The sequence below is a fragment of the Roseateles sp. P1_C6 genome, assembly GCF_056406315.1.
Genome location: NZ_JBFUAK010000008.1, coordinates 167,428 through 380,197, shown reverse-complemented (window position 1 = coordinate 380,197; position 212,770 = coordinate 167,428). Strand labels below are relative to the sequence as shown.

Sequence of the window (212,770 nt, the reverse complement as noted above, 5' to 3'; positions counted from 1 at the left end):
CATCGGCGCGGGCCACGGCGCCGCCGGGCTGGCCGGGCCGGCCGCCGCGCGCCAGCCAGTGGGCGCGGTCGGCGCCGGCCTGCAGCCGGTTCAGCCGCGCACCGCCTTCGCTCTCCACGCCGACCAGCGCGTGCACCGCGTGCACGGTTGCCTCGTTCGGGCTGCGCGGCAGGCGCTCCCAGTGCAGCGCGCGGTGCTCGGGCTGCCAGCGGGCCTGCAGGAACAGCTTGCCGAAGGCCGGGTGGGCCAGGTCGGCGCGGGCGGGGGCCAGCACGGGCTCGAAGCTGGACACCAGCGCCAGGCGGCGTTCGTGGTGGGACTGGTTGTGCAGCGTGATGCGGCGCAGCTCGACGTCGTCCTCCACCGCGACCCAGACTTCGGTGAAGGCATGCAACTGCTCGCCCTCGGCCGTGAACTGCGCGCTGGCCGGGTGCAGCCGCACGCCGTAGCGCCATTGCGGGCCGGGCGTGGGGCGCAGCGTCAGGGACCGCCACGGCGTCACCTCGGGGCCGCCGCGCCAGGGGCTGGTCTCGGGGCCGCCGGGCCAGGGCGTGTCCAGGTCACGCAGGTGCAGGTGGTGGCCCAGCAGGTCCTGCGCGAGGTCGTCATGCCAGCGGTTGACCAGCACCTGCGCGCCGGGCTCGCCCCACATCAGCGCGCCGCCGCCGTGCTCGCGCAGCATGGCGGTCAGGCGGCCGTGGCCCAGCCAGGCGGTGGACGCCAGCGCACGGCCGCGCACGTCCGGCACGGCCAGCGAGATGTGGGCGCGGCGCGGCACGGCGCGGGTGGGTGTGACGGGCGGCTCCTTCAGCGGCGCCACCTCGTGCGGCGCGCGCTCGTGCAGCAGCCAGCGCACGGCCGACAGGCGCGGCTCGGCATCGGCCCAGCGCTGCGGCGCGCCACCGCACAACACCTCCGTCAGCGCGACCAAGGACATGCCGTGGTGGTGGCTCATCGTCGTGCCGATGCGCTGCATGCGCGGGCCGCGCTGCGTCGTGTCGGTGGCCTCGGGCAGGCGGCTGACGGTGTAGTCCAGCGCCTCCATGAAGCCGGTGTCGTGGCGGGCGCCCAGCGCCTGCAGCGCGCGCAGGTTGGCCACGGCGGCGCGCGGCATCACCATGGTCGCCATCAGCGTCGCATAGGGCGCGATGACGACCTCCTCGGGCGGCGTGTCGCGCAGCGCCAGCGCGGCGTTGCCCTGCGGGCCGTACTGGTAGGCCAGGCTGCGGTCGCGCGTGGCGTAGGCGCTTTCGGAGACGCCCCAGGGCAGGCCCTTGGCGCGCCCGGCGCGGATCTGCTCCGCCACGGTGGCGCGCGCGGCCTCGGCCAGCGCGCTGCCGGTGGGCTCGTCCAGCACCAGCGACGGCATCAGCATCTCGAACATCGACCCCGACCAGCTCTTCAGCCCGGTCACGTGGCCGCGCGAGAAGAACGGCCGGCCCAGGGCGCCCCAGTGCGACGCGGGCACGTCGCCCTTGGCGATGGCGACGAGGCTGGCCAGCCGCGCCTCGGACGCGAGCAGGTCGTAGTGGTTCAGGTCCAGCCTTTCCTCGCCCGGCTCGACACCGGGTGCGGCGACCGCGCCGATGTGCAGCAGGTGGCGCTGCGGGTCGTAGAGCCAGCCGAACTCGTGCGCCAGCGCGATGGCGCGGGCGCGCGTGGCCACGTCGTTCAGTGCTTGCGCAACCTCCGGTGGCGGCGGGAAGCCGTCACCGCCACGCGCAAAGCCCTCGCAGGCCGCGGCGACGACCAGCAGGTGCGCGCACAGGTTGCCGCTGTCCACGGTGGAGACGTAGTGCGGCTCCAGCACGGCCAGCCGCTGCGTGTCCATCCAGTTGTAGAAGTGGCCGCGGTGCCTGGGCAGTTTGTCCAGCGTGTCAAGCGTGCGGCCCACGCGCTCGGACAGGCCCACGTCATGCAGCCAGCCGAACTCGCGCGCGCAGCAGGCCGACAGCAGGTACAGGCCGATGTTGGTGGGCGAGGTGCGGTGGGCGACGGCGATGTCGGGGTCGAACTGCACGTTGTCGGGCGGCAGGTCGTTGTCGTCCTTGGTCACCCAGCGCTCGAACCAGCGCCAGGTGTCGCGTGCGACGCCCAGCAGGTAGTGGCGCTCGTCGTCGTCGATGGCCTCGCGGCGCGGCTTGGCGCGCGGCCGGCTGGCCAGCGCGATCCACAACGGCGACAAGGTCCAAGCGACCAGCATCGGCAGCGCGATGGTCCAGGCCACGTGCAGGCCCAGGAAGTCGGCGTTGACGAGCAGCGTGGCCAGCACGCCGGAGGTGATGGTCAGTTTGCGGTGCTGGCGCCACATGGCCATCCAGTCGGTGCGGGCGGCCGCCTCGGCGGCATCGGCGGTGGTCCATTCCAGCAGGCTGCGGCGGCTCACGCGCTGGCGCCACAGCGCGCGCACGATGGCGTCCACCTGCAGCCACGTGGCCGCCGGCAGCATGGCCAGGTGCCACAGCGTGCCGCCCGCGGCACGGCCCAGCTCGATGGCGGCCTGGCGATAAAAGCGCGGCAGCGAGATGCGCTCGCGGGCCGGCGCGCAAGCGGCCAGCGCGCCCATCAGCGGCCCGGCGCCAAAGGCCGCGGCCACGGCGGCCAGTGCCCAGCCGGCCGACAGCCCCAGGCCCAGCCAGGACGTCACCAGCAGCAGCAGCGCGGCCGGCGCCACCAGCGAGCGGCGCAGGTTGTCCAGCATCTTCCAGACATGGATGGCGCGCAGCCCCCAGCGCTGCGGGTGGCCCAGGAAGGGCAGCAGCTGCCAGTCGCCGCGCGTCCAGCGGTGGATGCGCGAGGCGGCCACGTCGGCATGCATGGGGGCGGCTTCCACCAGCATCACGTCGCTGACGCCGGCGCAGCGCATCAGCGAGCCTTCCAGCAGGTCGTGGCTGAGCACCTGGCCTTCGGGCAGGCGGTGGGCCAGCACCTTGGCGGCGGCCTGCACGTCGATCAGCCCCTTGCCGGCGGCGCTGCCTTCGTCGAACAAGTCCTGGTAGACCTCGGACGCGGCCGTGCTGTACGGGTCCACGCCGGGCTGGCCCGCGAACAGGCTGTGGAACCAGGTGCCATGCACCGTGGAGCTGCCGGCCTCGGTGGCCAGCGGCGTGGCGATGCGCGGCTGCAGCATGCCGTGGCCGTGCTGCACGGTGACGGCACCGCCGGGCGAGGTGACCACGCGGGGCCGGTTCAGCGGGTGGGCGGCGATGGCCACCAGTTCGCGCAGCGCGCCGGGCGGCAGCGCGGTGTCGCTGTCCAGCGTGACGATGTGGCGTATGCCCGGCGCGGGCGTGGACAGCGCGCCCAGGTCGACGAAGCGGTCGGGCAGCGTGTCCGCGGCATCCCCCGCCAGCAGCGTGACCAGGGCCTCGGTCTTGCCGCGCTTGCGTTCCCAGCCGATCCACTTCTGCTCGGTCTCGCTCCAGCGCCGCTCGCGGTGCAGCAGCAGGAAGCGCGGCAGACCGCCGCTGCTGGGGCCGTGGCGTGCGTTCAGCTTCTCGATGCCGGCGCGCGCCTGTGCGATCAGGCCATCGTCCTGCGGCAAGTGCTCGGCCTTGGCGTCGCCGTAGTCGCTGAGCAGCGCGAACTGCGCCTCGGCCTCCAGGTTGGCGAGGTGGTGGCGTTCCAGCTGCGCCAGCAGCGTGGTGATGCCCTTGGGCCGCGTCAGCATGCAGGGGATGACCACCAACGTGCGTGACTCGGGCGGGATGCCCTGCGGCCAGGACAGCCGCGGCAGCCGCAGCGGCGGCATGCACTCGCTGATCAGGCGGTTGGCCAGCGCGACGATGGCCTCGCTGGCCGGCAGCAAGGCCAGCAGCACGGTGACCGTCACCATGCGCCAGTTGGCGTCGGGCGGCAGGCCCAGCGCCAGCAGCAGCACCATGGCGGCACCACCGACCAGGGTCAGGCTGGAGAGATAGATCAGCGTGCGGTGGCGCAGCACCGCGGCCAGGGCGCGCTGGGCCAGTGCCTCCTTCGCACGCAGTTCCGTCAGCAGCTGCGCACGGCCGCGGCCGGTCAGCCAATGCAGCGGCGCGCGTTCGGCGGCGTCGGGCGCCCACGCCGGGTCGCTGCACAGCAAACGCACGACCTGGGCGACGTCGGCTTCGGGCAGGCTGTGGCGGGCGGCCAGCGCTTCGATGGCATGCACCGCGCGGTCCTGCGTGCTCTCGTGTTCCTGGCGGTAGACGTCGATGCGGCCCAGCGCCTTCAGCGCCGGGTGGACGGTCTCGAACAGGCCGGCCCAGTCGGCCGCGCCCAGCTTGCGCAGGCTGCCGATGGCATTGCGGATGCTTTGGTGGTCGGCGGCGCTCTCGGTCTGCTCGCCGGCCTGGGCCGTGGCGGGGTCCAGCAGCAGCTCTGACAGCCAGGCCTGCGCGGCGGCCCAAGGCGAGTCGGGCACGTCGCGCTCGGCCGGCTGGCCCAGCGAGCGGTCGACAAGGCGGTCATGCAGGCGCAGCGCCAGCGCATGCAGCGCCGGGTCGCGCGGCCAGCGGGCCTGCCAATCGGCCAGCTGCTGGCGCACGGCCTCGGCCGTCATGTGCGGCAGGGCTTCGAACAGCTGCTGTGCCGCGCGCCGCCCGAGGTGGCGCCAGGCCGCGCGCTCGGCCAGGCGGCGCAGGTTCTCCACCAGCACCACGCGCAGCGTCGACGGCAGCGCCCACAGCTCGCGCAGCGTCAGCGGCTGGGCCTCGTGATGGCCGTTCAGGAAATGGCGCAGCAGCGCCATGTCCAGCGAGCTGTCCGCGTGCGCAACCCAGGCCCAGCCCACGCCGTAGACGCGCGGCAGGCCTTGCAGCGGCTCGTCGGCCAGGCGTGGCAGGCGTTGGAAGTAGCTGCGCGGCAGGTCGTGCAACACCTCGTCGAGCTGCTGCTGCACCAGGCGGGCGTTGTCCAGCAGCCAGGCGTGCGCGGGGTCGATGTCGGCCTGCAGGCCTTCCTCGGAGAGCACCTCCAGCGCGGCACTCCACACCTGCAGGTTGCTCTTCAGCCGGGGCGAGAAAGGCCGGGGCTTGCGCTGCTCGTCGTCCAGGCGCTGCGCGGTGGCCAGGCTGCGACCATGCTCGGCAAAGCGCTCGGCGCCGAACTGCACCGCCCGCACGGGAGCAGCAGCGGCCTCGGGGCCGGCAGCCACGCGAAGGAAGGCTGCTGCCGCACTGCTGGGCGTCAGGTCCTGATGGGGCGGGGCGGGAGCGGCGGTCGACGAGTCAGGCATGCACTCACTGTCCCCGCGTGCGCGCGAGCGGGACAGCGGCTTGCGTGCCGTGTGAATGTCGGCTGCGTCCTACAAACCAATGCGTTATGGGGGGTCAACCCCGCACTGCTTCAGTGCGCAGTGGCGAGACGGCGGGCCAGCTCAAGGTAGTCGGCGCCCACCTTGGCCGGCGTCGCGTCGGTCAGATGCGCCCTCAGCACGCGCTTGAGCGTCTCCGGCTGCGGCGTCAGCGGGCCGGCAAAGCGCACCTGGTCGCCGTCCGCAATCAGCAGCGTCGGGAAGGTCTCGATGTCCAGGTCGCCGATGAGGTCGGCCTCGTCCTCGATGTCGATCCAGCGCACGCGCAGGCCTGCCTGCGGCAGCTCGGCGCAGGCGGCTTCAAAGATTTCCTGATAGGACTCGCAGGTGCGGCACCAGGCCGCGCAGAGGCAGGCGACTTGAACGGTCATGGGGCGGCATGGTGCCATGGCGGGCAAGCCCTTGGCTGCCGTCAGCCCAGCACCGCGAGCGCCTGGCGTCGCCAGCGCCGGCTCTCGGCCACGGCCCATTGGGTGAGGGCATGGAGTTCGGGCGCATCGTCGCGGTCGGCCCGGCGGCAAAGATAGAAGCCGCGCCCTGACGATACCCAGCCGCTGAATGGCACCACGAGCTGCCCGCTGGCCAGCTCCCTTTCGATGAGGCACAGCTGCACGACGGCGATGCCCATGTCGGCGACGGCGGCCTCGATCAGCGCCGCGGCCAGATCGAAGCCGGAGGCCAGCGGGGGCGAAGGTGCCGGGATGCCCTGGGCCTTGAGCCACAAGGCCCAGTCGTCCGGATGCGCGCTGTGGTGCAGCAGCGGCTGCTGCAGCACGTCTTGCGGCCGCGCGAGCCGCGCGGCGCGCGTGGGGCGGCACACGGGCACCAGCTCGCGCCCCAGCAGGTAGTGCGCGACGACGCCTTCGGGCCAGCGGCTGTGCGCCGCCGGCTTGGGGTTGATCCAGCAGTCGACGTCGTCGCGCTCGAAGCGGTCGTCGTGGCGCCAGCGGCGGAACTCGACCTTGATCTGCGGATGCTGCGCGTACAGCGCCGGCAGGCGCGGCACCAGCCAGCGTGCATAAAGCGACGGCACGGGCGCCATGCGCAACGGCTGGCCGGCAGGGGCGCTGCCCAGCGGCACGGCGCGCTCCAGCGTGTCCAGCGCGGGCTTGATGCGGGCGAGGTAGCTGGCGCCAATCGGCGTGGGCGTGACGCGAGCGCCACCGCGCGCCAGCAGGGCCTGGCCCAGCTCGGCCTCCAGCCGCTGCACCGCGCGGCTGACCGCGCCCTGCGTGACCGAGAGCGCCTGGGCCGCTGCGGAGAAGCTGCCCAGTTCGGCCACGGCCGCGAAGGCGTGGAGTTCGGCCAGCGACGGCGAGCGAAAGCGCATCGAGCTATTACATCACTGCATAGGGTGGGGAATTCTTGTCGATGGGCGGCCGAAGCCGGCGGTGGCACAGTCCGCGCGGTTCATCCATCGCACATCGGCACCATGCACCTTCAACTTCGTTCCCTGATCGCAGGCGCCGCGCTGCTCGCGGCTTCGTTGGCCCAGGCCGCCCCCACGTCCCAGCAACTGCAGGACCTGGCGAAGCAGGAGCAGCCCGCGCTGCTGGAGACCCTGCGGTCGCTGGTGGAGGTCGAGTCCGGCAGCAAGGACCTGGAGGGCCTCGCCGCGGTGGCCGGGCTGATCGCCGGCAAGCTGAAGGCGCTGGGCGGCGAAGTCTCGATGATCGAGCCGACCGAGCTGTACCGCATGGAGGACACGCCGGAGCGCGTGGGTGCCATGGTGAAGGCGCAGTTCAAGGGCCGGGGCAGCAAGAAGCTGCTGCTCATCGCCCACATGGACACGGTGTACCTGAAGGGCATGCTGAAGGACCAGCCGTTTCGCGTCGACGGCGGCCGGGCCTACGGGCTGGGCATTGCCGACGACAAGCAGGGCATCGCCACCATCCTGCATGCGATCGCGCTGCTGCGAAAGGCGGGCGTTGACGACTACGGCACGTTGACGGTGCTGATCAACGGCGACGAAGAGGTCAGCTCGCCGGGTTCACGCGCCACGATCACACGCACCGCGGCGGACCAGGACATGACGCTGTCCTTCGAGGGCGCCGGCGCGCAAGGCGGCGTGCGCCTGGCGACCAGCGGCATTGGCTCGGCCTACCTGACGGTGCAAGGCCGCTCGTCGCACGCCGGCTCGCGGCCGGAGGGCGGCATCAACGCGCTGACCGAGCTCGCCCACCAGTTGTTGCAGATGCAGGACTTGTCGGAGCCTGCCACGGGCCTGAAGCTGAACTGGACGCTGGCCCAGGCGGGCACGAATCGCAACGTGATCCCGGCCCAGGCCACGGCCCAGGCCGACGCGCGCGCGCTGCGCGTGTCCGACTTCGAGCGCCTGGAGCAGGAACTGCAGCGCCGCATCCAGAAGCAGCGCGTGCCCGATGCCAAGGTGCAGCTCAAGTTCGAGGTGCGCCGCCCGCCGTTGGAGGCCACGGCGGCCTCACGCGCGCTGGCCAAGCGCGCCCAGGCCATCTACGCGGAACTGGGCCTGCCCATGCAGGTGGCCGAAGTCGCCACCGGCGGCGGCACGGACGCTGCGTTCGCGGCGCTGCAGGCGCGCGGGCCGGTGATCGAAGGCCTGGGCCTCACGGGCTTCGGTGCCCACTCCAACGATGCGGAGTACGTGGATATCAGCTCCATCCCTCCGCGGCTCTATCTGGTGGCGCGTCTGATCATGGACATGTCCAGCGCTAACCCTTAAGCCCAACCGGGAACGTGCGCACTTCGGTGAAGTTGCGCACGGATGCTGCCGGTCGGCGCGCTGGCATGAATCTGGCCGTCCCGCGGTGCCCACCCATGGGCAGCGACCGAGTCAGGCCCATCCCGCTGCTCTTGAACCGGCGTAAGCGGCAAGCCAAAGGCGGTCGGATGTCCGCTATGTGCGTGGCGCATTGATCAAGGTAAGGCGGCGGGACCTTGCCACCGCACAGAATGCCGGCACGAAAAAAGCGCCGGCTCCCGGGACGTGGCGCCCAGGGACAGCACCGACATGAAACCGCTCACCCTCGCCAGCCTGCTGCTGGCCCTGCCGGCGTTGGCCACCGCCAACGTCTACCGCTGCACTGATGCCCAGGGCAAGGTGACCTACCAAGCTCAACCCTGTGTGGACAACGGCGCCAGCCGCAAGCTGGAGGTCGAGCAGCGCAGCGCGCCTCCACCGCCCCCACCGGCGCCGGCACGTCGCCCCTTGCCGCAGGGCTTCGAGCCCTCGGCCGCGCCATCGGCACAAGCCGCACCGACCGGATCGGCCGCCCCCGTGCCGGTGCTTTCGGTGCAGGCAGCGCCGACGCGCCCTGCGAATGCCAAGCCGCCGCTACGCGTCGTGGAGCCCGCCGGTCAGCTGGCCGGCATGGCGCAATGGGGCTCACAGGCCGATACCCTCGCCGTCTCGGCCTACGAGTTCATCGGCAACGCCACGCAGGTGCTGGTCGATCATCCTGCGCGGCCCGTGCTGCTGGTGCTCACCAGCTACCACGCCACCACCTGGAAGGTGCAGGCGGGACCGGGCACGCGGCTGCTGGCCATCGTCGTGGCCTCCAACGAGGGCCGCACCGGTGTGCAAGGCCCGCCGCAGGTGCCGGTCATCACGGATGAGCTGCCCCATGCCTACGAAGCCGACAACATCAACTTCCGCACGCTGATCCGCCGCCTCAACAGCCGCTACGGCGTGACGCAGCTGACCGCCTTGCGCGGCAGCTACCGCTCGCCCGAGACGATCACGCTGCGCGGGCCGTATGTTGCCGACCCGATGCTCTCGCTGGACGGTATCCGCCCCGAGGTAGCCAGGGCGCGCATGAACTTTGAGCTGCTCAGCATCGACGGCCGCCGCCTGGCCTGGACAAACACCGGCCCGCGGGAGGGCCAGCGCTTCTCTGGCATCGTGCGCGGCGGCGGCATCTGGGCCCGGACCAAGGGCGCACCGGCGGCGGTGCGCGACGACGGTGGCGAGGCCTATCTGTTGGACGGCAACGGCAGCGACCTGCTCTGGTTTCCCAATGGCTTCGCGGGGCCGAAACAGAAAGTCGAGCTGCCCAAGTCGCTGCCGCCGCTGTCCTGGGGCGCGGCCCTCGCATGGGACCAGGCCAAGGGCGTGCTGGGCCTGGTGTCCTTCGGCGGCGAGGGCTACTTCTACCGCTATGACACGCGCCGCCGCGAATGGCTCGGCGCCACATCGCTGAAGGACCGCGATCTGACCGGGCTGGCCCACGATCCCGCCACGGGCCGCTATGTGGGCATCACCAACGCCGCCGAACTGCTGGTCTTCAATGAGCGCGGCGACATCGACGAAGTGCTGCCGCTGATCAAGCAGCTGGCCGACGTGGGCAGCGTCTACGACCGCAACAACGCGCGCCTGGACAGCCTCTCGGTCGCCGTTCAAGGCCAACTGGCGGCCATCATCAACGTGCGCGACAACAGCGTCACCCACATCTGGACGTATGACCTGCGCGCCCGCAAGGCCCAACTGACCTACAAGGCTGTGGACTGAGCACGCGGCCAATTGACCGCGGACGGTGAGCCAGACGAAGTTCTATAGAAAGAAACCTGCAATGCAGCCTGGACGAAGCACCCCTCTCAGAATTGACGATTCCTCGCGCAAGTTGCCCTGGCACTGGCTGCTTGGAATTGCCGCATTGATCTCCGCGGGGGCAGGCGCTTGGACCTTGTGGGGGCCTGCCCAGAGACCCGTCGCCAATGCCCTGCCGCGACTGGCCGAGGAACGTCTCTTCCCGCTGAAGGAGGTGGTGGATGCCGCCAATGTTGCGTCCCTGCAGCACCGCCAGGTGAAGCTGGTCGGGAAACACACCGGTCACACCGTTGTACTCAAGGGTCGCGACATGGCAGGACGCAGCGGCTACTACGTGCTTGAGCCCTTCATCGAAAAGGGAGAAAACGGTCTGGCAGTGTTGGTGCAGCGCGGCTGGGTGTCGCCCAACACGCCCAACCTCGAAAGAAGGCTGGTTACACCGAAGCATGACTTGGTGATTGAGGGTCGGCTTGCGATCCCCTCGCTGGGAGCGGACGCCAAGGCAGCCAACGAAACAGGACTGATACGAGAGAACTTGAGCCTTCAGAGGTATGCACAAGAAATCGGGATGCCGCTGGTACCCATGGTGATCCTGCAGGAGCCAGGAGATGGGTGGACCGAACAACAGATTCGTGAGGACCTGTTCCAACGTCGCTGGAGCGAGTTGTACCCGCAGGACAAAAACCTCTCCCGCAACGCGTGGGCACTTTTAGTCATTGGCCTGGTACTCGCTGCACTCGGACTCTGGCTGAGACCCCGTGGCGGTCGCAGCCAGAAGAACGGCTGAGGAGCGGGCTGACACCCGTGCGGTCGTTGAACCAACATGCGGGGCGACCGCTTCCTGGCGACTGTTCAGGCTGGTTCAATTGCCGATTTTGGACGCGCCCCACAAGCGCTTAGCTCGCGAGAGCTGGCATTGACCCGCGCCGCACTCAATACCGGTTCTTGCGGTAGCGGCCATTGGGTGGCGAATTCGGGTGACGCTACTCAGCCTGCTGCAATCATCGAGTTGTGTCGTGGTGCTCGTCAGCTAAGCCGCCACCGGCTGACCGACGATCTGCCGCAGCACGCGGTCCTCCAGTTCGGCGAAGCCGGGCGCAGCGCGGGAGCGTGGGCGGGGCAGGGCGACGCCGGCGTCCAGCGCAATGCCGCCGCGGTCGATCAGCAGCACGCGGTCAGCCAGCGCTACCGCCTCGGCGACATCGTGCGTGACCAGCAGTGCCGTGAAGCCGTGGCGGCGCCACAGCTGCTCGATGAGTCTGTGCATCTCCAGGCGCGTCAGCGCGTCCAGCGCGCCCAGCGGCTCGTCCAGCAGCAGCAGGCGCGGCTGGTGGACGAGGGCGCGCGCGAGCGCCACGCGCTGGCGCTGGCCGCCGGACAGCGTGGCGGGCCAGTCGCCGCCGCGGCCGGCGAGGCCGACCTGCGCGAGGGCTTCCATCGCGCGGTCCCTGGCGTCGGCACCGCTCAGACCGAGGGCCACGTTGTCGACGACGCGCTTCCACGGCAGCAGCCGCGCGTCCTGGAACATCAGCCGGCGCTCATCGGCCGCGCCGGCCTCGATGGCGCCGGCGGTGGGTGCGTCCAGCCCCGCGATCAGGCGCAGCAGCGTGCTCTTGCCGCAGCCGCTGCGGCCCACCAGCGCGATGAATTCGCCCGGGGCGACCGTCAGGTCCAGGTCGTGCAGCACATGGCGTGCGCCGAAGGACTTGGCGACGCCGCGCAGTTTCAGTGCCAGCCCGCGCGATGCGTCGCGCGCCGGCGGTTCATCGGCCACGCGTTCACGCGGCAGCACGGGCGCGTCGATTTCGGTCAGCCACATGCTCAATTCCCCTCGACGGCATAGCCGCGATGCCAGGGCAGCCAGGCCCGCTCCAGGCCGCGCGCGACGACGTCGGCCAGCTTGCCCAGGATGGCGTAGAGCAGGATGCCCACCAGCACGGTGTCGGTCTGCAGGAACTCGCGGGCGTTCATCGTCAGGTAGCCGATGCCGGCCTGGGCCGACAGCGTCTCGGCGACGATGAGCAGCACCCACATCAGCCCCAGCGAGAAGCGCAGGCCCACGAGGATGGACGGCAGCGCGCCGGGCAGGATGACCTGCGTGTACAGCTGCCAGCCCGTCAGGCCGTAGCTGCGCGCCATCTCGATCAGGTCGCGGTCGACGTTGCGGATGCCGTGGAAGGTGTTCAGGTAGACCGGGAAGAACACGCCCACCGCCACCAGCACCAGCTTGGCCGCCTCGTCGATGCCGAACCACAGGATGACCAGCGGGATCAGCGCCAGTGCGGGGATGTTGCGCAGCATCTGCAGCGTCGTGTCCAGCAGCGCTTCGGCACGCTGCCAGGTGCCGGTCAGCAGGCCCAGCAGCAGGCCCAGCCCACCGCCGATGGCCAGCGCGGAGAAGGCGCGCGCCGCACTGACGCCGACGTGATGCGCCAGCTCGCCCGAGCGCAGCAGCTGCCAGAACGCGGCCAGCACGGCGGCCGGCTCGGGCAGGATGCGCGCCGACAGCACGCCGGCGCGCGATGCGATCTCCCAGCCCAGCAGGATGGCCGCGGGCAGCAGCCAGGGGGTGAGGCGGCGGGCGATCGTCATGTCAGCTCGCCGACACGGCCTTGGGCGCGTAGCTGTTGGCGACGACCTCGCCGAATGGGCCGGTCAGCACCGGCGCGCTGAGCTTCTCGCGCACGGCCAGCGGCAGCAGCGGGAACACCAGCTCGGCGAAGCGGTGCGCTTCGTCCAGGTGCGGGTAGCCACTGAGGATGAAGTATTCGAGGCCGATGTCGGCATAGGCCTTGATGCGGTCGGCCACCTGCTGCGGGTTGCCCACCAGCGCCGTGCCGGCGCCACCGCGCACCAGGCCCACGCCGGCCCACAGGTTGGGCGAGATCTCCAGCCCCTGGCGCACGTCGGCCTTGTTGAACTGGCCGCCATGCAGCTCGGCCATGCGGCGCTGGCCCACCGAGTCCATGCTCTTGAAGCGCGCCTGCGCGGCGGCCACGGTGGCCTCGTCCAGCTCGGACAGCAGCTCGCCCGCGGCGCGCCAGGCCTCGTCCTCGGTCTCGCGCACGATGACGTGCAGCCGGATGCCGTACTGCAGCTGGCGGCCGTGCGCGGCGGCGCGCTCGCGCACGTCGGCCAGCTTCTTCTCGACCTCGGCCGGCGGTTCGCCCCAGGTCAGGTAGGTGTCGACCTGGGCGGCGGCCAGCTCGTGCGCCGGGCCCGAAGAGCCACCGAAGAACACCGGCGGGTAGGGGTGGCTGACCGGCGGGTAGAGCACCTTGCCGGCCTTCACGCTGAGGTGCTGGCCGTCGAAGTCGAAGCCCTCGCCGTCGTGTGAGCGGGCCAGCAGCTCGCGCCAGATGCGGATGAACTCGGCCGACTGCTCGTAGCGCTCGGCATGGCCCAGGAACTGGCCGTCGCCGGCCAACTCGTCGGGGTCGCCGCCGGTGACGAGGTTGACCAGCAGCCGGCCGCCGGAGAGGCGGTCGAGCGTCGCGGCCATGCGGGCGCTCTGCGACGGCGCGACGAGGCCGGGCCGCAGCGCGACGAGGCCGGGCCGCAGCGCGACCAGGAACTTGAGCCGCTTGGTCACGTCGATGAGGCTGGCCGCGACGATCCACGAGTCCTCGCAGGACCGCCCGGTAGGCAGCAGCACGCCCTCGTAGCCCAGGCTGTCGGCGGCAATGGCGATCTGCTTGAAGTAGGCGTGGTCGGCCACGCGCGCGCCGCGCGAGCTGCCCAGATAGCGGCTGTCGCCGTGGGTGGGGATGAACCAGAAGATCTTCATGCGCGCTCCTTGGCGGTCAGCACCGCGTCGGCGACGCGGATGGGGCGGGGGATGAGGCCCAGCTCGGCAAAGGCGTCGGCCACTTGCTGCTGCTCCTTGACGAGTTCGGCGCTCAGCGGCGCCACCGGCGCGGCGCCGCGGCGCTCCACCATGCGCTGCACGGTGGCCACCGGCAGGCCGGCGAAGTCGGCATAGCGCTGCACGGCGTCGCGCTTCTCGGCGCGCACGCGCGTGTCGGTGTCGGTCAGCGCCTGGAACAGCGTCTTCAGCAGCGCCGGGTGCTGGCTCAGCGTGCGCGATGCGAGGTAGAAGGTGTTGTTGCTGGTCAGCCCGCGGCTGGTGGCCAGCGCGCGCAGCTCGCCGCTGATCTCGGCCGCCGCGTAGTAGGGGTCCCACACGGCCCAGGCGTCCACCGAACCGCGCTCGAACGCGGCGCGCGCATCGGCCGGCGGCAGGTAGACGGCCTGGATGTCGGTCCACGCCAGGCCCGCGCGCTTCAGCGCCTGCACGGTCAGGAAGTGCGCGCTGCTGCCCTTCTGCAAGGCCACGCGGCGGCCCCTCAGGTCGGCCAGCGTCTTCAAAGCCGAGTCGGGCTTGACGAGCACGGCCGAGCTGTCCGGCTTGGGCGGCTCGGCGCCGACGTAGACGACGTCCTTGCCAGCCGCCTGCGCGAACACGGGCGGCGCGTCGCCGGTGGCGCCCAGGTCCACGCTGCCCAGCGCCAGCGCCTCCAGCAGCTGCGGGCCGGCGGGGAACTCGGTCCACTGCACCTTGGTGCCGGGCAGGCGCTGCTCCAGCAGCCCGTAGCTCTTCAGCAGCGCGAGGTTGAACGAGCCCTTCTGAAAGCCGATGCGCAGTTGCTGCGGCGCGCCCGGTGGCTGCGCGCGCACCCACAGCGCGGCCGTCGTGGCCAACACGGCGACGGCCGCGCGGCGGGTGGTGTGCCCGCTCACCGCTTGACCTCGGCGACGGCGGTGCCTGGCAGCGCATCGGCGACGCGGATGGGCTTGGGAATCAGCCCCAGCACGTGGAAGGCGTCGGCGATCTTCTGCTGCTCGGTGGCGACCTGGGGCGTCAGCGGCTTCACGCCGAACTGGTAGCGCGTCAGGCTCTTCTCGACGACCTCGGGCTCCAGCCCCTGCAGCGGCGCGATGACGGCGGCCGCGGCCTTGATGTTGGCCTTCAGGTAGGCGGCCTGGGCCTGCGTGTCGTCGAAAAGCGCCTGGATGACCTGCGGCTGCTTCTCGGCATAGCCGCGCTCGGCCAGGTAGTAGGCGTAGTTGTTGACCAGGCCGCGGCCATCGGCCAGCAGGCGCGCGCCGCTCTGCTTCTCGACGGCGGCCAGGAAGGGGTCCCAGATCACCCAGGCGTCCACCGCGCCGCGCTCGAAGGCCGCACGCGCATCGGCCGGCGGCAGGTAGACGGGCTGCACGTCCGAGTACTTCAGGCCCTGTTTCTCCAGCGCCTTCACGAGCAGGTAGTGCACGTTGCTGCCCTTGTTCAGCGCGATCTTCTTGCCCTTCAGGTCGGCCAGCGACTTGATGGTCGAGTCCTTGGGCACGACGATGGCCTCGGCCTCGGGGGCGGCGGGGTCGAAGCCGATGTAGACGAAGCGCGCACCGGCGGCCTGCGCAAAGATGGGCGGCGCTTCGCCGACGAAGCCCACGTCGACAGCGCCGACGTTCAGGCCTTCCAGCAGCTGCGGGCCGGCGGGGAACTCCACCCACTTCACCGCGACGCCGAGCGGCGCCAGGCGTTTCTCCAGCGAGCCGCTGGATTTCTGCAGCGTCAGCAGGCTGGCGGATTTCTGGAAGCCAATCCTCAAAGTTCCGGGCAGCGTCGTGGTCTGCGCCGTGGCATGGATGCTGGCGGCGGCGAGCAGCAGCGGCGCGGTCCAGCGAAGCAGTGAGCGGAAGAGCATGTGATGTCCTGTGCAAAAAGATCCCGGCGCCGCTCAAGGCGCACCCGATCCGCACCCGCGGCGCCGGGATGAAGTCGCCGATCCCGAGGAGGGTGGCGAGGAGACAAGGGGTCAGAAGGTGTTCGGTTCAGCGCCGACAGTCGACGTCGGCGGCGGTGCGCATTCGTGGCGCCAGCGGCAGGGCCGGGGCGAGCGCGCGGTCCAGTCGCGCCAGCAGTTCGGGGTCGGGCACATAACCGCCCGCCTCATGGCGCTGCAGCTGCGCGTCGGTGGCGAACACGCCGTCCAGCACATGGCGCGCGCCCAGCGCCGACAGCACCGGCTTGAGCGCGTAGTCCAGCGCCAGCAAATGGGCCGCGCTGCCTCCGGTGGCCAGCGGCAACACGGTCTTGCCGCGCAGCGCGTCGGCGGGCAGCAGGTCCAGGAACAGCTTGAGCAGGCCGGAGTAGGCGGCCTTGTAGATGGGCGTGCCGATGATGACCAGCCCGGCGCCCGCCACCGCGTCGACCGCCTGCGCGATGCCGGGCTCCTGCGCGTCGCCCGCGAGCAGGGCCGTGGGAGGCAGCTCGCGCACGGCGATGTGCTCACTGCGCGTGGCCACGCCTTCGAGGCGGGTCAGCGCGAACTGCGTCAGCCACGCGGAACGCGATCGTTCGCTGGGACTGCCGGAGATGCTGGTGATGTGCATGGTGGCCTGCTGCTGTTCAGGCCACAACGATAGGGACCGGGGCTTCCTCGCGGAACGAAGGAAAGCGGGGATGCTTATGCGGGCAGTGGTGAAGCACGCTTTTGGCGTCAGGAGCCTGCGCTGGACTCCGGCGGTGGCTCGCCCGGTTTGAGATCCTTGATCTCCTTCTGCACGCCGCGCGGCCCGGTCGGTGCTGCCGGTGGTGCGGCGTCGTTGGTGCGGGGGTGCTGCTCCAGCGTGCTGGCGGTGTCGCCGGCCGGGTTGGGCGAGGCCTCGCCCGCGGCCTCGGCGGGCGACGGCTTGGGTTCTTGTTCAGGTCGCGCGGTTTGGCCCACGTGGCGCAGGGGGTTGCTCATGACGGCTCCATCGGTGTTGGACCCCATGCACTGGGCAACCGGCATGCCTGCCTGACCTGAGCCTGGTCCCTCCGGCGGGAATCGAACCCACATTTGCCGCTTAGGAGGCGGCCGTTCTATCCATTGAACTACGGAGAGCACCGCTCGCCGGGGAGTGCCCGGCGAGGGCGCGGATTCTCGCATGGGCTGCCAGCCACGCCCGGGCATGGCATCTCGCTATCGCCGCCATTGGCAGGTTTGCATTGATCGCTACCGCACCCACTTCTAGACTGCCCGGCACCTGAGGACAACCCATGGAGGCAAGCATGTCCACCGAACCCAAGTGCCCGTTTTCCGGCGGCGCGCAGAAGCAGCACAAGCACACCTCGGCCGGCGCCAAGGGCAACCGCGACTGGTGGCCCAACCAGCTGAACGTGGCCATCCTGCACCAGCACTCGCCGCGCGCCAATCCGATGGGCACGGCCTTCAACTACACCGAGGCCTTCAAGACGCTGGACCTGGACGCCGTCATCAAGGACTTGCATGCGCTGATGACCGACTCGCAGGACTGGTGGCCGGCCGACTACGGCCACTACGGCCCCTTCTTCATCCGCATGGCCTGGCATGCTGCCGGCACCTACCGCGTGGCAGACGGCCGCGGCGGCGCGGGCACGGGTGCGCAGCGCTTCGCGCCGCTGAACAGCTGGCCCGACAACGGCAACCTGGACAAGGCGCGCCGGCTGCTGTGGCCCATCAAGCAGAAGTACGGCAGCAAGATCTCCTGGGCCGACCTCATCGTGCTGACCGGCAACGTCGCGCTGGAGTCCATGGGCTTCAAGACCTTCGGCTTTGCCGGCGGTCGTGCCGACATCTGGGAGCCCGAGGTCGACATCTACTGGGGCCCCGAGAGCACCTGGCTGGGCGACGAGCGCTACAGCGGCGAGCGTGATCTCTCCAACCCGCTGGCCGCCGTGCAGATGGGCCTGATCTACGTGAACCCGGAAGGCCCCAACGGCAACCCCGACCCGGTGGCCTCGGGCCGCGACATCCGCGAGACCTTCGCCCGCATGGCGATGGACGACGAGGAGACCGTGGCGCTGGTGGCGGGCGGCCACACCTTCGGCAAGGCGCATGGCGCCGGCGACCCCAAGCATGTCGGCCCTGAGCCGGAGGGCGCGGACATCATCGAGCAAGGCCTGGGCTGGTCCAACAGCTTCGAGACGGGCATCGCGGGTCATGTCATCACCAGCGGCCTGGAGGGCGCCTGGAAGCCCAACCCGACGACCTGGGACAACGGCTACTTCGAGACGCTGTTCGGCTACGAGTGGGAGCTGAGCAAGAGCCCCGCCGGCGCCCACCAATGGCGACCCAAGGGCGGCGCCGGCAGCGACACCGTCGTCGATGCGCACGACCCGGCCAAGCGCCACGCGCCCATGATGTCCACCGCCGACATGGCACTGCGCCTGGACCCCGCCTACGAGAAGATCTCGCGCCGCTTCATGGCCAACCCGGCCGAGTTCGCCGACGCCTTCGCGCGCGCCTGGTTCAAGCTGACGCACCGCGACATGGGCCCGATCGCGCGCTACCTCGGCCCGCTGGTGCCCAAGGAAGAGCTGATCTGGCAGGACCGCGTGCCGGCCGTCGACCACCCGCTGGTGGATGCGCAGGACGTTGCCGCGCTGAAGACCAGGCTGCTGGCGTCCGGGCTGACGGTGTCGCAACTGGTCACGACCGCCTGGGCCTCGGCTTCCACCTTCCGCGGCAGCGACAAGCGGGGCGGCGCCAACGGCGCGCGCATCCGCCTGGCGCCGCAGAAGGACTGGGCCGTCAACCAGCCGGCCGAGCTGGCCCAGGTGCTGGCCAAGCTGGAAGCGGTGCAGCGCGACTTCAATGCCGTGCAGGCCGGCGGCAAGAAGATCTCGCTGGCCGACCTCATCGTGCTGGGCGGCAGCGCCGGCATCGAGGCCGCGGCCCAGCAGGCCGGCCAGGCCATCACGGTGCCCTTCACGCCGGGCCGCACGGACGCGTCGCAGGACCAGACGGACGTGGCCTCCTTCGCGCCGCTGGAGCCGGCGGCCGACGGCTTCCGCAACTACGTGCGCCCGGGCGTCGACGGCGCCGTCGTGGCGGAGCTGCTGCTGGACAAGGCGCACCTGCTCAACCTCAGCGCGCCGGAGATGGCGGCGCTGGTCGGCGGCCTGCGCGTGCTGGACACCAACGTGGGCAAGTCTCGCCACGGCGTGCTGACGACGCGGCCGGGCGCTCTGACGCAGGACTTCTTCGTCAACCTGCTGGACATGCGCACCAAGTGGCAGCGCTCGGAATCGGCGCCCGATGTCATCGAAGGCCGCGACCGCGGCACGGGTGCGCTGAAGTGGACGGCCAGCGTCGTTGACCTGGTGTTCGGCTCCAACTCGCAACTGCGCGCCATCGCCGAGGCGCTGGGTGCCAGCGACGCGAACGCGGCCTTCCTGCGCGACTTCGTCGCCGCCTGGGTCAAGGTGATGAACGCGGACCGCTTCGACCTGGCCTGAGCCCGGACGTTCCCCGAGCGGCCCCAGGGTCCGTGCGCCGACGTGGCGCACAGGCCCTGGGGCCGCCGCCATTGGGTGCTTGACAAACAGAGGCTCTCGCACAAATACTAAACCAAATGGTTAATCAATCGGATGCCTCCCTCGACCTCGTGTTCGCCGCGCTGTCCGACGCGACGCGGCGGCGCGTGCTGGAGCAGCTGGACGGCGGCGGCGCCGGCATCAGCGAGCTGGCCCAGGCCCACCAGATGTCGCTGCCCGGCTTCATGAAGCACCTGGCGGTGCTGGAGGCCGCCGGCCTCATCGCCCGCGCCAAGGAAGGGCGGGTCGTGCGCTGCGAGCTGGACGCCGCACCCATGCAGGCCGCCGCGGCCTGGATCTCGCGCTACGAGCGCTTCTGGCACGAGCAGCTCGATGCGCTCGGCCGCTATCTGCACCACCAAGAGGAAGTCACACCATGGAAAGCACCCGCGAACAACAGGCGACCGGCCAGGTCCGCCTCGAGCGGCACTACCCCGTCGCCGTCGAAAAAGTCTGGCGCGCGTGGACCGAGCCGCAAGCGCTGAGCCGCTGGTTCAACGCCGGCAAGCCCGACGCCGTCTCCGAGGCCGAGATCGACCTGCGCGTGGGCGGGCGCTACCGCATCGTCACCCGCCTGCCAGACGGCCAGACGAACGACGTCTCCGGCGAATACCTGGAGGTGCAGCCGCAGCGCCGCCTGGTCTTCAGCTGGGCCTGGATCAGCACGCCGGAGCGCGTGTCGCGCGTCAGCATCGACCTCGCGGCGCAGGATGGCGGCACGACGCTGCTGTTCGTGCACGACCGCTTCTTCGACGCCCAAGCCCGTGACAACCACGAGCGCGGCTGGCTGATGGCCTTCGAGCACATCGACAACCTGCTTAGCACGCCCCAGGAGGCCAGATGACACACCAAGGAAGCTGCCACTGCGGCCGCATCAAGTTCGAGGTCGACGGCCACATCGACTCGGCGCTGTCGTGCAACTGCTCCATCTGCCAGCGCAAGGGCTCGCTGCTGTGGTTCGTGCCGCGCGCCGCGCTGCGGCTGCAGACACCGGCGGAAGACACCGCCCGCTATACCTTCAACAAGCACGTCATCCAGCACATCTTCTGCCCGACCTGCGGCATGCACCCCTACGGCGAAGGCAAGGCGCCCAACGGCGATGCGATGGCAGCGGTGAACATCCGCTGCATCGAAGGCATCGACCTGAACGCCGTGCCGGTGACGCATTTCGACGGGCGGTCGAAGTAAAGGCGAGCTCACTCACTGTGATCGCGGACCGGCGCCGGGCCGCCCCAAGCCGGCCCGCAGGCGATGTGCTTGCGGCTCAATGCCGCATGCATCGCCGTCCCCTCGGGGGACCGACTGGGCTTGCCCGCGTTTAGCGCGGCAAGACTGGGCGAGGGGCATCTAGTTCCACTTCCACTGCCAGATCAGGTCCAGCGCGTTGTCGTCGCCGCCCTGGGCGCGCAGCGTGAAGCGCTGGGCGATGCGGTAGATCAGTTGCCAGCTGCCCGTCGTCGCGTTCAGGCTGCGCTCGTAGCCCACGTACCAGCGCCGCGAGATCTGCTTGCCCAGGCGCACGATGGTGGAGCGCGTGTCGTCGTCGCTCTGCGACAACGACAGCTCGTCCAGCCCCAGGTTGCGCAGCGCACGGCCGGTGGCGCCTTCGCCCTCGCCGCTGAGCAGGGCCACGGCGGCGCGCTGCAGCAGCGCGGTGTCGGTGCGCCCCAGGCTGTCGGGCTCGCGGCCCAGCAGCAGCCAGGACAGCTTGTCGGTGTCGCTCATCTCCGGTTCGGAGTACAGGCTCACGCGCGGCGCCAGCGCGGTGCCGCCGACGCGCACGCCGACGCGGATGTCCAGGTTGGGCCGCACGGCCAGCAGGTCCAGCGACGGGTTGTCCAGCGAGCCGGTGAAGGTGATGTCGCCGCGCTCGATGTCCAGCTTCTGGCCGTAGGCCGCGTACTGGCCGCCATCCGCGTCCAGCTTGCCGGTCACGCGCAGCGCGCTGCCGTCCTTCTGCGTGACCTGCAGCTGGCCGCGCAGCGTCGTCGCCAGGCCGCGGCCGCGCACCTTGAAGTCCTTGCCAAAGTCCACGGCGAGATTGACCGCGGTGTTGCGCACGGCCTTGGGCGCGGGCGGCGCGACCGGGCCGGTGTTGCGCGAGCTGCGCACGACGGTCACATCGTCGGCCAGCGTCGGCGCGTCGGCGCGCGTGAAGTCGATCAGGCCCTCATCGGCGCGCAACTTGCCGGCCAGCTGCAAGCCCTTGTCGTCCAGGTCCAGCTGGGCTTCGCCGCTGGCGACGATGCGGCGGTCCACGCGCGACAGCACGCGCAGCTTGTCGGCCTTGATCTCGACATGGGCGCGCGGCTTGCCGCCCAACTCGGCGTTGCCGGTGGCGCGCAACCAGCCATCGCCGCCGCGCGCTTCCAGCCGCGTCAGCTCGGCATGCTGGCCGTTCAGTGCCAGCAGGAAGCGGCCTTCGGTGAAGTCCACGCCGTACAGCAGGTGGCGCAACGCCAGGCCGTCGCCCTCGACGCTGCCGAGCAGGTCCGGCGCGCCCAGCCGCCCGGCCAGCTGGACGGTGGCCGCCGCGCGCCCGCCCAGCCGCCAGCCGGCCGGCACCCAGCTGCCCCAGGTGGCCAGCTGCGCGACGTTGGCCTGCAGCACGCCTTGCACCGGCGTCTGCGCATCGGGCAGCAGCTTTGCCGGGCGCAACGTCACCGCGCCGCCAAAGCTGCCCAGCTCGTTGCCGGCCAGGCCTTGCGCGAACTGCCAGACGCCGTCGTGCACGTTCAGCGCCAGGCGCAGGTCGGTCAGGCCCAGCGCGCGCGGGCCGAACTCGTCAGTCACGCGCAGGTCGCCGCTCTGGCGCTCGATCATCAGCTCGGCGGTCAGCTTGTCGTTCAGCAGCAGCGACGCATGGCCGGTCACGTGCAGGTCGCCGCCCCAGCCGAAGTCGGGCTGCCAGCGCGCCAGCAGCGGTGCGGCGGCCAGGTCTTCCAGCTGCAGTTCGGCGCGCGCCTCGGGCCGCTCGCCGCCCTGCCAGCTCAGCGCCGTCCAGCGCACGAAGGCGCCACCCACCTCGGCGCGGCCGGGCTCGGCGACGACGCGCAGGCCGGGGGCGGCCGTTGACACCTGCAGCGCCACGTTGCTGGCGGCCAGCACCGGCGGCGTGTTGGGCCGCAGCGGCGCCACGTCCAGCCGGGCGATGCGGCCGGCCCAGGCCTGGCCGTCCCAGCGGCCTTGCGCCTGCACGGTGGCGCCGAGGTTGAGGTCCTGCGGGTCGCGGGGTACGCGGCCGGCCAGCTGCGCCTTCAGCTCGTGCGCACTGCGCCGGCCTTGCAGGTCGATCTTGAGCAACTTGACGCTGGCTTGCGGATGGCGCACGCCCCCGGCCTCCAGCGCGAGCGCCAGCGGGCCGTCGCCGTCCATGCCCGGCAGCGGCAGCGCCCAACGCGCGCGGGCGCTGTCCAGCGACACGCCACTGGCGCTGGCCGCCGTCAGCGCGAGCCGGCCGCTGCCACCCACGCGCCATTCGGCCGGCGGCGCGGATCTACGTGCCGTCTTCGCGGTCGTTGCTGCAGACGCGCGAAGCAGTTGTAGATCGCCGTCACCTTCGGCCTGGCCCGTGACCGGGCCCTGGCCGAACAGCGCCAGCAGCGGGTTCAGCTCGGCCAGCTTGGGCGCCTGCAGCTTGAGCTTGGCGGCGACGGCGGTGGGCTGGGCCTCGCCGCTGGCCTGCGCGCGGTTGCTGCCCAGCCGTGCGTCGGCGTCGAAGGCGGCGGCGTCCTGCGCGCGCGGGCGCTTGAGCTTGAGCTGCCCCTCCAGCGGCAGGCCGGCGAACTGGCTGGGCAGCACGGTGGCATCGGCGCTGCCGGCCAGCGTGTCGACGCTGCTGCCGCGCAGGTCCAGCTGCGCATCGGCGTTCAGCCGCGTGCTGCCGGGCAGGCGGGCCCAGGCCGAGCCCGGCTCGCCGCGCCACAGCAAATGGGGGTCGAACTGGCGCACCTGGGCCTTGAGCTTGGCGGCCACGTCGGGCGCGCGTTGCGGGCGGTTGAGGGTGTCGACGCTGCCGCTGGCCTGCAGCTCGGCGTCGCCGCTGGCCAGCAGCGCCTCCTCGATCTGCCAGCTGCTGCCCTGCTCGTGCAGGCGGCCTTGCACGTGCGCGCGCAGGCGCAGCGGGCGGCTCTGCAGCGTGCCGCGCAAGTCCAGCCTGGCGGACAGCGGCGCCGCCTTGCTCGCGCCGCCGGACAGCGTCAGCGGGCCGTCCAGCCGCGCGGGTGTGGCGCGGGCGTCCAGCGCCTCGGGGCGCAGGCCTTGCACGCGGGCGTCCAGCTGCCAGCGGCCGTCGGCTGCGCGCTGGCCCTTGCCCTGCACGCGTGCGCCGCCGCTCAGTTCGGCATCGAGTGCTGTCAGGCGCAGGCTGGTGAGCTGGTCGGGCCGGCCGGCCACGGCCAGCGACAGCCGCGTGACGGGCAGGGCGCCCTGGTCCCAGCGGCCGGCCGCGCTGTTGCGCAGGTCGGCCTGCAGCGTGGCCTCGGCATCGCGAGCCGGGGCGCTGAGTTGGGCCGTGCCGGTCAGCGCGGTGCGCGGCAGGCCGGGCACCAGGGTGGCCAGTGCGGACAGGTCGAACTTGTCGGCCTGCAGCTGCAGCGCGTTGACGGGCCAGGGCGCGAACGGGTGGATCTCGCCTTCGGCCTTCAGCGCCTGCTTGGCGGCTTCCAGCTCGGCCTTGGCGGCAAGCTTGGTCAGCGGCCCGCGCGCGGCGGCCACGGCCAGCCAGGGCAGGTCGGTGGCCTCGTTCTGCTGCACGCTCAGCGTGGCCTCGGTGTGCAGCGGCGCGGCGCTGTCGACCTTGGCGTCGCCGGCCAGCAGCAGGTGCTGCCAGCGTGCGGCCGTCAGCTTGACGTGGTGGGTGCCGCTGCGTGGCAGGTGGATCTCGGCGGCGATGCCTTGCAGCGGCGGCTGGTCGGGCGACCAGCTGAGCTTGGCGATGCCCAGCTTGGCGATGTGCACCCCCAGCGGCAGGGACAGGTCGGGCGGCACGACCAGCGCCGTCGTGCTGGGCTGGGTGCGGATATGGACCTCGTCGACCGACAGCTCGGACGCCAGCAGCACGCCCTGGCTGGGGCTGACGCCCAGGCCCTTCCAGCGCAGGCCGCGCAGCTCGGCCTCGCCGCCGGCCCAGGTCAGCAGCAGGCGGCGGGCGCTGAAGTCGCCCATCAGCGAACCCTCGGGCGCCTCGATCTGCACGCCGGGCAGATGGGCCAGCAGCCAGGCGCCCCCGGACGGCCGCTGCAGCAGCCAGGCGACGAAAGCCGCCACGACCACGACCAGCACCGCCAGCCCGATCATCAGGTTGCGCAGCACGCGCAGGGAGCGCCTCACAGTGTGATCCCCACGCTGAAGTGCAGCCGCCACTTGCCTGTGTCATGCGCACGGGCGAAGTCCACGCGCAGCGGGCCGACGGGGCTGCGCCAGCGCACGCCGGCGCCGTAGCCCACCTTGGCGCTGAAGTCCTGCCAGCGCGACGCGGCATTGCCGGCGTCGACGAAGACGGCGCCCCACAGGCTGGGGAAACTGGCGACGATGGGCCGCGCGATTTCCAGGCTGCCGGTGGCCATCACGCGGCCGCCGACGGTCAGCCCGTCCTTCTCGGGGCCCAGGCTGCGATAGGCGTAGCCGCGCACGGACTCGTCACCGCCCGCCAGGAACAGCAGCTTCTCCGGCACGCCGACCTGCTCGCGCGCGATGACCTGGGCGACCTCCGCGCGCGCCGAGCCGAACCAGCCACCGAACGGCTTGTACACGCCCAGCTTGAACTGCATGCGTCCGAACGGCCCGCTGTCCTCGCTGCCGCCGCCGCGCGCATAGCCCAGGCCCACCAGGGCCAGCGCCTGGTGGCCGTCGGTGGGCAATAACGTGCTGTCCAGCCGGCGGCGTATCCACTGCTGGTTGATGGACACGGCCAGGTTGGTGTGCACGTCGCTGCCCGCTGTCTCGCGGGCGCGCAGCAGCTCGACATAGCTGAGCCGCTCGTCGCGCGTGGACTCGTACAGCCGGCCCAGGCGCAGGCCCAGGTTCTGCGCGATGGTGTCGCCACTGCGGTCCTGTTCGAACTGCAGGGACGCGAGGTTGCGCTTCAGGTCGGGCTGCGGGTGGGAGCTGAGTTCCAGCTCCAGGCCGCGCAGGTCGCGGCTGAGCTGCACCTTGGAGCGTGCGCGCACCGGCAGGTCGAAAGGGCGGCGGTGCAGGTGCTCGACGCTGATGCTCTGGCCGTTGTTGGCGTGGTAGCCGACGGCGACGGTGGCCTGTTGCAGCGCCGACTCGGTCAGCGACACGAGGATGGGGCTGGTGCCGTCGGCCGCCACCGTCTCGGGCTGCAGCTGCACGCGCACGGCGTCGAAGAGCTGGGTCTTGGCCAGGCGCTCCTGGAAGTCGGCGAGCTGCTGCTCGGTGTAGGCGTCGCCATGCCGGAAGCCGGTCAGCCGCTCGACGGCTTCGCGGCTCTGGCGCTTCAGCCCCTCGATGCGCAGCGTGCCCAGGCGGGCCCGCGCGCCGCTGGCCATCAACAGGTGCAGCTCCGCGGTCTGCGTGTCGGGGTCGACGCGCGCGGCCGTTTCGCCCCAGCGCGCCAGCGGGTAGCCGCCGGCGCGTGCCCGCACCAGCAGGTCGTTCTTGCCCGACGCCCATTGCGCCTGCGTGAAGCCGTCACCTTCGCGCAGCGGCCAGGCGCTGCGCAGGCTCTCGCGCAGCGCCTTGGCGTCGTCGTCGGCCAAGCCTTCCTGGAAGTCGATGACCACGCTGGCCACGGTCGTGCGCGGCCCGGGCACGACGCGCAGGCGCAGCCTGGACGCGTCCTGCTCGTCGCGCTGCACGGTGGCCGTGGCGTTGAAGTAGCCCTCGGTCTCCAGCAGCGTTTCGGCTTGCGCAGGCGCGGCCGCGGCCAGGCGCGCGAGCTCGGTGCGGCTCAGCGCTGCCTCGCTGGCGCGGTAGCGGGCGATGTCCAGGTGTTGCTGCAGCAGGTTGCGCAGCCGGCTGTCGCGCGCGTCGTCATCGACCTCGATGTCCAGGCTGTAGACGGCCGGGGCATCGGCGGGAATGTCCGGCGCGGGCTGGGCAGGCGGCTGCGGGGCCTTCGTCGCACAGCCGCTCAGTACCGCCACGAGCAGCAACGCGAGGAGACGCCTCATTTACTGAGCAGCCGCATCGCGCCTTCGAGGCCGGAGAGCGTCAGCGGGAACATGCGCTGCTGCACCAACTGCTGGATCAGCGCGATGCTCTGCCGGTACTGCCAGACGCCTTGCGGCTCGGGGTTGATCCACGCGTACTTGGGGAAGGCGTGGGTCAGGCGCTGTATCCATTCGGCGCCGGGCTCGTCGTTGTTGTATTCGACGCTGCCGCCGGCCTGCAGGATCTCGTAGGGGCTCATCGTCGCGTCGCCGACGAAGATGAGCTTGTAGTCGCGGTTGTACTTGCGGATCAGGTCGAAGGTGTTGAGCTTCTCGGCGAAGCGGCGGCGGTTGTTCTTCCAGACGAAGTCGTAGACGCAGTTGTGGAAGTAATAGAACTCCAGGTGCTTGAACTCCGTCTTGGCGGCGCTGAACAGCTCCTCGACGCGGTGCACGTGCTCGTCCATCGTGCCGCCCACGTCCATCAGCAGCAGCACCTTGACCTTGTTGTGGCGCTCGGGCTGCATGCGGATGTCCAGCATGCCGGCGTTGGCGGCCGTGCCATGGATAGTGCCGTCCAGGTCCAGCTCCAGCTCCGAGCCCTCGCGGGCAAAACGGCGCAGCCGGCGCAGCGCGACCTTGATGTTGCGCGTGCCCAGCTCCAGCGTGTCGTCGTAGTCGCGGTAGGCGCGCTGCTCCCACACCTTGACAGCGCTTTTTCCCCCGCCCTGGCCGCCGATGCGGATGCCCTGCGGGTTGTAGCCGCCGTTGCCGAAGGGGCTGGTGCCGCCGGTGCCTATCCAGCGGTTGCCGCCCTCGTGGCGTTCCTTCTGCTCCTCGAAGCGCTTCTTCAGCGTCTCCATCAGCTCGTCCCAGCCCATCTTCTCGACGGCGGCCTTCTGCTCGGGCGTCAGGTTCAGCTCGAGGTTCTTCTTCAGCCACTCCAGCGGCACCTCGGCCGTGAAGTCGGTCAGCATCTCCACGCCCTTGAAGTAGGCGGCGAAGGCTCGGTCGAACTTGTCGTACTGGGTCTCGTCCTTGACGAGGCTGGTGCGGGCCAGGTGATAGAAGTCGTCGATGCTGGCCACGCCGCCGTTGTCGGCGCCGCCGATGACGCCGGCCTGCAGCGCCTCCAGCAAGGTCAGGTACTCGGGTACCGTCACCTTGAGCTTGGCGGCACGCAGCGTGTAGAAGAACTGGATCAGCATGGGCGCGTGACTCGGGGGACTGCAGAGCGAAAACGATTATGCAGTGCGATATTCCCGCGACTTTGCGGTTGGCGTCGCTAGTATGGGCTGCATGTCGCTGCTGCAGGACCCGCCTTGAAAGCCGTCGCGCCGCCCGGTGCCGACGCCATGCTGCAGCGACTTGTCCAGACGCTGGAGATGCAGGACGGCCGCTGGCGAGCGCGACAGGGCGACTGGCTGCTGGACAGCAGCTTCCAGCCGGTGTTCAGCTTCCCGCACCGCCGGGCCGTGGGCTACGAGGCCTTGCTCAGGGTGTCGGACGAGGCCGGTCAGCCGGTGTCCCCGGTGGCCTTCTTCGAGCAGCTGCGCAGCTTCGAGCAGCAGTGGGCAGCCGACCGCCTGTGTCGGCTTCTGCATGTCCACAACTTCGTGCACCAGGCCGGCGATGAAGGCTGGCTGTTCCTGAACATCCATCCGGCCGTGTTCGTGCACGGTGCGCAGCAGACGCAGGCGCTGGAATCGTCGGTGCGCACCATGCAGGCGCTGGGCCTGCCCATGCACCGCCTGGTGCTGGAGGTGACCGAGGACATCATGGCGCAGGAGACCGATTTCGAGCGCGCGGTGGCCAATGTGCGTGCCACCGGCTGCCTGCTGGCGCTGGACGATTTCGGCGCGGGTCATTCCAATTTCGACCGGGTCTGGAACATCCATCCGGAGATCGTCAAGCTGGACCGCAGCCTGCTGCGCCGCGCCTGTGGGTCGCCGCGCATCGCCCGCGTGTTGGCGCAGATGGTGTCGCTGCTGCACGAATGCGGTTCGCTGGTGCTGCTGGAGGGCGTGGAGACGCGCGACGAGGCCCTGCTGGCGCTGGATGTGGATGTGGACATGGTGCAGGGCTTTGCCTTCGGCCGGCCGGTGCCGGGCATGCTGGGGCCCAGCGGCGCGTCGGAGGAGATCGAGGCGCTGTGGACGCAACTGGACGAGCGCCATGCCGACGGCCGCAAGGCGCACGCGTCCCGCATCGGCCCGTATCGGGACGCGATCCGGCAGGCCCAGGCGGCGCTGGAAGGGCAGGCCTGGCCGGAGGCCTGCGCCGGGCTGCTGGCGCTGCCAGGCGTGCAGGTCTGCTTCCTGCTGGACGAGCAGGGCCGCCATCTGGCCGAGCCGCTGTTGCCGCCCGACGTGAAGCCGCAGTCGCCGGACCCGCGTTTCCAGCCGCTGGGCCTGGCCGGTGAAGCGCGCTGGGCACGCCGGCCTTACTTTCGCCGCGCGTTGGACGAGCCGGGCGTCGTGCAGATGACGCGGCCCTATCTGAGCCTGCACGGCGCGCGCATGTGCGTGACGCTGTCCGTCGCGCTGCGCGTGGCCGGCCGACTGCAGGTGTTGTGCACGGACGTGGACTGGAGCAGCTTCGAGGGCTAGCCAGCCGGTCGTGACGCGACCAGGTCTTGCACGCGCTGCGCGTCGGCAGGCGTCGCCGGGTTGTAGACCACCATGCCCAGGTCGGGCCGGCCATCGACGGCGAAGGCGGAGTATTCGAGCGCCAGCGGGCCGGCCTGCGGGTGGCGCAGCAGCTTGATGCCTTCGCCGTGGCTGCGCACCTCGTGGCTGCGCCACAGCGCCGCGAACTCGGGGCTGCGCGCGCACAACTCCCCCACCAGCGCGTCGACGGTCTTGGCGTCGCCGGCGCGCGCCGCATCGGCGCGAAACGCCGCGACGACGAAGCTCGCCACCGCGTGCCAGTCAGCCTGTCTGGCCTTCACGCCCGGTTCGCAGAAGATGCGCCGCAGGATGTTGCGCTCGTCGGGCGCCAGCGTGTCGTAGCCGAACACGGCGGCCGCGGCGCGGTTCCATGCGACCAGGTCCCAGGTCGCGGTCTTGATGTAGGCCGGGCTCACGGGCAGCGCGTCCAGCACGCGTTGCAGGCGCGGCGAGATGTCGCTGCCGTCCCGCTGGCGCACGGCGGGCGGCCGGCCCAGGCCCAGCAGGAACAGGTGCTCGCACTCGTCGTCGGTCAGCGCCAGCGCGCGGGCGATGCGCTCCAGCACCTCGGCGGACGGTGCGCCGCCGCGGCCCTGCTCCAGCCACGTGTACCAGGTGGCGCTGATGTGGGCGCGCTGCGCCACCTCCTCGCGGCGCAAGCCAGGCGTGCGCCGGCGCGTGGCCTGGAAGCCGAAGGCGGCGGGGTCCAGCCTGGCGCGGCGGTCGCGCAGATAGCCGCCCAGCGCGCTGCTTTCCATGCTCGGCACGGCCTGCTGGCGTTGCTCGGCTTGCCCGCCCTGCGCGCTCAGCCCATTAGTTTTCATACCCGTATGAGCTCACTGCTTTACGACGATGCATTGTCTGCCGACAGTCGCGCCCTCACTTTGTTGGAGCACCCTCATGCAGGTTTTTGTCACCGGGGCCACCGGGTTCGTCGGCTCGGCCGTCGTCAAGGAATTGCTCGCCGCGGGGCACCAGGTGCGCGGTCTTGCGCGGTCGGACGCGTCCGCCGCAGCACTGGCGGCCGCAGGCGCGGACGTGTTGCGCGGCGCGCTGGAGGATGTGGACGTGCTGCGCGCTGGCGCTGCCGCAGCGGACGGCGTCATCCACACCGGGTTCAACCACGATTTCTCCAAATTCGCAGAGAACTGCGAGCTGGACCGCCGCGCCATCGAGGCGATGGGCAGCGCGCTGGCCGGCAGCGACCTGCCGCTGATCGTCACGGCGGGCCTGGCTCACCTGGCCACCGGCCGCGCCGCGACGGAGCAGGACATGGCCAGGCACGACCCCGCTCGCTTCCCACGCGTGTCCGAGGCCGCGGCCATGGCCTTCGTTGAGCGCGGCGTGCGGGCGATGGCGGTGCGGCTGCCGCCGTCCACGCACGGCGTGGGCGACCATGGCTTCGTGCCCATGCTGATCGCCATCGCGCGAAAGGCCGGTGTGTCGGTCTACGGCGGCGATGGCGGCAACCGCTGGGCGGCCACGCACCGGCTTGACGCCGCGCGGGTGTACCGCCTGGCGCTTGAATCGGGCAGCGCAGGCGCGCGCTATCACGCGGTGGCGGAGCAGGGCGTGCCGTTCCGCGAGATTGCGGAAGTCATCGGGCGGCGCCTGGGCGTGCCGGTCGAATCGCGCTCAGCCGAGGCCGCTGCGGCGCACTTCGGCTGGTTCGCGATGTTTGCCTGCCTCGACATGTCCGCCGCCAGCGACATCACGCGCGCCACGCTGGGCTGGGCGCCCGATCAGCCCGGCCTCATCGCGGACATCGACCAGCCGGCCTACTTCGCGGCCTGATGGGTGGCAGCCGGTGCGTGCTGCTTCAGCCACGCGAAGAACTCGCCGTACCAGAGCCGGCTGTTGCGGGGTTTCAGCACCCAGTGGTTCTCGTCCGGGAACCACACCAGGCGTGCCGGCACGCCCAGCGACTTCAGCGTGTTGTAGTAGGCCAGGCCCTGGGCGTCGGGCACGCGGTAGTCCATGGCGCCGTGGATGACGAGGGTGGGCGTCCTGAAGTGCTGGGCGAAGGCATGCGGGCTCTGCGCGGCGACGCGGGCCGGGTCGTCCCAGTAGGCCACGCCCAGCTCCTTGCGATGCCAGGTGTAGGCGTCGTCGGCGTACATGGCCTGCCAGTCATAGCAGCCGGCGTGGCAGACATAGGCCTGGTAGCGACCGGGCTTCACGTGGCCGTTCATCCACGCGACCATGTAGCCGCCGTAGCTGCCGCCGGTGGCGACGATGCGTTTGCGATCCACCCAGGGCGTCTTCAGCAGCCAGTCGGTGCCGGCCTCGATGTCCTGCAGCTCGTACTCGCCCCAGTGGCCGGTGATGCAGTCCAGGAACTCGTGGCCGAAGCTGGACGAGCCGTGGTAGTTCACGCAGGCCACGACGTAGCCTTGCGCGGCAAAGGTCTGGTGGTTCCAGCGCCAGTGCCAGCTGTCGCCGAAGGCCGTGTGCGGGCCGCCGTGGATGACGTGCATGACCGGGTGCTTCTTCTTCGCATCGAAGGCGGGCGGGTAGATCAGCCACATCTGCACGTCGTCGCCGCGGGCGCCCTTGACGCTCACCTCCTCGTGGCGGCCGAAGGCATGGCCGGCCAGGCGCGCGTCGTTCAGCGCCTCGATGCGGCGCAGGCCGTCGTCGCCGAGCACCGACAGCCGCGGCGGGAACTGCACGCTGTCGTGGTTGACGACAACGAAGTCGGCGCCCAGCGAGAAGCTGCCGACATGGCCGCCCTGGAAGATGGGCTCTGCCAGCCGGTCGCCCAACGCGAACTGCCACAGGTGGCGGCGGCCGCGCTCCTCGGCGGCGAACAGCACGCTCTGGTCGTCGGCGGCCCAGCGCAGCGGCGCGGCCACCTCGTGGTCCCAGTCGGCGCTGAACACGGCCCAGCGGCCCTGCTGGTCCAGCACGGCCAGCTGGTCGGGCTGGTTGTGGCCCTGCGCCTGGTGGCTGGCCAGGAAGGCGAGGTGGGCGCCCGAGTGGCTGTAGCGCGGCGCGGCGAAGTGCCAGCCGCCGTCCTGCAGCAGCGTCTGCACGCGGCGCGTTCGGACATCGATCTCGGCCAGCGCGTAGCGGTTGTCCAGCGTCTTCTCGGCGCCGGGGTCGAAGGCGAAGGCGATGCGCCGGCCGTCGGGGGCGACGTCGAAGCTGTTCGCATCCGGCTCGGCGCGGCTGAGCTCCAGCGCGGTGCCCTCGAACAGGTCGCGCGCCTTGCCGGTGTCCACGTCCATCACATGCAGGTGCGGCACGCGGCCCATGGGGATGTGGTGGTCCCAGAAGCGGTACAGCGCCTCGTCGGTGACGTAGGCCGTCTCCTTGCGGGCCTTGAAATCACGCAGCGCATCGGCCTGCGTGGCGGCCTTGCGGTCGGGCCAGACCCAGCTGACGAAGGCGATGCGCCGGCCGTCGGGGAACCACTTGAAGGCCTCGACGCCGGTGGGCACGGCACCCACGCGTCGCGCCTCGCCGCCGTCGGGCGCGATGACGTACAGCTGCGGCTCCTCGTCCTTCGTGCCGCCTTGTTCGCGCTTGGCCGTGAACGCGATCAGGTCGCCGCGCGGGCTCCACTGCGGGTTGCCGTCCTTCTCGCCGGCCTCGGTCAGGCGGCGCGGCTCGCCGCCCAGCGTCGAGAACAGCCACAGGCTGCTCTGCGCCTTGTTCGTGGCCATGTCATGGCGTGTGACGCCGGCCACGGCCTGGGCGCCATCGGGGCTGAGGCTGGGTTCGCCGATGCGATCCAAGGCCCAGAGTGCATCAACATCGAAGGCCTTGGCTTTTGCTTTCATGGTCTCTGTCGGGTCAGTTGCCAGTTCAGGTGCGCCTTGACCTCGGGCCATTCGCCCACGGTCAGGCTGTACATGACGGTGTCGCGCACCGTGCCGTCGCGGCGCAGCGCGTGGTGGCGCAGCACGCCGTCGCGCCTGGCGCCCAGGCGCTCGATGGCGCGCTGCGACGCGTGGTTGAAGTTGTCGGTGCGCCAGCCGACGAGCTTGGCGTCCAGCGTCTCGAAGGCATGCGTCAGCAGCAGCAGCTTGGCCGTCGTGTTGACGGCGCTGCGCTGCACGCGCTGGGCATACCAGGTGTAGCCGATCTCGACGCGCTCCACCGCCGGCACGATGTCGTGATAGCTGGTCGAGCCCAGCACCTCGCCGCTGGCGGCGTCCAGCACGGCGAAGGGCAGGCGATGACCGGCGGCCTGGCCGGCCAGCGCGGTTTCGATGTAGCCGCGCGTTTCATCCGGGGTCGGCACGCTGGTGAAGCGCAGGTTCCACAGCTCGCCGTCGGCCGCTGCCGCCTGCAGCCCCGTGAGGTGATCCAGCGTGAGGGGCACCAGGCGGATAGCGCCGCCCGTCAGCGTGACCGGTGCGACCGGCTTCATGCCTTGTCCTTCACGATCAGCCGCCGTGCGATGAAGCGGCCGGCGCCGCAGCCGGCAACGATCAACACCAGGCCCACGATCTGGCGTGCGTTCCATTCCGGGCTGGCAACGAAGTCGATGCCGAACTGCCGGCCCAGCCACCAGCCGGCCAGCGCCCCACCGACGAACCCGACCGCATCGGCCAGGCCTTCGCGCATCGCGCGGTCGAAATCCTGCGCCATCAGCGGTTGTTTCTCTGCATGAACACGAGCTTTTCAAACAGCGTCAGGTCCTGCTCATTCTTGAGCAGGGCCCCGACCAGCGGCGGGATGCTGACCTTCTCGTCCTTGGACTGCAGCGCGTCCACCGGCACGTCCTCGGCGACCAGCAGCTTGAGCCAGTCGATCAGCTCCGACGTGCTGGGCTTCTTCTTCAGGCCCGGCAGGTTGCGCACGTCGTAGAAGTTCTTCAGCGCCGCGGCCAGCAGGTCTTTCTTCAGCGTCGGGAAGTGCACATCGACGATCTTCTGCATCGTCGCGGCATCGGGGAACTTGATGTAGTGGAAGAAGCAGCGGCGCAGGAAGGCGTCCGGCAGCTCCTTCTCGTTGTTCGACGTGATGAACACCAGCGGCCGGTGCTTGGCCTTGATGAGCTGCCGCGTCTCATAGACGTAGAACTCCATGCGGTCGATCTCGCGCAGCAGGTCGTTCGGGAACTCGATGTCGGCCTTGTCGATCTCGTCGATGAGCAGCACGACCGGCTCGTCGGCCTCGAAGGCCTGCCACAGCACGCCCTTGACGATGTAGTTCTCGATGTTCCTGACGCGGTCGCTGCCCTCGATGCCGGCGAGCTGGCTGTCGCGCAGCCGGCTGACGGCGTCGTACTCGTACAAGCCTTGCTGGGCCTTGGTCGTGCTCTTGATGTGCCACTGCAGCAGCGGCATGCCCAGCGCACCCGCCACCTCCTCGGCCAGCATGGTCTTGCCGGTGCCGGGTTCGCCCTTGATGAGCAGGGGCCGCTGCAAGGTGGCGGCCGCATTGACTGCGAGCATCAGGTCGGCCGTGGCGACGTACTGGTCGGAACCTTGGAATTTCATGGGGAAAACCGGGGCTGGAGGGGGTCCGATCCAGTATAGGGGCCGCCCTATAATCGCCGCCGCTCAGAACCCGATACCCACCGAGACATGAAAAAACTGCTGCAGATCTCGCTTGCCCTGGCCACTGCCTTCGCTGCCTTTGGCGCCCAGGCCCAGGATGTGAAAGCGGGCGAGAAGAAGGTCGCGATGTGCATCGGCTGCCACGGCATCGTCGGCTACCAGGCCAGCTTTCCCGAGATCCACAAGGTGCCGATGATCGCGGGCCAGAACGCGAAGTACATCGTGGCCGCGCTGCAGGCCTATGCCAAGGGCGACCGCAAGCACCCGACGATGCGTGGCATCGCCGGCTCGCTGACCGAGCAGGACATGGCCGACATCGGCGCCTTCTACGAGCAGCAGGCCAAGGCCCCGGCCGCGCCGGAAGCTATTCCCGCCGCGCCCGCCAATGTGGCCGAGTTGCTGACCAAGGGCGCCTGCGTGTCCTGCCATGGCGCCAACTTCAGCAAGCCCATCGACCCGACCTATCCCAAGCTGTCCGGCCAGCACGCCGACTACCTGACGGTCGCGCTGAAGGCCTACAAGACCGAGAAGAACGCCAATGTCGGCCGGAACAACGGCGTCATGGCCGGCCAGGTCAAGCAGTTCAGCAATGCCGAGCTGAAGGCCATCGCGTCGTACATCAGCACGCTGCCCACCGAGCTGGCGACGGTCCCGCAAGGCAAGTTCCGCTGATCGGCCGCCCAGCTCACCGACAAGCCGCCCTTCGAGGCGGCTTTTTCATGCCCCCGTTTGAAAGCGTGCAGGGCTGCACAGTCGTCATTGCCAATGCCCGCTGATACTCGCGGTAACAGAGACGACGGTGTCATGTTGAAGAAGATCTCGACGACCGAGGTGAGGCTGGGCATGTATCTCCAAGCGATGGAGGGGGCATGGCTGTCCCATCCGTTCTGGAAGACCAAGTTCGTGCTGACCGACCCGGCCGACCTGGCGGCACTGAAGGCCAGCGGCGTGCCAGCGGTCTGGATAGACGTCAGCAAGGGCGGCGACGTGGCCGCCGCTGCTCCGCCCGCGCCCCATCCCGTCGTGACCAGCCCGGTGCCCGCGCCCGTCGCCGCACCGGCGCAGCAGCCGCGCGCCAGCATGGAGGACGAACTGGACCGCGCCGCCCAGGTGCTGGGCCGGGCCAAGGTCGCCGTCATTGCGCTGTTCGGCGAAGCGCGTCTGGGCAAGGCCATCGACAGCGAGGTCTGCCTGCCCATCGTCGATGAGGTCACGTCGTCGCTGGCGCGCAACCCGTCCGCCTTCGTGAGCCTGGCCCGGCTGAAGGACAGGGACGACTACACCTACATGCACTCGGTCGCCGTCTGCGGCCTGATGGTGGCGCTGGCCCGCCACATGGGCCTGGCCGACGCCGAGGTGCGCGAGGCGGGGCTGGCCGGCCTGCTGCACGACGTCGGCAAGATGCAGATGCCGCTGGACGTGCTGAACAAGCCCGGCGCGCTGACCGACGCCGAGTTCAGCGTCATGCGCAGCCACCCGGAACGTGGCTTCGAGCTGCTGAAGGATGGCGCCAAGGTGCCCGCCTCGGCGCTGGACGTCTGCCTGCACCACCACGAGAAGATGGACGGCACCGGCTACCCGCACAAGCTGGCAGGCGAGCAGATCAGCTTGTTCGCGCGCATGGGTGCCGTCTGCGACGTCTACGACGCCATCACCTCGGCACGGCCGTACAAGAACGCCTGGGACCCGGCCGGTTCGCTGCAGCGCATGTCGCAGTGGAAGGGGCAGTTCGACCCCGGCATCTTCCAGGCCTTCGTGAAGAGCATCGGCATCTACCCGACCGGCACGCTGGTGCGCCTGCAGTCGGGGCGCCTGGCCGTGGTCGTCGAGCAGAACCCGGCGTCGCTGGTCGCGCCGCGCGTCAAGGTCTTCTATTCGACCAAGTCCGGCATGCCCATCCCGCTGCAGGTCATCGACCTGGCAGCGTCCGGCACGACGGACCGTATTGCCGGCCGCGAACCCCCGGAAAACTGGAACTTCACCCATCTCGACGAGCTCTGGAACCCGGCCGGCAAACGGTAACGAAGGGGCTTTGTTCGCCCTCCTAAACTGCCGCTCCATGCAGTTGGGAGATCAGCAATGAAACGATGGATAGCAGTGGCGCTGCTGGCGCTGGCCGGCAGCGTGCCGGCCCAGACCCTGCGTTGGGCCAGCCAGGGCGACCCGCAGACCATGGACCCGCACTCGCAGAACGAGAGCCTGACCAACATGGTCAACGGGCAGGTCTACGAACGGCTGACCAACCGAAACGCCAAGCTGGCCCTGGTGCCTGGCCTGGCCACTGAATGGACGCAGACCGGCCCGCTGACCTGGCGCTTCAAGCTGCGCCCTGGCGTCAAGTTCCATGACGGCACGCCGTTCACGGCGGATGACGTCGTCTTCTCCATCCAGCGCGCCAAGGAGCCGACGTCGCTGATCGCCGTCTACGCCAACGCCGTCGGGGTGGCCAAGCGCGTCGACGACCTGACCGTGGACTTCCAGCTCCCGGTCTTCAACCCCATCTTCCTGCAGCACATCGACCAGCTCTGGATCATGAGCCGCAAGTGGTGCGAGGCCCACCGCGTGACGAAGCCGCTGGACTTCAAGAACAAGGAAGAGAGCTTCACCGCGCAAAACGCCAACGGCACCGGCCCCTACATGCTGGCCAGCCGCCAGCCCGGCATCAAGACCGTGCTCAAGCGCAACCCGGCCTGGTGGAACAAGTCGGACGGCAATGTGCAGGAGGTGGTCTACACGCCCATCGCGACGGATGCGACGCGCCTGGCGGCGCTGGTGTCGGGCGAGATCGACTTCGTGCTGGACCCCGCGCCGCGCGACATCGCCCGCTTGCGCAACACGGCCGGCGTCAAGGTCATCGAGGGGCCGGAGAACCGCCTGGTCTTCATCGGCATGGATCAGTCGCGCGACAAGCTGCTGTACGGCAACGTGCCCGGGCACAAGAACCCGTTCAAGGACCAGCGCGTGCGCAAGGCGCTTTACCAGGCCATCGACGTCGAGGCGCTGAAGACCAAGCTGATGAGCGGCCTGTCCGTGCCCACCGGCGCGCTGACGCCGTCCGGCAATGCGTCCTTCGACGACCCCGCGCTGCAGACCCGTCTGCCGCACGACCTGGCCGCCGCGAAGAAGCTGATGGCGGACGCCGGCCATGCCGACGGCTTCGAGGTGACGCTGGACTGCCCCAACAACCGCTACATCAACGACGAGGAGATCTGCACCGCGCTGGCCTCGATGTGGGCGCAGCTGAAGATCAAGGTGCGTGTCAACGCGATGCCGCGCGTCATCTACTTCCCCAAGCTGGAGAAGTACGACACCAGCCTGTACATGTACGGCTGGGGCGGCTCGGTGACCGACGCCGAGGCCATCCTGACGCCGCTGTACCGCAACCGCGGCGACAAGGGCGTGGGCACCTACAACTTCGGCGGCTTCCGCAACGACCGCGCCGACGCGCTGGCAGCGCAGTCCAGCGTCGAGCCGGACGCGAAAAAGCGCGAGCAGCAGATCCGTGGTGCGCTGACCGAGCTGCGCGAGCAGGTTAACGTGATCCCGCTGCACCGCCAGGTCGTGCCCTGGGCGGCGCGGGCCAATGTCACGGTCGTGCACCGCCCCGACAACTGGCTGGAACTCGCCTGGGTGCAGATCAGCCGCTGAATTAGGCCGTTTTACGGCCCACTGACCCCGACGCCGCGGCGGCACACTGGCAAGAGCCCCGCTCCATGCCCGCGCCATGCCGTACCGTTTTGCCGCCTTAGTCCTGACCTTGTTGCTCGCTGCCTGCGGAGGCGGCGGTGGCGGCGGCGGGGACTCCGGCACGCCCGTGCCCGACACGCCGCCCACGCTGCGCGGCGTCGCCGCCACGGGCGCGCCCCTGGTCAACGCCCAGATCAGCGTCGTCGATGGCCAGGGCAAGGCCGTCGGCACCGCGACGACCCATGCCGCCGACGGCAGCTACAGCCTAACGCTGAGCGTCAAGAGCCCGAGCGCGCCGCTGTTCATCCAGGCCCGTGGCATGGACGCCGCCGGCGCCATGCAGGTGCTGCACTCCACGGTGCCGGCCATCAGCGCCGCCATGGTGGGCCACGTGACGCCGCTGACCAACGCCGTCGTCGCGCTGGCCCTGGGCACCGAACCCGCGCCGGTTTTCACGGCCGCGGCGACCAGCGCCAGCCAGCTCACGCAGATGGCCACGGCGACGCCGGCTGCGGCCGACTTCCTGAAGACGCTGGTCAAGACGCAGATCTCGGACCTGAAGATCACCACGCTGGACCTGCTGGCCGATGCGACGTTCGCGGCCAACAAGGGCGCGCACGACCTGCTGATCGAGAGCGTGCGCGTGGACCTGGCCCGCTCGCGCCTGAACGTGCCCCAGCTGCAGGTCGGCAACAAGTTCCTCGCCGGAACGACGGCCGAAGTCGTCGTCGAGCTGCCCACGGCCCAGACCGAGCTGTTGAAGACCACCGGCGCCACGCCGGCCAATGCCATCACCTCGACGTTGAAGGCCGCCACCAGCGCGACGACGCTGCTGGGCAACCTGCCCGGCCTGGACGACCTGGGCGCAGCGCTGAACCAGCTCATCGCCCAAGGCAAGGACGTCAGCACCATCCTGACGCACGCCCTGGTCACCGGCTATGACAAGCACAACGGCCACGTGAAGACCGACCTGGCGGCCACCCTGTCCACCTACACGGCGGCCAACCGCCAGTTCGGCCGCTTCCAGCTGCTGGGCTGTGGCGACGACCTGCCGGCCGCGGGCAACTGCAGCAAGGTGCTGGTGGGCGCCGTCATCAGCGACTCCACCGGCACCGTCGTCGAGCTGTTCAGCGACGCCGTCAGCTACAACAAGAGTGCCACGACGACCAACAAGTGGAACCTGGTCGGCAACGGCAAGAAGCTGGCCGTCGCCGTGTACCCGCTGGCCTTCACGGCCAAGACCGCCGACGGCAGCGCCGACACGGCCTTGTCGCCCAACCCCGGCATCGGCCTGCAGGTCGAGATCCAGGCACAGACGCCCGACCCCATCCCCGTCAACCCGCCGCTGCAGCTGCTCAGCTCGGCCACCGTGCAGCTGCCCGGCGGCTTCAGCATCCCGTTCGGCTACTGCAGCCGGCCGCAGCTGTGCGTGTCGTCCACGACGGGCGCCACCAGCCTGATCGCCACCGGCGGCGTGGGCGACCTCGCCATCCAGCGCGCCGCCGTGGGCTGGGTCGGCACGGCGGACAGCATCCGCGGCGCCAAATACCTCGTCAACTACACGCTGGCCGGCGCCGTGGAGACGCGCAATGCCTACCTGCGGGCCGACGTGCTGGGCGACCCGGCCGCGGCACGCTTCCCGGCCATCGATGGACTGACCAACAACCTGCCGCTGCGCGCGGTGGACCTGCAGACCGGCACGCTGGCGCTGAACTGGGCGACCTGGGCGACCGCCAACCCCGACCTGCGCCTCATCGAGATCAAGCGCGTCTTCACGCCTACGGCCGGTGGTGCGCCCACCGTGCTCGACGTGACCGTGCCGCTGCCGCCCAAGACGACGCTGTCGGCGCTGGGCACCGCCTACATGCCACCGGCCGAGGTGAAGTCCGAGCTGTGGCTGCAGGCCATGGATGCGCAGGGCCGGCGCTTCCACACCCGCTACGTCGGCGCGCCCTGACGATCCCCTAGCCGGTGTGCTGCGCCACCCAGCGCAGCACGCCTTCCGGTCCCTGGAACTCGTCGACCGAGCGTGCCGGGATGGCCGGATGGCGCTCGCGCCACATTGCCGCCAGCGTGGCGCCGGGCCCCAACTCCAGTACGCAGGTCACGCCGCGCTCGGCGACGCTGTCCATGCAGTCGTCCCAGCGCACGGTGCTGGCGATCTGCCGCGCCAGCGCGTCGGCAAGCTGGGTGACAGCGCGGCTCGCTGTGCCGCTGAAATTGCAGACCACCGGCAGCTGTGCAGGCCGCAGCGTGACCTGGGCCAGTCGGGCGGCGAAGGCCGTGGCCGCGGCGGCCATGGCCGGCGTGTGCGACGCGACGCCGATGGGCAGTCGCGTGCAGCGCAGGCCGGCGTCGCTCCAGGCAGTGGCAGCGGCGTCCAGCGTGGCGGCGGGCCCACCGACGATGGCGCGCTGCGCACCGATGCGGATGGCCACCGACAAGCCCGCAGCCGACTCGGCCAGCGCCAGCGCATGCGGCCCCTGCACGGCCAGCAACCCCGTGTGCAGGCCGGCCACGCTTTCGTCCATGGCTTGCGCGCGGGCGGCGGCGAGGTCCAGCGCCGTGGTGGTGTCGAACACGCCGGCCACCGCAAACGCGGCCAGCTCGCCGACGCTGTAGCCCGCGACGACGGCGGGCCGTGGCAGCCGCGGCGCCAGCACGCGCCAGGCGGCGATGCCCATGCCCGTCAGCAGCTGCTGTGCGACCGGGTTGGCATGCAGCCAGGCCGGGTCGTCGAGTCGCGCACGCCAGTCGGCTCCAAGATGCGCGGCCAACGCGGCCAGCGTCGCCTCAGCCTCGGGCTGGGCCTCCAGCCAGGGCAGCATCTGCGGGTGCTGCGCGCCCTGGCCGGGGAACAGCAGCGCCAGGGCCATTCAGGCGATGCGCTGCAGCCAGCAGGCGGCGGCCAGCGTGTCGGCCGCGCCGCCGGGCGACAGGCGCCGGCGCACGAACTCGGCGCCCAGCGTGCGAGCCGCTTCAAGGCCTTGCGGTGAACCCGCGCCGCCGGCGGCCAGGAAGTCGCGCGCGGCGGCCTGGGCGAAGTGCAGGCCCTCCAGGCCGCCGCGGTGGGCCAGGTTGCTGTCGTCCAACTGGGCCATGACGGCAAACAGCGTGTCCAGCTGGGCGGCCGTCGCCGCGAGGCCGCGGGCACGTGCGGCGCGCAGCGCCGGCTCGGCCGTTTCGAACAGCACCGGGAAGCCCAGCGCCGCCTCGGCCGACGCGCTGCGCAGGCCCAGCCGGCGGGCGGCCATGCCGCCGGGCAGCGTCGACGGCCGCTGCGCGCGGGCGGTCAGCGCTTGACCCCAGCGGGCCGCCAGCGTCTGCCGCACCGCCGATGGTGTTGGCCGCTGGCCGTCGGCCGCCAGTGCGCCCGCCGAGGCGCACAGCAGGCCCAGCATGAAGATCGCACCGCGGTGCGTGTTGATGCCGCCGGTGGCCGCCAGCATGCGCGCCTCGGCGGCGATGCCGCAGCGCTCCAGCGCCTCGAAGGGCGCGCCCGCGGCGCCCAGCTCGGCGATGCGCACGAAGTAGCCGCGCAGCGCGAACAGGCTGCGCATGAAGGTGTGCGCGTCCATGTCGGCATGGCTGCCGCGGTCGGTCAGCGTGACCAGGCCGGGCTTGGGCGACAGCGCCAGTTCGTCGTGCAGCGCCAGCGTGGCGGCGCGGCCGATCTCCTGCGCGGTGAGCGCGGCGGAGGCGGGCGCGCGCTGCGCTCTCATGCGACCGCCTCGGCCGCCTCGAACCAGGCCGGCGACGTCGTGATGGCGGCGCCGTGCAGCCGCTTCACCAGCAGCGCCGGCGTGCGACCCTCGCGCCAGGCCAGCCACTCGCGCCAGGCCACGGCGGCGTCGCCGCCGAACACCAGTTCGCCGTCCAGCCGCCGCGTCGGTGCCGTGAAGTCGCCCAGCGCGGCGGCCACCGCATCGGCCTGCTCGGCGTCGGCCACGCCCACCCAGACATCGAGGTCGGAGCCTTCATGCAGATGGGCCATGCCGGTGAGGTGCTGCCAGCCATGGCTGCCGTAGACGCGCGCCGTGGTGCCGCTGGCCAGCAGCGTGGCGGCGAGCCGGCGTGCCGGTGCGCGGGCAGCGCTGGGCAATTGCGCGATGAGCTGTTCCAGGCGCGGGAACTCGTCGAAATACAGCACATCGGCCAGTGGCACGCGCAGCGCCAGGCGGCGATAACGCCAGCGGCGTGGCGCGCACAGGCCCAGCGCCACGGTCTCGCCGTGCTCATCGGGCTGGCGCGTGACGACGACCGGCAGGTTGTGGCCCGCCCAATGCCTGAGGCAGTCGCGCGCCTCGGCATCCCAGTCGCGGTCGCGCAGGTGCTGCCAACCGGCGGGCGACAGCCAGGCGATCTGGTGGCGGTGCAGCGGCGTCATGGGGCTCAGGCCGCGTCGAGAACCTGCTGCACGACGCTGGCGGCCAGCCGCCGGCCGCCGCGCGCGGCGCCGTCCTCGGCGCGCCGGTCGTCGGTGGGGGCATCGGCCAGCGCCTCGCGCAGCGCCTGCGCCAGGTCGCCCTGCCAGAGCCGGCGCACGCCGCCCATGGCCACGTAGTTGCCCACTCCCGGCGCGAACACCGGGTTGGACTCGGACAGCTGCGCCAGCATGGCCTCGGGCAGCTTGGTGACGCGGGCCATGGCCGGCAGGCGCATGACGCGGATCTCGGCTTCGGGCAGCGCGTCGCAGGCGTCGGCGATCAGGCCCGACGTGATGAAGCCGCCGGACAGCGCCTGGTCGTAGACCAGGCCCAGCACGCGGTGGCCGCGGCGGCGCGCGAGGTCGATGCAAAGCCCCAAGTGAGCCATCGCGCGGTTGATGCCCAGCAGCTCGTCGCGGCGGCGCAGCTGCTGGCCTTGCGTGTCGATCAGCGACAGGATGGCGCGGCCGGGGTGTTGCGCCATCGTGTCCAGCACCGCGCGGGCCTGCGTCAGCGCAAGCTGCACGCCGATGGGCGCGTGGTCGGTCGTGCCGATGACGGTGAGCGGCGCGCCGTCGAACGTGACCTCGCCGCGCAGGACGTCGCCGTCACGCGTGATGCCGTGGTCGGCGCCGAACAGCCGGGTTGCAAGCGTCTGCCAGTCCATCAGTGGGCTCCCAGGGCCAGCACGCCGGCCACATCCAGGTCGGGCACACGGGCCGCGTTGGGCACGCCCAGCGACGCCCACAGCGCGACGGCCTCGGCGCCGTCGAAGGCCAGGCGCGTGGTCAGCCAGGCGTGCTCCGCTTCCAGCAGCGCCAGCGTGACGGGCTGGCCCGCGTCAAGTGCCGCGATGGCCGCGGCGCGGAAGGCGGCCACGTCGTCCTCGACCAGCACGTCGCAGTCGCCGCTGAGCCAGCGGTGCTTGCCGCCGGTCGTGCGCCACACGAGAGCGCGGTCGCGCGAGTCGAACTCCTCGACGCCGTGCGAGGCCTCGATGACCTCGGGGCCGGACATGGCCAGCCGGCCCAGGTCGCTCATGACGATGTGGTCCGCGCAGCGCGCGACGATGCCCATGCCGCCGAAGCAGCCGTTGGCCCCGCCGATCAGCACGATGACCGGGATGCCGGCGGCGCGCACGTCCAGCAGCGCGCGCATGACCTCGGACACGGCGATGAGCCCGGCGTTGGCCTCGTGCAGCCGCACACCGCCGGATTCGGCCAGCAGCAACACGGCGCGCGGCTTGTCGCGCAGCGCGCGCTTGAGCAGGCCGACGAGCTTGGCGCCGTGCACCTCGCCCACGCCGCCGCCCATGAACTGGCCCTCCTGGGCCGCGACGAAGACGTCGTTGCCGGCCAGCGTCGCACGGCCGATGGCCACGCCGTCATCGAAAGCGCAGGGCACGCCCAGCTGCGCCAGGTGGGGGCTGGTCAGCCGCATCGCCGGCGGCAGCCACTCGTGGAAGCTGCCGGGGTCGACCACCAGGGCCAGGCGCTCGCGCGCCGAGCATTCGGCGTAAGAGGTGATCATGGTTGCAGCTCCTGCGCGGCCTGGTCCAGCCGCAGGCTGACGACGGCCGGCGTGGCGCCCATGTCGTTGACCGACAGGCGCACGCCAGCGAGCTGGTGGCGCTGGTGGAAGTCGCGCACGACGGCTTCCCAGATGGCGCCGAAGCCGCGTGCCGAGGTTTCGATGTGGACGGTGCAGCCGTCGCCGGCGGCCGGCTCCAGCAGCACTTCCAGGTTGCCGGAGCCGACCACGCCGACCAGCACCGGCGTGAAGGCGCCGGCGGGCCGCGTGCCGGTGAAGGCGTAGTCCAGGGTTTCGAGGCCGGGGGTGGTCATCAAATCCTCACCAGTTGCGGAAGCGCTTGGGCGGGCTGTACAGCCCACCGGACGCGCGCACGAGGTCGCGCATGCTGCGCGCGGCCAGCAGGTTGCGCGTCGCGTCGCGCGGGTCGATGCCGAGGTCGACGGGACGTCGGATGACGCCGCGGTCGCGCAGGTTCTCCACGATGCGGGCATCGCGTGCCAGGCCCACCGCCGTGTAGCCCGCCACGCCGCGGATGGCCTGCTCGCGTTCCTCGTCGCTGCGGCACAGCAGCAGGTTGGCGATGCCTTCCTCGGTCAGGATGTGGCTGACGTCGTCGCCGTAGATCATGATGGGCGGCAAGGCCATGCCGGCCTGCTCCTGCAGCGTCCACGCGTCCAGCCGCTCGACGAAGGCGGGCTGCATGTGCTCGCGGAAGGTCTCGACCATCTGCACGACCAGCTTTTGGCCGCGCGGCGTGCCGGCGGCACCGGGCCGGCCGTCACGCGCCTCGCGCCCGGCCTTCAGCCAGGCCGGGCTGGCGTGGCGGCGGCCGCGCGCGTCGGCGCCCATGTTGGGCGCGCCGCCAAAGCCGGTGATGCGGCCCAGTGTCGCCGTGGAGCTGTTGCCCTGCAGGTCGATCTGCAGCGTGGAGCCGATGAAGAGATCGCAGGCGTAATGGCCCGCGGCCTGGCAGAAGGCGCGGTTGCTGCGCAGGCTGCCGTCGGCACCGGTGAAGAACACGTCGGAGCGCGCACGGATGTAGTCCTCCATGCCCAGCTCGGAACCGAAGGAGTGGATGGACTCCACCCAGCCGGCTTCGATGGCCGGGATGAGGGCAGGGTGGGGGTTCAGCGCCCAGTGCTTGCAGATCTTGCCCTTGAGGCCCAGCGACTCGGCGTAGGTGGGCAGCAGCAGCTCGATGGCCGCGGTGTCGAAGCCGATGCCGTGGTTCAGACGCTGCACGCCGTACTCGGCATAGATGCCCTTGATGGCCATCATGGCCATCAGTACCTGGATTTCGCTGATCTGCGCCGGGTCGCGGGTGAACAGCGGCTCGACGAGGTTGGGGCGGGGTGCCGGCACGACGAAGTCCACCCAATCGGCGGGGATGTCGATGCGGGGCAGCGACGTTCCATCCGGCACGATCTCGTTGACCTGGGCGATGACGATGCCGCCCGAGAAGGCCGTGGCCTCGACGATGGCTGGCGTGTCCTCGGTGTTGGGGCCGGTGTAGAGATTGCCGGCCGCGTCTGCCGCGTGCGCGGCGACCAGCGCCACCTTGGGCGTCAGGTCGACGAAGTAGCGCGCGAACAGCTCCAGGTAGGTGTGGATGGCACCGATCTCGATGCCGCCGCTGCTCACCAGCTTGGCCAGCCGTGCACCCTGAGGGCCGGAGAAGCTGAAGTCCAGCCGCTTGGCGATGCCACTCTCGAACACGTCCAGATGCTCGGGCAGCGCCAGCACGGACTGCACCATGTGCAGGCCGCGCACGCGCTGCGGGTCCACCTGCGTCAGCGACTGGGCCAGGAAGTCGGCCTGCTTCTGGTTGTTGCCTTCCAGGCAGACGCGGTCGCCCGGCTGCAGCACGGCCTCCAGCAGCGGCACGATGGCTGCCGTCGCCACGCGTCGGCCCTGCAGCTGCGTGCCGAGGGCCGTGGCCGCACGGGCCAGGCGCTCACGGCGCTGCAGGTCGCGCAGGTTCCAGGCAGGAGCGTTCATCGTCAGCTCCTCAGTGCGCCTTGGCGGCGACGCCCATGACCAGGTCCGGCAGCCCCGTCGCGATGCCCGGGAAGATGCAGATCAGCAGCACCGCCAGCAGCATCAGCACGACGAAGGGCAGCACGCCCCAGATGATGTCCTTGAGGTCGATGTCCGGGGCGATGTTCTTGATGACGAAGATGTTCAGCCCCACCGGCGGGTGGATGAGGCCGGTCTCCATGACGATGGTCATCAGGATGCCGAACCAGATCAGGTCGAACCCGGCGGCCTTCAGCGGCGGCAGGATGATGGGCGCCGTCATCAGGATGATGCTGACCGGCGGCAGGAAGAAGCCCAGCAGGATGACCATCAGCAGCACCGCCGCCAGCAGCACCCACTTGGACAGCTGCATGCCGACGATCCACTCCGCCGTCGACTGGCTGATGTGCAGGTAGCTCATCACGTACGAGAACAGCAGCGACATGCCGATGATGAACATCAGCATGGTCGACTCCTTCAGCGTCGACTGCAGGATGGGCGCAACGTCCCTGGGACGCCAGACGCCGTAGATGACCGCGATCAGCGCCAGCGCCAGCAGCGCGCCCAGGCCGGCCGTCTCGGATGGCGTCGCGAAGCCGCCGTACAGCGCCACCATCACGCCGATCAGCAGCAGCACGAAGGGCACGACGCGCGGCAGCATCTCGAACTTCTCGCGGTTCGTGAAGGTCTCGTTGGCCAGCAGCGCGGAGGCGGCACCGGTGCGCTTGTACTCGGCCTCGGCCAGCGCGTATTCCTTGCGGTAGCGCAGCGCCGCGTAGCCGGCGAACAGCGCCACCAGCAGCACGCCCGGCATGATGCCGGCCAGGAACAGCCGGCCCAGCGACTGCTCGGCCGCCACCGCGTACAGGATCATCGTGATGGATGGCGGCAGCAGGATGCCCAGCGTGCCACCGGCGGCGATGATGCCGGCCGCGAAACCGGGCGAGTAGCCGCGCTTGCGCATCTCCGGGATGCCGGCGCTGCCGATGGCCGAGCAGGTGGCCGGGCTGGAGCCAGCCATGGCCGCGAACAGCGCGCAGGCGAACACGTTGGCAATGCCCAGGCCGCCGGGGATGCGGCCCATCCACACGTGCATGGCCGCGTACAAGTCCTGTCCGGCGCGGGACTTGCCGATGGCCGCGCCCTTCAGAATGAAGAGCGGAATGGACAGCAGCGTGATGCTGGCCATCTCCTCGTAGACGTTCTGCGTGACCGTGTCCAGCGCCGACGCCGGCATGAAGAGGGCCATGAACAGCACCGCGACGCTGCCCAGCGCGAACGCGATGGGCGCGCCAGAGAACATGAACAGCAGCGTGACGACGCCGAACAGCGAGCCCAGTAAAAGCATGCTCATGCTGCTGCTCCTTGCGTGGGTTTGAAGAAGCCGTTGACGCGGGCCGTGAGCTGCACCAGCAGCTGCAGGCTCAGCAGCGTCATGCCCAGGGCCATCAGGCCGTAGGGAATCCACAGTGGCGGCGCCCAGGACGACGACGTGGTCTGCCCCTCGGCCCAGGCCTCGTGGAACAGCGTCCACGACTTCCATGCGAAGAAGGCGCAGAAGGCGGTGCACATCAGGTCCACCAGCGCCAGGCGCAGGCGGTTCAGCGATCGCGGCATCAGGCCGGCGATCGCCTCGATGCCCACATGCCCGCGCAGCGCCTGCACGAAGGCGCCGCACAGGAAGGTCGCGCCGACCAGGCAGAACACCGCCGCCTCGTCCTGCCAGTCGGTGGACGCCTTCATCACATAGCGCGACACGACGCTGTAGGTCAGCACGCAGGACGCGACCAGCAGCGCAAACATGCCCAGCACCACCATCGCGTGGTTGACGACGTTCAGGCCGCGCGCGATCGGCCGCAGCAGGGCGGGCGTGTCGGGGTCGATGCCGGCAACCGCCGCCGGCTGCAGTTCAAAACCGTGGCTCATGGCGGCCTCAGAGCAGCTTCTGCGCGGCCTTGAGGATGGCGGCGCAGGACTCGTTCTTCTCGCCGAAGTCCTTCCACGCCGTGTCGCGGGCGATGGCCTGCCACTTCTTCAGCGTCGGCTCGTCCATGTCGTAGACCTTGGCGCCGGCCTTGGCGTAGATCGCGGCGGCGGCCTGGTCGTCAGCCTTGGCGGCGTCGCGGGCAAACACCTCCATCTCGGCGCCGACGGCCATCACGACGTCCTGCTGCGCCTTGGGCAGCTTGTTGAAGACCTCCTTGGAGATCATCAGCGGCTCGAACATGAACCAGTAGGTGCGCTGGCGGCCGGAGGTCAGGTGCTTGGCGATCTCCTCCAGCTTGAAGGAGATGAAGCTGGTGGACGAGGTCATGGCCGCGTCCATCGCGCCGGTCTGCATGGCGGCGTAGATCTCGTTGGACGGCAGCGTGATGACCGAGGCGCCGGCCTGCTTCAACATCATGTCCATCTCGCGGCTGCCGCCGCGCACCTTCAGGCCCTTGGCGTCGTCGGGCGTCACCAGCGGCCGCGCGCGGCTGGCCACGCCGCCGGCCTGCCAGACCCAGCTGACGATGAGCACGCCCTTGTCGTCCAGCACCTTGGACAGCAGCTTGCCGACCTCGGCCGTCTTCCAGGCCGCGCCCTGCTCGTAGCTGGGCACCAGTGCCGGCATCAGGCCGGCATTGGTCTCGGCCACCTCGCCGCCGGCATAGGACAGCGGCACCAGGCTCATGTCCAGCGCGCCCTTGCGCATGGCCGAGAACTGCGCGTTGGTCTTCATCAGCGACGAGCCCGGGTAGACCGAGGCCTTCAGTGCGCCGCTGGTGCGCTTCTCGACCTCGGCGGCGAACTTGCGGCACAGCCGGTCGCGGAAGTCACCTTCGGTCAGCGAGCCGCTGGGGAACTGGTGCGAGATCTTCAGCGTGCCTGCCTGCGCGTGGGCGGCGGGCAGCCAGGCGGCAGCGGCGGTGCCGGCGGCGGCGTTGATCCATTGGCGGCGTGTCAGGTGCATGGCTTGTCTCCAGGGTGTCCGCCTTCAAGGGCGGTATGCGGTCGCAGTGTGGAAGCGACCCCTGGGACGATCAATCAACCTCGCCGGCCGACCATTACGCCGGCTGCAACGGTCGTGGGTTAACCCTTGCGCGCGGCGGTAGGCTCGGCCTGGAGCTCGGCGCTATGGCTGCGGCAGGCGGCCAGCAGCGACAGCAGGTTGGGGTCGCGCTCCCGCGTGCGCAGGAAGACGACGCTGATCTTCTGGCGCATCTGGTAGCGCGCCGCCAGCGGCACCAGCACGACGTTGCGGGGCAGCACGCCGCGGATGCGCCCCGGCAGCAGTGTGCAGCCGATACCACCGCCCACCAGGTTCATCAGCGAGAAGATGTCGCTGGTGGTCATGACGACGTTGGGCTCGAAGCCGGCCGTGCGGAAGGCGTCAATGAACCGGTCGTGCGTCACATAGCCTTCGTTCAGCGACACGAAGCGCTCGTCGGCGCAGGCGCCCAGGTCGACCTCGCGCTGGCGCGCATAGGCCGACTCGGCCGGCGCGGCAAAGAAGATCTCGTCCTCGAACAGCAGCTGCGACTCGACGTCCGCCGCGCCGTCGGGGAAGCCCATCACCGTCGCGTCCACGGCGCCATCGCGCAGCTTGCGCAGCAGGTCGCTGTTGGAGCCCAGCACCAGCTCGGTCTGGATGTCGGGCTTGCGCAGGCGCAGGCCCATGATGAGGGCGGGCACGGTGCCGCTGGTCAGCGAATACAGCGAGCCGATGCGGATGCGGTCGGCCGCGTAGCCGGCGATCTCGCGCGTCGCGCGGATGCCGCGGTCCATGACCTGCAACATCTCGCGGGCCACGTCGGCCAGCGCATGGGCGGCGTCATTGGGCTGCAGGTTGCGGCCTTCGAGCCGGAACAGGCTGCAGCGCGTGCCCGTCTCCAGCGAATGCAGCGCGCGGTGCACGCTGACGGCGCTGATGCCCAGTCGCTCCGCCGCTCGCGCGAGGTTGCCGCTTTCCATGAAGGCCAGCAGGATCTCGAGCTTGCGAAAGGTGATCTCGTCGTCGATGCGGTGGAGCATGGGCTGCTCGCGGCGCCACTGGCGGAGGCTGTGAGATTCGAACTCACGGGCCGTTACCGGCCGACGGTTTTCAAGACCGTTGGGTTAAACCGCTCCCCCAAGCCTCCGAAGGGTGCGCATTCTACGAGCCCGGGCGCTGGGCCTGGTCGCAGTCGACCTGGATGATCTCGGGCGCGCCCGTGTCGATGCGCGCGGCCGTCAGCTTGCCGCCCCAGACGCAGCCCGTGTCCAGGCCCAGCAGGTTGGGCCGGGCCAGCAGCCCCAGCGTGGACCAATGTCCGAACGCCACCGGCACGTCCGCCGTGCGCCGGCCGGGCACATCGAACCAAGGCATGAAGCCCTCCGGCGCGGCGCCGGCGCCGTCCTTGGTCTTGAAGTCCATCACGCCTGCGGCGCTGCAAAAGCGCAGCCGCGTCAGCACGTTGACGGTGAAGCGCAGCCGGGCGGTGCCGGCCAGGTCGGGGTCCCAGCGGGCCGGTTCGTTGCCGTACATGGCGCGCAGGAAGTCGGGCAGGGCGGGGCCGCGCAGCACGGCCTCGACATCGGCGGCGGCGGCCAGCGTGTCGTCGCGGCTCCACTGCGGCACGATGCCGGCATGCACCATCAACCAGCCGGCCTCGAAGACGGCCAGGCGCTGGTGGCGCAGCCAGTCCATCAGCGCCTCGCGGTCGGGCGCACCCAGGATGTCGTCCAGCGTGTCGCCTCCATGCGGGCGGCGCACGCCGTGGTGGGCCGCGAGCAGGTGCAGGTCGTGGTTGCCCAGCAGGCAGGTGGCCGAGCCGCTCAGCGCCATCAGTTTCCGCAGCGTCGCCAGCGAGGCCGGGCCGCGGTTGACCAGGTCGCCCAGCAGCCAGAGGCGGTCGCGCGACGCAGAGAAGTCCAGCCGCTGCAGCAGCCGCTGCAGCGCGTCGCAGCAGCCCTGGACATCGCCGATCAGATAGTTCATGCCCTCATTCTCCCGGCCCCACGAGCGAGGGATCGCACGGTGGGCCGCGTCACGCCCATCTGCTAGTCTCCCGGGCTTCGTTTTTGACCCTGCGTCGCCTCGGGTTTTCCCAGGGTTCGGCGCCTTCGATGGATACCGCTCTCGTTCTCTTTCTGATCCTTCTCAACGGCCTGTTCGCGATGTCGGAGATGGCCTTGACCGCGAGCCGCAAGGCCAGGCTGCAGGTGATGGTGGAAAGYGGCGAGGGGGGCGCGCAGGCCGCGATGGACCTGCACGAAAACCCGACCAAGTTCCTGTCCACCGTGCAGATCGGCATCACCGGCATCGGCGTGCTGAACGGCATCGTCGGCGACGCGGCCTTCTCCGGCCCGCTGTCGCGCTGGCTGACGGAGACCTTCGGGCTGCATCCGCACGCCACCGACATCGCCTCGACGGCCCTGGTGGTCATCATCATCACGCTGCTGACCATCGTCTTCGGCGAGCTGGTGCCCAAGCGCGTTGGACAGATCTACCCGGAGACGGTGGCCCGGCTCGTTGCGCCGCCGATGAACCTCATTTCCACGGCGACGCGCCCGCTGGTGAAGCTGCTGAGCTTTGCGACCGAGGCGACGCTGGGCCTGATGGGCCTGCGCAACCGGGCGCAGCGGGGGGTGACCGAAGAGGAGATCGCCGCCAGCCTGGAGGAGGGCCGCGACGCTGGCGTCATCGAGGAGCACGAGCACCAGATGGTGCGCAACGTGTTCCGCCTGGACGAGCGCCAGATCGGCTCCATGATGATCCCGCGCGCCGAGATCGCCTGGCTGGACGCGGAGGCGGGCGCCGCCGACGTGCTGGCCGTGCTGCGCGAGCATGGCTTCAGCCGCTACCCGGTGTGCCGCGGCGGCCTGGCCGAGGTGCTGGGCGTGGCGTCGGCGCCGGCGCTGCTGGCGCGGCTGCTGGACGGCAAGGCGCTGGACCTGACCGAGGGCCTGGAGGCGCCGCTGTTCGTGCCCGAGACGCTGTCGGGCATGGAGCTGCTGGAACATTTCCGCGTGTCGGACGCGCCGCTGGTCTTCGTCGTCGATGAGTACGGCGAGGTGCAGGGTGTCATTGCCGTGCGCGATGTGCTGGAAGCCATTGCCGGGGAGTTCAATGCCCCGAGCGACGGCGATGCCTGGGCGGTGCAGCGCGAGGACGGGAGCTGGCTGATCGATGGCCTCATCCCCGTGCCCGAGCTGAAGGACCGCCTGGAGCTGAAGGAACTGCCCGAAGAGGACCGTGGGCGCTACAACACCCTGGCAGGCATGGTCATGCTGCTGCTGGGGCGCTTGCCGCGCACGACCGATGTCGTGGAGTGGGACGCGTGGAGATTCGAGGTCGTGGACCTCGATGGCAAGCGTGTGGACAAAGTGCTGGTCAGTCGTCTGGCCGAACCTGGAGAGAGAGAAACATGAGCAACCCCCCGATGTACGGCGAACTGCTGCCGCTGGACCGCGAAGTCCACAAGAACCTGAAGCTGGACACGGCGAAGGCCGTCGTGTCGCGCTTGGCCGACCAGAACTCGGTCTTCCTCGCGGCCGTCGAGTTCGGTGACGCCTGCAAGGAATACCCCGTCGTCTTCGTGCGCGCCGGTGAAGCGGCTGCGGACGGCAAGCAGCCCGTCGCGCCGCTGGCCGTGCTGGGCCTGAAGCCGGGCTCCAACCTGTTCATCGACGGTGACAAGTGGACCGGCAACTACGTGCCGGCCTATGTGCGTCGCTACCCCTTCGCGATGGCCCGGCTGGACGGCAACGCCAACAACCTGGCCGTCTGCTACGACAGCAAGTGGGCCGGCTTCCAGGAAGCCAACGGCGAGGCGCTGTTCAACAACGGCGAGCCGACCGAGTTCCTGCTGAACGCCAAGGCCTTCCTGGAGAACTTCGAGCAGGAAGCCGAACGCACCCGCCTGATCTGCAACCTGCTGGTCGACATGGACCTGCTGCAGGACATGCGCTTCGAGGCGACGCTGCCCAATGGCGAGAAGCTGGACGTCGAGGGCTTCCTGGCGCTGGACGAGAAGAAGTACAGCGAGCTGCCGGATGCCAAGGTGCTGGAGCTGCACCGCAACGGCCTGATCGCGATGATCGAGATGCACCGCCTGTCCATGACGAACATGAACCGTCTGGCGGCACGCTACGCGGCCTGATCGCTGCTGCTCCGAAAGGCCACGCTGTGCGTGGCCTTTTTGTTGCTGGCTTTTGCGCCGGGCGCCGCCAGACTCCCCCTGAATCGGTGGTTTGTCGCCCCTTTGAGTGACGGATAAACGCAAATACCAGGGGAATCCACATGTATCTGTCTGTGTGTCGTCGGGAAAAGTCACATTCCAATCCCTAGACTCCAGCGCTCGACGCGTTGGGCGTCAAGGATGTACCCGATGTTCTCCGCATTCAAAGAAAGCCGTCGTACGCCACTCAACCCATTCGGCGGGCCGCCACTGGAGCTGAACAGCGACTTTGGTGCGCTCGAGGGCGATGCACTGGGCCTGGTCGAGCGGCGCTATGGCGACCGCGGCTTGGCCGTGTCGCGTGAGCGCTTCAGCAGCCGCAACGAGGATGGCGACATCGTCTGCACGGCTCGCGATGCCAACAACAGCATCGTGGGCACGCTGTCGGTGCGCTTTGACAGCGGCGGTGGCCTGCACGCCGACCTGCTGTTCGCCGCCGAGCTGGCCGAATGGCGCAGCGCCGGTGAAAAACTGTGCGAATTCGGCGGCCTGGCGGTTGACCGTCATGCCTATGACGCCAAGCGCCTTTTGGCACAGGTCTTTCATCTGGGCTATCTGCATGCCCACCGTCGCGCGCGCTGTGACCGCCTCATCATCGAGGTCAACCCGCGCCATGTCGCGTTCTATCGCCGCTGGCTGGGGCTGCTGCCCTACACGACGGCGCGACACAACCCACGCGTGAACGCGCCGGCGGTGTTGATGAGCTGTGATTTCGCGACCATGCGCGAGCAGATCGCCCTCTGGGGCGGTCGCCCCGAACTGGTCGCCCAGGCGCGCAGCCTCTACCCGCTGGCCTGGGACGCGACCACCGAGGCCGCGATGCTGGCCAAGCTGGGCTGAGTCATTTCGGGAGCTGGGTCGGCTGCGCCCGGCCGCTGAACCTGCCCTCTAGTGGCCCAGGCGGCGCGACAGCAAGGCCGCCGCCTCGCGCAGGGCTGTGGCCAGCGGGCCGTCCAGCGTGGTGTCGAAACTGGCGCTCGGGCCGATGGCCGTGAGCGCGAGCACCAGCCGCCCCGAAGCCTCGAAGACCGGCGCCGCTGCGGCGCTGACGCCGGGCACCACGCCGTCGCGCGACGTGGCCAGCCCCGCCTGCTGCACCGCGGCCATCACGGCCGCATCGGGCAACAACTCACCCAGGGCCGCGGCGTCATCCGCCCGGTAGGTGGCAAACAGCCGCCCGGACGCCGTGCCGGCCAGGCTCATCACCGTGCCGTGGCGCATGCTGATGTGCACCGGCGTGGGCCCCTCGGCCACGCGCACGATGGTGGGCCCGCGCGTGCCCCACACGGCCATCGCCACCGTGTGGCCCAGCCGCAGCGCCAGCTCCTCGATGACCGGCGTGGCCAGCCGCACTGGGTCGTACTGCTGCAGGCTGATGAGACCCAGCTGCAAGGCCAGCGGCCCGAGGCCGTAGGGGCCGCTGCCATCGGCCTGCTCCACCAGCCCCAGCTTGATGAAGCTCACCAGATAGGGGTGGGCCTTGGCCGGCGCCATGCCGGCCTCGCGGGCGAGGTCCTTCAACGCCATCGGACGGCCCTGGTGGGCCAGCGCCAGCAGCAATTGGCCGCCGACCTCGATGCTTTGTATGCCCCGCGGGGCCTTGGCCTCAGTCATGCAGAAAATTCTATATTGGTGAATTGATTTGGAATAGGCTAAATTTCAGGTCTCGCGCCGGAGACTCTCATGACCGCCAAAGCCTTTGCCTCTCAAGCCGACCTGGAAGAAAAACAGGTCACCTTCGAACGCCTGTCCGAACACGCCTGGGCCTACACGGCCGAGGGCGACCCCAACACCGGCATCGTCATCGGCCGCGATGCGGCGATGGTCATTGACACCCAGGCCACGCCGGTCATGGCGGCCGACGTCATCCGTCGCATCCGCGAAGTCAGCAGCGTGCCCATCAAGTACGTGCTGCTCAGCCACTACCACGCGGTGCGCGTGCTGGGGGCCTCGGCCTTCAAGGCAGAAGGGCTGGAGCAGGTCATTGCCAGCGATGCGACGCTGGCCCTCATCAAGGAGCGCGGCGAGCAGGACAAGGCCAGCGAGATCGGCCGCTTCCCGCGGCTGTTCCGCAACGTCGAGTCCGTCCCTGCGGGGCTGACCTGGCCCACGTTGACCTTCTCGGGGCGGCTGACGCTGGACCTGGGCGGCGTCAAGGTGGAGATGTTCTCGCCCGGCCGCGGCCACACGGCCGGTGACACGGTGGCCTGGCTGCCCGAGGAGCGCGTGCTGTTCAGCGGCGACCTCGTCGAGTTCGATGCGACGCCGTATTGCGGCGACGCCCACTTCGCCGACTGGCCCGCCACGCTGGACGCCGTTGCCGCGCTGAATGCCGCCGCCCTCGTGCCGGGCCGTGGCCCCGCGTTGAAGGGCGCCGAGCAGGTCGCTGCCGGCCTCTCCGGCACGCGAGCCTTCGTCAGCGAGCTGTACACGGCCGTCCAGGCAGGCGCGCAATCCGGCGAGGCGCTGAAGGCCGTCTACCAGCGCACGATGGCCGCGTTGCGGCCCAAGTACGGCCACTGGGTCATCTTCGATCACTGCATGCCCTTCGACGTGACCCGCGCCTATGACGAGGCCGGCGGTACGACGCACCCGCGCATCTGGACCGCGGAGCGCGATGTCGACATGTGGAAGGCCCTCGAAGGCGCCTGACATGGAGCCCCTCGTCCAAGGCGTACCTTGGCCGGTCCCCCGAGGGAACGGCGATGCTTGCGGCATCGAGCCGCCCGCACATCGCCAGAGCGGGCCGGCTTGGCAGCGGCCCGGCGCTCGGCCCGCGGCTATGCACGACGTGATCGAAGAGTTGGTGTGATGGACCTGCCGCGCTACCCGTATCACCAAAGCCTGGAGCAGCGCTCCGGCCAGCCGCAGCGCCGCCCTGTCGTCATCGTCGGCGCCGGCCCGGTGGGGCTGACGCTGGCGCTGGACCTGGCGAAGCGCGATGTGCCCGTCGTCGTCATCGACGACAGCGACCGCATTGGCGAGGGCTCGCGCGCCGTCTGCTGGGCCAAGAAGACGCTGGAGGTGTTCGACCGCTTCGGCGTCGGCGAGGCCGTCGCACGCGAGGGCGTGCGCTGGCAGCGCGGCCGCGTCTTCCACGGCGAGCGCGAGGCCTATGCCTTCGACCTGCTGCCGGAGGCGCATCACAAGATGCCGGCCATGGTCAACCTGCAGCAGGACCAGGTCGAGGCGCGGCTGGTGCGCGCCGTGCAGCTGGAGCCGCGCATCGAGTTGCGCGGCAAGCATGAGCTGATCGGCCTGGAGCAAGACGAGGCCGGCGTGACGCTGAACGTGCGCACGTCGGACGGCCTGTTCGACATGCGCGCCGACTGGGTCATCGGCTGCGACGGCGCGCGCAGCCCGACGCGGCAGTTGCTGGGCCTGAGCTTTCAGGGGCAGGTGTTCGAGGACCGCTTCCTGATCGCCGACGTGCGACTGGCACCGGGCGTGCGACCGCGCGGGCTGGACCCCGCCCGGCCGGAGCGCTGGTTCTGGTTCGATCCGCCGTTCCATCGCGGCCAGTCCGTGCTGCTGCATGCGCAGGCGGACGGGCTGTGGCGCATCGACTTCCAGCTCGGCCGTGACGCCGATGTCGCGGCCGAACGCGATGTCGACCGCATCAAGGCCCGCGTCGCCGCGATGCTGGACACCGAGGGTTTCGAACTCGCCTGGTCGTCCATCTACCAATTCAGCTGCCGGCGGGCCGAGCGCTTCCGGTCGGGGCGCGTGCTGCTGGCCGGCGACGCGGCGCACCAGGTCTCGCCCTTCGGCGCGCGTGGCGCCAACAGCGGCGTGCAGGACGCCGACAACCTGGGCTGGAAACTCGCCGCCGTGCTGAAAGGCGAGGGTGGCGACGTGCTGCTCGACAGCTACGAGTTCGAGCGCATCGAGGCCGCCGACGACAACATCGGCCATTCGACGCGTGCGACCGACTTCATCAGCCCCAAGAGCGCCCTGAGCCTGCGCCTGCGCAAGGCCGCACTGGACCTGGCCGCGCGCACCGACTTGGCCAAGCCGCTGGTCAACAGCGGCCGCCTGTCCCTGCCGACCGAGCATGTCGATTCGCCTTTGAGCACGCTGGACGGCGAAGCCTGGGCGGGCGGTCCCGCGCCCGGCTGCCCGGCCCCGGACGCGCCGTTGGAGGGGAGCGGCTGGCTCAGCGAGCAGTGGGGCGCCGGCTTCGTGCTGCTGGCCTTCGGCTGGCCGGTGGTGGTGCCCGGCCTGCGTGTCATCACCCTGCCGGGCGAAGGCTTGGCCGCCACGCGCTATGGCGCCCGCCCGGGCAGCGTGCTGCTGATTCGCCCCGACGCCGTCGTCGCCGCGCGCTGGCATCGTTTCGACCCCGACGCGGTGGCTGCGGCCCTGGCCCGCGCCCATGGGAGGCCCTCATGAGTTCCTTGAAGCTGACGCCCAACTTCGGTCGCGAGGCCGATGCCTTCTATGCCGAGTTGATCGCCGCGCAGGCCAGCCTGGGCGACGAGCAGGCCGCCGACTGGCTGGCGCGGCTGACCCTGATCCTGTGCAACCACATCGGCGACCGCGAGGTGCTTCGAGAAGCTTTCGCGCTGGCCCATCACGAACGCCATGACTGAACTGACCTACCTTGCCGGGTTCGGCAACCAGCATCAGAGCGAAGCCGTGCCCGGCGCGCTGCCCATAGGCCGCAACAGCCCGCAAAAGGCGCCCCACGGGCTCTACGCCGAGCTGCTGTCGGGCAGCGCCTTCACCGCGCCGCGGGCCGACAACCAGCGCACCTGGCTGTACCGCCGTCGGCCGTCGGTCGTCGTGGGCGGCTACGAGCCGCTGGCGCACGCGCTGTGGAAGAGCGGCGCGGCTGAAGGCGAGTGCGCCTCGCCCGACCCGTTGCGTTGGGGGCCAACGCCGCTGCAAGGCGATGGCGACTTCATCGACGGGCTGCGCAGCTATGCGGTGAACGGCGAGGCCGGCATGCAGGGCATGGGTGCGCTGGCCTATGTCGCGACGCGCGCCATGGGCCGCCGCGCGCTGGTGAATGCCGACGCCGAGATGCTGCTGGTGCCGCAGCAGGGCCGCCTGCTCGTGACGACCGAACTGGGCCGACTGGAAGTCACTCCCGGCTCGATCGCGCTGCTGCCGCGCGGCATGGCCTTCAAGGTCGACCCGCTGGACGTGCCCGCGCGCGGCTATGTCTGTGAGAACCACGGCGCGGCCTTCCGCCTGCCGGAGCTGGGTCCCATCGGCTCCAACGGCCTGGCCAACCCGCGCGACTTCGAGGCGCCCGTGGCCTGGCACGAGCGGGAGGATGGCGCCTACGAGATCGTCAAGCGCTACGGCGGCAAGCTGTGGCGCGCGACGCAGGCGCACAGCCCCTTCAACGTCGTCGCCTGGCACGGCAACCTGACGCCCTACCGCTGGGACACGTCCCGCTTCATGACGATCAACACCGTCAGCTTCGACCACCCCGACCCCAGCATCTTCACGGTGCTCACGAGTCCCAGCGACACGCCCGGCTGGGCCAACGTCGACTTCGTCATCTTCCCGCCGCGCTGGATGGTGGCCGAGGACACCTTCCGCCCCCCCTGGTACCACCGCAACGTGATGAGCGAGTTCATGGGCCTGGTGCTGGGCCAGTACGACGCCAAGCCCGAGGGCTTTAAACCCGGCGGTGCCAGCCTGCACAACAGCTATGTGCCGCACGGCCCCGACACCGAGGCCTTCGACAAGGCCAGCGGTGCCGACTTGAAGCCGCACAAGCTGGACGCCACACTCGCCTTCATGTTCGAGACGCGTTGGCCCCTGAAGCCCACCGCCTGGGCGCTGAACGATGCACCGCTGGAGACCACCTATGCCCACTGCTGGCAGGGCCTGAAAGACGAATTCAAAGCATGAGCACCATCGACCACACCCACGACGCCGCGGCCCGCTCCTGGGTCGCCTCGGCCAATGACCCGGCCACCGACTTCCCGCTGCAGAACCTGCCGTTCTGCAGCTTCCGCCGTGCCGGCACGCTGGAGCCCTGGCGCATCGGCGTGGGCATTGGCGACCAGATCCTGGACTTGACCGGCTGGGGCATCACCGACCTGAACGCGCTGATGGCCCGCCCCAGCAGCGAGCGCCTGGCGTTGCGCCACCGCCTGTTCGACACCTTGAAGGACGGCGCGCCCGAGATCGAGCTGCTGCCGCAGGCGGCCGCCGAATACACGCTGCCCTGCCGCATCGGCGACTACACCGACTTCTACACCGGCATCCATCACGCGCGCGCCATTGGCAAGCTGTTCCGACCCGACAACCCGCTGCTGCCCAACTACCAGTGGGTGCCCATCGGCTACCACGGGCGCAGTTCCTCCATCGTCGTCAGCGGCACGCCGCTGCGCCGGCCCAAGGGCCAGGTCAAGCCGCCCGATGCCGACATGCCCGTCTTCAAGCCCAGTGCCCGCGTCGACTGCGAGCTGGAACTGGGCCTGTTCGTCGGCCCTGGCAACGCGCTGGGCGAGCCCTTCGGCATCGATGAGGCCGACGAACACGCCTTCGGCCTGACGCTGCTGAACGACTGGTCGGCCCGCGACATCCAGCCCTGGGAGTACCAGCCGCTGGGGCCTTTCCTGGCGAAGAACTTCGGCACCACCATCTCGCCGTGGATCGTCACGATGGAGGCGCTGGCGCCTTTCCGCATCCCGTTCACGCGGCCCGAAGGCGACCCGCAGCCGCTGCCATATCTGGACTCCCCGGCGCACCGCGCGAGCGCCAGCTTCGACATCGAGCTGGAGGTCTGGTTCAAGACGCCGGCCATGAACGAGCCCGCACGCCTGTCGCGCTCCAACCTGCGCCATGCGTACTGGTCGCTCGCGCAGATGCTGACGCACCACGCCAGCAACGGCTGCAACCTGCAGCCGGGCGACCTGCTGGGCACGGGCACCATCAGCGGCCCGGCACAGGAAGAGGCGGGCTCGCTGCTGGAGCTGACGGGCGGCGGCAAGCAGCCGATCACGTTGCCCAACGGCGAGCAACGGACCTTCGTGCTCGATGGCGATCAGCTCGGCCTGCGCGCCTTTGCGGAGAAACCCGGATTCCGGCGCATCGGTTTCGGGGCTTGTGACGGCAAGATCGTTTCCTAAGGAGGCAATCTACTCGTCGGAGGTCGTCGGACGAACGTAGAGCGTTTCGAACGTCGAAGGGATTTCGGCGAGTTCTGCCTCCAAGTCGGGGACGGTCGATATGCACTCGAGCCACTCCAGAAACTTGTCCTCACTGAAGTACGCGCGCAAGACCTTCAGGGTCGCAGTCCGAGACCTTTCGTTGATGAAGGTGGCCGAAGGTGGTGACCCGCTTTCGTCGGAGCTGGCCAAGTCGGGCCTGAGACAATGAGAGCATTCCCAGCCGATGTACGGACGGGCCTCTATCGGGAATTCTGAAGGCCACTGCACGACGCCGTTCAGAATCGCGTTCGCTCCGACAAACCAGACGATGACCTGCGCGCGCCAGTGGGCCGACGGTATGTCGAGCACCGAGCGCAGCCATGGCTCAATGGCTGATTCAGGCAAGTACTTCAGGCAGAAGAACATCGACGCGGTGAAGTCTCCGCTTGCGTCCCACCAGATCCAGACTTGGTTTGGGTTGTTGTTCGAGCGGCGCAGCATCTTGCCAATCGCCACCTCGGCGCCGCTCCAGCAGTCGCTGTCCATGATGGAACGCCCCAAGGTCAGCAACGCGTCCTCGTGGAATCCCTTGTAGGGCTCGCGATAGACGCCATTAGGGTACATCGCCATGAAGCCGGTGATCAGCGACTCCAGCAAGTACGAGACGTGCGCCTCATGGCTCCGCGGCAACAACGCGCCAAGAAGATAGTGGTACCAAGCAGTCCATTCCCTCATCGGACCGAACGAACTGGTGCCAGTCGCAATCTCTTCAAGCGGCTTCTGCAGGTCCCGCGTGGAAATCGTTTCGAGGCCTCCACGCAACTCGGGAAACATCTTGCGCACGTCACCCATGAACCATGCCTCGCCCATGAGCTCGGAAGGCTTGCGGAAGTGCTTGCGCAGTCGCTCCAACGCCGACTGGTCAATGCCCGTTCCGGGTATCCAAAAAAACTGTTTCATGTCGATCTATTCGGCCAGGACGACGCATCAGCGGCATCTGCGTTGCCAAGCGCGTGGCGCGGATTCTCTGGGGAACTCGCTGCACAGGGAATTCCCGAACGGGTTCCTGAGTCTGTCTTGCGCCAACGTAACGTCGGCGCAATGAAGTCCAACAAAGCGCAACGCCGTGCGCCGCGCGTGAGCGCCGCCGCTAGATTGCGGGCACTGGCCAGGGTCTGACGACAAGAGACAACGCAGCCCTGGCCTTCTGAGTTGAGCCCCACCCGATGGCACGCAGCCACGGGCGCGGCGCCTTGTTGTCCAACAGAACTCGTTGCCCAGGAGCACCTACGTGGCCAAGCCTCATTTCAAGCCCCTTCTCTTGCCCCAACTCATCGGCCTCGCGCTGGGAGGCGCGGCACTGGCGCCGGCCTTCGCGCAGGACGCAAACCAGCAGCTGGAAACCGTCGAGATCCGCGGCGTGCGGGCGACGCTGAAGAAGAACCTCGCCGAGAAGCGCGAGTCGCAGAACATCGTCGACAGCATCAGCGCCGAGGACGTGGGCAAGTTCCCCGACAAGAACGTGGCCGACTCGCTGCAGCGCGTGCCGGGCATCTCGGTGGACCGCATCTGGGGCGAGGGCAAGGCCATCTTCGTGCGCGGCACGGACAAGAACCTCAACATGACGCAGCTCAACGGCCAGGCCGTGGCGTCGTCGGAGTGGTGGCTGAACGAGCCGCAGACGCGCAGCTTCAACTACGACGTGCTGCCGTCCGAGATCGTCGGCAGCCTGGACGTCTTCAAGAGCCCGTCGGCCGACCTCGATGAAGGCTCGATTGGCGGCCTGGTCATCGTCAAGACGCGCAAGCCGCTGGCCTTCAAGGACCAGCTGACGCTGCAGGTCTCGGCCGAGGCGATGTACAGCAAGCTGCCGGGCAAGACCGACCCGCAGCTGTCGGGCCTGCTGAACTGGAAGAGCGACGACAAGACCTTCGGCGTGCTGCTGGCCATCAGCAGCCAGAAGCGGCACATGCGCCGCGACGGCCTGGAGCAGTTCTCCGACGGCAAGTACGACGTGAAGGACCAGAACGGCGCCGTCACCAACGCCTATGCCTCCTGGGGCGGTGGCTCGGCCATCTTCCGCCAGGAGCGCGAGCGCACCACCACCAACCTGGCGCTGCAGTTCCAGCCCAACCCGGCCACCGACATCGTCCTGAACCTGATGGATTCGGACATGAAGATGGACAACAACAACCAGAACTACCTCTGGCAGGCCGGCGGCCTGGCGGTGGGCGGCGTCATCAGCGTCACCGACCCGAAGTTCATCACCGTCAGCGACGGCAGCAAAGCGCTGGTGGGCGGCACGGTCGGCCCCAAGACCGGTGTGTCCTTCGAGCCCATCTACCGCGAGAGCTACATCAAGTCCCGCGTGGCGGACCTGGACGGCAGCTACCAGGCGGGCAACTGGAAGTTGCACGGGCAAGTCGGCACGACCAACAGCTCGGGCGGCAGTTCGCATGACCGCCACTTCTGGATGGAAGGCGACACGCGCACGACGATCAGCCTGGGCCCGGACCACTACGGCGTGAAGTACCTCGACATCAGCCCGCTGGACCCCAAGGCGCTGACGCTGAAGGCCGGCGACGACCGCATCCGCCGCATGGAGGCCAAGGAGAACTACGCCCAGGGCGACGTGACGCTGGACTTCGACAACAGCCCCATCACCGCCGTGAAGTTCGGCGTGAAGCTGCGCGACAACACGCTGAAGAACTTCCGCATCCAGGGCACCGCCGGCCCCACGTCGACCGGTTGGCAGTCGTTCACGCTGGCCGACTTGTCCACCGGCCCGTCGCCGCTGCTGAGCCAGGCCGCCGCCACGTCGGATGCGCTGACGCAGTACGCCTGGTTCGATGACGGTCTCGTGGCGAGCAAGGCCATCCCGATGTACGACAAGGCCATGACGTACAAGGATGTGCTCAACGAGAACTACAAGATCCACGAGCGCATCTCGGCGCTGTACGCCAAGGCCGACTTCTCGGTGGCCAAGTTCCGCGGCGACTTCGGCCTGCGTTTCGTGCGCACGCAGCAGACCTCGGACGGCTACCTGGGCAACTCCAGCGGCGGCTTCTCGCCCACCAGTGTCGGCAACAACTACACCGACGCGCTGCCCAGCCTCAACGTGGCGTACGACCTCAGCAAGGAGCTGATCCTGCGCGGCTCGGTGTCGCGCGCGATGGCCCGCCAGACCTTCGACCTGCTCAGCCCCGGTCTGCGCCGCGACGGCACTGTGCTGAGCAAGGGCTACGCCGGCAACCCGCTGCTCAAGCCGGTCCATGCCAACCAGGCCGAGATCGGCGCCGAGTGGTACTACGCCGACGCGTCGCTGATCTCCGGCACCTTCTTCATCAAGAAGCTCGACACCTTCACCTACAAGGCGTCCAAGTCCGAGCAGGTGGGCAGCGAGACGCTGACGGTCGAGCGCCCCTACAACGCCGACAACGGCGCCGACATCAAGGGCTTCGAGCTGCAGTGGCAGCAGCCGTTCGGCAACAGCGGCTTCGGCACCGTCGTGAACTACACCTTCACCGACGCCAAGGCCGGCGCCGTGGCCGGCCAGCCGCGCCTGAAGGTGCTGGGCAACTCGCGTGACCAGTTCAACTTCAGCGGCTACTACGAGCAAGGCCCCATCAGCCTGCGCGTCTCGTACAACTACCGCTCCAAGAGCTATGGCAACGTGGAGATGGGCGGCCAGGTCGTCAACAGCGCCTACGGCCAGTGGGACGCGTCGGCCAGCTGGGACGTGACGAACAAGGTCACGGTCTATGCCAGCGCGGTGAACCTCAACAACGAGGTCATCAAGTCCAACACGGTCGACGGCATCCCGGTCGGCGTGTACGAGAACGGCGCCCGCTACAGCCTGGGCGTGCGAGCCAAGTTCTAAGGTTCGACCTCTGTTGTGGTTCTTGGCGGCGGTGTAAACACACCGCTGCCAGCCCTTGCCTGACGCCTTCTCAAATGCACACCAAAACCCTCACACCCACGGCAGGCCAGGGCGTGCTGCTGCCCATGCTCTTCATCGGGCTGATGTTCTTCATCCTCGGCTTCGTCACCTGGCTGAACGGTTCGCTGATCCCCTTCCTGAAGATCGTCTGCGAGCTGAACAACTTCCAGGCGCTGTGGGTCGCGTTCGCGTTCTACATCGCCTACACGGTGATGGCGCTGCCCAGCGCGGCCATCCTCGCGCGCATCGGCTACAAGCGCGGCATGACGGTGGCGCTGGGGGTCATGACACTCGGCGCGCTGGCCTTCATCCCGGCAGCGAAGTCGGGGCAATACGCCATCTTCCTGGCCGCCCTGTTCACGCTGGCCAGCGGCATGACGCTGATGCAGACGGCCATCAACCCGTACATCGTCTGCATCGGCCCGCGCGAGAGCGCGGCCATGCGCATCAGCATCATGGGCTTGTTCAACAAGGGCGCGGGCATCGTCGTGCCGCTGGTGTTCTCGGCGCTGATCCTGTCGGGCATGGAGCGCTTCTCGGAGTCGGCCCTGGCCGCGCTGGACGCCGCCGGCCGCGAGGCCCTGCGCAACGAGCTGTCGCAGCGGTTGGTGTTCCCGTACGCGGTCATGGCCGCGGGCCTGTTCCTGTTCATGCTGCTCATCCACTTCTCGTCGCTGCGCGAGCCCGAGCTGGAGGCTGCCGATGCACCGACAGGAGAGGTCAAGCGCTGGGGCGTGTTCCAGCACCCGCAGGTCGTGCTGGGCGCCATCGCGCTGTTCGGCTACGTGGGCGTGGAGGTCATCGCCGGCGACACCATCGGCCTGTACGGCCGCCAACTGGGCGTGGAGCACTACGCCGTGCTCACGTCGTACACCATGGGCTTCATGGTGCTGGGCTACGTGCTGGGTGTGGCACTCATCCCGCGCTTCATGTCGCAACGCGCCGCGCTGGTGTTCTCGTCAGTCACCGGCCTGCTGTTCGCCAGCGGCATCGCGCTCACGTCACCCACCAGCACCGCGCTGTCGCAGACGCTGCTCGGCTGGCTGGGCGTGCCGCCGGTCCCCGACACCGTGCTGTGCCTGGCGCTGCTGGGCCTATCCAACGCGCTGGTCTGGCCGTCCATCTGGCCGCTGGCGCTCGAAGGGTTGGGCAAATACACGGCGGCCGGCTCGGCGCTGCTGATCATGGGCATCGCGGGTGGGGCTTTGATCCCGATGCTGTACGGCCATCTGGCCGACGTCAGCGGCCCGCAGCATGCGTACTGGGTCATGCTGCCGTGGTATGCGTTGGTCCTCTTTTACGCGCTGGTGGGCAGCAAACTCAGGCGCCGGTGAGCGTCGGCGGGGCGCCGCGCTGTTGAACGCCGCAGTCTTGTCGCCACGAGCCACTGCGGCCCCACCCGCCGCTGCGTGTCGGCAGCGTTTGGCGTGCGCTACATGGGGCACGTACAGGGCCTTGCGTCGTTATCCAAATAGCAGGCGACCGTCGCGTCGTTGTGGTTGACCGCTCTGCCGCGATTGCTTCCGGTCAGCTTGTTAGCCGTCAACGTCCGCCGCCAGAAGCTGTCACCCGGGTGCGGCTGGTATGCGGAGGCCAGCATGGCCGATCTGCGCAAGTCGGTTGCCAGGTCTGCGTGAGGGAAATTCCACCGTTGCGCCGGCTTCGAGCGGCTGGCAGAGTCGCGCCGATGAATGCCGCTTTCCACATCAATTTAATGACACCCAGCTCCGGTCAGCCGGAAGAATTTCCTATGCCGGACAAGGCCTTGCCGGAAATCGCTGGGGCTTGGTTAAGCAGCAGTCGGTGGAGTTATGCAGCACGACGTGCTGGATAAACTAGTAGTTAGGCACAATCGGACTGAGCATGATTAATTTTAGCGAAGAAATTGTAGAGCTTTTGAATAATTACTTCTCAGAAAATGAAGAATTCGTAGAATCGGTTCTTCTGGCTTCCTACGGTTTAAATATTCAGTTTGTTAATTTCAATATCCAATGTGAGGAAAGAGTGTTTGCCTCCATCAATGGAAATGCTTATGAGTGGAATGATGCTCCTAACTCTAGCCCATGGGGTTCTCTTGGTCGTCAGCGGGCCATAAAAGCTCATTTAAAGGCTCGCAACCTATTGAATATTATCTTTGAAAGTGGCGACTCAATAGATATCGAAACTGTTGAGGGACAATATGAATCAGTAATTTTTACCTTCTCGCCACAAGGCGAGTCAGTTGTCATGGAAATATTCTAAAATACAAAAGCCTAACAAGGCGTTGCAACACGCGCCTTCGGCGCTGGACAGTTTGTAAGTCGCGCCTTTGTGGTTTTGCTTCGCAAAAATATTCCACAAATTCACAACTTACAAACTGCCGTTGAACTTAACGTTAAGCAGCAGGATGCGCGAGCTCGCAGATCGTTTTCTAGCCGCAAGGCGTCAGGGCCGGTTCGGTTCGCGGCCCGTGTTTGAGTTGTACAAGCATCCCTCGCAGGCTGACCTGGCAAAGGTCGAAGAGCGAATCGGTCGCCGACTTCCCTCGGATCTGAAGTCCTGGCTCCTGATCGCGGGCTACGGCGATATCGACCGGGTGCTCAGCTTTCGGGATGATTGGTTGCAGCCAATTCAGGAGGGGGAACACAAGAGCGGATTTCTATTCGCACAGGATGAGCTTGGTAGCTTTTACGGCCTCTCCTCGGCCGACGAGCAGGTTGTGTTCTTTCCTCGAGCTGAGCGTTCTTGCGCCGTCATCGCACCATCATTTGAAGCAATGCTGATTGAATTGGAGCGGCGCGACTACAGAATCCTGCAGTGGATGGATTCCGTCGACCTCGTGCCCTATGCGTAGCCTTCTGCTTAACCTGCCATTCGAGCGGACCGCCTGCGGCGTCCGCTCACTTTCACGTTAGAAATCATGAAGTGGTATCGCGCGAACTTCCGGGAGGACACATGGCTTGCACGCTTGTCGTACACCGTGTTCGGAGTCGTGTTTGCAGGGCCCCCGCTGAGCAGCTACATGGACGGAGGACCCTGGGCATACCTTGTGGTGGCGACGGGTTACGCGTTATTCGCATTCGCGCTGTGGCTCTCTGTTTATGTCAACGCTCCGTCGCGCCACGAACGCTTCACTGAAAACGTGCGCCTCAAGGCTAAGCTAGCGCCGATTCTTGGTCTGGGCATTGCGCTGCTAGGCGTGGCCCTCCGTTGGGCATGACTTCTAACATTTCATTCGACACGGACGCTCTGGCGGCTTTGCGCGCTGCACGCGATCGCTTGCAGCGCGCCGGTCAATTCAGACGTTGAACTTCAGCTTTCCGGCCACTACTCAGGCAAGGCCGATTTCCGCCCTGGGTCGCTGGCTGCCAGCGGGCAGACCTGACGCGAACGGCGGCAACCAGCCTTGCACCGTCATTGGCCCCCGGACGCACTTCCGTTCCTGGCCGGGCCCGTGAGTTGACGTCGCCGCCCGGAAGCCGCCTGTCGTAGCTCGCAACGGTTCCCATCGAGGTCGCATCCGTTGGTGCTCGTCGAGGCATGTGGGCAGGGAGAGAATCACGCCCCTGTCGGCTAGACAGCTTGTCCCTATCGACGGCGGATGCCGTCAGACCACTCATGACCGACGCTCAATACACGACCTTGCCGCAGTGGCCCAACGCCTATCCGGCCAGCGGCGCCAGCGCCACCCTGAAAGGCCTCAACGAGGATTTCATCGTGACCGAACTGCCGCTGCAGCTCCCCTCCGGTGAGGGCGAACACATCTGGCTGGACGTCGAGAAGAACGGTGCCAACACCGCCTTCGTCGCCCAGCAGCTGGCCGAGGCCGCCGGCGTGCAGGAATGGGATGTGGGCTATGCCGGCCTCAAGGACCGCTACGCCATCACCCGTCAGTGGTTCAGCATCTACAGGCCGAAGGGCGAGACGCTCGACCTGACCCTGCTTCAGCACCCGGAATTCAAGGTGCTGAGCCAGAGCCGCCACGTGAAGAAGCTGCGCCGCGGTGACCTGCAGGGCAACCGGTTCCGCATCGTGCTGCGTGACGTGACCGGGGACCGCGACGCCATTGAGGTCAATCTCAAGGCGGTGGCGTCACAGGGCGCGCCCAACTACTTCGGTGCTCAGCGTTTCGGCTTTGAGGGCGGCAACGTCGAGCAGGGCCGGGCCATGCTGGCGCGCGAAATCCGCGTGCGCAACCCGAAGAAGAAGGGCATCTACCTGTCGGCGGTGCGCTCCTTCGTCTTCAATGAAGTGCTGGCGCTGCGAATTCGGCAAGGGCTCTGGGGCAAGACCCTGTCCGGTGACGTGATGGACGACGCGGGCCGGCCGACCGGACCGCTCTGGGGACGGGGCCGCGTGATGACCACCGATGACGCGCAGGCCCTGGAGAACGGCGTGGCTGAACGTCACGCCACCTTGTGCGACGGCATGGAACACGCCGGCCTGGATCAGGAGCGCCGCGCCCTGGTGGCGAGCCCCGTGGACATGACATGGGAATGGCCGCAAGCCCATCAACTGGTGCTCACGTTCTCTTTGCCCGCCGGGAATTACGCCACGTCCCTTCTGAACGAAATCCTCCGCACCACGGAGCCTGACCGGCACGCAGAGAACGACTCTGAGGCGGTCGAGTGACAGTGCCTTCACGTCGGGCTGACGGGTGCAGACCGTGTTCCTGGCACACCGTTTCCCGTCGGTGCGTGTTCACACTGGATGCGGCAGGCGGCCGCTTGCGGGCGTTGCCGGCATTCGGCCGATCGGCACCGACCGACTGCACCCAGCCTCTAGCTGTTGGTCAGCCCGGCTGAACAGGCGATGCCACGCCCCGAGCGCCTCATGCGCTCGTCAGGTGGCGGCGATGTGAGCTGAACGCTTCTGCCAGCTGCCGCAGGCGCTCTTTGGCCTGAGCCGCAGTGACAGCCATCGGCGCCGGCCGCAGTTCAGCCGGAAAGCGGCCCATGCCGGCGAACAGCGCGTACCAGGACGGCCGCAGATACATCAGCGCCGAGCCGTGGCGTTCCAGTTCGGCTTCGAAATCGCCGCCGCGATCCCACGCGTCGAGCAGGCTGGCGAGGCGGTCGGAGATGTGGCGGTTCGCTCGGTTGGTGCGCCAGTAGTCGGTGTCGCGGCGCGTGTTGAGCTGGTAGTGGGCGACGACGTAGTCGCGCACGCCTTCGAACATCGCGTTCACGCCCTCGTTGAAGGCGGCTTGCCTGGCACGGCCGAAGCCGTCCGCTTCGCACGCGGCGATGAACTGCTCCACGCTGAGCTGGATCAGCATCAGCGCCGTCGCCTCCAGCGGCTCGATGAAGCCTTGCGCGAGGCCGATGGCGATGCAGTTCTGCCGCCAGTGCTGTTTCACGCAGCCCACGCGCATGCGCAGCCGCCGCGCGGTGGCGCCGTCGGCCGCCGGGCCCAGGTGGTCGCGCAGCTCGCGCTCGGCGTCGTCGTCGCTGATGAAGTCCGAGCTGTAGACGTAGCCGTTGCCGAAGCGTGTCGTCAGCGGGATCTGCCAGGCCCAGCCGTGCCGTAGCGCCGTCGAGACGGTCTCCGAAGGGATGTCTTCGCCCTTGGCCAGCGGTGTCGGGATGGCGATCGCGCGGTCGTTGAACAGGTTGTCGCGGTAGGGGTGGAACGGTTCGCCCAGTGTCTCGGTGATGAGCAGCCCCTTGAAGCCGCTGCAGTCGACGAACAGGTCTGCGGCGATGCGCGCACCGCTGTTGAGGTGCACGGCCGCGATGTCGCCGTTCTCGTGCCGCTCCACGCGCGCCACCGTGTCGACGACGTGGCGTACGCCCAGGCCCGCGGCGTGCGTGCGCAAGAAGGCGCCCAGTCGGCCGGCGTCGAAGTGATAGGCGTAGTCCGTGCCAAACGGCGATTCGCTTTTGTAGTGCGGCGCACGGCGCTGCCGCGCGAGCTCTGCGGCGAGGAAGAAGTCTTGCGGGTTGGCGTCCGCCGCCTGGCCGCGCCGGCGCAGGCAGGCGTTGGTGAAGAACTGGTTGCCCAGCTCGCGATCGGCCTCGTTGAAGAAGGGGTGGACGTAGCTCTCGTAGCCCGCCACCGTGCTCCAGCCGGGAAAGCGGATGCCGCACTTGAACGTCGCGTCGCATGCCGGCATCCAGTCGTGCTCGGCAATGCCCAGCGTGCGGAAGAAGTGGCGCAGGAAGGGCGTCGAGCCCTCGCCGACACCGATGGTGCCGATGTCGGCCGACTCGATCAATGTGACCTCGATGCCCAGCCTGGCCCAGCAGTGGCGCAGCAGGTTGGCCGTCATCCAGCCGGCGGTGCCGCCGCCGACGATGGCGATGTGTTTGGGTGGCGTCATGCGTCAGCCTGCAGGGAGAGCGAGGCGCACTTCAAAGCCGCCCTCGGGGTGGTTCTGGAAGCGAACGGTGCCGCCGTGGTCCGCCACGATCTCGCGCACGATGGACAGCCCCAGCCCGAGACCTTCCTTGCGCATCGCGGCACCATGGTCCAGCCGCGTGTAGGGCTGGCCCAGCCTGGCCAGCGCAGCCTCGGGCACGCCGGGGCCGTGGTCGCGTACCGTCACCAGCACCATGCCCGTCTCGTCGGGCACGATGCTGACCTCGACCGGCCGCTGCTGGCTTTCGCCATAGAACATCGCGTTGTCCAGCAGGTTGCCGATGGCGCGCTTGAGTGCCAGCGGTTTGCCGAACACCGTCAGTGGCTGGCTCTCCAGCTCCACCTTGTGCCCGCCCATGCGCGCGTCCCGCACCATCTTCTGCAGCACAAGGTCGATGCGCAGTGGCGCGCGGTTCTCGTGGATGTCGGTGTCCTTCACGATCTGCAGCGCCGTCTTGACCATCATGTCCAGCTCGTCGAGGTCCTCGTGGAACTCGTCCTGCACGGCGGTGTCGTCCAGCAGCTCGCTGCGCAGCCGCAGCCGCGTGATGGGCGTGCGCAGGTCGTGCGAGATGGACGCGAACAGCCGCTCGCGGTCGCCGATGTAGCGGCGGATGCGCTCCTGCATGTCGTTGAAGGCCTCGATGGCGTGCCTCACCTCCTGCGTGCCGCTGACGCGCAACGGTTTGGGCGCCACGCGCCGCCCCACGCGCGCAGCCGCGCGGCTCAAACCCGCCAGCGGCCGCGTGATGGCGCGCACGGCGATCAGCGTCAGCAGCACGGCCAGGCCCAGGGCCAGCAGTTGCGGCGTCAGGCGCTGCCAGGTGAAGAACTCCAACTGCTCCAGGAAGTAGGGGTCGGGCAGCGTGCTGCTGAGGTACAGCCACTGGCCCGGCTCGGTCTCGGCCTGGATGACGAGGAAGGGCGCTGGCCGCTCGGCGGCGATCAGCGACGGCTCCACCCAGCTCTCCGGCAGGTCACTCAGCAGCGCGCCGCTGGGCGAGACCTGCAGGCCGATGGGCGACGCCAGCGCCACATGCAGCTTGGTACCGTGCGGCAGCTGCGCCGTGAGCTCCTGGGCGACCTGCTGCTCCAGCATGCGCGCCATGGCCTGGCCGGGCAGCGGCGTCACCGGCACCGCGGCGCCGTTGAAGAAGACGAGAAAGCGCGTACCACCCATCGTGCGCAGCTGTTCGATCAACAGCGGCCGGTAGGCGGCCGGCAGCTCGCGCAACGCGCGCACCGCCCCAATGGCGCCGCTGGCCACGTGGTGGGCGGCCAGCTCGGTCTGGCGCCGCACGCGCTGTTCGATCTGGCTGTACCAGACAAGGTTGACGGTCAGTTGTACGAGCGCCAGCCCGCCCAGCATGGCCAGCACGAAGCGGCCCTGCAGGCTGTCGAACAGAAAGCTGCTGGCGCGTTGCCACCAGCCGCGTGCGGGCAGAGGCGGGCCGTCGAGCGCGCCGTCTGCCTCGGCCGCTTCAGAGGGCATGCCGCGGCGTCACGGTCGTGGAGAAGACATAGCCCGAACCGCGCACCGTCTTGATCAGCGCCGGCTGCTTGCCATCGTCCTGCAGCCGCTGGCGCAGGCGGCTGACCTGCACGTCCAGCGAGCGGTCCAGCGGCCCCAGGTCGCGCCCGCGCGTGACCTCGGCCAGCCGGCTGCGATCCAGCACTTCGCCCGGGTGCTCCACCAGCAGCTTCAGCAGCTGGAAGTCCATGCCCGACAGCGCCGAGGCCGTGCCGTCGGGATCGATGAGGCTGCGCTCCAGCAAATCCAGCGTGAAGCCGTTGAACGCGTAGTAGCGCGGCTCCTTGGCCTTCTCCTGCCCGGTGCGGCGCGTGATGGCCTTGATGCGCGCCAGCAGCTCGCGCGGGTTGAAGGGCTTGCCGAGGTAGTCGTCGGCGCCCAGCTCCAGGCCGACGATGCGGTCGGTCTCGTCGGCGCTGGCGGTCAGCATGATGACCGGCACCTCCGAGCGGCGGCGCACGGACTGGCACAGCGTGAAGCCTTCGGTGTCGGGCAGCATCACGTCCAGGATGCACAGGCTGATCTCGTCGCGGTGGCGCTCGAACTCGGCCATGAAGCTGGCGCCGTCGTGGGCCAGCAGCACCTCGTACTGGTTCTTCTCGAGGTAGGTCTTCAGCAGGCTGCGGATTTTCTGGTCGTCGTCGACGATCAGGATCTTGCGCGGGGTCATGGGGCGGAGGCTTTCTTGGGAGCCAGTGCGCGCAGCAGGCCTTGCAGCTTGCGCTGCGCGGCGGCCGGCGTCTGGCTCGGGTCCAGCGCAAAGCGGTGGACGGTTTCGATGATGGCGTTCTTGCCGACCTCGCCAAACGCCATGCGGTGCACGAGGCTGGGCACCCGCGGCGTGGTCGGGTTGGCGAAGAGGTGGAACGACTGTTGTGCGCACGGGTCCAGCTCATCCACCGGCACGTCGCGGCGCACGGGGATGGAGCCCTTGATGCGGTTGTAGCCCAGCTGCAGCGTGGCGCTGCCCAGCAGCTCGGCCATCTTTTCCTGGTCGGCCTGGGCTGAACCGTTGCCGGCCAGCATGGCCAGCGTGTCGATGCTGTACAGGTGCGCCTGGGCCGTGCCGGGCACCGCGCGGCAGGCGAAGTCACGCTCGCCTTCCAGCCCCAGGGTGCCCAACTCGCCGCGCGCCCAGTCGCCCATGATGAGCATGGCAGCGCGCTCGTTGGCGAAGTCGGCGACGACGTCCGTCCATGGCCGCTCGCCGGGCGCGCCGCCCAATGCCGGGTTCGCCGGCAGCGCCAGGTTGCGCCAGTTGCGCAGGCGCTTGAGCGCGCGCTCCAGAGCGGGGTCGTCGAAGGCGGTCAGGTCGCGTTGCTCTAGCATGCGGCGGTACAGCGCGGGGCCGGCTTCGCTGAGCAGCATGGCCTCGAACACGGTGGCCACCTGCCAGGGCTCGTCGCTGAAGGCCACCGGCGTGACGCCGGCCGCACGCAGCTTCACCGCCGCGCGCTCCAGCCCATCCCAGTCGCTGGGCGGCTCGATGCCGTGGCGCTTCAGCAGCGCCTTGTTCAGGTAGAGGTTGTTGATGCGCTGGATGCCCAGCGGTGCCGCCACGACATGGCCGCGCACGGTCACCTGCGCCATGACCTGCGGGAACATGACCTTGGCCCAGTTGCGCCTGGCGGCCACGCCGTCCAGCTCCAGCAGCAGGCCCATGTCGGCCCATTCGGTCATGGACTGGCCGTTGAGCTGTGCCACCTTGGGCGCCATGCGGCGCAGGATGCGCTCGTTCAGCACCTTGATGGCCGGGCCACCGCCGCCGCCGGCGACCGCGCCGTCCACCCACTTCAAGCCGTTCTCGGCCATGCGGGCGGCGACATGGTTGGCAGCCGCGCGCTCGCTCGCCGACGTCCACCAGTGCAGCACATTGAGTTCACCCGCGCCCTCGGCCGCAGGTGCAGCCACGGTCGGGCCGGCCGCCATGGCCGCGCAACTCCAGGGCAACACCGCCAACGCCAGCATGCGGCGCATCTTGCGGGCGACCCGGCAGCGCCAACCTTGCGTTTCGTACGACTTCTGTAATGTTGTGTGACTCAAGGACACCGCCCACTGCCGGGAGGCGGTGATTGTCTTGAGAAGGGCCGCAAATGGCGATTGGGGCTTACCGTGACGTTCAGTTGTAAGCGAGGGCTTGCGCGGCGGGAATTCGCAATGCGCGGCGCGCGGGCAGGGCGCATGCCACGAGCGAAATCAGCGCCATCAGGCCCAGCCATCCGAAGGCCGCGCCAGCGCTCGGCACCAGCCGCCACGGCACGCTGAACATGATGCGGCCGAAGGCCGCTTCGAGCAGCGCGCTGATCGGCAGCGACAGCGGCAGCGAGGCCAGCCAGGACAGCATCACCAGCGTCAGCCCCTCGACCTGGATCACGGCGAGGATGGCGCCGTCGCGCGCGCCGATGGCGCGCAGCACGCCGATCTCGCGCTGACGTTCCAGCACGGCCAGGCCCATCGTCGATGCCAGGCCCATCGCGCCGACGGCGATCATCACCAGGCCCATCGCGCCGAGGAAGTCCACCACCATCAGCAGATGGTCCTCGACGACGCGGCGGTTCTCGGCCTGGGACTGGCTGGCGGCGACGGTGATGCCGGCCTCAGCCAGCACCTCGCGCAGCTGCTGCACGGCGTCCAGCAAGGCGATGGGCGAGCTGGGTGTCGCCAGCCTCAGCACCAGGCTGGTCGCAAGATCGTTGCCGGCCAGTGCATCCAGCGTGGCGCGCGATGTGTAGGCCAGGGCCTGCGGGCCGCTGTCGACAAGGCCCACGACGGTCCAGTCCTGGCCGGCCAGGCGGTGCGTGCTGCCCACCGTCAGCGCGGGCTGCTGCTTCTGCAGCAGGCGGCTGACGACCAGTTCGCGCGCATCGCCCTCGGCCAGCCAGCGGCCGTCGAGCAGGCGCGGCGTCAGCAGCCGGCTGCCGGCGGGCAGGCCCAGCAGCGTGACGGGCTCGGCGAGCCCGGTAGCCCGCATGCTGCGCCAGGCCTCGGCCGCGGCGACACCGGGCACGTTGGCCGCCAGCGCCTCCAGCCTGGGCGCAGGCGTGGGCGCGCCGACGCGCAGCTGCACCTGGTAGCGCTGGGCGTTGAAGAGATCGTCCACCGAACCCTGCACCGCGCTGCGCAGATTGGCCGCACCCAGGTAGACGGCGCCGCCGCTGGCCAGGGCGAGCACGGTCAACAGCATGCGCTGGCGGCGCCGGAAGGCGTTGCCCACCGACAGCAGCAGCGGCCTGGCCCAGCCGCCGAGGTGAGGCACCAGCCGGGCGGCGAGTGCGCCGCGTTGCAGGCTCAGCGCCTGGCCATCGCGCGTGATGCCGATGTCGCGCAGCGCCTCGCCCACGGGCCGGCGCAGGGCCGCGCGCACCGGCAGCGCGGCGGCGGCCAGTGGCAGTGCCACGCCGACGGCCAGCTGCAGCGCAACGGCCCAGGCCGGCGTGGCGATGCCGGCCAGCGGGAAGTTCAGCAGCTCCGCCTTCAACCCGCCATAGACGCGGCCCAGCCACAGCGCAGCGGGCACGGCGATCGCGGACGCCAACAGGCCCAGCGCGCCGGCCTGGGCCAGCACCATCGCGCCGATCTGGCCCGGTGAGCCGCCCAGCACCTTCATGACGGCGATCTCGCGTGTCTGCCCGGCCAGCATCGCGGCCACCAGGTTGACGACCAGGAAGCCGCAGGCCAGCAGCGCCAGCAGGCCGAACGCGCCTTGCGTCATCAGCAGCGAGTCCATCTGTGCGGCGTGGATGTGCTGGCCCGGTTCGGGCACGTCGACGCCGTTCACGCGGTAGCCGGCGCTGCTCAGCGTGGCCTTCAATGCCTCGGCGATGCGGCGCACGTCGGCGCGGGTCGCGTGCTCGTCGCGCACGCGGACCTGCAGCTCGTTGAAGCCCGCCGGCGCGCCCAGGCCGGTCAGCGTCGCCTCGCTGCCGTAGAGGTAGACGAGGTTCTCCATCCAGCCCGGTGCCTGGCTGACGTCGCGCACCAGGCCTTGGATGGCCAGGGATTGGGTCTCGCCGCCGGCCAGGCGCAGCGACACCGGCTCGCCGACGCCGGCACCGGAGAAATCCAGCGACGAGCGCTCCATCCACAGCCCGCCATCGGTGGGCGACGCGGCGGGCTGCAGCCGGCCGATGTCGATGCGCTGGAAGTCGTCGAACGCGACGACGACGGCGTTGCGCGCACGGCCGTTGGCCTGCACGGCGGCCATCACGCTGCGCCGCAGGCGCGCGGCGGCGATGTCGGGCAGGGCTTGCGCCAGTGCCAGCGCTCTCGCGTCGGCGCGGTCCAGCAGCAGCGTGGCCGAGACCGGCTGGCTGGCGCGGTAGCCCAGGTCGGTGGCGCGCTCGACGAGCGCCCAGGCGTTCAGGATGGTGCCGGCGGCCGTCAGCCCCAGGGCCACCGCCAGCACGACGAGCCCGCTGCGCGCGCGGTGCTGCCAGAGGTCGCGCCAGGTCTTGCGCGAGCGGGCGTCAAGCATGGCGGCGGTCCTCGACGAGGCGGCCGTCGTGCAGGCGCAGGCTGCGCTGCACCTGGCCCAGCGCCGCGGCCTCGTGCGTGACCATGACGATGGTGACGCCTTGCTCGCGCGCCAATTCGGCCAGCAGCGCCAGCAGCGCCTCGGCATTGGCCGAGTCGAGGTTGCCGGTGGGCTCGTCGGCCAGGATCAGCGCCGGCGCGTTTGCCAGCGCGCGGGCGAGCGCGACCCGCTGCTGCTGTCCGCCCGACAGCGCCGCCGGGAACTTGTCGGCCTGGTCGGCCACGCCCAGGCGCTGCAGCAGCGCGCGGGCGCGCTCGCCCCGTTCGGCGGCGGGCCACTGGTCGCAGAAGTCCATCGGCAGCATGACGTTCTCCAGCGATGTCAGCGTGGGCAGCAGCTGGAAGAACTGGAACACGACGCCCACCGCACGGCCGCGCCAGCGCGACAAGGCGCGCTCGGGCAGCGTGCGCAGGTCTTGCCCGGCGACGTTCAGCTCGCCGCTGCCCGCGCGGTCGATGCCGGCCAGCAGGTTCAGCAGCGTCGACTTGCCGCTGCCCGAGGGGCCCACGACGGCGACGAACTCGCCGGCGTGGATGTCGAGGTCGAGTGCGCTCAGTGCATGGAAGTCGCCACCCGCGGCGGGGTAGCTCTTGCCGACGCCACGCAGGCGGATGAGTGTTGGGTTCTGTTGCATGCCGGCCAATGTAGGCAGCGCCAGGGCGCGCGGCACACCGCTCGACGGCGCCGTCGTGCCACTCGGCGAATAGGCCCTCGTCAGGGGCGGCGTGTGTCGCGATGCTGGCGGCATCCCTTCTTTTGGAGACGCCATGAAAGCCCTTGTCCTGTCCCTCGTGCTGGCTGTGGCCGGCATTGCCCATGCCCAGCACGGCGCTGCATCAGCTTCAGCCACCGCGCCGGCCGAGGCCGCCCAGTTCGACTTCCTGGTCGGCCAGTGGGAGCTGGAGGTGTCGCCCAAGGTCGGTGGCCTGGCGGCGATGATCCACGGCGCACCCAGACTGGTCGGCAGCTGGAAGGCCTGGAAGTCCTTCGACGGCCACGGCCTGGACGACGAGCTGCGCATCTTCGATGCCTCGGGCAACCCGACGGCGCTCAACCACAGCCAGCGCATCTTCGACGCCAAGACCAAGCGGTGGCTGGTCAGCGGCCTGGATGTCTATCGCGCGCGCTTCGGCAGCAGCAGCGGCCAGTGGCAGAGCGGCGAGATGCTGCTGGAGGGCAGCGGCCAGAACGCCGAGGGCAAGCCGATGCTGACGCGCACGCGCTTCCTGGAGATCTCGGCCGACCGCTTCAAGATGCGCCAGGACCGCTCGCTCGACAATGGCGCGAGCTGGGACGAGGGCGCGCTGACCGTCGTGGCCAAGCGCGTGTCGCGCAAGGCAGTCCGGTAGAGCAAAGGATGGTGATGGGGCGAGCGTGGATCTGGGCGCAATGGCTGATCGGCTGGCTGCCGGTGGCGGCGCTGTTTGCGGTGCTGATGATGACGGTGCATGGCGCTGGGTTCGCGTCGGCGCTGCATTACTCGCTGCGGCTGATGGCGACGGCGGCGCTGCTGGGTCTGCTCGTGCACCGCTTCACGGCGCGCCTGCCCTGGCCGCATCCGCTGAAATTTGGCTTCATCGCCAAGCATGCGCTGGGCGCGGCGCTGTATGCCGTCGCCTGGGTGGCGGCCAACAGCGCCGTCGAGAGCGTGGTGGAGAGGCGTGTCGTCGTCGTGGTCGGGCCTGGCATTGCCGCCTACCTCGTCACCGGCGTGTGGTTCTACGTGATGATCGCCGGCGTGGCCTATGCGCAGCGCGCCGCCGCGCGCAACGCGCAGCTGGAGGCCTTGCAGGCGCGCAGCCAGCTCGCCGCGCTGCGGGCGCAACTGCATCCGCACTTCCTGTTCAATGCCTTGCACACGGTGGTGCAGCTGATCCCGCTGGACCCCGAGCGCGCCACCCGCGCGGCCGAGCAGCTGGCGGCGCTGTTGCGCGCCAGCTTCGACAACCCGCGCGAGCTGGTCACGCTGCGCGAGGAGTGGGCCGTCGTGCAGCTCTACCTCGACATCGAGGCCATCCGGTTTGGCGAGCGGCTCATCGTCGCCACCGATTTCGCGCCCGCCGCGCTGGGCGAAGCGCTGCCCAGCTTTGCGCTGCAGACGCTGGTGGAGAACGCCGTGCGCCACGGCGCTGCGCCGCGGGTGGCGCCGACGACGCTGCGCGTGCGGGCGAGCGTGGAGGGCGCCGGGCTGCGCATCGTCGTCGAAGACGATGGCATGGGCGCCGAGCCCGCCGCGCTGCAAGCGGCGGGCACGGGCCTGCGCCGGCTGCGCGAGCGGCTGAGCGGGATCTACGGCGGCGGCGCGACGCTGGCGCTCGACACCGCGCCGGGCCGCGGCCTGCGCGCCGAGCTGCGCCTGCCCTTGCAGCGCGACGCCGACGAATGACCGCCGCCGTCACCGCGCTGATCGCCGACGACGAGCCGGTCGCCCGCGCCGGCCTGCGCCATCTGCTGCGCGGCCTGCCCTGGCTGCTGTGCGTCGGCGAGGCGGCCGACGGCCCGGCGGCGCTGGCCGAGATCCAGCGCCTGCGTCCTGAATTGGTGTTCCTGGACATCCAGATGCCCGGCCTGCTCGGCACCGAGGTGCTGCAGCGCCTGCTGGCCGCGGGCGGCGCGCCGCCGCCGCTGGTGGTCTTCACGACGGCGCATGCCGAACATGCCATCACCGCCTTCGAGCTGGGCGCGCTGGACTACCTGCTCAAGCCCTTCGGCGCGGAGCGCCTGAACGCGACGCTGGAGCGCGTGCGCGCGGCCCTGGGCGAGCCCTGCCCGCCGGCGCTGGAGCGGCTGGCCGAGCTGCTGGGGCGCGGCCCGGTCACGCGGCTGTTCGTGCGCAGCGGCGCGGCCATCGTGCCGGTGGCTGTGGCCGACGTCAGCCACTTCGAGGCCGTGGGTGACTACGTCGCCGTGCACGCCGGCGGTGCCGAGCACCTGTTGCACCTGGCGCTGGCGCGACTGGAGGAGCGGCTGGACGCGCAGCGCTTCGTGCGCATCCACCGCGGCTGCATCGTCAACCTGGACGCGGTGCAGCGCTTTCGTCGCCTGCCCAATGGCCAGCTCAGCGCCGAGCTGAAGGACGGCCGTGCGCTGCCTGTCAGCCGCAGCCGGTCCCAGGTCTTGCGCGCGCTGGCCGACTGAGCACCAAGGCGGGAGAAACCCGGCTCTCGCGGACCGCCGTGGTGCGTGGTCGCCATGCTGCGGTACACCAACGGTGCGAGCCGCACCAGAACAGGGTTTGGGCGCGGGCCGACCTGGGGCGTGAAGAAGTTCACGAGCTGGCACGGGCCTTGCGGACGGTGCCATCGGCTACCGAACTTCATCCCCAAAACCCCTCTGGAGGACTCTCGATGCTTCGCCGTTCCGCCCTGGCCCTGGCCGCTTCCGCCGCCGCCGCTCTCCTCACTCCCGCCGCCCATGCCGCCGACACCATCAGGGTCGGCGTGCTGCATTCGCTGTCGGGCACCATGGCCATTTCCGAGACGGTGTTGAAGGACACCGTGCTGATGGCCATCGACGAGATCAACGCCAAGGGCGGTCTGCTGGGCAAAAAGCTGGAGCCCGTCGTGGTGGACCCGGCCTCCAACTGGCCGCTGTTCGCCGAGAAGGCCAAGCAGCTCATCTCGCAGGACAAGGTCGCCGTCGTGTTCGGCTGCTGGACCTCGGTGAGCCGCAAGTCGGTGCTGCCGGTGTTCGAGCAGACCAACTCGCTGCTGTTCTACCCGGTGCAATACGAGGGTGAAGAGCTGAGCAAGAACGTGTTCTACACGGGTGCCGCGCCCAACCAGCAGGCCATTCCCGCGGTGGAATACCTGATGAGCAAGGACGGCGGCGGCGCCAAGCGCTTCGTGCTGCTGGGCACCGACTACGTCTACCCGCGCACGACCAACAAGATCCTGCGCGCCTTCCTGAAGAGCAAGGGCATCCCCGAGACCGACATCATGGAGGACTACACCCCCTTCGGTCATGCGGACTACCAGAGCATCATTGCCAAGATCAAGAAGTTCGCCGCCGAGGGCAAGAAGACGGCCGTGATCTCGACGATCAACGGCGACTCCAACGTGCCCTTCTACAAGGAACTGGGCAACCAGGGCCTGAAGGCGACGGACGTGCCGGTGGTGGCCTTCTCCGTCGGTGAGGAAGAGCTGCGCGGCGTGGACACCAAGCCGCTGCAAGGCCACCTGGCCGCGTGGAACTACTTCATGTCCATCAAGGCGCCCGCGAACGACGCCTTCATCAAGAAGTGGAGCGACTACGCCAAGGCCAAGGGCATTGCCGGCCACAAGGACAAGCCGCTGACCAACGACCCGATGGAAGCCACCTACATCGGTATCAACATGTGGGCGCAGGCGGTGACCAAGGCCAAGAGCACGGACACCGACAAGGTCATCGCCGCGATGGCCGGCCAGACCTTCACGGCACCGTCGGGCATCACGTCCAAGATGGACGAGAAGAACCACCATCTGCACAAGTCGGTCTTCATCGGCGAGGTCAAGGGTGACGGCCAGTTCAACGTGGTGTGGAAGACGCCCGGCCCGGTCAAGGCCCAGCCGTGGAGCCCGTACATCCCCGAGAACAAGGGCAAGAAGGACGAGCCCGCTAAATAAGACCCCCCGAGGCGCCTGCGGCGCTTCCCCCAAGGGGGCGCCGCCAGTGGCCTGGCAAAGCCAGTTCCACGGCGGCTGCTTGAGGGACGTGCGCGCTTGGCGCGGCACTTCTGTGTTCGCTTGGATCTTCATGATCAAACGACTTGTTTTGGGTTGGCTGCTGGCGGTGCTGAGCTGCTCGGCCTGGGCGCTGTCGCCCGAGCTGGCAACACGCATCGCGGCGGGTGAGGGCGATGAGCGCGTCGCCGCGCTGCAGCAGGCGCTGGCTGCCGGCGATGTGTCGCTCGGGCCGTTCCTGCGTGCCTTGCAGGACGGCCGCGTGCGGCTCAAGGGTGGCCAGGCCATCGTCCTCGCCGAGGGCGCCAGCGCGCCGGCCGATACCGAGGAGCCGATGCTGAACAACCGCATGCGCCGCGAGATCGACTCGGCGCTGGCGGGGCTGGACCTGTTGTCCGCCGACCGCGCGACGCGCGCCAAGGCGCTGGCGACGCTGCGGGACGATGCGGATGCGTCCAAGCTGCCGCTGCTGGAGAAGGCGCTGGCGGCGGAGACCGATGCCGAGCTGAAGACCAACCTGGGTGCGCTGGTGGCCGGCGCCAAGTTGTCGTCCACCGACGCAGCGCAGCGCCGTGCCGCGGCGCTCGAATTGGCCGGCAGCGCCGATCCGGCGACGCGGGCCTTGCTGCTGGAGCGGCTGAGCAGCGAGACCGACGGCGCCACCAAGGCGGCGATGAAGAACGCCATCGACGCCATTGGCGACCGCCTGGCCTGGGGTGAGCGCGCGCAACTGCTGTTCTCGGGCCTGAGCCTGGGCTCGGTGCTGCTGCTGGTCGCGCTGGGCCTGGCCATCACCTACGGCCTGATGGGCGTCATCAACATGGCGCATGGCGAGCTGCTGATGGTGGGCGCGTACGCGACCTACTGCATCCAGCAAGGCTTTCGCGCCTGGCTGCCGGCTGCCTTCGACTACTACCTGTGGCTGGCGCTGCCGGCCAGCTTCCTGGCCGCGGCGCTGGTCGGCGCCGCGATGGAGCGCACCGTCATCCGCTGGCTCTACGGCCGGCCGCTGGAGACGCTGCTGGCCACCTGGGGCATTTCCCTGGTGCTGATGCAGGCCGTGCGCACGCTGTTCGGCGCGCAGAACGTGGCGGTGGAGAACCCGACGTGGCTGTCCGGCGGCTGGGCGCTGCTGCCCAACCTGACGCTGCCCTACAACCGCCTGGCCATCCTGGGCTTTGCCGCGCTGGTGCTGGTGGGCATGGCGCTGCTGCTGGCCAAGACGCGGCTGGGCCTGATGGTGCGCGGCGTCACGCAGAACCGCCGCATGGCCGCCTGCGTGGGCGTCAACACGGCCAAGGTCGACACGCTGGCCTTCGCGCTGGGTTCGGGCATCGCCGGCCTGGCCGGCTGCGCGCTGAGCCAGATCGGCAACGTCGGCCCCGACCTGGGCCAGAGCTACATCGTCGACGCCTTCATGGTGGTCGTGCTGGGCGGCGTCGGGCAGCTGGCCGGCACCGTCTACGCCGGGCTGGGGCTGGGCGTGCTGTCCAAGCTGCTGGAGGGCTGGCAGGGCGCGGTGCTCGCCAAGATCGCGCTGTTGATGCTGCTCGTGCTGGTCATCCAGAAGAAGCCGCAAGGCCTGTTCGCACTGAAGGGCAGGTCGGTCGAATGAAGAAGACATTGCTCATCGCAGTGGCGGTGCTGACGCTGCTCGTGCCCTTCTTGCACCTGGCCTTCCCGCCCGGCCATGCGGTGCACCTCAGCGAGTTCTACGTGGGCCTGCTCGGCAAGTTCCTGTGCTTTGCCATCTGTGCGCTGGCGCTCGATCTGATCTGGGGCTTCGGCGGCATCCTGTCGCTGGGCCACGGGCTTTTCTTTGCCCTCGGCGGCTATGGCATGGGCATGTACCTGATGCGCCAGATCGGCCGCGAAGGTCAGTACCAGTCGGACCTGCCGGACTTCATGGTCTTCCTGAACTGGAAGGAGCTGCCCTGGCACTGGATGCTCAGCGACTCGCTCGTGGGCCAGCTCTTCCTGGCGCTGGCGGTGCCGGGCCTGCTGGCTGCGGTGTTCGGCTACTTCGCGTTCCGTTCGCGCATCCAGGGCGTGTACTTCTCCATCATCACGCAGGCGCTGACGGTGGCGGCCATGCTGCTGTTCTTCCGCAACGAGACGGGCTTTGGCGGCAACAACGGCTTCACCGACTTCAAGCGCCTGGCCGGCCTGCCGCTGAACACGCCCGGCATGAAAGTGGGCCTGTGCGTGGCGAGCGGCGTCGCGCTGATCGCCTGTTACCTGGTCGCCCGCGCGCTGACGCAAAGCCGCTGGGGCCGCATCCTGCAGGCCATCCGCGACGCCGAAGGCCGCGTGCGCTTCCTCGGCTACGACCCGGTCGCGTTCAAGCTCAGCGCCTACGTCATCTCCGCGTTGATGTGCGCGCTGGCCGGCATCCTCTACGTGCCCCAGGTCGGCATCATCAACCCCGGCGAGATGAGCCCGGCGGCCAGCATCGAGATGGCCATTTGGGCCGCGGTGGGTGGCCGAGGCACCTTGATCGGGCCGGTGCTGGGCGCCTTCTTCGTCAACGGCACCAAGTCGGTCTTCACGGCCGTGTGGCCCGAGGGCTGGCTCTATGTGCTGGGCGCGCTGTTCATCGCGGTGACGCTGTTCCTGCCGCAAGGCCTGATGGGCCTGGCCCGGAGGTTCAAGAAATGACGCCGGAACTCCTTGAAGCCGGCGCCGAGGCGCGCTCGCGATCGTTGACGCGTGTCGTCACCGACGACGGCCCGGTGTTCAACCAGGGCGTGGCGCTGTATGTCGAAGACCTCAAAGTCGCGTTCGACGGCTTCCAGGCGCTGGGTGGCCTGTCGTTCACCGTCGGTGTGGGCGAGCTGCGCTGCGTCATCGGCCCCAACGGCGCCGGCAAGACGACGACGATGGACTGCCTCACCGGCAAGACCCGGCCCGACAGCGGGCGCATCTTCTTCGGCAGCAACCTCGACCTGCGCCAGATGAGCGAGCAGCAGATCGCGCGCGCGGGCATCGGCCGCAAGTTCCAGAAGCCGACGGTGTTCGAGGCGCTGTCGGTCACCGAGAACCTGGAGCTGGCGTTGGCGGGGGACCGCCGTGCGCGCTTTGCGATGCGCGCCAAGCTCAGCGGCGAGCAGCGCGACCAACTGGATGAGTTGCTCAAGACTGTGCATCTCACCGAGGAGCGCGAGCGCGTCGCCGGCCTGCTGAGCCACGGCCAGAAGCAGTGGCTGGAGATCGGCATGCTACTGGCGCAAGACCCCAAGCTGCTGCTGCTGGACGAGCCCGTCGCCGGCATGACCGACGAGGAGACCGAGCGCACGGCCGAGCTGTTCCTGAGCCTGGAAGGCAAGCACTCGCTCGTGGTCGTCGAGCACGACATGAATTTCGTTGGCACGCTGGCCGGCGCGCATCGCACAGTCACCGTGCTGCACGAAGGCAAGACCTTGGCCGAAGGCACGATGGCCGCCGTGCAGTCCGACGAGAAAGTGATCGAGGTGTACCTTGGCCGATGACATCTTGAAGGTCCAGGACCTGCACAAGCACTACGGCGGCTCTCACATCCTGCGTGGTCTGAGCTTCGACCTGAAGCCCGGCGAGATCACCGTCGTGCTGGGCCGCAACGGCGTTGGCAAGACGACGCTGCTGAAGAGCCTGATGGGCGTCGTGCCCGTCACGTCCGGCAGCATCACATTGGCTGGCGAGCCCATCAACAAGCTGAAGACGCATCAGCGCGTGCGTGCCGGCCTGGGCTACGTGCCTCAGGGCCGCGAGATCTTCGGCCGGCTGTCGGTCATCGAGAACCTGCAGATGGGCCTCAGCAGCCAGCCCGCCGGCACACCACTGCCGGTGGAGTTGTTCGAGCTGTTCCCCGTGCTCGCCAAGATGCGCTCACGCCGCGGCGGCGACCTGTCGGGCGGCCAGCAGCAGCAGCTCGCCATCGCCCGCGCGCTGGCGCCGGGCCCGAAGGTGCTGCTGCTGGACGAGCCGACCGAGGGCATCCAGCCCAACGTCATCCAGGACATCGGCCGTGTCATCAAGCACCTGGCCCACGACAAGGGCTTGTCGGTGGTGCTGGTGGAGCAGTTCTATGACTTCGCCGAGGAGCTGGCCGACCAGTATTTGCTGATGCAGCGCGGCGAGATCGTCATGCGCGGGCGCGGCAAGGACATGGCGGCGGATGGGGTGCGGGAGAGGCTGGCCATCTGAGGCCGGTCGCCCGGGGGGGCGGCCCCTAGTTCGCCGGGTATCGGTCGCCTCACCAGGCGCCCAGAATCGGGCCTCTCCAGAGACCCGCCCACACCGATGCACCCGCCTCGGTGCGGCGGCGGGACTCAGTCAGAGCGCCCATGCGCCGTCAAGCCCAGTCCAGTTCCTCGCCCGGCCGGCGGCCCTTCGCGCCCAAGGAGCGCCGCTGCGCACGCGATGGGTCCTTGCGCGCCGGCGTCCTGTGGCTGCGTGGCCTGATCGGGCGACCCTTCAGCCTGCGTTGGGCGAAGGGCGTGCCGCACCTGGTCTGGGTTGAACGGCGGCGCCAGCGAGGGGCGGCTGACCCCGCCAGCAGTGCCCAGGTGAGCGCAGAACTCGAGATCGCGCTGATGGCCCACCCCGACGCGGCGTCGACCATGCCGCATCTGGTCCGCGTGCACGACCAGCTCGTCCTCAAGGGCTGGCCGGGCCTGGCCGTGCTGCCGCCGGAGCTGATCCGCAAGGCACTGGCCCAGGGGCGTGCCGTGGCTGCGCTCGACGCACCGGCTCTGGCCGCGCTGCTGGATCATTTGCGCCAGCTGAATGCCCACTTGCCTGAAGCGGCACTCGAGTCGCGCGATCAGGGCGACACCGTGCCGATGCGCGATGCCGCGGACCACGTCGAAGTCTCCGAGCTGGGGGAGGCTGATTTCGAGCAGCTGGCGCGTGAATGGAACCTCAGCCACGACACCCCGCCGGCTTCCGAAAGCCAGGGGCCGCCGCCGTTGCACTGAGGCGGGCGGTTCAGTGCCCCGGGGCGTCGAACCACAGCAGGGCGAACCAATGCTGCGGGTCGGTCCACACCCGCCCCGGCTTCAGGCCGGCGCGCGCAGCCTGGGCCTGGAAGCCCTCGACGGTGTACTTGTGCGAGTTCTCGGTGTGCAGGGTCTCGCCGGCCTCGAACGCATAGATCTCGCCGCCGACCTGCAGCTGCAGCGCGCGGCGGGCGCGCAGATGCATCTCGATGCGCGAATGCTGCGGGTTGAAGTGCGCGGCATGCTCGAAGCCGTCGTGCGGAAACTCAGCGCCCAGCTCGCGGCGGGCGCGGGCCAGCAGATTCAGGTTGAACGCCGCCGTCACACCGGCGGCGTCGTTGTAGGCGGCATGAAGCACCGCGGCCTCCTTGACCAGATCGATGCCGATGAGCAGGCCGCCGCCCGCCAGCTCGGCCGCGGCCATGCGCAGGAAGGCGCCGGCTTCGTCGGGGCTGAAGTTGCCGATGCTGGAACCGGGAAAGAAGCCGACGCGACGCGCGCCGTCGGGGCAGGGGGGCAGCTCGTGGGGCTGCGTGAAGTCTGCCACCAGCGGCTGGATCGCGAGGCCGGCGTAGTCGGCCGCAAGACCGTCGCAGGCAGCGAGCAGGTGAGGGCCGGAGATGTCGACCGGCACGAATTGCACGCCGTCGCGCGGCATCGCGTCCAACAACAGCCTGACCTTGCGCAGCGCACCGGCGCCGTACTCGACGAGCTGAACCTGCGGGCCGAACTGCGCGGCCATGTCGGCGGCGTGCGTCTGCAGCAGCGACAGCTCGGTGCGCGTCGGGTAGTACTCGGGCAGGTCACAGATGCGTTCGAACAGCCGCGAGCCGGCTTCGTCGTAAAAGTACTTGGGCGAGATCGCCTTGGGCGTGCTGCGCAGCGCCGCATGCAGGTCGGCCGCGAACTGTTCGTTCTCCGCCGCCGCCCGAGGCTGGCGCCAATCGATTCCGGGTTTCATCTTGCGAGCCTCACTCCACTGAACTGCCAGCGCGCCGCTGGCGGAAAGAAATTGCGATAACTGGGCCGTGCATGGCCGAGGGGCGTCGCGAGACTGCCGCCGCGCAGCACCTGCTGGCCGACCATGAACTTGCCGTTGTATTCACCCACCGCGCCCGCTGCTGGCTTGAAGCCGGGGTAGGGGGCGTAGCTGGAACGCGTCCACTGCCAGGCTTGGTCGGCGGCCGGTGCGAAGCCTTGCAGTGCGCTCGCGGCCTCCCACTCGAACTCCGTCGGCAGCCGCGCGCCGGCCCATTCGGCAAACGCGCAGGCCTCGTAGAAACTCAGCTGCGTGACGGGTGCATGCGGGTCCAGCGGCTGTGCGCCGTGCAGCCCGAACACGCGGCCGTCGTCGAGCCAGTAGGCCGGACGCTGCCAGCCTTGGGCTTGCACGGCCGCCCAGCCGTCGGACAGCCACAGCAGCGGTTCGCGGTAGCCACCGGCGTCGATGAAATCGGCGTACTCGCCGCAGGTCACCAGGCGGTTGCTGATCTCGAAGGGGGCCAGCAGCGCCTGGTGCCGCGGGCCTTCGTTGTCGAAGGCGAAGCTCGCGCCGCCGTGGCCGATGTCGACGATGCCGCCAGGGTGCTTCAGCCAGGCCTGGGCCGGTGCCTGGGCGGCGAGCGGCGCGCCCGCGTCATAGGCGGGCAGCAGCGGGTTGCAGGAGAAGGCATGCAGGATGTCGGTCAGCAGCAGCTCCTGGTGCTGCTGCTCGTGGTGGCAGCCCAGCTCGATGAGCGTGTGGGCCTCCTCGGGCGCGAAGGGCAGCAGGTCGGCCAGCGCGGCATCGACGTGGGCGCGGTAGGCCTTGACCTCGCTCAGCGACGGCCGGCTCAGCAGCCCGCGTTGCGGTCGCGCGTGGCGCGGCCCCAGGCTTTCGTAATAGGAGTTGAAGAGCCGTGGCCAACGCTCGTCGAAGACACAGTAGCCCGGCAGATGGGGCAACAGCACCATGGTCTCGAAGAACCAGGTCGTGTGCGCGAGATGCCATTTGGCCGGGCTCGCGTCGGGCATGGATTGCAATTGCGCGTCTTCATCCGACAACGGCAGGGCCAGAGCCAGCGTGTGGGCGCGCGTGGTGCGGACGAGGTCCGGCAGCGGGGCGGTCAACATGGAACGGAACCGTAGCGCAAACTGCTGCCAACGGTATGTCAGTGCAGGGACTCTCGCTGTAGGACGGCGCCGGGCTCAGGGTCTTTGCTTCCCCTGGGTTGACAAGCCCGCAGCTTCGCGCTGCTCAGGGCCGGCGCGCGGCCCAGGCGGCGACCGGCCAGGCGACCAGCAGGCCCAGCGCGATGCCGACGCTGTCGGCCAGCAGGTCCCACCAGTCGCCCTCGCGTGGCGGCAGGAAGCTCTGCGCGATCTCGATCGCGCCGCCGTAGGCGAGCAGTGCCGCGACCAGCAGCAGCCACTGGCGCGGGCGTTGCCACCAGGCCCAGACGCTGGCGAAGGCCAGCGACGCAAAGGCGAGGGCGTGGTTGGCCTTGTCCCAGCCGGTGTTGATGGTCTTGGGCGGCGCTGGCGACAAAGCCAGCCACGTGATGGCGACAAGCAGCAGTACGAGCAGCACGCGCCACAGCGGGCGGCGCTCGGGGGCGGCGCAGAGGTTCAGAAGGAGGCTGGGCATGGCGGGCGGCATTGTGGCCCGCCCGCGTGTCACTTCATCTGGCGCATCCACCCCTTGGCCTGGCGCAGGTGCGCGGCCAACTGCGCCTGTGCCGGGCCGACGGCGGGGTCGGTGATGGGCAGCTTCTCCAGCAGCGCGGCGTCGATCTGCGCGCGCGAGACGGCGTTCAGCATCCAGTTCATCGACGGCGGGCGCTCGCCCTGGACGGCCGGCAGGCGCAGCTCGGCCACCTGGCCGCAGCCACCGATGCGCTTGATGAGTTCCATCGCCGAGTCCCGGCCGCGTGCGCTGTTGCTGTTCAGGATGCCGCGCGGCGGCGCGACGATCTCGTGCAGGCCCATGTGCGTGGCGCGGTAGCGGCGGCCGTCCAGCGGCATCGCGTCGGCGGCCTGCGGCGCGTCACGGCACAGCCAGTCGTCAACCTGGGCCGGCGTGTTGACCAGCAGCAGCAGGCGCAGCCGCGAGCGGTCCAGGATGCCCTGGCGCGCGCAGTCGTCCTCGGGCTTGCAATTGCGCAGCCGGCCCGAGGCTTCGAGGTCGCGCAGAAGGTCCGACAGCATCAGCGTGCCGCTGGCCTCCACGTAGCCGCCGTCACCCAGGCGGTCCCACACTTCGCCCACGTCGTCGGCTTCGGTGTCCCGGTGTGCTTCCTTGAAGTGAACCGCCGCGGCCGGGCTGATGAAAGGAAAGCGGGCGCTGTTGTGCACCGCCTGGGCGAGCGTGATGCGGTCGACGTCCAGGCCCAGCGATGGGTCCAGCAAGTCCACGCCGTCGCCGCCGGACAGCAGGAAGTCGGCCTGGTAGACGCGCTGGCCGCGCTCCAGGGCGGCCGTGTTCAACGCCAGCAGCGGCAGCCATTCGGCGTCGGTGGCGCGGGCATGCAAGGCCGTCAACGCCTCGCCCCAGGGTGCCGGGTGGGCGGCGGTGCGCGACGGGCATTGGCGGGCCAGGCTCTTGGGCCAGTCACGCGCCCAGACCTGCTCCAGGCCCAGCGAGCGGTCGGCCCCGGGGAAGACCACCGGCAGGAAGCGCTGCATCAGGTCGGGGTAGAGCATGTCGCCGACCGGCGTGGCGAGATGGTCTTGGCCGGTGAAGTCGCGCACCAGCTTCCAGGGCGTGCATGCCGTGATGTCGATGGCCTGGCGGCGCGCATCGACGGCGGCGACGAAGGCGGCCGCGCCCAGTGCTCCGCCGGAGGTGCCGCTGATCGTGAAGATGGAGTCGGAGAAGTTGACGCCTTGCTGCTCGCCCAGGTCTTGCAGGCGGGCCAGCGCCGCGCTGCTCCAGTAGGCCGCGCGGGACGCGCCGCCGGCCGAGGCGACCAGCACCAGCGGGCGCTTGCCGTCGGCGCCCACGGTGCGCAACCAGGTCTGCACCCAGGCATCCGCCGGCTGGCGGTTGCCGACCGCGGCGCGCGCGCTGCGCTCCGGGTGGGCGACGCGGTGGTTGTCGTTCAGCGGCGCGAAGGCGACGAACAGCAGCAGTGGCAGCGGCGTCAGCGGATAGCCGATCATGGCCTTGGGCACATAAGTCAGCAGGATGCCGCCGAAGACGATCCAGCTGCCCATCGCCAGCAGCACCAGCGCCGGCGAGCCCAGCGCCCGCGCGGTCGCCTCGGGCCAGGCCACCAGAGCGGCGTATACGGCCCATTGCAGCAGCATCACGAGCACGACGAGCACGCGAGACGGAGTGCTCATGCGGTCTTCGCGCGCCATTGCGGCGATGACATCGCGCCGGTAGTCCAGTGCCAGCCAGCGCGCCAGCGTGGAGCCGGTGCCGAGCTTGAGCAGCCACGCGCGCCGCCGCCAGACGAACAGGTAGAGGAGGGCCGTCACCGCCAGCAGGCTGACGCCGATGAGCCGCTCGCGCGTCTGCAGCAGGAAGAACGCGGCGATGGGCAGGCCGCCGCCGAGGATGAGGCCGCGCGGCAGCCAGCGGCGCAGGCGCTCCGCAAAACGCGCGTTCACGCATTCGCCCAGCGAGTCAGGCTTGAAGCGGCGGTCCAGCAGCAGCCGGCTGGTGTACCAGGCCAGCAGCAGCCACAGGCCGAACGAGAACACCAGCGTGGCGGTCTGCGCGCTGCCGGACTCCAGCGACAGCAAGGTCTCCTGGGCCTGGTCCAGCCCCAGCAGCACGACGACGCCGGCGGCGACGATGCCCACCGGAAAGGCGCACAGCCACAGCACGCGCAGCAGGTACAAGGCCCAGGGCACGTCGCCCTCGGGCGGCGGTGYCGGCGCCGTGGGCGGCGGCTCGGGCGGGCGCGGCGGGCCGGACTCGTCGGGCTGCGGCGGGGGCGGTGGCGGCGGCGTGAACTGTGGCGGCGGCGCGGGTTCGTGGGACGGGTAGACGACCGGAATCAGCATGGCCTGCACTCTAGCCCCGGCCTGCGGCGTGTCCAAGGCGGATATCCGCGGGGAGGCAACTCCTGGGAAACCCTCCTCCGGCGGCGCGACGAGGGTGCCGCAAGCCCGCGTTGCGCCGATACATTTGGTGCGACGCCGACGTCAGGGGAGAGAACATGGACAGCGGTCAGATGATGCAATTGGTGGGCAGCTTCCTGCTGGGCTCGCTGTTGGCGGCAGGAGGCGTGTTCGCCTGGCTGTCGCAGCGCCTCAAGCGCGAGCAGCAGCGCACGCAGCATGTCGAGCAGGCCCGCCTGCTGGTGGCGCAGCAGGTCACGCAGGCGCGCAAGCAGATCGAGCAGCTGCAGCGCGAATGCCATGAGCTGAAGCTGGCGGTACGGCCCGCGCCGCGCGCGGCGCCAGCGCCGGAGGCGCCGGTCGATGCCGCCGAGGCGGCGCGCCGCTATGCCGAGGAACGCATGCAGCCGCCCGCCCCCGCGGAGAAGCCGCAGGCGTTCAAGGACACGGTCGTGCTGCGCCGCGGCGCGGACTGAGGCCCGGCAAGCGCGGCCTTGTCACTGCCGGGACAAGACTGCGCGGCGAGCGCTGCCTAGAATCGAACGGTCGTTCTATTTCTGGGCCGGCTGCAGGAGACGCGGCTATGGCCCGTCAACCGAGGTCGTGCCCATGACAGCCCATTACGAAGTTCGCGGCCCCATTGCCGTGATCACGCTCGACAACCCGCCGGTCAACGGTCTGGGTTTTGCCACCCGCTCGGCGGTCGCCGCCGGTGTGGAACGCGCCGAAGCCGATCCGGCCATCACGGCCCTGGTCATCACCGGTGCCGGCAAAGCCTTCTCGGGTGGTGCCGACATCAAGGAATTCGGCTCGCCCAAGGCGCTGGCCGAACCCAACCTGCTCAGCCTGATCTCGGTTGTCGAGAACTGCAGCAAGCCGGTCGTCGCGGCCATCCACAGCGTCTGCATGGGCGGTGGCCTGGAGCTGTCGCTGGGCTGCCACTACCGTGTCGCGCAGACCGGCACCAAGGTCGCGCTGCCGGAAGTGAAGCTGGGCCTGCTGCCCGGCGCTGGTGGCACGCAGCGCCTGCCGCGCGCGCTGGGCGTGGAGCCCGCACTGAACATGATCGTCAGCGGCGAGCCGGTGGAAGCGCAGATGCTGGCCATGGTTCCCGGCCAGAAGCTGTTCGACAAGATCGTCGATGCCGACGTGGTGGCCGCGGCCGTCAAGTTCGCTGAAGAAGTCTCCGAGAAGCGCCCGCTGCCCAAGGTGCGTGACCTGAAGGCGCGCCACCCGAACGCCGAGGCCTACTTCCAGTTCGCTCGCAACATGGTGGGCGGCATGAGCAAGAACTTCCCGGCGCCGCTGCGCTGCCTGGAAGCCGTGGCCGGTGCGGTCAAACTGAAGTTCGACGACGGCATGCGCGCCGAGCGCGAGGGCTTCGCGGCGCTGATGCTGACCCCCGAGTCCAAGGCGCTGCGCCACCTGTTCTTCGCCGAGCGCGTGGCCAGCAAGATCGCCGACGTGCCCGAAGACACGCCGCTGCGCGACATCAAGAAGGTCGGCGTCATCGGCGCCGGCACGATGGGTGGCGGCATCTCGATGAACTTCCTGAACGCGGGCATCCCGGTCACCATCCTCGAGACCAAGCAGGAAGCCCTGGACCGCGGCATCGCCACGATCAAGAAGAACTACGAGTCCCAGGTCAAGAAGGGCAAGCTGAAGGAAGACAAGTACGCGCAACGCATGGCGCTGCTGTCGACCACGCTGAACTACGCCGACCTGGGAGACGCCGACCTCATCATCGAGGCGGTGTTCGAGGAGATCGGCGTCAAGGAGGCCGTCTTCAAGCAGCTGGACGAAGTCGCCAAGCCCGGCGCCATCCTGGCGTCCAACACGTCGACGCTGGACGTCGACAAGATCGCGTCGTTCACCAAGCGCCCGCAGGACGTCGTGGGCATGCACTTCTTCAGCCCGGCCAACGTGATGAAGCTGCTGGAGGTCGTGCGCGGCAAGGCCACGGCCAAGGATGTGCTGGCCACGGTCATGGCCATTGGCAAGAAGATCAAGAAGACAGCCGTCGTGTCCGGCGTCTGCGACGGCTTCATCGGCAACCGCATGATCGAGCAGTACAGCCGCCAGGCCGGCTTCCTGCTCGATGAAGGCTGCACGCCGCAGCAGGTGGACAAGGCCGTCGAGAAGTTCGGCTTTGCGATGGGCCCGTTCCGCATGGGCGACTTGGCCGGCAACGACATCGGCTGGGCCATCCGCAAGCGTCGTGCCGTCGAGCGCGCGACGATGAAGTACTCGGCCAGCGCCGACCGCCTGTGCGAGCTGGGCCGCTTCGGCCAGAAAACCGGTGCCGGATGGTATGACTACCTGCCCGGCAAGCGCGACGCGATCCCGTCGCCGGTGGTCGAGGAGATGCTGGCCAAGCACCGCGAGGCCATCGGCGCCAAGAAGCGCGACATCAGCGATGAGGAGATCGTGCACCGCCTGGTGTTCGCCCTGGTCAACGAGGCGGCGCACCTGCTGGAAGAAGGCATCGCCCAGCGCGCGTCGGACGTGGACATGGTCTACCTGACCGGCTACGGCTTCCCCATCTTCCGCGGTGGCCCCATGTGCTACGCCGACACGCTGGGCCTCTTCAACGTCGTGCAGGCGATGAAGCGCTTTGCCAAGAACCCGATGGACGACGGCGCGTTCTGGACGCCGGCGCCGCTGCTGGCTCGCTTGGTTGCTGAAGGCAAGTCCTTCACCTGACCCCGCCAGCGCCTACCGAACAAGGATCAAGACATGAGCAACGCACTGATCGTCTCCACCGCCCGCACCCCGCTGACCAAGAGCTGGAAGGGCGCGTTCAACATGACCCATGGCGCGACGCTGGGCGGCCATGCCGTCAAGGCAGCCGTCGAGCGCGCCGGCATCGATGGCGGCGCCATCGAGGACGTGCTGATGGGCTGCGCGAACCCCGAGGGCGCCACCGGCGCCAACATCGCCCGCCAGATCGCGCTGAAGGCCGGCCTGCCGGTGACAGTGAGCGGCGTCACCATCAACCGCTTCTGCTCCAGCGGCCTGCAAACCATCGCGATGGCCGCACAACGCATCATCGCGGGCGAAGGCGACGTCTACGTTGCCGGCGGTGTGGAAAGCATCTCCTGCGTGCAGCAGGAAATGAACAAACACATGCTGGCCGATCCGTCGCTGCTCAAGCTCAAGCCCGAGATCTACTGGAGCATGCTGCAGACCGCCGAGAACGTGGCCAAGCGCTACAACATCTCGCGCGAGCGCATGGACCAGTACGGCGCCGGCAGCCAGCAGAAGGCCTGTGCGGCGCAGGCCGCCGGCCTGTTCAACGACGAGATCATCTCGGTGACAACCACCATGGGCGTGGCCGACAAGGTCATGGGCCTGATGAGCAAGGAAGTGACTGTCAGCGCGGATGAAGGCCTGCGCGAAGGCACCACCTACGACAGCATCAAGGACCTGCGCACGGCGTTGCCCGGCGGCGTCATCAGCGCCGGCAACGCCAGCCAGTTCAGCGACGGCGCCGGCGCCTGCGCGCTGGTCAGCGAGCAGTACGCGTCCACGCACAACCTGAAGCCCATCGGCCGCTTCCTCGGCTTTGCGGTGGCCGGTTGCGAGCCCGACGAGATGGGCATCGGCCCCGTGTTCGCGGTCCCGAAGGTGCTGAAGAAGCTGGGCCTGACGGTCGCCGACATCGACCTGTGGGAGCTGAACGAGGCCTTCGCCGTGCAGGTGCTGTATTGCGCCGACACGCTGGGCATCCCGATGGACCGCCTGAACGTGAACGGCGGCGCCATTGCGGTCGGTCACCCCTACGGCGTGTCGGGCCAGCGCCTGACGGGTCATGCCCTCATCGAAGGCAAGCGCCGCGGTGCCAAGCGCGTCTGCGTGACGATGTGCATCGGCGGCGGCATGGGCGCGGCGGGCGTGTTCGAAGTGCTCTGATGAGCGTGTCGCCCGAGGTCTTTTTGGCGATGGGCCGCGAGGTCCTCGCCAAGCAGCCGTTCAGCGTGCTGCTCGGCGCGGAGCTGGCGGCGCTGTCGCCCGGCAAGGTCGACCTGCAGTTGCCGCTCAAGCCCGAGCATCTGCAGCAGAACGGCTTTGCCCACGGCGGCATCGTCAGCTACCTGGCCGACAACGCGCTGACCTTTGCCGGCGGCACCGCGATGCAGGTGCCGGTCGTGACGTCCGAGTTCAAGATCAACTACGTGCGCCCGGCCGTGGGCGAGCGGCTGATCGCGCGCGCCAGCGCCGACGCCGTCAGCAAGACCCAGGCGGTGTGCCGCTGCGAGGTGTTCGCGGTCAAGGACGGCGTCGAGAAGCTGTGCGCGCTGGCGCAGGGCACCATCGTGCGCCTGTCGCAAGACAACTGATCATGCAGGTCGACCTCGACACGCTGCGCGGCTTCTTCCGTTCGGCGCCCTTCATGGTCGACCTGGGCGTAGAGCCCACCGCCGTCGAGGCCGGCCGCGTGACGACCGAACTGGTCATTGCGCCGCGTCACCGCCAGCACACCGGCGTCGTGCATGCCGGCGTCATCGCGGCGCTGGCGGACCACTCGATGGGGGCGGCGGCGCAGACCATGGCCCCAGAGGGCCACTGGGTGCTGACTGCCGAATTCAAGACCAGCCTGCTGCGCGGCGCCAGCGGCGAGCGGCTCGCATGCGAGGCCTGGGTGGTGAAGCCCGGCCGACAAGTCTCTTTCACCGAGGCCGAGGTGTATGCGGTGGCGACGGGCGGCGAGCGCAGGCTCGTGGCCAAGGCCAGCGGCACCATGGCCGTGACCAAGGCGGAACAGCCGTGATGCGCGACACCCTGGAATTCCTGTTGTTCGACTGGCTGCATGCCGGCGACCTGACGGCGCGCGAGCGCTTTGCCGACCATTCGCGCGAGACCTTCAGCGCCGTGCTGGACACCTGCGAGCGCATCGCCCGCGAGAAGTTCGCACCCAGCTACCGGCTGATGGACACCGAGGAGCCGCGCTTCGATGGCGAGCGCGTGCACCTGCCCGCGGCAACGCTGGAGGCGGTCAACGCCCTCGTCGACAGCGGCATGATGGCCGCGACCCATGACTACGAGCTGGGCGGCATGCAGCTGCCCTGCCTGGTCGAGACGGCCGCCAATGCCTTCGTCAGCGCGGCCAATGTGCATGCCGGGTCGTACGCCGTGCTGACGACCTGCAATGCCAACCTGCTGATGGAACATGGCAGCGAGCGCCAGCGCGAGGTGTTCGCGAAGACGCTGCTCGCCGGCCAATGGTTCGGCACCATGTGCCTGTCCGAGCCGCAGGCCGGTTCGTCGCTGTCCGACGTGGTCACACGCGCGGAGCTCGAGAACCCCGACGACCCGCTGGGCGCCCGCTACCGGTTGCGCGGCAACAAGATGTGGATCTCCGGCGGCGAGCATGAGCTGCGCGAGAACATCGTCCATTTGGTGCTGGCCAAGATCCCCGGCCCGGACGGCAAGCTCATTCCGGGCACCAAGGGCATCTCGCTGTTCATCGTGCCCAAGCAGATGGTGGGCACCGACGGCCAGTTGACCGGCGAACGCAACGACATCGCGCTGGCCGGACTCAACCACAAGCTGGGCCACCGCGGCACGACCAACTGCCTGTTGAACTTTGGCGAGGGCCGCTGGACGCCAGGTGATCGCCCGGGCGCCGTGGGCTACCTCGTCGGCAAGCCTGGTGAGGGCCTGCGCTGCATGTTCTTCATGATGAACGAGATGCGCATTGGCGTGGGCCTGGGTGCCGTCATGCTGGGCTATGCCGGCTACGAGGCCAGCCTCGAATACGCCAAGCAGCGCCCGCAGGGCCGGCCGATGACGACGGCCGGCAAGGACTCGGCCAGCCCGCAGCGGCCCATCATCGAACACGCCGACGTGCGCCGCATGCTGCTGGCGCAGAAGAGCTATGTCGAGGGCGGCCTGGCGCTGGAGCTGTACTGCGCCCGCCTCGTCGACGAGCTGAACACCGGCGACGCCAAGGCCGAGGCGCAAGCCTTGCTGGACGTGCTTATCCCCATCGCCAAGAGCTGGCCCAGCGAGTGGTGCCTGGAGTCAAACTCGCTGGCCATCCAGGTGCTGGGCGGGTATGGCTACACACGGGACTTCCCCGTCGAGCAGCTGTGGCGCGACCAGCGCCTGAACATGATCCACGAGGGCACGCACGGCATCCAGGCGCTGGACCTGCTGGGCCGCAAGGTCGTGCAGCAGGGCGGGGCGTCGCTTGCCGCGCTGGCCAAGCGCGTGCAGGCCACGATCGAGCGCGCCATCCAGACCGACTGGGCACCGCAGGCCAACCAGCTCGCCGCCGCGCTGGCCCAGGTCGGCGGCGCGACCAAGAAGGCCTGGAGCACCGGCGAGCCCGAGGAGGCGCTGGCCAATGCCACGCCCTACATGCAGGCCTTCGGCCACACCGTGCTGGCCTGGCTGTGGCTGGACGTCGTGCTGAGCGTGCAGGGCGACAGCGACTTCGCCCACGGCAAGCGCGCGGCGGCCCGCTACTTCTTCGCCTACGAGCTGCCCAAGATTGGCGCCTGGCTGGACGTCGTCGCCCGCCGCGAGCCGCTGTGCCGCGAGATGAAACCCGAATATTTCTGAACCGGAGACATGACATGAGCACCAAAGTCCAAGACCTCTTCGACCTGAGCGGCCAGGTGGCCCTGGTCACCGGCGGCTCGCGCGGCCTGGGCCTGCAGATCGCTGAGGCGCTGGGTGACGCGGGCGCCAAGATCATGCTGACCTCGCGCAAGGCCGCCGACCTAGAAGAAGCGGCGGCCCACCTGCAGGCGCGCGGCATCGACACGCGCTGGGTTGCGGCCGACGCGTCCAAGCCCGAGGACGCGCAGCGCGTCGTCGACGAGACGATGGAGCGCCTGGGCCAGATCGACATCCTCGTCAACAACGCCGGCGCCAGCTGGGGCGCGCCGGCCGAAGAGCATCCCATCGAGGCCTGGGACAAGGTCATGGACCTGAACATCCGCAGCCTGTTCGTGTTCGCGCAGGCGGTGGCCAAGGCCAGCATGATCCCGCGCAGGTCGGGCCGCATCATCAACGTCGCGTCCATCGCCGGCCTGTCCGGCAACTCGGCCGTCATGAAGACCATCGCCTACAACACCAGCAAGGGCGCCGCCGTGAACTTCACGCGCGCGCTGGCCGGCGAGTGGGGCGCCTACGGCATCACCGTCAACGCACTGGCGCCGGGCTTCTTCCCGAGCAAGATGACCAAGGGCCTGCTCGCGGCCGTCGGCGAGGAGAAGATGGCTTCGCACGCCCCGCTGAACCGCATCGGCGACGACGACGACCTGAAGGGCGCGGCGCTGCTGTTCGCGTCCCGTGCCGGCAAGCACATCACCGGCCAGATCCTGGCGGTGGACGGTGGCGTGTCCGCCATCCACGGCGGCTAGAGCCTAGAAACGGCAGTTGACCGCTACCCAGCGCATGCAAGTTCTTGCTTCATCCCGGGATTGGATCCACGGCCGCGTTCATCATGAAGGTGGTAACGCTGCACGCCCGTCTGGCCTGCGCTGGCGCACGTTGACGGCGTTGCTCCTTCTCGCGGGCACGAGCCCGCAGCGTCGTCGCGCCTTGTCAGCGCGCCCCAGCGCAGCCCCTTCGGCCGCGCCCAACTACCGTTTCTAGGCTGCCATGGAGTTCCCGGTCCACATCCCCTTCGTCCAGCAACTGGGCTTTGAGCTGCAATCGGTGGGTGACGGCGAGGCCGAGCTGCGGCTGACGATCAGCGAGCAGCACCTGAACTCCTGGCGCGTGGCGCATGGCGGCGTCGTGATGACGCTGCTGGACGTGGCCATGGCCCATGCCGCCCGCAGCGTGAACCGGCACCTCCCCGACCTCGGGCCTGGTGTCGTCACCGTGGAGATGAAGACCAGCTTCATGCGCCCGGGGGAGGGGGCGCTGCGGGCGGTGGGCAAGCTGCTGCACCGCTCGACGACCATGGCCTTCTGCGAGGGCTCGGTGTTCGGCGCTGATGACAAGCTGTGCGCACACGCGACCGGCACGTTCAAGTACCTGCGCGCCTTGCCCGCCGGTCGCCAGCTCAAGCCGCTCGGTGGCGAAGGTGACTGAATCCCCGCATCGCTCTCGGGATTGAGCGGTTTTACTGAAACGCCGTTCCAATAACGGGCACAATCGCGGCTGCGCCAGCACCTCGACCCAGGTGCGCGGTTGGCCAGGTCGCTCAAGCGGGACCATGCAGTCCCGCCCTTTCGGGGATGACGCCTGGCATGACGGCCCGCGCTCAAGGCCCCTCTGGCCTGAGCCGCAGCGGCCCATGCACCGAGGTGGCCTGTGCCGCCTCAGCCCTCATTCCGCTACCGAAAGCCACCGCCATGAAGATCGCCCTCATCATCGAGAACAGCCAGGCCGCCAAGTCCGAGATCGTCCACAACGCGCTCAAGACCGTCGCCGAGCCGCTGGGCCACAGCGTCCACCACTACGGCATGTACACGCCCGAGGACAAGGCCTCGCTGACCTACGTCATGAACGGCCTGCTCGCCGGCATCCTGCTGAACTCCAAGGCCGCCGACTTCGTCGTCACCGGCTGCGGCACCGGCATGGGCTCCATGCTGGCCTGCAACAGCATGCCCGGCGTGTTCTGCGGCCTGGTCATCGACCCGACCGACGCCTTCCTGTTCGGCCAGATCAACGACGGCAACTGCATGTCCATGCCCTACGCCAAGGGCTTCGGCTGGGCGGCCGAGCTGAACCTGCAGGACTGCTACCGCAAGCTGCTGGAGAACGAGCGCGGCGCCGGCTACCCCAAGGAGCGCGCCGCCATCATGGCCAAGAACCGCGGCATCCTGAAGGACCTGAAGGCCGCGTCGTGCAAGGACATGCTGACCACGCTGAAGGCGGTCGACCAGGACCTGCTGAAGGCTGCCGTGTCGGGCGAGAAGTTCCAGGAACTGTTCTTCACGAACTGCCAGGACGACGCCATCGCCGCCCACATCAAGGGCGTGCTGAAGAGCTGACGTCGACTGCGACGGTCTCGCAGGCTGCGAGACTGTCGCGATGTCCTCGTCGCTCCCTCCCCACCTCACGCTGCGCACGCTGACGCGCGGCGACGGCCTGCTGGGCCTGCGGCCCCGCGGCGCCCTCGGCCCGCGCGGCGAGCAGGTGACGGTGGCGATGCTGGCGTCGGCGGACGCGCAGGCCCAGCCGACGCTGCTGAAACTGGGCCTGGTTCCGCTGGACCCCAGCCTGCTGCAATGGCGCGGCGACCCGCTGTCGCTGGGCAGGTCGCTGTGGACGCTGGTGCAGGAAGAATTCTTCGGTGACTTCCATGCCGAGCAAGTGCCGGAGCTGCTGGCCCAGGGCTGGAGCGTCGACACGCATGCGGGCTTTGCCCACCACAGCCAGGCCGTCAGCGGCTGGCAACTGGGGCTGACGGAAGACACCACCGTTGCCGATGCCCCGCGCCCCAGCCGGCGCGTGCAAGGCCTGGGGCTGGCGCGGCGCCAAGGCGCCTGGCTGGTCAGCCTGGGCATGGAGGTGGACGGCCAGCGCATCGACCTGGCGCCGCTGATGGCCAACCTGCTGCGCCGCGACAAGCGCTGGGTGGACGCCGTCGCCATCGCCGCCATCGAGGACGACGCCATCATCAAGCTGCGCGCGCCTGGGGGCCGGCGCTTCCATGCGCAGGCGGCACCGCTGAAGGCCATCATGCTGGCGCTGCTGGACCTGCTGAAGCCGGCCGAGCTGGACAAGGGCCAGCCGCTCCGGCTGAACGACTGGGACGCGGCGCGCATCCGCTGTGTCGAAGACGAGGCGCAGGGCCGCTGGCAGATCCATGGCGACGCGGGCCTGAAGGCGCTCGGCCAGCGACTGCTGGCGGCCGGCGCGCCCACCGCGCTGACGCAGCCGCCCGGACTGGGCCTGCCGCTGCGGCCCTACCAACTGCACGGCCTGGCCTGGCTGCAATACCTGCGCGAGCAGAACCTCGCCGGCATCCTGGCCGACGACATGGGCCTGGGCAAGACAGCCCAGGCGCTGGCCCACATCTGGACCGAGAAGCTGGCCGGGCGGTTGGACCGGCCGGCGCTCGTTGTCGTGCCGACCTCCTTGCTCTTCAACTGGCAGCAGGAGGCCGCACGCATTGCGCCCGGGCTGAAGGTGGCGCTGTGGCACGGCGCCGACCGCACGGCCGCCAGCCTGGCCGACGCGGACATGGTGCTCAGCACCTATTCACTGGTCTGGCGCGACCTGCGCGTGCTGTCCGCCCAGCCCTTTCACCTGTTGATCCTGGACGAGGCGCAGTCGGTCAAGAACGCCCGGGCGCGCGCTGCGCGGGCGCTGCGCCGGCTGGACGCACGCCACCTGCTGGCGCTGACCGGCACGCCGCTGGAGAACCACCTGGGCGAGCTGTGGGCCCTGTTCGACCTGCTGATGCCGGGCTTTCTCGGTGACTCGCGCAACTTCGCGCGGCACTGGCGCAAGCCCATCGAAGTCAACGGCGAAGGTGCCCGCGCACGTCTGCTGGCGGCCCGCGTGCGGCCCTTCATCCTGCGCCGCATGAAAACCGAGGTGGCCACCGAGCTGCCGCCGCTGACGGAGCTGGTCAAACGCGTCACGCTGGTCGGGCAGCAGAAGCAGCTCTACGAGAGCGTGCGCGTGGCGGCCGACCACATGGTCCGCCGCATCCTGGCCCGCGACGGTTTCAACGCGACCAATCTCATCAGCGTGCTGGACGCGATGCTGAAGCTGCGCCAGGTCTGCTGCGACCCGCGGCTGGTCAAGGGCGTGGAGATGGCGCCGAACATCGAGCGCGCCAAGCTCGAATGGCTGCGTGAGCACCTGCCGGACTTCGCTGCCCAGGGCCGGCGTATGCTGGTGTTCTCGCAGTTCACCGAAATGCTGGACTTGATCGCCGCGTCGCTGGACGAGCTGGGCCTGGCGCACCTGCGGCTGACCGGCCAGACGCCGGCCGCCCAGCGCGGCGACATCGTGCGGCGCTTCCAAGCCCGCGAGGTGCCCATCCTGCTGGCCAGCCTGAAGGCCGGCGGCGTCGGCCTGAACCTGACGGCCGCCGACACGGTCATCCATGTCGACCCCTGGTGGAACCCGGCGGTGCAAAGCCAGGCCAGCGCGCGCGCCCACCGCATCGGCCAGGACCAGCCGGTGTTCGTCTACCAGCTGGTCGCCCAGGGCAGCATCGAGGAGCGCATGCTGGAGCTGCAGGCGCGCAAGAAGGCGCTGGCCGACGGGCTGCTGGGCCGCGACGATGGCGGCGCCCTGAGCAAGTTCAGCGCGACGGAGCTGAACCTGCTGCTGGCGCCGCTGGACGGCGACGAGGCGCCGGCGGGTGAGCCCTGAAAAAGCAAAAGCCTGGCATCTCGCGATGCCAGGCCTGGCGTGACGTGTCCCCGGGGTCAGTGCTTCAGACCAGCGGCACGGCGGGCAGGGCGGCGGCCATCTTCATGTCTGCCGCCGTCGCTGCGCGGCGCTGCTCGATGACGACGCGCGGCAGCTTGGCCACCACGGTCGTGTCCATGCGCTTGCCGACGACGACGACCCGCTCCAGCTTCACGACCTCGGCGGCCGGCGCTGCCGTGCGGTTGGCCAGGCCCACGCCGATCGCAGCGGCGGCGGCAACGGAAACGATGGCAACGACGAAGGTCTGGGCGGCGGTGTTCATGGCGGGCTCCGGTGGGTGTGCTGTGTCAGTGATTGCAGTGTCTTCAGCCGCCCCGGCTGCCGCGAGCGCCGGGCGATGGATCGCCAGCGGGAGCGGATGAACTGCAATTGCACGGCACCGACCGGCGTCTCGATCGCTGCTGCGCTGACGGGGCGCCTTCTCCGTTGTGGGCGACAACGGAGATAGGTCACTGCAACGCCGGCGCAGCACCGGGCGGCGAGCGGATTGGAGGCCGCGTCGATCCGCGCGCGCGCCGTGAAACGACGCTTCGCTTTCCGTCCTGCGGCCGGTAACTGGCCGGACGAAGCAGGCCCAGCAAATGGCCGCTGTCCCCTAGGTGTCGCTGGGAGAAATCCGAGCGCACAAAGGAAAACGGCCTAGCTGCCGAAGCTGCTAAGCCGTTGATTCTCTTCTTGTTATTTGGTCGGGACGGCGGGATTCGAACTCGCGACCCCTTGCACCCCATGCAAGTGCGCTACCAGGCTGCGCTACGCCCCGACTGAGCCAATCAGTATAACCGAGGAATTTGGCCTTCCGCCCGGATGACGGGTCTATTTCAGTTGAGAAGGGTGGCTCTGATCGCCAGCAATTCGGCGCGCACCTGCTCCAGCGACGTGAGCGGGTCGACCGAAAGCACCGGCAGCGTCAACGACGCCTCGGCAGCCTTCAGCGGTTGGGCGTGGACGTGCGACGGCGCGTGGCGCGCCGCGGGCAGATGAGGCAGCTCGGCAGGCGCATCAAGGTCGTCCTCGTCGTCCAGCCCGTCCATGACGTCGAGCGCCTGGGCGGCCTCGGCTTCGTCACGGAAGTTCTGTGCCGCAGCCGGCGGCAGGCCTTCGCTGAGCTGGTTGCGCGCGCCGCTGATCGTGAAACCCTGGTCGTAGAGCAGGTCACGGATGCGGCGGATCAGCAGCACCTCGTGGTGCTGGTAGTAGCGCCGGTTGCCGCGCCGCTTCATGGGCTTGAGTTGGGTGAACTCCTGCTCCCAGTAGCGCAGCACATAGGGCTTCACGCCGCAAAGATCGCTGACCTCACCGATGGTGAAGTAGCGTTTGGCGGGGATGGCCGGAAGCGCCTTTTCCATTGCAAATCAACAAGTTCGCGAGGGGAGGGGAGACTCTACTCGAAGTCTTCCCCGGCAGGCGCATCCCCTTGCACGACCCCCTTGAGTTTGTGGCTGGCGTGAAAAGTCACGACGTTGCGGGCCTTGATGGGGATGGACTCGCCCGTGCGCGGGTTGCGCCCGGGGCGCGGCGCCTTGCGGCGGATGTTGAAGTTGCCGAAGCCCGAGAGCTTCACGTCCTGACCCTTGACGAGGCTGTCGTGCAGGATGTCGAAGAAGGCCTCGACCATGTCCTTGGACTCGCGCTTGTTCAGCCCCAGCTTGTCGAACAGCAGTTCGGCCAGCTCGGCCTTGGTCAGCGTGGGCGTTTCCAGGCTGCCGATGACGACAGCCGCTGCCTCTTTCTTGACGTCGTTCGCGTCCATGGTTTTTCCTCCTCCTGAGGGTCAGCCGCGCAGGCGGGCACCGAGTTGGCTGCTGGCCGCTGCAACGATGGCCGCCACGGCCGCGTCGATGCGCTCGTCGGTCAGCGTGGCCTCGTCGTCGAGCAGTTCCAGTCGCACGGCCAGGCTGCGTTCATCGGCCTGCAGGTCGGTGCTGCTGCCTGCGGCCGGTTTGAAGACGTCGAACAGCTTGGCCGAACGCAGCAGCGCGCCGCCTGCGGCGATGATCGCGGCCATCAGCGCATCGTGGCTGGTGCTGTCTTTCACGACCAGGGCGAGGTCGCGCTGCACGACCTGCTGGCGCGGCAGGGGCTGGCCTTGCGGCAGCGTGCGGGTCAGGGCGGCATCGAGGTCCAGCTCGAACACGACCGGCGCGCTGCCGGTGATCTCGTAGCCCTGGCGCCAGCGCGGGTGCAGTTCACCGATGACGCCAATGACGGCGCCGCTCAGCGTCACGCGGGCGCTGCGGCCCGGGTGCAGCGCCGGGTGCTCGGCGGCTTCGAAGGTCAGTGTCTGCGGCGCGAACAGCGCTTCGAGGTCGCCCTTCACATCGAAGAAGTCGACGGTGCGGTCGCGCTGGCTCCATTGCTGCTGATCGGCTGGGCCCCAGGCCAGGCCGCCCAGGCGCAGTGGCTGGGCGATGCCGGCCACGCTCAGCGGGCCGTTTGCCACGCCTGCGTCGCGCTTGAACACGCGACCCAGCTCGAACACGCGCACGCGCGTGGCGCGGCGGGCCTGGTTGTGGCGCAGCACCTGCACGAGGCTGCCGATGAGGCTGGTTCGCATCACCGACAGCGGCGCGGCGATGGGGTTCAACAGCTTGATCGGGTCGGTGACGCCGGCCAGCTCGCGCTCCCAGCGCTCCTCGACGAAGCTGAAATTGATCGTCTCGAAGTAGTCGCGTGCGGCCACGGCGCGGCGCAGCGCATGCGTGGACTGGCGCGCTTCCGAGCCCGTGCGGCCGACGATGGGTGCCAGTGGCGCGGTGGACGGCAGCGTGGGGTAGCCCAGCACGCGGATGACTTCCTCGATGAGGTCTTCCTCGATCAGGATGTCGAAGCGCCAGCTCGGCGGCATGACGGTGATGACGCCGTCCGCGGCCGTGAACGGCAGCCCCAGACGCGTGAACACGCCTTCGCACTGCGCTTGCGTCAACGGCATGCCGATGACCTTGGCCGCACGCGCGACGCGCAAGGCCACGGGCTGGCGCACGGGCACGTTGGGCGACTGGTCGTCCATCGGGCCGACTTTCGTCTCCGCCGTGCCGCAGATGTCGATGATGAGCTGCGTGATGCGCTCGATGTGCTCGACGGTCTGCGACGCATCGACGCCGCGCTCGAAGCGGTGGCCGGCGTCGGTGGAGAAGTTGTAGCGACGGCCGCGGCCCATGACGGCCTCGGGCCACCAGAACGCCGCCTCGACATAGACGTTGCGCGTGTCGTCAGACACAGCGGTGTGGTCGCCGCCCATGATGCCGGCAAGCGACTCGACCTCGCGCGCATCGGCGATGACACCGACCTTCTCGTCGACGGTGATGGTGTTGCCGTTCAGCAGCTTCAGCTGTTCGCCGCTCTTGCCCCAGCGCACCACCAGCTCGCCGCTGATCTTGTCCAGGTCGAAGATATGCGATGGGCGGCCGTACTCGAACATCACATAGTTGGAGATGTCGACGAGTGCGGTGACCGAGCGCTGGCCGCAGCGCTCCAGGCGCTGGACCATCCACGCAGGCGTTTGTGCCTTCGTGTCGATGCCCTTGACGATGCGGCCTGAGAAACGGCCGCACAGGTCGGGGGCTTCCACGCGCACGGGGAGCCTGTCGTCGGTCGTCGGTTTGACGGCCGGAAACTCCGCCTTCAGCAGCGGCGAGCCGGTCAGCGCAGCCACTTCACGGGCGATGCCGAACACGCTCAAGCCGTGGCCCAGGTTGGGCGTCAGCTTCAGCGTGAAAAGCGTGTCGTCGAGGCTGAGGTGCTTGCGGATGTCTTCGCCGATGACGGCGTCGGCGGGCAGCTCCAGCAGGCCGCCGTGGTCTTCGCTGAGCTTGAGCTCGCGGGCCGAGCACAGCATGCCGAAGCTGTCGACGCCGCGCAGCTTGCCGACGCCGATCTTGAAGGGCTTGGCGGCGTCATCCGTGGGCAGTTCGGCACCGACGGTGGCCAGCGGCACCTTGATGCCCACGCGGGCATTGGGCGCGCCGCAGACGATCTGCAGCGGTTCTGCGCCACCGGCGTTGACCTTGCAGACGCGTAGCTTGTCGGCGTTGGGATGCTGCTCGGCTTCGAGGATCTCGGCGACGACGATGCCGTGGAAGGGCGGCGCCACGGGGCGCAGCTCTTCGACCTCCATGCCGGACATGGTCAGCAGTTCGGCCAGTTTTTCAGTGGACAGCGGCGGATTGCAGAACTCGCGCAGCCAGGACTCGGGGAATTGCATAACGTGCTGATTACTTGAACTGCGAGAGAAAGCGGAGGTCGCCGTCGAAGAAGGCGCGCAGGTCGTTGACGCCGTAGCGCAGCATCGCCAGGCGGTCGATGCCTGAGCCGAAGGCGAAGCCGATGTAGCGCTCCGGGTCCAGGCCCATGTTGCGGATCACCTGCGGGTGCACCTGGCCGGAGCCCGACACCTCCAGCCAACGGCCTTTCAGCGGGCCGCTCTCGAACATGATGTCGATCTCGGCGCTGGGCTCGGTGAAGGGGAAGTAGCTGGGGCGAAAGCGCAGCTGGAGCTGATCAGTCTCGAAGAAGGCGGTGATGAAGTTCAGGTAGACCGCCTTCAGGTCCTTGAAGCTGATGTTCTCGCCCACCCACAGGCCTTCGACCTGGTGGAACATCGGCGAGTGGGTGGCGTCGCTGTCGACCCGGTAGGTGCGGCCCGGTGCGATGACGCGGATCTCAGGCATCGTCTCCTGATCGGCGTAGCGCTTGGCGTGGGCCTGCGCGTAGCGGATCTGCATGGGGCTGGTGTGCGGGCGCAGGTTCAGCCACGACCCGTTCTCGTCCTTCATGTCGACGTAGAACGTGTCCTGCATGGAGCGGGCCGGGTGGTTCTCGGGGTTGTTCAGTGCCGAGAAGCTGTACCAGTCGGTCTCGATCTCGGGGCCATCGGCCACGTCGAAGCCCATGGAGCCGAAGATCGCCTCGATGCGCTCCATCGCGCGGGTGATCGGGTGAAGGCCGCCGGTGCCGCGGTTGCGGCCGGGCAGGGTGACGTCCAGCGCTTCGGCCTTGAGCTGTTTCTCAAGCTCGGCGGCAGCCAGTGCATCACGGCGAGCGGTCAGCGCGGCTTCGATGCCGACCTTGAGCTGGTTGATCTCGGCGCCGCGGGTCTTCTTTTCCTCGATGCTGAGGGCGCCCAGGCCCTTCATCAGTTCGGTCACGCGGCCGGACTTGCCGAGGAACCGGGCCTTGGCGTTCTCCAGTTCGGCGGGCGTGGGAGCGGCGGCGAAGTCGGCTTTGGCGGACTCCAGCAAAGCGTCGAGATCAGACATTCGGAATTTGGAATGAAAAAGGGCCGACCCTGGTGGGCCGGCCCCGAAAGTTTGCGTGCTCCGACGTGAGCCGGAGCGGGTCGCAATCAGGCGAGCGCGGCCTTCACCTTGGCGAAGATGCTGGCAAAACCAGCCGGGTCGTTCACGGCCAGATCGGCGAGGACCTTGCGGTCGATCTCGATCTGGGCCTTCTTCAGACCCGCCACGAACTTGCTGTAGGACAGACCCAGACCACGCGAAGCTGCGTTGATACGGGCGATCCAGAGCTGACGGAAGACGCGCTTCTTGGTACGGCGGTCACGGTAGGCGTATTGGCCCGCCTTCATCACCGCCTGCTTGGCGATGCGGAAGACGTTCTTACGACGACCCCGGAAGCCCTTGGCCAGAGCCAAGACCTTCTTGTGACGGGCACGAGCGGTTACACCACGTTTGACGCGAGGCATGTGTTTCTCCTTGAGTCTTTAGTGGATTACAGACCAGCAAAGGGCAGCATCTGAGCGATGTGACCCATGTTGGTTTCGTGCACGGTGACGGCGCCGCGGAGCTGACGCTTGTTCTTCGTGGTCTTCTTGGTCAGGATGTGGCGCTTGAACGCCTGACCGCGCTTGACGGTGCCACCCGGACGAACGCGAAAACGCTTTTTCGCGCTGCTCTTGGTCTTCATTTTGGGCATGTTGATGCTCCTTCTAAGTGTGTCCCTGGGGCGATACCGGTGAGCCCGGCATGCTTGTTGGCCTCAGGAGACTTGTGAATCGGCCGGCGACCAAACCGACCGATCAAACCTGTTTTGGTCTTAACGCTTTTTGGGCGCCAGGACCATGATCATTTGCCGACCTTCGAGCTTCGGCATGTTCTCCACGATCGCCACGTCGGCCAGTTCGTCGCGAATCCGCTCCAGCAGGCGCATACCGATGTCCTGGTGGGTGATTTCACGGCCCCGGTAGCGCAGCGTGACCTTGCCCTTGTCGCCGTCTTCGGCGATGAAGCGGCGCAGATTGCGCATCTTGATCTGGTAGTCGCCTTCGTCCGTGCCCGGGCGGAACTTGACTTCCTTGATCTCGATGATCTTCTGCTTGGCCTTGGCTTCGGCGGCGCGCTTTTGCTCCTGGTATTTGAACTTGCCGTAGTCCATCAGCCGGCAGACCGGCGGATTGGCGGTGGCAGAGATCTCGACCAGATCCACATCCATGTCGCCCGCCATACGCAGGGCTTCCTGGATGCTGACGACGCCGATGGGTTCGTTCTCGGGGCCGTTCAGACGGACTTCGGGAGCCATGATTTCGCGGTTCAACCGGTGCTTGCGCTCCGGAATCGCACGACGGTCGGCAAACGTAGCGATGGTGTAGACCTTTCAACAGGCCCCAAGGCGAGGGGCCCAAACAAAACAAATCGCGCCCGAAAGGCTTGTCAGACCTTGTTGGTGATGTCTGCGGAGATCCGGTTGAGGAAGTCCTGCAGGGGCATCACGCCGAGGTCCTGGTTGCCACGGGCGCGTACCGCAACGCTGCCATTCGCCTTTTCCTTGTCGCCTACGACGAGGATGTACGGCAGCTTTTGCATGGAATGCTGGCGGATTTTATAGGTGATCTTCTCATTGCGCAAATCCGCCGAGGCCCTAAGCCCTTGTTTTTGCAGCGATTTCACAATTTCAGACACGTAATCGGCCTGCGCGTCGGTGATATTGGCCACCACGACCTGCGTCGGCGCCAGCCAGACGGGCAGCGCACCGGCATGCTGCTCGATCAGAATGCCGATGAAACGCTCCAGGCTGCCGACGATGGCGCGGTGCAACATGACGGGGTTCTTGTGCTGACCGTCCTCGTCGACGAACTCGGCGCCCAATCGGCCCGGCATCGAGAAATCGACCTGCATCGTGCCGCACTGCCACTGGCGGCCAAGGGCATCCTTCAGCGTGTACTCGATCTTGGGGCCGTAGAAGGCGCCGTCGCCCGGTGCGACCTCGAATTCAACGCCGGAGGCGCGCAGGCTCTCCATCAGCGCGTGCTCGGCTTTGTCCCAGACTTCGTCCGAGCCGATGCGGGCCTCAGGGCGTGTCGCGACCTTGTAGATGATGTCCGTGAAGCCGAAGTCCTTGTAGACGCGCTGCAGCAGGGCGGTGTAGGCCACGCATTCCGGCAGGATCTGGTCTTCCGTGCAGAAGATGTGGCCGTCGTCCTGCGTGAAGCCGCGCACGCGCATGATGCCGTGCAGGCCTCCAGTGGGCTCGTTGCGGTGGCATTGGCCGAACTCGCCGAAGCGCAGCGGCAGGTCGCGGTAGCTCTTGACGCCGTGCTTGAAGATCAGGATGTGCCCTGGACAGTTCATCGGCTTGAGCGCGTAGTCACGCTTCTCCGATTCCGTCGTGAACATGTTGTCCTTGTACTTGTCCCAGTGGCCCGAGGCCTCCCACAGCGACTTGTCGAGCAGTTGGGGGCCCTTGACCTCCTGGTAGCCGTTGTCGCGGTAGACGCGGCGCATGTACTGTTCCACCTCCTGCCAGACCGTCCAGCCCTTGGGGTGCCAGAAGACCACGCCGGGGGCGTGCTCGTCGATGTGGAAGAGGTCCAGCTCTTTGCCTAGCCTGCGGTGGTCGCGCTTCTCGGCTTCCTCCAGCATCGTCAGGTACTTCTGCAGGTCGTCCTTGGTCGCCCAGGCCGTGCCGTAGATGCGCTGCAGCTGTTCGTTGCGGTGGTCGCCGCGCCAGTAGGCGCCGGCCACCTTCATCAGCTTGAAGTGCTTGAGCTTGCCCGTGCTGGGCACGTGCGGGCCGCGGCACAGGTCTTCGAACGCACCTTCGGCGTACAGCGAGACATCCTGGTCGGCCGGGATGCTCTCGATGATCTCGGCCTTGTAGGCCTCGCCCATGGCCTTGAAGTGGGCCACGGCCTCGTCGCGCGGCAGCACGCGGCGCTGGACCTTCTCGTCCTTCTTGGCCAGCTCGGTCATCTTGGACTCGATGGCGGCCAGATCCTCGGGCGTGAAGGGGCGCTTGTAGGCGAAGTCGTAATAGAAGCCGTTTTCGATGACCGGACCGATGGTGACCTGGGCGTCGGGGTACAGCGACTTGACGGCATAGGCCAGCAGGTGGGCCGTGGAGTGGCGGATCAGCTCCAGGCCGTCGGCGTCCTTGTCGGTGACGATGGCGAGCTGGGCGTCCTTGTCGATGACGTGGCTGAGGTCGACGAGCTGGCCGTCAACGCGACCGCCGAGCGCGGCCTTGGCCAGGCCGGCGCCGATGCTGGCGGCAACGTCGCCAACCGACAGTGCGGCGGGGAACTCACGACGCGAACCGTCGGGGAGTTGGATGGAAATCATGGGGTGCTCCGGAAAGCGAAAACAAAAAAGCGCGGCCACTTGCCGCGCTTGATTGGTGAAAGTCCAAAGGACTGGCGTGACGAGCCGCGGCCGACTAGGTACCGGTGAAGGTGGTCGTAGTTCGCGGTGTCATAACCAGGGTGCCTTTCTCGCTCTTTTTGAGGGGAGGGAGCCGCGATTCTAAAGCGGCAGTGCCGAAATGGAGTCGCGCTGGGCCAACGCGGCGAATTCGTCGGCCAGTCGCTGGCTCTCTGTCACGGCCACGCGCCAGCGGCGGCGGCGTTCGTCGGCGTCCAGCTTGATGAAGTCGTTGCGGTCCGGCAGCTTGGCGCCTGGCAGTTGGGCGATGAACTCGGGCGACGGGCACAGCAGCACGACGTTGTCGAGGAAGGCCGTGGCGCGGTGGCGATGCTTGAGCGCCTTGTCCAGCCAGCCGGGCACGACCTGGCGCTGGAAATGCGGGTACAGCACCAGCGGCGCGTGCGCGTCCTGCAGCGCGCGGTAGTCCAGGTGCAGGTGGTAGTCGGTGATGCCGCCGTCCCAGTAGGCCCCACGCGGTGCGCCGGGCAGGTCGTGCTGGGCCTGCAGCCAGAACGGGATGGAGCAGCTGGCCAGCAGCGCGCCGCGCAGGTTGGCGCGCGACAGGTGCACCTCCCGGGTCGTGAAGTCGACCAGCTTCAACGGCAGGCGGTCGCGCGGGTCGGAGAAGATGACGCGCTCGAGGAACTGGCCCAGCAGCGGGCGCGACACGGCATTGGCCGCGAACGCGCCCAGGTAGCCCAGCGGCGTGCGCAGCTTGCCTTCGCGCGCCAGCAAACCGGCGCGACCACGCGATGTGACCACGTGCAGCCGCAGCCGCGGGTGGGCCAGCACTTCCGATTCGCGACCCTGGAAGATCTCGCCCAGGATCTCGCCGAAGCGCTTGCTGACGCCCTCCGGCCGCGGGCGCTTCTCGCCGGGCAGCACGTCGTACTCCTGCGTCACATAGGCCTCGGCCATGGTGTCGAAGGCCGCGGCCACGTCGCGGTGAGCCAGCGCGGCGGTCGCCATGCGCCAGGCGCCGATGCTGGCGCCGACCAGGTGGACGGTCTGGGTGCTTTGCGGCAGCCAGTCGCCGAAGACGTAGCGGTCCAGGCCRTTGAGGATCAGGCCCTTGGGGCCGCCGGCAGCGGCGGGGATCAGGCCGACGTCGGCGGCGCGCAGGCCGCGCTCGGCCAACCGGGCCTTGGCGGCCGGGCCGGCAAACACTTGAAGGGCTTGTGAAGTCATGGCCTCACAAGATAGCCGAGCCCGGCCATGCCGCATGACACGGCCGGGACGGCGCAGTCGCTCAGAACTTGTGTTCCCAGTTCACCGACCACCATGCGACGGGCTTGCGCTCGTTCATCGTGAAGTCCGCCAGATCAGTGAAGGTCACCCGGTTGCCCTGCCTGGGCTGGAACAGGCCGTTGACGCTGACGCGCACGCTGTCCTGCTTGTTGACCTGCATCATCGCGAACGCATCCACCGAGCGGGCGGGGAAGGTTTCCTGGCTCTGCAGCGCGCTTTGCTGCACCTCGTATTCAGGCGCGATCTGCGCGCTGAAGCCCATGCTGATCGGCAGGCTCTTCATGCGGTAGTCGGCGCCAAAGTTGAACTGCCAGGGCTGTTGGCCTTCCAGTCGGTTGTTGGACCCGGGGATGTCGCTGACCGACGAACGATAGACATTCAACGACGCGCGCAGCGACAGCGCCGTGGTCGGCTCGAACAGGCTGGGGAACAGCTCGCCCGCACGGCCCTTGACCTCCAGCTCCAGGCCTTGCGTGGTGGCCTTGCTGAGGTTGATCTGCGTGACGACCCAGCGCTGCGTCGGCGCCCAGGGCACGGTCATCAGGCGCGGCTGGTCGGTGCGGATCAGGTTGGTGATGCGGCGATGGAACACGCCCACCGAGACCAGGCCGCCGGCCGGCAGATAGCTCTCGTAGGCGATGTCCAGGCCGGTGGCCAGCTCCGGCTTCAGCGCGGGGTTGCCGGTGCGGTCGGGTGTCGTGCGGGTGTTGCCGACGATCAGTGGCTCGGTCGTGTTGATGGACGGCCGGTTGATCAGCTGCTGCACATCGGGCGCCTTGTAGCTGCGCGTGAGGCTGGCGCGCACCAAGTCGCGGCCCTTGGGGTCGGGCTTGAAGTTCAGGTGCAGCAGCGGCGTCGTGACCTTGCTGGTGCTCTTGAAATCGCTGCTGCCGACGAAGTCGCGGTCGCCTTCGCTCTCGAACTTCAGCTCCTCGTGGCGCACGCCGAAGTAGGCGGACCACTGCTTGTTGATCTCCCACTCGTCCTGCGCGTAGAAGGCCGTGCGCGTGATGCGGGCGTTGAAGGGCTGGCCCTCGATGCCGGGCAGCAGGTCGTTGCCGTTTTCCACCGTGCGGCGCTGCTCGTCGCGCGTGCGGCGTTCCAGCTCGCCGCCGACGGTGACGGTGTGTGCCTCGCCGGCGTACTGGCTGTACTTGCCCGACAGCGTGGCGTTGCGGTTGCGGTTCTCGCCCGATGTGGTGCGCTGGATTGGCACGATGCCGCCGCGGCCTTCGTAGTCGAAGTTGAAGTCGGCGCCACCGGAGCCGGCACCGGCGCGCAGCTCGATGCGGCGGTCCTCGCCGAAGCGGTTGTTGTATTGCAGGTTGACGCGCTGCGCCGAGAATGTGCCGCGGTTGCGCGTCGTCTCGTTCAGCGCGCGTGGCGTGTAGCTGGCGTCGTTGTCGGCCGCCTTGGTGATGGTGTTCTCACCCTCGTTGCGGAAGCGGTTGCTGACGAAGAAACCCTGCAGGCTCAGCGTCTCGTCGTCGCCCAGCTTCCAGTTCAGGCGCGGCGACACGTTGATGCCGCGGCCATGGGCGCGGTCGTAGCCCTCGCTGCTGACGTGCTGGCGCACGGCGGGCGCCACCGGGTTGGCGTTGGTCAGGCGCTCGCCGTCCAGCTCGTTCTTGAAGTTCCACTGGTAGACCGAGATTGGCAGCACGAAGCCCAGACCGCCCACCACGCGGTCGCCATAGGTGAAGCCGGCGTTGATGACCGGCTTCTCTGACGCATAGGACATGCCCAGCCGGAGGTCCTTCTGCACGACGCGTGGGGCGTCCTTCAGGATGATGTTCAGTGTGCCGGCGATGGCCTGGGCGCTCTGGTCGGCCGTCGGCGCCTTGGTCACCTCCAGGCGCTCGACCTGGGCAGGGTTCAGGTTGTCCAGGCTGAATCCGGGGGGCGCCGGTTCGCCGTTGACGAGGATCTGCGTGTAGGCGCCGCCGAGGCCGCGCATGCGCAGCTGGCCGCCGGAGACGTTGATGCCCGGCAGGCGCTTCAGCACGTCGGAGAGCTGGGTGTCGCCGTATTTGTCCAGCTCTTCGCGGCCGTACAGCTGCTTGGCGACGGGCTCGCGGCGGCGCAGGTCGGTGTCGGTCTGCTGGCGCGTCACCGAGACGCGCTCGAGCTGGTTGCCTTGCGGCGAGGGCGAGCTTTGTGCGCGGTCAACCTCCTGCTGGGCCAGAACCAGGACGGGGCTGAGCAGAAGCAGCGAGGCGAGGGCGGGGGTTTTCAAAAGGGACTCCGAGGGTACGAGGCGGCGCGGACCATAGCCGTGCCGAGGGCGCTGCGCAGCGGTGCTGCGACAAGCTGCAATTTCAGGGGCGTCAATCGACGGCCCGTGGTGTGGGCCGCGATGATGGCAGCAGCTTGTGACGATGACGAAGGTCAGTGCGCCGCTGCAACGCGTCAGCGTTTGAGCTTGGCGAAGGCCGCGGCCATCGCGCCGCCGGCGGCGGGTTGAGCGTCGCGCGAGGCGCCGCCGGCGCGTTCGTTGCGGGCGGGCGGCCGGTAGCTGTTGTCCTGCTTAGGTCCGCGCGGCGCCTGCGCGTCCAGCTTCATCGTCAGCGAGATGCGCTGGCGAGCCAGGTCCACTTCCAGCACCTTGACCTTGACGATGTCGCCGGTCTTGACCACTTCACGGGCGTCGCTGACGAACTTGTTGGACAGCTGGCTGACGTGGATCAGGCCGTCCTGGTGCACGCCCAGGTCGACGAAGGCGCCGAACTGCGCGACGTTGCTGACCGTGCCTTCCAGCAGCATGCCGGGCTGCAAGTCCTTGACGTCCTCGACGCCGTCGTTGAAGCGCGCCACCTTGAAGTCCGGGCGCGGGTCGCGGCCGGGCTTTTCCAGCTCGGCCAGCACGTCCTTGACGGTGATGAGGCCGAACTTCTCGTCCGCCAGCAGCTCCGGCTTGAGCGTGCGCAGCACCTCGCTGCGGCCCACGATCTCGTCGGCGGAGCGCTTCAGCAGCGTGAGCGCCTTCTCGACGAGCGGGTAGGTCTCGGGGTGCACGCCGCTGAAGTCCAGCGGGTTGTCGCCACCGCGGATGCGCAGGAAGCCGGCGGACTGCTCGAAGGTCTTGGGGCCCAGGCCGGTCACGTCCAGCAACTGCTGGCGGTTGCGGAAGGCGCCGTTGGCGTCGCGCCAGCGCACGATGCTGCTGGCCACCGAGCCCGACAGGCCGGACACGCGGGCCAGCAAGGCCTGCGACGCAGTGTTCAGATCCACGCCCACCTTGTTCACGCAGTCCTCGACGACGGCGTCCAGCGCGCGCGCCATCTCGCTCTGGTTCACGTCGTGCTGGTACTGGCCCACGCCGATGCTCTTGGGGTCGATCTTGACCAGCTCGGCCAGCGGGTCCTGCAGGCGGCGGGCGATGGAGACGGCGCCGCGCAGGCTGACGTCCAGATCGGGCAGCTCCTTGGAGGCGAACTCCGACGCCGAGTAGACCGACGCGCCGGCCTCGCTGACGACCACGCGCTCGATCTGCACCGACGCGTCCAGCGCCTGCAGCTTCTTGATCAGCTCAGCCGCCAGCTTGTCGGTCTCGCGGCTGGCGGTGCCGTTGCCGATGGCGATCAGGTTCACGCCGTGCGTGGCGCACAGCTTGGCCAGCGTGTGCAGCGAGCCGTCCCAGTCGCGGCGGGGCTCGTGCGGGTAGACGGTGGACGTGTCCAGCACGCGACCGGTGTCGGACACCACGGCCACCTTCACGCCGGTACGGATGCCGGGGTCCAGCCCCATGACGACGCGCTTGCCGGCGGGTGCGGCCAGCAGCAGGTCGCGCAGGTTCTCGGCGAAGACCTTGATGGCGGTGGCTTCCGCCGCCTCGCGCAGCCGGGCGAACAGGTCGCGCTCCAGGCTCAGCGACAGCTTGACCTTCCAGGTCCAGGCAATGGTCTTGCGGATCAGCGCGTCGCCCGGGCGGTTGCCATGGCGCCAGCCCAGGTGGGAGGCGATGCGGCCTTCAGCCAGCGTCGGCTGGCCGGCGACGACTTCCTCGTCCAGCACCAGCTTGGCGTCCAGCAGTTCCAGCGTGCGCCCGCGGAAGACGGCCAGCGCGCGGTGCGACGGCACGGTGCGGATGGGCTCGGCGTAGTCGAAGTAGTCGCGGAACTTGGCGTTGTCGGGCAGCTCGCCGTTCTTGCCGTCCATCAGCTTGCTCTGGAACAGGCCTTCGGTCCACAGCCACTCGCGCAGCTTGCCCACCAGCAGGGCGTCCTCGGCCCAGCGCTCGCTGAGCAGGTCGCGCACGCCGTCCAGCACGGCGTGGGCGTCGGCAAAGCCAGCTTCGGCGTTGATGAACTTCGCGGCTTCAGCCAGCGGCTCCAGCGTTGGGTCGGCGAACAGCTGGTCGGCCAGCGGCTCCAGGCCGGCCTCGCGGGCGATCAGGCCCTTGGTGCGGCGCTTGACCTTGTAGGGCAGGTAGAGGTCTTCCAGTTCCTGCTTGGTCGGGGCCGTGCGGATGGCGGCTTCCAGTTCCGGCGTCAGCTTGCCCTGCTCGGCAATGCTCTTCAGCACGGCCTCGCGGCGGTCAGCCAACTCGCGCAGGTAGGCCAGGCGGGCGTCCAGCTCGCGCAGCTGGATGTCGTCGAGGCCGTCGGTGGCCTCCTTGCGGTAGCGGGCGATGAAGGGCACGGTGGCCCCGCCGTCCAGCAGCTCGACGGCGGCCTGCACCTGGGCGGGCCGCACCTTCAGCTCGGCGGCAATCTGGGAAACGATCAGCTTGGTGGTGTCCAAAACGGGCTCGGGAAATCGGGCGAAAAGCCTTCGATTTTCCCACACGGGTTTTGGCGAAAGGTTCGACGAGCCGCTGCGCGTCTCTCAGGCCGTGCTGCCTGTTGACGCTTGCCGCGTCAAGTCTCCTTTTCCTGTCGCTCCCATCTGTAGGGGCGTGCGCGATTTCTGCGGGTTACCGAGGGTTTGCCAGGGCTGGCCCCTCAATAAAGTCCGCCGCGCAAGTCCGATACCCAGAGATCAAACAACACAGGAGACAACGATGCGGAAGATCCTTTCTCGCCGGTTTCTGATGGTTCTCGGTGCCGCCCTCGCGGCCGGGGCCGCGTTGGCGACCAACTACTCGCTGTGGGTCAACGGCCGCACCGGCGGCGGCGTGGCCGGCAACTACGCCGACTTCACCTACTGGGGCCCTGCCGGCACGGCCGCCGGCGTCAACAAGAAGGCCGTCAACTGGGACGGCTACAACCACATCTCGGACCAGAACTACCTGGTGCGCAACGCGCTGGACTGCTACTGCACCGGCGCCAACTGGTGCTACGTGGCCGCCCACAGCGCGGGCGACCTGATGATCGGCTACACGCTGTCCCTGTACGGCGGCAGCGCGCGCTACAAGAAGAACGCGTCGCCCGGCCCGGACGGCGCCTGCGGCAACACCGACGGCTCCACGCAGACGGGCTGGAACATCAAGTGGGTGGACGTGGCGGCCGGCGCCGGTGGCGGCAGCGAGCTGGCCAACGCGGGCGACTGGGCCCTGAGCGAGCCGCTGGTGGCCGACCTGAAGACGGGCACGGCGCGCGCGCTGTACGACCACAACAACACGCGCGCCAAGATGTTCTACATGTGGGCGGGCGCCAAGGGCACGCTGTACTCCTTCGTGCTGCCGGGCCAGGACGACGAGGCCATCGCCTATCACTCCGCCGGTGGCATCTCCGGCAGCGGCGGCGGCAGCTACTGCAACCCCAGCGACTGGCTGTGCAACGACTTGACGCTGGGCACCGCGCCGGCCGAGGGCGGCAAGGCCAAGTGGAGCAACCACTCGGTCGTGTTCCGTGACACCGGCGAGGCCTACAACCACTACACCAGCGGCAACTGGCAGGGCACCGTGGGCCTGGTGCGGGCCGACATGGTCAATTACGCCAAATGAAGCCCGCGGCTTGGCTGGCCGGCGCGACGCTGGCCGGCCTGCTGGCCTGGTGGGCCTGGCCCGGGCGCGCGGCGGCGCCGGTGGCCGTGAGCGACGCGGCCGGACGCAGCCACCTTGCGCTGCCGGTCGCCGCCCCGGCAGTGCCATCCCGGCAGACGGGGGCGCCGTTCACGGACGCGGCACTGCGCGAGCGCCTGGCCCAGCGCGAGCAACTGTTGCAGCGCCTGGAGCGCGCCCGCGTCACGCTGGCCACCTACCGCGAGCAGACGCGCTACCCGCACGAGTCGCGCCCCATCGCCGAGCACCCGGACCAGCTGCACCCCTTCGCGCCCATCCAGGAAAGCCTGCCGCTGCGCTTTCCCGGCAGCAAGGCCGCGGTGCCGGGCGTGCGCATCGTCACCACGCAGGATCGCGTCTTCATGAGCGGCGACGAGGTCGTCAAGGTCAGCGTCAGCGCGCAGGATGACGCGGGCAAGCCGCTGCCGCTGCTGATCACGCGCGCCGTCGCCTTCGACCTGCCGGACCCGCGTCAGGTGGCCGGCCGGCCGCAGCTGGCGCTGAACTTCACGGGCAACGAGGGCGTCTACAGCGCGCTGTTCCAGCCGTCGCAGACGGCCTTCTCCGACTTCGCCGGCACGGTGCGCCTGCAGGTCACGTTGAGCCAGGACGGCCGCCAGGGCGTCGTCAACTTCGACGTCGTCTACCAGCCGCTGGTGCCGGCCGAATGGGGCGCCATCAGCGACCGCGTCGCGGACGGTTCACTGGACTTCGTCGTCGGCCTGAACGTCAAGCAGGCCGGCCGCTACGTCGTCAACGCACGGGTGGACGACGCCAGGGGCGAGCCGTTTGCGCTGGTCAGCTTCAACGAGGAGCTGGGCAATGGCGCGCAGACGGCGCGGCTGCGCGTGTTCGGCAAGCTGCTGCGCGATGCGGCGCCGGCCATGCCGCTGCGGCTGCGGGACCTGCAGGGCTTCCTGCTGCTGCAGGACCGCTTCCCCGACCGCGCGATGCTGCCGCGGCGGGAGGGTGTTGTGCACCGAAGCGGCAGCTACGCGCTGAAAGGCTTTGCGGACACGGAGTGGACCAGCGAGGAGCGCGACCGCTACCTGGCCGAGCTGGGCAAAGACGTCGCGCAGCTGCAGGCCCAGCTGGGGCCGAACTGAGGGCTCAGCGCGCGCGCCGGCGTCGCGCCAGCAGCGCCGCGCCACCGATCAGCATCAGCAGCGCGCTCGCGGGCTCGGGCACGGGAGACGTCGGCGCGAAGGCCTGTGCTGCCCCGCCATCGATGCTGAAGCTGCTGACCTGCAGCGTGTGCGAGAAATCTGCGAAGCCGCCGTTCTGGGCCAGCGTGAACAGCGAGACGCCCACGTAGTAGACATAGCGACCGCAGATGGGCGCGACGCTGACGTCGCAGTCGATGCGCGTGCCCTCGGCCGTCACGTGCAGCGTCTCGTCCACCGTCACATGGGGGCTGCTGGTGGTGGCCTGGGCGCCCAGTGTCGCGAGGTGGGCCTGCGTCGACGTGGGCCAGGCCTGCAGCTGTGCCAGCATCGCGTCGCCCTCGGCGTCGATGTCGATGCCGGCATTGGCGAACAGCGCGCGCTGCTGCTCCGTCGTGCCATTGCTTTGCGAACCCCACGCGAACATCGCGAGCGATGCGCTCGAGCGATCGCTGCCGAGGCTGCGGCTGCCGTTCACGTCCAGCTGGCCGTCGAGCTTCAGTTCGAAGCGAACCGACACCGGGTTGTCGAGCACGGCCACATACAGCAGCGACGCCTGGGCGAGCGCGCCCGTGAACGTGCTGTCGGGGTTCAGCGGATCGCTGGCGCCGACGGCGGTGCCCAGGCTGTTGGGCCCCACGCGCGCGAAAGCCGTCGCGGACTTGCTGCCCTGGGTCTGGCCGTCCTTCACGTCCATCGCCAGTTCGGTCGGCCGGGGCGCAATGTGGAAGGCGTCCTTGCCGCTCTCGATGCCGTCGATCAGCGTGCTGGCAGACACCTGGTTGCTGCCGACGAACCATTGGCCCGGCGTGAGGCCGGACAGCGGCGGGAGCGGCAGCGTGGCCTGCGCGACGGCGGCGCCGGCGTTGAGCAGCAGGCCGAGGGAGAGGGCAAGCGGGGTGCGATGGAGCATGAGGCGATGGGCAGGCAAAAGAGCCGCGAGTCTAGGAAGGTGTCGGGCCCGCCCTCATGCGTTGCAGGCTTCAAGCTAGGGGCGCCGGACCCCGCAGTTGCGGGGCCGGGCCGCTCACGCCGCCTGGACGCCGAGCCGGGCGGCCGTCGCCCGGCGCGTCGAGGTGTCGGGCGGTCAGGCGATCTGACGGCGGCGGCGCGCGACGATGCCAGCCACGCCCATCAGCCCGGCGAACAGCAGCGCTGCGCTGGTCGGCTCGGGCACGGGCGAGATGGCGTTGAAGGGCAGGGCGGGGCCGCCATCCATCGAGACGCCGGTGACTTTCAGGCTGTTCGAGAAGTCGGCGACGCCGCCGTTCTGCGCGCCGTTGAATAGCAGCACGTTGAAGAAGTAGAAATAGCGACCGCAGGCCGGCGAGATCGGGGTCTGGCAGTTCTGCTGCGTGCCTTGCGCCGTCACGTGCAGCGTGGTGTCGACGTCGATCGAGCTGTTGACCGAACTGGTCTGGGCGCCGAAGGCGTCGAGGTGGGTCTGCGTGCTGGACTGCAGATGGCTCAGTTGCTGGATCAGCGGCTCGCTGCCGGCATCCAGGTCCAGCCCGGCTGCCAGGAAGGCGGCGTTCGCGGCGGCGCCCGTGTAGTTGGCGTGCGAGCCATAGGCCAGCCCGGCGACCGCGGCGCCCGAGGTATCGGGCGCCATGGCATCGCCCACTCTGCGCAGCTGCCCGTCGAGCTTGAAGTCGAACTTGAAGCTGGTGTCCTGGTCCAGCAGGGCGAAGTAGGTCACCGTCGAATAGCTGATCGCCGCCGTCCCCGCGCCCAGCGGGTTGAGCGGGTCGTGTGCGGACGCCGACGCGCCGATGCTGGTGGGCGACACCCTTGCCATCGCCGAGGCGAGCTTGCTGCCGGAAGTCTGCGAATCCTCGGCGCGCAGGCTCAGGTCTGCACCGGTCGGCACGACCTTGGAGAGCACCTGCTCGCTGAGCTGGCCGTCAACGATGGTGCCTGCCGCGGCTCGGTTCGCGAAGACGTACCACTGGTTGAGTTCCAGCCCGAAGAGGTTGGAGATGTCGGGCGTGCCCAGTGACAGGGGCGGGGGCGTGACATCGGCCGCGGCGGGTGCGTGAACGAAGGCGGCGATCAGGCTCAGGGCCAAGGTGCTGAAGCGAACGGCGTGCATGCGAGCGCGGGGTGAAGTGGCGACGGCGCAGTCTATGAACGCCCGCCGGGCCAGCGCGGTGAAATCGGCACTGCGGCCTAGGGGATGGACAGCGCCCGCTCGCCGCGTGCGCAGCGGTGCTCAGCCCCTGCTGGACAGCCAGTGCGCCAGCCCCTGCGCCGCCGCGCGGCCGCTGGCGATGCTGGCGGTCAGCAGGTAACCGCCGGTGGGAGCCTCCCAGTCCAGCATCTCGCCGGCGCAGAACACGCCGGGCAGTGCGGTCAGCATCAGGCCGTCGTCCAGCGCATCGAAGCGCACGCCGCCGGCTGTGCTGATGGCCTCGGCCATGGGGCGCGGCGCATGCAGCGTCAGCGGCAGGTGCTTGAGCGCGGCGGCCAGCGTCGGCGCATCCAGCATCTGCTCGCGCGTCAGCAGTTCGTGCAGCAGGCCCAGCTTCAGCGGGTTCAGGTGCAGGCGGCTTTTCAGGTGCGAGGACAGCGACCGGCTGCCGCGCGGGTGGCTGACCTCGGCCAGCACGCGCTCGGGCGCCAGCTGCGGCAGCAGATCCAGATGCAGCGTGGCGGCACCAGCGCTGGCGATCTGCTCGCGCAGCTGGCCGCTGGCCGCGTAGACCAGCGAGCCTTCGATGCCGGTGGCCGTGACGACGAATTCGCCCGCGCGGTTGGGAAAGCCGTCGGTCTGCAGCGCGACCGGCTTGATCGGCTGGCCGGCAAACTCGCTCGCGAAGCGGTGGCTCCAGCCCGGGCCGTCCGGGTGGGCGGCGGTGGCACCGACGTCGAAGCCGCAATTGGCCGGCTGCAGCCGCGCGATGCCCACGCCGCGCTCGGCCAGCCACGGCGCCCAGGCGCCGTCCGAACCCAGCTGCGGCCAAGACGCGCCGCCCAGCGCGAGCAGCGTCGCACGCGGGCTCACGAGGCGTTCGCCGTCGGGGGTGTCGAAGCGCAGTGCACCCGGGTCAGATTCAGCGGCCCAGCCGGTCCAGCGGTGGCGCATCGCGAACTTCACGCCGGCGCCGCGCAGGCGCTGCAGCCAGGCACGCAGCAGCGGCGCGGCTTTGAGGTCTTTGGGGAAGACGCGTCCCGAGGTGCCGACGAAGGTCTCCACGCCCAGGCCCGCGGCCCAGTCGCGCAGCGCGTCGCCGTCGAACGCGCGCAGAAGCGGCTCGAGCTGCGCGGCGCGGTCGCCGAAGCGGCCCACGAAGGGCTCGAAGGGCTCGGAATGGGTCAGGTTGAGGCCGCCCTTGCCGGCCAGAAGGAACTTGCGGCCCACGCTGGGCTTGGCGTCGAAGACGGTGACGGCATGGCCGGCGGCGGCCAGCACTTCGGCCGCCATCAGGCCGGCCGGGCCACCGCCGATGATGGCGATATCGGCCGTGAGATCTTTGTTGGGATGCATGCCAGATTCTAGGAACTGGCGCCCTCGCAGGGTCCGGCGAAGGCAGGCCCGGCCGACTGCCGGGCGCGGGCATCGATGCAGGGCCCCCGCCTCTCAGGCCGCTGCCGACGGTTTCGCCCCCGCCAGCGCCAGGGCGTTGTTGCCCCAGCACTTCTCGTACTTCCAGCCGGTCAGTTCCTCCGCCACGGCGCGGGCCTCTGCGGGGGCGTCGGCAATGCGGCCACCGGCCTTGATGCGGGCGATTTCTTGCAGCAGCACGGCGTGGTTCTTGCGGTCGAGCTTCATCTGGGTGGTGTAGTAGATGCCGCCCAGGCCCAGGCCGATCACGCCCAGCGTGAAGATGCCGATGATGGCGTTGACCGCGATGTCCGGCTGCGTGGCCTGGCCGGACAGGAAGCCGAACTGGCCCAGCGTCCAGCCCATGGCGAAGACGATGGCCGAGCGGGTGATCTTGCCGGCGAAGGTCATGGCGCCGGCATAGATGCCTTCACGCCGCCGGCCCGTCAGGACTTCGTCGACGTCGGCCAGGAAGGTGTAGACCGTCCAGGGGATGTAGTAGACCCCGCCGGTGCCCAGGCCGAACACGGCCGTGACCGCGAAGAGGGCGATGGCCGTGGTCTGCTTTGACCAGCCAAGGTAGAACAGCGCGGTATAGGCCAGCACGCTGCCGCAAACGACGAGCAGGGCGATGCGGTAGGGCCGCGCAAAACCGAACTTGATGCACAGGCCGATGAACAGCATGGTCGATATCAGCTGCATCACCGAGCTGAAACTGTTCAGGTAGCCGACGACGGATTTGTCCTGCCCCATGCAGAAGACAATGAAATAGGTGAATATCGACGCAAACAGCCATTCCGCCCCAAACCCCAGCAGATACATGCCCAGGTGCTTGCGGAAAATCTTCAAGTGAAAGGTGGACATCATGTCCAGGGCGAGTTTCTTGAGGGCTTTGCCCAGGCTGCCGGCGCGCTCCTGCACGACCTCGGTGACGGGCCGCTCCCAGGAGGAGAAGTACAGGGCCGTCATGGCGGCGCACATGATGAGGGCGTAGATGATGCCGGTGAGCAGGAAGGGCGTGGCCGACTCCTTGCTGTACACCAGGAACAGCTGGGCCGGGATGAAGGCCGCCAGGAAGTTGGCGCCCTTGCCGAACATGGCCTTGGAGCCCGTGAGTTTGGATCGGACGGAGAAATCCGTGGTCATCTCCGTCGCCAGGGTTTCATAGGGCACCATGATCATGGTGTAAACCAGCTCGAAGAGGGCGTACATGCTCAGGTAATACCAGAACCCGAAACCCTCGATCCACATCAGCGGATACAGCAGCACCGCCGGGATGCCGACCAGAATGAAGAATCGTCGGCGCCCGAACCTGCGACCCAGTCGCGTGTTGTAGAAGTTGTCGCTGATATACCCCATCACGGGGTTGCTGATGGCATCCAGGATGCTGGCCACGGAGAAGATCGTGGCCGCCTCGACCACCGTCAGCCCGCAGAAGGTCGTGTAGAAATAGAGCAGCCAGGCGGCCGCGATGGCCAGGGCGCCGCTGCCCAGCAGGTTGGCGCTGCCGTAGGCCAGCGTGTGCCGCATCGAGATCGTTCTGCCCATGACTTGCTGTCTCCGGTATTTCGGAAGACAGTTTCATTTTTTGTGGTCTGTCGTTCCGTGATGCGAGTATCCCATTTCCGGATGTTTTGGGGCCTGCCGTCAACCCTGGGTCATGAGGTTCGTGCCGGTCGCCTGCGGGCGCTCCTCGATGGGGCGTCAGCAAGTCGCGCGGGCGTGGCGCCGCCGGCGACGGCGTGCGCGGTCAGCCTGATGGGCGGTGTGGCGAGGGCGTCGACGCTGGCCATCGGCCATGGTCGCCACGCCCAAGGCGGGCCGGCCGCGGCCGGACGAGCTTCGGGCCGGTGCTTGAAGGTGGGCAGCGGGGCAGACGCGATGGTCAGGCCCCGCTGAGCGGGCTCATTCCGCGCGCAGCTTGGCCTTCAGTGCCGCACCGATCTCCGGCTTGTCGGCAAAAGGATCGGTCGGATTGCGCAGCAGCATCACGTCTTCCAGCCGCGTCTGCACGCCGGCCAGCGCCTGAGGGTGGCTGAAGATGTAGAACTTGTTGTGGTCGATGGCGTCGAAGACCATCGCCGCGACGTCGGCGGCCGTCAGCTTGCCCGAGGACACGGCCTTGTCGGTCTGAGCCTGCGAGATCAGCTGGCTCTTGGTCGGCTTGGCCGCGGCGAACTCGCCGGGGCGGTTGCGGTGGCTCTGGCTGATGCCGGTGGGCACGAAGAAGGGGCACAGCACCGAGGCGTGGACCTGGTCGGTCACCAGCGACAAGTCCTGGTACAGCGTCTCCGACAGCGCCACGACGGCGTGCTTGGACACGTTGTAGACGCCCATGTTCGGCGGCGCCAGCATGCCGGCCATGGAGGCGGTGTTGACGATGTGGCCGGAATAGTTCGAGTCGGCCTTGGCGGCGGCCAGCATCATGGGCGTGAACAGGCGCACGCCGTGCACGACACCCATCACGTTGACGCCCATGACCCATTCCCAGTCGGCCAGGGAGTTTTCCCAGATCAGGCCGCCCGAGCCGACGCCGGCGTTGTTGAAGACGAAGTGCGGCGCGCCAAAGCGTTGCTGCACGGCATCCGCCAGTGCCTGCATCTGGTCGGCCTTGGCGACGTCGACGACGCGAGACAGTACTGCCACATCGCTGAACTCGGCGACGGCCTTTTCCAGCGCGTCGGCCTGGACGTCCACGAGGACCAGGTTCATGCCGCGCTTGGCGGCGAGGCGGGCGGTCTCCAGGCCGAAGCCGGAGCCGGCGCCGGTGATGACGGCGGTTTGCGTTTTGCTCATCGGGGGGTCTCCTTGCGCATCTCTTGGTGAAGGATGCCGTCTTCCATGTATTGCTCGCCGACCGGCGAGAAGCCGAAGCTGCCGTAGAAACGCTCGAGGTGCGCCTGCGCATGCAGTGTGATCGCGTGGCCGGGCCACAGGCGCTCGCAGTGCAAAAGGGCTTGGGCCATCAGCCCGCGACCGACGCCGCCGCTGCGCGCGGCCGGCGACGTGACGACGCGGCCGATGACGGCGTCGGTGGGCGACTTCATGCCGGGCGGCAGCAGGCGGGCGTAGGCCTTCAGCGCGCCGTCATCGCCGGTGCCGAGCAGATGCCAGGTCTGCGGATCGAGGCCGTCGATGTCGAGGAACACGCAGTTCTGCTCGACGACGAAGACCTCGGAGCGCAGCGCCAGCACGGCATAGAGCTGTTGGACGCTCAGCTCTTCGAACGCCAGGCAAGCCCAGCGCATCAGATCAACTTGACGAGCTGCTTGCCGAAGTTCCTGCCCTTGAGCAGGCCGATGAAGGCCTCGGGTGCGCTGGCGATGCCGTCGGCAATCGACTCGCGGAACTTCAGCTTGCCGGTGGCCACCATGCCGCCCAGTTCCTTCAGCGCCTCGGGCCACACCTCCATGTGCTCGGAGACGATGAAGCCCTCGACCTTCATGCGGTTGACGAGGATGAGCTGCGGCGCGGCCATCGGGATGGGCTGGCCGTCGTAGCCGGAGATCATGCCGCACATGGCGATGCGGCTGAAGGCGTTGGCGCGCAGCAGCACGGCGTCCAGGATGATGCCGCCGACGTTCTCGAAGTAGCCGTCGATGCCTTGCGGGCAGGCGGCTTTCAGCGCGCCGGACAGCGATTTCACGTCGGGGTGCTGCTTGTAGTCGATGCAGGCGTCGAAGCCCAGTTCATCGACGACGTAGGCGCACTTGTCGGCGCCGCCGGCCAGGCCCACCGCGCGGGCGCCGCGCGCCTTGGCGAGCTGGCCCACGACGCTGCCGACGGCACCGCTGGCGGCGCTGACGACGACGGTTTCGCCGGCCTTCACGTTGATGATCTTCATCAGGCCATACCAGGCCGTCACGCCGGGCATGCCGACCGAGCCGAGGTAGGCGGACAGGGGGATGTGGGTGGTGTCGACCTTGTTCAGCACGCCGCGCTGCGTGGCGTCCACGGTCTGGTACTCCTGCCAGCCGCCCATGCCGACGACCTTGTCGCCGACGGCGAAGCTGGCATTCCTGGACTCGACCACTTCACCGACGGTACCGCCGATCATGACCTCGTCCAGCGGCTGCGAGGCCGCGTAGCTCTTACTCTCGTTCATGCGTCCGCGCATGTAGGGGTCAAGGCTGAGGAAGTGGTTGCGCACGCGCACCTGGCCGTCGGCCAGCGGCGCGAGCGGCGCTTCGACGAGGCGGAAGTTGGCGGGCGTGACCTCACCCTTGGGGCGCGAGGCGAGGACGATCTGGCGGTTGACTTGGCTCATGGGGCTGCTGGTTCACACAACAGCCGCCATTGAAGCATCCGTCGCCAGGGCCCTGAGTCCCTGGGGCGACAACGGCCTAGGGAGCGCGCCTCAGGCCTTGATCGGGTACTGCGTGCAGCCGAGTTTCTCGGAGATGTCGCGGCTGGCGGTCTGCAGCAGCTTGACGACATCCGGCGCCTTCTCGACGTCGAAGCGGAACGTCGGAAAGGACACGCTCATGCCGGCGATGGGCTGGCCCAGGCGGTCGAAGATGGGCACGCCGATGCAGCGGATGTGGTCGTCGAACTCCTCGCGGTCCTCGCCGAAACCCTGCGCCTTGACGGTGGCCAGCTCGGCCAGGAAGGCGGCGCGGTCGGTGATGGTCTTGTCGCGGAAGCGCTTGAACTCGGCGCCGTCCAGGATGCGATCGCGGCGGGCCGGGTGTTCCCAGGCCATCAGCACCTTGCCGATGGCCGTGCAGTGCAACGGCGCGCGGCGGCCGATGCGCGAGTACATGCCCAGCATGTGGCGCGAGTCGACCTTGTGGATGTAGATGATCTCGCTGTCGATGAGGCTGCCCAGGTGGACGGTCTCGCCGGTGGCGTCGGCCAGCATCTGCATGTGGTGCTTGGCCAGGTCCACCAGTTCGGGCGAGGGCAGGGCCTTGGCGCCGATCTCGAACATGCGCATCGACAGGCCGTAGCGCTCGCTGTCGGCCTCCTGGCGCACATAGCCCAGGCCCTTCATCGTCTGCAGGAAGCGGTAGACCGTCGCCTTGGGCATGGCCAGGCGCACGGACAGGTCAGTGATACCGATGTCACTGCGCTCGCCCAGGGCGTTCAGGATGGCGAACACCTTGAGTACCGCGGCAACCGATTCCGGTTGCTTTGAATCACCAATGTCTTCGTCCATCGTTTTGATTCTTTCGGGCACTTGTTCCAAAGAACGGATTCTGACTCAGGCCCGGCGAGGCCCGGCGCCAGTGCGGATTTGCTCATCAAGACGATTGGGATCGGCTGGGCGCAGTGCCGCGGTGTCGTAGAAGCTTTCCGGCACCCAGCCGACGTCGGCCGACAGGGTTTCGTCCGGGTGGGCGGCGCGCCAGGCGGCCAGGATGTCGACCGGGCGGCCGTTCAGGCGGCTGCCGCGGTCCAGGAAGGCGCTGCCCTTGAGGCGGCGGATCAGCTTGTCGGCGGTGATGCCGGGGGGCAGCTCCCAGGCGTTGGATTCGCTGAGAAGACGCGACTGGATGCCCACGCCCAGCGAATAGCCGAAGTCCTCGGCGTGGTCGGCGCTGAACAGGTTGCCGATGACATGCACGCGACCGAAGCGCACGCGCGGCGTGCGTTCCTTGCAGGCGTGGAAATGGTTGTGGTGCAGCGTCACGCGCAGCTTGCCGGTGTCCGAAGCAGCCAGCCCGTCGCTGTTGCCGATCAGCATGGTCTTGTCATGAGCCTGGAAGCGGCACCAGGACACGGTGACCAGGTCGCTGCCGTTGGTGATGTCCAGCAACCCGTCGTGGTGCTGCACGCGCTGGCCCAGGCGAATGGGTTCGAGCTTGTCGGGGTGGTTGCCGTCGTCGAACAGGCAGTGGTCCACCCACACGCGCTCGGCGCCGCGCAGCGACAGCGCGTCGTACTCCGAGTTCCATTCGCCGTGCACGTTGTCGCGCGGCTCCCACGCGGGAAAGTGGTCGTAGGCGTCGGAGAAGCGCAGGTCGCGGATGACGATGTTGCTGACCTTGTCCAGCAGCACCATGCCGTGCTGGAAGCCCGCGCCGGGCGCGGCGCCCAGCAGCGTCGTGTTGGACGGCAGGCGCAGGATGGAGACCGCGGCCTGGCGCTTCTCGGAGCGCTTGCGCGCGTCTTCCAGCGGGCCCTTGGGGTCGTCGCGGCCCCAGGTGGCGGGGTCGAATGCGCGGTCGAAGGCGTCGAAGTTGAACGCTGGGTCGCGGAAGGCTTCGACGCCGCCGGGGCACAGGTCGATGAAGGTGTGGATGCGGATGATCTTGGGCTTGTCGCCCAGACGCAGCGCGGCGTCCAGGCCCGCGCGGTCGTGCACGTCGAAGACATGCTCGGGCAGGGCCTTGGCGCCGCCCGTCGTCGCGCCGACGCTGGCCCAGCCAAGCGGGTTCTCGACGAGGACGGGCGGCGGCGTGCTGGCGCAGCCGCCGACGGTCGACAGGGCGGCGAGGGCGAGGAGGTGGCGGCGGTTGACGGTCATGGGCGGTTGTTGAATTCGCTGAGGCGATTCGAGGCGGCGTCAAAGGGGCGGCGCGATGTGCTGGCGGACCAGGGGCCGACGTGGGCGCCGATCTCGCTGTCGCGCACGACGGCCACGCCGTTGGGGCTGGTGCCGGCCTGCCACGTGCCGGCCTTCACGCCGGCATCCCAGGCGCGGCCGATGGCCGTGGCGCCGGGCGCGACGCCAGGCTCGCCGACCAGGCGGCTGTGCGTGACGAGGAAGCCCTGGGCCACGTCCGGTGCGGTGCTGGGCGCGAGGATGATGCCGCCGTGGCCGGGTGTGCGGCGGTTGGCGCGCGTCAGGATGGTGGAGTGCTCGATGACCAGCACGGCGTTGCCGAAGATGAAGTCCACGTCGCCGGCGATGAGGCTGTGGCGGATCAGCTGGCGTGCCGGCGCGTCTGCCGCGCGGCGCTTGGCGTAGAGAGTGTCCTGGTGGCCCAGCAGCCGCACGTTGTCGAGGTGGATGCGATCGCCGGCCAGCGTCAGCGCCACGGCCTGCGCGCCGCCGCTTTCGCCGACGCCGGGCGGGTAGGCCTCGCCGCGGCGCACGCCGTCCATCGCGTCATTGGCGATGGTCAGCGAGATCAGCTGCACGTCGTTGCTCTGCACCAGCATGCTGGTGCTGCCGCTGGTGCCGATGGTGGTCTTGCCCAGCTCCGGCCAGCAGGGGTGGGCCGGTTCGTTCTCGCCCTTGGGCTTGCCGGAGAAGCGGTTGTCGACCAGCACGACGGCGGCGGCGTCCAGCGCCGAGCCGATCAGCGCGATGGGCGCCTTGTCCTTGATGCAGACCGGGCCGCGGTAGGTGCCGGGCTGGATGTGGATGACCCAGCGCTTCGTGCCGTCGGCGGGGACCTTGTCGATGGCGGCTTGCACGGACTCGCCGGGCTTGACGGAGAAGTCAGGCGGCGTCGCGGCCAGGTCGGCCAGCGGCGCGGGTTGCCAGTCGCCGAGGTAGGCCGCCGCGGTGTGCGCGGCGGCCTGCTCGGCCGGCAGCTGAGGGCGTGCTTGCCCCTGAGCTGCCGTCGCGACGATGAACCCCAGCAGGGTCAGCGCCAGCTTCACAGGTCGGCCAGGTAGAGGGCCGGTTCGACGCCGTTCGCGCGCTCCTTGTCGCAGCTGAACAGCACCTGCTTGTTGTCCGGCGTGAAGCTGGGGTGCGGGTGCGTGACCTGCCGGTCGTCCTTGTAGACGTCCCAGCCGCTGTCGTGGCGGGCGATGGTGCGGGTCGTGCCAGCCTTCAGGTCGAACAGGTGCAGGTAGGGGTCGCCGGCCAGCATCTCGTTGTCGCCGCTGCTGGCCTTGCCGCAGCCGTCGCCGACGATGAGCGTGCCGTCGTGGTTGCTCATCAGGTGCGAGCAGGGCGGCATCTCGGTCAGCAGCTTGTTCTGCAGCGTGACCGGGTCCAGGCTGTAGATCCAGCGCTCGGGCGACTTCTCGTTGTAGCTGACGTAGATCATGGCGCTGCCGTCCGGCACCCAGAACTCGTGCGTGCAGCTTTCGCCGTTCTGGTGCTCCTTGCCGCAGCGGCGGTTGGTGCCGTCCTCGTTGATGAACCACATGCGCGCATCGATGAGGTCGTGCGGGCCTTCATGACAGTAGGCGACGGTGTTGTCGTCGAACGGGCGGTACTGCGGGTGGCCCAGCCAGCCGCGCTGCTCCAGGATGACGGTGCGCTTGCCCGTGGCGAGATCGACACTGAACAGGCGGCACAGCGGCCGCTTGTGGAACATGTCGGTGAACTTCTGCCAGGTGTTCAGCGGGAACCAGTCCTCGGCGGCGATCTCGATGCCGACGATCTTCGTGCAGGCGCTGTTGCTGACCCAGGTGCCATAGCCCACCCACGCGTCGGGCACGATGTAGAGGACTTCCTCCCTCAGCGTGGCGAGCTCCAGGCGGATGAACTGGCGCTTGTCGCGCACGAAGTAGAGGTGGCGGTCATCGGGGCTCAGGAAACCGCCGAAGGTGTTCTCGCCCGCGCCGTCGGTGAGCTGGATGGCCGTCCGAGTGTCCAGGTCGAGCAGGTGGTAGTTCCAGTTCGGGCTGGGGTGGGGGCCGAACTCGCCGCCGAAGATCAGCTTGCGGCCGTCGTTCGTGAAGCACTTCTGATAGAAGTAGTTGCGATGGCAGGTCACGTCCGGCGGCGTCAGCCGCGTGACGCGCGCGCCGGTGTCGGGGTCCTCGCGGGTGAGGAATTCAAACTTGCGTTCGGTGGACTTCATGGCGTGATCCTTTTTGGGCCGAGCGCTGGGCCGCTCCCGAGCCGGCCCATCTGGCGATGTGCTTGCCGGTCGAGCCGGCAAGCATCGCCGTCCCCTCGGGGGACCGACCAGACTCGCGCGCGTTCAGCGCTGCGAGGCTGGGCGAGGGGCGTTTACCTGGCCAACCAGCCGCCGTCGACAGCGATGGTGTAGCCGTTGACATAGTCTGAAGCGGTCGACGCCAGGAACACGACCGGGCCGGCCAGGTCCTCGGGCTTGCCCCAGCGGCCGGCGGGGATGCGCTCCAGGATGGCGCTGTTGCGCTGCTCGTCGGCGCGCAGCGCAGCGGTGTTGTTGGTGGCCATGTAGCCCGGGGCGATGGCGTTGACGTTGATGCCGTGCGAGGCCCATTCGTTGGCCATCAGCCGCGTGATGCCCATGACGCCGCTCTTGCTGGCCGTGTACGAGGGCACGCGCACGCCGCCCTGGAAGCTCAGCATGGACGCGATGTTGATGATCTTGCCGCCGGTGCCCTGGGCCATGTAGACCTTGGCCACGGCCTGCGACAGGAAGAACACCGACTTCAGGTTCAGGTCCATGACGTCGTCCCAGTCCGCTTCCGAGAACTTGATGGCGTCCTCGCGGCGGATGATGCCGGCGTTGTTGACCAGGATGTGGACCGCGCCCGTGAAGGCCTTGGCCTGGGCGACCAGGTCCGGGATGCTGCCGACCTCGGCCAGGTTGGCGCGCAGGTCCAGGAAGCGGCGCCCGAGCGCCTCGACACCGGCCTTGGTCTCGTCCGGGTCGGACACGTTGACGCCGACGATGTCGGCACCGGCCTGCGCCAGTGCCAGCGCCATGCCCTGGCCCAGGCCGGTGTTGCAGCCGGTCACGATGGCCGTCTTGCCGGCCAGGTTGAAGTTCTGGAGAACCATGTCTTTGTCCAAGGTGCGAAGTGCACCGGTTGCGTCGAATGAGCCGGCTGGGCGCGGGAAGTGCGGAAGCCGGGAGGTAGACCGCTTGAGTTGAAACGCGGTTCCAAAAATTCGGGTGACCGAAGCTTAGGCGGGCGTCAATTGCGGCGGAATCATGGTTTCTATTTAGTGAACCACTGTTCCGATTTTGCAATCTTCGACCTATCATCGTCCACAAGCCAGCCAAAAAACGCAAGAACATGAGCACCTGTATCCACAACGACGCCATGCCCTGGACTGAGCCCGGTGATGCCTTCTTGGCGCCGGGCCTGGCCTCGCACGGCGTTGTTGCGGGCCATGAAGGTGCCACGCCGCTGGGCCCGTTTTTCACCCGCCGAGCCGACTAGTCGACCTGGCCCGGCCGGCGCTCGCACTGCAGCGACACCGGCCTTCAAAAATCAACGGGTGCCCTGCGTGCGCCCGGGTAGCCAAACCCCAGAACCCGAGAGCCGCCAGCGCCAAGACGCCCAGGTGGCCTTGCACCAGGAGACCTTCATGCCCGTAATCCGTCCGTCCCACCGCCTGGCCCTGCGTCCGGTGGCCCTGGCCGTCGCCCTCGTCGCCGCCCCCGCCTGGGCGCAGGACGCCCCCGCCGCCTCGGCACAGCTGGAGACCGTCACGGTCACCGGCATCCGCGCGTCGCTGGAGAGCGCGCTGAACGCCAAGCGCCAGGACAAGGGCATCGTCGATGTCATCAAGGCCGAGGACATGGGCAAGTTCCCGGACACCAACCTCGCCGAATCGCTGCAGCGCATCCCGGGCGTGGTCATCGACCGTGACGCCGGCGAAGGCCGCAACATCACCGTGCGCGGCCTGGGCGGCGACTTCGCCCGCACCCGCATCAACGGCATCGAGGCGCTGGCCACCACCGGCGGCACCGACAGCTCGGGCGGCGCCAACCGCACCCGTGCCTTCGACTTCAACGTCTTCGCGGCCGACCTCTTCAACTCGCTGACCGTGCGCAAGAGCAGCTCGGCCGACGTGGACGAAGGCTCGCTGGGCGCCACCATCGACCTGCAGACGGCCCGTCCCTTCGACATGAAGGGCTTCGCGGCGGCCGTGTCCGTCAAGGGCACGTACAACGAGTTGCGCGGCAAGGCCACGCCCAAGGCATCGTTCCTGATCTCCAACACCTTTGCCGACAAGAAGATCGGCATGCTGCTGTCGGGCGCCTACTCCAAGCGCAAGGTCTACGAAGAAGGTTTCAGCACGGTGCGCTGGGACAACGGCCCGTCCAGCGGCAACGCCTTCAGCGGCTGGTGCCCGCCGCAGGGCATCACGACCAACCTGCCCACCGGCTCGACGGCGACGACCTGCGGCCCGGCCGCCCAGGGCGTGCCCCGCCTCGTGAGCACGGACCCGGCCGTCCAGGCCGGCTACGTGGCGGCCTACAACACGGCGTCGTCGGCCACCAACTTCCACCCGCGCCTGCCGCGCTACGGCCGCCTCACGCATGACCAGGAACGCCTGGGCCTGACCAGCTCCATCCAGGTCCGCGCGTCGGACACGACGCTGCTGACCTTCGACATGCTGTACAGCAAGCTCGACGCGACGCGCCAGGAAGACTTCCTTGAAGCCATCTCCTTCAGCCGCGCGCTGTCGGCCGGCGGCAAGCAGCAGACCAGCGTCGTCGAGGCGCAGTACGCGCCCAGCGGCCAGCTGCTGTACGGCAAGTTCAACGGCGTGGACATCCGCTCCGAGTCGCGCTTCGACAAGCTCAGCACCGAGTTCACGCAGCCCACGCTGACCGTGGAGCAGGACATCGGCGAGTCGATCAAGGTGACCGTGCGCGGTGGCCGCGCCAAGTCCAGGTTCAGCAACCCCATCCAGACCACCACGACGCTGGACGCCCCCAACGTCAACGGCTACGTGTTCGATGCCCGGGGTGACGACCGCGCGCCGCTGCTGGGCTACGGCACGCTGAACCCCGCCAGCGCCAGCGGCGGCTTCCAGATCTACGGCGTGCCGGTCGGCTCGACCAGCATCGCCAACTTCACGCCCAGCGAAATCCGCCTGCGCCCCAACGGCGTGACCAACCGCCAGGACGTGGCCACGGCCGACATCGCCTGGGAAGTCATCCCCGACGCGCTGACACTGAAGGGCGGCGTCAGCTACAAGCAGTTCAAGTTCACCAGCTACGACTTCCGCCGCACGGTGGAGACGATGAACACGCTGCCGGCCAACGTGATCCCGACCAGCCTGGTGACCACGCTGAGCGGCTTCGGCAAGGGCCAGAACCTGCCCGACGGCTCCGTCACCTCTTGGGTGCTGCCCAACCTGGACGCCATCGCCCAGGCCTACGACATCTACTGCAACTGCCTGAAGACCGGCGCGGCCGGCGGCCCCGGCGACTTCACGCTGACGTCCATCACCAACGGCGCCGGCCGCGGCGGCAACCGCGCCATCATCGAGACCGACACCGGCACCTGGATGATGGCCGACTTCGAGACCAAGCTGGGCGGCATGGCCGTGCGCGGCAACCTCGGCACGCGTTACGTGAAGACGGCCATCTCGGCCAGCGGCTACCTGGCCACCGGTGGCGGCAGCCTGGTCACCGCCGAGCGCGTCTACAAGGACTGGCTGCCGTCGGCCAACCTGTCCGTCAACGTCGCCAAGGACTTGATCGTGCGCGCCGCGGCGGCCAAGGTCATGTCGCGCCCGCCGATGCAAAACCTGAACCCGGGCGGCACGCTGACGACCACCGGCACGCTGAGCTACACCGGCGGCAACCCGGCGCTGGACCCGTTCCGCGCCACCACGCTGGATGCCAGCCTCGAGTGGTACCACTCGAAGAACGCCTTCATTGGCCTGGGCGTGTTCGAGAAGAAGATCAAGAGCTACGTGCTGACGCGCGGGCAGAACGTGCCCTACAACCAGACCGGCCTGCCGATGTCGCTGCTGCCCAGCAACTTCACCGGCGACGAAATCTTCCTCGTCAGCGCCCCGGTCAACACCCCGGGCGGCAAGCTCACCGGCTTCGAGATCAACGTGCAGCAGCCGTTCACCTTCCTGCCGGGCTGGGGCAAGAACTTCGGCATGCTGGCCAACTACACGCAGGTCAAGTCCAAGATGGCCTACGTGCTGTCCACGGCCGTCAACTCGCCCACCGTCACGGAAGACCTGGTCAACCTGTCGCCGCGCTCCTGGAACCTGTCGGTCTACTACGACGACGGCACCTTCAGCGGCCGCGTGTCCAGCTCGGCGCGCTCGGCCTTCCTGACCACCATCCCGGCCGGCAACAACCAGGACGTGGCAGGCAAGAACAAGACCTTCAACGTCGACATGTCGCTGGGCTACAAGTACTCCAAGAACCTGGAGTTCACGCTGGAGGCGACCAACCTGACCAACCAGCCGAACGACCAGTTCATCTCCCGCGCGATGGACAACGTGGTGGTGAACAACTACACCGGCCGCGAGTTCGTCATCGGTGGCCGCTACAAGTTCTAAGGCGCACGCAGCCTAGACAAGCAAAGGGCACAGACCTGTTGTCTGTGCCCTTTTTTGCCAGCGGGACCCTGCAGGTCTCCGCCACAGAAGTGCCGGCCGTCGCCTACCGCGCGGCCTGAGCCTCATCAACGGAGACCCCATGAAGACAAGCAAGACCTTGGCGGTCATCGCCGCCGCATGGCTGACCACGACCGCGGCCTGGGCTGCGGACAAGCTGCCCGCCGGCACGCTGATCACCGGCACCGTCTCGGGCGCCAGCGCCACGCTGCTGGGCCTGGACCACTTGTTCGCCGACGTCCCCGGCAGCAACACCACGGCGCTGGCGGCGGCCGACCTGGAGTTCATCACCGGCGACGCCCAGGTTGCGGTGGACTTCTTCAGCGACGGTCGCGTGCAGGTCTGGAACAACAGCGACACCGCCCAGCTGCTCGGCAGCTACACGCTGACCTTCGACTTCGCCGGGGCCGGCCCTGCCATCACGGGCTGGACGCCGCCGGGCCTGAGCGGCGTGACCCTGCAGGTGCTGGGCGAGCGCAGCGTCAGCATCAGCTTCAGCAACCTCGACTTCGGCGGCGACTTCGGCAGCTTCACCGCGCAGCTCAACGTCAGCGCCGTGCCCGAGCCCGCCAGCGTGCTGATGCTGGGCGCCGGCCTCGGCCTGGTCGCACTGCGCCGCGCGCGGAGGGCCGCCGCATGAAGGCCTTCAAGCCCCTGGGCCTGGCCGCGCTGCTGGCCTTCAGCCTGCAAGCCCATGCGATCGATGCCGCGCAGCAGACCGCCCCGGCCGACGGTTGGGGTGCCGGCACCGTGGGCGGCAGCGCCGCCACGCCCGAGCACATCTACACGGTGACCAACCGTGCCCAGCTGCTGAACGCGCTGGCCAACGGCGGCAACGCGCCCAAGATCATCAAGGTGGCCGGCACCATCGACATGACCGAGGGCACGCCGTTCGCGAGCACCGCCGACCAGAAGGTCAGGGCGCGCGTGCGCCTGACCAGCAATACCACACTGATCGGCGAAGGCCCGGGCGCCGGCTTCGTCAACGCCTGGATCGACATCACCAGCGTCAGCCAGGTCATCGTGCGCAACCTGCACATCGTCGCGCCCTGTGATGTGGGCCCGATCTGGGACCCGACCGACGGGGCCCTGGGCAACTGGAACTCGGCCTACGACGCCATCGGCATCGTCACGGCCACGCAGGTCTGGATGGACCGCAACACCATCACCGACGCGCCGGTCACCGACGACACGCTGCCCATCGAGAACGGCAAGACCAGGCAGTGCCACGACGGCGCCATCGACATCACCAAGGGCGCGGACCTGATCACGGTCTCGTACAACGTCGTCACCGCGCACGACAAGTCCATGCTGATCGGCGGCTCCGACAGCCTGACGAGCGACGCCGGCAAGCTGCGCATCACCCTTGCCAACAACGTCTTCAACGGCGTGACGCAGCGCGTGCCGCGCGTTCGCTTCGGCCAGGTGCATGTCTTCAACAACTACTTTGTCGGCAGCAAGACGGCCAGCCCCTACGCGCACTCGTACAGCGTCGGCGTGGGCAAGGCGAGCAACGTGCTGTCGCACAACAACGTCTTCGCCGTCGACGGCGCAACCGGCTGCGACAGCGTCGTCGTCTACGCGAGCAGCGACCACACCGGCGTCTTCCAGGACAGCGGCTCCACGCTCAACGGCGCGGCCCTGGGGGCCTGCAGCGTGCAGCCCGGCACGGCCTTCACGCCGGGCTATGCCTACAAGCCGCGGCCGGCGGCCCTGGTCAAGGCCAATGCGCTGGCGCTGGCCGGTGCCGGCAAGCTGACGACGCAGATCAGCGGCAACGGCAACGTCGGCGACGTGGCCGGCACCCGGTCGCCCGCTGCCAACGAGACCGGCGTGCACACCGACGCGCGCCTGTCGCTGTCCTTCGACGCGCCGCCCAGCATCGGCACGGCCGGCAAGGTCAATGTCTACCGCGCCAGCGACGACGTGCTCGTCGACAGCATCGATGTCAGCAGCGCGCCGTCGGCCAGCGACACGCAGGCGGTGCTCGCCCGGACCAACCTCGAGATCGACGCGCTGGGGCTGGGCGCCATGCCCGATGGCACCACCTTCGCGCGCTACGTCTGGTACCGCCCCGTGTCGGTGAAGGGCAGCACGGCCTCCGTCAAACTGCACAACAACAAGCTGGACTTCGGCACGACCTACTACGTGACGATGGACGCCGCCGTGCTGGGCGGCACGATCAAGGGCGCCGGTTTCGCCGGCATCAGCAAGGCCGACAACTGGAAGTTCACGACCCGTGCCGCGCCTGCCGGCTACACGACGCTGAACGTGGACGACAGCGCCACGGCGGCCGACTTCCGCACGCTGCAGGGCGCGCTGAACTGGGTCATGAAGTACTGCTCCACGAACAGCCCGGCCACCTACGGCTGCAACACGGTGGCCACACCCAAGCTCATCAGCTTGAGCAACGGCAGCTACCCGGAGCTGAACATCCTGCGCAAGGTGGCCAACCTGACCATCAGCGGCGAAAGCCGCGACGGCGTGGTGGTGGGCGACGTGAACTTCGAGTCGCTGAACGCCGGCAGCGGTGCGAGTTCCGCCGCGGCCGGCACGGCGCTGAGCACCTCCGGCAAGACGGTCGGCCACCGCGTGCTGGGTGGCGGGCGCGCGGCGCTGCTGGTGGAGACGTCCGACCTGCTGACGCTGCAGAACTTCACGCTGCACAACCCGCACGTGCGCAGCACGTCCTGGGACAACCAGGCCGAGGCGATCTACTTCAACACCAGCACCACCGCCGCGGCGGCGCGGCTGGTCGCCAGGCAGATGAACTTCCTCAGCCAGCAGGACACGCTGCAGCTCAAGGGCTACAACTGGTTCTACCAGTCGCTGGTGGCCGGCAATGTCGACTTCATCTGGGGCAGCGTGATGGCCAGCCTGTTCGAGGACTGCGAGATCCGCTCGGTCGTCGACACGGGCAGCAGCTCGGCCGGCTTCATCCTGCAGTCGCGGGCGACGGCCGGTGACAAGGGCTTCGTGTTCCTGAACAGCCGGCTGACCGCCGAGCCGGGCGTCACGCAGGCCTACCTGGCCCGCAGCGGCGGCACCACGGCCACGACCTACACCGACAACATCGCCTTCATCAACACCCGCATGGGCCCGCACATCCTGCCGGTGGGCTGGTGCGTGGGCACCGGCACCAGCAAGACGGGCGCGGGCACCGGCAGCTGCGGCAGCAACCCGCCGCCCTGGGCCGGCACCGCCGACGGCGGCGCCACCGACGCAGCCGGCTGGCGCGAGTTCGGCAGCACGGACCTCGGCGGCGCACCGCTGGACGTCAGTGCGCGGCTGGGCGTGGCCTCGGTCAAGGTCGCCAACGTGCTGACCAACGTGCAGCTCGCCAAGCCGCTGGTCGCCGCCGCGGGCCTGACGACGCGCGCCGAGATCCTGCAGAACTCCACCATCGCCACCGGCGCCCCCGGCGGCTGGACGCCCACCCCCTGACGCAGGCCGCGAGCGCCGGGCACAGACCCGGCCCGCGGGCCTCCTGCACCCCACCCCGAATCCATGGAGACACGATGAACGCCATCCGCCTGCCTTCCCGCCCGCAGCTCAGCCTCTGCGCCGCCGCCGTGCTGACGCTGATGAACGCCGCCCACGCACAGAGCGCCGACGGCGCGCCGGTTGCGATGGAGCGCATCCAGATCACCGGCTCGTCCATCAAGCGCCTGGCCGGCGAGACGGCGCTGCCGGTGTCCACCATCAAGTCCGAGGACCTGGAGGCGCGCGGCCACACCGAGCTGAAGGACTTGCTGCTGGAGATGCCGCAGTCACTGTCCCTGGGCACCAACAGCGGCGCGGCCGGCCCCATGCTGAACCTGCGCGGGCTGGGCCCCATGCGCACGCTGACGTTGCTGAACGGCCGGCGCCTGGCCAACGAGCCGCTGCAGGACCAGTACGTGTCGGTCAACGTGATCCCGCGCATGGCGCTGGACCGCGCCGAGACGCTGCGTGACGGCGCCTCGTCCATCTACGGGTCGGACGCCATCGGTGGCGTGCAGAACTTCTACACCTTCAACACCTTCCAGGGCGGTCGCGTGAAGGCGGAGTGGAACCAGCCCGAGCATTCGGGCGGGGGCGAGACCAAGGCCATCGGCGCCATCGTCGGCTTCGGCGATCTGAGTGCCGACGGCTGGAACGCCTATGTGTCGCTGGACCACCAGCGCAAGTCGGCGCTGTTCAAGATCGACCGCCCCGAGCTGTACGACTACGCGGTGCTGGCGGCCATGGGCCTGGGCCTGACGCCCGACAACAAGAACCCCAGCCCGACGGCCAACTTCGGCTTCACGACCGGTGCCAACTCCAACTACAACCCGGCCTACGCGAGCGGCTGCGCGCCGCCGTATTCGCTGCCGACGCTGGGCGCCGGCAGTGTCGCCACGCCGGCCACCTATGGCAACGCGGGCTGCTACCGCAACCCCAACTACTACGACGCCGTCACCGACGGCAGCGAGATCACCAACGTCTTCGGCAAGCTGAGCTGGAAGATCAACAACAACCATTCGCTGACGCTGGAAGGCCTGCACGCCAAGTACAACGTGCAGAAGTTCCGCGGCATGCAGGTGCCGGGCAGCACCGCGCCGGCCACCACTTACAGCATGCCGGCGACCAGCAAGTTCTATCCCGGCAAGGGCATCACGCCGGCCGTGCAGGTGGTGGGCAGCAACACCGGCGCCAACTCGCCGGCGATGTTCCTCGACGCGGCCAAGACGCCCGGCACCGTCAGCACGCTGAACATGAACAACCGGACGATCTACTTCGTCTGGGGCCCGGCCGAGCTGGGCTCGGCCTACCGCAACGACGAGCAGACCAACGACCGCCTGGTGCTCAGCGCCGAGGGCACGGTGGCCGGTTTCGACTACCGCGTGGGCCTGAACTACGGTCGCTCGCTGCGCGACACGCGTGCCGGTGGCGGCTACATCCTGTACTCCAAGGCACAGCAGGGCTTCACCGACGGCACGCTCAACCCCTTCGGCCTGCAGGACGCCGCTGGCCTGGACTACCTGCGAAGCATCGAGGCCAGCGACTACAGCTACCGCGTCAACCGCGCCTACAACCGGAGCGTGGACGCGACGTTGACGCGCGCGCTGATGGACCTGGGTGGCGGCCCGCTGATGCTGGCCGTGACGGGCGAGGTGCGGCGCGACTCGGCCAAGGTCGGCGCGGCACCGCTGGACTACGTGGCCAAGAACGCCAACGGCAGCTATGCCATCGACGCCTTCGGCAACATCACCAAGCACGACCTCGTCGGCGAGACGCCCACCGGCGTGGCCCGAGACCTCGGCCGCAACATCAAGTCGGCCGTCATCGAGGTGGACGCGCCCGTCACCCGCCGCCTGAGCTTCAACGCCGCGGTGCGCTCCGACACCTACAGCGACCTGAAGACGACGACCGTGAACCCCAAGCTGTCGGCGCGCTACCAGGCGCTGGACGAGCTGGTGCTGCGCGCCTCGGCCAACACGGGCTTCCGCGCACCGTCCATCATGGACATCCAGAACCCCACGCCCGAGGTGCGCACGCAGACCATGGACGACCCGGTGCTGTGCCCCAGCGCCACGCCCACGGTGGCCAACACCGGCAACCCGGTCAACGGCTACACGCGCGACCAGGTCTGCAACGTGGTCATGAACTACTGGACCAAGTCGCCCGACAACAGCTTCCTGAAGCCCGAGAAGTCCAAGGGCTGGACGCTGGGCCTGGCGCTGGAGCCGACCAAGGGCCTGCTCATCACGGCCGACTACTGGGGCATCAAGCTCAGCGACATGCTGGGCGCGGTGGCCATCGCCGAGGTGCAGCAGCAGCCGGCCAAGTACGCGACCAACATCATCCGCAAGGGCGACGGCACCATCGACTACATCATCGCCAGCCAGGCCAACCGCGGCGACACCAGCATCCGCGGCCTGGACCTGTCGATGGCCTACCGCCTGCGCGGGCTGCCCATCGGCGAGCTGAACTTCAGCCTGGACGGCACCTACTACGAGAGCTATCGCTTCAGCGCCGAGAAGGGCGGCGAGGTGTTGAGCAACGTCGGCATCATCACCAACGATGCCCGCTACGGTGGTGCTGGCGTCAATTCCGGCCTGGCCGGCATGCCGCAGATCAACCCGCGCTGGAAGCACACGGCCTCGGTCGGCTGGCGCGACGGCCCCTGGTCGGCGCTGGTCTCCGTGCGCTACAACACCGGGCTGACCGACATCACGCCGCGCCCCGGCTCGACGGTCAACCGCGTCAGCCCCTACAGCCAGTACGGCGTGAGCGCGAGCTACTCGGGCTTCAAGGGCTTGAAGCTGGGTCTCGCCGTCAACAACCTGACCAACGCGACGCCCCCCATCACGGCCAACAACCTGTACGTGGGCTACATCACCAGCATGGCCGACGTGCTGGGCCGGGCGTACAAGCTCACCGCGGACTACAGCTTCTGACATGACCCAACGTTTCACGCATCTGGCGACAGCGCTGCTGCTGGCGGCGGCCGCACTGCCGGTGGCCGCCCAGCCTGCGCCGCCCGCACATGCCGCCATCGTCACCCAGGGCTGGACCCAGACCCAGGGTGGCCGTGGCGGTCGCCTCATCAAGGTGACGACGCTGGCGGCGTCAGGCCCCGGCAGCCTCGCCGAGGCCATCGCCGCGAGCGGTCCGCGCATCGTCGTCTTCGAGGTCGGCGGCGTCATCGACATGGCCGGCCAACCGCTGAAGATCACGCAACCCTTCCTGACGCTGGCCGGCCAGACCGCGCCCGACCCCGGCATCAGCATCGTCAAGGCCGAGACGACCATCGCCACGCACGACGTCGTCATCCAGCACCTGAGCTTCAGGCCCGGCGAGTTCGGCCGGCCCAAGAAGGGCGGTGGCGACCAGGACGGCATCTCCGGCATCGGTGGCGCGCACGACGTCATCGTCGACCACTGCAGCTTCTCGTGGGCCACCGACGAGAACCTGTCCGCGTCCGGCCCGCGCTTCGAGGGCAAGACCGTCGAGGAGTGGCGCAAGGCCACGTCGCACCGCATGACCTACAGCCACAACCTCATCTACGAGGGCCTGGGCAACTCGGTGCACGAGAAGGGCGAGCACAGCAAGGGCAGCCTCATCCACGACAACACCAGCGGCGTGCTGATCTACGCCAACGTCTACGCCTCCAACCGCCAGCGCAACGCGCTGTTCAAGGGCGGCGCGCAGGGCGCGATGGTCAACAACTACATCTTCAACCCCGGCGACCGGGCCGTGCACTACAACCTGCTGGCCAACGAGTGGGTGGGCCAGCCCTGGCAGACCGGCCAGCTCACGCTGGTGGGCAACGCGCTGCGGCACGGGCCCAGCACGCAGCCCGGCACGGCCTTCTTCACGATGCTGGGCCAGGGCGACCTGGCGCTCTACATGGCCGACAACCTGGCCCACGACGGCCAGGGCAGGGCCGTGCCGCTGCTGGGCACCAACGCGGCGACGACGGGCAAGCTCATCGTTGCGGCCAAGGCCGATCTGCCCGCCGGCCTGGTGGTGCGGCCCGCTGCCGACCTGGCGCGCGAACTGCCGCCACTGGTCGGCGCCCGGCCTTGGGCACGCGACCCGCTGGACGCCAAGCTGCTCGCCGACATGGCCCAGGGCCGCGGCAAGCTGATCGACTCCGAGGTCGAGAACGCGCTGGGCTACCCCCGCCACGCGCCCACGCGCCGCGCCTTCAAGGCCGACGACTGGAATCTTGACGACATGAGCCCCAAGGCCGGCTGGCCGGCGCTTCCCAAACCCTGATCACGCGATGAAGACACTGCTGCCCACCCTGCTTGCCGCGCTGCTGCTGGTCGGTGCCGCCGAGGCCCAGACGCCGCCGCCGACCGCCGCCTCCGCGGCCAAGGGCGAGACCACCGCCAACGTCGCCACCGGCCCGCGCCTCATCCTCGTCGGCGACTCGACGATGGCGCCGCGCAGCGGCTACGGCAACGCGCTGTGTGCCCGCTTCCAGCAGGTTGCCTGCATCAACCTCGCGCGCGGCGGCCGCTCGAGCATGAGCTTCCGCGCCGAGGGGCTGTGGTCCACGGTGCTGGCCCTGTTGAACGAGGGCGGCCCGGCGAAGCAGAAGACGCTGGTCCTGATCCAGTTCGGCCACAACGACCAGCCCGGCAAGCCCGGCCGCTCGACCGACCTCGCCACCGAGTTCGGGCCCAACATGACCGGCTATGTGAAGGACGTGAAGGCCGCCGGCGGCGAGGTCATGCTCGTCACGCCGCTGACGCGCCGCACCTTCAAGGACGGCGAACTGCACAATGACCTGCGGCCCTGGGCCGAGGCCGTTCTCAAGGTCGGCACCGAGCAGGGCGTGCCCGTGCTGGACCTGAACGCCGTCAGCCACGCGGCCGTTGCCGCCATGGGCCAGGCTGGCGCCGACACGCTGGCCGAAGCGCCGCCGCGGTTTGATCGCACTCACCTGGGCCCCAAGGGTGCGGCGCTGTTCTCGGAGCAGGTGGCCGATGGCTTGGTGAAGCTCAAGCCTGAGCTGGCGACGGCCAGGACGCTGACGCCTTAGTCGGCTGCCTTCGGCAGGCACGCCTTGATCTGATTCAAGGCCTGATCACGGAGCCGCTCGTAGTCGGCATAGCTGGCGAAGTCGCGCTTGGCCGGCGGCTGGTTCAGCAGATAGGCTGTGACGACCAGGTCGGCCTGCGGCACGAAGACGGTGTAGAAACCCAGCGTGCCGTAGTCCAGCGTGGGCTGGTCCAGCCCCAGCGTTTCGACGCCGCCGCCCTGCTGGCGCTTCAGCGGCTGGCTGCTGCCGTTCGGCCCCTGCGAGGCCACCGCCTGCATCTGCCGGCGGATCGCATCGCGGTCCGCCTCGGCCTGGTCGTGCGCAGAGCGTTCGATCTTCAGGTTGACGAAGTACTGGCCCTGGGCTGTGGCCAGCATCACGCGATGGCCCTCCAGCACCGACACCTGGCGGTCCGGTTCACCGGTGATCTGGATGGTCCGGGTGCCGGCCGGGCCGCCGCGCTTCTGCGTCTCCACACCCTTGATCGGGCCGGCCGATATGCAGGCCGCGATGAAGTGCAGATCACCATCCGTCGGGTTGGCGGCTGCGCTTGACGCGGCCAGCACCAGGCTGGCGATGGCGGTTTGAATCATGAATCTCCCCTTGTTGTCGTCGTCGCTGCGGCGTCCGCCGCGCGCGAAGCGAACAAAGCGCCGCGCGCGCTCATCACCCCTGTTGGCAAGACACCGCGAAATCGCTTCACCAAAGCCGCCACCAAGGCTTCCTGAGCGGGGTGGGTTGCGGCAACGCCGCTGGCATGTCGAGGTCCGCGAGCAAGCCGTCCGGCATGGGATCGTGGCTCGAGGGGTTGACGCTCCAAAGACCGGCGACCTGCATGACATCCTCTTCATTCGCAAAGCGCAGATCGTCGCGCTCCCAGTAGGTGTCGTCCCGCGCGTCGGGACTGGAGGGGTTGTAGAAGCAGTGCCCCAGCCGGATCTCCTCGGCCGTCGGCTCGCCGAGGTCGATGCTCGTCTCCCCGGCGTGGCCGCTGTAGCAGTACGCGCGCTGGAGCTGGCCGCGCGCCGCGCGAGCCCAGGCATGGGTCTCCACGACGCGGTGACTGGCGAAGAACTGCGCCTCGGTGTCGAGCTCCGCCGACACGGTCCGCAGCTTGTCGACGAAGGTTGGCAGCGTGCCGTCCGTCAGGTCGAGAAAGCCACTGCACATGGCCAGCGTCCAGCCGTCGATGGCGGGCGTGATGAACACTTTGCCCGGCTCCCGGTACGCGGCAGGGATCGCGGAATCCGCGGGGGTCGGCGTGAGCCGCCCGAGCTTCAAGGCTCGCGCCACCGCGTCGCTGTCCGTGGCGCGGATGGCAAACCACGCTGTCTTGTAGCCAAAGCTCATCGTTCGTCGCCAGCCCTGCGTGTCGAGGGTTGCGACGTTAGCAGCGTCACTTCTTCACCGCGGGCCGGTGGATCATCGTGCGCTGAAACCACGCCTCGTTCATTCGCGCCAGGAAATGCGCATTGATCGGAAAGCCGCAACCGTCGCCCAGCACGGCCTCGGTGCCGCATCTGGGGCACATCGCCGTCTGCTGCTTCAGCGCCTCCGGGTCGTCCAGGTTCTGCATCGTCAGGCCCGTCCAGCCGACGATTTCGTCGGGCTTGAACATCTCGACGCAGTTGCAGCAGCCACACAGCTTGCTGGCCTCGATCTGGGCCCAGTTGTTGGAGGTGTAGCGAAAGGCGGCGAGCAGTTCGTTCATGGCCGACGGTCCTGGCGGGCGTTGGTGCGAGTGTGACGCGGTGTCGCGCCGCTGGACATGGGCGCTGTCGCTGCCGTCCTACGGGTAGCGGATGCGTCACTTGCCGGTGGGGCGCTGGCTTCACGGCGCGCGACCACTGGCCTCGCGCTTTTTCATGGTGCGCCGCCCGGCCAATGCCGCGAGCGCCGCGAGCAGCAAGGCACTGACGGATGCTTCCAAGATGGCAAATCGACCCTGCGCCACCATGAGGCAGGCACCCGCCACAGAAGATGCCAAGAAGAGGGCTGCGATGAGAAACCACAGGCCTGGCGTCAGCAGAGAGCCGTAGCGATTCGGGCGGTTGAGCGTCATGCGCAGCCCGACGGAGAGAAAGAGCGCCGCAAGCACTCCGACGATGGCAATGAAGATCAGGACCGTTGTCTCGGCCACTTCGTCGCGCGTTGTCAGCTTCAGCGCGCCAACGGCAAAGAGCACTGCTAGCGCTACGCCCACGAGCAGCGCTGCGACCCCTACCGCTCTCTGGATCCACAGACCTCCCGGTTGGGCTGCGATCAATGCGTTGGGGTTGTTCTGCATCGCGTTGGGTGTGTGCTGGATTGGGTTGGGAGGAACTGGGCCAACAATCAACCGGCCTTCGCCTTCAGCCAGGCCGCCGCCTCAAGCTGTTGTTCAACGTCGAACAGATGACCGCCAGCCGTCGCCATGGTCCGCAAGCCGCTGCCGCTGGCCCATGCCCTCGCGAGGACGGCCCACGACCGTTGCGTCGCATCCCAAGGAAAAAGCCTGTCCTGCGGCGACCCGAACAGCAGCAACGGCCTGGGTGCGATCAGCGCCGCCACGTCCGGGTGGTCCAACTCGGCCGCCAGCCCCGGGTGCGCCATGCTGAAGGCCGACTGCCCCTGCAGCGTGTGTTCGCCCGCGCGCAGCAGGCCTTCGCGCGTGCACATCCAGTGCGCCGCCACGCAGGCCGAGACTTCATCGCAGACGGCCGCCAGTTGCCACGCGCGGAAGGCGCCCATGGAGAAGCCCAGCACCGCCACGCGCCGGGTGTCGATCTCGGGCCGTTCGCGCAGCCAGCGATGCGAGCGCAGGTCATCGCTGGCGATCAGGCCGGCCCAGCTGCGGCCCAGCTGCATCAGGTGGTTGGCCAGCGCCTGCTGGTCGTCCTTGGCGAAGCCCGCGCGGCTGCGCTCGCCCCAGCCCAGCGCATCGATGGCGAGCACGGCGAAGCCGGCCTCCACCAGCGTGTCGCCGACGAACCGACCGCCGAAGTAGCGCTGCGCCCAGGCGCTGGCCGACGCCCGCGCGGCCGCGGGCGCGGTGGCCAGCGGGCGGATGAGTTTTTCCTTGCCGATGTCGAAGCGCGCGCCGTGGTCATGCAGCACGACCACGGCGGGGTGCGGCCCGACGCCCTTGGGTCGCAGGTACAGGGCCGGCACGCGGTCGCCCAGCGCGCCGCGCAGCGTCAACGACTGGGCGCTGTGGCTGCCGCGGTCCTCCTCGGCCAGCACCTCGGTGGCGAAGCCGCTGCCGTCGTCGCCAGGCTGCAGGATCAGGCGGCGCGCGGTGGCCAGGGCCTCGGCGCGCCAGCCGGCGTCGGGCCGCCAAGCCAGGCGCGGGCGCCAGCGGCCTTGCAGGCCGGCGAGCGTGTCGTCCAGGCCGTCGGCGCGGCCCAGCAGCGGCCACAGCGCCAGGCCCGCGAGCCACTGACGGCGGTTGCCCCTCATGGTCGCCAGGGGCTGCCAAGCCCGCCGCGCTGTGCGAGAGTCGGGCGATGCGCCTGCGCCGCCGTGATGCCTGCCTGCTGCCCCTGGCCCTGCCGGGCGGCCTGGCATGGGGCGACGACAGGTCGGCGCTGCGCATCGGCTGGAGCGAGTACCCGCCGTTCCAGTTCAGGAGTGCGACCGAGCAGCCGCAGGGCCTGGACGTGGAGCTGCTGGAGTTGCTGGCGCGGGCCGGCGGCGAGCGTCTGCAGTGGCTGCGCCGGCCCTGGGCGCGGCAGATGACGGACGTGGCCCAGGGCGAGCTGGACCTGGTGCCGTCGGCCACGCACACGCCCGAGCGGCTGGCGTTCGGTGATTTCACGCAGGCCTACCGGCAGGAGCATGTCGCGCTGCTGGGCCTGGCGGGCGGCGGCCGGGCGCCGCGCCGGCTGGTCGACCTCAAGGGCCGGGCGGTGCGCGTGGGCATGATCCGGGGCGTCGTCTTCCCCGCCGTCGTGCGGCAGGCGCTGGACGACCCCGAGTTGGCGCGCCTGCTGGTGCAGCTCTATGCCAACGACCTGACGCTGTCGGCGCTGCGTGCGCGGCGCGTGGACTACGTCATCGACGACCCCGCCACGCTGCTCTACCGCGCCGCGCGCGAACCTGGCGAGGCGGTGGAGGTGGTGCTGGAGCTGGCTCGCAGCCCCGTGCACGTCTTCGTCGGCCGACGCGCGCTGACGCAGCGCCCCGAGTTGCTGCAGCGCCTGAACCTGGGCCTTCAGCGCGCCCGCCAGCAGCCCGAATGGGCGCAGGCGCAGGCGCGCTATCCCAACCTCTAGCCGCCGACCCATGCCGGCAGCGCCATCGACAGCGCCGGGAGGTAGGTGACGGCCAGCAGCGTGGCCAGCAGCGCGCCGTAGAAGGGCGCGATGGAGCGCATGACCTGGCCCACCGACACGCCGCCGATCGCGCAGCCGACGAACTGCACGCTGCCCACCGGCGGCGTGTTCAGGCCCAGCGCGCAGTTCAGCAGCATGACGACGCCGAACTGCGTCGGGTCCATGCCGGCCTTCATGCAGATGGGCAGGAAGATGGGCGTGCAGATCAGGATGGTGGCCGCCATGTCCAGGAAGGTGCCCAGCACGAACAGCAGCACGTTGACCCACAGGAAGATCAGCCAGGCGTTGTTGCCGCTCATCTGCTCCAGCCATTCGCCGGTCTTCTGCGGCACCTCGTACAGCGCCATGAAGTAGCCGAAGGCCGACGAGATGCCGATCAGCAGCAGCACGACGCCCGTCGTCTTGCAGGCCTTGGCGCAGGCCGCGAGGAAGCCCTTCCAGCTCAGCGAGCGGTAGACGACGCCCGTGACCAGCAGCGCCCAGCAGACGGCGGTGGCGGCCGACTCGGTGGCCGTGAACACGCCGCTGAGGATGCCGCCCAGGATGATGACGATGACCAGCAGCCCCGGCAGCGCCGCCAGGAAGGCCGAGAACACCGCCACCCAGCCGGGGAAGGCGCCATGCGTCGGATAGCCGCGCTTGCGCGCGACGGCGTAGGCGGCGACCAGGTTGGACAGGGTCAGCAGCACCGCCGGGATCAGGCAGGCGAGGATGAGGTTGAAGACGCTGACCGCCGCGATGCCGGCCGTGGCGAGCACGTAGATGATGAGGTTGTGCGAGGTGGGCATCAGCGCGCCCACCAAGGCCGCATGCGTCGTCACGTTGACCGCGTAGTCGGCGTCGTAGCCCTCGCGCTTCATCAGCGGGATCATCACCGAGCCCATGGCCGACACGTCGGCCAGCGGCGAGCCTGCCACGCCGCCGAACAGCGTGCAGCCCAGCACATTGCTCATCCCTAAGCCGCCGCGCACATGGCCCACCAGCCGGTTGGCGAAGTTGACGATGCGCTCGGCAATGCCGCCGTGCAGCATCAGCTCGCCGGCGAAGATGAAGAAGGGGATCGCCAGGAAGGAGAAGATCTGCATGCCGCCGACCATCTTCTGGAAGACGATGGCCATCGGCAGATCGGCCGCGAACGCGGTGGCGATGGACGACAGCCCGATGGCGAAGGCCACCGGCACGCCCAGCAGAAGCAGCAGCACGAAGCTGCCGCACATGACCCAAAGTTCCATGCCTTCCACGTCAGACCCCAGCCTCTTCGACGCTCTGGCCGCGCCACAGCGCGATCAGATGCTCGATGCAGAACAACACGATGAGCACGCCGGCGATCACCAGCGGCAGATAGTCCAGACCCTCCGACACGCCCAGCATGGGCTTGGGCTCGGCCCACTTCAGCGTCAGCCACTCCCAGCCGGCCATGGCCATCAGGATGGCGAAGGCCAGCACGCAGACATGGATGGCCGCCTCGGCCACGCGCTGCGCGCTCTTGGGCAGCAGCACGACGATGGACTCCATGCCGAGGTGGCCCGCGTCACGCACGCCCACCGCCACGGCCAGCGCCGTGATGTAGAGCACCAGCATCAGCGCGAAGGGCTCCGTCCACGTCGGTGAGTCGTTGAGCAGGTAGCGGCCGATCACCTGCCATTGCACGCAGACGATGAGCACCACCAACCCGAGCACGGCCAGGCGCAGCGACCAGCGCGACAGCGCCGCGCAGAGCTTGGTATAGCCGCTCATTTGATGTCTTGAATGGCCTTGACCAGCTTTTGCAGGTCCGGCGTGTTGACGAACTTCGCCATCACCGGCTGCATGGCCACGCGGAAGGGTTCGCGGTCGACGGTGACGATCTCGGTGCCGGCGGCCTTGACGGCGGCCAGCGCCTTGGCTTCCTGGGCGTCCCACAGCTGGCGCTGCACGACCACGGACGCCTTGGCGGCGTCTCGCAGTTGCGCCTGCTGCTCGGGCTTGAGCTTGTCCCAGACCTTCTTGCTGATGAAGAGGGCGTCGGGCGTCATCGCATGCTCGGTGCGGCTGTAGAACTTGGCCGCCTCGAAATGGCGGAAGCCCTCGTAGCTGGGAATATTGTTCTCGGCCGCATCGATGAGGCCGGTCTTCAGGCCCGTGTAGACCTCCCCCGGCGGCATCGGCGAGGGGTTGGCGCCCAGGGCTGTCATCGCGGCGACCGACAGGTCGCTCTGCTGCACGCGGATCTTCAGGCCTTTGGTGTCGGCCAGCGTCTTGACGGGCTTGCGCGCGTAGATGGAGCGCGAGCCGGAGTCGTACAGCGCCAGGCCCACCATGCCCTGGTGCTCGCAGGCTTTCAGGATCTCCTCGCCGGGCGCGCCGTCATAGGCCTTGCGCATATGGGCCGTGTCGCGGAACAGGAAGGGCAGGGACGGCACCAGCGTCTTGGGGCACATGGCGGCCAGCGGCGCGAGGTTGACGCGGGTCATCGCCAGTGCGCCGAGCTTGACCTGGTCGATGGTCTCCTTCTCGCTGCCCAGCGCGCCCTTGTTGAAGACCTTGACGGTCAGTGCGCCGCCGCTGCTGTTGGCCAGCGTCTGGCCGAGCTGCCTGACAGCGGCGACGGTGGGGTAGTCGTCGCTGTTGTGCACGTCGGCGGATTTCAGTTCCAGCGCGAAGGCGCTGGTGCCGAGCAGTGCGGCGAGCAGGGTGAGGGTCTTCTTCATGCTTGTCTCCTTATTCGATGGCGCGATAGCGCAGGTTCGAGAACCGCGCTTCGCCGTTGCCGGCAGCGTAGATCGCCGGCCGCAGGCTGGCAAAGCCGCCCGCCGTGTTGTGGTGGTAGCCGCTGACGTCCATCTGCACCGGGAACTTGGTCCACGGCTGCGTCGCGTCGGCGCGGCTGAAGAGCGTGAGCACGTGGCGCACGCAGCGCAGCTTGAGCTGCATGCGTCGCGCGATGCCGAGGGGTTTGGGCACGGCGCGGATGTCCTGACCGTAGCGATGCAGCTGGAAGCTCTTCGCGTTGGCGCCCATGCCGGCGTAGAGCTTGGCGCTGTAGAACATGACGACGCCGGCCTGAACGCCCTCGTCGATGTCGAGGTCGACCTCCAGCTCGAAGGCCGGATCGCCCTGGATGAAGCCCAGCGGCGCGCTGTCGCCCGGCCCTTTGCCCGGCGTGGCGCTGAGGTGCAGCTTGCCGCCCGCGACGCGGGCGCGGGGCATCTGGCCACTGCCGCTGAGGAACTGCCAGTGGGCCTTGAGCGCCTTGCCGGAGAAGTCGTCGGACAGGGCCAGCCCATGCGGCACGGCGTCGCCGCCCAGGGGCTTGGGCAGGGGCCTGCCGTCGTCGGCGTCGACGTGGAACCAGCCGTCGGCGCTGAAGCGCGCCGGCGCCAGCAGCATCTGCCGGCCCAGCGTGTGGAAGCTGTTCTCGTAGCCGTGATACAGCATCCACCAACCGCCATCCGGGCCTTGAACGAGGCTGCCGTGGCCGCGCGACCACCAGCGCTCGCGCGGCGAGCGGGTGCGCATCAGCGGGTTGTGCGGTGCCTGCTCCCAGGGGCCGGCCAGCGTGCGGCTGCGCGCGGCGATGACCATGTGGCCGGTGGGCGGCCCGGCGGTGCCGCCCACGGCCAGCAACATGTGCCACCAGCCGCCATGGCGCAGCATCTTGGGGCCTTCCGGCGAGAAGCTCTCGACGTCCCAGTCGTCGGGGTAGCGCCAGGGGTCGTAGACATGCTCGATGGGGCCGGCCAGCTTCAGGCCGTCGTCGCTGAGGCGCACCCGGTCGCCGCCGGACAGGAACAGCCAGCGCTGGCCGTCCTCGCCGGCCACGTGCGTCGGGTCGATGTGCTTGGGCAGGCCCAGCGCCACGGGCCTGGACCACGGGCCTTCGATGCGGTCGGCCCAGATGACCAGGATGTCGTTGGGCGTGCTCTTGACCGGCAGGTAGATGAAGTAGCGCGCGCCGTGCTTGCACAGGTCGGGCGCCCAGACGCTGCCGACTGCGTCGTTCAGCGCGTTCGCAACCGGCCGCCAGTTGACGAGGTCGCGCGAATGCCAGATCAGCAGGCCCGGCACGGCTTCGAAGCTGGAGTGCGTCAGGTAGTAATCGCTGCCATCCTTCAGCACCGAGGGGTCGGGTCGGTCGCCGGCCAGCACGGGGTTCAGGAAACGGCCGTCGCCCATGTCGGCCTTGCGCTGGCCTTCGATGCCTTTGGGCCAGGGCTGGCAGGGCGGCAGATAGGGCTGGCCGGGTGCGTCGCTGCAATCGGCTGCGCTCCAGGCGGGTGGCGCCGCCAGCAGCGCCAACAGGCCGCGGCGGTCCAGGGTCACTTCGAAACCTGCGTGAACAGCGAAGCCCAGCCCGCCTTCGGGCTCATGTCGGCCAGGTTCCAGTCGGCCTCGACAAAGGCGCGCTGCGTCGGCTTGCGCTTGGGCAGGCCGTCGGGGTTGTTCTGGGTCTCGTCGTCGATGAGGGTGCCGCGGTCCTCGGCGATGTCGGACAGCTGCTTGAAGTCCAGCGGGTCGCGCGCCCAGGGCCGCGAGCCGACGTACAGCGGTAGCAGCCGCTCCAGCTCGCGTGGCGCCAGCCAGGCCAGGCCCGGCGGCAGGTAGGGCTCGCGCACCGGCACGATCTGCGCGGGGCTGGTCGTGTAGCGGCCCGTGATGGGCAGCGGCAGGCCGTTGCGGTCCACCGCCAGGTTGTCCTGCTCGAACAGCTGCACGTCACCCACGCCGCCCAGCGTGAACAGCGGCAGGCCGAGCACCGTGGCCGGGCCGGCGCGGTAGACATTGCCGGCCAGCGTGACCTTGCCGGTCTGGTAGGGCTGGCCTATCCACTCGTGCGCGATCAGGTTGTAGTGCACGGCGCGGGCGCCGGGGTTGTAGATCAGGTTGTTGACCATCGCGCCCCACACGCCACCCTTGAACAGCGCGTTGCGTTCGCGGTTGGAGGCGTAGATGTTGCCCAGCAACAGGATCTGCGTGGCGTTGTCGTGGATCAGCGAGCCCTTGCTGTGCTCGCCCTTGATGTGCACGGCCTCGTTCAGCCCCTCGTAGATGAGGTTGTGGCTGTAGGTGATGGCGTGCGAGGTGTGGTTGCGCCAGTCGTCGGGCGTGGCGCCCTCGAAGCGGCGGCCGCCGACGGAGAGGTTCTCGTCCGTCGCCCAGGAGAAGCTGCAGTGGTCGACGATGACGCGCTCGGCGCCGTCGCCGGTGGAGAAGCCGTCATGGTCGTTGCCACTGCGCTTGCCACGGCCGTAGGCGCCGGGGCGGATGCTGATGTGCTGGATGACGACATCCTTGGCGAACACCTCCAGCTCGCCCTTGACCAGCGTGATGCCGGGGTCGGGCGCGGTCTGGCCGGCGACGGTCAGCCTGCCTTCGCGCAGCTTCACGCTCTTGCCGCCCAGGTCGATGACGCCGCCGACCTCGAACACGACGATGCGCGGCCCGGGCGTGTCCAGCGCGGCCTTCAGGCTGCCGGGGCCGTCGGTCGCCAGCGTCGTCACGCGGATGATCTTGCCGCCCTGGCCGCCGGTGGTCTTGGCCCAGCCGGCGTGGACGTAGGTGGCCGGATGCAGCGGCGCGCTGCTCTCGGCATGGCAGAGCCCGGCGACCAGCGCCAGTGTCCAGAGCAGTCGCATCGGGTCAGTCTTTCATCAGGTCGGGCATGGCGTCGCGGGGGATCAGCGCGCCGGGGTGCTGGATGACGCGCGCGGCCACCCGGTTGCCGAATGCCGCCGCCGCCGCGGGTGCGACGCCGTTCAGCCGCTGGCTCAGATAGCCGGCGGCGAAGGAGTCGCCGGCGGCCGTGGTGTCGACGACGCGCGGCACGGCCTCGGTCGCCACGACTTGCCAGTCGCCGTTCAGGCCCACGCGCGTCGGCAGCGCACCGCACTTGATCGCAATCTCGGCCACGGGCAGCGCCTGGGCCGCCGCGACGGCGGCGTCGAGGTCCGGCAGCGCGTGCAAGGCCTGGTGGTCATCGGCGGTGATGAGGGCCAGCGTCGAGGCCGCGAAGGCGCGCTGATACCAGTAGCGCGCATCGGCCACCGAGTCCCACAGCCGCGGCCGGTAGTTGTTGTCGAAGGCCACCAGCGCGCCGCGCGCCCGCATGCGCGTCATCAGCGCCAGCACGCGCTCGCGGCCGGCCTGCGGCAGGATGGCCAGGCTGATGCCGGACAGGTAGAGCGCGTCCAGCGCGTCGGCCTGTTCCTCCAGGGCCGACGTCGCGGTGTCGAAGTAGGAGCGCGCCGCCGCCTGGCCGCGCCAGTAGTGAAAGCGCCGCTCGCCGCCTTCGTCCAGCTCGATCAGGTACAGCCCCGGCAGCCGCCCGGGCAGGCGCTGCACCAGGCCGGTCTGCACACCTTCAGCCGCCCAGCGTTCCAGCAGGCCGCTGCTCAGGCTGTCGTCGCCCAGCGCCGTCGCGTAGTGCACGCGCAGGTGGTGGCCGCCACAGCGGGCCAGGTAGACCGCGGTGTTCAAGGTGTCGCCGCCAAAACTCTGGCGCAGGTTGCCGAAGGCGCTGCCCTGCAGTTCCAGCATGCATTCGCCCAGGGCGGCAATGGACACGGGCCGGGGCGCGGCGGCAGGGGATGAGGTCACGGATATCAAAAATGAAACAGCGGTTCAATAAAGATAGCTCAGCCGGTTCATTTCCCGTCCCCTGGTTTACCCCGGCCCGGGTGCGCGGTGAAGAATCCCTCAAGCGGCTGCGCGCTTCGGGCGGGGCGCCGGCTTGCCTTAGAGTCCCGCCGCCGCGGGTCAATGCCGACGGCCAGGACCAAGATCCAGGGAGGACGCATGAGGACGAATCACGACCGCCGTGAGCGCGGTGTCAAGGCCATCGCACGCCGCTGCTGCGCGGCGCTGGCGCTGCTGCTGGCAGTCACTCAGCCGGTCTGGGCGGGCTGCACGTTGAGCAAGTTGGAGATACCGGTGCGCATCGTCAACCAGCGCCCGGTCGGCACGCTGGCCTTGAATGGCACCGAGGTGCCCATGCTGATCGACAGCGGCGCCTTCTTCAGCATGCTGCAGCTGTCCGCGGCGACGCAGCTGGGGCTGCCGCTGCAGCGCCTGCCCAGCCACATCCGCATCGAGGGCTATACCGGCGCCATCGAGGCCAAGCTGACCCGGGTGGAGAAGGTCGGCCTGCGCGGCAGCGAGCTGCGCAACGTGGAATTCATCGTCGGCGGCAACGAGCTGGGCTCCGGCATCATGGGCGTGCTGGGTCGCAACTTCCTGTCGCTGGGGGATGCGGAGTACGACCTGGCTCACGGCGTCGTGCGCCTGATGTTCCCCAAGGGCGACTGCGACAAGGTGAACTTCGCCTACTGGGCCGGCGACGCCCCCGTCATCGAGACGGCGCTCGACAACAACAACCGCGAGGGCAACAACGACATCCGTGTCGCGGTGCGCATCAACGACGTGAAGATGCGCGCCATCATGGACACCGGTGCGCCGCGCACGGCCTTGAAGTTGCGCGCCGCACGCCGTGCCGGCATCAAGGAGAGCGACCTGACGGAGGCCGGCAGGGCCGGTGGCGCCGGCGCGGGCCGCGTGCGGTCGTGGCGGGGGGTGGTCCAGGCCTTCGAGCTGGGCGGCGAGAAGATCGCCAACAACCAGTTTGATGTCGACGACGCCGACATCATCGACGGCGACATGCTGATCGGCCTGGACTACTTCCTGTCGCACCGCATCTATGTGTCTCGGCTGCAGCGCAAGGTCTACGCGACCTGGAACGGCGGGCCGGTGTTTGCGCGCGGCGACGCGGTCGGCGCCTACGACACGCGCTTCGCGGCGCTGCCCGAGCATTTGGCGCCGGATGATGCCGAAGCCCTGGCCCGCCGCGGCGAGGCCTCCGCAGCGCGCGGCGAACTTCAACGCGCCCTCGAAGACCTGAACCGCGCCTGTGAGCTGGCGCCCAAGTCCGAGGCCAACTTCCTGGCGCGGGCGCGCGTGCACTTGGCGATGCGGCAGTTCCCCAAGGCGCAGAACGACCTGGACCATGCGCTGCGCCTGCATCCCGGCCTGCACGAGGCGCTGGCCATCCGCGCGGCCCTGCGCGCGGCCTCGGGCGACCGCACCGGCGCGCAGGTGGACCTGCTGGCGCTGGACACCGCGTTGCCGCCGTCGTCGCATCTGCGCGAAGGCATGGCGCAGGTCTACGTCGACCTGGAACTGGTGCCCGATGCGCTGCGCCAGTGGGAGCTGTGGGTCAACACCCACCGTGCCGATGCGCACCTGGCCACCGTGCTCAACAGCCGCTGCTGGCTGCGGGCGCGGTTGAACATCGACCTGAAGCTGGCGTTGGACGACTGCAAGGCGGCCGTGAGCCAGGAGCGCGACCAGCCCGCCTACCGCGACAGCCTGGGCTGGACGCACCTGCGCCTGGACGACGCGAAGAGCGCCATCAAAGCATTCGACGCCGCCATCGAGCTGAAGGCCTTGCCCTTCTCGCTGTACGGCCGCGCGCTGGCCTACCAGCGCCAGGGCAACGCCGACGCCGCCCGGCGCGACCTTGATGCGGCGCGCAAGCTCAGTGCCGACATCGACGACGCGGTGAGGAAGGCTGGCTTCCCGGTCGCCGGCGACGCCCCGCCAGCGTCGGCGCGGCCTCAGGAGGCGATGCCGCGCCAGGCCGCCTCGGCCAGCAGCCCGGCGTAGGCCGTGGGCCTGGCCTGGCGCCGCCCGGCCAGCCAGGCGCGGCAATAGGACTCGGCGCCACCCAGCACCAGTGCGGGGATCAGGTCGCCGGGCAGCTCGGCGATCAGGCCTTGACGCACGCCCTCGGCCAGGCGCGCGTCGATGGGCGCGTAGCGCGCCTCCAGCCGCGCGTGCAGCTCGTCGGCATACGGCCCCTGCGCGATGGTCTCGCGCGCCAGGAACAGATAGGCCGCCAGCTCGGGCAGGGCGGTCACCCAGTCCACGTAGGCGCCCACCAGCGCGACCACCATTGCGTGGGCATCGGGCGCCGCGGCCGTGCGTTCGGCAATGGCGCGGCTGTGGTCGTCGAAGCCGGCAAAGAACAGCGCCGCGGCCACGCCCTCCTTGTTGCGGAAGTGGTGGTAGATCGTGCCCACGCTCTGGCCGCTGCGCTGGCGCAGCTCCTCGATGGTGGCGGCCTCGATGCCGCCGGCGCTGAAGCAGGGCAGCGCGTGCCTGAGCACCGCGCGCCGGCTGGCGCCGCGCTCGCCGGGCGAGGCCCGCTCGAGCACATCGTCCAGGCGGCTGGTGGAACCACGGGGTCTTGTCATTAGAACGAAATTCTAGAATCGTCTGCCGTTCAAGCGAAGGGGAGGCGATGCGACTGCCGAATCTGCTGGCGTCCCGACGGGGGCGCATCGCGGCGTTCTTCTTCATGTACCTGACCGAGGGCCTGCCCATCGGTTTTGCGACGACCACGGTGGCCACGCAGCTGCGCCGCCAGGGCGTGGGCACGGCCGAGATCGGCGCCTTCCTGGGGCTGGTGCTGCTGCCCTGGGCGTTCAAATGGGCTTACGGGCCGCTGGTGGACCTGGTCGGTTCGCGGCGCGGCTGGATACTTTTCGCGCAGCTGATGATGGTGGTGACGCTGCTGGCCCTGCCGGGGCTGGCGCTGCCCGGCCAGCTGGGCCTGTTCACGGCCGTGCTGGTGCTGCACAACCTGTTCGGCGCCGTGCAGGACGTGGCCGTCGACGCGCTGGCCGTCACGACGCTGCACGACGACGAGCGCGCCTTTGCCAGCGGCATGATGTTCGGCGGCCAGTCGCTGGGCGTGCTGATCGGCGGTGGCGGTGCGCTGCTGGCGACCGGGCGCATCGGCTTCGGCCCCAGCATCGTCGTGCTGGCCGCCGTTATCGGCACGGTCATAGCCTTCGTCGTGCTGCCCATGCGCGAAGCCGCCGGCCGCAAGGCCGCGCGCGGTTCGCTGGCCGACGCGGGGCGCGAGGTCGTCGCCTTCCTGCGCCAGGCGCTGCAGGCGTTGTTCGGCTCCCGCCTGGCGCTGGCCGGCCTGCTGTTCGGCCTGCTGCCCATCGCGGCGATGGCGCTGTCGCGCGGGCTGCAGGGCAACCTGGCCGTGGACCTGGGCCTGGCCAATGACCAGATCGGCTGGCTGGCCACGGCCTCGCAGGCGGCCACGGCGCTGACCTGCATCGCCGGCGGCTGGCTGTCGGACCGCGTCAACCTGCGCCGCGCGATGGCCGTCTATGTCGCGCTGCTGAGCCTGCCGGGCCTATCCCTGATGCTCGAGCTGCTGCGCCATGGCTGGGCGCCGGGCCGGGTCGCCCCCGCGGCGCTGGTCACCGCGTTCATGGCCGCCGTCGTCGCCTACCACCTGCTGTTCGGCTTCATCTACGGCGCCCGCGTGGCGCTCTTCATGGGCATCACCCGGCCCGCCGTCGCGGCCACGCAGTTCGCGGCCTACATGGCGCTGACCAACCTGTCCATCGCCTACAGCGTGGTCTGGCAAGGCCACGCCATCGCGCACTGGGGCTATGCCGCCACGCTGGGCCTGGACGCCGCCGTCGGCCTGGCCTGCCTGCTGGTGCTGCCCTTCCTCAAGCCTCGCAAGACATGACCCACCTCATCAACGCCCTCGGCGTGCTCGACAACCCCAACCTGCAGCTGCAGCCCAGCGCCGGCGACCGCAGCGAGATGGCCTACTCCAGCACCGGCCAGAACGTGGACGCGCGCTCGCTGGCCGACGCGCGCGCGGCCGGGCTCACGGCCGTCAACATCACGCTGGGCCACGTGGCCGGCAGCGCCGAGCCCTTCGAGGCGACCGTGGCGGACATCGCCGGCTGGGACGCCTTCATCCGCGCGCGGCCCGACTTGCTGCTGAAGGTGCACGGCGCGGCCGACCTGGATGCCGCCTGCGCACAGGGCCGCATCGCCGTCATCTACGGCTTCCAGAACACGGAGATGCTGGGCGGCAACGCCGACCGCGTCACGCTGTTCGCCAACCTGGGCGTGCGCGTCATTCAGCTGACCTACAACGGCCGCAACGCGGTGGGCTGCGGCGCGACGGTGCCGGACGACAGCGGCCTGACGGCCTTCGGCGCCGAGGTCGTCGAGCGCCTGCAGGCCGCCAGCGTGCTCGTGGACCTCAGCCACAGCAGCGAGCAGACCTGCCTGGACACGCTGCGCCTGGCGCGCCGGCCGCTGGCCATCACGCACACCGGCTGCCGCGCGGTGGCCGACCACCCGCGCAACAAGAGCGATGCCGAGCTGCGCCTGCTGGCCGACCAGGGCGGCGTCGTTGGCCTGTACTTCATGCCCTATCTGCGGCTTGCAGGCCAGCCGCTGGCGGCCGACCTGATCGCACACCTGGAGCATGCCATCGCCGTCTGCGGCGAAGACCACGTGGGCATCGGCACCGACGGCGGCACGACGGCCATCGACGACATGGCCGCCTACCGCACGATGCTGGCCGCCGAGACCGAGCTGCGGCGCAGCTTGGGCATCGGTGCCCCGGGCGAGTCGGCGGACGTGACGCTGTTCCTGCCCGACCTGTGCGGACCGACGCAGTTCACGCGCCTGGCCGAGCTGCTGGCGGCGCGCGGTCACTCGGCCGGCCGTATCGCCAAGATCCTGGGCGGCAACTTCCGCCGCGTGATGGGCGAGGCCTGGGCATGAGGCGCCTCCTCATCATGCTGGCGTTGCTGGCCGGCTCGGTCAGCGCGCGCGAAGACCAGGTGCAGATCCACGGCAACGCGGCCGGCACGCAGACGCTGACGCAACCCGAGCCCGGCGTCACCGCCGCGGACTACCGCTTCAACGACCGCGGCCGCGGCGACGTCATCCGCGCGCGCTGGCAGCTGGACGCGCGCGGTCTGCCCACGCGCTACGAGGCCAGCGGCAACGACTACTGGAAGGTCGAGTTCAGCGAGCGCTTCGAGCGCGACGCGGCCGGTGTGGCGCGCTGGGCCAACCGCATCGAGCAGGGCGAGACGCGCGATGCGGGCTTCTACCTGCCCGCCAACCCGCCGCCCGAGTTCATGGGCGTGCTGGCCCGCGCGCTGCTGAAGGCGCCGGGCCGTCGCCTGAAGCTGCTGCCGGCCGGCGAGGCCTGGCTGGAGGGCGGGGCCGACGTCGACGCGGCCGGCCGCAAGCTGACGCTCTACCGCATCAGCGGCATCGAGTTCACGCCGGTGCCCGTGTGGCTGGACGACCGGGGCGACACGGCCGGTGTCATCGACGACTGGTTCGAGGTGCTGGAGGCCCCGCTGCTGCCGGCGCTGGCCGAACTGCAGCGCGCCCAGCAGGCCGCCGACCAGGCCTGGCATGCGCGCCTGGCGCGGCTGCACACGCACCAGCCCAAGGGCGCGCTGCTGATCCGCCACGCCCGCCTGTTCGACCCCGTCAGCCTGACCGCGCGCCCCGGCACCAGCGTGCTGATCCGCGGTGAGCGCATCGTGCGCGTCGGCCCCGATGCGGACGTCGACGCGCCCGCCGATGCCGAAGTGCTGGACGCTGCCGGCCGCTTCCTGATGCCGGGGCTGTGGGACGTGCACCAGCACTTCAGCAACGTGGACGGGGTTTTCGACCTCATCGCCGGCGTGACCAGCGCGCGCGACATGGCCAATGACAACCTGCCCATGCTGGCCCGGGTGAAGCGCTTCGATGCCGGCAGCGAGCTGGGCCCGCGCGTGACACTGGCCGGCATCATCGAGGGCATCGGCCCGCTGGCCGGCCCGACCGACGTCAAGGTCGACACGCCGGAGAAGGCGCGCGCCGCGGTGGACTGGTATGCCGACCATGGCTATGCGCAGGTCAAGATCTACTCTTCCTTCAGCCCGGCGCTCGTCGCCACGGTGGCCGACCGCGCGCACGAGCGCGGCCTGCGCGTCAGCGGCCATGTGCCGGCGTTCACGTACGCGCGCGCCTTCGTCGAGGCCGGCGCGGACGAGATCCAGCACCTGAACTTCATCCTGCTGAACTTCTTCCCCGACGTGAAGGACACGCGCACGCGGGACCGCTACACGGTACTGGCCGAGCGGCTGGCGCAGTTCGACTTCAACGACGGCCGCTTTGCCGAATTCGTCGCCTTCCTGCGCCAGCACCAGACCGTGCTGGACCCGACCATGGTCGTGCTGGAAGGCCTGTTCTCCGGCGAGCCCGCACGCGCGGCGCCGGCGCTGCGGCCTCTGGTGCAGCGCTTTCCGACGGTGGTGCGGCGCCGCCAGCTGTCCGGCGCCGTCGCCGTGCCGGCCGGCAAGGAAGCCGTCTATGCGCAGGCCTTGCCGGGCCTGCTGCGCATGCTGAAAAGCCTGCACGATGGCGGCGTGACCCTCATGCCCGGCAGCGACGGCTTTGCCGGCTACAGCCTGCACCGCGAGCTGGAGCTGTACGCGCAGGCCGGCATCGCCAACGCCGAGGTGCTGCGCATCGCCACGCTGGTGCCGGCGCGCGTGCTGGGCGTCGAGAAGGACCGCAGCACGATCACGGCGGGCAAGCTGGCCGACATGATCCTGGTCGACGGCGACCCGCTGACGGACATTCGCGACATCCGCCGCGTCCACCGCACCGTCAAGGGCGGCCAGGTCTTCGACCCCGCCGCGCTGGAACAAGCCATGGGGATGAATCCAAGATGAAGATCGAGCGTTTCAACAGCGGCCAGGTCGTGCCGGCCACCGTGCCCTTCCCGGAGGGCGTGCGCGTCGGCCACATGTACTACCTGTCTGGCCAGCTGGGCAACGTGCCGGGCCAGCTCAAGCTGGTTGATGGCGGCCTGCGCGCCCAGGCGCGGCAGACGCTGGAGAACATCCGCACCGTGCTGCGCGGCCAGGGGCTGGACCTGCAGCACCTGGTGCGCTGCACCGTCATGCTGGCCGACATGGCCGACTGGCCGGCCTTCAACGAGGTCTACCGCGAGTTCTTCGGCAGCACGCCGCTGCCGGCGCGCAGCGCCCTGGGCTGCAACGGCCTGGCGCTGGGCGCGCGCGTCGAGATCGAATGCATCGCCGCAATGCCCGACTGAAACCAGCCGTTACTCGCCCGGCGGCGCGATCCGCGTTCATGATGCGGGGTACCGCTGCCTCAGGAGATTCATGCATGTCCTTCCTGGACCCGCTGGACCAGCACTCGCTGGACGTCAAGATTTCCGAACTGCTCGTCGCCACCGCCGACGGCTATGACCTCGAGCTGGACCGCCGCATCACCGACGTGCTGATGATGTTGCGCAAGCAGCTGCGCATGGACGTGGTCTTCGTGTCCGAGTTCGTCGACGGCCAGCGGGTGTTTCGCTTCGTCGATGGCGGCCAGCCGCTCGGCCTGCAGGCCGGCGACGCCGCGCCGCTGGAGGAAAGCTACTGCCAGGCCGTCGTACAAGGCCGCCTGCCGGAGCTGGTCACCGATGCCGCACCCTTCGTGCAGAACGGCAACGTGCCCGAAGTGGGCATCCAGGTCGGCGCCCACCTGAGCACACCGGTCGTGCTGCCGGACGGCCGCATCTACGGCACGGTCTGCTGCTTCAGCGCGGCGCCCCAGCCCGACCTGCAGCAAAGCGCCTTGGCCTGCCTGCGCCAATGTGCGCGGCTGGTCGCCCGCAAGGTCGACCTGCAAGAACACGCCGATTTCGCAGCGACGCAGCCGCTGCCGCTGGATGACAGGCCCTGAGGAGGGACCCATGAACGATGGCTTTGGTCATGAAGTGCCACCGCGGCACGCGCAGCAGCAACACCGGCAGGTGTCGCGCTATCTGGTCGTGGTCCCGTCGACCGACGGGGCGATCGCCCGGCTTTTTGCGGCCGACCGCACGCAGGTTGCGGAGTTCGATGCCGGCACCGAGGAGGTCGCCGCGCTGACCCACGATGCGCAGCCCACGGCCGGTGCCACCGGCCCGGAATGGGACCGAGCGCTGGCGGGCCACACGGCGGCCGAGCGGGCCGGCGCGACGGTCTACGTGCTGGAGGTCTAGGCCGGCTCGGTGGCGGCGGCGGCCTCGTATTTCTGCGTCAGCTGCTCCAGCTCGCCGCTGTACTTCATCTTGCGGATCGCGTCGGCGATGCGCGGCGCCAGCTCCTTGCGGCGCATGTGCAGGTAGTGGTGCAGCTCGAAGCGGGCCAGCTCGGGCGAGATGTCCATCTCCTTGCCGCCCAGGCTGTTCAGCGCCGACTGCGCCGCCAGCGTGGTGCACAGCGCCACGTCCACGCGGCCGGCGATCAGCATGCGAAACAGCTGCAGCGGGCTTTGCGTCAGCGTCAGCGCGGGATGGTTCTCGGTGAGTTCGTGCACATAGGCCATGCCGCGCAGCGAGCCCAGCGCGTAGTGCTTGAGGTCGTCGCGCGTCTGCACGCTGGCGCTGCGCGCGGGCAGTGAATAGGCTCGCACGCTGGCACGGTAGAAGGCCGGGTCTACGCGCACCAGCTGCGGGTAGGTCTGGCCATAGCTGGCGATGCGTATCAGCTCGCCGTCGGCCTTGTCGCTCAGCGTCATCAGGCTGGCGCGGGGCGCCGGCAGAATCTCGATGACCAGGCCCAGGCCGGCACGGCGGTAGACGTCGGCCAGCAGCCTGGCGGCCACGCCGCTGCCGCCGGTCTTGCCGACGGCCGTGACGGTGAGGGACTCCGCCGCGCCGGCCCGCGGTACCGCCAGGCCCAGCAGCACGGCGGCGAGCAGCCGGCGTCGGATGCCGGCTTCGGGAGACTCCGCATTCGCCAAGTCCATGTCTCACCCCGTGGCGCTGATTGCGCTCTGACACGAAGGTAGCGCAACGGACGCCGGCTGTGCAAGCCGTGCCCGCATGGTGCGGGCGCTAGGGCGCTTCAGCGGCAGGCCGATGCGGCCAGCCAGCCCGCCAGCTGCGGCAGCCAGTCGTCCACCGCCTGCGCCAGCGCGCGCACGGCGCCGGCGGCGTCCGGCGTGGCCGCGGGGTGTTCGATGCGCCAATGCTGCTGCAGCGCGGGGCTGGCCGCGCCGGCGGGCCACAGCGTGGCATGAACGCGCAGCACGGCCTGGCTGCTGGCGGGGCTGGCGAACACCTGCTCGAACTCGTCCAGGTTGACGGCCAGCAGCGCCGGCGGCCGGCCGGCACAGGCCGGCGCGGTGGCGAGCTGCTGGCGCAGACGCTGCGTCAGCAGCGCGGCCGGTGGCGCGGCCCAGAGGCTGTCGCGGTAATGCTCCAGGCGCTGGGCCTGCTGGAAGCTCAGCCGGTAGGCGATGCCGTCGCCGGAGAGCCAGGGCGGGGCGGTCACGTCGGCGATGCGCCAGGCCAGCGCGCCACCCTCGGCCGTGGCCGCCGGCACGGGGCCCAGGTCGTAGACGGTGCGGACGGGGGCGGTGGGCGCGAGGCCGCAGCTGCTCAGCGCAAGCGCGGCCACCAGGGCAGGAACGAGCTTCTTCATTTGGCGGTGGCCTTCAACCGTTCGGCAAAGCCGGCCTCACCAGGCCCGGGCGGCTGCGCGCCGCGGCCGAACAGCAGGCTTTGCGGCTGGTCGCCGAGGTCGTGCGCGGCGCGTTCGACGCTGCGGCTGGCGGCGGACAGGTCGGCCACCAGCGGGCGCGTGCGCGGCGCGGTGTCGCCGACCAACGCGAGTTCGAGGTTGCGGCTGGTGGCCTGCACCTGGGCGGCGGCGCCGTCCAGGCGGTCCAGCACGGCGGCGCGGGATTTCAGCTCCTGGGCCAGCTGGCGGCTGTCGGCGGCCAGCGCCTCGATCTCGCGCAGCGTGGCACTGGCGCGCTGGGCCGTCGCATCGGCGTCCTTCAGGAAGCCCGGCAGCTCGCGCGCGCCGGGCTGCAGCGCGGCCATCAGCCGGCTGGTGTCGCCGGCGGCCTGTTCCAGCTGCGCCAGGCTGCGGCCCAGCTGGGCGCGGTTGTCGTCGCTGAGCAGCGCGTTCAGCCGCGTGGCCGTCTCGGCAAAGCCGGCCAGCAGCAGCGGGCCGCTTTCGGCCAGGCGGTCCAGCAGCGTGGGGCGCAGTGCGATGCGCGCGCCGGGCGCGGCGCGCTGCAGCGGGGCCTGGGCGTCGGCTTCCTCCAGGCTGACGAAGGACAGGCCCGTGACGCCTTGCAGGCCCAGCTGGGCATGGGTGGCGGCGGACACAGGCGCAGCGGCGTCGACGGCGATGTCGACGAGGATCTGGCGCGGGTCCGCGGGGTCGAAGCCGATGCTGTCGACATAGCCCACCTCGACGCCGCGCAGCTTGACCGGCGCCTTCAGGTTCAGCCCGGGCACGCCGCTGCGCGCGACGACGGTGTAGTGCACGCGCTCCGTGCGGTCGCCCTGGAACCAGGCGACGCTGGCCGCCAGCGCGAGGCCAAGCAGCAAGAGGAACAGACCGGCGGCGATGGCGTGGGCTTTGTTTTCCATGTCGGATCAGGTTGGTCAGACGTTGGCGTCTTCGCGCAGCACGGCGGGGATGCCGCCGTCTTCGCTGGTGTCGTCCAGGCTCAGGCGGAAGCGCCGCACGTCTTCCTCCGCACAGCGTTCAATGTGGCCGAGGAAGAAGTTGCGCACGAAGGTGTGGGGCAGGTGGGCCACCTCGGCCAGCGGGCCGCAGGCAATGATGCGCTGGTCGGCCAGCACGGCCACGCGGTCGACGACGGCGAACAGCGTGTCGACATCGTGCGTGACCATGACCACCGTCAGCCCCAACTCCTGGCGCAGCTTGCGCAGCAGCTTGACGAACTGCTTGGCGCTGTCGGGGTCCAGGCCGGCGGTGGGTTCGTCCAGGAACAGCAGCTGCGGGTCCAGGATCAGCGCGCGCGCCAGCGACACGCGCTTGACCATGCCGCCCGACAGCTCGGCCGGCCGCTTGGCGGCGTCCTCGGGCTTCAGGCCCACCTGGGCCAGCTTGAGCATGACCAGCGGCTTGACCAGGCTGGCCGGCACGCTCTTCAACTCGCGCAGCGGCAGCGCGATGTTGTCGAAGACGCTCAGCGCCGAGAACAGCGCGCCGGCCTGGAACAGCACGCCCCAGCGGTAGCGCACCCGCTCCAGGTCGCGCTCGGCGCAGCGGCCCAGCGGGTGACCGAAGATCTTGACGCTGCCGGCCTGCGGCACCTCCAGGCCCAGCAGCAGGCGCAGCAGCGTGGTTTTGCCGGAGCCTGAGCCGCCGATCAACGCCATCACCTCGCCGCGGTAGACAGTCAGGTCCAGGTCGCGGTGAATGACATGGCCGTCGAAGGCCGTCGTGACGCCGTCGACTTCGATGATGGGTTCGCTGGTCTCCACGTCAGACACCCACGTTGGAGAACAGCACGGCGAAGATGGCATCGACGACGATGACCAGCGTGATGGCCGTGACGACCGACTGCGTGACACCCAGGCCCAGGCTCTCGGTGTTGGGCTTCACGCGCAGCCCGAAGTGGCAGGCCAGCAGCGCGATCAAGGCGCCGAAGATGACCGACTTGCTCCAGCCCAGCCACAGGTTGGCCGGCTCCACGACGCCGGGCAGCTTGTGCAGAAACTGCAGCGGGTCCAGCCCGAGCTGGGCATAGGCCGCCGTCATGCCGCCCAGCAGCATCAGCGCGCCTGTCCACAGCGCCACCAGCGGCAGCGACACGGCCAGCGCCAGCACCTTGGGCAGCACCAGCCGCACCGTGTGCGAGATGCCCATGACGGACAGCGCGTCCAGCTCCTGCGTGACGCGCATGACGCCGATCTGCGCCGTCATTGCCGAGCCCGAGCGGCCCGCCACGATGATGGCCGCCAGCAGCGGCCCCAGCTCGCGCAGCACCGCCAGGCCGAGGATGTTGATGACGAAGATGTCGGCGCCATAGGTCTTGAGCTGGCGCGAGATCAGGTAGGACAGCGTCATGCCCACCAGGAAGCCCACCAGCGCCGTGATCGGCAGCGCCTGCGCGCCGGTGCGATAGACATTGGCCGAGATCTCGCGCCAGCCGATCAGCGACGGGTGGCGCAGCACGCGCGCCAGGTCCAGCAGCAGCCGGCCGGTCAGGGCCACGATGTCCACGCCATGGCGTGCAAAGGCCAGCAGCTTGAGGCCGGCCGATTCGATGCCGGGGCCCAGGCGCGGCCGGCGCTTCAGGACGGCGGTGGGCTGCAGGAACTGCGCGAACAGCGTCACATGCTCGGGCAGCCACAGCAGCCGGGCGGGCGGCTTCTGGCCCCAGCCCTGCCAAAGCGTCAGCGCGCCGGCCGTGTCCAGCCGCTGCAGCGCGCGCAGATCCCACAGCGGCGTGCCGCCCTCGGCGGTCGCGGCGGCGATGCGCTGGCGGAACTCCTCGTAGCGCCCGCGCAGCGCCAGCAGCGTCCAGTCGCCGCTGACGCGCCACTCCTGCGGCCCGCCGGCCAGCAGCTGGGGTTCGGCGTCGGGCATGCCGTCGGGCCGGAGGTCGGCCTCGTGGGGCGGGGGCAGCGCGCCGGCATCGATCATGGGCGCAACGATAGCGCCCCTGGCGAGGGCTTGGGGCGGGGCTGGCTACCATCCGTTGAACCTCGGAGCGCTCCGCCGGAACTCACGCGCATGTTGAAGTGGCCCAGCATCAGGAAAAAGACCGAGGACGTCGCCCGGCCGGGCCGCGGCGTGGCAGCCACCGAAAGCCTGGAGCTGGCGCTGCTGGCCGGCGTCAAGCGCGGCCGGCGCGCCGATTTCGACGCGCTTTACCGCCTTTACCACCCGCGGCTGTGGCGCTTCCTGACCCAGCTGATGCGCCAGCCCGACGCGCTGGAGGAGGCGCTGAACGACACCATGCTGGTGGTCTGGCAGCGCGCCGACAGCTTCGACGGACGCAGCAAGCTGTCCACGTGGATTTTTGGCATCGCCTATCGCAAGGGCCTGAAGGCATTGAGCCGCCAGGACCTGCCCGTGGACGACGCTGCCGAAGACGAGGCGACCGACCCCGGGCCTGGCCCGGATCAGCAGCTGGACCTGGTGCAGCTGCGCGGGCGGCTGCGGGCGGCCATGGCCGAGCTGTCGATGGAACACCGCACCGTTGTGGAGCTGTGCTACTTCCACGACATGGCCTATGGCGAGATCGCCGAGGTCGTGGGCTGCCCGCCCGAGACCGTCAAGACACGGATGTTTTATGCGCGGCGCCGGCTGCGGATGCTGCTCGACGACCTCGCCGGGCAGCCAGGAGAACTGTGATGAGCACCGTCATCCCGATGGAACATGATGAACACGTGGCCGTGCAGGCCTTGCTGCCCTGGTTTGCGCGCGGCCAGCTGGACGACGCGGAACTGGCCACCGTGCAAGGCCACCTGCTGCACTGCGCCGCCTGCCGCAACGAGCTGGCCGCCGAGCGGCCCATGCAGACGTTGCTGAACGTGGCCGGCGCGCAGCCCGAGGGCGGCGACGTGCAGGCGGGCCTGGCCCGGCTGCACGCCCGCATGCAGCCGGCGGCGCCCCAGCGCAAGGCGGCGCGCTGGATGCCCTGGGCGCTGGGCCTGCAGGGGGCGGCCGTCGCGCTGCTGCTGGGCCTGTGGCTGCAGGCGCGGCAGGATGCGCCGGACTACCAGGGCCTGTCCGGCGCGGGCAGCACCGCGGTGGCGGCAGACGCCCTCGTGATGTTCAAGCCCGGCACCAGCGAGCAGGCGCTGCGTGAGCTGCTGCAGGCGCAGGGTGCCGGCGTCGTCGCCGGACCGACGCAGACCGGCGCCTGGCTGCTGCGGGTGGATGCCCGGGGTCTGGCGGCGCTGCGCGCGGCGCCCATCGTGCAGCTGGCCGAGCCGCTGCAGCCGGGGCCGGCGCGGTGAAGCGCAGCACGCTCTGGCTGCACCTGCTGGTGCTGCTGGCCTGCTGCCTCTGGGGCCGCCCCGCGGCCGCCCAGGCCGAGGAGGCGCAGCGCCAGGTGCTGGTCATGCTGCAGCTGCCCAAGGCGCACTACCGCCCGGACGGCAGCTACGCCGGCACCTATGGCGCGGGCGTGGGCCGGCAGTCGCGCCAGCAGGTGGCGCAGGCGCTGGCGGATAAGCACGGGCTGGAGATGCGCAGCGAGTGGCCCATGCCGCTGGCCGGCGTGGACTGCTTCGTCATGCGGCTGCCGGAGGGCGACACGCGCTCGTCGGCGCGGGTGGCCGAAGCCGTGGCCGAGGACAAGCGTGTGGCCTGGGCGCAGCCGGTCGGCCTCTACCAGGCCGAGGGCAGCCAGCAGGAGCCGCTGTACGCCGCCCAGCCCGCGGCGCAGCAATGGCAGCTGGCCGAGCTGCACCAGCTCGCCACCGGCCGCGGCGTGCGCGTGGCCGTGGTCGACAGCGGCGTGGAGGCGGGCCACCCGGACCTGGCCGGCCAGGTCGTGCACAACCAGAACTTCGTCGATGACCGCCCGCCGCCGGCCGAAGGCCACGGCACGGCGGTGGCCGGCATCATCGCGGCGCGGGCCGACAACGGTGCCGGCATTGCCGGCATCGCGCCGCAGGCCCGGCTGTTGGCCTTGCGCGCCTGCTGGCAGGCCGCCGATGCGCAAACGCTGTGCACCGGCCTGGGTCTGGCCAAGGCCTTGTACGCGGCCATCCAGCAGGGCGCGCACATCATCAACCTGAGCCTGGGCGGCCCGGAGGACCGGTTGCTGGGCCTGCTGCTGGACCAGGCCCAGGCGCGCGGCGCCAGCATCGTCGCGGCGCTGCCGCGGGGCCGCGCGCAGTTCCCGGCCAACCATCCCGGCGTGCTGGTCGTCGGCAACGCGCCGCCGCTGCCGGCCGGCGTGCTGCTCGCGCCGGGCCGCGACGTGCCCAGCACCGCACCGGGTGGCGGCTGGACGGTGGTGTCGGGCTCGTCCTTTTCGGCCGCGCATGTGACGGGGCTGCTGGCGCTGGTGCGCGAGCTGGACAGCCAGGGCTTGCAGCCGGCGGCGCTGAAGGCGGCGCTGGTCACCGCCGGCCAGGGCCGCATCGACGGCTGCGCGACGCTGGCCCGCCATGCCAACGGCCGTGCGCCGGTCTGCGCGCTGCTGCGGCAAACTGCGGATTGATGCCTTCCGCGCGCCTGGCCCTTGCTGCTCGACTGATCCTGTTGCTCACACCGCTGCTGGCCAGCGGCATGGCGGCCCGCGCGGACGTCGGCGCGACGCTGTCGCTGCAGTCCGATGCGCGCGAACGCGGCATGTCGTACAGCGCGGACCGGCCTGCTGCGCAACTGGGCCTGGCCTGGGATGGCGATGCGGGCTGGTATGCCGGTGCCGCGCTGGCCCAGGCGCGTTTCGACAGCGGGCGCCGCGGCACCTGGTTGCGCGCCTACGGCGGCCGCGTCGTCGAGTTGCGGCCGGGGCTGGACGGTGAGGCCGGCCTGGTCGTGCACCGCTTCGACGGCGTGTCGCGCTACAACTTCGCCGAGGTCTACGCCGGCCTGCTGGGCGAGCGCTGGACGCTGCGGCTGCACCACTCTCCCGACTACTACGGCGGCGGCCAGCGCAGCGAGTACGGCGAGTTCAACCTGCGCTGGCCGCTGGCCCAGACCGTCGCCGCGCTGGGCCATGTCGGCGTGCTGCGCAGCCATGGCACGCCGCGCTGGCCGCCGCAGTACCCGGCGGCGCATGGCCCGGCGCGCATCGACCTGCGGCTGGGCGCGGCCTGGCAGCTGGGCGAGAGCGTCGAGCTGCAGCTGGTCTGGGTGTCGGTCAGCCGGGGCGGCCCAGCGACCTGGTACGACTCGACGCGCCGCCGTACCGCCGTGCTGGGCTTGACGGCCGCGCTCTAGCCGAGAGCCGCCGCCAGCTTCTGCACGCCGCTGCGGATGCCGCCTTCGGAGAAGGCCGCAAAGCCCAGGCGCAGGCCGGCCGGGGCCGGGTGCTGCAGCCGGTAGGCAGCGAGCGGCGCGACCGTCACGCCGGCCGCGGCGGCGCGGGCGGCGATGTCGGCGTCGCGCGTGGCGGCGGGCAGCCAGGCCGTCAGGTTGAGGCCCCGCTGCGCCGGCGCGATGCGCAGCCAGCGGCCGAAGTGCCGGTCCAGCTCGTGGCGCAGCGCCTCGGCGCGGGCACCGTAGACGCCGCGCGTCTCGCGCAGATGCCGTGCCCAGTGGCCGTCGGCGATGAAGTCGTGCAGCACGGCCTGGTCCAGCAGCGAGGGCTGGGTCTGCGTCAGCGCCAGCGTGGCGCACACGGGCTCCACCAGGCGGTGCGGCAGCACCAGGTAGGCCAGGCGCAGGCACGGCGCCATGCTGAACGCGAGGCTGCCGAGGTGGATGACACAGTCGCCGTCGTCGACGGCCTTGAGGGCGTGGTCCGCGCCGCCGTCGAAGACGAAGTCGCCGTCGCGGTCCTCGTCGATGACATAGGCGCAGGCCGAGCGCGCCCAGGCCAGCAAGGCCTGGCGGCGCGCGGCGGACATGGGCCGGCCTAGCGCCAGCTGCGCGGTGGCCGTCGTGCAGGCCAGGCGGGCGCGCGGTGCGGCGCGCAGGCCGGCGTCAACCTGCAGGCCGTCCTCGTCCACCGGCACGGCGACGACGCGCGCGCCGGCTGCGGCCAACAAGGCCGGCAGCGCGGGTGAGCCGGGGTCTTCCACCCAGGCCTCCTCGCCGGGGTTGAGCAGCAGGCGCGCGAGCAGGTCCACGGCTTGGCGGGCGCCGGAGACGATGACGAGCTGGTCGGCGTCGCAGCGGATGCCACGCGTCAGCAGCAATTGCTGGGCGAGCAGCTGGCGCAGCGGGGCCAGACCTTGCCATTCGGTGCCTTGCAGCAGCCGGGTCTCGTGCCAGCGGGCACGCTTGGCGGCCAGGCGCGCCCAAGTGGCAGCGGGGAAGAGGGCGGCGTCGACGCGGTCGGCCTCGAAGGTGCGCGGCAGCGAGCCCTTGCGGCTCATGACCGCGGCGCCGGTGGCGGCCATCTGCCGGCCGCGGCGCGACAGCGCGGCGGGCCGTGGCGCCGGCGTGAGCTGCCCCTGTTGAGCAGACGCCAGCGGCAGATGCGGCGCGACAAAGCTGCCGCGCCCGACATGGGCCGAGATGTAACCGTCAGCAAGAAGTCGCTCAAAGACGGCGGTGACGGTGGAGCGCGACAGGCCATGGTCGCGGGCCAGGCTGCGGGTGGTGGGCAGCCGGCTGCCGGGTGGCAGCCGGCCGTCGCGCATCGCGTCGCAAAGGGCCGCGTGCAGCCATTGCTGCAATGTCAGGCCGGCGGGGCGCGGGCCCAGGGCGAGGGAATGTTCGGCGGCGCGGCGCAAGTTCGGCTCGAAATGGTTTGGTGGGTCGGGTCCGAATTGGCCTGTGACCCCAGGCCTGGGCCTGGGCAGCATGCGCGTCATTTCACGCCGGCCATGTCGTCTTCGATGACGACGATGTCATCTTAGGTGTGCCACCCAGACCCCGTTCGAGGAACACAAATGAAGCGACACGCCTTACGCAATCTTTCACGGCATGGCCTGCCGTTTGCTGCCAGCCTGCTGGTGGCGGCCTGCGGCGGTGGTGGGGGTGGTGGCGACGCAGCCCAGCCTCTGGCCCAGGGCAGCGCCGACACGGGCGCCATGGCCCACGCGCTGACAGCGGCGGCCGGCGACACCGAGGCGGCGCTGACGCCGGTGGCGGCGACCGCGAGTGCCTCCGAGCGCGGCGACCTGGCCGCCGCCAAGGCCATCGACCATGACGACGGCTCGCGCTGGAGCAGCGGCTTCAGCGACGACCAGTGGCTGATGCTGGACTACGGCAAGCTCGTCACCGTCAACCGCGTGCACATAGCCTGGGAGAACGCGCACGCGACGCAGTACGAGCTGCAGGTGTCGACCGACGGCGTGGCCTGGACCACGATCAAGGCCGTGGCCGGCAGCCAGGGCGGCAGCGAGGACTGGACCGGCCTTGCCGGCCAGGGGCGCTACCTGCGCATGAAGGGCATCAAGCGCTCGACGCAGTACGGCTATTCCATCTTCGAGATCCAGGCCTTCAGCGGCGTTGCCCCGGCACCGGCTCCCGCGCCGGCCCCGGCGCCCGCGCCATCGCCCGCCCCGGCGCCGGTCGACACCAGCCAGCCCGGCGTCGCCGTCAAGCCGGTGACGGCCACATCGTCGGCCGTCGAGAACGCCGGCAACGCCGCGCCCATGGCCATCGACGGCAAGCCCGGCACGCGCTGGGCCAGCAGGTTCGAGGACGGCGCCTGGATCCAGTTCGACTTCGGCGCCAAGACCCCGGTCGGCTACATGAAGCTGGTCTGGGAGAACGCCTACGGCAAGGCCTATGCGCTGCGCGTGTCCGACGACGGCAAGACCTGGACCGAGTTGCGCCACGTCAGCAACGGCCGCGGCGGCACGGAGGAGTTCTTCAACCTGGGCGTCAATGCGCGCTTCATCCGCCTGCAGGGCGAGGCGCGCGCCACGGCCTATGGCTACTCGCTGTTCGAGGTCGAATTCAAGTCGCCCGGCAGTGACAACACGCTGGCCGATGTCGCCACGACGGCGCTGAAGTTCCCTGCCAGCGGCAGTGGCCTCGTGCCGTTGCCGGCGAGTGCGGAGCCGCTGGAGTCGCTGCAGTTCACGCTGCCCGACGGCACGCTGGTGACCCGCTTCGGCGTGCGCGGCCTGGCCCGCCACGGCCGCGAGCGCGGCGAGGACTGGAACGAGATCGGCTACGGCCCCAACGAGACGGTCGACGCGCTGGGCAACGCGGTCGACAAGGGCCCGGGCAACTTCCTGACCTTCGTGCCGCAGTACTTCAAGAACCGCACCTGGGGCTTCGAGATCATCGACAACAGCCGCGTGGCCGGCGTGACGCAGCCGACGCTGAAGGTCAACCAGTACTTCACGCAGGCCCAGCTGCCCGGCGGCGTGGCCTGGTTCCGCGCGTTTGATCGCCCTGGCGTGACCGGCTACGGCTGGATGAACCCCGGCGAACTGGTGGACCGCAACCTGAGCATCTGCCCGCCCGTGGCCTACCCGCCCAATGGCAAGCTGCTCAGCGCCGCACTGCTGAACAACGGCTGCAGCCTGACGGTGAAGGGCTACCCCGGCCACGGCGACCTGGGCGCCGACGGCCTGCCCAACGGCAAGAGCGTGCCGGGCCGAGCGCTGGTGGTCGGCGACGTCATCGAGGTGTCGCCGTCCTTCTTCTCGACGACGCAAGTCATGCAGGCCATCGGCGACAACGGCGGCATCCGCTACTACGCCGGCGAGTGGACCTATGTGGTGGGCACCGGCCTGCGCCCGTCCTACGGCGTGCAGCCGCGGCTGATGAACGCGCCGCTGCCCGTGGCCACGCTGTCCGGCGGTGACGGCTCGGTGTCGTACAACTACTCCGACAACGGCCTCTTCATGTTCCAGCAGCCGCACAACCATGCCGGCATGCAGAACATGCAGCGCTTCGTCGAAGGCCGCCGCCTCATCCACACCAGCTTCACGACCGGCGACCACAACGAGCCCGGCAACGACCGCTACACGCCGGCCGTGGGCCTGCAGGGCACGCGCTTCAACCAGTCGGCCTGCATCGCCTGCCACGTCAACAACGGCCGCAGCCCGGCACCGGCGGCGATCAACCAGCGGCTGGACGCGATGTCCGTGCGCGCCGCGATGCTGGACGCCAGCGGCCAGCAGCTGCCGCACTCGCGCTACGGCACGTCCATCCAGATGAACGCGTTCTCGCCCACCGGCACGCCGCAGGACTGGGGCACCGGCGTGCGCGTGGCCGGCTTCGAGACGCGCGCCGTCAAGCTGGCCGACGGGACGACGGTGGAGCTGCGCAAGCCCACGCTCGCCTTCGACGGCCCGGTGCCCGCCGCCTTCTCGCTGCGCGCGGCTCAGCCCATGATCGGCACCGGCCTGCTGGAAGCCGTGCCCGAGGCCGACATCCTCGCCCGCGCCCGCAGCGTGCCCGACGAGGACGGCGTGAAGGGGCAACCCAACTACGTCTTCGACCCCGAGACCGGCGCGGTGCGCCTGGGCCGCTTCGGCTGGAAGGCGTCCAAGGCCTCGCTGCGCCACCAGGCCGCCGCCGCATTGCTGCAGGACATGGCCGTCACGTCCCCGGTCTACCCGAGCCGTGCCTGCAACAGCGGCCCGGCGGCCTGCGCGGCCGGCCCGCGCCAGCCAGGCATCTCCGAGGCCGACCTGCAGTCCGTGTCGCGCTACCTCGCACTGGTGGCGGTGCCGGCCCAGCGCAGCCTGCCCAGCGGCTTCCCCAAGGGCGTGGCGCCGCTGGACGAACACCGCGTCGACCCGCTGCAGGTCAGCGCCGGCGCGCAGCTCTTCCAGGGCATGCGCTGCACGGCCTGCCACGCGGTCGACATGAAGACCGGCCCGGGCCACCTGTTCGCCGAACTGCGCAACCAGAGCATCAAGCCCTACACCGACCTGCTGCTGCACGACATGGGCGCCGGCCTGGCGGACAGTTATGTCGAAGGCCAGGCCAAGGGCAGCCTGTGGCGCACGGCGCCGCTGTGGGGCATCGGCTACACGGACAAGGTCATGGGCAACGCCGCCCGCGTCGGCTACCTGCACGACGGCCGCGCACGCAACCTGACCGAGGCCGTGCTGTGGCACGGCGGCGAGGCCGACAAGTCGCGGCAGCGCTTCGAGGCGCTGTCCAAGGCGGACCGCGAGGCGGTGCTCGCGTTCCTGAAGTCGCTGTGACGGTGGGGCTGCCTAGCCCTGGCTGCGGCGGCGCCGCGCCAGCCACGGCAGCGCCACCGCGCCCAGCATCAGCAGCGCGGCCGAGCCGGGCTCGGGCACCGGCGACACGCTGACGATGAATTCCAGGCTGCTGAAACCGGCACTGCCGGCACCGTAGGACGCCGCGGTGCCGTCGGGCCCTTCCAGGTAGCTGGCCGCGACATTGAAGCCGACGGCCAGGTCCGCCGCGGCCGGGTCCAGCGCCAGCGTGGCGCTGAAGTTCTCGTTCGTCCACTGGATGGCCGCGGGGATGCTCAGCTGCCCGTAAGCGTTGCCCACCAGCGAGTAGCTGCCCTTGATGACGGCCTGCACGCCGGTGATCTGGTAACCGGGGTCGGCGGTGAAGGACAGGCCGGTGAACTGCAGCGTCGCGGCGACCTCGTGCAAGCCCTGGATGCCGCTGCCGCCGACGTAGACATTGACCTGCGGCTGGAAGCTGAAGCCATCGCTGCCGGCCGCATGCGTGACCTGAACCGGCAGGAACTGGGGGCTGGCGCTGATGGATGCATCCGAACCGTTGATCAACTGGGCGTCGGCGAAATAGGACGCCGCCCCGGTCGCGAAGCTGGCTGTCACGCGGCCCAGGTCGATGGCGCACGGGTCGCTCGACCCATCACAGGTCGCTGCCTGTGCCGAGGCACCGGCGAACTGCAGGCCGCAGCTGAGCAGCAGCGCGGCGGAGGAGGAAGTCAAGAGTCCACGCATGGGGATGTCCTTTGCTGGCAGGCCCCGCGGTGTGGCCAGGGCACAGCAATGTAGGCATTCGCAGGCGCTGACGGCGGCTTCAAACGTGGTGGAGCGTTGGGCGCGTCCCGGGCGTTCACTCTTTGCGGGTGGGTTTGCGAACGGTCATTTGCATCACATGCCGCCGCATTCCCTCACGCCCGATTTCCTCGAACCCAGCGGCCTTGAACATCGGCACAAATCCCATGTACCGATAGCTCGGCGACGTCGGGCTCACGCCGTAGCCCTCCACCAGCTTGGCCTTGTGCTTCCTGGCCAGCTTCACCGCCGCCGCGAGCAGTTGCTTCGTCAGCCCCTGTCCGCGCAGGTCGCGGCGTACGAAGAAGCAGGTCACCGACCAGATGCGCGCCGTCGCCTCGTCGTCAGCCACCTTGCGCAGGCTGCGGTGCGTGTCGAACGGCGCGATGGAGCACCAGGCCACGGGCTCGTCGTCCAGATAGCCCAGCAAACCCACCGGCACGCCGTCCTTGACGAGCTGCTTCATGCCTGCCTTGCGGCCGGCCTTGGTGGCGAACTTGGGGTCCTTGTGGTCCGCGCGCCAGGCCACGCACCAGCAGTAGCTGGGGCCGCCGCGGGCGCTGAAAAGGGTGTCGAAGTCGGCCCAGGTCTCCGTGGTGACGGGCCGGGTCTTCAGCTGGGGGACGGCGGTGGCGGGTTTCTCAGCCATGGCGGTCAAAGCGCGGCAATCCGCGTGCCGCGGAGCGCCCGACCTGCAGCGGGGGCAGTAGCCCACCGTCCGCCGCGCCAACGCCTAGCGCGGGGTGCCGAAATCCTGCGTCCAGTAGGTGCGATAGGTGGTGTTGGCGTTGCCCGCCACACAGGCCACGCCGATGTCGCGGTAGGCCGCGTTCATCAGGTTGGCGCAGTGGCCGTCGCTCTTCATCCAGCCGTCCACCACGATGGCCACCGTCGCCTGGCCGGCGGCGATGTTCTCGCCCACGCCACGCCAGGCGTAGCCGGCGGCGGTGACGCGGTCGCCCAGCGTGCTGCCGTTACTGCCGGTGTGGCTGAAGAAGTTGCGCGCGACCATGTCGTCGCTGTGCGCCACGGCGGCCTGGGTGAGGGCGTCGTTCCAGACCAGGTCGGCCGCGGCCGGAAAGCTGCCGTTGGCGCCGCAGGTCGCGCCGGCACGGCGGCGGGCATTGACGGCGGCCAGCATGTCGGCCTGGAAGTTGGGCAGGTTGCAGGTGAGGCGGGTGCCCGGGGTCGAAGCCGGGGGCGCTGGTGCAGGCGGTGCGGGGGCGGGCGGCGCCGGCGCGGCAGGCGGCGTGGGTGCTGCCGCGACGGGGGGCGTGGGTGCTGCGCCCCCGCCGCCGCCGCCACAGCCGGCGAGTGCGAGCACGGTGGCCAGCGCGGCCAGGGGCGCAAAAGCTGCCAGGGAGGTGGAAGGGACAGGGCAGGGCGCCATCACGTGGACGGAGGAATTAGCGGTGCGCAGAAGGCTCATAGGCCGCCAGCGTGGCATGTCCCGCCTGGTCGCCAGTTACCGGGTGCTGCCGCGCGCGACAGGCGGCAACATCCCTACACAACTGGCTTGGGCGACTGTCCAGTCGTGCGACTTATGTCTCGGCGGTGGCCCCCGCCTGCGCGCGGGTGAACGCTGCTCACAACTGCCACCACCCGGGCAGCAGCGCCCGCACCTCGGGCCGGCGGTAGCGCCGGTCCAGCAGCCACACCCAGCCGCGGTCGTCGACCGAGCGCAGCACGCGCCCCGCGGCCTGCACGACCTTCTGCATGCCGGGCACGAGGTCGGCGTAGCCGTGGTCGGCGCCGAACATCGCGTCCAGCCGCTCGCGCACCTGGTCCTGCAGCGGCGACACGGGCGGCAGGCCCAGCGTGGCGATGAAGGCGCCGATCAGTCGCGTGCCGGGCAGGTCCACGCCCTCGGCGAAGGCGCCGCCCAGCACGGCGAAGCCGATGCCCCGGCCATCCGGCACGAAGCGATCCAGGAAGCCGCGCCGCGCGGCCTCGCCCATCGCGCGGGACTGGCTCCACTGCGGCACCTCGGGGTGGCGCAGCGCCAGCCGCGCCGACGCCTGCTCCAGGTAGTCGAAGCTGCTGAAGAAGGCGAGGTAGTTGCCCGGGTGGTCGGCGAACTGCGTGGCCAGCAGGTCCACCAGCGGGGTCAGCGAGGCCTGGCGGTGGTCGAAGCGCGTGGACAGGCGGTCGGCGATGCGCACGCTCAGGTGATCGGGCGGGAAGGGCGCGGGCACGTCGATCCAGCCGGTGTCGTCGGGCAGGCCCAGCAGGTGGCGTTGATAGTCCGGCGGGCCCAGCGTGGCGGAGAACAGCGTGACGCTGTGGCAACCCGCGAAGCGCTCCTTCAGGAAGGCGCCGGGCACGATGTTGCGCACCGACAGCAGCACGTCGCGGCCGTCGTCCGTGTCGTCATCGTCCAGCAGCGACAGGTTGACCGGCGCATCCAGCGGCGACGCGGCGCGGGCGGGCGTGGCGCTGCGCTGCACGTCGCACAGCGAATGCGGGCCGAAGCGGTCCAGCAGGCGTTGCAGCCCCAGCACTTCGAAGTAGAACTGCAGCATGGGCCCGACATCCAGCGGGTGGTTCTGCACATGCTCGCCCAGCGCCTGGTTGACGCGCTGCAGTGCCTCGGCCAGCGCGTCGGGCACATCGTCGTGGGCCTGGTAGTCGGCGGCCTGGCTGCGGCCCAGCTTGGCCAGCTCCGCGGCCAACTTGCGCAGCGGCGCGCGCAGGCTGACGGGTGCGGCGGCGATGGCCTCGCGCACGCGCGCCAGACCCAGCCCGGTGCTGTACATGTCCCGCGCGCGGTCGATGAGGTTGTGCGCTTCGTCCACCAGCAGCGCCAGCTTCCAGCCCTGCGCCTGCGCCAAGCCGTAGAGCTGGCCGTAAGGGTCGAAGGCGTGGTGCACGTCGCCGACGACGACGTCGGCCCAGCGCAGCAGCTCCTGGCCCAGGTAGTAGGGGCAGACGCCGTGCTTGAGCGCGATGCGGCGCTGCGCGGCGGGGTCCAGCCAGGCGGCGGCCACGGCCTCGGCGCGTGCGGCGGCCAGGCGGTCGTAGAAGCCGCTGGCCAGCGGGCAGGCGTCGCCATGGCAGGCCTTGTCGGGATGCTCGCAGGCCTGCTCCTTGGCCACCAGCGTCAGCACGCGCAGCGGGCGCTCGGCCATGCCGTCGCGCAGCGTCTGCAGCGCGTCCAGCGCCGTGATGCGGCCCGTGCCCTTGCAGGTCATGTAGCCGATCTTGTCCAGCCCCTGGGACGGCATCGCGCGCAGCAGTGGGTACAGCGTGCCGATGGTCTTGCCGATGCCGGTGGGCGCCTGGGCCAGCAGGCAGCGGCCGCTGGCGGCGGCGCGGTAGACGGTCTCGGCCAGCGCGCGCTGGCCCGGTCGGAACTCGCCCATCGGGAAGGGCAGCGTGCTCAAGGCCGCGTCGCGTGCCGCGCGGTGTGCGGCTTCCTGCCGCGCCCAGGCTTCGAACTGCCCGCAGCGCGCCTCGAAGTCGGCCTGCAGCGCGGCGGCAGTGGCGGTCTCGCGCAGCACGGTCTCGTTCTGCGTGTCGGCATCCACGTAGACCAGGGCCAGCTCCAGCTCGGCCAGTCCGCGGTCCGCGGCGATGAGGGCGCCATAGGTGCGCAGCTGCGCCCAGTGCAGCGCGCGGCGGTTGTCGGGGACGGCCTCGACGGGGCCGCGTAGGGTCTTGATCTCCTCCAGCCGGTTCACGTCGGCCTCGTAGCCGTCGGCGCGGCCGCGCACGAGCAGTTGGCCGCATTGCGCTTGCAGCGGCAGCTCGGTTTCGTAGCCGGGCGAGCGCCGTGCCAGCATGGCCATCTGGCCAGCCTGGCCTTCCAGCGCCGTGGCCGAGGGCGTGAAGCGGCGGTCCAGGTCGCCGCGCTTGGCGGTGAACTCGCACAGGCTGCGTACCGAGACGCTGTAGGTCCAGTCGCTCATGCCGTCATGGCGACCGATGCGGTGATGGGCCCGATCACCCGGGGCCTTGGCTTTGCCGGCAAGATGCAGCGTTGAACAACAGGAGCGCGGCGCATGACGGCGGTGAATGTACTGGGCACGGCTTTGCAGGCCTGCTCGTTCGACCCCTTGACCGGCTTCCTGCGCGATGGCTGCTGCTCGGCGGATGCGCAGGACCGGGGCACGCACTTGGTCTGCGCGCGCATGACGCAGGAGTTCCTGGACTTCTCGCGCGCGCGCGGCAACGACCTGGTCACCCCGCGCCCGGACTGGCGCTTCGCCGGCCTGAAGCAGGGCGACCGCTGGTGCCTGTGCGCCCTGCGCTGGCTGGAGGCGGCCGAGGCCGGCGCGGCCCCGCCGGTGGTGCTGGAGGCCACGCACCAGCTGGTGCTGCGGCTGATCCCGCTGGCGCGCCTGCAGCAGCACGCGCTGCCCGCGGTGCCGCTGCCATGAGCCCGCTGCACCCCAAGAAGCTGCTGCTGAGCAAATGGACGGCGGTGGCGCCGGTGGCCAAGGACAAGCATTTCGTCGTCGTCAAGGTCATCGAGCCCGAGTTGCCGGGCGCGCCGGTGGCGTGGGTGGAGCTGGAGGCGCTGTTCTCCAGGCGCGTGCAGCGGCTGGCCTGGCGGGAGCTGCGCGACCCGGCCGTGTGGCGGCAGGGCTGGGTCTAGCCGGGGCGGGATGCCGGGCTTCAGAACAGGTCCAGGTTCTGCTCGGCCCGCATCGGGGCCACGGTTGCAACTCCGGCAGCGGCCGTTGCGGCGAGCGCTTCACTGGCATGCACCAGGTTGCCGATGCGCACGCCCATCAGCCGCAGCCGCTTGTCGAATTTGACGCGCTTCAGGCACAGGCCGGCGGCGTGGCGGATGTCGGCGGCGCTGGTGATCGCATGCTTGAGCGTCTGGTCGCGCGTGACGGTGATGAAGCCCTCGAAGCGCAGCTTGATGCCCACCGTCTTGCCGGCATAGCGCTTGCGGGCGAGGTCGCGGGCCAGGCTGTCGCACAGCTCGTCGAGGATGCCGCCCAGCAGCGCTTTGTCGTGCACTGCGTGCAGGTCGCGCTCGAAGGTGGTCTCGCGGCTGATGGAGACGGGTTCGCTGTGCGTGACGACCGGGCGGGAATCGCGCCCGTGCGAGGCGGCATGCAGCCAGTGACCATAGCTCTCGCCGAACTGCTCGACCAGCCAGGCCGGGTCGGCGGCGGCGATGTCGCCCACGGTCTCCAGCCCCAGCTTGACGAGCCTGTCACCGGCCTTGGGGCCGATGCCATTGATCTTGCGCACCGCCAGCGGCCAGATGCGCGCCGGGATGTCATCCATCGTCAGCACGCTGATGCCGTCGGGCTTGTCCAGCTCGCTGGCGATCTTGGACAGCAGCTTGTTGGGCGTCACGCCGATGGAGCAGGTCAAGCCCGTGGCGCGGCCGACCGAATTCTTGATCTCGCGCGCCACGGCCTTCACGCCGCCCAGCGGGTCGTGGCCCACGGCGTCGCGCACGCCGGGCACATCGGACAGGTCGATGTAGATCTCGTCGATGCCGCGGTCCTCGATGACCGGCGCGACCTCGGCGACGGCAGCCTTGAAGAGCCGCGAATACTTGCGGTAGGAGTCGAAGTCGGCCGGCAGCAGGATGGCGTCGGGCGCGCGCAGGGCCGCCTTCATCAGGCCCATGGCCGAGAACACGCCCAGGTCGCGGGCCGCGTAGGTGCTGGTCGTGACGACGCCGCGGCCGGTGTAGTCGCGCAGCCGGGCGTACTTCCAGCTGCCGTCCGCCAGCTGCTGCGGCGCATCCGCTCGCCGCCCGCCGATGACGACGGCCTCGCCCCTGAGCTGCGGATAGCGCAGCAACTCGACGGACGCGTAGAAGGCGTCCATGTCGAGGTGGGCGATCCAGCGGTCGGGCTGTGGCATGGGCCGGTGATTGTCGGGCGGGCGTGCTGACAGCCGGGGGCAGCAGGGCTCGCCGGTGCGATTGCTCGCTCAGTGGTGTCATATCTGAGCGTCGTGCCCGGCTTCATCGGGTCCCGTTGCAGCGCATCGGCGCCCGAGCCAGGGTTTTCATGGTGTCGGGGTAATTGCCACCTTCAAACTTGGGAGGCTGTCGCAGATATCGGTGACGAGATGTCCTACCGGAGCTGACCCGAAGCTGTCGCGAAGCTGGCACGGCTTCTGCTCAGACCGCTTGCTCGGTGCTCGCGGCTGGCGGTTGCAGCGCAACAAGCCCCGGCATTCCAAGCCACAACTGGAGACATAAATGATCAAGAAAGTGTTGGCCACGGTAGCTCTCGCCGGACTGGCCCCGTTGGCAGCCCACGCCGCGTTGACGACCCTGACGGCGGCCGACGGCTGGCCTCCAGTTGGCAGCAGCGGCCTGGACGCCGTGCTGTTCAACGCGGTCTCCGCCAACGGCGTGAAGGTCGCGATGGGTGCCCATGCCTACAAGAACAGCGCCTTCCTGCCCAACGACGGCGTGCGCAACTACTACGCGCAAAGCGGCCTGTACGCGCCTGACGGCAAGAACTACGCGAACTGGAGCTTCGACTTCGTCTACGACGTCCGCGGCTGCCAGGGCTGCAAGGTCTGGCTGGGCATCGACACCGACAGCAGTGCCGGCGTCAGCTACACCGACATCGATCTGCTGGCGGCACGGCTGCCAGCCGCGCTGGCCGAGTCGTGGAACCTGGAGATGTCGTTCCTGACGACGCCGGCGTTCAATTTCAACCCCTTCGCGAGCAGTTCGACGGACTTCCGCTTGTTTGTGACCAACGCCGCCGGCGCAACGATCGCGTCGACGGACATCACCGTCAATGTGCCGGAGCCTGCATCGCTGGCGCTTGTCGGCGTCGCGCTTGCGGGCCTGGCCGCGGGGCGCCGTCGCCGCGCCTGAGCCACCGGCGGGCAAAGAACAAGCGGCCTTCGGGCCGCTTTTTTGTGGCCCGGTGCGCACGCTGTGCACAATCGGCGGCCATGCCTGACGAGACCCTGCCTGAGCACCTTCCAGCCTGCCTGCCTGCGCAGTCCAACGGCAGGCGCCGCTGGATACCGGCGATGGCGGCATGCCTGGGGTTGTTGCTGGCCGCCTGCGCCAGCGCGCCGATGAACCCGCCGCGCAACAAGCCGGCCGCCGAGCAGACCATGCAGCGCGAGCCCCGGCCGCTGGATACCGACACCTTCGTCGCGCTGAGCTTCTCCGGCGGCGGCCTGCGTGCGGCGGCGTTTTCCTACGGCGTGCTGGAGGGTTTGCGCGAGCAGGCCTCGACGCCGGGGCGCCAGTTGCTCGACGAGGTCAGCTTCATCACCAGCGTGTCGGGTGGCTCGTTGACGGCGGCCTACTTCGGCCTGCATGGCGCCGAGGGTTTGCGCGAGTTCCGCGACAAGGTGCTGCTGCGCGACGGCGAGGCCAACCTGCGCTTCAGCCTGCTCAACCCCAACAACCTGCGCCGCCTGTTCGCCGGCGGTTTGAACGACCGCAGCGACTTCAACGACTGGCTGGAGAAGGATGTCTTCAAGGGCGCGACCTTTGCCGACATGTTCAAGCGCTCGCGGCCCGTGGTGTGGATCAGCGCCAGCAACGTGCAGTACCGGCTGGCCTTCCCCTTCCACGAGCGCGCCTTCGATGCGCTGTGCAGCGACCTGGCCAGCTACCCGGTGTCCGAGGCGGTGGCCGCGTCCATGGCCGTGCCGCTGTTCTTCGCGCCGGTGGTGCTGGAGCGCTTCCCCGAGGCCTGCCAGGTGCAGGTGCCGCCGGGGCTGAATGCGCGCCGCGACGACCGCGACGATCAGTACCGGCTGCGCCTGGCGCTGACCCGCCTGTTCCGCGACAACCTGGACCCGAAGGCCGGGCGCTACCTCAAGCTCGTCGACGGCGGCCTGACCGACAACCTGGGCCTGGTGGCCATCCTGCAAAGCCGCGTGCTGCTGAACACGCCCTACGGCCCCATTCCGGAGCAGGACGCGACGACGATGCGTCGGCTGCTGTTCGTCGTCGTCGATGCGGGCCAGGGGCCGAGCGCGGACTGGGCGCGCGAGGTGGCCGGCCCGTCGGGCGTGGACATCGCGGCCGGTGCGGTCGACACGGCCATCGAGAGCACGATGCGCATGAGCTATGCGGGCTTCCTGCCCATGGTGCGCAACTGGGAGCGCGATCTCGTCACCTACCGTTGCAGCCTCAGCGACGAGCGCAAGGCGGCGCTGCGCGCGCTGAACCCGGACTGGCGCTGCGAGGACATCAAGTTCAGCGTCACGCAGATCAGCTTTGCCGACCTGCCCGAGGCCGAGGAGGTGGCGCTGAACGCCATCCCGACGCGGCTCAAGCTGCCGGCCGGGCAGGTCGACCGCCTCATCGCCGCCGGGCGCCAGGCGGTGGCCCGGGATACGACGGTGCAGCGCTTTTCCGCCGGCGTGCAGCGCGGCGAATGATCACCAGGCGGCGTGCACCTGTGGCGCGATGCGACGCTGGTAGACGTCGGCCAGCGCCTGCATCAGCGGCGCGGGCAGGGCGGCCAAGTCGGCTGCGCTGACGTTCTCGTCCACCTGTGCGGGCGTGCGGCCACCGGGGATGGCGGCGCTGACGGCCTCGTGCATCAGGATCCAGCGCAGCGCCAGCCTGGCCAGGCTGACGCCGGTGGGCAGCAGCGCGCGCAACTCCTCGACGGCGGCCAGGCCTGCGTCGTAATCCACGCCCGAGAAGGTCTCGCCCTTGTCGAAGGCCTCGCCGTGGCGGTTGAAGGCGCGGTGGTCATCGGCGCCAAAGCGGCTGTCGCGCGTGAACTTGCCGCTGAGCATGCCGCTGGACAGCGGCAGCCGTGCCAGCACGCCCACCTGCGCGGCCTGGGCCGCGGGCAGGAAGACCTCGGCGGGCCGCTGGCGGAACAGGTTGAAGATGATCTGCACCGACTGCACGCCCGGGTACTTCAGCGCGGCCATGGCCTCGTCGATGCGCTCGACGCTGACGCCGTAATGGCGCAGCTTGCCCGCGCGTACCAGGTCGTCCAGCGCGCCGAAGACCTCGGGCATGCCGTACACGGCGGACGGCGGGCAGTGCAGCTGCAGCAGGTCCAGCGCGTCGACTTCCAGATTCGTCAGGCTGCGTTCGATGAAGGGCCGCAGGTCGCGGTAGCCGTCGGCCACGTGCGGGTCCAGGCGCCGGCCGGCCTTGGTGGCGACATGGAAGGCGTCGCTGGGGCGCTCGCGCTTCAGGCGGGCCAGCAGGCGTTCGCTGTGGCCGTCGCCGTAGACGTCGGCGGTGTCGAAGAAGTTCACGCCCCGGTCCAGCGCGTGGTGCAGCGCGGCCATGGCGGCCTGGTCGTCGGTGTCACCCCAGGTGCCGCCGATGGCCCAGGCGCCGAAGCTGATCGCGGAGATGTTCCAGCCGGTGCGGCCGAGGGGGCGGTAGAGCATGTGGAGCGTGCCGGGGTGGGGAAGAGGCGAAGATGATAGCGCTCACATGAGGCCCCTAGGTCCGCCGTGTCGGCGGGCGTGCGCGAAGCCTAGACTGCAAATGAACGCCCGCTGCGGGTGTTGACCGTGGCGCGAGTCACTTCACTGGAGACTGCAATGGGACTTCTGGACAACATGCTCGGCACCGCCACCCAGAACCTGGGACGCCAGCCGGCCGGCGGTGGCCAGGACTGGGCGGCGCTGATCTCGGGCCTGTTGGCCAATGGTTCACTGCAGGGCGGGCTGTCGGGGCTGCTGCAGCAATTGCAGGCCAGCGGCCTGGGCGACCAGGTGCACAGCTGGATCTCGACCGGCGCGAACCAGCCGGTGTCGGGCGACCAGCTCAGCAGTGCGCTCGGCGGCGCGGGCGGCCTGCTGGGCCAGCTGGCGCAGCAGGCGGGCGTGTCGCACGCTGAAGCCGGCGACCAGCTCAGCCAGTTGCTGCCGCAGATCGTCGACCGGCTGACGCCCAATGGCCAGCTGCCGGCCAACCTTGGCGCCGGCGGCCTTGGCGACATCGCCGGCATGCTGGGCGGGCTGCTGAACCGCTGAAATGAAAACGGCCCCGTGAGGGGCCGTCTGGGGGCGGGGTGACTCAGAGCACTTCGGACGCGAAGTCGGCCAGCCGCGAGCGCTCGCCGCGTGCCAGCGTCACGTGGCCGCTGTGGGCCCAGCCCTTGAAGCGATCCACCGCGAAGGTCAGGCCCGAGCTGCCCTCGGTCAGGTAGGGCGTGTCGATCTGCGCCAGGTTGCCCAGGCAGACGATCTTGGTGCCGGGGCCGGCGCGCGTGATCAGCGTCTTCATCTGCTTGGGCGTCAGGTTCTGGGCCTCGTCAATGATGACGAACTTGTTCAGGAACGTGCGCCCGCGCATGAAGTTCAGGCTCTTGATCTTGATCTTGCTGCGCACCAGGTCGTTGGTGGCGGCGCGGCCCCACTCGCCCGCGGAAGAACCGCCCTTGGCCAGCACCTCGAGGTTGTCGTCGAGGGCGCCCATCCAGGGGCCCATCTTTTCCTCTTCGGTGCCGGGCAGGAAGCCGATGTCCTCGCCCACAGGCACGGTCACGCGGGTGACGATGATCTCGCTGTAGCGGCGGTCATCGAACACCTGGGCGAGTGCCGCGGCCAGCGTCATCAGCGTCTTGCCGGTGCCGGCCGTGCCCGTCAGCGTGATGAAGTCGCACTCGGGGTCCATCAGCAGGTTGAGCGCGAAGTTCTGCTCGCGGTTGCGGGACGTCACGCCCCAGACGGAGTGCTTCTGGTTGCCGTAGTCCTTCAGCGTGCGCAGCACGGCCGTCTTGCCGGTGATCTCGGTGACCTTGGCATACAGCGGCGTCGCGCCGGGGGCTTCCAGGTAGACCAGCTCGTTGATCAGCAACGTCGGCACCAGCGGCCCGCTGATGCGGTAGTAGGTCGTGCCGCCCTGCTGCCAGCTTTCCATGGTCTTGCCATGGCGGTCCCAGAAGTCGCTGGGCAGCGCCTGCACGCCGGTGTAGAGCAGGTCGGAGTCTTCCAGCGTCTTGTCGTTGCGGTAGTCCTCGGCGGGCAGGCCCAGGGCCCGCGCCTTGATGCGCATGTTGATGTCCTTGGACACCAGCACGACCTCACGGCCTGGATGGCGATTCTTGAGCGCCTGCACGACACCGAGGATCTGGTTGTCCGCCTTGCCCTGGGGCAGGCCTTGCGGCAGCGGCGCGTCGATCAGCTCGGTCTGGAAGAAGAGCTTGCCCTCGGCCTCGCGGTGGCCGGTGGCCGACAGCGGCAGGCCTTTGGCCATCTCCTCGACGCCGCTGGTTTTCAGACTGGCGGCGAGCTGGTCCAGCTCGCGGCTGACCTGGCGCACGTTGCGGGCGACCTCGGTCATGCCCTTCTTGTGGCCGTCCAGCTCTTCGAGCGTGATCATCGGCAGGAAGACGTCGTGCTCCTCGAAGCGGAACAGCGACATCGGATCGTGCATCAGCACATTGGTGTCGACGACGAACAGCTTGGCCGCGCCGGCGGGCTTGCGCGTGCGTTTGGGCGTGGTGGACCGGGCCGGCGCCTTGGCGGCCGGGCGGACCGGCTCAACCGGTTTGCTGGCGGCGGGCGCGGAGGGTGGGGTGGGCAGTCGCAGCACTTCGGCTGTCGGGGCCGCGACCTTGGCGGCGGGCGCGACGACGGCAGGCGGCGTCGCGCGGGATTTGCTGGGGGTCAGGGTGGCCGAGTAGGCGGAGGATTCGAGGCGGCTGGCGCGTTGTGCAGGAGGCTTGGGCAGTGGCATTGACGGCTAGGCAGCAGGAGGTGGGCCCCACGACATCCAAGCTCCAGAAAGCAAAAAGCCGCACAGGATGAGTGCGGCTTTTGAAGTCTGAGACATGGATTCGACCCGGGGCATGCGCTGATTATGCACATCCGCCGAGGCTGCTCCGCCTCAGGGAAGAACCTGAATGCGTAACCTCAGGCGGCTTCCTTCTTCAGGCCCTTGACGGCCTTGAGCACCTCGTCGACATGACCCGCGACCTTGATGCCGCGCCATTCGCCCACCAGGATGCCGTTCGGGGCAATCAGGAAGGTCGAGCGCTCGATGCCCTTGACCTTCTTGCCGTACATGATCTTGTTCTTGACCACGCCGAACATGTGACAGAGCTTTTCTTCCGTGTCGGCGATCAGCTCGAAGGGCAGCTCCAGGGCCTGCTTGAACTTGTCGTGCGAGGCCATGTTGTCGCGCGAGACACCGAACACGACGGCACCAGCTTTTACGAAGTCCTTGTGGCGGTCGCGGAATTGCATCGCCTCGGTGGTACAACCGGGCGTGTTGTCTTTCGGATAGAAGTACAGCACGACCGACTTGCCCAGGAAGGCGTTGCCGGTGAACTTCACGCCGCCGGTGGCTTGAGCCTCAATTTCCGGCAGGGGTTTGTTGAGCGCAGGCGTCATTGGGGGGTGCGGCAAGTTGGGCTCACGGGGTCCCCGGTTCGTGAACGCTGTGCAGCATTTCACGCGGGCGCCCGCAGGCAATAGCCAGCAATTATAAGGCCTAGCCTCGGCTCCCTCCGCCGCAGGTCATCCCTCGATCAGCAGCGCCGCGAGCACATTTCGACCTTCACTGGCCAATACGTTGTAAGTGCGGCAGGCCGCGGGGAGGTCCATGACCTCGAAACCGATGCGCGCTTCGACCAGCCTGCGCCACAAGGCCGGGTTGGGGAAACGCAGCCGGGCGCCGCTGCCGAAGACGACCAGCTCGGGATTGAGCGCCTGGATTGCTTCGAAATGCGCGGGTTGAAGTTCCTCGAAGCGCGAAGGCGGCCAGGCGACCACGTCGCCCTTCCAGGGGACGAGGACGCTGGCCGTGTGCGGCTGGCCATTGACCCAGACGCCCTGGGCGTCATGGCGGGAGATGCTGTTGCCGCCTTGCGGCTCGTCGAGCTGAAACTTCATGGGAAAACGGGCAGAAAGCCGGGCGCGAGTGTCGCGCAGAACGGCAGGCCGCATGCCCGTGCCTTGCTTAAACTCCAAGATCCCCGTTTTGCACTGCAGCAAACCCTGGTTTGCACCGCCTGGAGCCCCTTTTGAAACCCATCGCCAAGTCCAGCAAGCTCGCCAGCGTCAGCTATGACATCCGCGGCCCCGTGCTGGACAAGGCGCGCCAGATGGAGGAAGAGGGCCAGAAGATCATCAAGCTGAACATCGGCAACACGGCGGTCTTCGGCCTGACGCCACCGGACGAGATCGTGCAGGACATGATCCGCAACCTCGCCGACGCGGGCGGCTACACCGACAGCAAGGGCTTGTTCGCGCCGCGCAAGGCGGTCGTGCACTACACGCAGCAGCAGGGCGTCAAGGGCGTCACGGTAGATGACGTTTACCTCGGCAACGGCGCGTCCGAGCTGATCCAGATGTCCATCAATGCGCTGGTCAACGACGGCGACGAGATCCTGATCCCCGCGCCCGACTTCCCGCTTTACACGGCCGTGGTCGGCCTGTCAGGCGGCCGCCCGGTGCACTACCTGTGCGACGAAGGTGCGGGCTGGCTGCCCGACCTCGCCGACATCGAGGCCAAGATCAGCCCGCGCACCCGCGGCATCATGGTCTGCAACCCCAACAACCCGACCGGTGCGCTGTACCCGACGGACCTGCTGCTGGGCATCATCGAACTGGCCCGCCGGCATCAGCTGGTCATCTTTGCCGACGAGATCTACGACAAGACGCTGTACGACGGCAATGTGCACGTCAGCATGGCGTCGCTGGCCGACGACGTGCTGTTCGTGACCTTCAACGGCCTGTCCAAGAACTACCGCGCCTGCGGCTACCGCGCCGGCTGGATGGTGGTCAGCGGCGAGAAGCGCCATGCCCGTGACTACATCGAGGGCCTGAACATGCTGGCCTCGCTGCGGCTGTGCTCCAACACGCCGGGTCAATTGGCGATCCAGACGGCGCTGGGCGGCTACCAGAGCATCAAGGACCTCGTCGCGCCGACCGGGCGCCTGTGCCACCAGCGTGACCTGGCCTACGAGCTGCTGACGCAGATCCCCGGTGTCAGTGTCGTCAAGCCGAAGGCGGCCCTGTACATGTTCCCGCGGCTGGACCCCAAGATCTACCCGATCGCCGACGACCAGCAGTTCGCTTACGAGCTGCTGGCCGAAGAGAAGGTGTTGATCGTGCAGGGCACCGGCTTCAACTGGCCCGCGCACGACCATTTCCGGCTTGTGTTCCTGCCCAACGTGGACGACCTGCGCGAGGCAGTCGGCCGCATCGAACGTTTCCTGTCCGGGTATCGCCGGCGTCATTCCTCCTGAGAGCTCTGCAGATGAAAGCCATCAAAGTCGGCCTGATCGGCCTCGGCACCGTCGGTGCCGGCACCTTCCACGTCCTGCAGCGCAACCAGGCCGAGATTCGCGGCCGCGCCGGTCGGGGCATCGAAATTGCCATGGTGGCCGCCCGCAATGCCGAGCGCGCCAAGGCCTACCAAGCCATCGTCGGCGACGGCGTGAGCTGTGTCGGCGAAGCACAGCAGCTGGTCAACGACCCGGCCATCGACATCGTCGTCGAACTGATCGGTGGCATCGAGCCGGCGCGATCTCTCGTGCTGCAGGCGATTGCCAACGGCAAGCATGTGGTCACCGCCAACAAGGCGCTGCTGGCGCTGCACGGCACGGAGATCTTCGAGGCGGCGCGCGAGAAGGGTGTCGTCGTCGCCTTCGAGGCGGCCGTGGCGGGTGGCATCCCCATCATCAAGGCGCTGCGCGAAGGCCTGACGGCCAACCGCATCGAGTGGATCGCCGGCATCATCAACGGCACGACCAACTTCATCCTGTCGGAGATGCGCGGCAAGGGCCTGGACTTCGCCACCGTGCTGAAGGAAGCCCAGCGCCTGGGCTATGCCGAGAGCGACCCGACCTTCGACATCGAAGGCGTGGACGCCGCCCACAAGCTGACGCTGATGAGCGCCATCGCCTTCGGCGTGCCGGTGCAGTTCGACAAGGCCCATGTCGAAGGCATCAGCAGCCTGCAGGCTGCCGACATCCGCTACGCCGAGCAGCTGGGCTACCGCGTCAAGCTGCTGGGCATCACGCGCCGCCGCCCGGGTGGCATCGAGCTGCGCGTGCACCCGACGCTGATCCCGGCCAGCCGCCTGATCGCCAACGTCGAAGGCGCGATGAACGCCGTCGTCGTGCAGGCCGACGCGGTTGGCACGACGCTTTACTACGGCAAGGGCGCCGGCGCCGAGCCGACCGCCTCGGCCGTCGTCGCCGACCTGGTCGACGTGACCCGGCTGGCGACGGCCGACCCGGACCACCGCGTGCCGCACCTGGCCTTCCAGCCCGACGCGATGAGCGACACGCCCATCCTGGCGATGGCCGACGTGCACACCGCCTTCTATCTGCGCCTGGTCGTGGCCGACCAGGCCGGCGTGCTGTCGCGCATCACCACCATCCTGGCCGAGCACGACATCTCCATCGACGCCGTGCTGCAGCGCGAGTCCGCCGAAGGTGAGCGCCAGACCGACCTCATCATCCTGACGCACGACACCGCCGAAGGCCGCATGAACGAGGCGCTGGCCAAGATGCAGGGCCTGCCCACCGTGCTGGCGCCCATCGTGCGCATCCGCAAGGAAGAACTGGCCTGAAGCGAGCCCGACCATGAAGTACATCAGCACCCGCGGTGACCAGACCGAGCGCGGCTTCTCGGACATCCTGCTGGAGGGCCTGGCGCCCGACGGCGGGCTCTACATGCCCAAGACCTACCCGCGCGTCGATGCGGCCCTGCTTTCGCGCTGGCGCGGCCTGCCCTATGCCGACCTGGCGTTCGAGATCCTGTCGCTATACATCGACGACATCCCGGCCGACGACCTGCGCGCGATCACGCGCCAGGTCTACACGGCCGAGGTCTTCGGCAGCGAGCAGATCACGCCGCTGACCTGGCTGGGCGAAGGCATCGCGCTGGAAGGCCTGTCCAACGGCCCGACGCTGGCCTTCAAGGACATGGCCATGCAGCTGCTGGGCGCGCTGTTCGAGTACGAGCTGGGTCGGCGCGGCGAGACGCTGAACATCCTGGGCGCGACCTCCGGCGACACCGGCAGCGCGGCCGAGTACGCGATGCGCGGCAAGAAGGGCGTCAACGTCTTCATGCTCAGCCCCAACGGCCGCATGAGCCCCTTCCAGCAGGCGCAGATGTTCAGCCTGCAGGACGCCAACATCCACAACATCGCCGTCGACGGCGTGTTCGACGACTGCCAGGACATCGTCAAGGCCGTGTCCAACGACCTGGCCTTCAAGCGCGAGCACCGCATCGGCACGGTCAACTCCATCAACTGGGCGCGGCTGCTGGCGCAGGTCGTCTACTACTTCGCCGGCTACTTCCAGGCGACCAAGAGCAACACCGAAAAAGTCAGCTTCACGGTGCCGTCGGGCAACTTCGGCAACGTCTGCGCCGGCCATGTGGCGCGCCAGATGGGCCTGCCCATCGGCCGGCTGGTCGTCGCGACGAACGAGAACGACGTGCTGGACGAGTTCTTCCGCACCGGCACCTATCGCGTGCGCGGCAGTGCCGACACGCACGAGACCTCCAGCCCGTCCATGGACATCTCCAAGGCCAGCAACTTCGAACGCTTCGTGTTCGACCTGCTGGGCCGTGATGGCGAGCGCGTGAAGCAACTGTTCGGCGGCAACCAGTTCGCATTGACGGCCGGCGAGCATGCCGAGATCGCCAGCTTCGGCTTCATCTCCGGCCGCAGCACGCATGCCGACCGCATCGCCACCATCCGCCGCTGCCATGCCGAGCACGGCATCGTCATCGACCCGCACACGGCCGACGGCCTCAAGGTGGCGCTGGAGAAGCACGAGCCGGGCACGACCATGCTGGTGCTGGAGACGGCGCTGCCGGCCAAGTTTGCGGCCACCATCCACGAGGCGCTGGGCGTCGAGCCGCCGCGGCCGGCGGGGCTGGAAGGCATCGAGGATTTGCCCAAGCGCGTGAAGGTCATGCCGGCCGATGTGGGCCAGGTGAAGGCCTACATTCACGCCCATGTCTGACGCACCCCGCAAGCCGCTGATTTCCCTCGACGACGCGCTGGCCACGCTGCTGGCGCAGATCGAACCGCTGCAGGGCGGCGAGACGCTGGCGGCCGTCGACGCCGGTGGCCGCGTGTTGGCGGCCGACCTGGTGTCGCCGGTCGACGTGCCGCCCGAGGACAACTCGGCCATGGACGGCTACGCACTGCGCGCGGCCGATGCCACCATGCTGCTGCCGGTGACCCAGCGCATCCCCGCCGGCAGCGTGCCGGTGCCGCTGGCCGCCGGCGAGGCCGCGCGCATCTTCACGGGCGCGCAAGTGCCGGCCGGCGCCGACACCGTCGTCATGCAGGAGTCCACCGCGCTGGTCGACGAGCGGCTGCGCATCACCCAGCCTGTCAGCGCCGGCCAGCATGTGCGCCGCCGCGGCGAGGACGTGCGCGCCGGCTCGGTCGTGCTGCCCGCCGGCACGCGGCTGGATGCCGTGTCGCTGGGCCTGGCGGCCACGACCGGCGCCGCACAGCTGACCGTCACCCGCCGCCCGCGCGTGGCGCTGTTCTCGACCGGCGACGAGCTCGTCATGCCCGGCGAGCCGCTGCCGCCCGGCGCGATCTACAACTCCAACCGCTTCACGCTGCGCGCGCTGCTCGAAGGCCTGGGCTGCGAGGTCATCGACCTGGGCATCGTGCCTGACCGGCTCGACGCGACCCGTGCCGCGCTGCGCGAAGCGGCCTCCAAGGCCGACGTCATCCTGACCTCCGGCGGCGTGTCCGTTGGCGAGGAAGACCACTTGCGCCCCGCCGTGCAGGCCGAGGGCCGGCTGGACCTGTGGGCCATCGCCATCAAGCCCGGTAAGCCGTTCGCCTACGGCCGCGTCGAGAACGGCACAAACACGGCCCATTTCATCGGCCTGCCCGGCAACCCGGTGTCCAGCCTCGTGACCTTCCTGGTGCTGGTGCGGCCTGCGCTGCTGAAGCTGCAGGGCGCCACGCGCCTGACGCCGCGCGGTTACCGGCTGGTGGCCGGCTTCGACTGGCCCAGGCCCGACAAGCGGCGCGAGTTCCTGCGCGTGCGGCTGGACGACGAGGGCGGCCTGGCGCTATTCACCAACCAGAGCAGCGGCGTGCTGACCTCGGCCTTCTGGGCCGACGGCCTGCTCGACAACCCGGCCGGCCAGGTGATCAAGCCGGGCGACGCGGTGCGCTTCATCCCGTTCGCGGAGCTGCTGGCGTGACGATCACGGTGAAGCTGCGCTTCTTCGCATCGCTGCGCGAGAAGCTGGGCGCGGGCGAGGCGTTGCCCTTGCCCGAAGGCAGCACGGTGGCCGCGGCACGCGAAGCGCTGCTGGCCCGTGGTGGCGCCCATGCCGACGCGCTGGCCCGCGGCCGCGCGGTGCGTTGTGCGTTGAACCAGAAGATGTGCGCCGAGTCGGCCCTGCTCGCGGACGGCGACGAGCTGGCGTTCTTCCCGCCGGTCACAGGCGGCTGATCCTTGGACGGCCTGCACCTGACGGCGGACCTGCGCGGCGTGGAACCCGCGCTGCCCGAGATGCGCGACGGCGCTGCGCTGGCGGCGCTGTGTCGCGAAGCCGTGGTGCGCTCCGGCCTGAGCGGCGTGGCGGAACTCTTTCATCGCTTTGGCGCGGCCGACGAGCATAGCGGCATCACCGGCGTCGTGCTGCTGGCCGAGTCGCACGTGGCCATTCACACCTGGCCGGAACTGGGGGGCGTGACGCTGGACGTCTACGTCTGCAACTACGGCGGCGACAACAGCGCCAAGGCCGAGGCGTTGATGGTGGCGCTGATCGCCGCCTTTGAGCCGGGCTCGGTCAGCCGTCAGAGCCTCAACCGAGCCGCCGCGCCGACGCCGGCCGTGTAGGCCTCCTCAAACACCGAATAGCCGGCCAGATCGGCATGCGCGAAGACGATGCGGCCGCGGGCCTCATTGAGCGCGGCCAGCGCGGCCGACCCGCGCAGGCCCGGCACGGGCATGCTCATCGCATGGCCGAAGCGGCACAGGTCCGCGCGTTCCAGCTTGGCCGGCAGGTCCGGATGGGTGTGCGCCAGCTCGTCGACGACGACGCGCGCCCAGTGCTGCCAGGGCTTCTGCAGCAGGTCGGCGCGCTGCGCCGTCGGCAGCGCCAGGTAGGCCGTCAGCAGTGGTGGCCGGGGCAGCGGGCTCAGGGTCTGGTGGTGTGCATCGACATAGCCCAGCGCCACGGTGCTGCCATAGCGCACGTTGTCCCAGGCGGGCGGCGCACCGGCGCGGTCCAGCAGCGGTTCACGCAAGGCCAGGTTGGCGGTCAGCCAGGGGGCGTAGCGCGCCTGGGCCGCGGCGGCGCGCAGCGCGTCGGGCGGCGCGGCCAGCAGCCGGGCGGCAATGAAGAGCGGCGTCGCCATCACGACGGCGCGGGCCTGCCAGCGCTCCGGGGCACCGCTGGCTTCGTTCCAGGCCAGCAGCTCCGCGCCGTGCTTGGCCTCGGTGACACGCAGCACGCTGCGGCCGAGGTGGATGCGGTCGCGCAGCGGCTCGGCCATGCGGGCGGACAGCCAGCCATTGCCTTCAGGCCAGGTCAACACCGGCTCGCGCTCGGCGGCCTCGTCACCCGGCGCGTGAAAGCCGTGACGGCTGGCGAAGTAGTGCAGGCCGGCCCAGGCCGAGACCGTGCTCGCACCGGCGCCGAAGTCGTCGCGGCAGCAGTAGTCCAGGTACCAGCGCAGCCGCGTGTCGGTCAGGCCTTGGCGGTCCAGCCACGCGGCGAAGGTCTGCGCGTCCAGTGTGGCGTGGGCGGCGGTCCAGCGCGCGCGCCGCGTCGGCATCGCAAAACCGGCGTCGCGCTGTGCCTGGCTGACCAACGCGGCGAAGCGCTGGTACTGCTCGCGCGTCGTGGCGTCCTCGGCGGGCGGCAGCAGGCTCTCATGCCAGGTGCCGTCGATGAAGAGACGTTCCTGCGGGCTGTAGCACAGGTGGCGCTCGTCCCACTCGGTGCGGCCCAGGTGCTGGCGCGCCAGGCCCAGCTCGTGCAGCAGCGCGCTGACTTCACGCGCCTGCTCGCCCGGCAGCGGCAGGTAATGCGCGCCCAGCGGGCAGGGCGCACCGGCCAGCGTGTGGCCGCGGCTGTTGCCGCCGGCGCTGTCTTCGAGGTCCAGCAGCGCGATGTCGTCGACACCGCGTTGCGCCAGCGCCCGTGCGCAGGCCAGGCCGGCGATGCCCGCGCCGACGATGACAACACTGGCTTTCCTCAGCGGCCCGTCGGCCGTCGGCAACTCACCACGCAGGCGGTGGCCGCGCTCCGGATGGGTGCCCACCCAGCCGCCTTGAAGCGCCGGCGCTTCGGGCGTGCAGCCGCCGGCCAGCAGGCCGAGCAGCAATGCGCGGCGGGGCAGGCCGGGGGGTGGGAAGGGTGGGCGGGAGAGGGCGGTCAAGGGCGGCAGCGGAACGCGGCGGATTCTCGCTGCAGCAAGGATTGCCCGCGGGCAATCCGCGCGCCCGGCGCCGCCGGTGTCAGCTGGCGCGCGGCGTCACGCTGTCGTCGCCGCAGGGCGAGCGCCATTCGCGCAGTTCGGCGGCCAGCACGGGGTGCTTGCCGGCCTCGGCGCGCTGGATCAGCGCTTCGACATTGGCCTCGGTCACGTACTCGTGGCCCACGCCCTGGACCAGGGCCTGATAGACGCTGTCGACATTCTTGCCGTCGGTGTCGGCCGGTGTCGTGGGCACGTCGGTCCGGCCGAAGGCGGTGGGTGAAGAGGATGGCATGGGCGGCTCCAGGCACCGGCGCCAGCGGCCGGCGATCCCGGTTGCCGGCAATCGGCGTGCCGGCGGGCGTCAGTGGCTTAAGTGGACGCGGCCCCACTCGGCCTCGAACTCCTGCACCAGCACCTGGTTGGACAGCCGGTTCACCTCGGTGGGCACGCGCGCCATGTCGGGCGGGAAGTCCAGCAGCGCCGGCAGGCCTTGCGGGTTGATGAAGCGCAGGCCGGCCGGGAACGCGGTCGGCAGCCGGAACGGCCGCCGCGACGCCAGGATGAAGCCCCATTCGCCAAACGACGGCACATGGGCGTGGTACGGCGTCGCCGTCAGGCCCACGGCTTCGATGGTGCTCACCACCGTCCAGAAGCTGCGCCGCGCGATCAGCGGCGATGTGGTCTGCACGACGGCATAGCCGCCGGCGCTCAGGTGCTGGTCGGCCAGTTCGTAGAAGCTGGCCGTGTAGAGCTTGCCCAGCGCGAAGTTGGACGGGTCGGGGAAGTCGATGACGATGACGTCGAAGACCTCGGCCTGCTGCTCCAGCCAGCCGAAGGCGTCGGCGTTGACGATGCGCAGCTTGGGCGAAGACAGCGAGTGGCTGTTCAGCGCGGCCAGCTTGGGCGTGTCGCGGAACAGCGTCGTCATGTGCGGGTCCAGCTCGACCAGCGTGACCTGCTCGACGCCCGCGTACTTCAGCACCTCGCGCACGGCCATGCCGTCGCCGCCGCCCAGCACCAGCACGCGCTTGGGCGCCCCATGCGCGGCCATCGCGGGCTGCACCAGCGCCTCGTGGTACCGGTACTCGTCCTTGGAATGGAACTGCAGGTTGCCGTTCAGGAACAGCCGCGTGCCGGCATGGCCGTCGGTGACGACGATGCGCTGGTAGGCGCTGCTTTGCTTGAAGACGATGTGCTCGCCGTAGAAGCGGTCCTCTGCCCAGGTCGTCAGCCGTTCGGCACCCAGCAACGCCGCCAGCAGCAGCGTGGCCGACAGCGCGCTGGCCACCGCATGGGCGCGTCGGGCGCGCAGCTCGGCGCGGAACAGCCACAGCGCCCAGCCGGCGACGGCCACATTCAACAACCCGAACACGACACCCGTGCGCACCAGGCCCAGATGGGGCACCAGCACCAGCGGGAAGGCCAGCGCGACCAGCAGCGCACCGAGGTAGTCGAAGGTCAGCACCTGCGAGACCAGGTCCTTGAGCCCGTAGCGGGCGCTGAAGTGGCGCTTCAGGATGCGCATGACCAGCGGGATCTCCAGTCCCACCAGCGTGCCCACCAGCAGCACCAGCGCATAGAGCAGCACGCGAAAGGCCGACGCCTCGCCCGGCGGCAGCAGGCTGTGCACGGCGAACAGCGCCGCCGGCATCAGCCCGCCGATGACGCCCACCAGCAGCTCCACCTGCAGGAAGACGCCCACCAGCTGGCGCTCGACGAAACGAGACAGCCAGGAGCCCAGGCCCATCGCGAACAGGTAGACGCCGATGACCGTGGAGAACTGCAGCACCGAGTCGCCCAGCAGGTAGCTGGCCAGCGCACCCGCGGCCAGCTCGTAGACCAGGCCGCAGGCGGCGATGACGAAGACGCTGCCGAGCAGCAGCAGCTCGGCGGCCGAGGCGCGGGCGGGTGGCGAGGTCGTGGCGTCGGTCATGCGACCGTCAGGGCTTGGCGGCCGGTGGTGGCGTCAGCGTCACCGAGAACGCCAGCCGGCTACCGTCCGCGCTGGCGGCGATGTTGCGGACCGCGCCGCCCAGTTCGGGCAGGTCGGCCAGAGGCTTGAAGCCGCTGCCCGGCTTGCCGTCCCAGCGCAGGAAGAGGTGGCCGCGGGCCATCAGCAGGGAGCCGTCGGGCAGCCAGGCGAAATACTGGCTGCGGTTGGCGGCCTTCTCGCCTTCGGGCAGGGCCGGCGTCTCGACGAGGACCTGGGGCTGGGCATCGCCCGGGCCCATGGCCGCAATGACCCAGCGCGCGGGGTCGGTCTGGTCGACGAAGCTTGCGCGCCTGCCGTCGGGCGTGCGGCCCAGCGAGCGGCCGGGCTTGGCGGTCAGCAGCGTCTGCTGGCCGGTGACGCGATGGATGAGGACGGCGCGGTGGTCGTTGCGCTCGGGCACGTCGTCGACGAGGAAGGCGGCCAGCAGGTCCGCGTTGATCCACGCGTGGTAGCCGATGCGCTTGGTCGGCACGACGGGCGTGACGGGCTTGCCGTCCCAGCCGAAGCGCCACAGCGACGGCTCGTTCATCTCGATGCCGTAGGCCGGGTCGGCGGTGACGACGCGGATGGCCGAGAAGCCGCTGCCGTCGGCCAGCGGCGTCGGCGAGTAGAGGTTCTCGGTGGTCGACGTGACGGCCGCCGTCGTGCCCTTGGCGATGTCGTAGCGGTAGATGTTGTTGGCGCCGGTGCGGCCCGACGTGTAGACGACGGCGGCACCGTCGGGCGTGAAGGCCGGCTGGAAGTTGCTGCCCTTGCCCGGCGTGATGTTGCGCGCGTCGTTGACCCTGCCGGCGGCGAGGTCGAGCTTGGCGACAAACACGGCCACTTCGGGCGGGGCGTCGGCCGCCGCGGCGGGCAGCGCGATGGCGAGCAGCAAGGCGGCTGCGAGGCCGCGGGCAGTGGAGGTCATGGCTGGCCTGTGCAGTCGTTCAGCGGGCCGCGAGTGTCGCGCATGGCGGCGTGGGCTCAGAAGGACACCGGCTGGGGCAGGGCCTTGCTCCAGTAGAAGATGTCCCAGCCGGCACGCAGGCCGCCGGTGGTGAAGGGGTCGGTGGCGATGAGGGCCTCGACGGCGGCCTTGTCCGGTGCGCGCACGACCCACAGGCCGCCAACGGGCGTTGCGTCGGGTGATTCGCGCAGCGAGCCGATGGCGCGCACCATCTGCGCATTCGCGGCCGCCCACTCCAGGTGGGCCTGAAGCAGCCGGCCGCGCAGTTCACCCGCGCCGGCGCGATCATGAAAGCGCACGGCGAACAGCGTCCAGTCCTCGTGGGCGTTGCTCGTCAGTGCGGCGAAGTCATGCGCGCTCATGGCAGTCAGGGCGTGCCCATGGCCTCGCGCCAGCGCATCGCATCCAGGATGCGGTGGCGGGTGCTGGGGTGGTGGAAGAAGACGAATTCTTCCACCGCGCCAGGGTCGGCCTTGCGGTACTCGACCAGGCGCAGCTGGGCCTCGGCAAAGCCATGCGGCTCGCGCGACAGGTTCAGGCCGAACTTGTCGGCCTCGGCCTCCTGAACGCGCGTGATGCTGTTGTTCACGGGCGTCGCCAACGCCAGGAAGACCGAGAACACCGCCGCCAGCATCGGCAGGCCGGCCACGTCGTCGATGCGGCTGACGCCGGTGCTGGCAGCAAAGCGCGTCAGCAAACGGCCCAGCAGCCATTGCACGGTGGCGAAACCGACGAACAGCACGATGGTCAGCATGGCCAGCGTCTTGGGGATGTGGTTCATCACGTAGTGGCCCAGCTCGTGCCCCATGACGGCGCGGATCTCGGGCTCCGACGTGCGGCGCAGCAGGTTGTCGTTCAGCCGCACGGCCGCGCTGCCGAACAGGCCGGCCACGTTGGCGCTGACACGCGTCGTCTGGCGCGAGGCGTCGAAGACGTAGACGTTGTCCACCGGCACGCCGTTGGCGTGAGCCATCTGCAGCACGGCCGTCTTGACCGGCCCGTCCTCGACCGGCTTGTAGGTGTTGAAGGCGGGTTCGATCAGCACGGGCGACAAGGCGATCACGACGGCCAGCACGGCAATGCCGCCGGCCGTGCCCCAGATCCACCAGCGCGCGCCGGCGCGACGCATCAGCGCGTACAGGCCGGCGACGATGAGGGCGGTCAGCAGCAGGTTGAAGCCCTGGATCAGCACCGCCTCGCCCAGCCAGCCGAGCAAGGTCTGCGTCGACATGCCGTAGGCCTGTTCGCGCCACCAGCCCTCGTAGACGGCCAGCGGCAGCGTCAGCAGCGTCGAGGCCAGCACGTAGACGGCGCCAACCAGCATGTCGCGGCGCACGGGGCCCTTGCCCACGCGCTGGGCCCAGTCGCGCACGCGCACGGCGCGCCGGCCGCTCATCATCAGTATTGCGACGGCGAGGCCGAGCAGCAGGTTCCACAACTGCAGCCAGTAACCCCCGGTGTAGTAGGCGTCAGACTTGGCGACGACCTCGGCCGGCAGCCTATCCAGGTAGGCCTGCGTGGCGGCCTCGGCGTTGCGGGGCAGGGCGGCCCGCCAGGCGTCGTCGACGGGGCGGATCTTGAAGCCCGACGCCTGTGCCGTGGCATCGGCCTTCTGGGCTTGGGCGGTGGCGCTGTCCGTGTCCGCGGCGTGGGCCAGCGTCAGGCCAAGGCCCAAGACAACTGCGGCTGCCGCGGTCAAGCATTTCCTCATCGAGTTCTCCTGTGTCGAAAGCGGCGCGATTGTGCTGACGCGCGCTGCACCAGGAGGCTTGTTGCGACGGTTGGCGTGCCGCGGGGATTGGGCCGCATCAGCACCCGACGGTCGGCGATGCCGCTCAGCCGTGGATGGCCGCGGCGACGATGTTGCCGATGGAGATGCACATCGCTGCGACGACGACGGCCAGTGCCAGGTTCTTGCGCTCGACCAGTTCCTCCCACAGCTTGTACGGCGTGATGAGGTCGACGATGACGAAGGCGACCCAGAAGATGACGACGCCGATGACGGCGTACATCGTCGAGCCGAGGATGACTTCGGGTTTGAGCCAGTCGAGTGTCATGAAGTGCTCCTATTTGTGGCCGCCGCCACTGCTGCTGTAGCCGCCGTAGCTGCCGCCACTGGGGATGTAGACGCCGCCGCTGCCGCGCGAGTTGGCGCGGCATTGCCGGTATTCATTGCTGTTCTCGCCGAAGCTGTCCTTGTACCCCTGGCAGCCGTCGCTGGCGCAGGCGCGCAGCAGCGTGCCGATGATCACCAGCAGGAACAGGCCGACGACGATGTAGACCAGCAGCTTGCCGCCGCTGTTCTTGAAGGCCGACGCGTCCCGCGTGAACTGCGCCGCCGGTGCGGACAGCCCGAAGGCCTTCTGCACGGCCTCTGCGGGCAGCGTCTGGCCGCCGCTCCAGGTGACCTCGGGGCCTTGCTGCTCGCGGCTCAGCAGCAGTCGGCCGTCGGCGCTGGCGTAGTCGGTGACCTGCACGCGGTCGTCCAGCCGCACCGGCCAGTAGAACTCGCCCAGCACGTGCGTGGTCTTGGCGCCGTAGGACCAGCGCTGCGCATACTCGCGGCCCAGGTAGCTGACGCCGCCGCGCGTGGGCGCCGGCGCGCCGGTCAGCGTGCACACCAGGCTCCAACCTTCGCGCGTGTCGACGAGGAAGGCGAAGCCCGCCATGCGGTTGAACAGCAGGTACTCGCGCCAGAAGCTCTGCTCGTCTTCGGCGTCCTCGGGGATGTCGCAGCGCTCCTGGTAGCCGACGACGGTCCAGGCCTGCGGCGGCGATCCGGCCGGCGCCAGCGTGCCGGTGCGACCGAGCGGGATCAGCGGCGGCGTGTCCGGGCTCTGCGCCGTGAAGCCCAGCGCCTTGGCGTCGCCCTCGGGCAGGTCGACCAGGGCCTGACACTGCGCGCAGACCATGCTCTTGGTCTGCGACAGCTTGGGCACCAGTGGCGCACCGCAGTTGGGGCAGGCGATGCTGCGGCCGGCGAACTTGGCCTCGGCCACCGACTCGCCCTCGGCCGTCGTGCGCAGGCCTTGCAGCGCCAGCTCCGTCAGCGCGACGGCGCGGCCGACGGACCAGACGGGCGGCTCACCGTCGCGGCTCTCCAGGCTGCCGACTTCGCCCTGCGCGTTGCGCAGTTCGATGACGCGGCCGGCCTTGGGCGGGCGCGGCAGCTCGCCCTCGGCCGCGCGCAAGGCCGCCTGCACGATGGCGGCGACCTGCCAGCGCTGGCCGGCCAGCGTCAGCGGCAGGCCGACGGCGGGCGCTTCGGGCGGTGTTTCGTTGAGCGGCGCCTCCAGGCTGAGGACGAACTGGCCGTTGTCCTCGCTGAGCCAGGCCACACGTGGCGTGTCACCACCGGCGTCGAACAGCAGGTGCCATTCGTTCCAGTTGCCCAGCTCCGAGCCGCGCTGCACGCGGCCGACGACGGCGAAGCCGCTGCCCATCCAGCGCCCGGTGGCGCCGAGCTGCAACGGCGAGTAGTCCTCGAAGATCTCGGCGCTCTGGCCGATCTGGCTCAGCGTGTCGCCGTCGCGCAGCAGCGTGCTGCGGCAGAAGCCGCAGACGGCGCTGGCCGACGCCGCACTGGCGAACTCGACCGGTGCGCCGCAGTTGGGGCAGGCCGCCCGCCAGCGGCGCTGGGCGGGTTCAGCCAAGCTTCTTCAGGAGGTCCGCTTTTTTGGCGGCGAATTCCTCGTCGGTCAGGATGCCCTTGGCCTTGAGGTCGCCGAGCTTCTCCAGCAGCGAGACGATGTCTTCGGGCTTGCTGGCGGCCGGTGCGGGCGCGGCGGCACCGACGCCGGCCAGGCCCTGGCCCAGCGTCTGCGCCAGCGTCTGGCCCAGCGCCACGCCGGCGCCCAGGCCGATGGCTTCGCCGGCGATGCCGCTGCCGCCGGGGCCGCCCTTGGCCAGGTCGGGCAGGGCTTGCGCGGTTTGGTACTGGATGAACTGGCCCATGTTCTGGCCAATGATGCCCATGCCGATGCGCTGGTCCAGGATCTTCTGCAGCTCCTCGGGCAGGGACACGTTCTGCATCGTCACCGACAGCAGCTCCAGGCCGAGGCCCGTGAAGGCCGGCGCGGTGGCGGCCTGCAGCGCGGCAGCGAACTCGACCTGGTTGGCCGCCAGGTCCAGGAAGGGCGTGCCGCTCTTGGCGACGGCGTCGCTGATGTGTTGCAGCATCAGGCCGCGCAGCTGGCCGTCCAGCTCGGCGGCGGTGTAGCGCTCGCGGGTGCCGGAGATCTGCGTGTGGAAGGCCTTGGGGTCCTGGATGCGGTAGGCGTAGTTGCCGAAGGCGCGCAGGCGCACGGCGCCGAAGTCCTTGTCGCGGATGGTCACCGGCTGGCTGGTGCCCCAGCGCTGGTCGATCTGCTGGCGGGTGCTGAAGAAGTAGACATCGCTCTTGAAGGGCGACTCGAACAGCTTGTCCCAGTTCTTCAGGTAGGTCAGCACGGGCAGCGTCTGCGTCGTCAGCTTGTGCGTGCCGGGGCCGAAGACGTCGGCGACCTTGCCTTCGTTGACGAACACGGCGACCTGGGATTCACGCACCACCAGTTGGCCGCCGTTCTGGATTTCCATGCCGGACATCGGGAAGCGCCAGGCCAGCGTGCCGTCGCTGTCCTCGGTCCACTGGATGATGTCGATGAACTGTTTCTTGATGAAATCCATCAGGGCCATGTCGATTCCTGCAAGCGGTCAGAAGAAATGAGGGGGAAGTATCCGGCGGCGGCCGGATGCTTCAAGTCCCAAACATGTGAATCTCACCGCCAGCCAAGGTGAGAATCTGTGCATGCCCAGAGTTTGCATCCAGACAGACGACTTTGACCTGAGTACCGAGGCCGCCGCGCTACGGTTTGCGGATGGCGGCGTCGGCGCCGTCGTCGCGTTCGTTGGCACGGTGCGCGAGCACAGCAGCGGGGCCGCGGTGTCGCAGATGGAGCTGGAGCACTACCCCGGCATGACGGAGGCGGCCATAGAAGCAATGGTGGACGAGGCGCTGGCCCGTTTCGACATCCGCGCCGCCCGTGTCATCCACCGCGTGGGCCTGCTGCAGGCGCGTGACCAGATCGTGGCGGTGCTGGTCACCAGCGCCCACCGCGGGCAGGCCTTCCAGGCCTGCGAGTTTCTGATGGACTACCTGAAGACCCAGGCGCCGTTCTGGAAGAAGGAGCACACGCCGGACGGCGCGCACTGGGTGGACGCCCGCGTGGCCGACGACGAGGCGTTGGCGCGCTGGGGCATTGCGGCGGGGAATGCACCGGGGAAGGCGGCATGAATGCCGTGGCCGTCTCGATAGGCGCGATGCTGGGAGCGCTGACGCGCTGGCAAGCCGGCCTGTGGCTCAACGCGCGATGGATGGGTTTCCCGCTCGGGACCTTGCTCGTCAACATGGTGGGCGGCCTGCTGATCGGCATGGCGCTGGAATGGTTCGGCCGCCAGCCCAACGAGTTGCTGAAGCTGTTGCTGGTGACGGGTTTCCTCGGCGGGCTGACGACGTTCTCGTCGTTTTCCGGCGAGTCGCTGGCGCTGCTGCAGCGCGGCGAGTTCATGCTGGCGCTGGGGCACACGCTGGCCCATGTGTTCGGTTCGCTGGGCGCCGCGGCGGCCGGTTTCGCGTTGATGCGGCTGGCGGCCTAGGCCCGCTGCAGCGACCCCGGCGTGACGCCGGTGACGCGCTTGAAGGCGCGGCTGAACGCGGCCTCCGAGCCATAGCCCACGTCGAAGGCGATCTGCGCGATCGATGCGCCGCCCTGGCGCAGCCGCGTCGTCGCCAGGCCGACGCGCCACCGGGTCAGGTATTCCAGCACTGGCTGGCCCACCAACTGGCTGAAGCGGGCCGCGAAGGCCGAGCGCGACAGGCCCACGGCCTGGGCCAGCGATTCGATGGTCCAGGGCCGGGCCGGCTCGCGGTGGAGCATGACGATGGCGCGGCCGATCTGCCGGTCGCGCAAGGCGCCCAGCCAGCCGGTGCGGGCGCGCGGGTCGCGGTCTATCCAGGCGCGCAAGGCCTGGATGACGAGGATGTCGGCCAGCCGCGTGATGAGGGCCTCGCTGCCGGGTCGGCGGCTGCGCGCCTCTTCCGCCAGGAAGCGCACGCTGCTGTCGAACCAGGCCAGGTCCGGCGTGTCGGCCGTGGCCAGCACGATGACGCCGGGCAATGCCGACAGCAGCAGGCGCACGGCGGGGTCGTCGAAGCGCACCGCGCCGCATACCAGCGTGGCCGGCTCGCCGCCGCCGCCATGCTGCAGCACCTCGAACCAGTCGCTCAGCGCGGTGCGCGGCAGCTCGAACAGCGAAGGCGTGGGCTCACTCAAGCGGCTGACGATGCCATGGCCCTCGCCGCGCGGCACCAGCGCGAAGTCGCCCGCCTGCAACAGGTGGCTGACGCCGCCGGGCTCCTGCAGATGGCAGCGGCCGCTGGTGACGACGTGGAACATCAGGCAGTCATCCATCGGCGGCATGTGGAAGCCCCACGGTGCCGTCAGCTCCGAGCAGCAGTAGACGACGCCGCTCATGCGCAGGAAGTGCAGCGCGTCGGCGATGGGGTCCCCACGCTCCCAATGCGTCGGGACGGTGGCGGGCGCGGCAGCGGGTTTTTCCATCGCGGGACGATTGATCAAGGGATGAAGACGGCGCGGCATGGTGGCGCCGGGCGCGGCTCCGGACACTGCTGCCATCGCAATCCCCACGGGAGAGACAGCATGCAAACAAGTATCGCGGTGATGAACGCCACGGGCCGCACGGGCCATCGCATCGCCCAGGCCCTGCTGGCGCAGGGCCGCCGCGTCGTGGCACTGGGCCGCTCGACCGCCAGGCTGGGCGCGCTGCAGGCGCTGGGTGCGCAGGTGCGGGCCGGCGACCCGACCGATGCCGCCTGCCTGGCCGCCGCCTTCGACGGCGTGACGGCCGTCTACGGCCTGCTGCCCTACGACCTGAGCGAGCCGGGCTACCTGGACAGCCAGCGTCGCCTGGGTGAAGCCATGGCGCAGGCCGTGCGCGATGCCGGCGTGCGGCGCGTGGTCTACCTGTCCAGCCTGGGCGCCGAGCAGCCCGGCGGCACGGGCCTGATCCGGCCGATGCACGACCAGGAGGAGCGCCTGCGGGCCATTCCCGACCTGGACCTGCTGTGCCTGCGCGCCGGCGCCTTCATGGAGAACCTGTTCGGCGCGCTGCCCTTCGTCCGCGACGCCGGTGTCGTGGCCGACGGGTTCCGACCGGACCTGAAGATCCCGATGGTGGCCACCTGCGACATCGCCGCTGCCGCGGTCCAGGCCTTGCTGGACGACGGTTGGCAGGGCCATCAGGTGCGCGAGGTGCTGGGGCCGCGCGACATCACCATGACAGAGGTGGTGCAACTGCTGGCGCCACACCTTGACATGCCCCAGCTGGCCTATCTGCAACTGCCCCGCGACGCGCTGGAGCGCGCGCTGGCCGATGCCGGCCTGGCGCCCGACGTGGCGTTGCTGACCGGCGAGCTGACGCAGGCCATCAACGACGGCCGCGTGCGGACGACGCTCGGCCGCAACGCCGCCAGCACGACGCCCACCGGCATGGAGCGCTTCGTGCACGAACTGGCCGAGGCCTATCGTGCGGGTTGAGCGCGCGAACCCACACCACAAGGACCCGATTGCCGTGACCCCTCTGATGAACCTTTGCATCCTGCTCGCCACGCTGGGCAGCGTGTTGATGGCCGGCGTCTTCTTCGCCTTCTCCACCTCGGTGATGCCGGCCTTGCGGCGCGTGGCGCCCGGCGAGGGCATGCAGGTGATGCAGACCATCAACGAGGTCATCCTGAATCCGCTGTTCCTGGGCGTCTTCGTCGGGACGGCGCTGCTGGCGGTCCTGGCGGCCGCGCTGGGCTGGTGGCAGGGGCCGCGCGGGGCCGCCGCGCTGCTCACGCTCGGCGCCCTGGCCTATGCGATCGGTGTCTTCGGCGTCACTTCCGTGATCAATGTGCCCATGAACGAGGCGCTGGCCCGGCTTGGCGCGGACAGCGCCGCCGGCCACGAGTACTGGCAGGCCTATCTGCGTGACTGGACGTTCTGGAACAGCGTGCGCACGGTGGCCGGCCTGGTGGCGGGAGGCTGCATCGTGGCGGGGGCGATGGCGTTGAGTTAAATCAAGGCGCTGTCCGACAACTGCTGCACACTGCCCTGCACCAGACTGTGGCTTGAAATCTTTGGGCTTGTGCCCACTTGTCTTCGCAACCGGAGGATTCCACTCACCATGCGTGCCGACAAGTTCACCACCCGATTCCAGGAAGCCCTGGGCGAGGCCCAGAGCCTGGCCCTGGCTCGCGACAACCCCTACATCGAGCCCACCCACGTGCTGGCCGCCATGCTGGCCCAGGACGACGGGCCGCGCGCGCTGCTGGAGCGCGCGGGCGTCAAGGTGGCCGGGCTGAAGACGGCACTGGACGGCTTGATGGCCGGCCTGCCGCAGGTCAGCGGCGCCGGCCAGACGGTGCAGGCAGGGCGCGACCTCGTCAGCCTGCTGCAGGCGGCCGAGAAGGAAGCCGGCAAGCGCGGCGACCAGTTCATTGCCAGCGAGATGTTCCTGCTGGCGCTGGCGGACGCCAAGACCGACCTGGCCGGCGTCGTGCGCGGCCATGGGCTGACGCGCAAGGCGCTGGAAGCCGCCATCGAGGCCGTCCGCGGCGGCCAGAAGGTCGACTCGGCCGAGGCCGAGGGCCAGCGCGAGGCGCTGAAGAAATACACGCTGGACCTGACCGAACGCGCCCGCCTGGGCAAGCTCGACCCGGTCATCGGCCGCGACGAGGAAATCCGCCGCACGATCCAGGTGCTGCAGCGCCGCAGCAAGAACAATCCCGTCCTGATCGGCGAGCCGGGCGTGGGCAAGACGGCCATCGTCGAGGGCCTGGCGCAGCGCATCATCAACGGCGAGGTGCCGGACAGCCTGAAGAACAAGCGCGTGCTGGTGCTGGACATGGCCTTGCTGCTGGCCGGCGCCAAGTACCGCGGCGACTTCGAAGAGCGCCTGAAGGGCGTGCTGAAGGAAGTGGCCCAGGACGAGGGCCAGACCATCCTGTTCATCGACGAGATCCACACCATGGTGGGCGCCGGCAAGTCCGAGGGCTCCATCGACGCCGGCAACATGCTGAAGCCGGCGCTGGCGCGCGGCGAGCTGCACTGCATCGGCGCCACCACGCTGGACGAGTACCGCAAGTACGTCGAGAAGGATGCCGCGCTGGAGCGCCGCTTCCAGAAGGTGCTGGTCGACGAGCCCAGCGTGGAGGCCACCATCGCCATCCTGCGCGGCCTGCAGGAGAAGTACGAGGTCCACCACGGCGTGGAGATCACCGACCCGGCCATCATTGCCGCGGCCGAGCTGAGCCACCGCTACATCACCGACCGCTTCCTGCCCGACAAGGCCATCGACCTCATCGACGAGGCCGCGGCCAAGATCAAGATCGAGATCGACTCCAAGCCCGAGGCCATGGACCGGCTGGACCGCCGCATGATCCAGCTCAAGATCGAGCGCGAGGCCGTGCGCAAGGAGAAGGACGAGGGCTCGGTCAAGCGTTTCGGCCTCATCGAGGACGAGCTGCTGAAGCTGCAGCGCGAATACGACGACCTGGAAGAGATCTGGACGGCCGAGAAGGCGCAGGCGCAGGGCTCGGCCCACGTCAAGGAAGAGATCGACCAGATCAAGCAGCAGATCGAGGAACTCAAGCGCAAGGGCGACTTCAACAAGCTGGCCGAGCTGCAATACGACCGCCTGCCCAAGCTGGAGAAGCAGCTCAAGGAAGCGCAGGACAAGGAAGCCGGCGCGCAGGCGGCCAACAAGCCGCGCCTGTTGCGCACGCTGGTGGGCGCCGAGGAGATCGCCGAGGTCGTGGCACGGGCCACCGGCATCCCCGTGTCCAAGCTGATGCAGGGCGAGCGCGAGAAGCTGCTGCAGATGGAAGAGAAGCTGCACCAGCGCGTGGTGGGCCAGGACGAGGCCATCCAGGCCGTGTCCGATGCCATCCGCCGTTCACGCGCCGGCCTGTCCGACCCCAACCGGCCGTTGGGCTCTTTCCTGTTCCTCGGCCCCACGGGCGTGGGCAAGACCGAGCTGTGCAAGGCGCTGGCCGGCTTCCTGTTCGACAGCGAAGACCACATGGTGCGCATCGACATGAGCGAGTTCATGGAGAAGCACTCGGTGTCGCGCCTGATCGGTGCGCCCCCTGGCTATGTGGGCTACGAGGAAGGTGGCACGCTGACCGAAGCCGTGCGCCGCAAGCCCTACTCGGTGCTGCTGCTGGACGAGGTCGAGAAGGCGCACCCGGATGTCTTCAACGTGCTGCTGCAGGTGCTGGACGATGGCCGGCTGACCGACGGCCAGGGCCGCACGGTGGACTTCAAGAACACGGTCATCGTCATGACGTCCAACCTCGGCTCGCAGCACATCATGGCGCTGTCGGGCGAGAAGGACGAGGTCATCCGCGAGGCCGTGTGGGGCGAGGTCAAGACGCACTTCCGGCCCGAGTTCCTGAACCGCATCGACGAGACGGTGATCTTCCATGCGCTGGGCGCGGACCACATCAAGTCCATCGCCCGCATCCAGCTGCGCCTGCTTGAAGCCCGCCTGGACAAGATGGAGATGAAGCTGGACATCAGCGAGGCGGCGCTGGACGAGCTGGCCAAGGTGGGCTTCGACCCGGTGTTCGGCGCGCGGCCGCTGAAGCGGGCCATCCAGCAGCGCGTCGAGAACCCGCTGTCGCGGCTGATCCTGGAGGGCAAGTTCGGGCCCAAGGATGTGATCCCCGTCGACGTGGACGGCGGCGAGTTCTCGTTCGGGCGGGTCGTGCACTGAGCCGACCGCCGGCCGCCGTTTCAGACGGTGGTCGGCGAGTCGCTCATCAGCGTCTTGTCCGTCTCGACGCGGTTGCGACCGGCTTCCTTGGCGCGGTAAAGCGCCTCGTCAGCGCGCTTGAGCGCGTCCGCCGTCGAGCCGCCGGGCGGTGCCAGCGCGACGCCGAAGCTGGCCGTCACGGCGATGCGGCCGCCGGGGCCGTCGATCTCGGCTTGCTGCACGCGCTCGCGCAGCTTTTCAGCCAGCCGGGTCGCATCGCGCAGGCGCGTGCCCTGGCAGGCGATCAGGAACTCCTCGCCACCCCAGCGACCGAAGACATCACTGCCGCGCAGGTTGGCCGCCACGACGGCGGCCACGCGCCTGAGCACCTCGTCGCCGCGGTCGTGGCCATGGCGGTCGTTGATGCGCTTGAAGTGGTCGATGTCCAGCATCACCAGCGTCATGCCCTGGGCGGCCTGCTCGAAGTCGTCCACCGACTGCTCCAGGCCGCGGCGGTTCAGCACGCCGGTGAGCTCATCGATGGTGGCCAGCCGGCGCAACTGCTCCTGCTCGATGCGCAGCTGGCGCGTGCGCAGCGTCAGCGCGTCGATCTCGCGCTGCTGGCGGTTGTAGCTGTGGCGCAGATGGCGCCAGCCGCGCAGCACCACCGCGCTGGCGCCCAGCAGCCAGGCGCACAGGATGCCCAGGTAGAGCTGGTCACGGCTGACCCAGACGCCCTTCAGTGCCAGGTGGCGCAATTGCAGCTCGTGCTCCTGGCCGGCGAGGTCGGCGGGCAGGTCAATGGACAACGCGGTGGCGTTCTCCAGGCTGGGCCGGTTGTACTCGCGGGCCAGGTTGAACTGGTGAATCCACCATTCCGGCACCGTCAGCTCGCTGAGGTCCAGGGTCGCCGGGTTCTCGACGTCGCGCGGCCGCAGGTTGACCGAGTGCATGCGCGAGCTGTTGCCGTCATCCAGCTTGGAGAAGCGCGGGTCGAAATTGCGGATGGCCACGCGCACGAAGGGCGAGGGCCCCCTGTAGGCGAGGTCCATCTCCAGCGTGTCGAAACGGCTGAGGTCGCGGCCGTGGCTGGCGTCCTTGCCGGTCAGGATCAGCGTCAGGCCGCAGGGCTGGTGTTTCTCGA

At 69.4% G+C, this 212,770-nt stretch carries 187 protein-coding genes and 3 tRNA genes (1 of these 190 cut by a window edge); 83 read left to right on the top strand and 107 right to left on the bottom strand.

Translation table 11 applies throughout. The features are described 5' to 3' along the window. From AC1D29_RS19700 to AC1D29_RS19690, 3 genes are all read right to left on the bottom strand, one after another. Positions 1-5,215 (bottom strand): glucoamylase family protein (locus tag AC1D29_RS19700; RefSeq protein WP_477900516.1); only part of this gene is annotated, 5,215 nt, incomplete at its 3' end. Between the two features lie 110 nt (positions 5,216-5,325). After that, positions 5,326-5,664: a thioredoxin family protein gene (locus tag AC1D29_RS19695; RefSeq protein ID WP_477900514.1), complete on the bottom strand. Its 339-nt coding sequence runs from the start codon at positions 5,662-5,664 to the stop codon at positions 5,326-5,328. 41 nt (positions 5,665-5,705) lie between these two features. Beyond that, complete coding sequence (locus AC1D29_RS19690) at positions 5,706-6,623, bottom strand: LysR substrate-binding domain-containing protein (RefSeq protein ID WP_477900512.1); 918 nt, start codon at positions 6,621-6,623, stop codon at positions 5,706-5,708. Between the two features lie 102 nt (positions 6,624-6,725). On the opposite strand from AC1D29_RS19690, the gene AC1D29_RS19685 reads away from it, so the two are divergent. The 3 genes from AC1D29_RS19685 to AC1D29_RS19675 all read left to right on the top strand — a co-directional run bounded on the left by AC1D29_RS19685 (position 6,726) and on the right by AC1D29_RS19675 (position 10,605). Continuing rightward, entirely contained in the window at positions 6,726-7,994 is a 1,269-nt protein-coding gene (locus tag AC1D29_RS19685; RefSeq protein ID WP_477900510.1) for a M20/M25/M40 family metallo-hydrolase, read from the top strand. A 288-nt stretch (positions 7,995-8,282) separates the two neighbouring features. Then, positions 8,283-9,779: a DUF4124 domain-containing protein gene (locus AC1D29_RS19680; RefSeq protein ID WP_477900508.1), complete on the top strand. Its 1,497-nt coding sequence runs from the start codon at positions 8,283-8,285 to the stop codon at positions 9,777-9,779. A gap of 25 nt (positions 9,780-9,804) precedes the next feature. Further along, complete coding sequence (locus AC1D29_RS19675; RefSeq protein WP_477900506.1) at positions 9,805-10,605, top strand: SURF1 family cytochrome oxidase biogenesis protein; 801 nt, start codon at positions 9,805-9,807, stop codon at positions 10,603-10,605. Between the two features lie 243 nt (positions 10,606-10,848). On the opposite strand, the gene AC1D29_RS19670 is transcribed toward AC1D29_RS19675, so the two are convergent. The 8 genes from AC1D29_RS19670 to AC1D29_RS19635 form a co-directional block, all read right to left on the bottom strand. After that, a complete protein-coding gene (locus tag AC1D29_RS19670; RefSeq protein WP_477900504.1) occupies positions 10,849-11,637 on the bottom strand; it encodes an ATP-binding cassette domain-containing protein in 789 nt (262 codons plus the stop codon). A gap of 2 nt (positions 11,638-11,639) precedes the next feature. Continuing rightward, positions 11,640-12,410: an aliphatic sulfonate ABC transporter permease SsuC gene (gene ssuC / locus AC1D29_RS19665; RefSeq protein WP_477900502.1), complete on the bottom strand. Its 771-nt coding sequence runs from the start codon at positions 12,408-12,410 to the stop codon at positions 11,640-11,642. Between the two features lies 1 nt (position 12,411). Beyond that, positions 12,412-13,605, bottom strand: coding sequence for an FMNH2-dependent alkanesulfonate monooxygenase (ssuD, locus tag AC1D29_RS19660; RefSeq protein WP_477900500.1), 1,194 nt, complete (start codon positions 13,603-13,605; stop codon positions 12,412-12,414). Further along, positions 13,602-14,558, bottom strand: coding sequence for an aliphatic sulfonate ABC transporter substrate-binding protein (locus AC1D29_RS19655; RefSeq protein WP_477900498.1), 957 nt, complete (start codon positions 14,556-14,558; stop codon positions 13,602-13,604). Before AC1D29_RS19655 ends, ssuD begins: the two co-directional genes overlap by 4 nt. Further along, the gene (locus AC1D29_RS19650) at positions 14,555-15,526 is read right to left on the bottom strand and encodes a sulfonate ABC transporter substrate-binding protein (protein WP_477900496.1); all 972 of its coding nucleotides are present in this window, start codon (positions 15,524-15,526) and stop codon (positions 14,555-14,557) included. Before AC1D29_RS19650 ends, AC1D29_RS19655 begins: the two co-directional genes overlap by 4 nt. A gap of 127 nt (positions 15,527-15,653) precedes the next feature. Further along, the gene (gene ssuE, locus AC1D29_RS19645) at positions 15,654-16,214 is read right to left on the bottom strand and encodes an NADPH-dependent FMN reductase (protein ID WP_477900494.1); all 561 of its coding nucleotides are present in this window, start codon (positions 16,212-16,214) and stop codon (positions 15,654-15,656) included. Between the two features lie 107 nt (positions 16,215-16,321). Beyond that, positions 16,322-16,570, bottom strand: a complete 249-nt coding sequence (locus tag AC1D29_RS19640; protein WP_477900492.1) for a hypothetical protein — start codon at positions 16,568-16,570, stop codon at positions 16,322-16,324. 63 nt (positions 16,571-16,633) lie between these two features. Next, positions 16,634-16,708: transfer RNA gene (locus AC1D29_RS19635), tRNA-Arg, on the bottom strand. Between the two features lie 167 nt (positions 16,709-16,875). On the opposite strand from AC1D29_RS19635, the gene katG reads away from it, so the two are divergent. The 4 genes from katG (at position 16,876) to AC1D29_RS19615 (ending at position 20,349) form a co-directional block, all read left to right on the top strand. After that, positions 16,876-19,083 (top strand): catalase/peroxidase HPI, encoded by a 2,208-nt coding sequence (katG, locus tag AC1D29_RS19630; protein ID WP_477900490.1) that lies wholly within the window; start codon positions 16,876-16,878, stop codon positions 19,081-19,083. Between the two features lie 116 nt (positions 19,084-19,199). Next, positions 19,200-19,646 (top strand): ArsR/SmtB family transcription factor, encoded by a 447-nt coding sequence (locus tag AC1D29_RS19625; protein ID WP_477900488.1) that lies wholly within the window; start codon positions 19,200-19,202, stop codon positions 19,644-19,646. After that, on the top strand, positions 19,538-20,005 hold the full coding sequence (locus tag AC1D29_RS19620; RefSeq protein ID WP_477900486.1) for an SRPBCC family protein: 468 nt from the start codon (positions 19,538-19,540) through the stop codon (positions 20,003-20,005). The genes AC1D29_RS19625 and AC1D29_RS19620 overlap by 109 nt, the downstream gene beginning before the upstream one ends. After that, positions 20,002-20,349: a GFA family protein gene (locus tag AC1D29_RS19615; RefSeq protein ID WP_477900484.1), complete on the top strand. Its 348-nt coding sequence runs from the start codon at positions 20,002-20,004 to the stop codon at positions 20,347-20,349. Before AC1D29_RS19620 ends, AC1D29_RS19615 begins: the two co-directional genes overlap by 4 nt. A 159-nt stretch (positions 20,350-20,508) precedes the next feature. Here AC1D29_RS19615 and AC1D29_RS19610 read toward each other — a convergent pair whose 3' ends face one another. Genes AC1D29_RS19610 through AC1D29_RS19600 form a run of 3 tightly spaced genes read right to left on the bottom strand, consistent with a single transcriptional unit; the run spans position 20,509 to position 27,484 of the window. Further along, positions 20,509-24,492, bottom strand: a complete 3,984-nt coding sequence (locus AC1D29_RS19610; protein ID WP_477900482.1) for a translocation/assembly module TamB domain-containing protein — start codon at positions 24,490-24,492, stop codon at positions 20,509-20,511. Further along, on the bottom strand, positions 24,489-26,297 hold the full coding sequence (locus AC1D29_RS19605; RefSeq protein WP_477900480.1) for an autotransporter assembly complex protein TamA: 1,809 nt from the start codon (positions 26,295-26,297) through the stop codon (positions 24,489-24,491). Before AC1D29_RS19605 ends, AC1D29_RS19610 begins: the two co-directional genes overlap by 4 nt. Further along, a complete protein-coding gene (locus AC1D29_RS19600; RefSeq protein ID WP_477900478.1) occupies positions 26,294-27,484 on the bottom strand; it encodes a vWA domain-containing protein in 1,191 nt (396 codons plus the stop codon). Before AC1D29_RS19600 ends, AC1D29_RS19605 begins: the two co-directional genes overlap by 4 nt. 114 nt (positions 27,485-27,598) lie before the next feature. Between AC1D29_RS19600 and AC1D29_RS19595 the strand changes: the two genes are divergently transcribed. Beyond that, positions 27,599-28,885 carry a sensor domain-containing phosphodiesterase gene (locus AC1D29_RS19595; protein ID WP_477900476.1) on the top strand — a complete coding sequence of 429 codons (1,287 nt, stop codon included), beginning with the start codon at positions 27,599-27,601 and terminating at the stop codon, positions 28,883-28,885. On the opposite strand, the gene AC1D29_RS19590 is transcribed toward AC1D29_RS19595, so the two are convergent. Beyond that, entirely contained in the window at positions 28,882-29,712 is an 831-nt protein-coding gene (locus tag AC1D29_RS19590) for a helix-turn-helix transcriptional regulator (RefSeq protein WP_477900536.1), read from the bottom strand. The genes AC1D29_RS19595 and AC1D29_RS19590 overlap by 4 nt on opposite strands. A gap of 133 nt (positions 29,713-29,845) precedes the next feature. On the opposite strand from AC1D29_RS19590, the gene AC1D29_RS19585 reads away from it, so the two are divergent. Then, positions 29,846-30,739: an SDR family oxidoreductase gene (locus AC1D29_RS19585; RefSeq protein ID WP_477900474.1), complete on the top strand. Its 894-nt coding sequence runs from the start codon at positions 29,846-29,848 to the stop codon at positions 30,737-30,739. Here AC1D29_RS19585 and AC1D29_RS19580 read toward each other — a convergent pair. The 4 genes from AC1D29_RS19580 to AC1D29_RS19565 are packed head-to-tail and all read right to left on the bottom strand — an operon-like array spanning position 30,724 to position 34,398. Then, positions 30,724-32,730, bottom strand: coding sequence for a S9 family peptidase (locus tag AC1D29_RS19580; protein WP_477900472.1), 2,007 nt, complete (start codon positions 32,728-32,730; stop codon positions 30,724-30,726). The genes AC1D29_RS19585 and AC1D29_RS19580 overlap by 16 nt on opposite strands. Beyond that, positions 32,727-33,323 (bottom strand): GNAT family N-acetyltransferase, encoded by a 597-nt coding sequence (locus tag AC1D29_RS19575; protein WP_477900470.1) that lies wholly within the window; start codon positions 33,321-33,323, stop codon positions 32,727-32,729. Before AC1D29_RS19575 ends, AC1D29_RS19580 begins: the two co-directional genes overlap by 4 nt. Then, positions 33,320-33,544: a hypothetical protein gene (locus AC1D29_RS19570; protein ID WP_477900468.1), complete on the bottom strand. Its 225-nt coding sequence runs from the start codon at positions 33,542-33,544 to the stop codon at positions 33,320-33,322. The genes AC1D29_RS19575 and AC1D29_RS19570 overlap by 4 nt, the downstream gene beginning before the upstream one ends. Continuing rightward, the gene (locus AC1D29_RS19565) at positions 33,544-34,398 is read right to left on the bottom strand and encodes an AAA family ATPase (RefSeq protein ID WP_477900466.1); all 855 of its coding nucleotides are present in this window, start codon (positions 34,396-34,398) and stop codon (positions 33,544-33,546) included. The genes AC1D29_RS19570 and AC1D29_RS19565 overlap by 1 nt, the downstream gene beginning before the upstream one ends. Positions 34,399-34,485: 87 nt before the next feature. Between AC1D29_RS19565 and AC1D29_RS19560 the strand changes: the two genes are divergently transcribed. From AC1D29_RS19560 to AC1D29_RS19545, 4 genes are all read left to right on the top strand, one after another. Then, the gene (locus tag AC1D29_RS19560; RefSeq protein ID WP_477900464.1) at positions 34,486-35,130 is read left to right on the top strand and encodes a c-type cytochrome; all 645 of its coding nucleotides are present in this window, start codon (positions 34,486-34,488) and stop codon (positions 35,128-35,130) included. A 132-nt stretch (positions 35,131-35,262) separates the two neighbouring features. Beyond that, positions 35,263-36,480 (top strand): HD-GYP domain-containing protein, encoded by a 1,218-nt coding sequence (locus AC1D29_RS19555; RefSeq protein WP_477900462.1) that lies wholly within the window; start codon positions 35,263-35,265, stop codon positions 36,478-36,480. A 57-nt stretch (positions 36,481-36,537) separates the two neighbouring features. Continuing rightward, positions 36,538-38,106: an ABC transporter substrate-binding protein gene (locus AC1D29_RS19550; protein ID WP_477900460.1), complete on the top strand. Its 1,569-nt coding sequence runs from the start codon at positions 36,538-36,540 to the stop codon at positions 38,104-38,106. Between the two features lie 76 nt (positions 38,107-38,182). Continuing rightward, entirely contained in the window at positions 38,183-40,102 is a 1,920-nt protein-coding gene (locus AC1D29_RS19545) for a hypothetical protein (protein ID WP_477900458.1), read from the top strand. A gap of 7 nt (positions 40,103-40,109) precedes the next feature. Here AC1D29_RS19545 and AC1D29_RS19540 read toward each other — a convergent pair whose 3' ends face one another. From AC1D29_RS19540 to AC1D29_RS19480, 13 genes are all read right to left on the bottom strand, one after another. Then, positions 40,110-41,021, bottom strand: coding sequence for an acyltransferase domain-containing protein (locus AC1D29_RS19540; RefSeq protein WP_477900456.1), 912 nt, complete (start codon positions 41,019-41,021; stop codon positions 40,110-40,112). Continuing rightward, positions 41,022-41,867 (bottom strand): triphosphoribosyl-dephospho-CoA synthase MdcB, encoded by an 846-nt coding sequence (gene mdcB, locus AC1D29_RS19535; protein WP_477900454.1) that lies wholly within the window; start codon positions 41,865-41,867, stop codon positions 41,022-41,024. Further along, on the bottom strand, positions 41,864-42,532 hold the full coding sequence (mdcG, locus tag AC1D29_RS19530) for a malonate decarboxylase holo-[acyl-carrier-protein] synthase (RefSeq protein WP_477900452.1): 669 nt from the start codon (positions 42,530-42,532) through the stop codon (positions 41,864-41,866). The genes mdcB and mdcG overlap by 4 nt, the downstream gene beginning before the upstream one ends. A gap of 5 nt (positions 42,533-42,537) precedes the next feature. Further along, positions 42,538-43,239 (bottom strand): biotin-independent malonate decarboxylase subunit gamma, encoded by a 702-nt coding sequence (locus AC1D29_RS19525; protein WP_477900450.1) that lies wholly within the window; start codon positions 43,237-43,239, stop codon positions 42,538-42,540. Further along, positions 43,239-44,099, bottom strand: coding sequence for a biotin-independent malonate decarboxylase subunit beta (locus AC1D29_RS19520; protein ID WP_477900534.1), 861 nt, complete (start codon positions 44,097-44,099; stop codon positions 43,239-43,241). The genes AC1D29_RS19525 and AC1D29_RS19520 overlap by 1 nt, the downstream gene beginning before the upstream one ends. Further along, entirely contained in the window at positions 44,099-44,416 is a 318-nt protein-coding gene (mdcC, locus tag AC1D29_RS19515; protein ID WP_477900448.1) for a malonate decarboxylase acyl carrier protein, read from the bottom strand. Before mdcC ends, AC1D29_RS19520 begins: the two co-directional genes overlap by 1 nt. Positions 44,417-44,423: 7 nt before the next feature. Continuing rightward, positions 44,424-46,103 (bottom strand): malonate decarboxylase subunit alpha, encoded by a 1,680-nt coding sequence (gene mdcA, locus AC1D29_RS19510; protein ID WP_477900446.1) that lies wholly within the window; start codon positions 46,101-46,103, stop codon positions 44,424-44,426. 10 nt (positions 46,104-46,113) lie between these two features. Continuing rightward, entirely contained in the window at positions 46,114-47,475 is a 1,362-nt protein-coding gene (locus AC1D29_RS19505; protein ID WP_477900444.1) for a TRAP transporter large permease, read from the bottom strand. After that, complete coding sequence (locus AC1D29_RS19500) at positions 47,472-48,047, bottom strand: TRAP transporter small permease (protein WP_477900443.1); 576 nt, start codon at positions 48,045-48,047, stop codon at positions 47,472-47,474. Before AC1D29_RS19500 ends, AC1D29_RS19505 begins: the two co-directional genes overlap by 4 nt. Before the next feature lie 7 nt (positions 48,048-48,054). Next, positions 48,055-49,074 carry a TRAP transporter substrate-binding protein DctP gene (dctP, locus tag AC1D29_RS19495; RefSeq protein ID WP_477900441.1) on the bottom strand — a complete coding sequence of 340 codons (1,020 nt, stop codon included), beginning with the start codon at positions 49,072-49,074 and terminating at the stop codon, positions 48,055-48,057. A gap of 119 nt (positions 49,075-49,193) precedes the next feature. Continuing rightward, positions 49,194-50,135: a LysR family transcriptional regulator gene (locus AC1D29_RS19490; RefSeq protein WP_477900438.1), complete on the bottom strand. Its 942-nt coding sequence runs from the start codon at positions 50,133-50,135 to the stop codon at positions 49,194-49,196. Between the two features lie 19 nt (positions 50,136-50,154). Next, positions 50,155-50,242 (bottom strand) — tRNA-Ser (locus AC1D29_RS19485). Between the two features lie 14 nt (positions 50,243-50,256). Beyond that, entirely contained in the window at positions 50,257-51,081 is an 825-nt protein-coding gene (locus AC1D29_RS19480) for a symmetrical bis(5'-nucleosyl)-tetraphosphatase (protein ID WP_477900436.1), read from the bottom strand. Between the two features lie 128 nt (positions 51,082-51,209). Here AC1D29_RS19480 and AC1D29_RS19475 point away from each other — a divergent pair, with 128 nt between their 5' ends. The 3 genes from AC1D29_RS19475 (at position 51,210) to AC1D29_RS19465 (ending at position 54,163) form a co-directional block, all read left to right on the top strand. Continuing rightward, positions 51,210-52,514: a hemolysin family protein gene (locus AC1D29_RS19475; protein ID WP_477900434.1), complete on the top strand. Its 1,305-nt coding sequence runs from the start codon at positions 51,210-51,212 to the stop codon at positions 52,512-52,514. Then, a complete protein-coding gene (locus AC1D29_RS19470; protein WP_477900432.1) occupies positions 52,511-53,245 on the top strand; it encodes a SapC family protein in 735 nt (244 codons plus the stop codon). The genes AC1D29_RS19475 and AC1D29_RS19470 overlap by 4 nt, the downstream gene beginning before the upstream one ends. Before the next feature lie 228 nt (positions 53,246-53,473). Continuing rightward, positions 53,474-54,163: an N-acyl amino acid synthase FeeM domain-containing protein gene (locus tag AC1D29_RS19465; RefSeq protein ID WP_477900430.1), complete on the top strand. Its 690-nt coding sequence runs from the start codon at positions 53,474-53,476 to the stop codon at positions 54,161-54,163. Between the two features lie 48 nt (positions 54,164-54,211). Here the strand turns inward: AC1D29_RS19465 and AC1D29_RS19460 are convergent, their stop codons facing one another. Then, positions 54,212-54,937 carry an IclR family transcriptional regulator gene (locus AC1D29_RS19460; protein WP_477900428.1) on the bottom strand — a complete coding sequence of 242 codons (726 nt, stop codon included), beginning with the start codon at positions 54,935-54,937 and terminating at the stop codon, positions 54,212-54,214. Between the two features lie 69 nt (positions 54,938-55,006). Between AC1D29_RS19460 and AC1D29_RS19455 the strand changes: the two genes are divergently transcribed. The 5 genes from AC1D29_RS19455 to fahA all read left to right on the top strand — a co-directional run bounded on the left by AC1D29_RS19455 (position 55,007) and on the right by fahA (position 60,417). Beyond that, complete coding sequence (locus AC1D29_RS19455; RefSeq protein WP_477900426.1) at positions 55,007-55,975, top strand: MBL fold metallo-hydrolase; 969 nt, start codon at positions 55,007-55,009, stop codon at positions 55,973-55,975. Between the two features lie 159 nt (positions 55,976-56,134). Beyond that, positions 56,135-57,715 carry an FAD-dependent oxidoreductase gene (locus AC1D29_RS19450; protein ID WP_477900424.1) on the top strand — a complete coding sequence of 527 codons (1,581 nt, stop codon included), beginning with the start codon at positions 56,135-56,137 and terminating at the stop codon, positions 57,713-57,715. Then, positions 57,712-57,915, top strand: coding sequence for a DUF2783 domain-containing protein (locus tag AC1D29_RS19445; RefSeq protein WP_477900422.1), 204 nt, complete (start codon positions 57,712-57,714; stop codon positions 57,913-57,915). Before AC1D29_RS19450 ends, AC1D29_RS19445 begins: the two co-directional genes overlap by 4 nt. Further along, entirely contained in the window at positions 57,908-59,191 is a 1,284-nt protein-coding gene (hmgA, locus tag AC1D29_RS19440; RefSeq protein WP_477900420.1) for a homogentisate 1,2-dioxygenase, read from the top strand. Before AC1D29_RS19445 ends, hmgA begins: the two co-directional genes overlap by 8 nt. Beyond that, complete coding sequence (gene fahA, locus AC1D29_RS19435; RefSeq protein ID WP_477900418.1) at positions 59,188-60,417, top strand: fumarylacetoacetase; 1,230 nt, start codon at positions 59,188-59,190, stop codon at positions 60,415-60,417. The genes hmgA and fahA overlap by 4 nt, the downstream gene beginning before the upstream one ends. Before the next feature lie 9 nt (positions 60,418-60,426). On the opposite strand, the gene AC1D29_RS19430 is transcribed toward fahA, so the two are convergent. Beyond that, positions 60,427-61,398, bottom strand: a complete 972-nt coding sequence (locus tag AC1D29_RS19430; protein ID WP_477900416.1) for a hypothetical protein — start codon at positions 61,396-61,398, stop codon at positions 60,427-60,429. 361 nt (positions 61,399-61,759) lie between these two features. On the opposite strand from AC1D29_RS19430, the gene AC1D29_RS19425 reads away from it, so the two are divergent. From AC1D29_RS19425 to truD, 6 genes are all read left to right on the top strand, one after another. Then, complete coding sequence (locus AC1D29_RS19425) at positions 61,760-64,318, top strand: TonB-dependent receptor (RefSeq protein ID WP_477900414.1); 2,559 nt, start codon at positions 61,760-61,762, stop codon at positions 64,316-64,318. A 74-nt stretch (positions 64,319-64,392) separates the two neighbouring features. Further along, complete coding sequence (locus tag AC1D29_RS19420; protein WP_477900412.1) at positions 64,393-65,712, top strand: sugar MFS transporter; 1,320 nt, start codon at positions 64,393-64,395, stop codon at positions 65,710-65,712. A 529-nt stretch (positions 65,713-66,241) separates the two neighbouring features. Continuing rightward, positions 66,242-66,619 (top strand): hypothetical protein, encoded by a 378-nt coding sequence (locus AC1D29_RS19415; protein ID WP_477900411.1) that lies wholly within the window; start codon positions 66,242-66,244, stop codon positions 66,617-66,619. 145 nt (positions 66,620-66,764) lie between these two features. Next, entirely contained in the window at positions 66,765-67,211 is a 447-nt protein-coding gene (locus AC1D29_RS19410; RefSeq protein WP_477900409.1) for an SMI1/KNR4 family protein, read from the top strand. Positions 67,212-67,277: 66 nt separating this feature from the next. Then, positions 67,278-67,577, top strand: a complete 300-nt coding sequence (locus AC1D29_RS19405; protein ID WP_477900407.1) for a hypothetical protein — start codon at positions 67,278-67,280, stop codon at positions 67,575-67,577. 398 nt (positions 67,578-67,975) lie between these two features. Then, positions 67,976-68,989, top strand: coding sequence for a tRNA pseudouridine(13) synthase TruD (gene truD, locus AC1D29_RS19400; protein WP_477900405.1), 1,014 nt, complete (start codon positions 67,976-67,978; stop codon positions 68,987-68,989). 199 nt (positions 68,990-69,188) lie between these two features. Here truD and AC1D29_RS19395 read toward each other — a convergent pair whose 3' ends face one another. The 6 genes from AC1D29_RS19395 to AC1D29_RS19370 all read right to left on the bottom strand — a co-directional run bounded on the left by AC1D29_RS19395 (position 69,189) and on the right by AC1D29_RS19370 (position 77,416). Beyond that, positions 69,189-70,679 (bottom strand): tryptophan halogenase family protein, encoded by a 1,491-nt coding sequence (locus AC1D29_RS19395; protein WP_477900403.1) that lies wholly within the window; start codon positions 70,677-70,679, stop codon positions 69,189-69,191. Positions 70,680-70,682: 3 nt separating this feature from the next. Further along, positions 70,683-72,209, bottom strand: a complete 1,527-nt coding sequence (locus AC1D29_RS19390; RefSeq protein ID WP_477900401.1) for an ATP-binding protein — start codon at positions 72,207-72,209, stop codon at positions 70,683-70,685. Continuing rightward, a complete protein-coding gene (locus AC1D29_RS19385; protein ID WP_477900399.1) occupies positions 72,199-72,918 on the bottom strand; it encodes a response regulator in 720 nt (239 codons plus the stop codon). The genes AC1D29_RS19390 and AC1D29_RS19385 overlap by 11 nt, the downstream gene beginning before the upstream one ends. Continuing rightward, the gene (locus tag AC1D29_RS19380; RefSeq protein WP_477900397.1) at positions 72,915-74,216 is read right to left on the bottom strand and encodes an ABC transporter substrate-binding protein; all 1,302 of its coding nucleotides are present in this window, start codon (positions 74,214-74,216) and stop codon (positions 72,915-72,917) included. Before AC1D29_RS19380 ends, AC1D29_RS19385 begins: the two co-directional genes overlap by 4 nt. Before the next feature lie 151 nt (positions 74,217-74,367). After that, positions 74,368-76,722 (bottom strand): ABC transporter permease, encoded by a 2,355-nt coding sequence (locus AC1D29_RS19375; RefSeq protein ID WP_477900395.1) that lies wholly within the window; start codon positions 76,720-76,722, stop codon positions 74,368-74,370. Continuing rightward, entirely contained in the window at positions 76,715-77,416 is a 702-nt protein-coding gene (locus AC1D29_RS19370) for an ABC transporter ATP-binding protein (protein ID WP_477900393.1), read from the bottom strand. The genes AC1D29_RS19375 and AC1D29_RS19370 overlap by 8 nt, the downstream gene beginning before the upstream one ends. Positions 77,417-77,549: 133 nt before the next feature. Here AC1D29_RS19370 and AC1D29_RS19365 point away from each other — a divergent pair, with 133 nt between their 5' ends. The 9 genes from AC1D29_RS19365 to AC1D29_RS19325 all read left to right on the top strand — a co-directional run bounded on the left by AC1D29_RS19365 (position 77,550) and on the right by AC1D29_RS19325 (position 86,398). Further along, entirely contained in the window at positions 77,550-78,131 is a 582-nt protein-coding gene (locus AC1D29_RS19365; RefSeq protein WP_477900391.1) for a hypothetical protein, read from the top strand. Between the two features lie 14 nt (positions 78,132-78,145). After that, positions 78,146-79,168: a sensor histidine kinase gene (locus AC1D29_RS19360; RefSeq protein ID WP_477900389.1), complete on the top strand. Its 1,023-nt coding sequence runs from the start codon at positions 78,146-78,148 to the stop codon at positions 79,166-79,168. After that, the gene (locus AC1D29_RS19355) at positions 79,165-79,920 is read left to right on the top strand and encodes a LytR/AlgR family response regulator transcription factor (protein ID WP_477900387.1); all 756 of its coding nucleotides are present in this window, start codon (positions 79,165-79,167) and stop codon (positions 79,918-79,920) included. Before AC1D29_RS19360 ends, AC1D29_RS19355 begins: the two co-directional genes overlap by 4 nt. A 209-nt stretch (positions 79,921-80,129) precedes the next feature. After that, positions 80,130-81,386, top strand: coding sequence for an urea ABC transporter substrate-binding protein (gene urtA / locus AC1D29_RS19350; protein WP_477900385.1), 1,257 nt, complete (start codon positions 80,130-80,132; stop codon positions 81,384-81,386). A 130-nt stretch (positions 81,387-81,516) separates the two neighbouring features. Continuing rightward, positions 81,517-83,058 carry an urea ABC transporter permease subunit UrtB gene (gene urtB, locus AC1D29_RS19345; RefSeq protein WP_477900383.1) on the top strand — a complete coding sequence of 514 codons (1,542 nt, stop codon included), beginning with the start codon at positions 81,517-81,519 and terminating at the stop codon, positions 83,056-83,058. After that, complete coding sequence (gene urtC / locus AC1D29_RS19340) at positions 83,055-84,101, top strand: urea ABC transporter permease subunit UrtC (protein WP_477900381.1); 1,047 nt, start codon at positions 83,055-83,057, stop codon at positions 84,099-84,101. The genes urtB and urtC overlap by 4 nt, the downstream gene beginning before the upstream one ends. Next, positions 84,098-84,931 (top strand): urea ABC transporter ATP-binding protein UrtD, encoded by an 834-nt coding sequence (gene urtD / locus AC1D29_RS19335; RefSeq protein ID WP_477900379.1) that lies wholly within the window; start codon positions 84,098-84,100, stop codon positions 84,929-84,931. Before urtC ends, urtD begins: the two co-directional genes overlap by 4 nt. Position 84,932: 1 nt before the next feature. Then, positions 84,933-85,625 carry an urea ABC transporter ATP-binding subunit UrtE gene (gene urtE / locus AC1D29_RS19330; protein ID WP_477900532.1) on the top strand — a complete coding sequence of 231 codons (693 nt, stop codon included), beginning with the start codon at positions 84,933-84,935 and terminating at the stop codon, positions 85,623-85,625. A gap of 224 nt (positions 85,626-85,849) precedes the next feature. Then, the gene (locus tag AC1D29_RS19325) at positions 85,850-86,398 is read left to right on the top strand and encodes a hypothetical protein (protein ID WP_477900377.1); all 549 of its coding nucleotides are present in this window, start codon (positions 85,850-85,852) and stop codon (positions 86,396-86,398) included. Between the two features lie 10 nt (positions 86,399-86,408). On the opposite strand, the gene egtD is transcribed toward AC1D29_RS19325, so the two are convergent. The 4 genes from egtD to AC1D29_RS19305 form a co-directional block, all read right to left on the bottom strand. Then, the gene (gene egtD, locus AC1D29_RS19320; RefSeq protein ID WP_477900375.1) at positions 86,409-87,380 is read right to left on the bottom strand and encodes an L-histidine N(alpha)-methyltransferase; all 972 of its coding nucleotides are present in this window, start codon (positions 87,378-87,380) and stop codon (positions 86,409-86,411) included. Next, a complete protein-coding gene (gene egtB / locus AC1D29_RS19315; protein ID WP_477900373.1) occupies positions 87,377-88,531 on the bottom strand; it encodes an ergothioneine biosynthesis protein EgtB in 1,155 nt (384 codons plus the stop codon). Before egtB ends, egtD begins: the two co-directional genes overlap by 4 nt. 124 nt (positions 88,532-88,655) lie before the next feature. Next, positions 88,656-89,045 carry a VanZ family protein gene (locus tag AC1D29_RS19310; RefSeq protein WP_477900371.1) on the bottom strand — a complete coding sequence of 130 codons (390 nt, stop codon included), beginning with the start codon at positions 89,043-89,045 and terminating at the stop codon, positions 88,656-88,658. Between the two features lie 29 nt (positions 89,046-89,074). After that, the gene (locus AC1D29_RS19305; RefSeq protein ID WP_477900369.1) at positions 89,075-91,411 is read right to left on the bottom strand and encodes a hypothetical protein; all 2,337 of its coding nucleotides are present in this window, start codon (positions 91,409-91,411) and stop codon (positions 89,075-89,077) included. Positions 91,412-91,566: 155 nt separating this feature from the next. Here AC1D29_RS19305 and AC1D29_RS19300 point away from each other — a divergent pair, with 155 nt between their 5' ends. The 10 genes from AC1D29_RS19300 (at position 91,567) to AC1D29_RS19255 (ending at position 102,766) form a co-directional block, all read left to right on the top strand. Further along, the gene (locus AC1D29_RS19300) at positions 91,567-91,944 is read left to right on the top strand and encodes a hypothetical protein (RefSeq protein WP_477900367.1); all 378 of its coding nucleotides are present in this window, start codon (positions 91,567-91,569) and stop codon (positions 91,942-91,944) included. Between the two features lie 133 nt (positions 91,945-92,077). Continuing rightward, complete coding sequence (locus AC1D29_RS19295; protein WP_477900365.1) at positions 92,078-94,171, top strand: 3-hydroxyacyl-CoA dehydrogenase NAD-binding domain-containing protein; 2,094 nt, start codon at positions 92,078-92,080, stop codon at positions 94,169-94,171. Positions 94,172-94,204: 33 nt separating this feature from the next. Then, entirely contained in the window at positions 94,205-95,380 is a 1,176-nt protein-coding gene (locus AC1D29_RS19290; protein ID WP_477900363.1) for an acetyl-CoA C-acyltransferase, read from the top strand. Beyond that, positions 95,380-95,808, top strand: coding sequence for a PaaI family thioesterase (locus AC1D29_RS19285; protein ID WP_477900361.1), 429 nt, complete (start codon positions 95,380-95,382; stop codon positions 95,806-95,808). The genes AC1D29_RS19290 and AC1D29_RS19285 overlap by 1 nt, the downstream gene beginning before the upstream one ends. 2 nt (positions 95,809-95,810) lie before the next feature. Then, positions 95,811-96,239, top strand: coding sequence for a PaaI family thioesterase (locus tag AC1D29_RS19280; protein WP_477900359.1), 429 nt, complete (start codon positions 95,811-95,813; stop codon positions 96,237-96,239). After that, positions 96,239-98,035 carry an acyl-CoA dehydrogenase gene (locus AC1D29_RS19275; RefSeq protein ID WP_477900530.1) on the top strand — a complete coding sequence of 599 codons (1,797 nt, stop codon included), beginning with the start codon at positions 96,239-96,241 and terminating at the stop codon, positions 98,033-98,035. The genes AC1D29_RS19280 and AC1D29_RS19275 overlap by 1 nt, the downstream gene beginning before the upstream one ends. Before the next feature lie 14 nt (positions 98,036-98,049). Further along, positions 98,050-98,841, top strand: a complete 792-nt coding sequence (locus AC1D29_RS19270) for an SDR family oxidoreductase (protein ID WP_477900357.1) — start codon at positions 98,050-98,052, stop codon at positions 98,839-98,841. Positions 98,842-99,082: 241 nt separating this feature from the next. Next, positions 99,083-99,520, top strand: coding sequence for a PaaI family thioesterase (locus AC1D29_RS19265; RefSeq protein ID WP_477900355.1), 438 nt, complete (start codon positions 99,083-99,085; stop codon positions 99,518-99,520). A 263-nt stretch (positions 99,521-99,783) separates the two neighbouring features. Then, positions 99,784-100,425, top strand: a complete 642-nt coding sequence (locus AC1D29_RS19260) for an RpiB/LacA/LacB family sugar-phosphate isomerase (RefSeq protein WP_457320329.1) — start codon at positions 99,784-99,786, stop codon at positions 100,423-100,425. A gap of 40 nt (positions 100,426-100,465) precedes the next feature. Further along, positions 100,466-102,766, top strand: coding sequence for a DEAD/DEAH box helicase (locus tag AC1D29_RS19255; protein WP_477900352.1), 2,301 nt, complete (start codon positions 100,466-100,468; stop codon positions 102,764-102,766). A 64-nt stretch (positions 102,767-102,830) separates the two neighbouring features. On the opposite strand, the gene AC1D29_RS19250 is transcribed toward AC1D29_RS19255, so the two are convergent. The 13 genes from AC1D29_RS19250 to AC1D29_RS19190 form a co-directional block, all read right to left on the bottom strand. Continuing rightward, positions 102,831-103,088 (bottom strand): hypothetical protein, encoded by a 258-nt coding sequence (locus AC1D29_RS19250; protein ID WP_477900350.1) that lies wholly within the window; start codon positions 103,086-103,088, stop codon positions 102,831-102,833. 421 nt (positions 103,089-103,509) lie between these two features. Then, positions 103,510-103,586, bottom strand: a tRNA-Pro gene (locus AC1D29_RS19245). A gap of 58 nt (positions 103,587-103,644) precedes the next feature. Next, complete coding sequence (locus tag AC1D29_RS19240) at positions 103,645-104,172, bottom strand: MerR family transcriptional regulator (RefSeq protein ID WP_477900348.1); 528 nt, start codon at positions 104,170-104,172, stop codon at positions 103,645-103,647. A 35-nt stretch (positions 104,173-104,207) separates the two neighbouring features. Then, positions 104,208-104,576: an integration host factor subunit alpha gene (locus AC1D29_RS19235; protein WP_056877227.1), complete on the bottom strand. Its 369-nt coding sequence runs from the start codon at positions 104,574-104,576 to the stop codon at positions 104,208-104,210. A gap of 21 nt (positions 104,577-104,597) precedes the next feature. Then, positions 104,598-107,027 carry a phenylalanine--tRNA ligase subunit beta gene (gene pheT, locus AC1D29_RS19230; protein ID WP_477900345.1) on the bottom strand — a complete coding sequence of 810 codons (2,430 nt, stop codon included), beginning with the start codon at positions 107,025-107,027 and terminating at the stop codon, positions 104,598-104,600. A gap of 10 nt (positions 107,028-107,037) precedes the next feature. Beyond that, the gene (gene pheS, locus AC1D29_RS19225; RefSeq protein ID WP_477900343.1) at positions 107,038-108,081 is read right to left on the bottom strand and encodes a phenylalanine--tRNA ligase subunit alpha; all 1,044 of its coding nucleotides are present in this window, start codon (positions 108,079-108,081) and stop codon (positions 107,038-107,040) included. Between the two features lie 86 nt (positions 108,082-108,167). Next, positions 108,168-108,524, bottom strand: coding sequence for a 50S ribosomal protein L20 (gene rplT / locus AC1D29_RS19220; protein ID WP_025564000.1), 357 nt, complete (start codon positions 108,522-108,524; stop codon positions 108,168-108,170). Between the two features lie 26 nt (positions 108,525-108,550). Beyond that, entirely contained in the window at positions 108,551-108,754 is a 204-nt protein-coding gene (gene rpmI, locus AC1D29_RS19215) for a 50S ribosomal protein L35 (RefSeq protein WP_056197410.1), read from the bottom strand. Positions 108,755-108,874: 120 nt separating this feature from the next. Then, positions 108,875-109,420, bottom strand: a complete 546-nt coding sequence (gene infC / locus AC1D29_RS19210) for a translation initiation factor IF-3 (protein ID WP_477900528.1) — start codon at positions 109,418-109,420, stop codon at positions 108,875-108,877. Positions 109,421-109,488: 68 nt separating this feature from the next. Further along, positions 109,489-111,396: a threonine--tRNA ligase gene (gene thrS / locus AC1D29_RS19205; RefSeq protein WP_477900341.1), complete on the bottom strand. Its 1,908-nt coding sequence runs from the start codon at positions 111,394-111,396 to the stop codon at positions 109,489-109,491. A gap of 180 nt (positions 111,397-111,576) precedes the next feature. After that, positions 111,577-112,665, bottom strand: a complete 1,089-nt coding sequence (locus AC1D29_RS19200) for a patatin-like phospholipase family protein (RefSeq protein ID WP_477900339.1) — start codon at positions 112,663-112,665, stop codon at positions 111,577-111,579. Positions 112,666-112,726: 61 nt separating this feature from the next. Then, positions 112,727-114,961 (bottom strand): TonB-dependent receptor plug domain-containing protein, encoded by a 2,235-nt coding sequence (locus AC1D29_RS19195; protein ID WP_477900337.1) that lies wholly within the window; start codon positions 114,959-114,961, stop codon positions 112,727-112,729. Between the two features lie 173 nt (positions 114,962-115,134). Next, positions 115,135-117,468 carry a Tex family protein gene (locus tag AC1D29_RS19190; protein ID WP_477900335.1) on the bottom strand — a complete coding sequence of 778 codons (2,334 nt, stop codon included), beginning with the start codon at positions 117,466-117,468 and terminating at the stop codon, positions 115,135-115,137. Between the two features lie 259 nt (positions 117,469-117,727). Here AC1D29_RS19190 and AC1D29_RS19185 point away from each other — a divergent pair, with 259 nt between their 5' ends. Continuing rightward, on the top strand, positions 117,728-118,612 hold the full coding sequence (locus tag AC1D29_RS19185; RefSeq protein ID WP_477900333.1) for a hypothetical protein: 885 nt from the start codon (positions 117,728-117,730) through the stop codon (positions 118,610-118,612). Further along, the gene (locus AC1D29_RS19180; RefSeq protein WP_477900331.1) at positions 118,609-119,775 is read left to right on the top strand and encodes a hypothetical protein; all 1,167 of its coding nucleotides are present in this window, start codon (positions 118,609-118,611) and stop codon (positions 119,773-119,775) included. The genes AC1D29_RS19185 and AC1D29_RS19180 overlap by 4 nt, the downstream gene beginning before the upstream one ends. A gap of 4 nt (positions 119,776-119,779) precedes the next feature. Here the strand turns inward: AC1D29_RS19180 and AC1D29_RS19175 are convergent, their stop codons facing one another. The 12 genes from AC1D29_RS19175 to kduD form a co-directional block, all read right to left on the bottom strand. Beyond that, the gene (locus tag AC1D29_RS19175; RefSeq protein WP_477900329.1) at positions 119,780-120,745 is read right to left on the bottom strand and encodes a PEP-CTERM sorting domain-containing protein; all 966 of its coding nucleotides are present in this window, start codon (positions 120,743-120,745) and stop codon (positions 119,780-119,782) included. Between the two features lie 174 nt (positions 120,746-120,919). Continuing rightward, positions 120,920-121,924 carry a PEP-CTERM sorting domain-containing protein gene (locus tag AC1D29_RS19170; RefSeq protein ID WP_477900327.1) on the bottom strand — a complete coding sequence of 335 codons (1,005 nt, stop codon included), beginning with the start codon at positions 121,922-121,924 and terminating at the stop codon, positions 120,920-120,922. A gap of 120 nt (positions 121,925-122,044) precedes the next feature. After that, positions 122,045-123,319 (bottom strand): TIGR03862 family flavoprotein, encoded by a 1,275-nt coding sequence (locus AC1D29_RS19165; protein ID WP_477900325.1) that lies wholly within the window; start codon positions 123,317-123,319, stop codon positions 122,045-122,047. Between the two features lie 93 nt (positions 123,320-123,412). Further along, positions 123,413-124,924, bottom strand: a complete 1,512-nt coding sequence (locus AC1D29_RS19160; protein WP_477900323.1) for an MFS transporter — start codon at positions 124,922-124,924, stop codon at positions 123,413-123,415. A 357-nt stretch (positions 124,925-125,281) separates the two neighbouring features. Next, entirely contained in the window at positions 125,282-126,172 is an 891-nt protein-coding gene (locus AC1D29_RS19155; RefSeq protein WP_477900321.1) for an SDR family oxidoreductase, read from the bottom strand. Beyond that, on the bottom strand, positions 126,169-126,624 hold the full coding sequence (locus AC1D29_RS19150; protein WP_477900319.1) for a GNAT family N-acetyltransferase: 456 nt from the start codon (positions 126,622-126,624) through the stop codon (positions 126,169-126,171). Before AC1D29_RS19150 ends, AC1D29_RS19155 begins: the two co-directional genes overlap by 4 nt. Further along, complete coding sequence (locus AC1D29_RS19145) at positions 126,624-127,643, bottom strand: NADP-dependent oxidoreductase (protein WP_477900317.1); 1,020 nt, start codon at positions 127,641-127,643, stop codon at positions 126,624-126,626. Before AC1D29_RS19145 ends, AC1D29_RS19150 begins: the two co-directional genes overlap by 1 nt. 90 nt (positions 127,644-127,733) lie before the next feature. After that, positions 127,734-128,534: a DNA-binding transcriptional regulator KdgR gene (kdgR, locus tag AC1D29_RS19140; protein ID WP_477900314.1), complete on the bottom strand. Its 801-nt coding sequence runs from the start codon at positions 128,532-128,534 to the stop codon at positions 127,734-127,736. A gap of 45 nt (positions 128,535-128,579) precedes the next feature. Then, positions 128,580-129,845, bottom strand: coding sequence for a pectate lyase family protein (locus AC1D29_RS19135; RefSeq protein ID WP_477900312.1), 1,266 nt, complete (start codon positions 129,843-129,845; stop codon positions 128,580-128,582). Continuing rightward, a complete protein-coding gene (locus AC1D29_RS19130; RefSeq protein WP_477900310.1) occupies positions 129,842-130,930 on the bottom strand; it encodes a pectinesterase family protein in 1,089 nt (362 codons plus the stop codon). Before AC1D29_RS19130 ends, AC1D29_RS19135 begins: the two co-directional genes overlap by 4 nt. Continuing rightward, a complete protein-coding gene (locus tag AC1D29_RS19125) occupies positions 130,927-132,087 on the bottom strand; it encodes an oligogalacturonate lyase family protein (protein ID WP_477900308.1) in 1,161 nt (386 codons plus the stop codon). The genes AC1D29_RS19130 and AC1D29_RS19125 overlap by 4 nt, the downstream gene beginning before the upstream one ends. Before the next feature lie 152 nt (positions 132,088-132,239). Beyond that, a complete protein-coding gene (kduD, locus tag AC1D29_RS19120) occupies positions 132,240-133,001 on the bottom strand; it encodes a 2-dehydro-3-deoxy-D-gluconate 5-dehydrogenase KduD (RefSeq protein WP_477900306.1) in 762 nt (253 codons plus the stop codon). Between the two features lie 534 nt (positions 133,002-133,535). On the opposite strand from kduD, the gene AC1D29_RS19115 reads away from it, so the two are divergent. The 6 genes from AC1D29_RS19115 (at position 133,536) to AC1D29_RS19090 (ending at position 145,062) form a co-directional block, all read left to right on the top strand. Continuing rightward, a complete protein-coding gene (locus AC1D29_RS19115; protein ID WP_477900304.1) occupies positions 133,536-136,487 on the top strand; it encodes a TonB-dependent receptor in 2,952 nt (983 codons plus the stop codon). A 139-nt stretch (positions 136,488-136,626) separates the two neighbouring features. Further along, positions 136,627-137,184: a PEP-CTERM sorting domain-containing protein gene (locus AC1D29_RS19110; protein WP_477900302.1), complete on the top strand. Its 558-nt coding sequence runs from the start codon at positions 136,627-136,629 to the stop codon at positions 137,182-137,184. Further along, positions 137,181-139,988, top strand: a complete 2,808-nt coding sequence (locus AC1D29_RS19105; RefSeq protein ID WP_477900300.1) for a pectinesterase family protein — start codon at positions 137,181-137,183, stop codon at positions 139,986-139,988. The genes AC1D29_RS19110 and AC1D29_RS19105 overlap by 4 nt, the downstream gene beginning before the upstream one ends. A 74-nt stretch (positions 139,989-140,062) precedes the next feature. Continuing rightward, the gene (locus tag AC1D29_RS19100; protein ID WP_477900298.1) at positions 140,063-142,966 is read left to right on the top strand and encodes a TonB-dependent receptor domain-containing protein; all 2,904 of its coding nucleotides are present in this window, start codon (positions 140,063-140,065) and stop codon (positions 142,964-142,966) included. A gap of 1 nt (position 142,967) precedes the next feature. Beyond that, the gene (locus AC1D29_RS19095) at positions 142,968-144,290 is read left to right on the top strand and encodes a pectate lyase family protein (protein ID WP_477900296.1); all 1,323 of its coding nucleotides are present in this window, start codon (positions 142,968-142,970) and stop codon (positions 144,288-144,290) included. Between the two features lie 7 nt (positions 144,291-144,297). Further along, positions 144,298-145,062 carry a rhamnogalacturonan acetylesterase gene (locus AC1D29_RS19090; protein ID WP_477900294.1) on the top strand — a complete coding sequence of 255 codons (765 nt, stop codon included), beginning with the start codon at positions 144,298-144,300 and terminating at the stop codon, positions 145,060-145,062. Here the strand turns inward: AC1D29_RS19090 and AC1D29_RS19085 are convergent. From AC1D29_RS19085 to AC1D29_RS19065, 5 genes are all read right to left on the bottom strand, one after another. Then, positions 145,059-145,655, bottom strand: a complete 597-nt coding sequence (locus AC1D29_RS19085) for a hypothetical protein (RefSeq protein WP_477900292.1) — start codon at positions 145,653-145,655, stop codon at positions 145,059-145,061. The two genes, AC1D29_RS19090 and AC1D29_RS19085, sit on opposite strands and share 4 nt — an antisense overlap. Positions 145,656-145,761: 106 nt before the next feature. Next, the gene (locus AC1D29_RS19080) at positions 145,762-146,412 is read right to left on the bottom strand and encodes a hypothetical protein (protein WP_477900290.1); all 651 of its coding nucleotides are present in this window, start codon (positions 146,410-146,412) and stop codon (positions 145,762-145,764) included. 46 nt (positions 146,413-146,458) lie between these two features. Continuing rightward, positions 146,459-146,773: a hypothetical protein gene (locus AC1D29_RS19075; protein ID WP_477900288.1), complete on the bottom strand. Its 315-nt coding sequence runs from the start codon at positions 146,771-146,773 to the stop codon at positions 146,459-146,461. A gap of 120 nt (positions 146,774-146,893) precedes the next feature. Then, positions 146,894-147,349, bottom strand: coding sequence for a hypothetical protein (locus tag AC1D29_RS19070; RefSeq protein WP_477900286.1), 456 nt, complete (start codon positions 147,347-147,349; stop codon positions 146,894-146,896). Positions 147,350-147,396: 47 nt separating this feature from the next. Next, a complete protein-coding gene (locus tag AC1D29_RS19065) occupies positions 147,397-148,500 on the bottom strand; it encodes a dienelactone hydrolase family protein (RefSeq protein WP_477900284.1) in 1,104 nt (367 codons plus the stop codon). A gap of 47 nt (positions 148,501-148,547) precedes the next feature. On the opposite strand from AC1D29_RS19065, the gene AC1D29_RS19060 reads away from it, so the two are divergent. Then, positions 148,548-149,315: a substrate-binding periplasmic protein gene (locus tag AC1D29_RS19060; RefSeq protein WP_477900282.1), complete on the top strand. Its 768-nt coding sequence runs from the start codon at positions 148,548-148,550 to the stop codon at positions 149,313-149,315. On the opposite strand, the gene AC1D29_RS19055 is transcribed toward AC1D29_RS19060, so the two are convergent. From AC1D29_RS19055 to AC1D29_RS19030, 6 genes are read right to left on the bottom strand one after another with little or no spacing between them, the layout of a single operon-like run. Continuing rightward, positions 149,312-150,607: a TRAP transporter large permease gene (locus AC1D29_RS19055; RefSeq protein ID WP_477900280.1), complete on the bottom strand. Its 1,296-nt coding sequence runs from the start codon at positions 150,605-150,607 to the stop codon at positions 149,312-149,314. The two genes, AC1D29_RS19060 and AC1D29_RS19055, sit on opposite strands and share 4 nt — an antisense overlap. 10 nt (positions 150,608-150,617) lie before the next feature. Next, entirely contained in the window at positions 150,618-151,112 is a 495-nt protein-coding gene (locus AC1D29_RS19050; RefSeq protein WP_477900278.1) for a TRAP transporter small permease, read from the bottom strand. Continuing rightward, positions 151,109-152,065, bottom strand: coding sequence for a TRAP transporter substrate-binding protein (locus tag AC1D29_RS19045; protein ID WP_477900276.1), 957 nt, complete (start codon positions 152,063-152,065; stop codon positions 151,109-151,111). Before AC1D29_RS19045 ends, AC1D29_RS19050 begins: the two co-directional genes overlap by 4 nt. A 10-nt stretch (positions 152,066-152,075) precedes the next feature. Continuing rightward, positions 152,076-153,677 carry a family 43 glycosylhydrolase gene (locus AC1D29_RS19040; protein WP_477900274.1) on the bottom strand — a complete coding sequence of 534 codons (1,602 nt, stop codon included), beginning with the start codon at positions 153,675-153,677 and terminating at the stop codon, positions 152,076-152,078. Beyond that, a complete protein-coding gene (locus AC1D29_RS19035; protein WP_477900272.1) occupies positions 153,674-154,990 on the bottom strand; it encodes a pectate lyase family protein in 1,317 nt (438 codons plus the stop codon). Before AC1D29_RS19035 ends, AC1D29_RS19040 begins: the two co-directional genes overlap by 4 nt. Positions 154,991-154,994: 4 nt before the next feature. Beyond that, a complete protein-coding gene (locus AC1D29_RS19030; RefSeq protein ID WP_477900270.1) occupies positions 154,995-155,918 on the bottom strand; it encodes a sugar kinase in 924 nt (307 codons plus the stop codon). A gap of 231 nt (positions 155,919-156,149) precedes the next feature. Here AC1D29_RS19030 and AC1D29_RS19025 point away from each other — a divergent pair, with 231 nt between their 5' ends. Beyond that, positions 156,150-158,012: an aspartyl protease family protein gene (locus AC1D29_RS19025; RefSeq protein WP_477900268.1), complete on the top strand. Its 1,863-nt coding sequence runs from the start codon at positions 156,150-156,152 to the stop codon at positions 158,010-158,012. Here AC1D29_RS19025 and AC1D29_RS19020 read toward each other — a convergent pair. After that, entirely contained in the window at positions 157,964-158,602 is a 639-nt protein-coding gene (locus AC1D29_RS19020; protein ID WP_477900266.1) for a TetR/AcrR family transcriptional regulator, read from the bottom strand. The genes AC1D29_RS19025 and AC1D29_RS19020 overlap by 49 nt on opposite strands. A 47-nt stretch (positions 158,603-158,649) precedes the next feature. On the opposite strand from AC1D29_RS19020, the gene AC1D29_RS19015 reads away from it, so the two are divergent. The 6 genes from AC1D29_RS19015 (at position 158,650) to AC1D29_RS18990 (ending at position 164,247) form a co-directional block, all read left to right on the top strand. Next, positions 158,650-159,906: an MFS transporter gene (locus AC1D29_RS19015; RefSeq protein ID WP_477900264.1), complete on the top strand. Its 1,257-nt coding sequence runs from the start codon at positions 158,650-158,652 to the stop codon at positions 159,904-159,906. Further along, positions 159,903-160,964 carry a dipeptidase gene (locus AC1D29_RS19010; RefSeq protein ID WP_477900262.1) on the top strand — a complete coding sequence of 354 codons (1,062 nt, stop codon included), beginning with the start codon at positions 159,903-159,905 and terminating at the stop codon, positions 160,962-160,964. Before AC1D29_RS19015 ends, AC1D29_RS19010 begins: the two co-directional genes overlap by 4 nt. Continuing rightward, a complete protein-coding gene (locus AC1D29_RS19005; protein ID WP_477900260.1) occupies positions 160,961-162,922 on the top strand; it encodes an amidohydrolase family protein in 1,962 nt (653 codons plus the stop codon). Before AC1D29_RS19010 ends, AC1D29_RS19005 begins: the two co-directional genes overlap by 4 nt. Beyond that, positions 162,919-163,308, top strand: coding sequence for a RidA family protein (locus AC1D29_RS19000; protein WP_477900258.1), 390 nt, complete (start codon positions 162,919-162,921; stop codon positions 163,306-163,308). Before AC1D29_RS19005 ends, AC1D29_RS19000 begins: the two co-directional genes overlap by 4 nt. Positions 163,309-163,382: 74 nt before the next feature. Further along, a complete protein-coding gene (locus AC1D29_RS18995; RefSeq protein ID WP_477900256.1) occupies positions 163,383-163,946 on the top strand; it encodes a GAF domain-containing protein in 564 nt (187 codons plus the stop codon). A gap of 10 nt (positions 163,947-163,956) precedes the next feature. After that, on the top strand, positions 163,957-164,247 hold the full coding sequence (locus AC1D29_RS18990) for a hypothetical protein (RefSeq protein ID WP_477900254.1): 291 nt from the start codon (positions 163,957-163,959) through the stop codon (positions 164,245-164,247). Here AC1D29_RS18990 and AC1D29_RS18985 read toward each other — a convergent pair. From AC1D29_RS18985 to AC1D29_RS18965, 5 genes are all read right to left on the bottom strand, one after another. After that, positions 164,244-164,996: a substrate-binding periplasmic protein gene (locus tag AC1D29_RS18985; RefSeq protein WP_477900252.1), complete on the bottom strand. Its 753-nt coding sequence runs from the start codon at positions 164,994-164,996 to the stop codon at positions 164,244-164,246. The genes AC1D29_RS18990 and AC1D29_RS18985 overlap by 4 nt on opposite strands. Positions 164,997-165,094: 98 nt before the next feature. Then, complete coding sequence (locus AC1D29_RS18980; protein WP_477900250.1) at positions 165,095-165,673, bottom strand: ABC-type transport auxiliary lipoprotein family protein; 579 nt, start codon at positions 165,671-165,673, stop codon at positions 165,095-165,097. Then, entirely contained in the window at positions 165,670-166,635 is a 966-nt protein-coding gene (locus tag AC1D29_RS18975) for an MlaD family protein (protein ID WP_477900248.1), read from the bottom strand. The genes AC1D29_RS18980 and AC1D29_RS18975 overlap by 4 nt, the downstream gene beginning before the upstream one ends. A gap of 15 nt (positions 166,636-166,650) precedes the next feature. Continuing rightward, complete coding sequence (locus tag AC1D29_RS18970) at positions 166,651-167,541, bottom strand: ABC transporter ATP-binding protein (protein ID WP_477900246.1); 891 nt, start codon at positions 167,539-167,541, stop codon at positions 166,651-166,653. Continuing rightward, positions 167,501-168,664: an ABC transporter permease gene (locus AC1D29_RS18965; protein ID WP_477900244.1), complete on the bottom strand. Its 1,164-nt coding sequence runs from the start codon at positions 168,662-168,664 to the stop codon at positions 167,501-167,503. Before AC1D29_RS18965 ends, AC1D29_RS18970 begins: the two co-directional genes overlap by 41 nt. A 90-nt stretch (positions 168,665-168,754) precedes the next feature. Here AC1D29_RS18965 and AC1D29_RS18960 point away from each other — a divergent pair, with 90 nt between their 5' ends. The 4 genes from AC1D29_RS18960 to AC1D29_RS18945 are packed head-to-tail and all read left to right on the top strand — an operon-like array spanning position 168,755 to position 171,925. After that, positions 168,755-169,378 (top strand): RNA polymerase sigma factor, encoded by a 624-nt coding sequence (locus AC1D29_RS18960; protein ID WP_477900243.1) that lies wholly within the window; start codon positions 168,755-168,757, stop codon positions 169,376-169,378. Beyond that, positions 169,378-169,986 carry a zf-HC2 domain-containing protein gene (locus tag AC1D29_RS18955; RefSeq protein ID WP_477900241.1) on the top strand — a complete coding sequence of 203 codons (609 nt, stop codon included), beginning with the start codon at positions 169,378-169,380 and terminating at the stop codon, positions 169,984-169,986. Before AC1D29_RS18960 ends, AC1D29_RS18955 begins: the two co-directional genes overlap by 1 nt. Continuing rightward, positions 169,983-171,200, top strand: coding sequence for a S8 family peptidase (locus tag AC1D29_RS18950; RefSeq protein ID WP_477900239.1), 1,218 nt, complete (start codon positions 169,983-169,985; stop codon positions 171,198-171,200). The genes AC1D29_RS18955 and AC1D29_RS18950 overlap by 4 nt, the downstream gene beginning before the upstream one ends. Next, positions 171,200-171,925, top strand: a complete 726-nt coding sequence (locus AC1D29_RS18945) for a TorF family putative porin (protein WP_477900237.1) — start codon at positions 171,200-171,202, stop codon at positions 171,923-171,925. Before AC1D29_RS18950 ends, AC1D29_RS18945 begins: the two co-directional genes overlap by 1 nt. Here AC1D29_RS18945 and AC1D29_RS18940 read toward each other — a convergent pair. Beyond that, a complete protein-coding gene (locus AC1D29_RS18940; protein WP_477900235.1) occupies positions 171,922-173,385 on the bottom strand; it encodes an aminotransferase-like domain-containing protein in 1,464 nt (487 codons plus the stop codon). The two genes, AC1D29_RS18945 and AC1D29_RS18940, sit on opposite strands and share 4 nt — an antisense overlap. 159 nt (positions 173,386-173,544) lie before the next feature. Between AC1D29_RS18940 and AC1D29_RS18935 the strand changes: the two genes are divergently transcribed. Further along, entirely contained in the window at positions 173,545-176,772 is a 3,228-nt protein-coding gene (locus AC1D29_RS18935) for a di-heme oxidoredictase family protein (RefSeq protein ID WP_477900233.1), read from the top strand. Between the two features lie 12 nt (positions 176,773-176,784). Here the strand turns inward: AC1D29_RS18935 and AC1D29_RS18930 are convergent, their stop codons facing one another. The 4 genes from AC1D29_RS18930 to AC1D29_RS18915 form a co-directional block, all read right to left on the bottom strand. Next, a complete protein-coding gene (locus AC1D29_RS18930) occupies positions 176,785-177,516 on the bottom strand; it encodes a PEP-CTERM sorting domain-containing protein (RefSeq protein WP_477900231.1) in 732 nt (243 codons plus the stop codon). Between the two features lie 115 nt (positions 177,517-177,631). Continuing rightward, complete coding sequence (locus AC1D29_RS18925) at positions 177,632-178,222, bottom strand: N-acetyltransferase family protein (protein ID WP_477900526.1); 591 nt, start codon at positions 178,220-178,222, stop codon at positions 177,632-177,634. An 84-nt stretch (positions 178,223-178,306) separates the two neighbouring features. Beyond that, positions 178,307-178,897 (bottom strand): CAP domain-containing protein, encoded by a 591-nt coding sequence (locus AC1D29_RS18920; protein WP_477900229.1) that lies wholly within the window; start codon positions 178,895-178,897, stop codon positions 178,307-178,309. 262 nt (positions 178,898-179,159) lie between these two features. Further along, positions 179,160-181,481, bottom strand: a complete 2,322-nt coding sequence (locus AC1D29_RS18915; RefSeq protein ID WP_477900227.1) for an ATP-dependent DNA helicase — start codon at positions 181,479-181,481, stop codon at positions 179,160-179,162. A gap of 93 nt (positions 181,482-181,574) precedes the next feature. Here AC1D29_RS18915 and AC1D29_RS18910 point away from each other — a divergent pair, with 93 nt between their 5' ends. Together AC1D29_RS18910 and AC1D29_RS18905 are read left to right on the top strand one after the other, a co-directional pair. Then, positions 181,575-181,952 carry a DUF2237 family protein gene (locus tag AC1D29_RS18910; protein WP_477900225.1) on the top strand — a complete coding sequence of 126 codons (378 nt, stop codon included), beginning with the start codon at positions 181,575-181,577 and terminating at the stop codon, positions 181,950-181,952. Then, complete coding sequence (locus AC1D29_RS18905; protein ID WP_477900223.1) at positions 181,949-182,170, top strand: TIGR02450 family Trp-rich protein; 222 nt, start codon at positions 181,949-181,951, stop codon at positions 182,168-182,170. The genes AC1D29_RS18910 and AC1D29_RS18905 overlap by 4 nt, the downstream gene beginning before the upstream one ends. A 20-nt stretch (positions 182,171-182,190) precedes the next feature. On the opposite strand, the gene AC1D29_RS18900 is transcribed toward AC1D29_RS18905, so the two are convergent. Next, a complete protein-coding gene (locus AC1D29_RS18900; RefSeq protein ID WP_477900221.1) occupies positions 182,191-183,408 on the bottom strand; it encodes a DNA polymerase Y family protein in 1,218 nt (405 codons plus the stop codon). A gap of 343 nt (positions 183,409-183,751) precedes the next feature. On the opposite strand from AC1D29_RS18900, the gene AC1D29_RS18895 reads away from it, so the two are divergent. Together AC1D29_RS18895 and AC1D29_RS18890 are read left to right on the top strand one after the other, a co-directional pair. Continuing rightward, entirely contained in the window at positions 183,752-184,384 is a 633-nt protein-coding gene (locus AC1D29_RS18895; protein WP_477900219.1) for a PEP-CTERM sorting domain-containing protein, read from the top strand. 80 nt (positions 184,385-184,464) lie between these two features. Next, positions 184,465-185,916 (top strand): patatin-like phospholipase family protein, encoded by a 1,452-nt coding sequence (locus AC1D29_RS18890; protein ID WP_477900217.1) that lies wholly within the window; start codon positions 184,465-184,467, stop codon positions 185,914-185,916. On the opposite strand, the gene AC1D29_RS18885 is transcribed toward AC1D29_RS18890, so the two are convergent. Further along, positions 185,917-186,897 carry an aldo/keto reductase gene (locus AC1D29_RS18885; protein WP_477900215.1) on the bottom strand — a complete coding sequence of 327 codons (981 nt, stop codon included), beginning with the start codon at positions 186,895-186,897 and terminating at the stop codon, positions 185,917-185,919. A gap of 156 nt (positions 186,898-187,053) precedes the next feature. On the opposite strand from AC1D29_RS18885, the gene AC1D29_RS18880 reads away from it, so the two are divergent. After that, complete coding sequence (locus AC1D29_RS18880) at positions 187,054-187,488, top strand: YidB family protein (protein WP_477900213.1); 435 nt, start codon at positions 187,054-187,056, stop codon at positions 187,486-187,488. A gap of 43 nt (positions 187,489-187,531) precedes the next feature. Here the strand turns inward: AC1D29_RS18880 and AC1D29_RS18875 are convergent, their stop codons facing one another. The 3 genes from AC1D29_RS18875 to AC1D29_RS18865 all read right to left on the bottom strand — a co-directional run bounded on the left by AC1D29_RS18875 (position 187,532) and on the right by AC1D29_RS18865 (position 190,407). Continuing rightward, positions 187,532-189,196, bottom strand: coding sequence for a PhoH family protein (locus AC1D29_RS18875; RefSeq protein WP_477900211.1), 1,665 nt, complete (start codon positions 189,194-189,196; stop codon positions 187,532-187,534). Between the two features lie 176 nt (positions 189,197-189,372). After that, entirely contained in the window at positions 189,373-189,852 is a 480-nt protein-coding gene (locus tag AC1D29_RS18870; protein WP_056873775.1) for a peroxiredoxin, read from the bottom strand. A 126-nt stretch (positions 189,853-189,978) separates the two neighbouring features. Beyond that, a complete protein-coding gene (locus AC1D29_RS18865; RefSeq protein WP_477900208.1) occupies positions 189,979-190,407 on the bottom strand; it encodes an Mth938-like domain-containing protein in 429 nt (142 codons plus the stop codon). Between the two features lie 77 nt (positions 190,408-190,484). Here AC1D29_RS18865 and AC1D29_RS18860 point away from each other — a divergent pair, with 77 nt between their 5' ends. From AC1D29_RS18860 to AC1D29_RS18835, 6 genes are read left to right on the top strand one after another with little or no spacing between them, the layout of a single operon-like run. Then, on the top strand, positions 190,485-191,711 hold the full coding sequence (locus AC1D29_RS18860; protein ID WP_477900206.1) for a pyridoxal phosphate-dependent aminotransferase: 1,227 nt from the start codon (positions 190,485-190,487) through the stop codon (positions 191,709-191,711). Between the two features lie 11 nt (positions 191,712-191,722). After that, positions 191,723-193,042 (top strand): homoserine dehydrogenase, encoded by a 1,320-nt coding sequence (locus tag AC1D29_RS18855; RefSeq protein WP_477900204.1) that lies wholly within the window; start codon positions 191,723-191,725, stop codon positions 193,040-193,042. A 13-nt stretch (positions 193,043-193,055) separates the two neighbouring features. Beyond that, the gene (gene thrC / locus AC1D29_RS18850) at positions 193,056-194,447 is read left to right on the top strand and encodes a threonine synthase (protein ID WP_477900202.1); all 1,392 of its coding nucleotides are present in this window, start codon (positions 193,056-193,058) and stop codon (positions 194,445-194,447) included. Then, positions 194,440-195,660: a molybdopterin molybdotransferase MoeA gene (locus AC1D29_RS18845; RefSeq protein WP_477900200.1), complete on the top strand. Its 1,221-nt coding sequence runs from the start codon at positions 194,440-194,442 to the stop codon at positions 195,658-195,660. The genes thrC and AC1D29_RS18845 overlap by 8 nt, the downstream gene beginning before the upstream one ends. A gap of 2 nt (positions 195,661-195,662) precedes the next feature. Further along, positions 195,663-195,914 (top strand): molybdopterin converting factor subunit 1, encoded by a 252-nt coding sequence (gene moaD / locus AC1D29_RS18840; protein ID WP_477900524.1) that lies wholly within the window; start codon positions 195,663-195,665, stop codon positions 195,912-195,914. A gap of 3 nt (positions 195,915-195,917) precedes the next feature. Next, positions 195,918-196,304 (top strand): S-adenosylmethionine decarboxylase family protein, encoded by a 387-nt coding sequence (locus AC1D29_RS18835; protein ID WP_477900198.1) that lies wholly within the window; start codon positions 195,918-195,920, stop codon positions 196,302-196,304. Here AC1D29_RS18835 and AC1D29_RS18830 read toward each other — a convergent pair. From AC1D29_RS18830 to AC1D29_RS18790, 9 genes are all read right to left on the bottom strand, one after another. After that, the gene (locus tag AC1D29_RS18830; protein ID WP_477900196.1) at positions 196,262-197,851 is read right to left on the bottom strand and encodes a flavin monoamine oxidase family protein; all 1,590 of its coding nucleotides are present in this window, start codon (positions 197,849-197,851) and stop codon (positions 196,262-196,264) included. The two genes, AC1D29_RS18835 and AC1D29_RS18830, sit on opposite strands and share 43 nt — an antisense overlap. Before the next feature lie 79 nt (positions 197,852-197,930). Continuing rightward, on the bottom strand, positions 197,931-198,182 hold the full coding sequence (locus tag AC1D29_RS18825; RefSeq protein WP_477900194.1) for a hypothetical protein: 252 nt from the start codon (positions 198,180-198,182) through the stop codon (positions 197,931-197,933). Between the two features lie 69 nt (positions 198,183-198,251). After that, on the bottom strand, positions 198,252-199,823 hold the full coding sequence (locus tag AC1D29_RS18820; protein ID WP_477900192.1) for a polyamine aminopropyltransferase: 1,572 nt from the start codon (positions 199,821-199,823) through the stop codon (positions 198,252-198,254). 7 nt (positions 199,824-199,830) lie between these two features. Continuing rightward, positions 199,831-200,793: a TolB family protein gene (locus AC1D29_RS18815; protein ID WP_477900190.1), complete on the bottom strand. Its 963-nt coding sequence runs from the start codon at positions 200,791-200,793 to the stop codon at positions 199,831-199,833. A gap of 56 nt (positions 200,794-200,849) precedes the next feature. After that, entirely contained in the window at positions 200,850-201,194 is a 345-nt protein-coding gene (locus AC1D29_RS18810) for a YciI family protein (protein WP_477900188.1), read from the bottom strand. A gap of 5 nt (positions 201,195-201,199) precedes the next feature. After that, the gene (locus AC1D29_RS18805; RefSeq protein ID WP_477900186.1) at positions 201,200-202,543 is read right to left on the bottom strand and encodes a M48 family metallopeptidase; all 1,344 of its coding nucleotides are present in this window, start codon (positions 202,541-202,543) and stop codon (positions 201,200-201,202) included. Positions 202,544-202,667: 124 nt separating this feature from the next. Further along, complete coding sequence (locus tag AC1D29_RS18800; RefSeq protein ID WP_477900184.1) at positions 202,668-202,889, bottom strand: DUF350 domain-containing protein; 222 nt, start codon at positions 202,887-202,889, stop codon at positions 202,668-202,670. Between the two features lie 9 nt (positions 202,890-202,898). After that, positions 202,899-204,485 carry a DUF4178 domain-containing protein gene (locus AC1D29_RS18795; RefSeq protein WP_477900182.1) on the bottom strand — a complete coding sequence of 529 codons (1,587 nt, stop codon included), beginning with the start codon at positions 204,483-204,485 and terminating at the stop codon, positions 202,899-202,901. Next, positions 204,478-205,506, bottom strand: coding sequence for an SPFH domain-containing protein (locus AC1D29_RS18790; RefSeq protein WP_477900180.1), 1,029 nt, complete (start codon positions 205,504-205,506; stop codon positions 204,478-204,480). Before AC1D29_RS18790 ends, AC1D29_RS18795 begins: the two co-directional genes overlap by 8 nt. A gap of 112 nt (positions 205,507-205,618) precedes the next feature. Between AC1D29_RS18790 and AC1D29_RS18785 the strand changes: the two genes are divergently transcribed. Beyond that, positions 205,619-206,104, top strand: coding sequence for a molybdenum cofactor biosynthesis protein MoaE (locus tag AC1D29_RS18785; RefSeq protein ID WP_477900178.1), 486 nt, complete (start codon positions 205,619-205,621; stop codon positions 206,102-206,104). Further along, positions 206,101-206,466, top strand: coding sequence for a fluoride efflux transporter CrcB (crcB, locus tag AC1D29_RS18780; RefSeq protein WP_477900176.1), 366 nt, complete (start codon positions 206,101-206,103; stop codon positions 206,464-206,466). The genes AC1D29_RS18785 and crcB overlap by 4 nt, the downstream gene beginning before the upstream one ends. On the opposite strand, the gene AC1D29_RS18775 is transcribed toward crcB, so the two are convergent. Continuing rightward, positions 206,463-207,431, bottom strand: a complete 969-nt coding sequence (locus AC1D29_RS18775; RefSeq protein WP_477900174.1) for an AraC family transcriptional regulator — start codon at positions 207,429-207,431, stop codon at positions 206,463-206,465. The two genes, crcB and AC1D29_RS18775, sit on opposite strands and share 4 nt — an antisense overlap. Positions 207,432-207,530: 99 nt before the next feature. Between AC1D29_RS18775 and AC1D29_RS18770 the strand changes: the two genes are divergently transcribed. The 3 genes from AC1D29_RS18770 (at position 207,531) to clpB (ending at position 211,647) form a co-directional block, all read left to right on the top strand. Continuing rightward, positions 207,531-208,427, top strand: coding sequence for an NmrA family NAD(P)-binding protein (locus tag AC1D29_RS18770; RefSeq protein WP_477900172.1), 897 nt, complete (start codon positions 207,531-207,533; stop codon positions 208,425-208,427). A gap of 46 nt (positions 208,428-208,473) precedes the next feature. Beyond that, positions 208,474-208,947 (top strand): anthrone oxygenase family protein, encoded by a 474-nt coding sequence (locus AC1D29_RS18765; protein WP_477900170.1) that lies wholly within the window; start codon positions 208,474-208,476, stop codon positions 208,945-208,947. Positions 208,948-209,055: 108 nt separating this feature from the next. Next, positions 209,056-211,647 carry an ATP-dependent chaperone ClpB gene (gene clpB / locus AC1D29_RS18760; RefSeq protein WP_477900168.1) on the top strand — a complete coding sequence of 864 codons (2,592 nt, stop codon included), beginning with the start codon at positions 209,056-209,058 and terminating at the stop codon, positions 211,645-211,647. Between the two features lie 20 nt (positions 211,648-211,667). Here clpB and AC1D29_RS18755 read toward each other — a convergent pair whose 3' ends face one another. Next, positions 211,668-212,770, bottom strand: partial view of a GGDEF domain-containing protein gene (locus AC1D29_RS18755; RefSeq protein ID WP_477900166.1) — the 3' portion only. The gene runs 223 nt beyond the window's last position; only the last 1,103 of its 1,326 coding nucleotides appear in the window; its start codon lies off the right edge, out of view — the gene reads right to left on this strand; the stop codon is at positions 211,668-211,670.

Bases quoted from the DNA above. Each gene is read 5' to 3' on its own strand.
- AC1D29_RS19695 (WP_477900514.1), bottom strand. From the start codon at position 5,664: ATGACCGTTCAAGTCGCCTGCCTCTGCGCGGCCTGGTGCCGCACCTGC.
- AC1D29_RS19690 (WP_477900512.1), bottom strand. From the start codon at position 6,623: ATGCGCTTTCGCTCGCCGTCGCTGGCCGAACTCCACGCCTTCGCGGCC.
- AC1D29_RS19685 (WP_477900510.1), top strand. From the start codon at position 6,726: ATGCACCTTCAACTTCGTTCCCTGATCGCAGGCGCCGCGCTGCTCGCG.
- AC1D29_RS19680 (WP_477900508.1), top strand. From the start codon at position 8,283: ATGAAACCGCTCACCCTCGCCAGCCTGCTGCTGGCCCTGCCGGCGTTG.
- AC1D29_RS19670 (WP_477900504.1), bottom strand. From the start codon at position 11,637: ATGTGGCTGACCGAAATCGACGCGCCCGTGCTGCCGCGTGAACGCGTG.
- ssuC (WP_477900502.1), bottom strand. From the start codon at position 12,410: ATGACGATCGCCCGCCGCCTCACCCCCTGGCTGCTGCCCGCGGCCATC.
- ssuD (WP_477900500.1), bottom strand. From the start codon at position 13,605: ATGAAGATCTTCTGGTTCATCCCCACCCACGGCGACAGCCGCTATCTG.
- AC1D29_RS19650 (WP_477900496.1), bottom strand. From the start codon at position 15,526: ATGCTCTTCCGCTCACTGCTTCGCTGGACCGCGCCGCTGCTGCTCGCC.
- ssuE (WP_477900494.1), bottom strand. From the start codon at position 16,214: ATGCACATCACCAGCATCTCCGGCAGTCCCAGCGAACGATCGCGTTCC.
- AC1D29_RS19640 (WP_477900492.1), bottom strand. From the start codon at position 16,570: ATGAGCAACCCCCTGCGCCACGTGGGCCAAACCGCGCGACCTGAACAA.
- katG (WP_477900490.1), top strand. From the start codon at position 16,876: ATGTCCACCGAACCCAAGTGCCCGTTTTCCGGCGGCGCGCAGAAGCAG.
- AC1D29_RS19625 (WP_477900488.1), top strand. From the start codon at position 19,200: ATGGTTAATCAATCGGATGCCTCCCTCGACCTCGTGTTCGCCGCGCTG.
- AC1D29_RS19620 (WP_477900486.1), top strand. From the start codon at position 19,538: ATGGAAAGCACCCGCGAACAACAGGCGACCGGCCAGGTCCGCCTCGAG.
- AC1D29_RS19615 (WP_477900484.1), top strand. From the start codon at position 20,002: ATGACACACCAAGGAAGCTGCCACTGCGGCCGCATCAAGTTCGAGGTC.
- AC1D29_RS19605 (WP_477900480.1), bottom strand. From the start codon at position 26,297: ATGAGGCGTCTCCTCGCGTTGCTGCTCGTGGCGGTACTGAGCGGCTGT.
- AC1D29_RS19600 (WP_477900478.1), bottom strand. From the start codon at position 27,484: ATGCTGATCCAGTTCTTCTACACGCTGCGTGCCGCCAAGCTCAAGGTG.
- AC1D29_RS19585 (WP_477900474.1), top strand. From the start codon at position 29,846: ATGCAGGTTTTTGTCACCGGGGCCACCGGGTTCGTCGGCTCGGCCGTC.
- AC1D29_RS19580 (WP_477900472.1), bottom strand. From the start codon at position 32,730: ATGAAAGCAAAAGCCAAGGCCTTCGATGTTGATGCACTCTGGGCCTTG.
- AC1D29_RS19575 (WP_477900470.1), bottom strand. From the start codon at position 33,323: ATGAAGCCGGTCGCACCGGTCACGCTGACGGGCGGCGCTATCCGCCTG.
- AC1D29_RS19570 (WP_477900468.1), bottom strand. From the start codon at position 33,544: ATGGCGCAGGATTTCGACCGCGCGATGCGCGAAGGCCTGGCCGATGCG.
- AC1D29_RS19565 (WP_477900466.1), bottom strand. From the start codon at position 34,398: ATGAAATTCCAAGGTTCCGACCAGTACGTCGCCACGGCCGACCTGATG.
- AC1D29_RS19560 (WP_477900464.1), top strand. From the start codon at position 34,486: ATGAAAAAACTGCTGCAGATCTCGCTTGCCCTGGCCACTGCCTTCGCT.
- AC1D29_RS19555 (WP_477900462.1), top strand. From the start codon at position 35,263: ATGTTGAAGAAGATCTCGACGACCGAGGTGAGGCTGGGCATGTATCTC.
- AC1D29_RS19550 (WP_477900460.1), top strand. From the start codon at position 36,538: ATGAAACGATGGATAGCAGTGGCGCTGCTGGCGCTGGCCGGCAGCGTG.
- AC1D29_RS19545 (WP_477900458.1), top strand. From the start codon at position 38,183: ATGCCGTACCGTTTTGCCGCCTTAGTCCTGACCTTGTTGCTCGCTGCC.
- AC1D29_RS19540 (WP_477900456.1), bottom strand. From the start codon at position 41,021: ATGGCCCTGGCGCTGCTGTTCCCCGGCCAGGGCGCGCAGCACCCGCAG.
- mdcB (WP_477900454.1), bottom strand. From the start codon at position 41,867: ATGAGAGCGCAGCGCGCGCCCGCCTCCGCCGCGCTCACCGCGCAGGAG.
- mdcG (WP_477900452.1), bottom strand. From the start codon at position 42,532: ATGACGCCGCTGCACCGCCACCAGATCGCCTGGCTGTCGCCCGCCGGT.
- AC1D29_RS19525 (WP_477900450.1), bottom strand. From the start codon at position 43,239: ATGGACTGGCAGACGCTTGCAACCCGGCTGTTCGGCGCCGACCACGGC.
- mdcC (WP_477900448.1), bottom strand. From the start codon at position 44,416: ATGACCACCCCCGGCCTCGAAACCCTGGACTACGCCTTCACCGGCACG.
- mdcA (WP_477900446.1), bottom strand. From the start codon at position 46,103: ATGAACGCTCCTGCCTGGAACCTGCGCGACCTGCAGCGCCGTGAGCGC.
- AC1D29_RS19505 (WP_477900444.1), bottom strand. From the start codon at position 47,475: ATGAGCATGCTTTTACTGGGCTCGCTGTTCGGCGTCGTCACGCTGCTG.
- AC1D29_RS19500 (WP_477900443.1), bottom strand. From the start codon at position 48,047: ATGAGCCACGGTTTTGAACTGCAGCCGGCGGCGGTTGCCGGCATCGAC.
- dctP (WP_477900441.1), bottom strand. From the start codon at position 49,074: ATGCACCTGACACGCCGCCAATGGATCAACGCCGCCGCCGGCACCGCC.
- AC1D29_RS19490 (WP_477900438.1), bottom strand. From the start codon at position 50,135: ATGCTCCACCGCATCGACGACGAGATCACCTTTCGCAAGCTCGAGATC.
- AC1D29_RS19480 (WP_477900436.1), bottom strand. From the start codon at position 51,081: ATGAACTATCTGATCGGCGATGTCCAGGGCTGCTGCGACGCGCTGCAG.
- AC1D29_RS19470 (WP_477900432.1), top strand. From the start codon at position 52,511: ATGAGCAACCCCCCGATGTACGGCGAACTGCTGCCGCTGGACCGCGAA.
- AC1D29_RS19465 (WP_477900430.1), top strand. From the start codon at position 53,474: ATGTTCTCCGCATTCAAAGAAAGCCGTCGTACGCCACTCAACCCATTC.
- AC1D29_RS19460 (WP_477900428.1), bottom strand. From the start codon at position 54,937: ATGACTGAGGCCAAGGCCCCGCGGGGCATACAAAGCATCGAGGTCGGC.
- AC1D29_RS19455 (WP_477900426.1), top strand. From the start codon at position 55,007: ATGACCGCCAAAGCCTTTGCCTCTCAAGCCGACCTGGAAGAAAAACAG.
- AC1D29_RS19450 (WP_477900424.1), top strand. From the start codon at position 56,135: ATGGACCTGCCGCGCTACCCGTATCACCAAAGCCTGGAGCAGCGCTCC.
- AC1D29_RS19445 (WP_477900422.1), top strand. From the start codon at position 57,712: ATGAGTTCCTTGAAGCTGACGCCCAACTTCGGTCGCGAGGCCGATGCC.
- hmgA (WP_477900420.1), top strand. From the start codon at position 57,908: ATGACTGAACTGACCTACCTTGCCGGGTTCGGCAACCAGCATCAGAGC.
- fahA (WP_477900418.1), top strand. From the start codon at position 59,188: ATGAGCACCATCGACCACACCCACGACGCCGCGGCCCGCTCCTGGGTC.
- AC1D29_RS19430 (WP_477900416.1), bottom strand. From the start codon at position 61,398: ATGAAACAGTTTTTTTGGATACCCGGAACGGGCATTGACCAGTCGGCG.
- AC1D29_RS19420 (WP_477900412.1), top strand. From the start codon at position 64,393: ATGCACACCAAAACCCTCACACCCACGGCAGGCCAGGGCGTGCTGCTG.
- AC1D29_RS19415 (WP_477900411.1), top strand. From the start codon at position 66,242: ATGATTAATTTTAGCGAAGAAATTGTAGAGCTTTTGAATAATTACTTC.
- AC1D29_RS19410 (WP_477900409.1), top strand. From the start codon at position 66,765: ATGCGCGAGCTCGCAGATCGTTTTCTAGCCGCAAGGCGTCAGGGCCGG.
- AC1D29_RS19405 (WP_477900407.1), top strand. From the start codon at position 67,278: ATGAAGTGGTATCGCGCGAACTTCCGGGAGGACACATGGCTTGCACGC.
- truD (WP_477900405.1), top strand. From the start codon at position 67,976: ATGACCGACGCTCAATACACGACCTTGCCGCAGTGGCCCAACGCCTAT.
- AC1D29_RS19395 (WP_477900403.1), bottom strand. From the start codon at position 70,679: ATGACGCCACCCAAACACATCGCCATCGTCGGCGGCGGCACCGCCGGC.
- AC1D29_RS19390 (WP_477900401.1), bottom strand. From the start codon at position 72,209: ATGCCCTCTGAAGCGGCCGAGGCAGACGGCGCGCTCGACGGCCCGCCT.
- AC1D29_RS19385 (WP_477900399.1), bottom strand. From the start codon at position 72,918: ATGACCCCGCGCAAGATCCTGATCGTCGACGACGACCAGAAAATCCGC.
- AC1D29_RS19380 (WP_477900397.1), bottom strand. From the start codon at position 74,216: ATGCTGGCGTTGGCGGTGTTGCCCTGGAGTTGCGCGGCCATGGCGGCC.
- AC1D29_RS19375 (WP_477900395.1), bottom strand. From the start codon at position 76,722: ATGCTTGACGCCCGCTCGCGCAAGACCTGGCGCGACCTCTGGCAGCAC.
- AC1D29_RS19370 (WP_477900393.1), bottom strand. From the start codon at position 77,416: ATGCAACAGAACCCAACACTCATCCGCCTGCGTGGCGTCGGCAAGAGC.
- AC1D29_RS19365 (WP_477900391.1), top strand. From the start codon at position 77,550: ATGAAAGCCCTTGTCCTGTCCCTCGTGCTGGCTGTGGCCGGCATTGCC.
- AC1D29_RS19360 (WP_477900389.1), top strand. From the start codon at position 78,146: ATGGGGCGAGCGTGGATCTGGGCGCAATGGCTGATCGGCTGGCTGCCG.
- AC1D29_RS19355 (WP_477900387.1), top strand. From the start codon at position 79,165: ATGACCGCCGCCGTCACCGCGCTGATCGCCGACGACGAGCCGGTCGCC.
- urtA (WP_477900385.1), top strand. From the start codon at position 80,130: ATGCTTCGCCGTTCCGCCCTGGCCCTGGCCGCTTCCGCCGCCGCCGCT.
- urtB (WP_477900383.1), top strand. From the start codon at position 81,517: ATGATCAAACGACTTGTTTTGGGTTGGCTGCTGGCGGTGCTGAGCTGC.
- urtC (WP_477900381.1), top strand. From the start codon at position 83,055: ATGAAGAAGACATTGCTCATCGCAGTGGCGGTGCTGACGCTGCTCGTG.
- urtD (WP_477900379.1), top strand. From the start codon at position 84,098: ATGACGCCGGAACTCCTTGAAGCCGGCGCCGAGGCGCGCTCGCGATCG.
- egtD (WP_477900375.1), bottom strand. From the start codon at position 87,380: ATGAAACCCGGAATCGATTGGCGCCAGCCTCGGGCGGCGGCGGAGAAC.
- egtB (WP_477900373.1), bottom strand. From the start codon at position 88,531: ATGTTGACCGCCCCGCTGCCGGACCTCGTCCGCACCACGCGCGCCCAC.
- AC1D29_RS19310 (WP_477900371.1), bottom strand. From the start codon at position 89,045: ATGCCCAGCCTCCTTCTGAACCTCTGCGCCGCCCCCGAGCGCCGCCCG.
- AC1D29_RS19300 (WP_477900367.1), top strand. From the start codon at position 91,567: ATGGACAGCGGTCAGATGATGCAATTGGTGGGCAGCTTCCTGCTGGGC.
- AC1D29_RS19295 (WP_477900365.1), top strand. From the start codon at position 92,078: ATGACAGCCCATTACGAAGTTCGCGGCCCCATTGCCGTGATCACGCTC.
- AC1D29_RS19290 (WP_477900363.1), top strand. From the start codon at position 94,205: ATGAGCAACGCACTGATCGTCTCCACCGCCCGCACCCCGCTGACCAAG.
- AC1D29_RS19285 (WP_477900361.1), top strand. From the start codon at position 95,380: ATGAGCGTGTCGCCCGAGGTCTTTTTGGCGATGGGCCGCGAGGTCCTC.
- AC1D29_RS19280 (WP_477900359.1), top strand. From the start codon at position 95,811: ATGCAGGTCGACCTCGACACGCTGCGCGGCTTCTTCCGTTCGGCGCCC.
- AC1D29_RS19275 (WP_477900530.1), top strand. From the start codon at position 96,239: ATGCGCGACACCCTGGAATTCCTGTTGTTCGACTGGCTGCATGCCGGC.
- AC1D29_RS19270 (WP_477900357.1), top strand. From the start codon at position 98,050: ATGAGCACCAAAGTCCAAGACCTCTTCGACCTGAGCGGCCAGGTGGCC.
- AC1D29_RS19265 (WP_477900355.1), top strand. From the start codon at position 99,083: ATGGAGTTCCCGGTCCACATCCCCTTCGTCCAGCAACTGGGCTTTGAG.
- AC1D29_RS19260 (WP_457320329.1), top strand. From the start codon at position 99,784: ATGAAGATCGCCCTCATCATCGAGAACAGCCAGGCCGCCAAGTCCGAG.
- AC1D29_RS19255 (WP_477900352.1), top strand. From the start codon at position 100,466: ATGTCCTCGTCGCTCCCTCCCCACCTCACGCTGCGCACGCTGACGCGC.
- AC1D29_RS19250 (WP_477900350.1), bottom strand. From the start codon at position 103,088: ATGAACACCGCCGCCCAGACCTTCGTCGTTGCCATCGTTTCCGTTGCC.
- AC1D29_RS19240 (WP_477900348.1), bottom strand. From the start codon at position 104,172: ATGGAAAAGGCGCTTCCGGCCATCCCCGCCAAACGCTACTTCACCATC.
- AC1D29_RS19235 (WP_056877227.1), bottom strand. From the start codon at position 104,576: ATGGACGCGAACGACGTCAAGAAAGAGGCAGCGGCTGTCGTCATCGGC.
- pheT (WP_477900345.1), bottom strand. From the start codon at position 107,027: ATGCAATTCCCCGAGTCCTGGCTGCGCGAGTTCTGCAATCCGCCGCTG.
- pheS (WP_477900343.1), bottom strand. From the start codon at position 108,081: ATGTCTGATCTCGACGCTTTGCTGGAGTCCGCCAAAGCCGACTTCGCC.
- rplT (WP_025564000.1), bottom strand. From the start codon at position 108,524: ATGCCTCGCGTCAAACGTGGTGTAACCGCTCGTGCCCGTCACAAGAAG.
- rpmI (WP_056197410.1), bottom strand. From the start codon at position 108,754: ATGCCCAAAATGAAGACCAAGAGCAGCGCGAAAAAGCGTTTTCGCGTT.
- thrS (WP_477900341.1), bottom strand. From the start codon at position 111,396: ATGATTTCCATCCAACTCCCCGACGGTTCGCGTCGTGAGTTCCCCGCC.
- AC1D29_RS19185 (WP_477900333.1), top strand. From the start codon at position 117,728: ATGCGGAAGATCCTTTCTCGCCGGTTTCTGATGGTTCTCGGTGCCGCC.
- AC1D29_RS19180 (WP_477900331.1), top strand. From the start codon at position 118,609: ATGAAGCCCGCGGCTTGGCTGGCCGGCGCGACGCTGGCCGGCCTGCTG.
- AC1D29_RS19175 (WP_477900329.1), bottom strand. From the start codon at position 120,745: ATGCTCCATCGCACCCCGCTTGCCCTCTCCCTCGGCCTGCTGCTCAAC.
- AC1D29_RS19170 (WP_477900327.1), bottom strand. From the start codon at position 121,924: ATGCACGCCGTTCGCTTCAGCACCTTGGCCCTGAGCCTGATCGCCGCC.
- AC1D29_RS19165 (WP_477900325.1), bottom strand. From the start codon at position 123,319: ATGCATCCCAACAAAGATCTCACGGCCGATATCGCCATCATCGGCGGT.
- AC1D29_RS19160 (WP_477900323.1), bottom strand. From the start codon at position 124,924: ATGGGCAGAACGATCTCGATGCGGCACACGCTGGCCTACGGCAGCGCC.
- AC1D29_RS19155 (WP_477900321.1), bottom strand. From the start codon at position 126,172: ATGAGCAAAACGCAAACCGCCGTCATCACCGGCGCCGGCTCCGGCTTC.
- AC1D29_RS19150 (WP_477900319.1), bottom strand. From the start codon at position 126,624: ATGCGCTGGGCTTGCCTGGCGTTCGAAGAGCTGAGCGTCCAACAGCTC.
- AC1D29_RS19145 (WP_477900317.1), bottom strand. From the start codon at position 127,643: ATGAGCCAAGTCAACCGCCAGATCGTCCTCGCCTCGCGCCCCAAGGGT.
- kdgR (WP_477900314.1), bottom strand. From the start codon at position 128,534: ATGGACGAAGACATTGGTGATTCAAAGCAACCGGAATCGGTTGCCGCG.
- AC1D29_RS19135 (WP_477900312.1), bottom strand. From the start codon at position 129,845: ATGACCGTCAACCGCCGCCACCTCCTCGCCCTCGCCGCCCTGTCGACC.
- AC1D29_RS19125 (WP_477900308.1), bottom strand. From the start codon at position 132,087: ATGAAGTCCACCGAACGCAAGTTTGAATTCCTCACCCGCGAGGACCCC.
- kduD (WP_477900306.1), bottom strand. From the start codon at position 133,001: ATGGTTCTCCAGAACTTCAACCTGGCCGGCAAGACGGCCATCGTGACC.
- AC1D29_RS19115 (WP_477900304.1), top strand. From the start codon at position 133,536: ATGCCCGTAATCCGTCCGTCCCACCGCCTGGCCCTGCGTCCGGTGGCC.
- AC1D29_RS19110 (WP_477900302.1), top strand. From the start codon at position 136,627: ATGAAGACAAGCAAGACCTTGGCGGTCATCGCCGCCGCATGGCTGACC.
- AC1D29_RS19105 (WP_477900300.1), top strand. From the start codon at position 137,181: ATGAAGGCCTTCAAGCCCCTGGGCCTGGCCGCGCTGCTGGCCTTCAGC.
- AC1D29_RS19100 (WP_477900298.1), top strand. From the start codon at position 140,063: ATGAACGCCATCCGCCTGCCTTCCCGCCCGCAGCTCAGCCTCTGCGCC.
- AC1D29_RS19095 (WP_477900296.1), top strand. From the start codon at position 142,968: ATGACCCAACGTTTCACGCATCTGGCGACAGCGCTGCTGCTGGCGGCG.
- AC1D29_RS19090 (WP_477900294.1), top strand. From the start codon at position 144,298: ATGAAGACACTGCTGCCCACCCTGCTTGCCGCGCTGCTGCTGGTCGGT.
- AC1D29_RS19085 (WP_477900292.1), bottom strand. From the start codon at position 145,655: ATGATTCAAACCGCCATCGCCAGCCTGGTGCTGGCCGCGTCAAGCGCA.
- AC1D29_RS19080 (WP_477900290.1), bottom strand. From the start codon at position 146,412: ATGAGCTTTGGCTACAAGACAGCGTGGTTTGCCATCCGCGCCACGGAC.
- AC1D29_RS19075 (WP_477900288.1), bottom strand. From the start codon at position 146,773: ATGAACGAACTGCTCGCCGCCTTTCGCTACACCTCCAACAACTGGGCC.
- AC1D29_RS19070 (WP_477900286.1), bottom strand. From the start codon at position 147,349: ATGCAGAACAACCCCAACGCATTGATCGCAGCCCAACCGGGAGGTCTG.
- AC1D29_RS19065 (WP_477900284.1), bottom strand. From the start codon at position 148,500: ATGAGGGGCAACCGCCGTCAGTGGCTCGCGGGCCTGGCGCTGTGGCCG.
- AC1D29_RS19060 (WP_477900282.1), top strand. From the start codon at position 148,548: ATGCGCCTGCGCCGCCGTGATGCCTGCCTGCTGCCCCTGGCCCTGCCG.
- AC1D29_RS19055 (WP_477900280.1), bottom strand. From the start codon at position 150,607: ATGGAACTTTGGGTCATGTGCGGCAGCTTCGTGCTGCTGCTTCTGCTG.
- AC1D29_RS19050 (WP_477900278.1), bottom strand. From the start codon at position 151,112: ATGAGCGGCTATACCAAGCTCTGCGCGGCGCTGTCGCGCTGGTCGCTG.
- AC1D29_RS19045 (WP_477900276.1), bottom strand. From the start codon at position 152,065: ATGAAGAAGACCCTCACCCTGCTCGCCGCACTGCTCGGCACCAGCGCC.
- AC1D29_RS19035 (WP_477900272.1), bottom strand. From the start codon at position 154,990: ATGCGACTGCTCTGGACACTGGCGCTGGTCGCCGGGCTCTGCCATGCC.
- AC1D29_RS19025 (WP_477900268.1), top strand. From the start codon at position 156,150: ATGAGGACGAATCACGACCGCCGTGAGCGCGGTGTCAAGGCCATCGCA.
- AC1D29_RS19020 (WP_477900266.1), bottom strand. From the start codon at position 158,602: ATGACAAGACCCCGTGGTTCCACCAGCCGCCTGGACGATGTGCTCGAG.
- AC1D29_RS19015 (WP_477900264.1), top strand. From the start codon at position 158,650: ATGCGACTGCCGAATCTGCTGGCGTCCCGACGGGGGCGCATCGCGGCG.
- AC1D29_RS19010 (WP_477900262.1), top strand. From the start codon at position 159,903: ATGACCCACCTCATCAACGCCCTCGGCGTGCTCGACAACCCCAACCTG.
- AC1D29_RS19005 (WP_477900260.1), top strand. From the start codon at position 160,961: ATGAGGCGCCTCCTCATCATGCTGGCGTTGCTGGCCGGCTCGGTCAGC.
- AC1D29_RS19000 (WP_477900258.1), top strand. From the start codon at position 162,919: ATGAAGATCGAGCGTTTCAACAGCGGCCAGGTCGTGCCGGCCACCGTG.
- AC1D29_RS18995 (WP_477900256.1), top strand. From the start codon at position 163,383: ATGTCCTTCCTGGACCCGCTGGACCAGCACTCGCTGGACGTCAAGATT.
- AC1D29_RS18990 (WP_477900254.1), top strand. From the start codon at position 163,957: ATGAACGATGGCTTTGGTCATGAAGTGCCACCGCGGCACGCGCAGCAG.
- AC1D29_RS18985 (WP_477900252.1), bottom strand. From the start codon at position 164,996: ATGGACTTGGCGAATGCGGAGTCTCCCGAAGCCGGCATCCGACGCCGG.
- AC1D29_RS18980 (WP_477900250.1), bottom strand. From the start codon at position 165,673: ATGAAGAAGCTCGTTCCTGCCCTGGTGGCCGCGCTTGCGCTGAGCAGC.
- AC1D29_RS18975 (WP_477900248.1), bottom strand. From the start codon at position 166,635: ATGGAAAACAAAGCCCACGCCATCGCCGCCGGTCTGTTCCTCTTGCTG.
- AC1D29_RS18970 (WP_477900246.1), bottom strand. From the start codon at position 167,541: ATGCCATCTTCGCCGTGCTGTTCTCCAACGTGGGTGTCTGACGTGGAG.
- AC1D29_RS18965 (WP_477900244.1), bottom strand. From the start codon at position 168,664: ATGATCGATGCCGGCGCGCTGCCCCCGCCCCACGAGGCCGACCTCCGG.
- AC1D29_RS18960 (WP_477900243.1), top strand. From the start codon at position 168,755: ATGTTGAAGTGGCCCAGCATCAGGAAAAAGACCGAGGACGTCGCCCGG.
- AC1D29_RS18955 (WP_477900241.1), top strand. From the start codon at position 169,378: ATGAGCACCGTCATCCCGATGGAACATGATGAACACGTGGCCGTGCAG.
- AC1D29_RS18945 (WP_477900237.1), top strand. From the start codon at position 171,200: ATGCCTTCCGCGCGCCTGGCCCTTGCTGCTCGACTGATCCTGTTGCTC.
- AC1D29_RS18935 (WP_477900233.1), top strand. From the start codon at position 173,545: ATGAAGCGACACGCCTTACGCAATCTTTCACGGCATGGCCTGCCGTTT.
- AC1D29_RS18930 (WP_477900231.1), bottom strand. From the start codon at position 177,516: ATGCGTGGACTCTTGACTTCCTCCTCCGCCGCGCTGCTGCTCAGCTGC.
- AC1D29_RS18925 (WP_477900526.1), bottom strand. From the start codon at position 178,222: ATGGCTGAGAAACCCGCCACCGCCGTCCCCCAGCTGAAGACCCGGCCC.
- AC1D29_RS18915 (WP_477900227.1), bottom strand. From the start codon at position 181,481: ATGAGCGACTGGACCTACAGCGTCTCGGTACGCAGCCTGTGCGAGTTC.
- AC1D29_RS18910 (WP_477900225.1), top strand. From the start codon at position 181,575: ATGACGGCGGTGAATGTACTGGGCACGGCTTTGCAGGCCTGCTCGTTC.
- AC1D29_RS18905 (WP_477900223.1), top strand. From the start codon at position 181,949: ATGAGCCCGCTGCACCCCAAGAAGCTGCTGCTGAGCAAATGGACGGCG.
- AC1D29_RS18900 (WP_477900221.1), bottom strand. From the start codon at position 183,408: ATGCCACAGCCCGACCGCTGGATCGCCCACCTCGACATGGACGCCTTC.
- AC1D29_RS18895 (WP_477900219.1), top strand. From the start codon at position 183,752: ATGATCAAGAAAGTGTTGGCCACGGTAGCTCTCGCCGGACTGGCCCCG.
- AC1D29_RS18890 (WP_477900217.1), top strand. From the start codon at position 184,465: ATGCCTGACGAGACCCTGCCTGAGCACCTTCCAGCCTGCCTGCCTGCG.
- AC1D29_RS18885 (WP_477900215.1), bottom strand. From the start codon at position 186,897: ATGCTCTACCGCCCCCTCGGCCGCACCGGCTGGAACATCTCCGCGATC.
- AC1D29_RS18880 (WP_477900213.1), top strand. From the start codon at position 187,054: ATGGGACTTCTGGACAACATGCTCGGCACCGCCACCCAGAACCTGGGA.
- AC1D29_RS18875 (WP_477900211.1), bottom strand. From the start codon at position 189,196: ATGCCACTGCCCAAGCCTCCTGCACAACGCGCCAGCCGCCTCGAATCC.
- AC1D29_RS18870 (WP_056873775.1), bottom strand. From the start codon at position 189,852: ATGACGCCTGCGCTCAACAAACCCCTGCCGGAAATTGAGGCTCAAGCC.
- AC1D29_RS18865 (WP_477900208.1), bottom strand. From the start codon at position 190,407: ATGCGGCCTGCCGTTCTGCGCGACACTCGCGCCCGGCTTTCTGCCCGT.
- AC1D29_RS18855 (WP_477900204.1), top strand. From the start codon at position 191,723: ATGAAAGCCATCAAAGTCGGCCTGATCGGCCTCGGCACCGTCGGTGCC.
- thrC (WP_477900202.1), top strand. From the start codon at position 193,056: ATGAAGTACATCAGCACCCGCGGTGACCAGACCGAGCGCGGCTTCTCG.
- AC1D29_RS18845 (WP_477900200.1), top strand. From the start codon at position 194,440: ATGTCTGACGCACCCCGCAAGCCGCTGATTTCCCTCGACGACGCGCTG.
- AC1D29_RS18825 (WP_477900194.1), bottom strand. From the start codon at position 198,182: ATGCCATCCTCTTCACCCACCGCCTTCGGCCGGACCGACGTGCCCACG.
- AC1D29_RS18820 (WP_477900192.1), bottom strand. From the start codon at position 199,823: ATGACCGACGCCACGACCTCGCCACCCGCCCGCGCCTCGGCCGCCGAG.
- AC1D29_RS18815 (WP_477900190.1), bottom strand. From the start codon at position 200,793: ATGACCTCCACTGCCCGCGGCCTCGCAGCCGCCTTGCTGCTCGCCATC.
- AC1D29_RS18810 (WP_477900188.1), bottom strand. From the start codon at position 201,194: ATGAGCGCGCATGACTTCGCCGCACTGACGAGCAACGCCCACGAGGAC.
- AC1D29_RS18805 (WP_477900186.1), bottom strand. From the start codon at position 202,543: ATGAGGAAATGCTTGACCGCGGCAGCCGCAGTTGTCTTGGGCCTTGGC.
- AC1D29_RS18800 (WP_477900184.1), bottom strand. From the start codon at position 202,889: ATGACACTCGACTGGCTCAAACCCGAAGTCATCCTCGGCTCGACGATG.
- AC1D29_RS18790 (WP_477900180.1), bottom strand. From the start codon at position 205,506: ATGGCCCTGATGGATTTCATCAAGAAACAGTTCATCGACATCATCCAG.
- AC1D29_RS18785 (WP_477900178.1), top strand. From the start codon at position 205,619: ATGCCCAGAGTTTGCATCCAGACAGACGACTTTGACCTGAGTACCGAG.
- crcB (WP_477900176.1), top strand. From the start codon at position 206,101: ATGAATGCCGTGGCCGTCTCGATAGGCGCGATGCTGGGAGCGCTGACG.
- AC1D29_RS18775 (WP_477900174.1), bottom strand. From the start codon at position 207,431: ATGGAAAAACCCGCTGCCGCGCCCGCCACCGTCCCGACGCATTGGGAG.
- AC1D29_RS18770 (WP_477900172.1), top strand. From the start codon at position 207,531: ATGCAAACAAGTATCGCGGTGATGAACGCCACGGGCCGCACGGGCCAT.
- AC1D29_RS18765 (WP_477900170.1), top strand. From the start codon at position 208,474: ATGAACCTTTGCATCCTGCTCGCCACGCTGGGCAGCGTGTTGATGGCC.
- clpB (WP_477900168.1), top strand. From the start codon at position 209,056: ATGCGTGCCGACAAGTTCACCACCCGATTCCAGGAAGCCCTGGGCGAG.